General features: G+C 38.2%; 211 protein-coding genes, 4 tRNA genes and 1 other RNA gene (2 of these 216 running past the window's edge). 144 read left to right on the top strand and 72 right to left on the bottom strand.

Annotated features, from left to right (window positions below; genetic code table 11):
* The 4 genes from DR017_RS02605 to DR017_RS02590 all read left to right on the top strand — a co-directional run.
* On the top strand, positions 1–11,108 hold the 3' portion of the coding sequence (locus tag DR017_RS02605; RefSeq protein ID WP_095909133.1) for a T9SS type B sorting domain-containing protein. 760 nt of this gene lie to the left of the window's left edge; 11,108 of the gene's 11,868 nt are visible here — the last part of the coding sequence; the start codon falls outside the window, past its left edge; the stop codon is at positions 11,106–11,108.
* A gap of 142 nt (positions 11,109–11,250) precedes the next feature.
* Complete coding sequence (locus DR017_RS02600; RefSeq protein WP_040362014.1) at positions 11,251–12,576, top strand: anaerobic C4-dicarboxylate transporter family protein; 1,326 nt, start codon at positions 11,251–11,253, stop codon at positions 12,574–12,576.
* Positions 12,577–12,631: 55 nt separating this feature from the next.
* Entirely contained in the window at positions 12,632–13,690 is a 1,059-nt protein-coding gene (ansB, locus tag DR017_RS02595) for an L-asparaginase 2 (RefSeq protein ID WP_002682219.1), read from the top strand.
* 64 nt (positions 13,691–13,754) lie between these two features.
* Entirely contained in the window at positions 13,755–14,930 is a 1,176-nt protein-coding gene (locus DR017_RS02590; protein WP_002682211.1) for a porin, read from the top strand.
* 118 nt (positions 14,931–15,048) lie between these two features.
* Here DR017_RS02590 and DR017_RS02585 read toward each other — a convergent pair whose 3' ends face one another.
* Positions 15,049–15,564 carry a KdsC family phosphatase gene (locus DR017_RS02585; protein WP_002682217.1) on the bottom strand — a complete coding sequence of 172 codons (516 nt, stop codon included), beginning with the start codon at positions 15,562–15,564 and terminating at the stop codon, positions 15,049–15,051.
* On the bottom strand, positions 15,545–16,315 hold the full coding sequence (locus tag DR017_RS02580; RefSeq protein ID WP_002682218.1) for a Rossmann-like and DUF2520 domain-containing protein: 771 nt from the start codon (positions 16,313–16,315) through the stop codon (positions 15,545–15,547). The genes DR017_RS02585 and DR017_RS02580 overlap by 20 nt, the downstream gene beginning before the upstream one ends.
* A gap of 179 nt (positions 16,316–16,494) precedes the next feature.
* Here DR017_RS02580 and DR017_RS02575 point away from each other — a divergent pair, with 179 nt between their 5' ends.
* The 17 genes from DR017_RS02575 (at position 16,495) to DR017_RS02495 (ending at position 33,341) form a co-directional block, all read left to right on the top strand.
* Entirely contained in the window at positions 16,495–17,079 is a 585-nt protein-coding gene (locus tag DR017_RS02575) for an LUD domain-containing protein (protein WP_040362017.1), read from the top strand.
* Positions 17,080–17,082: 3 nt separating this feature from the next.
* Positions 17,083–17,925 carry a phosphatidate cytidylyltransferase gene (locus tag DR017_RS02570; protein ID WP_002682216.1) on the top strand — a complete coding sequence of 281 codons (843 nt, stop codon included), beginning with the start codon at positions 17,083–17,085 and terminating at the stop codon, positions 17,923–17,925.
* Positions 17,925–18,701 carry a diaminopimelate epimerase gene (dapF, locus tag DR017_RS02565; RefSeq protein ID WP_002682221.1) on the top strand — a complete coding sequence of 259 codons (777 nt, stop codon included), beginning with the start codon at positions 17,925–17,927 and terminating at the stop codon, positions 18,699–18,701. Before DR017_RS02570 ends, dapF begins: the two co-directional genes overlap by 1 nt.
* Complete coding sequence (locus tag DR017_RS02560) at positions 18,698–19,198, top strand: GNAT family N-acetyltransferase (RefSeq protein ID WP_095909134.1); 501 nt, start codon at positions 18,698–18,700, stop codon at positions 19,196–19,198. The genes dapF and DR017_RS02560 overlap by 4 nt, the downstream gene beginning before the upstream one ends.
* A gap of 69 nt (positions 19,199–19,267) precedes the next feature.
* On the top strand, positions 19,268–20,542 hold the full coding sequence (gene glyA, locus DR017_RS02555; RefSeq protein ID WP_002682212.1) for a serine hydroxymethyltransferase: 1,275 nt from the start codon (positions 19,268–19,270) through the stop codon (positions 20,540–20,542).
* A 269-nt stretch (positions 20,543–20,811) separates the two neighbouring features.
* Positions 20,812–21,726 (top strand): PorP/SprF family type IX secretion system membrane protein, encoded by a 915-nt coding sequence (locus DR017_RS02550; protein ID WP_095909135.1) that lies wholly within the window; start codon positions 20,812–20,814, stop codon positions 21,724–21,726.
* 59 nt (positions 21,727–21,785) lie between these two features.
* Complete coding sequence (locus tag DR017_RS02545) at positions 21,786–23,738, top strand: OmpA family protein (protein ID WP_040361839.1); 1,953 nt, start codon at positions 21,786–21,788, stop codon at positions 23,736–23,738.
* Between the two features lie 132 nt (positions 23,739–23,870).
* Complete coding sequence (tatC, locus tag DR017_RS02540; protein WP_002681683.1) at positions 23,871–24,680, top strand: twin-arginine translocase subunit TatC; 810 nt, start codon at positions 23,871–23,873, stop codon at positions 24,678–24,680.
* Between the two features lie 9 nt (positions 24,681–24,689).
* The gene (locus DR017_RS02535; RefSeq protein WP_002681671.1) at positions 24,690–25,343 is read left to right on the top strand and encodes a hypothetical protein; all 654 of its coding nucleotides are present in this window, start codon (positions 24,690–24,692) and stop codon (positions 25,341–25,343) included.
* 4 nt (positions 25,344–25,347) lie between these two features.
* Positions 25,348–26,133: an LPS export ABC transporter ATP-binding protein gene (lptB, locus tag DR017_RS02530; protein WP_002681665.1), complete on the top strand. Its 786-nt coding sequence runs from the start codon at positions 25,348–25,350 to the stop codon at positions 26,131–26,133.
* Positions 26,134–26,255: 122 nt separating this feature from the next.
* A complete protein-coding gene (locus tag DR017_RS02525) occupies positions 26,256–26,978 on the top strand; it encodes a DUF4262 domain-containing protein (RefSeq protein WP_002681685.1) in 723 nt (240 codons plus the stop codon).
* Between the two features lie 2 nt (positions 26,979–26,980).
* Positions 26,981–27,517: a hypothetical protein gene (locus DR017_RS02520; protein WP_002681655.1), complete on the top strand. Its 537-nt coding sequence runs from the start codon at positions 26,981–26,983 to the stop codon at positions 27,515–27,517.
* 219 nt (positions 27,518–27,736) lie between these two features.
* Complete coding sequence (pepT, locus tag DR017_RS02515; RefSeq protein WP_002681684.1) at positions 27,737–28,960, top strand: peptidase T; 1,224 nt, start codon at positions 27,737–27,739, stop codon at positions 28,958–28,960.
* A 72-nt stretch (positions 28,961–29,032) separates the two neighbouring features.
* Positions 29,033–30,226 carry a pyridoxal phosphate-dependent aminotransferase gene (locus DR017_RS02510; protein WP_002681679.1) on the top strand — a complete coding sequence of 398 codons (1,194 nt, stop codon included), beginning with the start codon at positions 29,033–29,035 and terminating at the stop codon, positions 30,224–30,226.
* A gap of 143 nt (positions 30,227–30,369) precedes the next feature.
* Complete coding sequence (gene pfkA / locus DR017_RS02505) at positions 30,370–31,350, top strand: 6-phosphofructokinase (RefSeq protein ID WP_002681653.1); 981 nt, start codon at positions 30,370–30,372, stop codon at positions 31,348–31,350.
* Between the two features lie 52 nt (positions 31,351–31,402).
* Positions 31,403–32,401, top strand: coding sequence for a type I glyceraldehyde-3-phosphate dehydrogenase (gene gap, locus DR017_RS02500; RefSeq protein ID WP_002681668.1), 999 nt, complete (start codon positions 31,403–31,405; stop codon positions 32,399–32,401).
* An 85-nt stretch (positions 32,402–32,486) separates the two neighbouring features.
* The gene (locus tag DR017_RS02495; protein WP_002681680.1) at positions 32,487–33,341 is read left to right on the top strand and encodes a hypothetical protein; all 855 of its coding nucleotides are present in this window, start codon (positions 32,487–32,489) and stop codon (positions 33,339–33,341) included.
* A 60-nt stretch (positions 33,342–33,401) separates the two neighbouring features.
* Here the strand turns inward: DR017_RS02495 and DR017_RS02490 are convergent, their stop codons facing one another.
* Complete coding sequence (locus DR017_RS02490) at positions 33,402–34,016, bottom strand: deoxynucleoside kinase (protein ID WP_002681649.1); 615 nt, start codon at positions 34,014–34,016, stop codon at positions 33,402–33,404.
* An 8-nt stretch (positions 34,017–34,024) separates the two neighbouring features.
* Positions 34,025–34,510, bottom strand: coding sequence for an Lrp/AsnC family transcriptional regulator (locus tag DR017_RS02485; RefSeq protein ID WP_002681661.1), 486 nt, complete (start codon positions 34,508–34,510; stop codon positions 34,025–34,027).
* A gap of 338 nt (positions 34,511–34,848) precedes the next feature.
* Here DR017_RS02485 and DR017_RS02480 point away from each other — a divergent pair, with 338 nt between their 5' ends.
* The 12 genes from DR017_RS02480 to DR017_RS02425 all read left to right on the top strand — a co-directional run bounded on the left by DR017_RS02480 (position 34,849) and on the right by DR017_RS02425 (position 57,423).
* Positions 34,849–35,931 (top strand): AMP-binding protein, encoded by a 1,083-nt coding sequence (locus tag DR017_RS02480; RefSeq protein WP_002681652.1) that lies wholly within the window; start codon positions 34,849–34,851, stop codon positions 35,929–35,931.
* Between the two features lie 2 nt (positions 35,932–35,933).
* Positions 35,934–37,757 carry an ABC transporter ATP-binding protein gene (locus DR017_RS02475; protein WP_002681647.1) on the top strand — a complete coding sequence of 608 codons (1,824 nt, stop codon included), beginning with the start codon at positions 35,934–35,936 and terminating at the stop codon, positions 37,755–37,757.
* Between the two features lie 29 nt (positions 37,758–37,786).
* Entirely contained in the window at positions 37,787–38,578 is a 792-nt protein-coding gene (locus DR017_RS02470) for an ADP-ribosylglycohydrolase family protein (RefSeq protein WP_002681660.1), read from the top strand.
* A gap of 343 nt (positions 38,579–38,921) precedes the next feature.
* Entirely contained in the window at positions 38,922–40,046 is a 1,125-nt protein-coding gene (dnaN, locus tag DR017_RS02465) for a DNA polymerase III subunit beta (RefSeq protein WP_040361842.1), read from the top strand.
* Positions 40,047–40,160: 114 nt separating this feature from the next.
* Positions 40,161–42,251 carry an LTA synthase family protein gene (locus DR017_RS02460; protein ID WP_002681669.1) on the top strand — a complete coding sequence of 697 codons (2,091 nt, stop codon included), beginning with the start codon at positions 40,161–40,163 and terminating at the stop codon, positions 42,249–42,251.
* The gene (locus DR017_RS02455) at positions 42,235–43,452 is read left to right on the top strand and encodes an HD domain-containing protein (protein WP_002681675.1); all 1,218 of its coding nucleotides are present in this window, start codon (positions 42,235–42,237) and stop codon (positions 43,450–43,452) included. Before DR017_RS02460 ends, DR017_RS02455 begins: the two co-directional genes overlap by 17 nt.
* Positions 43,453–43,611: 159 nt before the next feature.
* A complete protein-coding gene (gene lpxD, locus DR017_RS02450) occupies positions 43,612–44,631 on the top strand; it encodes a UDP-3-O-(3-hydroxymyristoyl)glucosamine N-acyltransferase (RefSeq protein WP_002681663.1) in 1,020 nt (339 codons plus the stop codon).
* Positions 44,632–44,638: 7 nt separating this feature from the next.
* Positions 44,639–46,027 (top strand): bifunctional UDP-3-O-[3-hydroxymyristoyl] N-acetylglucosamine deacetylase/3-hydroxyacyl-ACP dehydratase, encoded by a 1,389-nt coding sequence (locus DR017_RS02445; RefSeq protein ID WP_002681673.1) that lies wholly within the window; start codon positions 44,639–44,641, stop codon positions 46,025–46,027.
* Positions 46,028–46,033: 6 nt separating this feature from the next.
* Entirely contained in the window at positions 46,034–46,828 is a 795-nt protein-coding gene (gene lpxA, locus DR017_RS02440; RefSeq protein WP_002681646.1) for an acyl-ACP--UDP-N-acetylglucosamine O-acyltransferase, read from the top strand.
* Between the two features lie 39 nt (positions 46,829–46,867).
* Positions 46,868–47,434 (top strand): elongation factor P, encoded by a 567-nt coding sequence (gene efp / locus DR017_RS02435; protein ID WP_002681677.1) that lies wholly within the window; start codon positions 46,868–46,870, stop codon positions 47,432–47,434.
* A 2-nt stretch (positions 47,435–47,436) separates the two neighbouring features.
* Complete coding sequence (locus tag DR017_RS02430; protein WP_002681657.1) at positions 47,437–48,354, top strand: UDP-3-O-(3-hydroxymyristoyl)glucosamine N-acyltransferase; 918 nt, start codon at positions 47,437–47,439, stop codon at positions 48,352–48,354.
* 306 nt (positions 48,355–48,660) lie between these two features.
* The gene (locus DR017_RS02425; RefSeq protein ID WP_111944737.1) at positions 48,661–57,423 is read left to right on the top strand and encodes a T9SS type B sorting domain-containing protein; all 8,763 of its coding nucleotides are present in this window, start codon (positions 48,661–48,663) and stop codon (positions 57,421–57,423) included.
* Between the two features lie 66 nt (positions 57,424–57,489).
* Here the strand turns inward: DR017_RS02425 and rnpB are convergent.
* From rnpB to DR017_RS02410, 3 genes are all read right to left on the bottom strand, one after another.
* Positions 57,490–57,794, bottom strand: an RNA gene (gene rnpB / locus DR017_RS02420) — RNase P RNA component class A.
* Positions 57,795–57,836: 42 nt separating this feature from the next.
* Entirely contained in the window at positions 57,837–58,598 is a 762-nt protein-coding gene (locus DR017_RS02415) for an endonuclease/exonuclease/phosphatase family protein (protein ID WP_002681905.1), read from the bottom strand.
* 95 nt (positions 58,599–58,693) lie between these two features.
* Entirely contained in the window at positions 58,694–59,536 is an 843-nt protein-coding gene (locus DR017_RS02410; protein WP_002681907.1) for a transketolase, read from the bottom strand.
* A 59-nt stretch (positions 59,537–59,595) separates the two neighbouring features.
* On the opposite strand from DR017_RS02410, the gene DR017_RS02405 reads away from it, so the two are divergent.
* Both DR017_RS02405 and DR017_RS02400 read left to right on the top strand, forming a co-directional pair.
* On the top strand, positions 59,596–59,997 hold the full coding sequence (locus DR017_RS02405; RefSeq protein WP_002681902.1) for a DUF4834 family protein: 402 nt from the start codon (positions 59,596–59,598) through the stop codon (positions 59,995–59,997).
* Positions 59,998–60,003: 6 nt separating this feature from the next.
* Entirely contained in the window at positions 60,004–62,409 is a 2,406-nt protein-coding gene (locus DR017_RS02400; RefSeq protein WP_002681903.1) for a YfhO family protein, read from the top strand.
* Between the two features lie 12 nt (positions 62,410–62,421).
* On the opposite strand, the gene DR017_RS02395 is transcribed toward DR017_RS02400, so the two are convergent.
* On the bottom strand, positions 62,422–63,327 hold the full coding sequence (locus DR017_RS02395; protein WP_002681900.1) for a restriction endonuclease: 906 nt from the start codon (positions 63,325–63,327) through the stop codon (positions 62,422–62,424).
* 340 nt (positions 63,328–63,667) lie between these two features.
* On the opposite strand from DR017_RS02395, the gene DR017_RS02390 reads away from it, so the two are divergent.
* The 13 genes from DR017_RS02390 (at position 63,668) to DR017_RS02330 (ending at position 83,757) form a co-directional block, all read left to right on the top strand.
* A complete protein-coding gene (locus tag DR017_RS02390) occupies positions 63,668–66,712 on the top strand; it encodes a SusC/RagA family TonB-linked outer membrane protein (protein WP_040361896.1) in 3,045 nt (1,014 codons plus the stop codon).
* 30 nt (positions 66,713–66,742) lie between these two features.
* A complete protein-coding gene (locus tag DR017_RS02385) occupies positions 66,743–68,389 on the top strand; it encodes a SusD/RagB family nutrient-binding outer membrane lipoprotein (RefSeq protein ID WP_002681895.1) in 1,647 nt (548 codons plus the stop codon).
* A gap of 12 nt (positions 68,390–68,401) precedes the next feature.
* Positions 68,402–69,715: a glycoside hydrolase family 18 protein gene (locus DR017_RS02380; RefSeq protein ID WP_040361893.1), complete on the top strand. Its 1,314-nt coding sequence runs from the start codon at positions 68,402–68,404 to the stop codon at positions 69,713–69,715.
* Positions 69,716–69,722: 7 nt separating this feature from the next.
* Entirely contained in the window at positions 69,723–71,006 is a 1,284-nt protein-coding gene (locus tag DR017_RS02375) for a DUF1735 and LamG domain-containing protein (protein ID WP_002681893.1), read from the top strand.
* Between the two features lie 12 nt (positions 71,007–71,018).
* A complete protein-coding gene (locus tag DR017_RS02370; RefSeq protein ID WP_002681917.1) occupies positions 71,019–72,005 on the top strand; it encodes a discoidin domain-containing protein in 987 nt (328 codons plus the stop codon).
* Between the two features lie 136 nt (positions 72,006–72,141).
* Entirely contained in the window at positions 72,142–73,089 is a 948-nt protein-coding gene (locus DR017_RS02365) for an aminodeoxychorismate synthase component I (protein WP_002681911.1), read from the top strand.
* A complete protein-coding gene (locus DR017_RS02360; protein WP_002681906.1) occupies positions 73,089–73,688 on the top strand; it encodes an aminotransferase class IV in 600 nt (199 codons plus the stop codon). Before DR017_RS02365 ends, DR017_RS02360 begins: the two co-directional genes overlap by 1 nt.
* A 544-nt stretch (positions 73,689–74,232) precedes the next feature.
* Positions 74,233–75,408: a n-acyl-d-glucosamine 2-epimerase gene (locus DR017_RS02355; protein ID WP_002681912.1), complete on the top strand. Its 1,176-nt coding sequence runs from the start codon at positions 74,233–74,235 to the stop codon at positions 75,406–75,408.
* Entirely contained in the window at positions 75,395–76,669 is a 1,275-nt protein-coding gene (locus DR017_RS02350; protein ID WP_002681901.1) for a cyclically-permuted mutarotase family protein, read from the top strand. Before DR017_RS02355 ends, DR017_RS02350 begins: the two co-directional genes overlap by 14 nt.
* 48 nt (positions 76,670–76,717) lie before the next feature.
* Positions 76,718–77,950, top strand: a complete 1,233-nt coding sequence (locus DR017_RS02345) for an MFS transporter (protein ID WP_002681914.1) — start codon at positions 76,718–76,720, stop codon at positions 77,948–77,950.
* A 50-nt stretch (positions 77,951–78,000) separates the two neighbouring features.
* Positions 78,001–78,921 carry a dihydrodipicolinate synthase family protein gene (locus tag DR017_RS02340; protein WP_002681899.1) on the top strand — a complete coding sequence of 307 codons (921 nt, stop codon included), beginning with the start codon at positions 78,001–78,003 and terminating at the stop codon, positions 78,919–78,921.
* 57 nt (positions 78,922–78,978) lie between these two features.
* On the top strand, positions 78,979–82,254 hold the full coding sequence (locus tag DR017_RS02335; protein ID WP_040361891.1) for a SusC/RagA family TonB-linked outer membrane protein: 3,276 nt from the start codon (positions 78,979–78,981) through the stop codon (positions 82,252–82,254).
* Positions 82,255–82,278: 24 nt separating this feature from the next.
* Entirely contained in the window at positions 82,279–83,757 is a 1,479-nt protein-coding gene (locus DR017_RS02330; protein WP_095900898.1) for a RagB/SusD family nutrient uptake outer membrane protein, read from the top strand.
* Positions 83,758–83,827: 70 nt separating this feature from the next.
* Here DR017_RS02330 and DR017_RS02325 read toward each other — a convergent pair whose 3' ends face one another.
* The 5 genes from DR017_RS02325 to mutL all read right to left on the bottom strand — a co-directional run bounded on the left by DR017_RS02325 (position 83,828) and on the right by mutL (position 89,757).
* On the bottom strand, positions 83,828–85,534 hold the full coding sequence (locus DR017_RS02325) for a phospho-sugar mutase (RefSeq protein ID WP_040361978.1): 1,707 nt from the start codon (positions 85,532–85,534) through the stop codon (positions 83,828–83,830).
* A 90-nt stretch (positions 85,535–85,624) separates the two neighbouring features.
* Positions 85,625–86,404 carry a carboxypeptidase-like regulatory domain-containing protein gene (locus DR017_RS02320; RefSeq protein ID WP_002682123.1) on the bottom strand — a complete coding sequence of 260 codons (780 nt, stop codon included), beginning with the start codon at positions 86,402–86,404 and terminating at the stop codon, positions 85,625–85,627.
* An 11-nt stretch (positions 86,405–86,415) separates the two neighbouring features.
* Positions 86,416–87,120 carry a carboxypeptidase-like regulatory domain-containing protein gene (locus tag DR017_RS02315; RefSeq protein WP_002682122.1) on the bottom strand — a complete coding sequence of 235 codons (705 nt, stop codon included), beginning with the start codon at positions 87,118–87,120 and terminating at the stop codon, positions 86,416–86,418.
* Positions 87,121–87,140: 20 nt separating this feature from the next.
* Positions 87,141–87,902, bottom strand: coding sequence for a rhomboid family intramembrane serine protease (locus DR017_RS02310; RefSeq protein WP_040361977.1), 762 nt, complete (start codon positions 87,900–87,902; stop codon positions 87,141–87,143).
* A gap of 16 nt (positions 87,903–87,918) precedes the next feature.
* Complete coding sequence (mutL, locus tag DR017_RS02305) at positions 87,919–89,757, bottom strand: DNA mismatch repair endonuclease MutL (protein ID WP_002682120.1); 1,839 nt, start codon at positions 89,755–89,757, stop codon at positions 87,919–87,921.
* Positions 89,758–89,901: 144 nt separating this feature from the next.
* On the opposite strand from mutL, the gene DR017_RS02300 reads away from it, so the two are divergent.
* Genes DR017_RS02300 through DR017_RS02285 form a run of 4 tightly spaced genes read left to right on the top strand, consistent with a single transcriptional unit; the run spans position 89,902 to position 93,392 of the window.
* Positions 89,902–91,380 carry a GFO_1087 family putative carboxy terminal peptidase gene (locus tag DR017_RS02300; protein WP_002682118.1) on the top strand — a complete coding sequence of 493 codons (1,479 nt, stop codon included), beginning with the start codon at positions 89,902–89,904 and terminating at the stop codon, positions 91,378–91,380.
* On the top strand, positions 91,377–92,417 hold the full coding sequence (locus DR017_RS02295; RefSeq protein WP_002682127.1) for a ferredoxin--NADP reductase: 1,041 nt from the start codon (positions 91,377–91,379) through the stop codon (positions 92,415–92,417). The genes DR017_RS02300 and DR017_RS02295 overlap by 4 nt, the downstream gene beginning before the upstream one ends.
* An 11-nt stretch (positions 92,418–92,428) precedes the next feature.
* Complete coding sequence (gene smpB / locus DR017_RS02290; RefSeq protein WP_002682121.1) at positions 92,429–92,887, top strand: SsrA-binding protein SmpB; 459 nt, start codon at positions 92,429–92,431, stop codon at positions 92,885–92,887.
* Positions 92,888–92,909: 22 nt separating this feature from the next.
* The gene (locus tag DR017_RS02285) at positions 92,910–93,392 is read left to right on the top strand and encodes a hypothetical protein (protein WP_002682125.1); all 483 of its coding nucleotides are present in this window, start codon (positions 92,910–92,912) and stop codon (positions 93,390–93,392) included.
* A gap of 93 nt (positions 93,393–93,485) precedes the next feature.
* On the opposite strand, the gene lysA is transcribed toward DR017_RS02285, so the two are convergent.
* The gene (gene lysA / locus DR017_RS02280) at positions 93,486–94,682 is read right to left on the bottom strand and encodes a diaminopimelate decarboxylase (protein ID WP_002682126.1); all 1,197 of its coding nucleotides are present in this window, start codon (positions 94,680–94,682) and stop codon (positions 93,486–93,488) included.
* Positions 94,683–94,874: 192 nt separating this feature from the next.
* Between lysA and DR017_RS02275 the strand changes: the two genes are divergently transcribed.
* From DR017_RS02275 to DR017_RS02265, 3 genes are all read left to right on the top strand, one after another.
* Positions 94,875–95,150 (top strand): hypothetical protein, encoded by a 276-nt coding sequence (locus DR017_RS02275; protein ID WP_002682129.1) that lies wholly within the window; start codon positions 94,875–94,877, stop codon positions 95,148–95,150.
* Between the two features lie 14 nt (positions 95,151–95,164).
* Positions 95,165–96,385 (top strand): aminotransferase class V-fold PLP-dependent enzyme, encoded by a 1,221-nt coding sequence (locus DR017_RS02270; protein WP_002682119.1) that lies wholly within the window; start codon positions 95,165–95,167, stop codon positions 96,383–96,385.
* 71 nt (positions 96,386–96,456) lie between these two features.
* The gene (locus DR017_RS02265) at positions 96,457–98,304 is read left to right on the top strand and encodes a DNA topoisomerase IV subunit B (RefSeq protein ID WP_040361975.1); all 1,848 of its coding nucleotides are present in this window, start codon (positions 96,457–96,459) and stop codon (positions 98,302–98,304) included.
* A 129-nt stretch (positions 98,305–98,433) separates the two neighbouring features.
* Here the strand turns inward: DR017_RS02265 and DR017_RS02260 are convergent.
* The 4 genes from DR017_RS02260 to DR017_RS02245 form a co-directional block, all read right to left on the bottom strand.
* Positions 98,434–98,517 (bottom strand) — tRNA-Leu (locus DR017_RS02260).
* Between the two features lie 11 nt (positions 98,518–98,528).
* A tRNA-Lys gene (locus DR017_RS02255) sits at positions 98,529–98,601 on the bottom strand.
* A 37-nt stretch (positions 98,602–98,638) separates the two neighbouring features.
* Positions 98,639–98,711, bottom strand: a tRNA-Lys gene (locus DR017_RS02250).
* 32 nt (positions 98,712–98,743) lie between these two features.
* Positions 98,744–98,816, bottom strand: a tRNA-Lys gene (locus tag DR017_RS02245).
* A 135-nt stretch (positions 98,817–98,951) separates the two neighbouring features.
* Between DR017_RS02245 and DR017_RS02240 the strand changes: the two genes are divergently transcribed.
* Entirely contained in the window at positions 98,952–99,476 is a 525-nt protein-coding gene (locus tag DR017_RS02240; RefSeq protein WP_040362019.1) for a shikimate kinase, read from the top strand.
* Here DR017_RS02240 and DR017_RS02235 read toward each other — a convergent pair.
* From DR017_RS02235 to DR017_RS02220, 4 genes are all read right to left on the bottom strand, one after another.
* The gene (locus DR017_RS02235; RefSeq protein ID WP_002682229.1) at positions 99,448–100,206 is read right to left on the bottom strand and encodes an SH3 domain-containing protein; all 759 of its coding nucleotides are present in this window, start codon (positions 100,204–100,206) and stop codon (positions 99,448–99,450) included. The genes DR017_RS02240 and DR017_RS02235 overlap by 29 nt on opposite strands.
* A gap of 12 nt (positions 100,207–100,218) precedes the next feature.
* Positions 100,219–101,976, bottom strand: coding sequence for a BatD family protein (locus DR017_RS02230; RefSeq protein ID WP_002682232.1), 1,758 nt, complete (start codon positions 101,974–101,976; stop codon positions 100,219–100,221).
* Between the two features lie 45 nt (positions 101,977–102,021).
* On the bottom strand, positions 102,022–102,936 hold the full coding sequence (locus tag DR017_RS02225) for a tetratricopeptide repeat protein (protein WP_002682231.1): 915 nt from the start codon (positions 102,934–102,936) through the stop codon (positions 102,022–102,024).
* A gap of 93 nt (positions 102,937–103,029) precedes the next feature.
* On the bottom strand, positions 103,030–104,067 hold the full coding sequence (locus tag DR017_RS02220; RefSeq protein ID WP_002682236.1) for a vWA domain-containing protein: 1,038 nt from the start codon (positions 104,065–104,067) through the stop codon (positions 103,030–103,032).
* A 384-nt stretch (positions 104,068–104,451) separates the two neighbouring features.
* Here DR017_RS02220 and carB point away from each other — a divergent pair, with 384 nt between their 5' ends.
* Positions 104,452–107,304, top strand: coding sequence for a carbamoyl-phosphate synthase large subunit (gene carB / locus DR017_RS02215; RefSeq protein ID WP_002682234.1), 2,853 nt, complete (start codon positions 104,452–104,454; stop codon positions 107,302–107,304).
* A gap of 346 nt (positions 107,305–107,650) precedes the next feature.
* On the opposite strand, the gene DR017_RS02210 is transcribed toward carB, so the two are convergent.
* On the bottom strand, positions 107,651–107,887 hold the full coding sequence (locus tag DR017_RS02210; protein ID WP_002681588.1) for a hypothetical protein: 237 nt from the start codon (positions 107,885–107,887) through the stop codon (positions 107,651–107,653).
* A gap of 684 nt (positions 107,888–108,571) precedes the next feature.
* On the bottom strand, positions 108,572–109,423 hold the full coding sequence (locus DR017_RS02200; RefSeq protein ID WP_040361815.1) for a S24 family peptidase: 852 nt from the start codon (positions 109,421–109,423) through the stop codon (positions 108,572–108,574).
* 62 nt (positions 109,424–109,485) lie between these two features.
* On the opposite strand from DR017_RS02200, the gene DR017_RS02195 reads away from it, so the two are divergent.
* From DR017_RS02195 to DR017_RS02115, 18 genes are all read left to right on the top strand, one after another.
* Positions 109,486–109,692, top strand: coding sequence for a hypothetical protein (locus DR017_RS02195; RefSeq protein WP_040361794.1), 207 nt, complete (start codon positions 109,486–109,488; stop codon positions 109,690–109,692).
* A 3-nt stretch (positions 109,693–109,695) separates the two neighbouring features.
* The gene (locus DR017_RS02190; protein ID WP_002681586.1) at positions 109,696–109,881 is read left to right on the top strand and encodes a hypothetical protein; all 186 of its coding nucleotides are present in this window, start codon (positions 109,696–109,698) and stop codon (positions 109,879–109,881) included.
* A 27-nt stretch (positions 109,882–109,908) separates the two neighbouring features.
* Positions 109,909–110,043 carry a hypothetical protein gene (locus tag DR017_RS14240; RefSeq protein ID WP_002681610.1) on the top strand — a complete coding sequence of 45 codons (135 nt, stop codon included), beginning with the start codon at positions 109,909–109,911 and terminating at the stop codon, positions 110,041–110,043.
* 129 nt (positions 110,044–110,172) lie between these two features.
* The gene (locus DR017_RS02185; RefSeq protein ID WP_002681606.1) at positions 110,173–112,218 is read left to right on the top strand and encodes a hypothetical protein; all 2,046 of its coding nucleotides are present in this window, start codon (positions 110,173–110,175) and stop codon (positions 112,216–112,218) included.
* Positions 112,215–113,105 (top strand): AAA family ATPase, encoded by an 891-nt coding sequence (locus DR017_RS02180; protein WP_002681574.1) that lies wholly within the window; start codon positions 112,215–112,217, stop codon positions 113,103–113,105. The genes DR017_RS02185 and DR017_RS02180 overlap by 4 nt, the downstream gene beginning before the upstream one ends.
* A complete protein-coding gene (locus DR017_RS02175; RefSeq protein WP_002681591.1) occupies positions 113,095–113,760 on the top strand; it encodes an AAA family ATPase in 666 nt (221 codons plus the stop codon). Before DR017_RS02180 ends, DR017_RS02175 begins: the two co-directional genes overlap by 11 nt.
* Positions 113,761–113,765: 5 nt before the next feature.
* Positions 113,766–114,146, top strand: a complete 381-nt coding sequence (locus tag DR017_RS02170; RefSeq protein ID WP_002681573.1) for a hypothetical protein — start codon at positions 113,766–113,768, stop codon at positions 114,144–114,146.
* Positions 114,147–114,179: 33 nt separating this feature from the next.
* On the top strand, positions 114,180–114,368 hold the full coding sequence (locus DR017_RS02165; protein WP_002681618.1) for a hypothetical protein: 189 nt from the start codon (positions 114,180–114,182) through the stop codon (positions 114,366–114,368).
* Between the two features lie 8 nt (positions 114,369–114,376).
* The gene (locus DR017_RS02160) at positions 114,377–114,664 is read left to right on the top strand and encodes a hypothetical protein (protein WP_002681625.1); all 288 of its coding nucleotides are present in this window, start codon (positions 114,377–114,379) and stop codon (positions 114,662–114,664) included.
* Positions 114,665–114,683: 19 nt separating this feature from the next.
* Entirely contained in the window at positions 114,684–115,382 is a 699-nt protein-coding gene (locus tag DR017_RS02155; protein WP_002681634.1) for a DUF3164 family protein, read from the top strand.
* Positions 115,383–115,516: 134 nt separating this feature from the next.
* Entirely contained in the window at positions 115,517–115,948 is a 432-nt protein-coding gene (locus DR017_RS02150; RefSeq protein ID WP_002681630.1) for a hypothetical protein, read from the top strand.
* A 222-nt stretch (positions 115,949–116,170) separates the two neighbouring features.
* A complete protein-coding gene (locus DR017_RS02145; RefSeq protein WP_002689407.1) occupies positions 116,171–116,500 on the top strand; it encodes a hypothetical protein in 330 nt (109 codons plus the stop codon).
* A gap of 19 nt (positions 116,501–116,519) precedes the next feature.
* A complete protein-coding gene (locus DR017_RS02140) occupies positions 116,520–117,116 on the top strand; it encodes a hypothetical protein (RefSeq protein WP_002681621.1) in 597 nt (198 codons plus the stop codon).
* 20 nt (positions 117,117–117,136) lie between these two features.
* Positions 117,137–117,439, top strand: a complete 303-nt coding sequence (locus DR017_RS02135) for a hypothetical protein (RefSeq protein ID WP_146741530.1) — start codon at positions 117,137–117,139, stop codon at positions 117,437–117,439.
* A 6-nt stretch (positions 117,440–117,445) separates the two neighbouring features.
* Positions 117,446–117,874: a hypothetical protein gene (locus DR017_RS02130; protein ID WP_002689414.1), complete on the top strand. Its 429-nt coding sequence runs from the start codon at positions 117,446–117,448 to the stop codon at positions 117,872–117,874.
* Positions 117,871–118,182 (top strand): hypothetical protein, encoded by a 312-nt coding sequence (locus DR017_RS02125; RefSeq protein WP_002681581.1) that lies wholly within the window; start codon positions 117,871–117,873, stop codon positions 118,180–118,182. Before DR017_RS02130 ends, DR017_RS02125 begins: the two co-directional genes overlap by 4 nt.
* Before the next feature lie 2 nt (positions 118,183–118,184).
* Positions 118,185–118,619 carry an LvrA C-terminal domain-related protein gene (locus DR017_RS02120; RefSeq protein WP_002681605.1) on the top strand — a complete coding sequence of 145 codons (435 nt, stop codon included), beginning with the start codon at positions 118,185–118,187 and terminating at the stop codon, positions 118,617–118,619.
* Between the two features lie 93 nt (positions 118,620–118,712).
* Positions 118,713–118,958: a hypothetical protein gene (locus DR017_RS02115; RefSeq protein WP_370443769.1), complete on the top strand. Its 246-nt coding sequence runs from the start codon at positions 118,713–118,715 to the stop codon at positions 118,956–118,958.
* Positions 118,959–119,066: 108 nt separating this feature from the next.
* Here DR017_RS02115 and DR017_RS02110 read toward each other — a convergent pair whose 3' ends face one another.
* The 10 genes from DR017_RS02110 to DR017_RS02065 form a co-directional block, all read right to left on the bottom strand.
* Positions 119,067–120,272, bottom strand: a complete 1,206-nt coding sequence (locus tag DR017_RS02110) for a phage minor head protein (RefSeq protein WP_002681598.1) — start codon at positions 120,270–120,272, stop codon at positions 119,067–119,069.
* A gap of 77 nt (positions 120,273–120,349) precedes the next feature.
* Positions 120,350–121,600, bottom strand: coding sequence for a phage portal protein family protein (locus DR017_RS02105; protein WP_002681627.1), 1,251 nt, complete (start codon positions 121,598–121,600; stop codon positions 120,350–120,352).
* Positions 121,600–122,091, bottom strand: a complete 492-nt coding sequence (locus DR017_RS02100) for a hypothetical protein (protein WP_002681623.1) — start codon at positions 122,089–122,091, stop codon at positions 121,600–121,602. Before DR017_RS02100 ends, DR017_RS02105 begins: the two co-directional genes overlap by 1 nt.
* Before the next feature lie 36 nt (positions 122,092–122,127).
* Positions 122,128–122,559, bottom strand: a complete 432-nt coding sequence (locus DR017_RS02095) for a phage protein Gp36 family protein (protein WP_002681633.1) — start codon at positions 122,557–122,559, stop codon at positions 122,128–122,130.
* A 1-nt stretch (position 122,560) separates the two neighbouring features.
* On the bottom strand, positions 122,561–123,046 hold the full coding sequence (locus DR017_RS02090) for a hypothetical protein (protein WP_002681590.1): 486 nt from the start codon (positions 123,044–123,046) through the stop codon (positions 122,561–122,563).
* Complete coding sequence (locus DR017_RS02085) at positions 123,043–124,632, bottom strand: hypothetical protein (RefSeq protein WP_002681587.1); 1,590 nt, start codon at positions 124,630–124,632, stop codon at positions 123,043–123,045. The genes DR017_RS02090 and DR017_RS02085 overlap by 4 nt, the downstream gene beginning before the upstream one ends.
* A complete protein-coding gene (locus tag DR017_RS02080; RefSeq protein WP_002681635.1) occupies positions 124,625–125,098 on the bottom strand; it encodes a terminase gpP N-terminus-related DNA-binding protein in 474 nt (157 codons plus the stop codon). The genes DR017_RS02085 and DR017_RS02080 overlap by 8 nt, the downstream gene beginning before the upstream one ends.
* A 2-nt stretch (positions 125,099–125,100) precedes the next feature.
* A complete protein-coding gene (locus DR017_RS02075; RefSeq protein ID WP_002681589.1) occupies positions 125,101–125,592 on the bottom strand; it encodes a hypothetical protein in 492 nt (163 codons plus the stop codon).
* A complete protein-coding gene (locus DR017_RS02070; RefSeq protein ID WP_002689418.1) occupies positions 125,589–126,554 on the bottom strand; it encodes a hypothetical protein in 966 nt (321 codons plus the stop codon). The genes DR017_RS02075 and DR017_RS02070 overlap by 4 nt, the downstream gene beginning before the upstream one ends.
* Positions 126,554–127,150 carry a DUF6046 domain-containing protein gene (locus tag DR017_RS02065; protein ID WP_002681616.1) on the bottom strand — a complete coding sequence of 199 codons (597 nt, stop codon included), beginning with the start codon at positions 127,148–127,150 and terminating at the stop codon, positions 126,554–126,556. Before DR017_RS02065 ends, DR017_RS02070 begins: the two co-directional genes overlap by 1 nt.
* Before the next feature lie 195 nt (positions 127,151–127,345).
* On the opposite strand from DR017_RS02065, the gene DR017_RS02060 reads away from it, so the two are divergent.
* The 39 genes from DR017_RS02060 (at position 127,346) to DR017_RS01865 (ending at position 163,503) form a co-directional block, all read left to right on the top strand.
* Positions 127,346–128,326, top strand: a complete 981-nt coding sequence (locus DR017_RS02060) for an HK97 family phage prohead protease (RefSeq protein WP_002689406.1) — start codon at positions 127,346–127,348, stop codon at positions 128,324–128,326.
* A 33-nt stretch (positions 128,327–128,359) separates the two neighbouring features.
* The gene (locus DR017_RS02055; protein WP_002681593.1) at positions 128,360–129,373 is read left to right on the top strand and encodes a hypothetical protein; all 1,014 of its coding nucleotides are present in this window, start codon (positions 128,360–128,362) and stop codon (positions 129,371–129,373) included.
* An 80-nt stretch (positions 129,374–129,453) separates the two neighbouring features.
* Entirely contained in the window at positions 129,454–129,723 is a 270-nt protein-coding gene (locus DR017_RS02050; RefSeq protein WP_002681560.1) for a hypothetical protein, read from the top strand.
* Positions 129,723–130,886: a DUF2586 family protein gene (locus tag DR017_RS02045; RefSeq protein ID WP_002681637.1), complete on the top strand. Its 1,164-nt coding sequence runs from the start codon at positions 129,723–129,725 to the stop codon at positions 130,884–130,886. The genes DR017_RS02050 and DR017_RS02045 overlap by 1 nt, the downstream gene beginning before the upstream one ends.
* Positions 130,887–130,908: 22 nt before the next feature.
* Positions 130,909–131,325, top strand: coding sequence for a hypothetical protein (locus DR017_RS02040; RefSeq protein WP_002681607.1), 417 nt, complete (start codon positions 130,909–130,911; stop codon positions 131,323–131,325).
* A gap of 66 nt (positions 131,326–131,391) precedes the next feature.
* Positions 131,392–131,679 (top strand): hypothetical protein, encoded by a 288-nt coding sequence (locus DR017_RS02035; protein ID WP_002681608.1) that lies wholly within the window; start codon positions 131,392–131,394, stop codon positions 131,677–131,679.
* Between the two features lie 167 nt (positions 131,680–131,846).
* Positions 131,847–133,754, top strand: coding sequence for a tape measure protein (locus DR017_RS02030; RefSeq protein ID WP_232755724.1), 1,908 nt, complete (start codon positions 131,847–131,849; stop codon positions 133,752–133,754).
* The gene (locus tag DR017_RS02025; RefSeq protein ID WP_002681609.1) at positions 133,754–134,041 is read left to right on the top strand and encodes a hypothetical protein; all 288 of its coding nucleotides are present in this window, start codon (positions 133,754–133,756) and stop codon (positions 134,039–134,041) included. Before DR017_RS02030 ends, DR017_RS02025 begins: the two co-directional genes overlap by 1 nt.
* Before the next feature lie 3 nt (positions 134,042–134,044).
* The gene (locus DR017_RS02020) at positions 134,045–134,278 is read left to right on the top strand and encodes a hypothetical protein (RefSeq protein WP_002689411.1); all 234 of its coding nucleotides are present in this window, start codon (positions 134,045–134,047) and stop codon (positions 134,276–134,278) included.
* A 15-nt stretch (positions 134,279–134,293) separates the two neighbouring features.
* Entirely contained in the window at positions 134,294–134,839 is a 546-nt protein-coding gene (locus tag DR017_RS02015; protein ID WP_002681632.1) for a phage holin family protein, read from the top strand.
* Positions 134,820–135,122 carry a hypothetical protein gene (locus tag DR017_RS02010; RefSeq protein ID WP_002681566.1) on the top strand — a complete coding sequence of 101 codons (303 nt, stop codon included), beginning with the start codon at positions 134,820–134,822 and terminating at the stop codon, positions 135,120–135,122. The genes DR017_RS02015 and DR017_RS02010 overlap by 20 nt, the downstream gene beginning before the upstream one ends.
* 2 nt (positions 135,123–135,124) lie before the next feature.
* Entirely contained in the window at positions 135,125–135,967 is an 843-nt protein-coding gene (locus DR017_RS02005) for a hypothetical protein (RefSeq protein WP_002681577.1), read from the top strand.
* Positions 135,960–136,418 (top strand): hypothetical protein, encoded by a 459-nt coding sequence (locus DR017_RS02000; protein WP_002681595.1) that lies wholly within the window; start codon positions 135,960–135,962, stop codon positions 136,416–136,418. Before DR017_RS02005 ends, DR017_RS02000 begins: the two co-directional genes overlap by 8 nt.
* Positions 136,419–136,476: 58 nt before the next feature.
* Positions 136,477–137,328 (top strand): hypothetical protein, encoded by an 852-nt coding sequence (locus DR017_RS01995; protein ID WP_002681564.1) that lies wholly within the window; start codon positions 136,477–136,479, stop codon positions 137,326–137,328.
* A 10-nt stretch (positions 137,329–137,338) separates the two neighbouring features.
* Positions 137,339–138,910 (top strand): hypothetical protein, encoded by a 1,572-nt coding sequence (locus DR017_RS14235; protein ID WP_002681603.1) that lies wholly within the window; start codon positions 137,339–137,341, stop codon positions 138,908–138,910.
* 2 nt (positions 138,911–138,912) lie between these two features.
* The gene (locus DR017_RS01980; RefSeq protein WP_002689410.1) at positions 138,913–139,182 is read left to right on the top strand and encodes a hypothetical protein; all 270 of its coding nucleotides are present in this window, start codon (positions 138,913–138,915) and stop codon (positions 139,180–139,182) included.
* Positions 139,179–139,625 (top strand): hypothetical protein, encoded by a 447-nt coding sequence (locus DR017_RS01975; RefSeq protein ID WP_002681614.1) that lies wholly within the window; start codon positions 139,179–139,181, stop codon positions 139,623–139,625. Before DR017_RS01980 ends, DR017_RS01975 begins: the two co-directional genes overlap by 4 nt.
* Positions 139,626–139,633: 8 nt before the next feature.
* Positions 139,634–140,068: an N-acetylmuramoyl-L-alanine amidase gene (locus tag DR017_RS01970; RefSeq protein WP_002681601.1), complete on the top strand. Its 435-nt coding sequence runs from the start codon at positions 139,634–139,636 to the stop codon at positions 140,066–140,068.
* Positions 140,065–140,595, top strand: coding sequence for a hypothetical protein (locus DR017_RS01965; RefSeq protein ID WP_002681585.1), 531 nt, complete (start codon positions 140,065–140,067; stop codon positions 140,593–140,595). The genes DR017_RS01970 and DR017_RS01965 overlap by 4 nt, the downstream gene beginning before the upstream one ends.
* A 289-nt stretch (positions 140,596–140,884) precedes the next feature.
* Positions 140,885–141,706 carry a DNA adenine methylase gene (locus DR017_RS01960; RefSeq protein ID WP_002681604.1) on the top strand — a complete coding sequence of 274 codons (822 nt, stop codon included), beginning with the start codon at positions 140,885–140,887 and terminating at the stop codon, positions 141,704–141,706.
* A gap of 12 nt (positions 141,707–141,718) precedes the next feature.
* The gene (locus DR017_RS01955) at positions 141,719–142,516 is read left to right on the top strand and encodes a DNA adenine methylase (RefSeq protein ID WP_002681612.1); all 798 of its coding nucleotides are present in this window, start codon (positions 141,719–141,721) and stop codon (positions 142,514–142,516) included.
* Positions 142,517–142,638: 122 nt separating this feature from the next.
* A complete protein-coding gene (locus DR017_RS01950; RefSeq protein WP_095909094.1) occupies positions 142,639–143,706 on the top strand; it encodes a DNA cytosine methyltransferase in 1,068 nt (355 codons plus the stop codon).
* A gap of 1 nt (position 143,707) precedes the next feature.
* Positions 143,708–144,811, top strand: coding sequence for a DUF262 domain-containing protein (locus DR017_RS01945; protein ID WP_002682021.1), 1,104 nt, complete (start codon positions 143,708–143,710; stop codon positions 144,809–144,811).
* A 2-nt stretch (positions 144,812–144,813) separates the two neighbouring features.
* Positions 144,814–145,521, top strand: coding sequence for an MAE_28990/MAE_18760 family HEPN-like nuclease (locus DR017_RS01940; protein ID WP_002682023.1), 708 nt, complete (start codon positions 144,814–144,816; stop codon positions 145,519–145,521).
* A gap of 156 nt (positions 145,522–145,677) precedes the next feature.
* Positions 145,678–146,169, top strand: a complete 492-nt coding sequence (locus tag DR017_RS01935) for a hypothetical protein (protein WP_002682029.1) — start codon at positions 145,678–145,680, stop codon at positions 146,167–146,169.
* 499 nt (positions 146,170–146,668) lie between these two features.
* Positions 146,669–149,167, top strand: a complete 2,499-nt coding sequence (porW, locus tag DR017_RS01930; RefSeq protein ID WP_002682038.1) for a type IX secretion system periplasmic lipoprotein PorW/SprE — start codon at positions 146,669–146,671, stop codon at positions 149,165–149,167.
* A 338-nt stretch (positions 149,168–149,505) separates the two neighbouring features.
* On the top strand, positions 149,506–150,432 hold the full coding sequence (locus tag DR017_RS01925) for a tyrosine-type recombinase/integrase (protein WP_002682034.1): 927 nt from the start codon (positions 149,506–149,508) through the stop codon (positions 150,430–150,432).
* A gap of 30 nt (positions 150,433–150,462) precedes the next feature.
* Complete coding sequence (hpf, locus tag DR017_RS01920; protein ID WP_002682031.1) at positions 150,463–150,753, top strand: ribosome hibernation-promoting factor, HPF/YfiA family; 291 nt, start codon at positions 150,463–150,465, stop codon at positions 150,751–150,753.
* A gap of 109 nt (positions 150,754–150,862) precedes the next feature.
* Complete coding sequence (locus tag DR017_RS01915) at positions 150,863–152,062, top strand: OmpA family protein (protein ID WP_002682018.1); 1,200 nt, start codon at positions 150,863–150,865, stop codon at positions 152,060–152,062.
* A 152-nt stretch (positions 152,063–152,214) separates the two neighbouring features.
* Positions 152,215–154,662 (top strand): hybrid sensor histidine kinase/response regulator, encoded by a 2,448-nt coding sequence (locus DR017_RS01910; protein ID WP_002682032.1) that lies wholly within the window; start codon positions 152,215–152,217, stop codon positions 154,660–154,662.
* Between the two features lie 3 nt (positions 154,663–154,665).
* The gene (locus DR017_RS01905; protein ID WP_002682027.1) at positions 154,666–155,535 is read left to right on the top strand and encodes a nucleoside phosphorylase; all 870 of its coding nucleotides are present in this window, start codon (positions 154,666–154,668) and stop codon (positions 155,533–155,535) included.
* A 63-nt stretch (positions 155,536–155,598) separates the two neighbouring features.
* Positions 155,599–156,468 carry a hypothetical protein gene (locus tag DR017_RS01900; protein ID WP_002682036.1) on the top strand — a complete coding sequence of 290 codons (870 nt, stop codon included), beginning with the start codon at positions 155,599–155,601 and terminating at the stop codon, positions 156,466–156,468.
* A 2-nt stretch (positions 156,469–156,470) separates the two neighbouring features.
* Positions 156,471–156,833 carry a DUF8840 domain-containing protein gene (locus DR017_RS01895; protein ID WP_002682026.1) on the top strand — a complete coding sequence of 121 codons (363 nt, stop codon included), beginning with the start codon at positions 156,471–156,473 and terminating at the stop codon, positions 156,831–156,833.
* 68 nt (positions 156,834–156,901) lie between these two features.
* Positions 156,902–157,906: a cysteate synthase gene (capA, locus tag DR017_RS01890; protein ID WP_002682040.1), complete on the top strand. Its 1,005-nt coding sequence runs from the start codon at positions 156,902–156,904 to the stop codon at positions 157,904–157,906.
* Positions 157,907–157,948: 42 nt separating this feature from the next.
* Entirely contained in the window at positions 157,949–159,211 is a 1,263-nt protein-coding gene (gene capB / locus DR017_RS01885) for a cysteate-C-fatty acyltransferase (protein WP_002682016.1), read from the top strand.
* A gap of 120 nt (positions 159,212–159,331) precedes the next feature.
* On the top strand, positions 159,332–160,030 hold the full coding sequence (locus DR017_RS01880; RefSeq protein WP_002682013.1) for a polyprenol monophosphomannose synthase: 699 nt from the start codon (positions 159,332–159,334) through the stop codon (positions 160,028–160,030).
* Positions 160,031–160,046: 16 nt separating this feature from the next.
* A complete protein-coding gene (locus DR017_RS01875; RefSeq protein WP_002682037.1) occupies positions 160,047–160,412 on the top strand; it encodes a diacylglycerol kinase family protein in 366 nt (121 codons plus the stop codon).
* An 8-nt stretch (positions 160,413–160,420) separates the two neighbouring features.
* Positions 160,421–161,299: a DMT family transporter gene (locus DR017_RS01870; RefSeq protein WP_002682025.1), complete on the top strand. Its 879-nt coding sequence runs from the start codon at positions 160,421–160,423 to the stop codon at positions 161,297–161,299.
* Positions 161,300–161,367: 68 nt separating this feature from the next.
* Positions 161,368–163,503, top strand: a complete 2,136-nt coding sequence (locus DR017_RS01865) for a TonB-dependent receptor (protein ID WP_040361937.1) — start codon at positions 161,368–161,370, stop codon at positions 163,501–163,503.
* 45 nt (positions 163,504–163,548) lie between these two features.
* Here DR017_RS01865 and DR017_RS01860 read toward each other — a convergent pair whose 3' ends face one another.
* The 4 genes from DR017_RS01860 to DR017_RS01845 form a co-directional block, all read right to left on the bottom strand.
* On the bottom strand, positions 163,549–164,721 hold the full coding sequence (locus DR017_RS01860) for a MalY/PatB family protein (RefSeq protein WP_040361622.1): 1,173 nt from the start codon (positions 164,719–164,721) through the stop codon (positions 163,549–163,551).
* Positions 164,722–164,807: 86 nt separating this feature from the next.
* Positions 164,808–166,118 carry a UDP-N-acetylglucosamine 1-carboxyvinyltransferase gene (gene murA / locus DR017_RS01855; RefSeq protein ID WP_002680833.1) on the bottom strand — a complete coding sequence of 437 codons (1,311 nt, stop codon included), beginning with the start codon at positions 166,116–166,118 and terminating at the stop codon, positions 164,808–164,810.
* Complete coding sequence (locus DR017_RS01850) at positions 166,105–166,797, bottom strand: DUF4290 domain-containing protein (protein WP_002680847.1); 693 nt, start codon at positions 166,795–166,797, stop codon at positions 166,105–166,107. The genes murA and DR017_RS01850 overlap by 14 nt, the downstream gene beginning before the upstream one ends.
* The gene (locus DR017_RS01845) at positions 166,794–167,084 is read right to left on the bottom strand and encodes a DUF493 family protein (protein WP_002680853.1); all 291 of its coding nucleotides are present in this window, start codon (positions 167,082–167,084) and stop codon (positions 166,794–166,796) included. Before DR017_RS01845 ends, DR017_RS01850 begins: the two co-directional genes overlap by 4 nt.
* Positions 167,085–167,375: 291 nt before the next feature.
* Here DR017_RS01845 and DR017_RS01840 point away from each other — a divergent pair, with 291 nt between their 5' ends.
* Together DR017_RS01840 and DR017_RS01835 are read left to right on the top strand one after the other, a co-directional pair.
* Entirely contained in the window at positions 167,376–167,627 is a 252-nt protein-coding gene (locus DR017_RS01840; RefSeq protein WP_002680810.1) for a type B 50S ribosomal protein L31, read from the top strand.
* Between the two features lie 44 nt (positions 167,628–167,671).
* Positions 167,672–171,223, top strand: coding sequence for an AAA family ATPase (locus DR017_RS01835; protein WP_002680982.1), 3,552 nt, complete (start codon positions 167,672–167,674; stop codon positions 171,221–171,223).
* Here DR017_RS01835 and DR017_RS01830 read toward each other — a convergent pair.
* From DR017_RS01830 to DR017_RS01790, 9 genes are all read right to left on the bottom strand, one after another.
* Positions 171,220–172,281 carry a glutaminyl-peptide cyclotransferase gene (locus DR017_RS01830; RefSeq protein WP_002680816.1) on the bottom strand — a complete coding sequence of 354 codons (1,062 nt, stop codon included), beginning with the start codon at positions 172,279–172,281 and terminating at the stop codon, positions 171,220–171,222. The two genes, DR017_RS01835 and DR017_RS01830, sit on opposite strands and share 4 nt — an antisense overlap.
* Before the next feature lie 6 nt (positions 172,282–172,287).
* Positions 172,288–173,913 (bottom strand): tRNA pseudouridine(55) synthase TruB, encoded by a 1,626-nt coding sequence (gene truB / locus DR017_RS01825; RefSeq protein WP_002680860.1) that lies wholly within the window; start codon positions 173,911–173,913, stop codon positions 172,288–172,290.
* Positions 173,914–173,932: 19 nt separating this feature from the next.
* Positions 173,933–174,583, bottom strand: a complete 651-nt coding sequence (locus DR017_RS01820) for an epoxyqueuosine reductase QueH (RefSeq protein ID WP_002680856.1) — start codon at positions 174,581–174,583, stop codon at positions 173,933–173,935.
* Between the two features lie 54 nt (positions 174,584–174,637).
* Complete coding sequence (locus DR017_RS01815) at positions 174,638–175,084, bottom strand: GNAT family N-acetyltransferase (protein WP_002680907.1); 447 nt, start codon at positions 175,082–175,084, stop codon at positions 174,638–174,640.
* 93 nt (positions 175,085–175,177) lie between these two features.
* Entirely contained in the window at positions 175,178–176,002 is an 825-nt protein-coding gene (gene pyrF / locus DR017_RS01810; protein WP_002680911.1) for an orotidine-5'-phosphate decarboxylase, read from the bottom strand.
* The gene (locus tag DR017_RS01805) at positions 175,992–176,231 is read right to left on the bottom strand and encodes a DUF8828 family protein (RefSeq protein WP_002680954.1); all 240 of its coding nucleotides are present in this window, start codon (positions 176,229–176,231) and stop codon (positions 175,992–175,994) included. The genes pyrF and DR017_RS01805 overlap by 11 nt, the downstream gene beginning before the upstream one ends.
* A complete protein-coding gene (locus DR017_RS01800; protein WP_002680933.1) occupies positions 176,228–176,917 on the bottom strand; it encodes an SIR2 family NAD-dependent protein deacylase in 690 nt (229 codons plus the stop codon). Before DR017_RS01800 ends, DR017_RS01805 begins: the two co-directional genes overlap by 4 nt.
* 19 nt (positions 176,918–176,936) lie before the next feature.
* Positions 176,937–177,728: a DUF1444 family protein gene (locus DR017_RS01795; RefSeq protein WP_002680812.1), complete on the bottom strand. Its 792-nt coding sequence runs from the start codon at positions 177,726–177,728 to the stop codon at positions 176,937–176,939.
* Positions 177,729–177,802: 74 nt separating this feature from the next.
* Positions 177,803–178,081 (bottom strand): HU family DNA-binding protein, encoded by a 279-nt coding sequence (locus DR017_RS01790; RefSeq protein WP_002680877.1) that lies wholly within the window; start codon positions 178,079–178,081, stop codon positions 177,803–177,805.
* A 200-nt stretch (positions 178,082–178,281) separates the two neighbouring features.
* Here DR017_RS01790 and nusB point away from each other — a divergent pair, with 200 nt between their 5' ends.
* Together nusB and yajC are read left to right on the top strand one after the other, a co-directional pair.
* Positions 178,282–179,223, top strand: coding sequence for a transcription antitermination factor NusB (gene nusB / locus DR017_RS01785; protein ID WP_040361618.1), 942 nt, complete (start codon positions 178,282–178,284; stop codon positions 179,221–179,223).
* 34 nt (positions 179,224–179,257) lie between these two features.
* Positions 179,258–179,563: a preprotein translocase subunit YajC gene (yajC, locus tag DR017_RS01780; protein ID WP_002680820.1), complete on the top strand. Its 306-nt coding sequence runs from the start codon at positions 179,258–179,260 to the stop codon at positions 179,561–179,563.
* Positions 179,564–179,645: 82 nt separating this feature from the next.
* On the opposite strand, the gene DR017_RS01775 is transcribed toward yajC, so the two are convergent.
* A complete protein-coding gene (locus DR017_RS01775; RefSeq protein WP_002680849.1) occupies positions 179,646–180,359 on the bottom strand; it encodes a PAS domain-containing protein in 714 nt (237 codons plus the stop codon).
* A 220-nt stretch (positions 180,360–180,579) separates the two neighbouring features.
* Here DR017_RS01775 and DR017_RS01770 point away from each other — a divergent pair, with 220 nt between their 5' ends.
* Together DR017_RS01770 and DR017_RS01765 are read left to right on the top strand one after the other, a co-directional pair.
* Positions 180,580–181,938 (top strand): ankyrin repeat domain-containing protein, encoded by a 1,359-nt coding sequence (locus tag DR017_RS01770; protein WP_002680983.1) that lies wholly within the window; start codon positions 180,580–180,582, stop codon positions 181,936–181,938.
* A gap of 10 nt (positions 181,939–181,948) precedes the next feature.
* Entirely contained in the window at positions 181,949–182,434 is a 486-nt protein-coding gene (locus DR017_RS01765; RefSeq protein ID WP_002680974.1) for a DUF2271 domain-containing protein, read from the top strand.
* On the opposite strand, the gene DR017_RS01760 is transcribed toward DR017_RS01765, so the two are convergent.
* Together DR017_RS01760 and DR017_RS01755 are read right to left on the bottom strand one after the other, a co-directional pair.
* On the bottom strand, positions 182,431–183,729 hold the full coding sequence (locus tag DR017_RS01760) for a TolC family protein (protein ID WP_002680932.1): 1,299 nt from the start codon (positions 183,727–183,729) through the stop codon (positions 182,431–182,433). The two genes, DR017_RS01765 and DR017_RS01760, sit on opposite strands and share 4 nt — an antisense overlap.
* On the bottom strand, positions 183,726–184,160 hold the full coding sequence (locus DR017_RS01755) for a lipocalin-like domain-containing protein (protein WP_002680968.1): 435 nt from the start codon (positions 184,158–184,160) through the stop codon (positions 183,726–183,728). Before DR017_RS01755 ends, DR017_RS01760 begins: the two co-directional genes overlap by 4 nt.
* A 114-nt stretch (positions 184,161–184,274) precedes the next feature.
* Between DR017_RS01755 and DR017_RS01750 the strand changes: the two genes are divergently transcribed.
* The 18 genes from DR017_RS01750 (at position 184,275) to nqrF (ending at position 201,923) form a co-directional block, all read left to right on the top strand.
* The gene (locus DR017_RS01750) at positions 184,275–185,099 is read left to right on the top strand and encodes a hypothetical protein (RefSeq protein ID WP_002680872.1); all 825 of its coding nucleotides are present in this window, start codon (positions 184,275–184,277) and stop codon (positions 185,097–185,099) included.
* Between the two features lie 228 nt (positions 185,100–185,327).
* On the top strand, positions 185,328–187,931 hold the full coding sequence (gene clpB / locus DR017_RS01745; RefSeq protein ID WP_002680957.1) for an ATP-dependent chaperone ClpB: 2,604 nt from the start codon (positions 185,328–185,330) through the stop codon (positions 187,929–187,931).
* 196 nt (positions 187,932–188,127) lie between these two features.
* Entirely contained in the window at positions 188,128–190,059 is a 1,932-nt protein-coding gene (gene dnaK / locus DR017_RS01740; protein WP_002680898.1) for a molecular chaperone DnaK, read from the top strand.
* Positions 190,060–190,145: 86 nt separating this feature from the next.
* Positions 190,146–191,111: an SMODS domain-containing nucleotidyltransferase gene (locus tag DR017_RS01735; protein WP_002680817.1), complete on the top strand. Its 966-nt coding sequence runs from the start codon at positions 190,146–190,148 to the stop codon at positions 191,109–191,111.
* On the top strand, positions 191,092–191,505 hold the full coding sequence (locus DR017_RS01730) for a type II CBASS E2 protein (protein ID WP_002680863.1): 414 nt from the start codon (positions 191,092–191,094) through the stop codon (positions 191,503–191,505). Before DR017_RS01735 ends, DR017_RS01730 begins: the two co-directional genes overlap by 20 nt.
* A gap of 5 nt (positions 191,506–191,510) precedes the next feature.
* Positions 191,511–192,254, top strand: a complete 744-nt coding sequence (locus DR017_RS01725) for a hypothetical protein (RefSeq protein ID WP_095909093.1) — start codon at positions 191,511–191,513, stop codon at positions 192,252–192,254.
* Between the two features lie 515 nt (positions 192,255–192,769).
* Positions 192,770–193,006, top strand: a complete 237-nt coding sequence (rpmB, locus tag DR017_RS01720) for a 50S ribosomal protein L28 (protein ID WP_002680811.1) — start codon at positions 192,770–192,772, stop codon at positions 193,004–193,006.
* A gap of 19 nt (positions 193,007–193,025) precedes the next feature.
* The gene (rpmG, locus tag DR017_RS01715; RefSeq protein WP_002672545.1) at positions 193,026–193,208 is read left to right on the top strand and encodes a 50S ribosomal protein L33; all 183 of its coding nucleotides are present in this window, start codon (positions 193,026–193,028) and stop codon (positions 193,206–193,208) included.
* 10 nt (positions 193,209–193,218) lie between these two features.
* On the top strand, positions 193,219–193,371 hold the full coding sequence (locus DR017_RS01710) for a DUF4295 domain-containing protein (RefSeq protein WP_002680984.1): 153 nt from the start codon (positions 193,219–193,221) through the stop codon (positions 193,369–193,371).
* A 114-nt stretch (positions 193,372–193,485) separates the two neighbouring features.
* Positions 193,486–194,448 carry a signal recognition particle-docking protein FtsY gene (gene ftsY / locus DR017_RS01705; protein ID WP_002680961.1) on the top strand — a complete coding sequence of 321 codons (963 nt, stop codon included), beginning with the start codon at positions 193,486–193,488 and terminating at the stop codon, positions 194,446–194,448.
* Between the two features lie 188 nt (positions 194,449–194,636).
* Positions 194,637–195,992 (top strand): Na(+)-translocating NADH-quinone reductase subunit A, encoded by a 1,356-nt coding sequence (locus DR017_RS01700; protein WP_002680937.1) that lies wholly within the window; start codon positions 194,637–194,639, stop codon positions 195,990–195,992.
* Between the two features lie 33 nt (positions 195,993–196,025).
* On the top strand, positions 196,026–196,712 hold the full coding sequence (locus tag DR017_RS01695; RefSeq protein ID WP_002680835.1) for a suppressor of fused domain protein: 687 nt from the start codon (positions 196,026–196,028) through the stop codon (positions 196,710–196,712).
* A complete protein-coding gene (locus DR017_RS01690; RefSeq protein WP_002680841.1) occupies positions 196,712–197,218 on the top strand; it encodes a ClbS/DfsB family four-helix bundle protein in 507 nt (168 codons plus the stop codon). Before DR017_RS01695 ends, DR017_RS01690 begins: the two co-directional genes overlap by 1 nt.
* Positions 197,219–197,234: 16 nt before the next feature.
* On the top strand, positions 197,235–198,464 hold the full coding sequence (locus DR017_RS01685) for an NADH:ubiquinone reductase (Na(+)-transporting) subunit B (RefSeq protein ID WP_002680865.1): 1,230 nt from the start codon (positions 197,235–197,237) through the stop codon (positions 198,462–198,464).
* Between the two features lie 3 nt (positions 198,465–198,467).
* A complete protein-coding gene (locus tag DR017_RS01680) occupies positions 198,468–199,205 on the top strand; it encodes a Na(+)-translocating NADH-quinone reductase subunit C (RefSeq protein WP_002680897.1) in 738 nt (245 codons plus the stop codon).
* Between the two features lie 6 nt (positions 199,206–199,211).
* Positions 199,212–199,859, top strand: a complete 648-nt coding sequence (locus DR017_RS01675) for an NADH:ubiquinone reductase (Na(+)-transporting) subunit D (RefSeq protein ID WP_002680855.1) — start codon at positions 199,212–199,214, stop codon at positions 199,857–199,859.
* A 20-nt stretch (positions 199,860–199,879) separates the two neighbouring features.
* Positions 199,880–200,626 (top strand): NADH:ubiquinone reductase (Na(+)-transporting) subunit E, encoded by a 747-nt coding sequence (gene nqrE / locus DR017_RS01670; RefSeq protein WP_002680873.1) that lies wholly within the window; start codon positions 199,880–199,882, stop codon positions 200,624–200,626.
* Positions 200,610–201,923, top strand: coding sequence for an NADH:ubiquinone reductase (Na(+)-transporting) subunit F (gene nqrF, locus DR017_RS01665; RefSeq protein WP_002680904.1), 1,314 nt, complete (start codon positions 200,610–200,612; stop codon positions 201,921–201,923). Before nqrE ends, nqrF begins: the two co-directional genes overlap by 17 nt.
* 50 nt (positions 201,924–201,973) lie before the next feature.
* Here nqrF and DR017_RS01660 read toward each other — a convergent pair whose 3' ends face one another.
* Entirely contained in the window at positions 201,974–202,429 is a 456-nt protein-coding gene (locus tag DR017_RS01660; protein WP_002680831.1) for a hypothetical protein, read from the bottom strand.
* A gap of 121 nt (positions 202,430–202,550) precedes the next feature.
* On the opposite strand from DR017_RS01660, the gene DR017_RS01655 reads away from it, so the two are divergent.
* The 3 genes from DR017_RS01655 (at position 202,551) to lacZ (ending at position 209,422) form a co-directional block, all read left to right on the top strand.
* Positions 202,551–203,675, top strand: coding sequence for a TlpA family protein disulfide reductase (locus DR017_RS01655; protein ID WP_002680955.1), 1,125 nt, complete (start codon positions 202,551–202,553; stop codon positions 203,673–203,675).
* Between the two features lie 175 nt (positions 203,676–203,850).
* On the top strand, positions 203,851–206,094 hold the full coding sequence (locus tag DR017_RS01650) for a nitric-oxide reductase large subunit (protein ID WP_002680964.1): 2,244 nt from the start codon (positions 203,851–203,853) through the stop codon (positions 206,092–206,094).
* Positions 206,095–206,317: 223 nt separating this feature from the next.
* The gene (lacZ, locus tag DR017_RS01645; RefSeq protein ID WP_002680839.1) at positions 206,318–209,422 is read left to right on the top strand and encodes a beta-galactosidase, LacZ type; all 3,105 of its coding nucleotides are present in this window, start codon (positions 206,318–206,320) and stop codon (positions 209,420–209,422) included.
* A gap of 16 nt (positions 209,423–209,438) precedes the next feature.
* Here the strand turns inward: lacZ and DR017_RS01640 are convergent, their stop codons facing one another.
* From DR017_RS01640 to DR017_RS01615, 6 genes are read right to left on the bottom strand one after another with little or no spacing between them, the layout of a single operon-like run.
* The gene (locus DR017_RS01640; RefSeq protein ID WP_002680927.1) at positions 209,439–210,383 is read right to left on the bottom strand and encodes a GSCFA domain-containing protein; all 945 of its coding nucleotides are present in this window, start codon (positions 210,381–210,383) and stop codon (positions 209,439–209,441) included.
* 10 nt (positions 210,384–210,393) lie between these two features.
* A complete protein-coding gene (locus tag DR017_RS01635; RefSeq protein ID WP_002680917.1) occupies positions 210,394–210,858 on the bottom strand; it encodes a methylated-DNA--[protein]-cysteine S-methyltransferase in 465 nt (154 codons plus the stop codon).
* Positions 210,836–213,667: an AsmA family protein gene (locus tag DR017_RS01630; RefSeq protein WP_002680947.1), complete on the bottom strand. Its 2,832-nt coding sequence runs from the start codon at positions 213,665–213,667 to the stop codon at positions 210,836–210,838. The genes DR017_RS01635 and DR017_RS01630 overlap by 23 nt, the downstream gene beginning before the upstream one ends.
* A 4-nt stretch (positions 213,668–213,671) precedes the next feature.
* The gene (gene aroQ / locus DR017_RS01625; protein WP_002680875.1) at positions 213,672–214,094 is read right to left on the bottom strand and encodes a type II 3-dehydroquinate dehydratase; all 423 of its coding nucleotides are present in this window, start codon (positions 214,092–214,094) and stop codon (positions 213,672–213,674) included.
* A 9-nt stretch (positions 214,095–214,103) separates the two neighbouring features.
* Entirely contained in the window at positions 214,104–214,814 is a 711-nt protein-coding gene (locus tag DR017_RS01620; RefSeq protein WP_040361604.1) for a head GIN domain-containing protein, read from the bottom strand.
* Complete coding sequence (locus DR017_RS01615) at positions 214,811–215,839, bottom strand: glycosyltransferase family 9 protein (protein ID WP_002680843.1); 1,029 nt, start codon at positions 215,837–215,839, stop codon at positions 214,811–214,813. Before DR017_RS01615 ends, DR017_RS01620 begins: the two co-directional genes overlap by 4 nt.
* A 108-nt stretch (positions 215,840–215,947) precedes the next feature.
* Between DR017_RS01615 and DR017_RS01610 the strand changes: the two genes are divergently transcribed.
* Complete coding sequence (locus DR017_RS01610; RefSeq protein WP_002680966.1) at positions 215,948–217,207, top strand: M64 family metallopeptidase; 1,260 nt, start codon at positions 215,948–215,950, stop codon at positions 217,205–217,207.
* 4 nt (positions 217,208–217,211) lie between these two features.
* Here DR017_RS01610 and DR017_RS01605 read toward each other — a convergent pair whose 3' ends face one another.
* From DR017_RS01605 to DR017_RS01565, 9 genes are all read right to left on the bottom strand, one after another.
* Positions 217,212–217,895 (bottom strand): 5'-methylthioadenosine/adenosylhomocysteine nucleosidase, encoded by a 684-nt coding sequence (locus tag DR017_RS01605; RefSeq protein ID WP_002680809.1) that lies wholly within the window; start codon positions 217,893–217,895, stop codon positions 217,212–217,214.
* 77 nt (positions 217,896–217,972) lie between these two features.
* The gene (locus tag DR017_RS01600) at positions 217,973–219,010 is read right to left on the bottom strand and encodes an FAD:protein FMN transferase (RefSeq protein ID WP_002680935.1); all 1,038 of its coding nucleotides are present in this window, start codon (positions 219,008–219,010) and stop codon (positions 217,973–217,975) included.
* A 36-nt stretch (positions 219,011–219,046) separates the two neighbouring features.
* Positions 219,047–220,051: an FAD:protein FMN transferase gene (locus DR017_RS01595; protein WP_040361599.1), complete on the bottom strand. Its 1,005-nt coding sequence runs from the start codon at positions 220,049–220,051 to the stop codon at positions 219,047–219,049.
* Between the two features lie 132 nt (positions 220,052–220,183).
* A complete protein-coding gene (locus DR017_RS01590) occupies positions 220,184–220,951 on the bottom strand; it encodes a class I SAM-dependent methyltransferase (RefSeq protein WP_002680879.1) in 768 nt (255 codons plus the stop codon).
* A 13-nt stretch (positions 220,952–220,964) separates the two neighbouring features.
* The gene (locus tag DR017_RS01585; protein ID WP_040361595.1) at positions 220,965–221,738 is read right to left on the bottom strand and encodes a phosphatase PAP2 family protein; all 774 of its coding nucleotides are present in this window, start codon (positions 221,736–221,738) and stop codon (positions 220,965–220,967) included.
* Between the two features lie 17 nt (positions 221,739–221,755).
* Positions 221,756–222,562, bottom strand: a complete 807-nt coding sequence (locus DR017_RS01580) for an undecaprenyl-diphosphate phosphatase (RefSeq protein ID WP_002680901.1) — start codon at positions 222,560–222,562, stop codon at positions 221,756–221,758.
* A 2-nt stretch (positions 222,563–222,564) separates the two neighbouring features.
* A complete protein-coding gene (locus DR017_RS01575) occupies positions 222,565–223,809 on the bottom strand; it encodes a peptidase U32 family protein (RefSeq protein ID WP_002680903.1) in 1,245 nt (414 codons plus the stop codon).
* A gap of 55 nt (positions 223,810–223,864) precedes the next feature.
* Positions 223,865–224,401: a hypothetical protein gene (locus tag DR017_RS01570; protein ID WP_002680962.1), complete on the bottom strand. Its 537-nt coding sequence runs from the start codon at positions 224,399–224,401 to the stop codon at positions 223,865–223,867.
* A 50-nt stretch (positions 224,402–224,451) separates the two neighbouring features.
* Positions 224,452–225,609: an ABC transporter permease gene (locus DR017_RS01565; protein WP_040361593.1), complete on the bottom strand. Its 1,158-nt coding sequence runs from the start codon at positions 225,607–225,609 to the stop codon at positions 224,452–224,454.
* Here DR017_RS01565 and DR017_RS01560 point away from each other — a divergent pair.
* Positions 225,566–226,912: an exo-beta-N-acetylmuramidase NamZ family protein gene (locus DR017_RS01560; protein WP_232501556.1), complete on the top strand. Its 1,347-nt coding sequence runs from the start codon at positions 225,566–225,568 to the stop codon at positions 226,910–226,912. The two genes, DR017_RS01565 and DR017_RS01560, sit on opposite strands and share 44 nt — an antisense overlap.
* A gap of 78 nt (positions 226,913–226,990) precedes the next feature.
* Here the strand turns inward: DR017_RS01560 and DR017_RS01555 are convergent, their stop codons facing one another.
* Complete coding sequence (locus DR017_RS01555; protein WP_002680858.1) at positions 226,991–227,575, bottom strand: porin family protein; 585 nt, start codon at positions 227,573–227,575, stop codon at positions 226,991–226,993.
* A 140-nt stretch (positions 227,576–227,715) separates the two neighbouring features.
* Between DR017_RS01555 and upp the strand changes: the two genes are divergently transcribed.
* Entirely contained in the window at positions 227,716–228,369 is a 654-nt protein-coding gene (upp, locus tag DR017_RS01550) for a uracil phosphoribosyltransferase (protein WP_002680899.1), read from the top strand.
* On the opposite strand, the gene DR017_RS01545 is transcribed toward upp, so the two are convergent.
* The 5 genes in view from DR017_RS01545 to DR017_RS01525 are tightly spaced (at most 17 nt apart) and all read right to left on the bottom strand, a layout consistent with a single transcriptional unit that may run on beyond the window.
* Positions 228,343–229,275, bottom strand: coding sequence for a hypothetical protein (locus DR017_RS01545; RefSeq protein ID WP_002680914.1), 933 nt, complete (start codon positions 229,273–229,275; stop codon positions 228,343–228,345). The two genes, upp and DR017_RS01545, sit on opposite strands and share 27 nt — an antisense overlap.
* Positions 229,275–229,754 carry a hypothetical protein gene (locus DR017_RS01540; protein ID WP_002680837.1) on the bottom strand — a complete coding sequence of 160 codons (480 nt, stop codon included), beginning with the start codon at positions 229,752–229,754 and terminating at the stop codon, positions 229,275–229,277. Before DR017_RS01540 ends, DR017_RS01545 begins: the two co-directional genes overlap by 1 nt.
* Positions 229,755–229,771: 17 nt before the next feature.
* Complete coding sequence (locus tag DR017_RS01535; protein ID WP_002680959.1) at positions 229,772–230,389, bottom strand: porin family protein; 618 nt, start codon at positions 230,387–230,389, stop codon at positions 229,772–229,774.
* Positions 230,390–230,394: 5 nt separating this feature from the next.
* Positions 230,395–230,625, bottom strand: coding sequence for a ferredoxin (locus tag DR017_RS01530; protein WP_002680813.1), 231 nt, complete (start codon positions 230,623–230,625; stop codon positions 230,395–230,397).
* A 4-nt stretch (positions 230,626–230,629) separates the two neighbouring features.
* A protein-coding gene (locus DR017_RS01525) for a DUF3098 domain-containing protein (protein ID WP_002680906.1) crosses the window boundary here: on the bottom strand, positions 230,630–230,686 show its 3' portion. The gene runs 198 nt beyond the window's last position; the window shows 57 of its 255 coding nt (coding positions 199–255); its start codon lies beyond the right edge, outside the window; it ends in the stop codon at positions 230,630–230,632.

Raw genomic sequence — 230,686 nt, 5'->3', positions numbered from 1 at the left:
TTAGAATCGACTTAGTAAGACCTGAAGATAATCGATTGATTTATCAGGGTATAGATGATATGACAGAGTTTAGGAACTTCTTTAAAAAACCAGGAACTGCTGTATTACGTATAGTAAATAAAGGAATTACCATTGATATGTCGTCTACATTTTCAGATTATTACTATTATACCAATAGTTATGAAATTGAGAGTGGAGATGAAATAGAAATTACTATTAAAGGACCTAAAAATACCATCAAAGAGCGTTTTAAATTAGATAATCGCATTAATGTGTCTTATTATGGACCTCTTATTTATAACGCAAAAGATTGTTCGAGGAATCGTACTTATTACACAGAGGGAACTTGTGGTAATATAACCTCTAATACAGAAAAATATTTGTGTGGTACTTATGATACTCGTTGGTATGTTTACAATGTTAATTATACCGACCTTAATAATGGGGAGAGTAGAAATATATACCAAGTTTCAGACTGGAGAAGTGGTTATGGTAATTTGAAATTACAACGCAAAGTGGGAACTAATTGGGTAGATGAACCAAGTAATACCCCATCTACACCAGGGGCTACTTATAGGTATACCTATAAAACTACCCCTCCAGGTTGCCCTCCTGCAGTATCTAATGAATTTGTATCTGATTATCCTCCTCATAGTGTGGGGACTCCTCCTGCTGTTACAGCAAGACCTATAGAAAAAGTATGGGATGCATTGGAAACGGGCTATGGTATGTATGAAGGAACGGGAGCTTTTAGATTTAATCTACCTTGTGGCACTTTTTTTTACCCATTAAACTTTAAAATAGAACGTGCTGATGGAGTAGCTTCTATTACTTATCAAGGAAAAATAGGCTTTAGCGATACGGTTACACGTACTATCACATTTCCTCTTATCAAACCAGCTAATTATTGTCAAACTTTAGGATATACTAATTTACCTGCTGGGCGATATAAAATTACTGTTACCGATGCTTGTAGTAAAACCACTACAAGAGAGATAGATTTAGCAGCTACTACTTATAACCCAGTCTTGAAATATGAAAGAGATTGTGAAATAGGTAAAGTAATTTTTGATATAGGTAGAAATATAGTAGTAGAAAATAACTCTAGCTTTGATAGAGTATCTTTACAAAAAGAGCAAGAAGATCAATATGGTAATAAATCTTGGCAATACGTAATAGGAGCTAATGGGCAAAATTATATAGATGATCAAAAAGGTAGTTTTCCAAATCTATTACCTGGCAAATATAGAATTGAGATGAATCCCTTTAACTATACTTATCATGCTATATTTGAGAACAAGTCTAATCATAAATATTATAGAAATTGGAGCTTTATAGATCCAGCTGTTCCTTATGTTTCCAGTGGTAAAGCTTATAAAGAAATCATTATACCTGATCTCACAAAACTCAACCCAGTGGTAAACCCTGTAGTTTGTGACTCAGGTAGTGCAACAGGTATGATTGCTGTAGATGTTACAGGGCAAGAGGTGTATTTCCCACTTACTTTCCGCCTCTACAAAAAAACTACTGTTACTGCTACAACCTCTACTTTGATAGAGACTAAAAAATACGAAGAGAGTGATAACAAATATTTCTATATTTTTAAAGGGCTAACTACTGGATTCTACCGTGTGGAAGTGGAACACCGTTGTCAAACTGTTCCTAAAGATATAGATATAGACCTCACTAATGCCTTTAATCCGTTCTTGGTGATTGACCGCCCTGTGCCTTTCTGTACAGGCAACCGAGCTCGTGTGAAATTAGGTCTCTCAGAACATATATTTGATATCAATTGGTTTAAGCTCGATGCTAATGGTAACAAAACTACTACTTATCCATTGGGTACTGGCAGTAGTTTTTGGGAAAATATTTATACTACTACTACTTATATGGCTGAATATACCTTGAAAACAGGAATAGGTTGTAGTAATAAAACTACTTATACCAAATCAGCTACAGTAGTATTGCCTCCTATAGACGAACCTCCTTTTGTCAAGACTCCTTGTCCAAATAACATAGAAGTTACTGTGGATGTAGGACAATGTGGTAAAGCAGTACGTTGGCGTGAACCTGAAGCTTATCCTACTTGTTTAGGAGCTGTTACTACTACTCGTAGTCACGCACCAGGCTATGTATTCCCTATAGGAGTACATACGGTAGTATATACCTTTGCTGATACGCGAGGTAATACAAGTAGTTGCTCGTTTACAGTTACGGTAAAATCTAATGCGTTGAAGCTAAAAACGTCACAACGTTATGTAGATACCTCTGGTAACCCTATTACTCAACTTACTCCTAACCAAGCGTTTTTCTACGAATTAAACTATGAGAATGTAGGTTCTGAAAGTATCAAACAAGCAGTTATTTCGGTAAAACTTCCTCAAAATGCTACCGTAATAACCAATGGAGAACCCGATCTCAATAGTGCAGGTGATGGCTCAAGTGCTAATCCATATCCACAAAAATCGTACAATGCTGTGAATAAGGCTTATGAGTTTGTGATAGGTGGCACATCGGGTTATCCTGAGTCTACTCTTAAGTTAGGTGATCCAAGTCGTACCATTCGTATCCCGTTGAAAATACAGGGCGATTGTGATAAACTTCTGCAACCTTGTGCTAACTATTTACAAACAGAATTTTCTATCACTTACCAAGGTGGACCTGCCGCTTGTCCAATAGCACAACAAGTAGATACAGGGGTAAGTTCTATTACTATTGATACCTCTAATTGTAACCGTCAAGAAACTTTCTGTGGTACGGGAGTGATGACCTTTGAAGCAACTGGTAATTTTGCTACTTATCAATGGTATAAAAATGGTAGCGTACTAACAGGAGAGATTCATCGCACTTATCAAGCAAATGCACCAGGAGTGTACAAAGTAGTGAAAACAAACTCTTGCCAAGGAGTACAAGTAGAAACTACAGAAACTATCAACTATGAAGCGCCCTCAAATACAACTGACCCTATTCGCGCACAAGCCCAAAATTTAGGGGTAACTTGTCCAGATAACTCAGTTTGGACAAGCCATTTCTACCTATGTCAAGGAGGGTCTAAAAATATTACTGTAAGCTATCAAAACACTGCTTTTGAGTGGCAGCAATGGAATGGCTCTTGTACCGAATCATCTTCTGATTGTAGAAATTTGGAAGACCAATGTTGGACAACTATCAACAACAATCGTACTTTTGTAGCCAATACAGCAGGTAAATATCGTTTGAGATTGCCTAATTGTAACCAAAGTTTCTATTTTGAGGTATTTACAGCAGGTCTTACAGGTTCGCTTACTGATGAAATTCACGAAACTGATTTCACTCAAGGTTCTGTAAAACTTCTGCTTAGCACTAGTGGAGTGACTTACAAAGTGGAGATTTTCAAAGGAGGTGCACCTTTCCGTACAGAGGTAATTAATACGAATGATTATCGTATCAATAATTTATCGCAAGGTACTTATGATGTGAAAGTTACATCACCACAAATCCCAGGTTGTCAATACAACGGACAAGTAACTATCAACAAAACAAGCCAAATGAAGGTTACAGCAACCTTCAAAGGATTTACCTCTTGTAACAAAGCTAAGTTTGAACTTAAAGCTGAAGGAGGTGCTCCTACCTATCGTTTTTATATTTGGACAATAGACGGTCAGCAACAATATACAGATATACCTACCGCTTTGGCTGCTCCTCATATCGCTATTCAATTGGCACATCAACCAAGTGTAGAAGTTGAAGTACCAAATATTACTCGTGTAGGTGAATATGTATTCTTAGTAGGAGACACTCGTAGTGGAGCTTTTGCCTTGTCTAACAAAGTAACTGTAAATCCTCCAAATCCACATACATTTACCTTTAGTGCGACCCAAGAAATTCAGTGTGAAAGTATGCCTAATTCAGGAGTAATTAACCTTACTTTTGCACCAGGAACACAAAATCAAAATCGCATTATCAACCTTTATAAATTAGATGATACAGGAGCAAGAATAGGAACTCCTTTTAAAACTAGTTCAGGAGGTTTGTTCACAGGTATTCCAGCCGGTACTTATGAAATAGAAATGTTATCACAAGTTGCAGGAACTACTTGTACATATATCAAAAAACCTATTGTGATACTTCCACCTCAAGCACCTTTGCGCGCTTATGCAGGAGTGGTAGCCGATAGATCGTGCGATACTGCACACAATCAATATAAAGTATCAGTGAATAACGTTACAGGTGGTACTCCTCCTTATCGTTATAGTTTTGATGGTGAAAATACTTATGTAACTAATCCTATAGGTTTTATTGGAGGTTCTACAACTATCTATGTAAAAGATAGTAAAGATTGTCGTCTTGAAATTCCTATTACCACACAAGCAACTGTTATACCTACTATAGCGTTCAGTCCTGTAGTTTATCGTTGTGATAGTGGTTATGGTTCAGTAACTATTACAGTTTCATCTACAGTAAGTCAAACTTATCAATACAGTTTTGATGGTAGTGCTAAACAAACTCTTATAGGCAACAGTTTCAACCGCTTGTTGTCACCAGGAGTACATACTCTTACAGTGTACTACCGTCCAACTGATACCGCTACAACACCTAATGTACTCTTTACAGAAGACTTTGGTAAAGATGCTAACGATTGTTTGCCAGTTGCTAATACTTCTTTGGTATGTAATACTACAGGTAGTCTTTCAGATGGTAACCAAGTACTTACTAAACAAGTACAAGTAAGTTCAAATCCTAATTGGCTTGCTACAGCCCCTACAGACCCTTCAGGAGGTCGTTACTTAGCAGTAGCGGGTAATGGTAATAATGAGGTGGTATATCAAAAACTCCTTAAAGGGGTTACTCCTAATACTGAATTTACCGTAAGTTTAGATGCTCTCAACCTCATTAGAACAGGAGTGACAGCAATACCTGCTCGCCTTAATGTAGAAATAGCTAAAACTGATGGTACTACTTTGCGCAGTAAGAGCTTGGCAACTATCAATAGCAATAGTTGGACAAATTATAAAGTAACCTTTACTGAAACTGAAATGACTGGCTTTGCTAATGGAGAACTATTACTAAAAGTAGTGAATACAGCGGCTGCTACTTATGGAGGTTTAGGTAATGATTTTGCGGTGGATAACCTCAAAGTATCACAAGCTATCACTTATTGTGATTTGAAGGTAACTCAGCTAATCAATATAGAAAAGAATAAACAAATGCGTGCCGAGAAATTCGGTACCGAGAAGAATGTAAGTTGTATTGGAGCACAAGATGGTGAAGTTCGCATCAGGGTTATCAACCCAACATCTACTAATATTCTTTATTCAGTAGAAAGAACTTATACCACTACAACTACTTGGACACCTACAACCCTTGATGCTCAAGGAGTATTCATAGTTACAGGATTAGAAGCTAACCAAAATGGTGTAGTGAGTATACGAGATGCTAATAATGCTAATTGTGCAGTATCAGTGGCTTATAAAGTTGGAGAGCCTACTCCTATAGTACCAACAGTAGTATTTATGGATAAAGTAACCTGCTACAATGGCGGAGTTGCTAAGATAAAAGTATCGGCTACTGGTGGTAATGCTGGAGGTTATCAGTATAGAGTAGGTTTAGTAAGTGGAACTTTAGGTGCTTTGCAACCAGTAGCTCCACAAGTAAATCCTTGGGAAATAAGTAATTTAGCACCTGGTACTTATACTTTAGTAGTACAAGATAGTAAAGGTTGTACAACCGAGACTACTTTTGAAATCGTTAATAAAGCTACTCTTTCAGTTACTGCCGAGCCTACCTCTTATTGCTATGGAGATGCACAAGAGAAGAAAGTAGAGATTACAATAATTAGCGGTAATGGAAACTATAAAGTACAACGTGTAGGAGGTAATATTTATGCTTTCAATACATCAATTTTTGAATATCCTGATGCTCTTGATGCAGGTACTCATACATTTGTAGTAACTGATGGTTTTGGTTGTCAAACAACTGTAACTACTCAAATTTATGCACCATTATCACTCACTGTATCACCTACTCAAACACAATATGCTGATTGTAAGGGAAGCAGTGTAAACTATACTCTCACCGCATCTGGAGGTATCCCTACTGCACTTAAAGAATTTAAGTATAGTGTTGATGGTGGAGCTACTTTCCATACAATTGGTTCAAGTACCTCTCAGGTAACCTTTACCTATCCAGTAACAGTAGCAACCACAACTGAGTTCCGTTTCCAAGTAACTTATAAACCCGATGGTAGTGAGTGTAAACGTGAACAATACGTAACCTTAGCTTATGACCCACCACGTTTCTTAACCAATACCTTTACCACTACTCAAGCTACTTGTGGTAACAATAATGGTTCGGTAATTATCACACCAAGTGATTATTATGTAGGTACAGCTTCACATACCCTTAAAGTGGTGAATACTTTAGGAGTAACACAAACTCCTACAGCTTTAGCACCGGGTAATTATATAGCACACCTCACCGATGATCGTGGTTGTGTGGCTACTCAAGCCTTTACCATTACAGCAGCTCCTCAACTCACAGCAACAGCTACTGTAAGCAAACAAATGGGTTGTACCTCATCAGCTGCCGATTTAGCAGCGATTACAGTAACCCTTAATACAGGAGGTAGAGCACCTTTTGATATTCTTTTAAGAAATACCACTTCAGGAGCTCAAGTAAGTGAAACTTCTCAACTTAATAATGTTTCAAAAGTATTTGCAGGTTTGGACTATGGTAATTATGAAATTACGATTACCGATGCTAATAGTTGCCAAACACGAATGAATGTGGTGATCTTACCAAACTCTAATGTGATGTCTATCACTCCAGTAACCCCTACAGCTTGCGCTACTACAGGAGAGGTACGTATCACAGCAACTAGTTCACCTACCTTTACAGCATCTACTAATGCATATTTTGCTATATATCGACCAGGTATTCAAAACCCACCAGCTGGATCAGGAGCGAATATAGAAACTACTAGCAATCCGAATGGAGGTACTGATGTATGGCACAAAGGAGTAGCTTCAGGTACTGGGGTAGGAGTAACTATAGGAGGTCTCACACCAGGGGTACAATACACTTTCATAGCTTATAATATGGTTACTAAGTGTCGTTACACCCAACAGATGACAGTACCTGTACCTACATATTCACAAATGTCGGTAGCGATAGATGTGAAGAATGTAAGTTGTGCAACTGGTAGCGATGGAACCTTTACTTTTACTTTAACAAATCCTCACGGAAGTACTACTCATATAGGTTATGAAGTATATCGTGAAGATAATCATCAGCCAATAGCAGGAGCGGTAGGTACAGTTCCAGCTCCATTCACTACACCTCAAGTAGCCAATGGTAACTTACCAGCAGGTAAATACTATGTGAAATTTACAGAAACTATTGGAGGTGTGGCAAGCTGTGTAACCTCAAAGAATTTTGAAATCAAACGTTCTCTCACTCAGTTACAAATTGCAGCTGTAGCTAGCAAAAAAGCTTCTTGTAATACTTTGGGTGAAGCGTGGTTGAATATTACAGGAGGTACAGCTACTTACACTTATGGTTATGTAGTTTCAGGAGGAGCAGCTCCATCTGTAATGACTCGCACTGTTCAAACTTCATCTTATATCAATATACCTGCGGGTAATTGGGATGTGTATGTACGCGATGCTTATGGCTGCTTGCAATCTACTACAGTTACTATTGATATTTTTGATACACCTAATATTGCAACAGTAACTACTTTGGCTTGTCAGGCTTACCATAATACTAATGGTAAAATACCAGTGAGGGTAACTCTTAACAAAATAGGTCAAGGTAACCACTATTATAGTTTAGATGGAGCTGCCGATAGACCTGTAGTTTGGACAATAGCCAATCAGGCATTCGAGTTAGAGGTAACTCCTTTGGCTACACACACAGTTGCAGTGAAAGATGTAAATGGTTGCGTGACTACAGCTACTTTCAGTACTACAGCTCTTATCACAGCAACAGCTACTATTAGTAGAAATAAAACTTGTGCAACCCCTACTGCTGATATCACAGTAACTGTGGCAGGAGGAACTGGCACTTATAGTTATACTTTAGAACGTTTAGACAACGGTATAGTAGCGGGAGCTATTCTTTCACAAGATGTAGCTTTCCCTACTCCTACCGGAGGAGTGATAACTATTGCAACACCTACTACTGAGGCTGCTACTTATCGCATCAGTATTTACGATGCCGAAACTGTAGATTGTCCTATAGTGAAAGAGGTAACAGTACGTGATCCCGATCCTATCAATTTAGCTAATGTTGTAGTACAACCTTATCACGAAAAATGTAATTTAGGTCTTACAGCTACTGGTACTGGTAGTATAGATATAGCAATGCCTACTGATAGTGATACTTATACCTTTAAGATTACTAGTGCTATTGATATCACTACCGGAAATAACGTAACGGTAACAACAACTCCTACTATTGCAGGTACTCATACAGCTACATTCACTCAGCTACGTGGTACAACTCAAGGAGTAAAATACCAAATAACAATTACTAATAGTACAGGTTGTGAGGCTTTTGTAGAAACTATAATCACCTCTCCAGAGCCATTAGAATTACAAGCGGGAGTAATTACCGCGACTCAATATATATGTGAGGGCACCAATGGATTATCAACGCCTAAAGTAAGTGTAGATACGAGCAAGATACGCGGAGGTATGCCACCATATACAATAGAGTTCTTTGATAATGGCGGCAATAGTTTAGGAAATGGTACAGAATATACCCTTCCGAACTTGAATGGAGGTACTTTCTATGCTACAGTAAAAGATGCTTCAGGCACTTGTGCAACAAGTACAACAAGCGTAACAGTAGCACCAGCCTTCGAGTTGCAAACTCTAAGTATTACCACAACAACATCAGCTACTTGTGTGGTAGATGAGGTAATAAATATCAGTGTAACAGCTACACCTACATATATAGCAGGTACACCATTGCGTTACGTGATAAAAGGAACAGATAATGCCTTTGCAACTATTACCACAACAACAGCAACCAGCTTGAGTTTGACCCTCACAGGTTCACAAAACTTAGCAGGTTCAAACTATACGATAGAGGTCTTCAACGAGAAGACAGGCTGTAGTATTACGGGAGTTTATACCGTAAAAGATGCTAATACATTTGAGATGACTTCTCATAACCCAGTGAGAGCAGTTTGTCATAACGACAATGGTAGTATTGCGATAACCTTAGTAGATAAAGATCTTTCTAATGGCGACCAATCTACAGCAGGCTTTACATATACTGTTACAGCAGTAAGTGGCGGAGCAACAACTACGGGTACAGTATCAGGTAACACCACAACACTTACCCTAGTAGGTGGTTCTTATGATATCGAAGCGATATCTAATGCTACAGGTTGTAAGGTAGCTAAACATCGTTTTGTAGTTCCATCAAACCCAGCCGAGATAAAAGTGATTTATGTATCACAAAAAGTATCGGTAGACTGTAATAATGAAAATGGGGTTGTAGCCCTTACAGTCATCGGAGGTCAACAAGTTTATACAGTAACCCTTACAGATCCAACAACAGGAAATGTATATACCAAACCAGATATTCCAGAAGGCTCACCAGGAGTAGAAATCACACAAGTGAAAGCGGGTAATTATAATATTACCGTAATAGACGCTTTAGGTTGTACAACAGCTACTGGAACCCTTAGTGTAACAGTAGCCCCATATAATGCTATCAATACAGCGAGCATTACTGTAGCGACAACTTCTATTACTTGTATCGATGCTAAAGATGGAAAACTCAAAGTGTCAGGAGTAACTGGAGGTGCACCACCTTATAACTATACGTTAGTGAGAACTTCAGCAACAGGTAGTGATTTGCCAAAAATAAATACTACTGATAGCGAAGCGACATTTACAGGTATAGAACCAGGAACTTATCGAGTAGATATTTATGATGCACAAAACTGTTCAGTTACAGTGTCAGGAAGCTATACCTTTGTAAATCCATCGCCTATCACTGCTGATATAAACACACTCAATTCTACGTTTGTAACTTGTAAAGGAAGTGATAGTGGTAAGGTAGAAATTACAAATATAGCAGGAGGTACACCTACTTATACCCTTACAATAATTAGAGCCGACAACAGACAAAAGGTAACTCCTGAAGTAGAAACCACAGGAACAAGTCATACTTTCAATGATTTAGGTCCAAGTCCTAAGGATAGTTACTATCAAGTTGTAATAAAAGATGCTAATGATTGTACAATGACTAAGACTTTGACCTTCACAGTGGAAGAGTTACCAGATGTTAGTATCAACGAATTTAAATACTATGGTACTTGTCAAGCGAACTCAAATAGTTATGTAGATTATTTAGAGGTACATTTCAACAATCCATCACCAGACTATAGTAAGATTACTTATAGTTTGAATGGAGGGGCATCAGCAACATTCACACGTACAGTAGGTAATATAGCTTATATTGATAATTTCAACAGAGGTTCAGTTACCCAAACGGTAGAAGTAACTTATACAATAGTTTCATCTATTCCAGGAATGACAGGCAGTTGTAGTGCTTCCGAAACAATCACAATTGATCCTTACACACCGCTTACTGTTACACGAGTAACGACCAATACAACTCTAAACACTTTAGAGGTCTTGGCACAAGGAGGTAGAACGAATAACTTTAGAGGTTATACATACTACTTCAATGAGGTAAGTAAGGGAGATAATCCGGTGTACAAAGTCAACCATAATGATCCTGAAAAAGAAATTGGAGGACGTCGTTACAAGGTAGTGAATGTACGTGTAGAAGATGCCGAAGGTTGTACTGTTACAGCGACTTACGAGGTAGAGTACTTTGATATAGAAGTTCCTAATTACTTTACACCTAATGGAGATGGAGAAAATGAGGTATGGAAGCCTAAGTATTTAGACAATAATGTAAATGCCCGCATCTACATATTCGATCGTTATGGTCGTCGATTAGTGGTGTTAGAATCAGGTCAAGGTTGGGATGGTACTTATGAAAAACGTCCAATGCCATCAGGAGACTACTGGTACATCATCGAAATCAACGATCAGTTGTACGACAAACGTGAGTTCTATGGTAACTTCACTTTGTTCAGATAATCTCAATTTCTGATAGTTATCATATAAAGTATACCTATCTGTTAAAGGAAAATACGATATTTGTTAAAAAATATCGTATTTTCTTTTTTGTTTTCTATAACTTTTGTACCTTTGAGCCATAATTATGATTTCTTAATTGAATATGATTTATATTGAATTGTTAGTAGTGCTTCTTGCTATTTTTATAGGAGCTAGAGTAGGAGGTATAGGGCTTGGTATCTTTGGTATGATAGGTTTGGGTATTTTGGTTTTTGGCTTTGGGCTCAAACCAGGTAATCCACCTATTGATGTAATGCTCATCATTGTAGCTGTAATTACAGCTGCTGCTACTTTGCAAGCCTCAGGAGGCTTGGATTATTTAGTGAAAGTAGCCGAGAAAATCCTGCGTAAAAACCCTTCAATGATTACTTTCTTAGCACCTGTAGTGTGCTACTTCTTCACTTTGTTTTCAGGTACAGGACACATTGCCTATTCTCTATTGCCTATTATTTCTGAAATAGCTACCGATAGCAAAGTGCGACCTGAGCGTCCACTTTCTATCTCAGTAATCGCTTCGCAACAAGCCATTACTGCCAGCCCTATTTCGGCAGCAACAGCTGCTTTGCTTTCTGCTGAACTATTAGGAAGTAAAGGTATTACACTTGGTAATATATTAATGGTGTGTATCCCTGCAACCCTTATTGGGGTAATTGTGGGAGCGATAGCTGTGAGATTTATGGGTGTACCTCTCGAAAAAGACCCTGAATATTTACGTCGTTTAAAAGAAGGTTTGCTAGAAAAAGAAAATCACTCTGCTGGGCAAGAAAATGAGAAAGATCAACAAAGAGCAAAAACCTCAGTGATTATTTTCCTTATGGGAGTACTTTCTATTGTGCTTTTTGGTTCTATTGATACATTGCGTCCCGCTTTTGAGGTAAATGGCGAAATGCAAAGAATAGGGATGACCCAACTTATTGAAATTATAATGATGTCTATAGCTGGCTTGATGATTATCTTTGCTCGAGTAGACATCAATAAAGCAGTAAAAGGTTCAGTATTTATTGCAGGTATGCAAGCAGTGATAGCTATTTTTGGGATAGCTTGGATGGGAGATACTTTCTTTAATGGTAATATTGAGTTCTTCAAAATGCACATCGAACAAATCGTTACCCAATATCCTTTCCTCTTTGCAGTAGCACTTTTTGTAATGTCTGTTCTTTTGTTTAGTCAAGCAGCAACAGTGCGTACGCTCTATCCTTTGGGGATTGCTTTAGGTATTCACCCAATGGCACTCATCGCGATGTTCCCTGCGGTAAACGGATATTTCTTTATTCCTAACTATCCAACGGTAGTTGCTGCTATCAATTTCGATAGAACGGGCACTACTCGCATAGGCAAGTACGTGCTGAACCACTCATTTCAAATACCTGGTTTCGTAGCGACAATTGTTGCTATCGCAGTAGGGTATTTTATCATAATGTTTATGTAGCACTCTCTAACTAATTCCTAACATCTAATTCCTGAAAAATAAAAACCTAATATATATGATAACATTGATGAAAAAAATAGCCCTTTCATTGTTGTTGATGATGTCTGTGGCTGTCTTTGCGCAACAAAAGCCAAAGATTCGTATTTTAGCTACTGGTGGTACTATCGCTGGGGTAAGTAAATCAAATACTGAAACCAACTATAAGGCTGGTGAACTCGGTATTTATCAACTCTTGGAAGCAGTGCCCGAAGTGAAGAATGTAGCCAATATAAGTGGTGAACAAATCGTGAAGATAGGTTCTCAAGATATGAATGATGAGGTATGGCTTACCCTTGCCAAACGCATCAATCAATTGCTCAACAAAGAAGGATACGACGGAGTGGTAATCACTCACGGTACTGATACAATGGAGGAAACTGCCTATTTCCTCAACCTTACTGTTCATAGTAAAAAACCAGTAGTAATGGTAGGAGCAATGCGCCCCGCTACTGGTATGAGTGCCGATGGACCTCTAAACCTCTATAACGCAGTAGTAACAGCTGCCGATAAAAACGCTATGGGGCGTGGGGTAATGGTGTGTATGAACGACATCGTACTCGATGCTAAAGATGTGATTAAAACCAATACTACTGCTGTCGAAACTTTCCAAGGTGCTAACTATGGCAAATTGGCATACATTCACAATGGCAAAGTATTCTTTAACCGCACTCCTGAAAACAAACACACTTATCAATCCGTTTTCAATGTAGATAACCTTAAAGAATTACCTAAAGTAGGTATCGTATACAGCTATTCTAATGTGTCTGAATTACCAATGAAAGCCTTTATGGATGCTAAATTTGATGGTATTGTACACGCTGGAGTAGGTAATGGTAATCTCTATCACACTATCTTCGATTTGGCAGTAAAAGCAAGAGAGCAAGGCATTCAGTTTGTGCGCTCTTCACGCGTACCTACAGGAGCAACAACCCTCGATGCCGAAGTAGATGATGCTAAATATCAATTTGTAGCTTCACAAACACTTAACCCACAAAAAGCTCGTGTTCTATTGATGTTAGCTCTCACTAAAACCAAAGATTGGAAACAAATCCAAAAATATTTCAATGAATACTAAAACAAGTAAGAGATAATAAGTAACAAGTAAAAAATGCCTCTTATCTCTTACCTTTTACCTTATTATGAAAAGAATATTATTAGCAATCAGCTTTCTTATAGGAGGTGTTGCTTCAGCACAACAAGATTTGCAAGAACAAATCAATCAATTGAGGGCAGAAATCGACCAGCTTAAAGCTACTGCTCCTGCGCCTCTACCTATGCCTGAAAATGAAGGAGAACAGCCCATTCATAAGAAATTTAATATGTACTTCAACTTCCAAGGAAGTTTTGATGTAGAAAAAGCAAAAGACAAAGATATGACGGCTAAGTTCTATGCGCGCCAGTTGCGATGGGAAGTACGAGGTGATATTACCGACCGTATTTTCTACCGCTTTCGTCATCGTCTGAACAAATCTAATGTGGCTGCCTCTTTAGATAATTTGGCTACAGCTACCGATATGCTCTATGCAGGCTTCCGTTTAGATGATAAATGGACACTTACTGCAGGTAAGATGTGTCAAGCGTGGGGAGGATTTGAGTTCGACCTAAATCCAATGAATATCTATGAATATTCTGATTTTCTACAAAATATGGATAACTTTATGTTAGGAGCGATGATTACTTATACTCCTAACCAGAACCACGAGTTTAACTTCCAAATTACTGATGTACGCAATGATAAATTCGAAACGCTTTATGGAACAGCTACGAATACTATCAGTGCAAGTAAAGCTCCTCTTACCTACATTTTTAATTGGAATGGTAATCTATTTGATAATCTTGTACAAACTCGTTGGGGAGGAGGTTTGCAAAGTGAAGCCGATGGCTATAACAACTGGCTATTGATGTTGGGAACTAAACTCAATTTGTCTAAGTTCCAAGTTTTCTTTGATTATATGATGGCTAACGAAGCATTAGATAGGTTGAATTATACCCCTTTAAGTGCTAATGGAAAAACAGCAACCCCAGTAAAAGATGCCAAGTACAATAGCTTTGTACTAAAAGCTGAGTATCAACCTGTACCTCACTGGAATATCTTTGCCCAAGGTATGTATGAAACTGCTAAAAGTGATTTACCCAATAATGAACTTAAAAGTATAGGCTACTATGCAGGAGTTGAATATTTGCCTTTTGAAAAACAAGACTTGCGTTTCTTCTTGGCTTATATAGGAAGAAGTCAGGATAATAAAAATACAAATATAACAAAAGATACCAATCGCGTGAGCCTCGGTTTGATGTATCGCATCAAAGCGTTCTAATAATTAGCTAATAAATAAATCAATACAAAAAGCTGCTCAAAAAAAATCAATACAAAAAGCTGCTCAAAAAAAAATAACTTTTCTTGAGCAGCTTTCGTTAATCGTTAATTATTAATTGTTAATTGAACTCAAACCAATCACCACGTACTTTTAGTACTTGTTCAATCACATCGCGTACAGCCCCTTGTCCGCCATCGCGGTGAGATATGTAGTGAGCAACTGCTTTTACCTCTGGTACAGCATCTTGAGGACAAGTAGCTAAACCTGAGTGTTTCATAGGAGGAATATCAGGGATATCATCTCCCATATAGAGAATTTGCTCTGTTTTAAGTCCTTTGCTCTTTTGGTACTCTAAAAAAGTTTCGAGTTTCTCGTGACGGAGCATATAAATATCGGTTACACCAAGGTTTTCAAAGCGTTTTTGTACCCCTACATTGCCCCCACCTGTAATAATGCAGATAGTATATCCTTTAGCAACAGCTGTTTTGAGGGCAAAGCCGTCTTTCATATTCATACTGCGCAAAAGGTCGCCATCATTGTTTACAAATACTTGGGTATTGGTAAAAACCCCATCTACATCAAAGATAAAAGTAGTAATGTCTTTCAGTTTTTCTTTATAATTCTTTTCTTCCATAAGTGTTTATTATTGATTTTGTAATAATATCGTATATTTCTTTATAGTTATTGTTATCTAACATTGCCAAGTGGTTTGTAATAGTTAGAAAGTCATTGCGTCTTGCAGGACCTGTTTGAGCATCGTAAGCCGAGGTGTTTTGGAGTTTTATAAAAGTTTCGGCAAGGAGAGGTTGTAGAATTTCAAAAGGTACTTCGTTTTCCTTACATATCTGCTGACTTATATATACCAAATGGTTGCTAAAATTGTTCATAAACACAGCAGCGAGGTGTAGTACCCTGCGTTGGTAGCTGTTCAGTGTGTATATTTTTGTGGAAAGCAAAGATGCCAAACGTTGTAGTAGGCAGAAATCATTAGTATTTTCAGCTTCCAAGCAAAAAGGTACTTTAGTGAAATCTACAATTGTTTGTTTGTTCATCGTTTGTAAGGGATAAAATACACCTCGCCTATTTTTAGAGTCAATAGCCTCAATAGAGGTATTGCCCGAGGTATGTACTACCAATTGATTTTCAAAAGGCAATTTTTTGGATATTCCGGCTATAGCCTCATCTTTCACAGCGATAATACACACATCAGCAGGGCGTAAAGTGCTGAGGTGATGTGTTTTTTCTATTTCAAAAGCATCAAACTCAGGGCTTAACTCACTGCGGTTGTAGAGTTGCTGCAATTGCACCTCAGGATGATTGTGAAACGCCTGTGTGAGTTGGTAAGCCATATTGCCAGCACCTATGATATTGATGTGTATTGCCATACAAGTTATTTTTCAAAGGGCAAAGGTAGGGATAATTTTCTAATTTTCAAATCTTAGCCCTGAGCACTCATCTCTTTGTTTGAATAACATCTTTTTTTCTTAAAAAATGCGGAGATTCATTTATTTTGTATATATTTGCAAAAAAATATGTAGATAACACATTATTTTATAGTGTAGAAATGAATTTTTTCGCTAAGATATTTAAACGTAATAACATAGAACCACCCCAGCAACTTACGGAAGATGAGCAATTTGCAATGAATTTTACCAAAAATGGTGGTAAGTTTATCTATTGTACTTCAGATCTTGAGGTGCAAGAGGTCTTTCGCAATATATTAAAGGAGTTAGGCGTTTATGTGAAAATGAGTAGCAATGCATCGCCTATAATCAATGAAATGTTTGAGGAACACAGCCCAATGTTTACATCCGATATAGAAACTTCTAATGTGTATTTAATAGACTGTGAGTATCTTATAACTTCTCTCGGAGGAATAATGCTCTCCTCTCACCAGCTAAAACACCGAAAAATGGATGAGTTGCCAGAGGTATTTATCATTTTTGCTAAAACAAGTCAGATGGTAAAGGATATTCCAGAGGGAATGAAAGGTATTAAGAAAAAATATATAGGTCATATCCCTACTGGGCTAATCACTTTGCAGAGTTTTACCGATAATCCTGATACCCAAACGATTTCCAATTATGGTACAAGCTCTAAGAAAACCTATCTTATTCTGTTAGAAGATTTACCTATTGATAAACAATAATTTATGAACGAACTATTCAAAAGAACGATTACGGGGTTTATTTATGTTTTCCTATTGCTATCAGCAATTATGCTTAACCCCGATGCTTTCGACTTCTTATTTTTGTCCTTTGGTATTATTTGCTTATTTGAGTTTAAAATGCTCATCAGGCTTAAGGAATTACATATATTTCTGCTTTTTTTGTTGGTTTGGTGGTTGTTTATCCATCTAAGAACCTATCCTTTTTCGGTTTACATACTGCTTTTAGCTACTTTGCTTACTAATATATATCTCATAATGATGCTTTTCAATCAGAAAACGCCTATTCGTAAGCAAAGTAACAATGCCAAGCTACTCATTAGTTTGCTCTACATAGGTGGAGGTTGTATATTTGTGCCTCTTATCTATAAAAATGAGAACAGTGAAAATGTTTATTATCTATTTCAAAGTTTCTTCAACAATCAGTCGCAAATCACAATGATTGGACTCTTGTCTATTATATGGGCGAGCGATACCTTTGCCTATCTCACGGGTAAAGCCTTTGGCAAACACAAACTTTTTGAACGTGTTTCTCCCAAAAAAACTATAGAAGGTTTCCTCGGTGGGCTAGTAGGAGCAATGATCATCGCTACAACTATTTCATATTCCAGTGCCCGTCCTCTATGGCAATGGCTAGTTTTAGCAGTGATTCTAGTAGTTACAGGTACTTTAGGCGACTTGGTAGAGTCTAGCTTTAAACGTGCTGCCAATGTGAAAGATAGCGGAACAATATTGCCAGGACACGGTGGTTTGCTCGATCGTCTTGATAGCCTTATTTTTGCTTCTCCTTTTGCTTATTTCACCCTTCTTATTTTTGAACTATTTTAATGATGAATTTCTATAAATATCAAGGAACAGGTAATGACTTTGTGATGATTGATAATCGCGAAGGAACTTTTCCTAAAGATAACGAAAAACTTATAGCTCACTTGTGCGATAGACGCTTTGGCATTGGTGCCGATGGTCTTATCCTGCTTGAAAATGATTCTCAGTATGATTTTCGTATGGTATACTACAATTCCGATGGACGCCAAAGTACAATGTGTGGCAATGGTGGACGCTGTGTAGTAGCTTTTGCTAAACAGTTGGGGGTAATAGAAAGAGAAACACTATTTATAGCTATTGATGGTGAGCACCGCGCAACCATTGAAGGTGATAACTATGTACATTTGCAAATGAAAAATGTAACATCAGTAGAAGAACACCCAGATTATGTATTCTTAAACACAGGCTCACCTCACCACGTACAATGGGTAGACGATGTAGAGACTGTCGATGTAAAACCCGAAGGCGCTGTTATACGTTATGGCACTCTTTACGCCGATAAAGGTGGTAGCAACGTGAATTTTGTAAGCAAAGGAGAGAATGGCTTTAAAGTGCGTACCTACGAACGTGGTGTAGAAGATGAAACTTACTCTTGTGGTACAGGCGTTACTGCTGTTGCAATAGCATTGTATCACACCAAACAAACAAAAGCACAAACTATTACACTACACACTCGTGGAGGGGATTTACAAGTGAGTTTTGATAGGGTAGCCGAGGAGTATAAGAATATCTATTTAAGTGGCAGTGCTCAATTTGTGTTTGAAGGAGTAATAAAATGATAAAATTAAGAGCTTTAGAACCTGAAGATATAGATTTCTTATATCACTTAGAAAATGAAGAGAGTTTGTGGGAGGTGAGTGAAACTCAATTGCCTTTTGCTAAACATTTGTTACAGGACTATATACAACACGCTCATCAAGATATTTATGAAGCTAAACAATATCGTTATGTGATAGCACTCAATGAAGAGCCTTTGGGTTGTGTAGATTTATACGATTTTAGTCCCAAACATCACAGAGCAGCAGTAGGGATAGCTCTTCTGCCCGCTTATCAAGGAAAGGGGTATGCTAAAAAAGCCTTACAGTTACTCATTTCCAATGTACAAAAATACTTAGATTTACATCAACTTATTGCATACATTCCTACTGATAATATAGTGAGTATAGCTCTTTTTGAAAAAATAGGCTTTACTTGTAGTGGTGTACAAAAAGATTGGCTTTATAGTCAAGGTAAGTACAAAGATGTAGCACTATACCAACTTTTTTTTGGTAGATAAAAAAAAAGTACTACATTTGCCCAGAAAATTAAAATTTTCAAATAACTCAAACAACAAAATAATTTTAATATGCAAAGAGACATTGATATTTTTGAACTAATTGAAGACGAAAGAGAGCGTCAAGTGTTAGGTATTGAGCTTATAGCCTCTGAAAACTTTGTAAGTGACCAAGTAATGGAAGCAGCGGGATCAGTACTTACTAACAAATATGCTGAAGGTTACCCTGGTAAACGCTATTATGGTGGCTGTGAAGTGATTGACGAAATAGAGCAAATCGCTATTGACCGTGCTAAAGCCCTATTTGGTGCTGAATACGCAAACGTACAACCTCACAGTGGTTCGCAAGCCAATGCAGCTGTATACGCTACTTGCCTTAAACCTGGAGATAAAATTCTCGGCTTCGATCTTTCTCACGGTGGTCACCTTACTCACGGTTCTCCTGTGAACTTTTCAGGTAGATTGTATGAACCTGTATTCTATGGAGTAGAAAAAGAAACAGGACGACTCAATTACGACAATATATTAGAAATAGCCAAACGTGAGCGACCTAAAATGATAGTAGCAGGCGCTTCTGCATATTCTCGTGATATAGACTTTAAGCGATTTAGAGAAATAGCTGATGAAGTAGGAGCTATTCTCTTTGCCGATATTGCACACCCTGCAGGACTTATAGCTAAGGGATTGTTAAATGACCCAATTCCACATTGCCACATTGTAACTACTACTACTCATAAAACATTGCGTGGCCCTCGTGGTGGACTTATCTTGATGGGTAAAGATCTTGAGAACCCTTTTGGTATCAAAACCCCTAAAGGAGAAGTAAGAATGATGAGTTCTTTACTCGATAGTGCCGTATTCCCTGGTAACCAAGGAGGCCCTTTAGAGCACATTATTGCAGCTAAAGCTATAGCTTTTGGCGAAGCTCTTTCTGATGATTTTCTTCATTACGCTATTCAAGTACAGAAGAACGCACGCAAGTTAGCCTCTATTCTTTTAGATAAGGGGTATGATATCATCTCTAAAGGAACTGATAATCACTTGATGCTTATCGATTTGAGAAATAAAGATGTAAGTGGTAAAGAAGCTGAAGAAGCTCTCGGTAAAGCTGATATTACAGTGAATAAGAATATGGTACCTTTTGATACTCGTTCTCCTTTTGTAACCAGTGGTATTAGAGTTGGTGTCTCAGCTATCACTACCCGCGGACTCAAAGAAGCTGATATGGAACGTATCGCCGATTTTATCGATCGTGCCATTACTCATCGCACTAACGACGAAATGTTAGAAGAAATTGCTGATGAAGTGAACAGATTTATGGAAGATAGACCTCTGTTTGCATACTAAAATAAAGTCATAACGTAAAAAAAATTCAAAAGAGGTGCCTTAAATAAAGAGTGCCTCTTTTGGTTTTTATGTTCGTAATTAATTTGTAAGCAATAGGTTACGATGATTTTTTATTTTAAATGATAGAGAAAAATATCAACTGTATAAAAAAAATTATACAAAATAGCTTTTTTTTAAACAAAAAGATGTAATTTTGCCGAGTTATATGTACTCACAAAAAGTACTATTTATCTAAAAATCAATAGCAAATATATAAAGACGATTTTATTATGATTAAAAAAGCGTTGTTTTCAGCACTAACAATGTTATTTTGCAGTGAGATTTTTGCACAACAAGAGTCTCAATACACACAGTATATGTATAATACTATGCTGTTTAACCCTGCTTACACAGGGTCTCGAGAGGTAGGAAGCCTCTTTGGAATGTTCCGTACCCAATGGGTGGGTATCAGTGGTGCACCTACTAATGGAAGCATCAGTTATCACCAGCCTATGGAGAGTTTGCGCAATGTAGGTTTAGGAGGAAGTATCTTCCGTGAAAGTATAGGACCTCAAACCCAAACTGATTTAACAATTGATGTGTCATATACATTAAACTTCGAAAACTCTAAATTGGCATTCGGTATCAATGGTTCAGCGAGTTTGTTTCAAATAGACTATAACAAGTTGGACGTAAAAGATAAAACCGACCAAAGTCTTTCAGGTAGTGAAAGCGTATTTTCACCTAACATTGGGGCTGGAGTTTATTGGTATACTGATAAGTACTACCTCGGTTTTTCAGTGCCTAATATGCTCGAAACGACTCACTACAACAAGAGTTCAGTATCAGTGCTTAAAAATGCACAACACTTGTACTTGATAGGAGGTTATGTGTTTGATTTGTCAGAAAATACAAAATTCAAACCAGCAGTACTTTCTAAAGTATCATTTGGAGCGCCTTTGCAATTGGACTTTTCAGCAAACTTTATGTTCAACGAGAAGTTTGTATTAGGAGCAGCTTATCGTTGGTCTGCAGCGGTGAGTGTAATGGCAGGTTTCCAAATCAATGATCGTTGGTTTGCAGGTTATGGTTATGATTTTGAAACTACTGAGTTGCGCAAATACAATTCAGGTTCACACGAAATCTTCTTGCGTTACGAATTGGTGAAAACCTACAAAAAAATCGTATCACCTCGATTCTTCTAGTGTGAGCTAATCACTTCTTAAAGTTTTAAAACCTATTTTTTAATTATTAATTATAAAAAATGAGATTACTAAGTTTAACTTTCGCATTATTATGTAGTGCACAAGTGCTATTAGCACAACCTGAAAAGGAATTAGAAAAAGCAAATGAAATGTACAAAAATTTTGCTTATGTAGATGCTATTAGAATATACGAAAGTATTGCTAAAAAAGGATTTGTAAACCAAGAAATGCTTGAGAGTTTAGGAAATTCCTATTATTACAATGCTGAATATAAAAAAGCACTTCCTTGGTACAAACAACTATTTGAAAACCCCAAGTACAAAATAAAAACCGAGTATTACTATCGTTATGCACAAGTGCTAAAATCGGTAGGTAAATATAATGATGCCGATAAAATGATGGCTAAGTTTGCCGAATTGACTGATGACAAAGATACTCGTGCAGTACTTTTTGAAGAAAATAAAGATTATCAAGAAGTAATTCAAGCTAATTCAGGAAGGTTTAAACTAAACCCTATTGCTTTAAATACAGAGTACTCTGAGTATGGACCTACTTTTTATGGAGATAAAGTGGTATTTGCTGCGGCTACTAGTGGGAAAGCCTCTAAAGGAGGTGTTTCTCAATGGACAGGCGAAGGTTTCTACGACCTTTATGTAGCCGATCGCAACAAACAAAAATTATCGAACAAGAAGCCTTTATCAGATGTTATTAATACAAAGTTCAACGAGTCAACAGCTGTTTTTACAAAAGATGGTAAAACGGTTTATTTTACTCGTAATAACTATGTAAATAAAAGATTAGGAACAGATAAAGAAAATACCATTCTTCTAAAAATACTCCGTGCTACGAAAGAAAGCAATGGAGATTGGGGTAATGTGGTAGAAGTACCTTTCAATAGTGATCAATACAATGTAGCACACCCTGCTTTGAGTCCTGATGAAAAATATCTATATTTTGCATCGGATATGCCAGGTACTTTAGGGGGGTCTGACATCTTCCGAGTAGAAATTTTAGGGGGTAATAAATATGGAAAACCTGAAAATTTAGGAAATGTAATCAATACCCCAGGGCGTGAATCATTCCCTTTCATCTCTAAAAACAACGTGATGTACTATTCATCCGATGGTTTCCCTGGTTTAGGTGGTTTGGATATTTTTGCTGTAAAATTCTATGACAATGGTACTACCTCTAAACCTATCAATATCGGTCGCCCAGGTAATAGTGCCGACGATGACTTCTGTTTTATAATGGATAGTGATTCTAAAATAGGCTTCCTCACATCTAACCGTCCAGGAGGAAAAGGAAAAGATGATATCTATAGCTTCTTTGAAGAAAAACCTCTACCTTTCGATTGCCAAAAAATGCTAAAAGGAGTCTTGAAAGATGCTAAAACTAATGATGTTATTGTAGATGGTCTCATTGTACTTTCTGATAGAACAATGAAAGAAGTAGCTAAACAAAAAACTAAAGAAGATGGTTCTTTTGCTTTCAATGAAGTAGATTGTAAAGAATTGTATTACTACTTGCGCGGTGAAAAAGAAAAATATGAAACTGCCGAGGTGAAAGTAAGTACTGATAAAGAAGGTGAAACATACTACGAAATGCTTCTCAAACCTAGAGAAGTAGCTATTTCTAAAAACACTGATTTAGCCAAAGTATTTGATATTAAGGAAATTTATTTTGATTTGAATAAATCAGATATACGTCCTGATGCAGCTGTAGAACTTGCTAAGATAGTAGAGGTGATGAAAGAATATCCTAAGATGAAAATTGATATCCGTTCTCACACCGATAGCCGTGCTTCCGATGCTTACAATTTAGCTTTATCAGATAGACGTGCAAAATCAACTCTTGAATGGATAGTAAAACAAGGTATTGAACGCAAACGCTTAACAGCTAAAGGCTATGGCGAAACTCGTTTGGTAAATGGTTGCTCTAATGGCGTCCCTTGTACCGAAGAAGAACATCAAGCTAACCGCCGTAGCGAGTTCATAGTAGTGAATATGGAATAACAATATTTGAATAAGTAAAAAACTGTTTGGGAAACCAAGCAGTTTTTTTATGACCAATAATTGCTAATTATGAATTATTTTTTATCTTTGCGCCATTAAATTTGTTATATAAAAGAAATTAATACACTCACAATGGGAGTATCACAAGATGAAATGTCCTTTTTAGACCATTTGGAAGCCTTGCGCTGGCATCTAATACGCTCTACTATAGCCGTTTTAATAGTGGGAGTTGTAGCTTTTATCTGTAAGGATTTTATCTTTCAAATAATCTTTGCTCCTAAAAATGGCGATTTTTTCACTTATAGAATGTTCTGTAAAATAGGACACTTTTTTGGTTTTGAGAGTGATTTTTGTACTGAACAACTTCCCTTTACCATCCAAAGCCGTACAATGGCAGGACAGTTCTCAGCTCATATCTGGACGTCTATCTGGGCAGGAGTGATTATCGCATTTCCTTATGTGCTTTATGAAGTCTGGAAATTCATCAGTCCAGCACTGTATGAAAATGAACGTAAGTTGGCTAGAGGTTTTATCCTCATTGCTTCTTTACTGTTTTTTATAGGTGTATTGTTTGGCTATTACCTTATAACACCACTTTCAGTGAACTTTTTAGGATCTTACTCGGTAAGTCCTGAGGTGAAAAACCAAATAGATATAGATTCGTATATTTCAGTAGTACGATCATCTGTCATTTCGTGTGGCATTGTTTTTGAACTGCCTATTATCATCTATTTTCTTACCAAATTAGGAGTTGTAACCCCTGATTTTATGCGCAAGTATAGGCGTCACGCTTTGATAGTAGTACTCATAATAGCTGCTATCATCACCCCACCCGATGTAGCTAGCCAAATAATCGTCTCAATACCGATTATGCTCCTATACGAAATAAGTATTTTTATTTCAGCTTATGTTTTAAAAAAAGAACAAAACAAGGTAATTTAATATTTTTTAATGGATTGTAATACCTACTTACAGCACTTACCCAACGTGAAAACGTTGAAACAGCTTTGCAAAGGCAGAGCCGTGTTAGACTGGATTATTTGTGGTCACGAGTTTGAAGTATATCACACCTACTACAAAGCTAATGAAGAAGAATACGATGGCTATGAAGCCCAGTGGGGGCACGGCTTTGAAGATGAAGATGGCACTTCGTTGTCGTTCTATTTTATTGATAAAGCCTGTTTGATAGTTCCCTCTTCTAGCGCCGAAGACAGCAAAGGAGGCGATAACCGCGATTTCGAAAAACGCATCCCCAAAGTATTTTTGTCCTACTATCGCAAAAATTTCTCTCAAAGTGATATCCCTTTCGTGATATACTCTTTGGATGGTGAAACGTGGCAATGCGTAGAAAACTTCCTTGTGGAAGAACACATCGATAAATTTGAACACATCACTACTAGCCCTACAAAATACAAAGAATGGGCAGTAAACTATATGGGCGACGAAGGCTTCTTGCAGGAAGTGATGAGCGAACAAACTATTACCGACCTTTATGAAGGGAAAGTGCTTACCGAGGAAATGGTCTATAGTATCGTAACCGAAGTGCACGACTGGGTAGATTTAGAAACTGAACTTAACGAAATGCCTTATCGCTTTTCGTTTTAACAATATGAAATTAGTAGTAAACAACATCATCAAAATATACAAAGGAAGAAAGGTTGTAAAAGGCGTTTCGCTGGAAGTGAACCAAGGTGAAATTGTTGGACTCTTGGGACCTAATGGTGCTGGTAAAACAACCTCCTTTTATATGATAGTGGGACTCATTAAACCCAATGGTGGTACTATCTTCTTGGATAATACCGATATTACCAATTATCCTATGTACAAACGCGCCCAAAGCGGTATTGGCTACTTGGCACAAGAGGCTTCAGTATTTAGAAAATTGAGCATTGAGGATAATATCAAAAGTGTATTGCAGCTCACCAAACTATCTAAAGCTGAACAACAACGCAAAACCGATGAGCTAATAGATGAGTTTAGTTTAGGACATATTCGCAAAAACCGTGGCGACCTGCTTTCAGGGGGAGAACGCCGCCGTACCGAAATTGCCCGTGCTTTGGCTACTAGCCCAAAGTTTATACTACTTGATGAGCCTTTTGCTGGGGTAGACCCTATTGCAGTAGAAGATATCCAACGCATTGTAGCACAGCTCAAAAATAAAAATATAGGTATTCTTATCACCGACCATAATGTGCAGGAAACGCTTGCGATTACCGATCGTACTTACTTGATGTTTGAAGGAGGAATCCTCAAATCAGGTGTGCCTGAAGATTTAGCTGCCGATGAGATGGTAAGAAAAGTATACCTTGGAAGAAACTTCGAGTTGAGACGCAAGAAAATATTAGAAGATGATGATAGAAATATGAATCAAGAATTGGAAAATAATAATCCTTGATTAACAGTGTATTGTCACTTTTGTATAGCATCTCCCCCTTTGAAAGATTCATTATCGGTAATTCCCGAGTGAGCAAATCGGGAGATGTTTATAATCAACAAGTAAATCAATAAACTAACGAATTGGAAAATCAATACATCAATAAATTGGTAAGTGATATTGAAAAATACGGCTTTGGGGTGATAATGGTACCTCAAACTGATTACTTGCCATCTTTTGCTTATACAGTAGGTTTGTGGAAAAACTACAAACGCCCTGAACTTATTACTTTAGGAATGCCCATAGATATACTCCATACCTTACTCAATACGGTAGCGTTTGAAGGCGTAAAAAAAGGAAAATCTATAGAAATAGGTAAGAATTACCGTGGCGTATTAGAAAAACACCCTGTACAATTCTTAACAGTAGACAAGCGTAATATACCTGATTATTTTGGACAAGCAATCAACTATTACCAAACAGCCGACTTCCCTGCATTGCAATTGATATGGCCTGACGACAAAGGTGTATTTCCTTATGAAACAGGTTTTAGAGAAGATTTAATCTACTTGCAACCACTCTTAGATAGAAATGCCGATTTCAAATTTAGAGAAGACAAACTCCGCCCCGTATTTACAACATCCGCTTGGTTAGAAAGTCAAGAGCCAATCGTAGATGTAATACACGATAAAGAAGGCTATTGGTTTTTCCTTCCCTTAGGAGAACCCGATTGGAAGATGGTGCCCTTGGAAGAATTAGTAAAAGCAGACCCTACTCTCAATGATGTTTTTAACCTCGATTATGGTGAAAGTGCTAATAGGGAGTTTATAGAAGGGCAATGGCAAAGAGATGTTTATGAAGGGTAGAAATGTATAAAGAACTTTTAAACATATCAAAAGCTAACCTAACAACAACCCGCAATATTACTCAAATAGGGAGTTTTGAAATTCCTCCTTCTTATTTGCAGTTTGCTCAAGAAATAGGCTTTGGTAGATTGTTAGGCTTATTTCTCACCTATATTCCAATGGGAGAAAACACACCTTATTGTGATGCTTTGGAACACAGAAATGCATATTGGAAAAGTATCTTTCAGATGTATCTAAAGGAATATCCAGATAGGTTATTTATCAAACAAGAAGCAGATAATAAAGAGCGTTTAGCTAATGCCGAACCTTTTTTGTTTAGTGAAAATGGAGAGGTTGTGTTTTGGGATAGTAGAAATCGGGATGATAAGGGGGAATGCACTATTTATTTGGTAGATTTTTCTACGGGGATATATTTAGCAGGGAATACTTTTAAAGAGTTTATTCTCAACCTTACAGATAAAGCAAAAGTAAAAAGTATTTTGAAATTTGAAGATGATCCTTTGTTGAGAACTTTTGACCCTTTGCCATTAAAAGACTGAAAAATATCACTACACTTTGCCAAAGTTTTAATTGCTCGTCGTGCTACGACCTTTGGCAAAGTTGATTACCTTGAAAATCAACTACTCTTAGAGTGTGTTGTGTAGGAGTGTTTTGCAAACGCCCACATAAATAAAACACTCACTTTTTGAGAATTGTCCCCCTTCGGGGGAACGGGGGCTAAACTCCTAACAAACAAGAAAAACTAAAAACTATATATAATGAAAAATTTAGTAGACCGTTTTATTAAGTACATAAAAATAGACTCTCAATCTAATCCTGAGAGTGAAACAACTCCTAGTACCGAAAAACAATGGAATATGGCAAACTTATTGGTAGAAGAACTGAAAGCCATTGGTTTGCAAGATGTAACTGTAGATGAAAACGCCTATGTAATGGCTACCTTGCCATCAAATGTAGATTACCCAGTACCTACCATTGGCTTTATCTCTCACTTCGATACCTCTCCTGACTTCTCTGGTGAAAACGTAAATCCACAATTTGTAGAAAATTACGATGGGGGTGATATCGTCCTCAACAAAGAACAAAATATCGTATTATCACCTTCTTACTTTGAGGATTTGTTGCTCTACAAAGGTAATACTATCATCACAACTGATGGAACTACCCTTTTGGGAGCTGACGATAAGGCAGGTATTGCCGAAATCGTAACCGCTATGGAATACCTCGTGCAACACCCCGAAATCAAACACGGAAAAATACGCGTAGGCTTTACCCCTGATGAGGAAATAGGTCGTGGAGCTCATAAATTCGATGTCAAAAAATTTGCTGCTGATTGGGCTTATACAATGGACGGCGGACAAATTGGCGAACTTGAATACGAAAGCTTTAACGCAGCAGGAGCTAAAATTCACTTCAAAGGGAAAAACGTGCATCCTGGTACTGCCAAAAACAAAATGATAAACTCAATGCTCGTAGCTACTCAATTTATCAATGCGTTACCAGCTGATGAGATTCCAGCTCGCACTGAAGGTCGCGAAGGATTCTACCACATTACCGATATCTCTGGAGATGTAGAAAATACAGTAGTACAGCTTATCATCCGCGACCACGACCGTGACCTTTTCAACAAACGCAAAGCTGTAGTACAGCAAATTGTAGACGATTTGAACAAACAAATCCCTAATGTGGCAGTAGCCGAAATAAAAGACCAATACTACAATATGGGTGAAAAAATCAAACCCGTAATGCATATTGTAGAAGTAGCCGAACGTGCGATGAAAGAATTAGGTATTACCCCTATAACTAAACCTATCCGCGGTGGTACCGATGGTTCTCAACTTAGCTTTATGGGCTTGCCTTGTCCTAATATCTTTGCAGGTGGACACAATTTCCACGGCAAATACGAATTTGTTCCCGTTGAAAACCTCGAAAAAGCTACCGAAGTGATTATTCGCATAGCTGAATTAGTGGCAAAAAAATAATATAATTAGCCAATTTGTCTATGAATTGATAAATTGGCTAATTTGCTAATTAACTAATTGATAAATCAACTTATGCCTACAATATCACATAGAGCACAAATATTGCCTCAATCGCCGATTAGGAAATTGACTCCTTATGCTGAAAAAGCGGCTAAGGAAGGGAAAACTATTTACCACCTTAATATCGGTCAGCCCGATATTAAAACCCCTGAAATAGCTATTCAGGCAGTAAAAGATTTTACCCCTAAGGTATTGGAATATACCAAAAGTGAGGGCATCAACTCTCTCAGAGAAAAAGTAGTGGAGTACTACAAAAAGCACGATATTAAGGTTAATAGTAATGATATCATCATTACCAATGGTGGCTCTGAAGCGCTTACCTATGTAATTGCTACTGTTGCCAATGCCGATGATGAGATTATCATTCCCGAACCTTATTATGCGAATTATATTAGCTTTTCAGAAGCCTTTGATGCTATATGTGTACCTATTACATCTTCTTTTGATAATAATTTTGCTTTGCCTCCTATAGAAGAATTTGAGAAAAAGATAACCCCTAAAACTAAAGCCTTTCTCATCTGTAACCCAGGAAACCCTACAGGGTATTTGTATTCTAAAGAGGAAATTTTGCAATTGGCAGCAATAGCCAAAAAACACGATATTTTCCTTATTTTTGATGAGGTGTACCGCGAGTTCGTGTACGATGGAGCTACCCATTATTCTATTATGCAAGTTGAAGGCATTGAACAAAATGCTATAATGATAGATTCAGTATCTAAGCGTTTCAGTATGTGTGGAGCGCGTATCGGGTGGGTCGTGTCTAAGAACAAAGAGGTGATGAAATCTATCTTGAAGTTCGCACAAGCCCGCTTGTCTCCCCCTACCTATTCTCAAATAGGTGCAGAACGTGCTTTTGATGTACCCGAAACCTATTTTGAAGAGGTGTTAAAGGAATATACTCAGCGTAGGAACGTGCTCATCGAAGAACTCCAAAAAGTACAAGGCGTTCGTGTATCAATGCCCAAAGGGGCTTTCTATTGCATTGCCGAATTGCCCGTAGAGAATGCAGAAGACTTCTGTATATGGCTTTTAGATAATTTCTCAGTGAATAACGAAACTGTAATGTTAGCCCCAGCCGAAGGTTTTTATGCTACCGAAGGGTTAGGGCGCAATCAAGTGCGTATAGCTTATGTGCTCGAAAAAGAGAAAATAGTAAAAGCCATTCACATATTAGCTGATGCACTAAAAAAATATAATAACTCCTAATCCCTAATTTCTATTTTCTATTTCCTATTTCCTAACTCCTAAAAAGATAAATAGTTATATTTTTTAGTGTTAAAAAAAAACATAAAATTATTGCCATATCAAAAATATTTTGTACTTTTGAGGCGAAAAATTAAAAACAGACAATGTCAGTAAAGAAAATAGCAGTATTAACATCAGGAGGAGATGCTCCTGGTATGAACGCCGCCATTCGTTCAGTGGTACGTACTTGTGCATACCACAATATTGAAGTGGTAGGTGTATATCGCGGCTATCAGGGAATGATAGAAGGCGATTTCGAACCAATGAACGCTCGTAGCGTTCGCGATATTATCAACAGAGGGGGTACTATCTTGAAATCTGCCCGCTCTAAAGACTTTAGAACTCCTGAAGGGCGCAAAGTAGCCTATGAAAAACTAAAAGCAGCAGGAGTAGATTCTTTAGTAGTAATAGGAGGTGACGGTTCTTTCACTGGAGCGCTCTTGTTCAACAAAGAATTTGGCTTCCCTGTAATGGGTATTCCTGGTACTATTGATAATGATATTTATGGTACCGACTTTACTTTAGGCTATGATACTGCCCTCAACACTGTAATCGAAGCTATCGATAAGATTAGAGATACCGCAAGCTCTCACAACCGCTTGTTTTTCATAGAAGTAATGGGTCGTGACGCAGGTCACATCGCTCTCAACTCTGGAGTAGGAGCAGGAGCTGAAGAAATCTTGATTCCTGAAGAGAACATAGGGCTCAAAAAGCTACTCGAATCTTTGGAAAAAAGCCGTAGCACAGGTAAAACTTCTAGCTTAGTGGTAGTAGCCGAAGGTGATAAAATTGGTAAAAATGTATTTGAACTTAAAGAATACGTAGAACAGCATCACCCCGATTACGATGTGCGTGTATCTGTATTAGGTCACATGCAACGTGGAGGTGCTCCTTCTTGTTTCGACCGCGTTTTAGCAAGCCGTATGGGCGTTAAAGCTGTAGAATCACTCCTTGAAGGTAAATCCAACTATATGGTGGGTATCCGTAACAATAAAATGGAACTCACTCCGCTTGAAAAAGCTATCAAAGGTAGTTCTAAAATCGATATGGAACTCCTCCGTGTAGCCGAAATAATGGCAACTTAGTAACGTAACAAATTTGAAATTAAATAACGAATAAATTAAATTTAACAGAATTATGTCAGTAAAAATTGGAATTAACGGTTTCGGACGTATTGGTCGTCTCGTATTCCGTGCTGCTTATGAAAGAGCCGACGTAGAAATCGTTGGTATTAACGACCTTTTAGATGTAGATTACATCGCTTACCTTTTGAAATACGACTCAGTTCACGGAACTTTTAAAGGTGACGTGAAAGTAGAAAATGGTCACTTAGTAGTAGATGGTAAAGTAGTACGTATCACTGCTGAAAAAGACCCTAACAACCTTAAATGGAACGAAGTACACGCCGATGTAGTTGCTGAATGTACTGGTATCTTCACCACTTTAGAAAAAGCTCAAGCTCACATCAATGCTGGTGCTAAAAAAGTAGTAATTTCTGCTCCATCAGCTGATGCTCCTATGTTTGTAATGGGTGTAAACCACAAATCAGTAAAACCTACTGATACTATCGTGTCTAACGCTTCTTGTACAACCAACTGCTTGGCTCCTATCGCTAAAGTATTGAACGATAACTTCGGTATCGAAGAAGCCTTAATGACTACAGTTCACGCTACAACTGCTACTCAATTAACAGTAGATGGTCCTTCTAAAAAAGATTGGAGAGGTGGACGTTCTGCTCTTTGCAACATCATTCCTTCAAGCACTGGTGCTGCTAAAGCTGTAGGTAAAGTAATCCCTGAACTTAATGGTAAACTTACTGGTATGGCTTTCCGCGTTCCTACTGCCGACGTTTCAGTGGTTGATTTGACTTTCCGTACTAAAAAATCAACTACACTTGAAGAAATCAACGCTGCTATGAAAAAAGCATCTGAAGGTGAATTGAAAGGTATCCTTGGATACACTGAAGACCTTGTAGTTTCTCAAGACTTCGTAGGTTGCAAAAATACCTCTATTTTTGATGCTAAAGCTGGTATCGGATTGAGTGCTAACTTCTTCAAAGTAGTTTCTTGGTACGATAATGAAACTGGTTATTCAAACAAATTAGTAGATTTAGCACAACACGTTGCTAAATTGTAATTCTTAAAAAAGGTGAGTTGCCCAACTTAGGGGTAAACTCACCTTTTTTTTAATAAAATAATAATAATTTAAAAACCGAAACGATATGATTTTAATTGTAGACAGTGGAGCTACTAAGGCGGATTGGACTGCCTTAAATAGCAAAGGTGAAAAAATATTTTTTACGCAAACTTTAGGGTTGAACCCCGAAGTACTTACAGAAGAAATTCTTGTAGAGCGTATTACCACCAATTATCAATTGTTTGAAAATAGAAATTCAGTATCCGAAATTTATTTCTATGGTGCTGGGTGTGGTACTGAACGCATTCGTTACTTTGTAGAACGTAGTTTAGCAACTATCTTCAAAAATGCTAAAATAGAAGTAAAAGAAGATACTTATGCTGCTGTGTTCGCTACTACAGCCCCTACTGATAAAGCTATTGTATGTATCTTAGGTACAGGGGCTAACTGCTCTTATTGGAATGGTAAAGAATTATACCAAGCAGTAGATTCTTTAGGCTATATTTTGATGGACGAATCAAGTGGAAACTTCTATGGCAAACGCTTGATTATCGACTATTACTTCAAGAAAATGCCATCAGATCTTGTACAAAAATTTGAAAACCAATATGAATTGGGTTCAGATGTGATTAAAAACCACTTGTACAAAATGCCTAACCCTAATAGTTATTTGGCTACTTTTGCAAAATTTGTGGTTGAAAACAAAAATCACGAATATTGCCGCGATATGGTGAGAAAAGGTATGCAACTATTTGTAGACCATTGGATTTCTCAATATGAAGATCGCTACGAAGTGCCTATCAACTTCGTAGGTAGTATCGCTTTCTTCCTCCAAGATATTTTGGAAGAAGTTTTAGCTGAAAACAATCTTAAGTTAGGAACTGTACTTAGAAAACCAATCGATGGTTTGGTTGCTTTCCACGTAAACAAATTCTTTTAATAGCTAATATATAAAAGAAAAAAGACACTCGCTATTATAGCGGGTGTCTCTTTTTTTATTTTAAAATAATCCATAAAGAAGTCCATCTATTTTATTGATAATATCACCTAAATCTTCTGGATTGTTTACAAAATCAATGTTGTCTACCTCTATGATGAGTAGCTTGCCTTTGTCGTAGCCCTTTATCCATTGTTCATATCGTTGATTGAGACGGTTGAGGTAGTCTATAGAAATAGAATTTTCGTAATCTCTACCGCGTTTTTGAATTTGGTTTACCAAGTTAGGTATCGAACTTCTTAGGTAGATAAGTAAATCAGGAGGAAGAACAAGGCGTTCCATTAGAGCAAATAAAGACTTGTAGTTGTCAAAATCACGAGAAGTCATCAAGCCCATTTCGTGTAGGTTAGGAGCAAAGATGTGTGCATCTTCATAGATGGTGCGATCCTGAATAATATCATTGCCCTTTTCTCTAAAATCAAGAATTTGACGAAATCTACTATTGAGAAAGTAGATTTGAAGATTAAAACTCCAGCGCTCCATTTGGTGGTAGAAGTCGTCTAAATACGGGTTGTCTACCACATCTTCAAAGTGGGCTTCCCATTGGTAGTGTTTAGCTAATAGGGAGGTAAGGGTCGTTTTGCCTGCACCTATATTTCCTGCGATAGCTATGTGCATTTTTTAGATTAATTTTTTTCGGTTTCTTCGTTTATACTTTTAATCAAAGAGGTGTTTTTGATTTGTTGGATTACAAAAGAACTTTGGATATTAGAGATAATCTCCATTTTAGAGAGTTTCTGTACTACGAATTTCTGATAATCTTCCATATCGTTGAGTATAACTTTAAGGAGGAAATCGTAGCCTCCAGCCATATACGAGGCTTCAAGCACTTCATCAAGTCCGCTTATGTATTTTTCAAATTCTTCAAATAGTTCACCACTATGTCTTAAAAGTTTTACTTGACAGTAAGCTATCAGCCTTTTTCCAAGAGCTTTAGGGTCAGCAACAGCAACATATTTTTGAATAACACCAGTGTTTTCCATTCGTTTGATGCGCTCATGAACAGGGGTAATAGATAGCCCTACTTTTTCAGCTAAACTCTTAACAGATTGTTTGCTGTCTTTTTGTAGTTCATCTAAAATTTTTAAATCTATGCGGTCTAATTGGTACATAATATATAAAATTGATGCGGTAAAATTAAAAAATATTTTTGATATAGGAGTAATAAAAGAGGAAAATATTTTTACTGTTTCGCTCTAAAAGGCTCAAATACAGTTAAGAAGTGTAAAAGAATAGCTAAAATGTTTTTTTTCTGTTTTCTATTTGTGAATCAGTAATATTTTCTAAACAAATAAGATTTTACAGAATGCGTAGATTTAGAGATTATAGCTAATGTAAATTTTTGGCAGTGTACAAAGCAAAATTTTTCTAATATTTGTATTTAATTTTGTGCATTTCGTTTAAAAATTGTAGTTTTGCGGTTGCTATCTAAACAATAATATTATTTTATATGGAAGAAATAGACTACAAATTTGTACATAAAGACTTTAAAATCAATGGTTTTTCTATTGATAGAGAACGTTTGATTATTCTGGCAGTAGCCTACGTGAAAGATGGTTTGCCTTACCGTAAATCGGTGGGGAGATTTCTTTTGGATTGGCTTGACGACAGAGATTATATAGAAGCAACAACCTCAGGATCTACAGGCGTTCCCAAACAAATTCACCTCAAAAAGCAAGGTATGGTGAACTCAGCTTTGGCAACAGGTGAATATCTCAAACTTTCTCCTAAGGATCGCGCTTTATTGTGTTTACCTACCGACTTTATCGCAGGAAAAATGATGCTTATTCGCGCTATTGTTTTAGGCTTGCATATTGATATTATTAGACCTTCATCTATGCCATTATCACTTACCAGTAAGGATTATGATTTCTGTGCGATGATTCCTTTACAAGCAGCAAAATCTCTTACTGATTTACCACGTGTAAAAAAAGTAATTTTAGGAGGTGCTTCTATAGATGGAGAGTTAGAGGCTAAATTACAGAATATTTCTACTGAAGTCTATTCTTCTTATGGAATGACCGAAACCATTTCGCATATTGCAATGCGCAAGGTAAATCACACCGAGGAACACGAAACTACTTATAAGGCAATGCCTAATGTGATATTCACCCAAGACGAGCGCCATTGCTTAGTGATAAACGCGCCTTTAATTGCCGATCACCCTGTAGTTACAAACGATATGGTAAACCTTATCTCTCACAATGAGTTTGAGTGGTTAGGTCGTTTTGACAATATTATCAATTCTGGTGGATTTAAGGTCTTCCCTGAAAGTGTAGAACGCAAAATCAAAAAATATATCAAAGGAGATTATTTTATAACCAAAGAACCTGATGATGAATTAGGACAACGCGCTGTGTTATATGTGCAAGGTGATGAAAAAGATTACCCTACTTTAGCTCACGATATCTATATGGATAAGGATATGCTGAAGTATGAAGTACCTCGCCAAATCTATTTCGTTCCTGAATTTGTATATACTGATAATCAAAAAATAAGAAGGGACGAAACCGTTAAGAAATATAAAAAATAGAAATGAAACTTAAGAGATTTATCCCTTACATATTGCCCTATAAGCGACAGGCGTTTTTGAATATATTTTTTAATATACTCTATTCGCTTTTCAGTGCTTTGTCGTTTGTAGCATTGATTCCGATGTTAGATGTACTTTTTGGCAAAGCCCAACCCATAACCGAAGCTCCTGTGTATTCAGGAAATTTGTTAGAATTTGGGAGTTATGGTAAAGCCTATTTAAACTACAAAGTGGGGAATCTTGCAGGAGAAAATATGATTTGGGCATTGGGGATAGTAATCGCCTTGGTAATTTCACTTTTCTTACTCAAGAATATGTTTAGCTATTTAGCATCCTATTTCATTACGTACTTGCGCAATGGGGTGCTGAGAGACTTGCGAGATAGCTTCTACAAAAAGATTGTACACCAGCCGATAGCATTTTTCTCGGAGCAACGCAAGGGTGATATAATGTCACGTATGGTAGGCGATGTAAATGAGGTGCAAAACTCAATGCTATCAGCAATGGAAGCTTTTATACGTGAACCGCTCACTATTATATTTTCTATTTTAGTGATGTTAGGTATCAGTGTGAAACTCACCCTTTTTACTTTTATATTTATTCCCATCGCTGGCGCAGTGATTTCTAAGATAGGGAAATCGTTGAAAAAGAACTCTATAGCAGTACAACAAGAGCAAGGACGCTTTTTGTCGTTGATAGAAGAAACGGTAGGAGGGTTGCGTGTAATCAAGGCGTTCAATGCCGAGCAGATATTCTCAAAGCGCTTTGGAGAATCAAGTCAAACTTTTAATAGGTTGAGTAACAAGGTAATGAATAGGCAAAATTTAGGATCGCCTATGAGTGAGTTCCTCGGTATTTTGATGATTGCTATTTTGTTATGGTTTGGAGGTTCTTTAGTGTTGGTAGACAAGACTTTGGAGGGGACTCAGTTTATTGCTTTTATGGGATTAGCTTACAATATTCTCACTCCTGCAAAGGCTATTAGTAAGGCTTCGTATGATATGCGTCGAGGAAATGCTGCCGCTGAGCGTATTTTGGAAATACTCGATTACGAGAATCCTATCAAAGAACGTGAAGACGCTGTGGTAATGAAAGATTTTACTACTGCTATCAGTGTGAAAGATATCACATTTGCGTATGCCGATTTACCCGTACTCACTAATTTTTCATTGGAAGTGCCTAAAGGGAAAACAGTAGCTTTGGTAGGTCAGTCGGGTAGTGGTAAGAGTACAATTGCCAATCTAATCACTCGTTTTTACGATGTGAACGAAGGGGCTATTCTTATCGATGGAGTGGATGTGAAAGATATGCAAACGGCTTCATTGCGCAAGCTCATAGGGGTAGTTTCGCAGGACTCTATACTCTTCAATGATACGATAAAGAACAACCTACTGATAGGCAAACCCGATGCTACCGATGAGGAACTCGTAACAGCAGCTAAAATTGCTAATGCCTATGAGTTTATAAAGGATTTGCCCGAAGGTTTTGACACGAATATAGGCGATGCAGGTAGCAAGCTCAGTGGAGGTCAAAAACAACGTTTGAGCATTGCCCGTGCCGTACTGAAAAATCCACCTATAATGGTGCTCGACGAAGCAACATCCGCACTCGATACCGAAAGCGAACGTTTGGTGCAGAATGCTTTAGAAAATATGATGAAACATCGTACCTCTATAGTGATAGCACACCGTCTCTCAACCATACAAAATGCCGACTTGATTGTGGTGATGCAAAAAGGACGTATCGTAGAACAAGGCACTCATACCGAGCTAATACAAAAAAATGGAATGTACAAACGATTAGTAGAAATGCAAACCATTGAGTAATATAATAATCGACTAATTGATTGTTAGTTATGAAACAGACGATTTTAGGGGCAATAGCAGGAGATGTGATCGGTTCAGTATACGAATTTAATAACACACGAACTACTGATTTTCCACTATTTAAAAGAGAAACAACCTTTACCGATGATACAGTAATGACTATTGCCATAGCCGATGCGATTCTTCACAATAAGGATTTTGCTCAAACAATATTAGACTATGGTAAGCGCTATCCAAATAGAGGTTATGGAACAAGTTTTTTTAAGTGGTTAGCACACGATACCCCAGCACCACCCTACAATAGTTGGGGGAATGGTTCGGCAATGCGTGTAAGTGCGGTAGGTTTTGCTTATAATGATTTGGGGATAGTGTTAGATAAGGCAGCGCAAACAGCAGAAGTAACACATAATCATCCCGAAGGAATTAAAGGAGCGCAAGCTATAGCAGTAGCTATTTATCTGGCGCGAATAGGCAAGAGTAAAGCAGCAATAAAGGCTTATATGACAGAAATGTTTGAATATGATTTAGATTTTACTCTTGATGAAATACGCCCTACTTTTCCATTTGACGAAAGTTGTCAAGGTACAGTACCCCAGTCAATTGTTGCCCTTTTGGAGAGCACAGACTATGATAGTGCTATACGATTAGCAATTTCATTAGGTGGTGATAGCGATACCATTGCTTGCATAACAGGAGGTATAGCAATAGCTTTTTATAAGGAGATGTCACAAGTTATAGTAGATAAAATACGTAGAGAATATTTACCTTCTGCTTTTGTTACCATTATTGATGAGTTTGACTTAGTGTATGGTAATTATTAGCTGTTATTTGTAAAAAAGTAATTTATTAGAATTGAATTACAAATTTTCTGTTGCTTCCCTTACCAAAGTTTTAAATTGAATACGTTGATAATTAATTATTTTTAAAGTGTATTATGTAGGAATATTTGTAAACATTCACACAAAAAAGTCTTATTTATTCAAAATCTAATAATCAATTTTCCTTGCGTTTCTCCGAGATTCTCTGAGAACTCAAAAAAAATATTCATAATTAACAAACGAAAAAATATCGCAAAATATTTGGTCGTAATAAATATTATTACTACTTTTGCCATTATTACTCCGTAAAAGGGGTATGATTTGTCATTTAAAATACATAAAAAATATGAAGTTTATAGTATCGAGTTCTTACCTATTGAAAAAGTTACAAGTATTTGGTGGTGTTATTAATAGCAACAACACTATGCCTATACTAGATAACTTTTTGTTTGAACTATCTACCAATTCTTTAACAATCTCGGCTTCCGATTTGGAAACCACTGTAAGAGGTACTTTGGAAGTGGAATCAGACTCTCAAGGAAGTATAGCCGTATCAGCTAAATTATTGATAGATATTCTTAAAACCTTTTCAGAACAACCGCTTACCTTTTTGGTAAAAGAGAATAATGTAATAGAAATTAGCTCTACTACAGGTAATTATACTTTAGCTTATTTAGATGGAGAGGAATTTCCTCGCCCTGTAGCTTTGCCAGAAGCAAGCAAGGTAACAATGTTAGGCGATGTGTTGGCTACAGCTGTACAGAAAACTATTTTCGCAGCAGGAAATGATGATTTGCGCCCTACAATGAGCGGTATTTTGTTCCAATTTAGCGAAAACGGACTTACTTTCGTGGGTACTGATGCTCATAAATTAGTGAAATACGAACGCTTAGACATTAAAGCTAATGATGCTGCCGATTTCATTATGCCTAAAAAACCATTGAACATTCTCAAAGGTATTTTAGCAGGAAGTGAAACTGAAGTAACTGTGGAATACAATGAGAGCAATGCAAAATTCTCTTTTGACGATATGGAGTTTATCTGCCGCCTTATAGATGGTAAATATCCTAACTATGATGCGGTAATCCCTAAAGAAAATCCTAATAAACTTATCTTAAATCGTTCACAATTCTATAGTTCTATCAATCGTTTGTCATTGTTTTCTAACAAAACTACTCACCAAGTACGCTTGAAAGTAGCAGGATCTAGCTTGGTAATTTCAGCTGAGGATATAGATTATAGCAACAAAGGTGAGGAACGATTCACTTGTAACTATCAGGGAGACGATTTAGAAATAGGTTTCAACTCTAAGTTCTTGAAAGAAATGATCAATAACTTAGACTCTGATGAAATCTTAATAGAAATGTCGTTGCCAAATCGTGCTGGACTTATCACGCCTGTGGATGGTCTTGATGAGGGAGAGAAAGTGTTAATGCTGGCTATGCCTATTATGCTCAATACGAATCAATAAAATAAAAATCTTTTCTATAATTAAAGATGAAACGCCTTATGAAGTCTTTTTAAGGCGTTTCTTTTTTTAAAAGAGAATCCCAAACACAACGCTTATAACTAAAAAAAACAATTTATGAAATCCTTCTTAGAAAGAATAAAACCATTTGCCTATATAGCAATATTATATCTTCTCGTATCGTTTGTGATGCGCGCTATTTTTATGTTACACCCCATAACCACTACTACATTTTCGGTGTGGAGTGTGATAAAAATGATTACTATAGGCTTGATATCCGATGTCTTTACTATATTGTTGGCAAGTAGTATCTTGGCTATCTATCTTATTTTTATTGCCAATGTAAAGTATAAGAAGCCCTATGGAGGAATTATTTTAGGAATTTTTATCCTTATACTACTCTACATACAGTTTTACCCTAATAATATTTTTGCACAATATGGAGGGGTTCTTCCTGAGATAGCATTAGCTTTCTTTGGGTTTAAAACTTTTTGTTTTGCTCTTCTGCTCTTCTTCCCTAAATATAGAATACAGTTGCGCAATATTCTGTATTTCATAACTTTAGCAATCTATGTATTTGCCATAGTGATGAATGCAGTAAGCGAGTATTTCTTTTGGAATGAATTTGGTATCCGCTACAACTTTATAGCAGTAGATTATCTCATCTATACCAATGAGGTGATAGGGAATATAATGGAAAGCTACCCTGTAGTGCCCTTGTTTTCTGCTGTTTTTGTAGTAGTATTGGCACTTACAACTTTCTTGTTTATAAAAACTAAGAGTGTTTTAAAAACGATCCCTACACTGTTAGAAAAAGCAGCATTATTAATAGTCTATTTATTGCTTGCTCTTGTAGGAATGTGGAGTTTGCCACGACTTGATACCATCAGTGCCGAGAATACTTTTGCTCAGGAAATACAAAGTAATGGCGTATATAAGTTTTATTATGCCTTTACCCATAGTGAGTTAGATTTCTTTCAGTTTTATCCTACCTTGCCAGAAAAAGAGGCTGAAAGCATTGTGCTCAAACAACTCAATGCTCCTGCGCTCGAACGCCAGATTGTAGGTGATACTACTGAAGTACACCGCAATGTGCTCCTTATTTCAGTAGAGAGTCTTTCGGCAGAATACCTTACAATGTATGGTAATACCGATAACCGTACACCCTTTTTAGATAGTTTAGCTAATAATAGCTTGTTTTTCACTAATTTATATGCTACAGGTAACCGTACAGTGAGAGGTTTAGAAGCCTTAACCCTTTGTATACCACCTACTCCAGGTGAAAGTGTAGTGAAGCGTAAAGACAATAAAGATAAGTTTACCACAGGAAGCGTGTTCAAAAGTAAAGGCTATGATGTGAAATATCTTTATGGAGGCGATAGTTATTTTGATAATATGAAGGATTTCTTTGGCGGTAATGGTTACGATATTATAGATAACAAAAACTTTACTCCTGAAGAAGTAACATTTTCTAATATATGGGGTGTTTGCGATGAAGATATGGCAAACAAAGCTATAAAAGTGATGAATGAACAAGCTAAAGCTGGCAAACCATTCTTCAATCATTGGATGACTGTTAGCAATCACCGTCCATTTACTTATCCTGAAGGTAAAATTGATATTCCTCCTACCGAAAAGAGTAGAGCAGGGGGGGTAAAATATACAGATTATGCACTCAAACGATTTTTTGAGATGGCAAAACAACAAAAATGGTACAAAAATACTATTTTTGTGATTGTAGCCGACCATTGTGCATCAAGTGCAGGTAGTACCGAACTGCCTTTAGATGGCTATCGCATCCCTTGTTTCATAGTCGCCGATTTTATCACTCCTAAAAAAATAGATGTGATGATGTCGCAAATAGATGTGATGCCTACTGTTTTCGGTTTGTTAAACTTCAATTATATTTCTAAGTTTATAGGACAAGATGTACTAAAAGAAGGCTATCAACCGCGTGCCTATATCGCTACTTATCAAGATTTAGGTTACTTAACCCCTGATAAACTCACGATTATATCACCTTTGAGAAAAACTACTCAATACAGTTTGCACAAAGAAGCAGAACAACCTTCACAAGAGTATCCTTTGTTTTATGAACAAGTAAAAGAAAATAACTTGAACAAAGAACAAGCCGATGCTTGTATTGGTACTTATCAAGCTACTGCCGAGTGGTTAAAAAATAAACAGTACAATGCGGTCAAGAAATAAGCTAAAAATTATCAACGACCCTATTTATGGGTTTATTCATATTCCTAGCACTTTAGTGTTCGATATCATTGAACACCCTTATTTTCAGCGACTCAGGCGTATCAATCAAATGGCGCTGTCCTATTTGGTATTTCCAGGAGCTAAACACACCCGCTTTGAACACGTACTTGGCTGTGTGTTCTTGATGCAGAAAACAGTCGAAATGTTGCGCTTTAAAGGTGTCCAAATTTCCGATAAAGAAGCCGAGGGGCTCTATATCGCCATATTGTTGCACGACATAGGGCACGGACCTTTTTCTCACGCTATGGAACACAGCATTGTCGAAGGTATTTCTCACGAGGAAATCTCGTTGCGCTTTATGCAAGAACTTAACAAGGTGTTCAATGGTAAGTTAGAAACGGCAATCGCTATGTTTCAAGGCACTTATCCTCGTAAGTTTATGCACCAGCTCATTTCAAGTCAGTTGGATATGGATAGAGCCGATTACCTCAAACGCGATAGCTTCTATACTGGAGTTGCCGAAGGAAATATCAATTCTGAACGCCTTATCTCAATGCTTAATGTCCGTAATGATGAATTAGTAGTGGAAGAAAAAGGCTTATATTCGGTAGAGAAATTCCTAATAGCCAGACGATTGATGTATTGGCAAGTGTATTTGCACAAAACCAGCGTAGCCGCCGAACAAATATTGATTAGGTTACTCAATCGTGCAAAGGAATTAGTACAACAAGGACAAAAACTCACTATGTCCACTGCTTTAGCTTTCTTTGTGAAAAACAAAATATCCAAAGATAATTTCTCACAAGAAGTGCTTGAAATGTTTGCACGTTTAGACGATACCGATATCATTTCAGCAATGAAAGAATGGCAGTTCCACCCCGATGTAGTCCTTTCTAAACTCAGCAAAATGTTACTCAATCGCGATTTGCCAAAAATAAAAGTCCGCTTAAACGATTTTGAAGAGCAGAAGATAAACAGACTACAGAAACTATCACTTGCTAAAGGAATAGAAGAAAAAGATATGAAGTACTTTGTCTTTACAGGAGTGATGACTAACAGAGCGTATAATCCAGCGAAGGAAGTAATTAAGATTCTTACCAAAAATGGAAGAGTAGTAGATCTTAGTAAAACTTCTGAAGCTATCAATTTGGAACCCCTTTCTCAAGTGATTGAACGATACTATATTTGCTATCCAAAATAGGGTGAAAAAGGAGTAGTAAAATTACCTAATAGATAAAAAAAATAGCAAAATGAATGCTATATTAAATAATTTTTATACTTTTGTTGCGAAAAACAACCTTTTTTTAAGGTGAAAACATATAAATATTGCTTTATATCGTTTTGATTATAAACTAATTAAATGAAATTTACAGCGTTACAAATAGCCAATGTACTCGGTGGTGAAGTAGAAGGAAATCCCCAAATTGAAGTCTATAAACTTTCAAAAATTGAAGAGGGGACTGAAGGGGGTATATCTTTTTTGGCAAACCCTAAGTACAAACATTTTATCTATACAACAAAGGCATCAATAGTGATTGTGAATAAGGACTTTGAGGCTGAAGATACTATTTCAGCAACCTTGGTGAGAGTAGATGATGCTTATGCTGCTTTCTCCAAACTCTTAGAATTCTACAATCAAGTGAAGATGAATAAAGTAGGTATAGAACAACCTTCTTTTATATCTCCATCAGCTAAAATAGGGAAAAATGTATATGTAGGGGCTTTTGTTTACATAGGCGAAAATGTAGTGATAGGCGATAATGTGAAAATCTATCCTAATACTTATATAGGTGATAACTCATCAGTAGGTGATGATACTACAATTTTTGCTGGCTGTAAAATATATTCTGAAACTGTCATAGGCAAAGATTGTATGTTGCACAGTGGAGTAGTATTAGGCGCTGATGGTTTTGGCTTCCAACCTAATGAAAAAGGAGAGTTTAGTAGAGTGCCACAGATAGGTAATGTGGTAATTGAAGACTCCGTAGATATAGGAGCAGGAACAGCTATAGACCGTGCTACTTTAGGATCCACTATTATTCGTAAGGGTGTAAAGTTGGATAACCAAATACATATTGCCCACAATGTGGAAGTAGGTAAAAATACAGTGATTGCAGCCCAAACAGGTATTGCAGGTTCTACTAAAGTAGGTGAAAATTGTATGATAGGTGGTCAAGTGGGAATTGTAGGACACTTGGTCATAGGCAATCGCGTAAAAATACAAGCCCAAACAGGAGTAGGACGCAATCTCAAAGATGATGAAGCTATTCAAGGTTCTCCTGCTTTAGGACACGCTGAATATAATAAAGCTTATGTTATTTTTAGAAAGTTACCAAACTTGCTAAAACGCTTAGAAGAATTAGAAAAAAAATTAAAATAAATACACTATGGTAAAGCAAAATACTTTATCCAAAGAAATTACCTTAGAAGGTATTGGGTTACATACAGGTAAACAAGTGAAAATGGTACTCAAGCCTGCGCCAGTGGGCAATGGTTTTACCTTTGTACGTACCGATTTAGAAGGTAGCCCCATAGTAGAAGCAGATGCTACTTATGTAGTAAATACAGAACGTGGTACTGTTTTAGAGAAAAAAGGGGTAAAAATCCAAACCTGTGAACATATTTTAGCTGCTCTTGTGGGGATGGATTTGGATAATGTCATTATTGAGCTCAACTCGTCAGAACCTCCTATTATGGATGGTTCTTCTAAGTACTTTGTAGAAGCTATAGAAAAAGTGGGTATCACTGCTCAAGAAGCTGATCGTGATGAGTATATAGTAAAACAAGTAATTACCTACGTAAATGAAGAAACAGGTAGTGAAATTACCCTCATTCCTGCCGATGAATACCAAGTGACTACAATGGTAGATTTTGGTACTAAAATATTAGGCACCCAAAACGCTTACCTCAATAAAATTTCCGAATTTAAAACCGAAATAGCCGATGCTCGTACCTTTAGTTTCTTGCACGAGCTTGAAGCATTGCTTGATCACGGACTTATAAAGGGAGGAGATTTAAATAATGCTATTGTATATGTAGATAAAGAAATTTCTGATAGTACGATGCAAAAACTCAAAAAGGTTTTCAATAAAGAAAATATTTCAGTGAAACCTAATGGAGTGCTTGATAATCTTACTTTGCATTACCCTAACGAAGCTGCTCGCCATAAACTTTTAGATGTCATAGGCGACTTGGCATTAGTAGGAACTCGCATTCGTGGTAAAGTCATCGCTACTAAGCCGGGGCATTTCACTAATACCCAATTTGCTAAAAAACTTTCTAAGATTATAAAAAATGAACGACGCAACAACGTTCCTTCTATAGATATCAATCAACCGCCGTTGCTCAATACTGTTGATATAATGAAGTTGCTACCTCACCGTTCTCCATTCTTATTGGTAGATAAAATCTTTGAACTTTCTGATAAACATGTGGTAGGTTTAAAGAATGTAACAATGGATGAACCTTTCTTCGTAGGGCACTTCCCAGGAGCTCCTGTAATGCCTGGAGTACTACAGATAGAAGCAATGGCACAAACGGGAGGCGTATTGATACTCAGTACTGTCCCCGACCCCGAAAATTACCTCACTTACTTTATGAAAATAGACAATGTGAAGTTTAAGGTACAAGTAGTGCCAGGGGATACCCTTATATTCAAATTAGAATTGCTAACACCTATTCGCCGTGGTATCTGCCACATGCAAGCCTATGCTTATGTAAATGGCAAGTTAGCTACCGAAGCTGAGCTAATGGCTCAAATTGTTAAAGTAAAATAAAAGTATATGATTCAACCTTTGGCTTATGTCCACCCCGATGCCAAAATCGCTAAAAATGTAGTGATAGAACCTTTTACTACTATTAGTAAGAATGTAGAAATAGGCGAAGGCACTTGGATAGGACCTAACGTAACCATTATGGAGGGTGCGCGTATCGGGAAAAACTGTAAAATTTTCCCTGGGGCTGTAATTTCAGCTATTCCGCAAGACCTCAAATATAAAGGTGAAGAAACCACTACTCACATAGGCGATAATACTACTATTAGGGAGTGTGTAACCATTAATAAAGGTACCGTAGATCGTATGAGAACGGTAGTTGGTAATAACTGCCTAATAATGGCTTACTCTCATATCGCTCACGATTGCATTGTTGGGGATAATTGTATTTTCTCTAACGGGACTACTCTTGCAGGGCACGTAACTGTTGGTAATTGTGCTGTGATGGCGGGAATGACAGCTGTCTATCAGTTCTGTTCTATCGGGAGTTATGCCTTTGTAACTGGCGGTTCTCTTGTAGGCAAAGATGTTCCTCCTTATGTGAAGGCTGCTCGAAACCCTCTCTCTTATGTAGGGGTAAACTCTATAGGCTTACATCGTCGCGGATTTTCTACCGAGAAAATACGTGAGATACAAGATATTTATCGCGTACTTTTCCAGAAGAAACTCAGTACCTCTCACGCTTTGGACTATATAGAAGCCGAGATGGAAGCTACTGTAGAACGCGATGAAATTTTGCAATTTGTCCGTCGTTCACAACACGGTATTATGAAAGGCTATCACGGTGAGTTGATAAAAGAATAAGGACTTAAAATTAAAAACAAATAACTTAAAACAAAATAAATGGCAACAACCGCAGACATTAAAAAAGGATTGTGCATTCGCTTCAATCACGATATCTACAAAATTATTGAATTTCTACACGTAAAACCAGGTAAAGGCCCTGCTTTTGTACGTACCAAACTAAAAAGTGTTACTACAGGTAAAATACTTGATAACACTTTCTCTGCTGGTCACAAAATTGAAGACGTGCGCGTAGAAACTCGCTCTTTCCAATATCTATATGCCGAAGGTGATGAGTTCGTTTTTATGAATAACGACGACTTCAACCAAGTACACATCCGTAAAGATATGCTCGATTATCCTGAGTTGCTTAAAGAAGGCGAAACAGTGATGGTTATCTTCAATGCCGAAGACGAGACTCCTCTTTCTGTAGAAATGCCTGCCAATGTTATTCTTACTGTTACACACGTAGAACCTGGTGTTAAAGGTAATACTGCTACCAATGCTACCAAGCCTGCTACTGTAGAAACAGGAGCTACTGTGAATGTACCTCTTTTCATCAACGAAGGTGACCGCATTAAAGTAGAAACTGAAAAAGGTACTTACGTCGAAAGAATGAAAGACTAATTATGCGTTTTCCACAACCTTATACTCTTGAACAAATAGCGACTATTATCAATGCGAAATACGTCGGAGCGAGTGATTTTCCAGTACTTGGAATGAATGAAATTCACGTCGTACAAGCTGGTGATATAGTATTTGTAGATCATCCTAAGTATTACGAAAAAGCTTTGCACTCTAAGGCTACCATTGTACTGATTAATAAAGAAGTAGAATGTCCTGAAGGGAAAGCTCTTTTAATCTCAGATGACCCTTTTCGTGATTTCAATAAACTCACCGACTTTTTTAAACCTTTCCAAAAAGCAACAGCACTCATAGCACCTTCAGCTCGTATAGGTGAAAATACAGTAGTGCAACCAAGTACTTTTGTGGGGAACAATGTAGTAATAGGTAACAACTGTCGTATCCATTCCAATGTGAGTATTTACGATGATTGTGTGATAGGTGATAATGTAACCATTCACGCCGGTACAGTGCTTGGAGCTGATGCTTTCTACTACAAAAAACGCCCTGAAGGTTTTGATAAACTCAAGTCTGGCGGACGTGTAGTAATTGAAGATAATGTCGATTTAGGAGCTCTTTGTACTATTGATAGAGGGGTAACAGGTGATACCACTATCAAGAAAGGAACAAAGATAGATAATCAAGTGCATATAGGTCATGATACAGTAGTAGGAGAGAAGTGCCTTATAGCTTCTCAAACAGGAATTGCTGGTTGTGTAGTCATAGAAAATGAAGTAACTATTTGGGGACAAGTAGGGATGACTAGCGGTATCACTATTGGTGAGAAAGCAGTGATTTTAGCCCAAAGTGGTATTTCTAAATCCTTAGAGGGTGGACAAACTTACTTTGGTTATCCTGCTGGTGAAGCCCGTGAGAAATATAAAGAAATGAGTGCTCTTAAACAACTTATCAGTTGTAAATAGCTTATATTATACAATTTAATAAAAATAAGAACTACCCTATTTAGGGTAGTTCTTATTTTATAGAGGTATTCTTAGTATTTGTACATTTGTTAAATCGATGTTAATTAGCGAGATACTTTTGTAGGGTCAAAAAGAAATATCTAATTTTGCGCCTTAATTATAAATATAGAGAATTGTGTGTTGCCTCAATAGATTTTTTAACTATAATTTCTGTTGATTTTACAATCACAAAAAGCAATAAAAAATGAAAGGCGATAAGATATTTTAATAGTACTTTTGTCCCCCTTTTAATAATATATAAGATAGATGAAAAAGTATTATATGATTAAGAATATGCAAAATGTATTTTTTAAGTTATTGTTCTGTACTTTACTATTCAGTTCTTTAGGAAAAGTTACAGCACAAACAACAATGCTTTCACACGTGATAGCAGAAGATCCTGTGAACTTTGCCAATAGGGATTTTGAGGCAGGTACCCTTACGGTAACTATTTCCTCTTTACCTTCTTCATCAGCAAGTGTGAAAATTACTTTGCCTACAGGGATAGAGTATGTAGCTAATTCACTTCAAAAATCAAGTGGTTCAGCTACTATATCACACGTCTCTTCTTCTCCTATCAATGCTCCCGTCTTCAACATTTCGGGTAATGCACCTATCACTTTCACTATTAAACGGAAAGTAACTAAAAATGCATTGGGAGGACTCTTAGCTCCAGGTACTATCTTTAAAGATAAAGTAGTGGTAACAGCAGGTTCAGCTACTGATCAAAAGGAATCTAATGCCTATGAATTGCCTATTCCTAATATAGTGGTACAGCTTTCTGAACCAACACATAACAACGCTTCTGGGGTGAGTGTAAAAACATTTAACCTCAGAAATACAGGTGCTGGGGCAGTAAAAGATATTTATTTTTCGATAAAATATCCTGCTGGTGTTACGGGCAATGAGCTTACTTATAATGGTGCACCTGTTACTTCAGTAGGTACTGTTACAGGTATAGGTAAAAATGCAGGAGCTACTTTATATAAAGTAAGTAGTACATCTGCAACAGGGTTTAAACTAAATGACGAAATAACCATTACTGAAAAATATACAGTTACAGGTTGCCAATCTAACCGCCAGATAGTATACGAAGCCTATTGGGGAGAGAGTCCTGCAATACTCTACCAAGCTCGTGATGCCGCTAGAGCAATCAATGTAATTACAGGTACTCCTAAAATTGTATTGGATGAGGATAGTAATCATACCTATTTTGAATGGGGTGATGGACTTTGCGGTGATAAATTAGGTACATTTACAGTTCAATATATCAATAATGGTTCAGGAAATGCAACAGCTTATGATATACAAGTAAATATTACCCCTTATCTTGCAGGTAAGAAATTTAGAAATCATAAACCTGCTAATTTCCGTATTGTAGCTACTGATGGGACTGAAATCCCTATCACTTCAATGACCCCTAATGGTAACGAAATAGACGAAAGACAAGTACCTTTAAAAGATTTGGCAGCTTTGTCTAATACTACTTTAGGAACTAAAGATATAGGACTTAAAGATATAGATGGTGATGGTTTTAGAGATGACCTACCTAAAGATGCTAAACTCAAAATACGCTTTGATATGGTTAAAAATCAAGGTGTAAAGTGTTTGCAACAAGACGATAGAGCTTTTAGTGTCTCTCCTCATAGTAATATTCAATATAAGGATGCTTGTGGTGCTGATAAAAAATCAGATGTACATGTGCTTACTAATTACACTTTCAGACGTTTGATATTGTCAGTAGTAGATTCGGCTAAATTTCCTGTAGAACTTCCTCAAAATACTCCAAGATTTGGATATATCATCTTTGGAAATCATAGTTATATAACATTAGAAAGACTAAAAGGTCAACCATATACAAATAATGATAAGCGCTTTAGATATGAAATAAAGCTTCCTGCAGGAGTAAGCATGCAGAATGTGAAATTTTATAAAGGAAGCGATTATGGATCTGCTACAACTCCTCCTATAAACTTGCCTAATGTAACAGCAGGAGGAACTTTCTCTTATACAACTACAAATACAGAAAAAGGATATGTCACTTTTGATTTGCTTTTAACAACCCCTTGTGTTTCAGGGAATGTAGAAGTAGAATATAAGATTTCTCATTTAGATAAAAATGGTGATGGTTCTTATTGTGAAATACCATTACTATGTAATAAAAAACAGATCAATGCTATTTGTCCAGGGGCTTGTAGTAATAATGGACCAAGAATGCTCAACACAAAAACTGAACGTGCTGAAAATTCTTATGGTTGGACAGATTACTTGATGACTACACGTGTAACACGTTCGCAAGTTTCAGAAACTGAACGCCAAAGAGCGTTATATCTCGATGATATAGAGGTAACTGCGGAAGGACAACAAGGAAGTTTATCTAGTAACAATCTATACTATCATGCAGCTGTAATTAAAGAAGCTCAGCTTCTACCTAAAAAAATTGAAGTGAAAATAGGTACAAATCCTGCAGTAACACTTCAAGCTACAGATCCAGGAGTATTGACAACAGTTTCTGATAGCCAAGGAAATTATTTCCGTTGGAATCTTTCTTCTGCTTTGCCTTCAGGAACAATCGCTGCTAATGAAAAAATTACGGTAATAGCTACCTATCAAGTAAATAATAGTAATACAGCCAATAGTAGGGATAGGGTGAAAGATATCCAATCAGCAGGAGAATCTTTCTTCTATATGCTTGCTAATGCCAATGATACTAATGTTAATAACAAAGGATATCATACTAATGAATTGCACTGTGGAGCTAAACAAACACCTGTTTTTTATATAGCAGAAACTTATACTCTTATAGGAACCAATGCTTATACTATAAAATCTTGTAATATAACTCCTATAGGAAGTAATATAGCTTATTTGGCACGACGTTTTAATACTTCAGGTAATTATTTTATGAACGAGTTTCGTCCTGCGCGTCTTATAAAAACCGTGAAGTTTAGAATACCTTCTGCTTATAATATAGTAAAAGATGTAGAATATGAGTACAGAAGAAAGTATACAAATTGGGTAGAAGGAGCCAATGCTGTAAAAATGTTATTGAGTAACTTTACAGTTACAGATGATGGTACTTATAAAACCTATACGTATGTAAACCCTCCTAAAGGTAGTCCAGGATACTTACATCCAGGAGAACTTTCAGTAGAAAATGGTTATGAAGCAACTATGAGAGCCTTTGTACAAGCTACTTGTGATTCAAAACCATTTGTAACAGAATCTCAGGCAGGTGTAGATAATCAATTAGTATATACAGATATAGAGTTTGAAGATTTCTATTATCATTATGCTGCCAATGGAGGTAATAAAATAGCTACTGAATCTCATTATGAACCCATCAGGTATTCTGATAAACCCGCTATCAACCTCCTTACACAAACGCCTCAAAACGTTACAGCTAATCAGCGTACTCAAACTGTTGATTTTAAAATTACTAACACTAGCGTATCTGATGCTCCTTATGGTTGGATCTCAATTCCTGATGTAACAGGGGTAAAAGTGTTAAGTCTTGTAGAACTTAATAACTCAGGTAGCGCTGTAAGAACCTTTACAGCTCAAAATATTTCAGGTGAGAAAATGTACTTCCTAAATGAGGGAGGTAATGATGGAACCATTGCTAAAAATGCTGAAAAAAGATATCGTTTAGAGTATCAAATCACCAATTGTACTAATAATAATTTGTCTTTTGATGTTTATGCAGGTTGGAATTGTAATGGTAATCCTACTAAGGGTTACACCAAAACTTGCCACGATCAAAAGATTACTTACAATGTGAAGATTGCTAAGAGTTTAAAACAGATTAAACCAAGTACAAGCAATCCAGGAGAAAACAACCCTGATAAGATAGGTACTATCTCTATGTGTCAAAAAACAAAATACGAGTATACTATCAATAGTGGTGACGAAGGTGATCTTTTTGATACAAAGTTAGTAGTAATACAACAACCAGGTCTTACTATATCAGATGTAGAAGTAGAATACCCTCTTAATAGTGGAAATAAATATACCCAAACGTCTACTCCTGCTATTAGAGTTTCTCAAGTAGGTAATAAAATTACTTATGATATTACTGCTATCTTGCCTAAAGGTACCTTACCTGGGTCTATTTCTCAACCTTCAGATGTAGATAAACGTAATTTACGATTGAGTTTTAATGTTCAACCCGATTGTGAATTTACGGCTGGTTCTTCTTTTGATATAGATGTAGAAGGTAATAACTTATGTGGCGACCCTGCCGAAGGTGATAGAACCAAAGTGATTATCGCAGGTATTGCAGGTGTAGATACTAATAAGTATAAGGTGAACAACTCTATCGTAGCTCAAGGAGGCAATGCCAATGCTTGCTCCTCATCTTATGCTGTATTCAAAGGTAAACACGAAATTGTTGATTTATCACCAAGTCATAATTTCCAAACGGGAGATAACGGATTGGTAGTAATTCGTATTCCTAAAGGATTTGAATATGTTACAGGCTCATTTAGCCACACTCATAATAGTGCGACCTATTTTGCAGCACCTACTCTTGCTACACCACCTACAAAACAAGTGGGAAATGATGAAACTGAACTCAGTATCAAAATTCCTTCTGGAATGAAAGGCAATGATTACTTTGAGTATACAATTCAAATTAAACAAAAAGCCAATACTCCTATTGTAGATTGTGGAGAGACTAAAAAAATACAATACTACACAACAGATAAGGTGGCTGGTATTGCTTGTCCGTTAGGACCGTCAAATCCTTGTCCTTCTATCACGGTAGAAACTACTACCCGCCGCGGTGAAGTGGTGATACCGTTAGATAGAGCTGATTTAACTATTAAAAATGTAAAACTTTCTTCTGTTGTTCAAAACAATAAAGAAAAAGTTACTATTCAATATACCGTTGAAAATGCTTCAACCGCTACAATGACTTATTCAGGCGACTTGAAAGTGAGCTTGTATAGTGATGCTAATAACAATGGAATTATAGAAGAAGGTACTGATACCAAAGTACAAGATTTTATAATTAGTGGCTTGAGCTTAGCACCAGGTGCAACAACTACACAAACTGAAACGCTATTGCTTGACCAAAGTCAGCTATGTCGTTTGTATTTATCTATCCGAAATACATTCAACCCTTGTTTATGTAATGATAAAGCTGTAAAAGCAAATGCTCCTACTACCATTGCTGGATTGGTAGCTACAGTAACTGCTTGCGAAATAGGTAAAACTGAAATTACTTACAATTCACAAGCCCCAGAATACGAAAGCTACACTTGGGAAGCTGTTACCACAGGGGCTTTGGCTCACTTATCGGCAACAAATATCAAAAATCCTATATTTGAATATACAGGAACAAACACCACAGCAATACAAACAATTACTTATTTGCTGAAAGTGAAAAGAACCAATGCTTGTGAAGCAACTCAAACTGTAACAGTAGTTGTAACACCAGCGCCTAATGCACCTACAGTTGCACCACAACAGTTCTGTGCTCCTGCTACTGTGTTGGATTTGAAATTGAGAGTCAATTCAATGGCTACCAGTTCGGTAAAAGTATATAGTGGAGGAACCGTTTTATCCGATACTACTACTTTACAATCAGGAATATATAAAGTGAGTTTGGTACAGCCTTCAGGTTGCGAAACTGAAAAAGCAGATGTAACTGTGAGCGTTACTGTATGTAATGTAGTTGCTAAAGACGATCTTTACAAAGTATTTGCTCCTATTACTACCGCTACCGTTACAGGTAATATACTAAACAATGATAAAGTAGGAGGCGTAACAGCTACTACAGCCACTGTAGATATCAGTAACATCTCATCAGCAGGTGCGGGTACTGTGCCTGTAGTAAAATCAAATGGTGATGTAGAAGTACCTGCCAACACTCCTATAGGTCAGTATCAAATTACCTATAAAATATGTGCCAAAGGTAGTTCAGTAGATTGTGCTACTGCTACAGTTACCGTGATAGTAGCGCCTAAACTCGAAGCGAAGGACGACGATTTAGGTACTTTGGGCGGTCTTGCAGGGGGTACCACTACTAAATCAGTATTCGATAACGATTTGAAAGGTACAACACCTATCAATCCTTCTGATGTAAACCTTACTTGGGGAACAGCTCCATCAGGCATCACGACGAATAACGATGGTACTCTTACTGTAGCACCTAATACAGCAGCAGGCACTTATACTGTTAGCTATACTATTTGTGAGAAAGCAAATCCTACAAATTGTAGTACGGCTACAGCTACTGTAAAAGTAATTACACTTGATGCAGTGAATGATGGCACCAAAGTATTGCCTAAAACAGGTGGTAATATTACCATATTAAATAATGATATTTATGGTGCACCTACTGGAGTAACTTCAGTAACTACAGCCAATGTAAGTCTTACCATTACTTATAATGGTGGTATCTCAGAATTGACAGTAAATAGTGATGGAACACTTAATGTTCCTGCTTCTACTCCTGCAGGTACTTATAATAATGTAGAATACCGAATTTGTACACTCACTACCCCTGTAGTTTGTGATACAGCAACCCTTACTATAGTAAAACAACCTGAAATCATTGCTAATGATGATGTTTTCTCAGGAGTAGTAAGTACAACAAACATTACAGTAGGTAATGTGTTGAACAACCCACCATCAGGTTCTGATACCCTCAATGGTAACCAAGCAACAACTGCTAATGTAGCGATTGCAGTAGTAACTCCTGCAGTAGGAACTGTAGTTCCTTACCTTACCCCTGCAACGGGTAATGTAGTGATACCTACAGGAACTCCAACGGGTACTTACACAATTACTTATCGCATTTGTGAAAAAGACCAAACAGGAACTCCTACAACCAACTGTGATACAGCTACTGTAACAGTAAATGTAACATCACCAATTGTAATGCCAACACCTACCGTTCACGCAACTCCTGATGAGTTTACATATTCAGGAACAGCAACACAAACAGTAGGAAATGTATTGACAAACGATACCGTTAGCGGAACGACTTCGGCTACAACATCTAATGTAACAATTAGTCAAGTAAGCACCCCTACCGGTTCTGTAGTACCTCGTATTGATACAACCAATGGTAATGTAATTGTACCAAACAATACCCCAGCAGGTATTTATACAATTACTTATCAAATCTGTACAGTAGCAACGCCAACAGCTTGTGCAACAGCTACCGTACAAGTAACAGTACCAGCAGCAACGCCAACACCTACCGTTCACGCAACTCCTGATGAGTTTACATATTCAGGAACAGCAACACAAACAGTAGGAAATGTATTGACAAACGATACCGTTAGCGGAACGACTTCGGCTACAACATCTAATGTAACAATTAGTCAAGTAAGCACCCCTACCGGTTCTGTAGTACCTCGTATTGATACAACCAATGGTAATGTAATTGTACCAAACAATACCCCAGCAGGTATTTATACAATTACTTATCAAATCTGTACAGTAGCAACGCCAACAGCTTGTGCAACAACAACCGTACAAGTAACAGTACCAGCAGCAACGCCAACACCTACCGTTCACGCAACTCCTGATGAGTTTACATATTCAGGAACAGCAACACAAACAGTAGGAAATGTATTGACAAACGATACCGTTAGCGGAACGACTTCGGCTACAACCTCTAATGTAACAATTAGTCAAGTAAGCACCCCTACGGGCTCTGTAGTACCTCGTATTGATACAACCAATGGTAATGTAATTGTACCAAACAATACCCCAGCAGGTATTTATACAATTACTTATCAAATCTGTACAGTAGCAACGCCAACAGCTTGTGCAACAGCTACCGTACAAGTAACAGTACCAGCAGCAACGCCAACACCTACCGTTCACGCAACTCCTGATGAGTTTACATATTCAGGAACAGCAACACAAACAGTAGGAAATGTATTGACAAACGATACCGTTAGCGGAACTACATCAGCTACAACATCTAATGTAACAATTAGTCAAGTAAGCACCCCTATGGGCTCTGTAGCACCACGTATTGATACAACCAATGGTAATGTAATTGTACCAAACAATACCCCAGCAGGTATTTATACAATTACTTATCAAATCTGTACAGTAGCAACGCCAACAGCTTGTGCAACAGCAACCGTACAAGTAACAGTACCAGCAGCAACGCCAACACCTACCGTTCACGCAACTCCTGATGAGTTTACATATTCAGGAACAGCAACACAAACAGTAGGAAATGTATTGACAAACGATACCGTTAGCGGAACTACATCAGCTACAACATCTAATGTAACAATTAGTCAAGTAAGCACCCCTATGGGCTCTGTAGCACCACGTATTGATACAACCAATGGTAATGTAATTGTACCAAACAATACCCCAGCAGGTATTTATACAATCACTTATCAAATCTGTACCGTAGCAACGCCAACAGCTTGTGCAACAGCAACCGTACAAGTAACAGTACCAGCAGCAACGCCAACACCTACTATAGCTCCTATAGCAGTAGACGATCGCGCTACTACACCGCTCAATACACCAATAGTAGTGAATGTGCTTGCTAACGATACTTTAAATGGTGCAACAACACCTAATGTAGTAGCAAACCCTGCCAATGGTACTGTGATAGTGAACCTCGATGGTTCTATCGAATATCGCCCTAATACTGGCTTTACAGGTACAGATACTTTTGTATATGAATTGTGTAATCCACAAGGCAATTGTGATAGTGCTACTGTTACGATAGAAGTTATCAATACTATTATACCATACAATGGTATGTCAGTAGATGGTGATGGCAAAAACGACTATTTCCACATTGGTGGTATAGAAAGCTATCCTAACAATGTAGTGCGTATCTATAACCGTTGGGGCGTGAAAGTCTTTGAAACTGAAGGCTATGACAACGTAACCCGCGTGTTCAGAGGTATTTCTAACGGACGTGTAACTGTAAATGCTCCTGAAAAACTACCTCAAGGTACTTACTATTATGTAATTGAATATTACGACCACAATAACAACAAAGAATCTAAAGTAGGTTGGTTGTATATCAAGAAATAAGAACTATAGATAAATGAAAAAGGGCTGTCCCCACAGTGGGGGCAGCCCTTTTGTTTTAGACCATAAAAAAAGAGCAAATCATAAGCCGGATTCTGTACTTACCATTGCTGATAAGTGCTTATCATTTATCTCGGTTAATGATTGCTCATTAGCTCTAACCGCCTACCCTCCAACATCGGGCGAGCAACCCTCAAACGCTGGTTTACGCGGCGTTGCACCTCATAGAGTTTACCTGATTTCACTATGGCATTACCCATACATTCTTTCTGTTGCACTTGTCCTCGCCTCGCGGCGGACGGGTGTTACCCGCTATGATGCTCTGTGGTGTCCAGACTTTCCTCTACTTGCGTAGCGATAAGCTGATTTGCTCTTTTCTTATGCAAAAATAATTAAAATATCTTTACTGACAAATTTTAAGTCTCAAAACTGATAAAAACTCCATTGTGGTCGGACATATATTTCCCCTCTTCATTGAAATGATCCCAAGCGCCAACTTGATATGCTTTCATTTTTAACATAAAAGAATTGGAAATACAAATATGGTCTATGTTGTTCCTTATCTTGTTTTTAATAGGATCAGGGTGTAGAAAAGGGGAAAGGTCTCCTTCTGTTACGCAAGTTAAATTTAGCTTCTTGAGATAATCAGAAAGTAGTTGCCTTACTTTTTCAGTGCCATATCCTTGATGGTTATATCGGCTTTGGTTAAAATCTCCCATTACCCATAAAGGATTTTGTGTTTTTTTAGTAATACGTTCCCAATCCTTAGCCTGCTGGTGCAAGTCTTTTTCGTGATATTCCCATTGTTTATACCCTAAATTCCCATATTTAATTCCCGATACTCCTGCCTGATGGTAAGGAATAATTGTCCCAAAAACAGTAATATCTCCAAAAGGTGATTTTATTACAGCACAAGCTGTTCGGTAGTTGTCGAAAGTTTGTATTTGTTCAGTGATTTGCCATTTAGAGAAGATAGAAACCCAATGTTCTTCAGGAGTTCTTTCATAAGATAAGGAATGTACAGAAAACGGATATAATTCAGTTAATGATATACTAGTAGCATTTTCTGTGAGTACTAAAACATCAGCGTTGAGTTCTTCAATTTTTACTATGGCAAGAGCTGTTTTTTGAGTTCCTTTTTTAGGACGTTCAACGTTCCAAGTAGCAATTTTGTACATAGTTTCTTTAATGATAAAAAACTTTGTCAAAGACCATCTAGGGCTTTGCCAAAGTTTAATGTTTTTTCTAATTTGCAAATTCTCTAATTTGCTAATTAGTAATCGCCCAAAGTTTCAGGGTTCTGTGCTAAACCTTTAGCCAATTGCTCGTCATTAGGAGCTTTGCCGTGCCAAGCGTGAGTACCCATCATAAAGTCTACGCCATTCCCCATTTCGCTGTGGAGTAAGATACACACGGGTTTACCTTTGCCAGTTAAGGCTTTGGCATCTGCCAATCCTTTTAAGATAGAAGCAATATCGTTGCCTTTTTCAATATCGATTACCTGCCATCCAAAGGCTTCCCATTTAGCGCGAAGGTTACCTAAAGGCATTACAGCATCAGTAGGACCGTCAATCTGTTTGTGGTTGTAATCAACTGTAGCGATGAGGTTGTCTACCCCTTTACCGCCTGCGTACATTGCTGCTTCCCATATTTGTCCTTCTTGTAGTTCGCCATCACCGTGAAGGGTATATACAAGGTGCTTGTCGCCGTTGAGTTTTTTAGCAAGAGCTGCCCCAATGGCTACCGAAAGTCCTTGTCCTAAGGAGCCCGAAGCTACGCGTACGCCTTCCAAACCTTCGTGAGGGGTAGGGTGTCCTTGCAAACGTGAGTTGAGCAAGCGGAAAGTATTCAGTTCGCTTATAGGGAAGAAGCCACGGCGGGCTAATACGCTGTAAAATACGGGAGATATATGTCCGTTAGAGAGGAAAAATAAATCCTCGTCTTTGCCATCCATTGTAAAAGGAAGTTTTATGTCCATTACTTCGTTGTAGAGGCAAACGAGAAATTCGGCGCAGCCCAAAGAGCCTCCTGGGTGTCCTGAATTTACTTTGTGAACCATTCTGAGGATATCTCTACGCACCTGCGTAGTAAGGTCGGTAAGTTGTTGGATATTCATTGTATTTCTTCGTTTTATATTTTGATGTGGCAAAGGTAGAAAATAATTGATAATTAACAATGAATAACGAACAAAAATATACTGAGATTTATAAATTTGCTAATTTGCTAATTTCTTTCTACCTTTGCCCCAATGAAACTAAAAAAATAGAAATGATGGCAGAAGCTTCTTTCACAGGATTTATACGAACAATCCTGATTATTATATTGATATTCCTGGGGATAAGAATCCTCTTGCGCGCTTTTGCTCCTTCTATAATGCGCTTTTTCCTCACCCGAATGAGCCAGAGAATGCAAAAGGAATTTGAACGCGCTCAAAATCAATACCAACAAAATGCTTACCAGCAAAATCGCTCTCAGCGACAAGCTGGAGAACAAACAATTATCAATAATAATCCTCATTCTAAAAACCCTCAAGCTACCAAGCAAGTAGGCGAATATATCGATTACGAAGAAATTTAATTCACAATGGCAAAGAAAATTACCCCCCACATTGTTATAATTGCGCTATTTGCAGTCATTGCGCTCGCTTTTTTCTACCCCGTATTGCAGGGAAAAGGCATATTCCAAAGCGATATCGCTCAGTACACGGGTATGGCGAAAGAACGCAACGACTACCGCCAAACAGAAAACAAAGAAACCTATTGGACGAATAGTGCCTTTGGTGGTATGCCTACCTATCAATTGGGGGCGCAGTACCCTAACGACCTTGTAAAACAATTGGATAGAACACTACGCTTCTTGCCACGTCCTGCCGATTACCTCTTTTTGTACTTCGTAGGGTTTTATATTTTGCTCTTGGTGCTCAAAGTAGATTACAAAAATGCTTTCTTGGGGGCTATTGCTTTTGGGCTTTCTACTTACCTGATTATCATCTTAGGAGCAGGACATAACTCCAAAGCACACGCTATTGCTTATTTTGCACCAGTATTAGCAGGTATCTTATTGGTTTTCCAACGGAAATACCTTTGGGGGGGCTTGCTCACAGCAGTGGCTTTAGCTTTAGAACTCTCCGCCAACCACTTCCAAATGACGTACTACCTGCTACTTTTAGTGTTGCTCTTAGGTGCAGGTCTTCTCTATAAAGCTGTTAAAGAAAAACAACTCAATGATTTTGGAAAAGCAACTGCTGTACTTGTAGGGGCAGTAGTGGTGAGTGTACTTGCCAATGCAACCCTATTACTCACTACCCGTGAATATGCCGATTGGAGTACACGCAGTAAATCTACACTTACTTTTACTCCTGAGGGAACTCCTAAAAAACAAAGTAGCGGACTCTCTCACGACTATATCACCGAATATAGTTATGGTATCACCGAATCGCTGAATCTCATTGTGCCTCGCTTGTTAGGAGGCTCTAACAGTGAAGATTTAGGTAAAGATTCTCATACTTACGAAGTTTTGTTGCAATTGGGAGCACCACCTGAACAAGCCTTACCGCAAACTCAGCATTTGCCTACCTATTGGGGTGACCAACCTTTGGTTGCTGCTCCTGCCTATATAGGCGCAGTAGTGTTCTTCCTCTTTGTACTGGCTCTCTTTGTGGTGAAAAACCGACTCAAATGGTGGCTCTTGGCAGGCTCGCTAATGGCGCTTGTACTCTCGTGGGGTAAAAATTTCGGTATTCTTACCGATTTTATGATTGACTATTTTCCACTCTACAACAAGTTCAGAGCGGTATCTTCTATACAAGTGCTCTTGGAACTCTGTGTGCCAGTATTGGCAATCGTCGGACTGCAGCAATTTCTTAAAACAGAAGAAGAACAACGCAAAAAATACTTGCTCCATACCCTTTATATCTGCTTAGGATTAATGGGAGTACTCTTGTTAGCCAAAGGATTCTTAGATTTTCAAGGTGCTAATGATAGTTACTATGCAAACCAACAAATACTTCAAGCTATAGTGGAAGACCGCAAGAGCATCTATACCGCCGATGTGTTGAGAAGTACCGTGCTTTTTCTCCTCACCGCTTTAGCTTTGTTTCTCTATCAATACAAAAAAATCCCACTTAGGGGAATGCAAATTGCGCTTTTAGTCTTGCTTTTCTTTGATTTGGGAGGGGTCGCCAAACGCTATGTGAATAAAGATAGTTTTGTAGATAAATACCAGATAGAAAATCCTTTCGAGGAAACTCCTGCCGATAGAGCAATTCTTCAAGATAAGAGTTATTATCGAGTTTATGAACCTCAAGTGGGTATCAATGGCGCGCGTACTTCGTATTTCCACCATTCTATTGGAGGCTATCACGCTGCCAAACCCAAACGCTTGCAGGAACTTTTTGATTACCAAATCGCCAAAGGTAATATGGAAGTCCTCAATATGCTGAACGTGAAGTATATAATTTTGCGTAACCAAGAAGGACAAATGCAACCCATACATAATGATGATGCCTTGGGCAGTGCGTGGTTTGTAAAACAACTCAGTTTAAAAAATAACGATAATGAGGTAATGCAGGCTTTAGAGAAATTTAAACCTGCTGAAGAAGCCTTGGCAACAGCCAATGATTTGAAAACAACCCTCCCTACACAATACACCGTCGATACAACTGCAGTGATTACACTAAAGAATGTACGTCCTGACGAACTGATATACGAAAGTAACAATCCTCACAATGGTTTGGCAGTTTTCTCCGAAATGTATTACCCTCACGGCTGGAAAGCTACTATCGATGGCAAAGAAGCACCTATTTATCGTGTAGATTACACTTTGAGAGCACTTTCAGTACCTGCAGGTAAACACGAAATACGCTTTGTATTTGAACCTCAAATAGTAAAAACAGGTAGCAACCTCAGTTTAGTAGGTGCTATATTATTAATGTTATGGCTTGTAGGGGGCATCGTGTGGCAAACGAAGAAGAATAAAACAGAAGATTAGCAGAGTTAGGATTTAAAAATTCTCATCAATTCCTTTGATTTCTACGATTTGTTTGGTTTGTATACCTACATTGTGGCGAATTGCCAATTGCATCAATTGGTCAGAGTCTATTAAGATGATTTTGTGCAAAGGGTTTTGTTTGGCAACAGCTTTAGCTTCAGCTGAAAAAGTAGAAGTAGTGATAAACACGCCTTTATTAGTGTCTTTTAGATTTAAAGCACCTATAAAGTTGCGCACATCTTTAGAAGTTACCTCCATTTCCCATTTCTTAGCTTGTATATAAACCTTTTCTATACACAACTCATCTTGGTATAGTATGCCTTCTATTCCTTCTTTTTCTTGCTTGCCAATCACCTCAAAGTTGCTAGAATCAATTCCCTTATAACCTATTTTTCTCAAAAGTTCCACAATGAAGTATTCAAAAAACGAAATAGGTTTGTTTTTGATAGATTGCAAAAGCTCAAATTTTAGTGATTGATAGAGCATTACTATTGCCTTTCCTATAATTACTTCAGGGGTTTCCTTTTCCATTTCAGTCTCTATAGGCTTTGAACTATTGGTATCTTCTTCAAACATTGTTTTCCAAGCCTTGAACTGCTCGAACTTGCGCAAAAAAGCCGTATCCATCACTGACCCCATTTCTTGATAGAGTACATTTTTTCCTTCTTCAGTAATTTGGTAATAACCTTTGAGCAAACTCACAATAAGTCCCGCTTGTAAGAGGTTGTTCAGAGCCCAATCTATGCGATTGCGAAATAGTGATTGTTTGCCATTAGGAACTCTCACTTTCATATTGTCTATAGAAAGCATAAAGTGTACCCGTAGTATCTCTACAATTTGTTCAGTAGAATACACGCGATCATCCTTAAGTACTTCTAATAAAGGATACATTATTTTCTGAAAGTCAGGAATATTCATAGTGTTTGAAAATAATACGACAAAAGTACAGAGAAAATAACAAATAAACAAATTTTATACAAGATTTAATTTTGTTCTCATATTTAGTTATATAATTCTTTTCTTATAAATAATTTATTAACCATTGCGGTTATTGAAAAAATATTTTATTTTATATTGCTGAAGATTGCGAAAAAATTATCTTTCTAAATAGTTGTGTTTTTATGCTGATTTTCAGCTGTATATTCTAAAACAGAAGATAAAGTGTTTAAATCGTAACAAAAAAATAAGTTAAAATCCTTGCTAATTGTTAAAATATTCTTAACTTTGCCTCGTAATAATAATTTTAATAATATTATATATGAAGGTAAAAATATTAATGTTATTTATCTTTGTGTGTTGTGGCAGTTTGCTATGGGCACAGGAGAAAACTGTAACGGGTGTCGTTACTGATGAAAGTAAAACTCCTTTACCAGGGGTGAACGTAGTTATTAAAGGTACTACGCGTGGTGTTTCAACAGATTTTGACGGGAAGTATACGCTTCGCGCTAAAGCTAACGAAACAATTGAATTTAGTTCTATAGGTTATGTTACCCAAACTAAAAAAGTAGTAGGCAACGGTAACAACCTTGTTATCAATGTACTGTTAAGAGATGAAACGCAACAGCTCACCGAAGTTGTAGTAACGGCTTTGGGTATCAAGCGCGAACAAAAAGCCTTGAGCTACAACGTGCAACAAGTGAAAGCTGAAGAGCTTACCAAAGTGAAGGACGCAAACTTCGTGAACAACCTCAATGGTAAAGTTGCTGGGGTGAACATTCAACGCAGTGCCTCTGGGGTCGGAGGGGCTACCAAGGTGATTATGCGTGGTGCTAAATCTATCACAGGTAATAACAATGCCCTTTATGTGGTAGATGGTATTCCGCTCAACAATGCTTCTTCTGCTTCCGATGGTGGCGATTTCGGTACTCCTGGGGGTGGTGAAAGTATCTCAGACTTCAACCCCGAAGATATCGAGAGTATCAATATCTTAACAGGACCTTCAGCAGCTGCCTTATATGGTGCAGCAGCTGCCAATGGGGTGGTGATTATCAACACTAAAAAAGGTAAAGAAGGTAAAGTTTCCGTAAACTTCAACTCTAAAATGGAAGTGCTCACTCCTTTTATTACCCCCGAATTTCAAAACACTTATGGCAGCAGTGGTGAAACCAGCTGGGGCGCTAAACTCGCAACTCCTTCTACTTACGACCCTCTCAAATTCTTCCATACAGGGGTAGTACACAACAACGCAGTAGATTTTTCTATAGGTTCTGCCCAAAACCAAACCTATGTATCTTTTGCTTCTACCGATTCTAAAGGGATTATCCCTACCAATGGTTACTACCGTCACAACTTTATGGGGCGTAATACTACTCATTTCCTAAACAATAAATTGCATTTAGATTTTTCAGCGAGTTATATCTTGCAAGGTAACCAAAATATGTACTCTCAAGGAGGGGTATTCAACCCGCTCACTTCTTTGTACCTCTTCCCTCGCGGTGATAATTTTGAAGAACTCAAAGCTTGGGAACGCTGGAATCCTTCACGCAAAATCAACGAACAATACTATCCTTATGTAGGTAATGTTGCCAATGGGGTCATAAAAGAAAATCCTTATTGGAATATCTATCGCCAGCAGTTCTTAGAAAAGAGAAAACGCAATATGTACTCTGCTTCTCTTACTTATGATGCTCTTAGCTGGCTCAATATCAGTGGTCGTGTGCGTATTGATAACACTCAAGGAGAGGGCGAAATGCGTGCGTATGCTACATCCGATCAAAGTACAGGGGTAGGTTACTATGGCGAATGGCGTTATACGCTCAAAACAATCAATCAAACCTATGCCGATATAATGGCTAATATCAACAAAGATTTTGGTAAATATCAAGATGCCGATGGTAATGAACGCAAAATGTTTAATATCTCTGCCAACCTCGGGGCTTCTTACGACGACAACTTGCATAAAGAAGCTGGTTTTAGAGGTAATTTGCACAATGTCTCCAATTTCTTTGCTGTGAGCAACCTCGACCCTCGTGGAGGTAAAGTGCAAACACATAGCCATACCCGCAATATAGCTGTATTTGGTAGTGCCGAATTGGGCTGGAAAAGCCGATTGTTCCTTACCCTTACAGGGCGTACCGACTGGGCGTCTCAACTTGTAAATACGAACGATGAAGCGATTTTCTATCCATCGGTAGGGCTTTCAGGGGTTGTTTCCGAATTTGTGAAAATGCCCGAATGGTTACCTTATCTCAAAGTGCGTGCTTCATATACCGAGGTAGGCTCACCTATCTCTCGTGAAGGCTTTACTCCTGATACACGTACCTTTGGTTTTAGTGGTACTGGTATCAGTTCTGACCCCGATTATCCTTTCCCCGATTTTACCGCTGAACGCACTAAATCTTACGAAGCGGGCTTGAATGCCAAATTGTTTAAAAACGCTTTAAACCTTGATGTTACAGTTTATAAATCGAATACTTACAACCAATTGCTTTCTTATGATTTACCTGAATCCAGTACTTACAAACGTTTGTGGTTACAAGCAGGTAATATAGAAAACAAAGGGATTGAAGCGGGATTAGGTTTCAACAAAACTTTTGGCAACTTTGCTTGGAGCAGCAATGTAACCTATACACGCAACATCAACCTCGTAAAGGAATTAGCTCATCATTACCGCAACCCTATCAATGGTACTTATTTTGATATTACCAAAGTGGGCAGCATTCGCGAAGGGGGTTCTATGACCGATGTGATTACCGATAAACTCCTTAAACGCGGTGCCGATGGCAAATTAGTAGATTCTGGCAAAGGTACTTACGAAATTGATAACACTCGCGAATACCTTATCGGTAATACCGCCCCCGATTTCACTATGGGATGGCGCAACAGCTTCACTTTCTATAAAAATCTATCGCTCGATGTAATGATATATGGTCGTTTTGGTGGTATTGTGCAATCGCGTACCCAAGCGTGGCTCGACCAATACGGTGTTTCTAAAGCTACCGCCGATGCGCGTGACCGTGGAGGCGTAATGATTGATGGTGTGTTGTACGACGCTCGCAAATACTACGAAACCATTGCCAATGGTGGGGTAAGTTTGCCTGCTTACTATAGCTATGACGCTACTAATGTGCGCATACAAGAGTTATCACTTACTTATCGTTTGCCTTTAGCCGAAATGAATAGTATGAAATGGCTCAAATCACTCAGTATGTCGGTTACTGGTTATAACTTAGCTATGTTGTACCTCAAAGCGCCTTTCGACCCCGAATCAACTGCCAATACTAAAAGCTATGGCACTGGTGCCGACTTTTTTAGAATGCCTTCTCTCCGCAGTTTAGGTATCGCTATCAAAGCCTCTTTATAATAAAAACGTTTATTTTAAAAATGTAAACCAATGAAAAAATTACTATATATCAGTATGTTGTCCTTCCTTACCTTCGCTTGTACTAAGGATTTTCAGGACATCAATACCAATCCTACCAATCCTACTAAAAAAATAGCAGAACGCGATGGGATTAACATAGCAGGGTATTTGGGAACGATTCAAAACCAAATCATCCCTACCCGTGCGGTGAATGGTACCAACCTCTACCAAACCTCTATCAATATGATGGGCGATAGTTATGTAGGCTATATGAACCCTCCTATTAATAAGTGGAATAACCAAAAAACAATGATTACAGGCTATATGGCTGAATGGTGGATGAACAACAACTATTCGGGTATGTTCAGCTCTATCATCTCCTCTTGGCGTGACGTGAGAACTAATACCATCCTCGCCGACCCTAACGATATTACTTACAAAGCAATCTACCAAATGGTAATGATTTGCAAAGCTTTAGGGGTATTGCGCGCTACCGATATGTTTGGACCTCTACCATATTCTAACCAAGGTAAAGGGCTTACCAAAGTACCTTACGATTCTGTAGAAGAGATTTATACCCAGCTCTTCAAAGAATTGGATGAAGCGGTAACTTATCTCAACGAGTACAAAAGCAATTACAGTCTTCCTGAAAGCATCCGTAAAAACGACTTTTTCTATGCAGGTGATTTGAACAAATGGATTAAATTTGCAAACTCTATTCGCTTGCGTATGGCAGTGCGTATCCGCTATGTGGCATTAGCTAAAGCTAAAGAAGAAGCTCAAAAAGCGCTCAATGGCGGTGTGATGGAAGATATGAGCGATATGGCTAAACTCCAAACTAACGAGCGCCTTATCATCCTCAACAGCTTAGAAATGATTGCTAATAACTACCAAGATACCCGTATGGGGGCAACTATCTGGTCATACCTCAAAGGTTATCAAGACCCTCGTATGAACGCTTACTTCAAGCTCAACCCTACCGAACGCCCCGATGGTTATACCAATCAAACAGAATTACAAGGTATACGTTCAGGATTTGCAGGGGGAAGAAGTTATCTCGGCTTTGGCTACCCTAACATCAAAGAGGATTCACCTACTTATGTGATGAAAACTTCTGAAGTCTATTTCTTAAGAGCTGAAGCTAAACTCTTCGGTCTTACCACCGATGCTAAAACCGACCAAACTCTTTATGAGGAAGGTATTGCAATGAGTTTTAGAGAAAATGGTGTAAGTGCTAATTCTTATGCAAGCAACAACACCAATAAGCCTGCTCCTTATGTTGATCCTCTCAATGCTGCCAACAATCAAGGTGCACCTTCTGAAATAACAGTATCTTATGCCGCTGCAGCTACAAACGAGGATAAATTAGAGAAAATCATTACTCAAAAGTATTTAGCTATTTTCCCCGATGGTCACGAGGCTTGGACTGAATGGCGTCGTACAGGTTACCCTCGCCAAATCAACCCTGTAGCCTATAATGCCGATGCTATCCACGGTAACACTATCAAATCTACCGATGGTCGTACCAAAGGTGTCCGCCGTGCTATCTATCCTCAATCGGAATACACAGGTGAAAACCGTGAAAATGTACTCCGTGGCGTACAACTTTTAGGTCCTGGCGCTGTAGACGATTGTAATACTCACCTCTGGTGGGATGTAAACCCTAATACACGATAAAAATTAAAAACTATGAAAAACAGAACAGTTAAATATCTTAGTCTATGCGCTCTAAGTCTGTTAATGGCAAACTGTGTGAAAACAGAACCTTTAGATGTAGAAAAAGACTATAAACAGCAGCTCACCGAGCGTGCTAAACAAGAACAACAACGCGAGGCTGAAGCTAAAGCTAAAGCCGAAGCTGAAGCCCAAAAAAAATGGGATGCTTATTACCAAATGCTCACCGAGTACAAACAAAAAGCGTGGGCTAACCAAGGTGAAAAACCGTTTATCTATATGTGGTGGACAGGCTGGCGCGCCGTCGATGGGCTTGACCGCTCTTGGTTGCAATCCATCCCCGATACTACCACCGCTATCTCTCTTTGGGGGGGCTATGGCAAACAACCTGCCGATATGACCGAAAACGAAAAATACGACTTAGATATTTTTCACAAAAAAGGAAGTAAAGTGTTCCTCTGCTGGCAAGTATCGAATGTAGGTCTTGGGCTGCCAAGTGAAGGTAAAGAAAATGGTTTTGCACTCTTCCGTCAAAAATATGGCGAACAAAAAACATCTGAGAATGAAACATTCCGCTGCCAAATCTACGCTCGCGACTTAGCGCGCTACATCATCGCTTGCGGTTTTGATGGTTTTGATATCGACTGGGAACCTAATATTGGTAACCATAATCGTTCTGGCTACAACGAGTTTGCTTCTGGTACTTCTGTGAATGGCTATAACCAAAATATGAATACCTTTATCGCCGAAATTGGTAAATACTTTGGTGATAAATATTCAGGCGACCAACGCAAACAGTACCTCCGTGAACTTTTTGATGAAAATCATTCAGGCTACCACGAAAAAGAAAAAGAGTACATCCGCGCCTATAAACCTTTCTTTGAGAAAGGCAATTATGTAGAGAAAAAATATTACCTCTTGTATGATGGTGAAAGACAACTTAATTTTACTTTAAATGATGAGTATATCAGTAAGTACATTATGCAAGACTATGGTAGTAGCCGTGTAGATAATACCTTTACCTCTAATAAGCATAAAAGCGTTTCTACTTCCGAGTTCGAACAAGGTCAGTTCAAATCTATTATAGGAAAAGCCGAAGCTGCTAAACAAAAAAGAGTAGGGGGGGTAGGCTCTTATCACGGTGAAATAGACTTCTCTACTTCTGCTGAAGATGTCGCCTTTAAAAGCTATTTGCAAGAGAAAAAAATAGAAGGTAGAAAGTACAAACACTACGCTTGGATGCGTGAAGCAACTCGTATTATCGACCCTCGTAGTACCGATGAATACAAGAATTTTAAAGAAGAATTGACAATTCGTAAACCTAAATAATTGACCTATGAAAAAGATTTGTATACTCTCACTCGCTGCTCTTGTTTGGAGTGCCTGTGAAAAACTGCCTAATACCGATGGTATCACCCCTCAAAAGGTAGTACTTTTTGATAACGCTGCGGTGACTACTATCAAAGTGAAAGACGATAGTGGCTCCAGTGCCCCTACCGAAGTGAAAGTGCGATTGGCTAACCCCATCGCTGAAGATACTTACTATCAAGTGAGCTTAGATAAGAGTGCTATAACAGCTTATAATCAAGCAAATAAAGTGGATTACGACTTGGTGCCTGCTAACACCTTAGCAATGAGCTATACCGACCAAGGGGTTACCAAAACCGCCACCACACTCGTAGTGCGTGTTCCTAAAGGACAACAAGTATCTGCTGGAAAACTCCAATTCAATATTGGTGCTTTAGTTGATGCCAATGGTCAAAAACTCTCTGGAGCGAATAACTACGCCATTGCCTTGAAACTCACCCCTATGAATGGTACTGTAATTGTGCAAAACAACCGCAAAAATGCCTTGTTCTTGCTCTCCCGTTCCTTTAAAACTAAAGTAGCTCACCTCAAAAATAGAGCTTTCCACGCTATCTATGGTGAAAATACAGGACGTCAAGAAAGTGGTAAAACTTATGCTAACGATGTGAAACTCACCGCTTGGACAATGCAGTACTCTATAGCACCTATCAACGCCTCTCGCAATGCTGGCTTGATGTACCCTAATGGTCGTGCCTCTTCGGATTCTGCCCTTTACAACGTGCTCTATGGGGGTTCATTCTTGTTTATGAATGGCGGTCTCAAATTAGGCTTCAATACCGATAAAGGTAAAAACTTCAAATTCCAAGAAGTAACAGGGCATCCTTCTGCCGATAAATGGTATCACGTGGCAGTAACTTATGAAGAATTAGAAGGTCGCGCCTATTTGAAAATGTACGTGAATGGCGAATTGATGTTCGATTCAGCTGCCCCTGCTAAAATCAACGATTTCCCAATACTATGCTTTGGTAATGGTAACCTCGATGCTTATGTACGCGAAATGCGCCTTTGGAGCAAAGCGCTTACTCAAGGACAAGTAGCCGCTACCCAAAATTTTGTAAAACCCGATTCCGATGGCTTGGAATTGTACATCCCCTATAACGAAACCCCTTATGTTGAGGAAAACGGACAAAAAGTAGTGAAAAATGCTTCTACCAATCCTAATAAAAAATTACCTGAAAAATGGTATATACACAATATCAATGGAGAAGATAAACTCCCTACTGTAGATTATAACACCGAAGTTGAATTCTAAAAAAGTAAAACAATGAAAAAAATATATCTATTAGGAGTACTTACTGCTGCTGCTTTATCTGTAGCTTGTACTCGCGACTCTAAGGAGTTAGACATCCTTAAAGAACCTACGCCTACACCTCCCGTAGTTTCTAACCCTCCGGTAGACCTCTCTAAAACTATCGTATCTTTCTCACCTAGTGAAATAAGCGAAAAAGTATTTAGAGACCCCAATACCAAACTCATTGAGGACACCTCTTTCAGCTTTGCGCCTAAGTACTTACAACGTGTATTGGCTACAGGCGAATCGGTAACCCTAAAAATTGAAAAAGAACAAGTGGGGTACGAAAGAAGTCTGCCCGATGGAGCTTACACTGTTGAAAAAGCTGAAATCTCATCAGCTAATGCCGGTGAACAATTTAAGGTAACCCTCAAACCTGAGGCACTTAAAGAAATCGATATCACCAAAGAGTATACCCTTCGCTTTCGTATGAAAATAGCGAGTAAAACACCTCAAGACCTTGCTGTTGAAACCGCTACCGACGATGGTGCTTATCGTATCAAAATTTCTTTTGTAGAGGAAAGTTTCCCTAAAGATGGTAATAATTTAGAAGAAGTTGATAGTGCTTCGTCTTCAATTATTGATGATGAAGAATATGAATTTGAATCTAATTACGCTCCTGATCACTTGAGCAAACTCAAAAATAGTTATCAAAATTGGTGGGTAGATGGAGATAGAGATGATATTTACCTTGTAGCTAAATTTGGTGATGTGACCGAAGTAAATGGTATAGTGATTACTCAAGGAAGAAGAGATTATCAAGCACTCAAAGGAGTGGATGTACTAGCTTCTCCTGATGGTACAAGCTATTATCCACAAGGTTCTTATACACGTATTGCCTATAAACAAAAAATATACTTACGATTTAAAACTCCTATCAAAGTAAAGAACATTAAATTTACCAATTTCAAAAAGAATAGCGTAAAATATATAGATATCTATAGTGTTCAGTTCTTTTAAACAAAAATAGATTTGGTTCTTAAAACTTTGTCAAACACCTTAATGCCTCGCGCTATGGTTTTGACAAAGTTTTTTTGTACTATATTTTTTACTACTTTTGCACCTTGATAATTGAAATCAGAAAAACAAAAAACTAATGAACACTACCCACTGGAAAAATCATCTCAACAACTGCGGATTGCACCGCACCCCTTGTCTATTTATCATCGACTATAAAGGCGAAAACGGAAGGGTATTCCCTCTCTCCCAGCTTCCTAATGATATTGCTTTCTCTTTTGCTGAAGAGAAAAAAACTAATGCAACGCCCATTCCTATAGAAAAATACCCTATCCCTTATCCCGATTTTCAAAAAGCCTTTGATAAGGTACATTCTCACCTTAAAAATGGCGACACCGAGCTTGTAAATCTCACTTTTGCTACCGAAATTTCAGCTGTTTCTCTCAAAGAGGTATATCACAACGCCTCTGCTAAGTACAAATTGCTGTACAAAGATGAGTGGGTATGCTTTTCGCCCGAAATATTCGTAAAAATAGAAAATAACCTGATAAAAACCTACCCTATGAAGGGGACTATCAGCGCAACAATCCCCGATGCCGAGACGAGACTGCTCAACAACGAAAAGGAAATCGATGAACATCACAAGGTAGTACGCCTATTGTCCGACGATTTGCAAAAAGTAGCTACCAATGTACACACCACCCGCTTCAGATATGTAGATGTGATTAAAAAATCTACGGGTGATCTTTTGCAAACAAGTTCTGAAATCGTCGGTGAACTGCCCAACGATTGGCAAGCACACTTAGGTGATTTGTTGGCGACATTACTCCCTGCGGGGTCTATTGCGGGTGCACCTAAAAAAAAATCGGTTGAGGTCATCGCCGAAGCCGAAAATTATGAGCGCGGTTATTACACAGGTATTGCAGGCGTTTTCGATGGTACTACAGTTGATAGTTGTGTGCTTATCCGCTTTATCGAACATATCGGCGATAAGTATTACTACAAAAGTGGTGCTGGCATTACCGCACAAAGCCAACCGCAAAACGAATACAATGAGATTATTGAAAAAATATATATCCCTATTTAATGGAAAACCAACAGTTTATAGAATCAATAAAACTCCTCAACGGCGATGTCTATCATTTAGCATATCACCAAGAGCGCGTTTGCCGTACCTTTTCACATTTCTTCCCAAGTGAAAAGGTACTTTCGCTGCAGGAGAGCATCAGCAAAATTGCCTTACCAGCAATCGGAAAGTACAAAATTCGTATTGTATACAATCAAAAAGACTATACAATAGAAGTCCTACCTTACCAACTCAAACCTATCAACACTATTAAATGTGTAAACGCCGATGAGTATGATTATTCTTATAAATTTTTAAACCGAGAATTTCTCAACACTTTAAAACAAACTTCTGGTACTGATGAGGTGATTTTTCTCAAAAACGGCAAAGTAACCGATAGCAGTTATGCTAATATTATCTTCTTTGATGGCAAACAATGGCTTACCCCCTCCACTTTTCTTCTCAATGGTACCTGCCGTCAGCGACTCCTTAGTGAAGGTAAAATTACCGAAGCTCCTATACACTACACCGATATTCACAACTTTGAACAAATAGGCTTTATCAATGCAATGCTCGATATGGGAGAGTTTAATTTGCCAATGAGCAAGTTAGTAAAGTAGAAGTGTTATGTAGGCAAGCCAGCAATAGCTGGGTATGTGTTGCAAACGCCTACACACAAAAACTTTTTTGACACCCCTCCAACTGATTTACAATCACTTTTCCAGCTTTTTCCCCTTCGGGGGCTATCCCCTAACCCCTGCCCCTAATTCCTGATGCCTGCCCCCTGATTCCTGATCCCTAATCTCTTCTATTTATTAAAAATATTTTATAATGTATATCTTATAAAAAACAAAAGGAGCATTAAATCCTTATGTTGTTTGGTTATTTTTAATATTTTTTGATAGATTAGATAGTTGTTTTGTATGAAAAAATAAAAATATAACAATAATCGAAAAAGAATAAAAAGTCTGTAAGATTTTAAATATATGTTATTCAGTTGATTGTATTAAAATTTTGATTGTAAGTTAAAAAATTAATAAAATATTTAATAAATAATTTGTATTTTAAAAATCATTATTGTACTTTTGCGGGGTGTTTTTAGATGTAAATTTAAAATTAAGCATAAAACTATTAATTTTTAAAGAATAACTCAGATTTGAACCAATGGATTTTAAACAATTAGAAAAACAATACCGTGATGAACTCTTGCAAAATGTCATTCCGTTTTGGTTAGAAAAATCGCAAGATAAACAGTACGGAGGCTACTTCACCTGCCTCGACCGCCAAGGAAATGTATTCGATACTGATAAATTTATTTGGCTACAAGCTCGTGAGGTATGGCTCTTCAGTATGCTCTACAATCGCGTTGAAAAACGCCAAGAATGGTTAGACACCGCGATACAAGGGGCTGAGTTCCTCAAAAAATATGGTCACGACGGACAATTGAATTGGTACTTTTCATTAGACCAACGAGGCAACCCCTTGGTTGAGCCTTATAACATCTTCTCCTATACTTTTGCCACTATGGCTTTTGGTCAGTTGAGTATCGCTACAGCCAATCAAGAATACGCCAATATTGCTAAAAAAACCTTTGATATCATCCTCTCCAAACAAGAAAATCCCAAAGGCAAATGGAGTAAAGCGCACCCTGGTACGCGCTCTCTCAAGAACTTTGCCCTCCCAATGATTTTATGTAATTTAGCCCTCGAAATTGAACCTCTTTTAGAACCTTCCTTTATTGAGAAGGCAATGGAGGCTTGTATTCACGAGGTGATGGAAGTATTTTTGCGACCTGAATTGGGGGGAATAGTAGTAGAAAATGTAAATACCGATGGCTCACTTTCTGATACTTTTGAAGGTCGTCACCTCAACCCAGGTCACGCTATTGAGGCAATGTGGTTTATAATGGACTTAGGCAAACGCCTCAACCGTCCTGAATTGATAGAAAAAGCAGTACAAACTACCCTAACAATGCTCAACTATGGTTGGGATAAACAGTACGGGGGTATCTACTACTTTATGGATAGAAAAGGTTGCCCGCCTCAACAATTAGAATGGGATCAAAAGTTGTGGTGGGTACATATCGAAACACTTATATCTCTCATAAAAGGATACCAACTTACAGGTAATAAAGAGTGTTTAGAGTGGTTTGAAAAAGTGCACAATTACACTTGGGAACATTTCAAAGACCCTAAATATCCTGAATGGTGGGGCTACCTCAACCGCCAGGGCGAAGTACTTCTCGACCTGAAAGGTGGTAAATGGAAAGGCTGTTTCCACGTACCCCGTGGCTTATATCAAGTATGGAAAACAATTGAAAAATTGAATGTTCAAGAATAAAAAGAAAATAGTAAAAAGTGAAATGTATAAAAGTTTGACAAAGTCTACTCTGTCGCTTTTGCATCACAGCATCCCCTTGGGGGGAGTAAGGGGGAGGTTAGCATTAGTTTTCCTCCTTGCCTTAACATCTTGTACAGAAACCCAAAAAGAACAATCTATGAAAATGAATATTACAGTACTTACCACTCAAGGCTTAGAAGGCGACCTTCAAAAAGGTGTCTCTGCCGCTTATGCTGCTCTTATAGATGATAATCTATTAGTAGCAGGAGGGTGCAACTTCCCCGATAAACTCGGTTTTGAAGGTGGAAAAAAAGTATTTTATGACGAAATTCTTCTTTTCAATAAAACACAGAACCAATGGCAAACTATAGGCAAACTCCTCGAAGCTGCTGCTTATGGGGCTTCAGTAGCCATTCCCGATGGCTATCTGTGGATAGGCGGACAAACAGCTACAAATTCTTTAGCTAATTGCTATAAAGTGCAATACTCAAAAGAAAAAGCTCTTACCCTTACTGATTTCCCTGCCTTGCCCGAACCGCTTGATAATTTTGCAGGGGCGAGTGTAGGTAGCAAAGTGTTTGTGGCAGGGGGTAACGCTTCAGGTAAAGCCTCTAACAAAGTATTTTATATAGATGTCGCTACCGACAAAGAATGGAAACAGTTACCCGATTTTTCCGGTGATGCAAGGGTTCAACCCGTATTAGCTGCCATCGAAAAAGATAACGATACCCTTTTGTATGTCTTAGGAGGATTTTTCGGAGGCGATGCTACTAAAACGCCTACTATGAGTGAAAAAGTACTGGCTTTTAGCCTCAAACAACAACAGTGGCACGAAGTAGCTCTACAAGAAAACCCTAATAAAGAAATCTTTTCACTTACTGGGGCTACAGCTTTGGCTATTGACAATCGTTATATTGCTTGTTTTGGAGGTGTGAATCACAGCCTGTTCATCAATACTATTACAGACCTTTACCACTTGGGTAAAGATACTTCCCTTACAGATGAGCAACGCAAGCAGAAAAATTACGACTATATGTCGCATTATATGACCCAACCTATAGCGTACTACAAGTTTAACCAAGAATGCTATTTGTTTGACACCCACACAAAACAATGGTCGGTACTCGATACACAACCTGATTTTGCTCGAGCAGGGGCTACTTTAGTCGGTACCCCCAGTGAGTTTTACCTCATTCAAGGAGAACTCAAACCTGGCGTGCGCAGTCCTAAAACCTACAAACTTAAAATATTGTCTAACTAAAAAGCCCTGCTAAATTCCCTTCTTAAGAGGGGATAAGGGGAGAATATTATGAAAAACACCAAAATATACCCTTGGATAGTAGTTGCCCTATTATGGGTAGTGGCTCTACTCAATTATTTAGACCGACAAATGCTCTCCACAATGCAGGAGTCGATGAAAATGGACATCAAAGAGCTTACCGTAGGTGATAACTTTGGTCGCCTAATGGGCATCTTCTTACTTATTTACGGATTGATGAGCCCCGTAGCAGGTGTCCTTGCCGATCGTCTCAACCGCAAGTGGATGATAGTAGGTAGCCTCTTTGTGTGGTCGGCGGTAACCTATGGAATGGGCTATGCCACTACTTTTGATCAAGTGTATTGGTTGCGCGCATTAATGGGACTTAGTGAAGCCTTATACTTAGCAACAGCCCTCTCTATGATCGCCGATTACCACAGCTCAAAAACACGTTCGTTAGCGGTAGGTATCCACATGTCGGGGCTCTATGCCGGTCAAGCCTTGGGAGGTTTCGGGGCTACCATCGCTTCTAATTATACGTGGCATACTGTCTTCCACTGGTTTGGTATTGCAGGTATTGTATATGCTGTATTCTTAGCGTTCACTTTGTTTGACATCGAAAGAAAACCCGCTGTTCCCCAACAAGCGACTGCAGTTCCTAAAAGTAGTATGGGGCAGTCACTTACCCTTGTCTTAGGCACTGCTTCTTTTTGGATATTGCTCTTCTACTTTATGGCATCGAGTTTCCCAGGCTGGGGAACTAAAAACTGGTTGCCTACCCTCTTTTCAAACAACTTAAATGTACCAATGGCAACCGCAGGACCAATGGCAACCATTTCTATTGCAATTTCGTCTTTCTTAGGGGTACTCATTGGGGGAACCCTCTCCGATCGCTGGGTACAGACAAACATCAAAGCGCGTATCTACACTAGTACTATTGGTTTAGCTCTCACCATTCCTGCTCTGGTATTGATGGGGTTTGGTAGCTCCTACATTGCAATGATAGGCGCAACCTTGCTCTTTGGTATTGGTTACGGAATGTTCGACACGAATAATATGCCTATCTTATGCCAAATTATTCCACAGCAACAACGTGCTACAGCTTATGGTATTATGAATATGGGAGGTGTATTGGCGGGCTATACAGTTACCCGAATGCTTGGTTCTTCAACCGATACGGGTAACTTAGGAGCTGATTTCAGCAAACTCTCAGTGATTATCCTAATAGCTATCGTACTGATGCTCATATTCCTAAAGCCAAAAAGAGAATTGTGTGGCAAATAATTAGTAAATCGCCAAATCAATAAATCAGCAAATTAACAAATTTATAATATATGACATTTGAAAAAATCAATGGGCTAATAGTAGCGCCCTTTACACCTTTCGACAAGAAAGGTGAGGTAAATTTAGAACCTATCGATCAGTATGCTAAACTCTTGCAAAGAAATGGATTGATAGGAGTATTTATCAACGGTTCATCAGGCGAAGGCTATATGATGACAGTTGAAGAACGTATGAAAATAGCTGAGAAATGGGTGTCAGTAGCTCCCAAAGACTTCAAAGTGATTGTACACTGCGGGGCTACCTGCATCAAAGATAGCCATAAAATGGCACAACACGCCCAAGAAATTGGAGCTTTCGGTATTGGAGCTATGGCTTCACCTTTCCCAAAAGCAGGTAGGGTAGAAGAGTTGGTGAAATACTGCGAGGAAATAGCTTGTGGAGCACCTAATTTGCCTTTCTATTTCTATCATATTCCTGTCCTCAATGGGGTGTATTTGCCTATGTTGCCATTCCTCAAAGCAGCCGATGGTTGTATTCCTAACTTAGCGGGTATCAAATATACTTACGAACCGCTTTATGAGTACAACCAATGTATGCTCTACAATAACGGCAAATACGATATGCTCTACGGCTTAGACGAGACAATTCTCAATGCGCTTGTAATGGGAGGTGCTCGCGGTGGTATTAGTGGTACTGGTAGTTATATAGGAAAAGTGTTGGTAGGCATCATCGATGAATATCACAAGGGCAATATTGCTAAAGCAGCCGAGTTGCAAAACTACGCTCAAGACGTGATAAATGTAATCGCCAAATATCGTGGTAACATCGTATGTGGCAAACGTATAATGAAATTGCTAGGTTTAGACTTAGGTATCAACCGTACGCCTTTTCAAAATATCACCGATGAAGAAGAAGCTATTATTAAAAAAGAATTAGAAAGCATCGACTTCTTTAACAAATGCAATAAATAACTGGCAATAAAAGCTAACTACTAAAACAGAACTAATTGAAAATAAGTATATTTGATTATGAAACAAAAGATTTTATTTTGTTCGTTTTTCTTGTTCCTTTTCACTACAATAGGTTGGGCACAAGAAAGAATAGTGAATGGAACGGTTTCTTCTGATGAAATGCCGTTGCCTGGTGCTGCTGTAGTTGTGAAAGGTACCACTCATGGTACCCAAACCGACTTTGATGGGAATTACACTCTCACTGCTAAAGAGGGTGATATTCTTGTATTTAGCTTTATAGGTTATACCACCCAAGAAAGAAAAGTAACTGGAGGAGGTAAAAATCTAACAATCAACATCAAGTTAAAAGAAGAAACTAACGCACTTGATGAGGTAGTGGTAACAGGTTATGGAGTGCAAACACGTAAAACTTTGGCTACTTCAGTTTCAAAATTAGATACTAAGGTACTAGAAAGTGCGCCACGTGCTAATGCAGCAACTGCTTTACAAGGTAGTATAGCAGGGGTTAGGGTAACTCAAGTAACAGGAAAACCAGGTACTACCCCCGAAATACAATTGCGTGGTGGTACTGGCTTTGATGGTAGTGGTTCACCTTTAGTTTTGATAGATGGTGTTCCAGGTTCTTTTTATGCCTTAAACTCCGATGATATAGAATCTATGGAGGTTTTAAAAGATGCAGCTTCTACTGCTATTTATGGAGCTCGTGCTGCGAATGGAGTTATTTTGATAACTACTAAAAAAGGGAAAGCAGGGCGTTCTAATATTACCGTTAGAACCAAATATACAATGAATCAGAAACGTGCTCTCCCTGATTATCTTGAGGCTCGTGATTTTATCTACTGGAATAGACGTGCTATCAAAAATGTACAAGACTACGGAGTGCATAATTTCGACCAATTCCTTACGGGTACTCACGCTATGGCAACAGGTAATAACACTACCGATTCACCATATACTACAATGGAACTAACCAATGCCAATCGTTATTTGCTCAACAATCCAGAATGGCAAACAATGACAGATCCGTTAGACCCTACTAAAACACTTATTTTTCAAAATAATAATGTAGGAGAACTTATTTATCAGTATAGTGACGCCAAAGATTATAGCATTTCATTTGAAGGAGGTAATGACAAAGGCTCTTACTATTTAGGATTAGGATATTTAGATGACACAGGATTGGTGTTAGGTTCTAATTTTAAACGCTATTCAGGTACTTTCAATGGTTCTTATAAAATTACAGACGACTTCAAAGTCTCTTCTAATGTTCTTTACGCCCAATCTAATAGAGTAGGGTCTTTTAGAGATGCTTTGAGTAACTATGCCAATGAAGACGATTATTTCATCTTCCAACGTTTTGCAGGGCAAGCGCCTACTTCGCGTATCTACAATACCAATCCCGATGGCAGTTCTTCTAACGAGTACAACCCTGGTAGTAACTCAGGTTTTGGTAACCCAGCTTACTACAAAGATAAATTCTTGATGGATAATATAGAACATCGTATTACAGCTTCAGTGCAATTTGATTGGAAATTACTCAAAAATCTTTCTTTGATGGCACGTGCTAGCCACTTCGCAGTACATAATACAACAGAAAGATTTTACAAATCATATATGAATAGTGGTGCTTTAGTGTCTTCTCGCCAAGCTAAAACAGCTTATGATCGCACTATGAACAATCAGGGTACCCTTACACTGAACTACAAAAATACTTTTGCCGAAAAGCATAACCTAAGCGCATTATTAGGAGGTGAATATTTCAAACAACAACAATTCGCTTCTAATGCAGCTACTGAAGGCTCTCCTACTGACCTTATCCGTACCCTCAATGCGGGAGCAAAAGCAAGTGGAATTCCTTATTCTTATAAACGTGATTACAGTATAATCTCTGCCTTTGGACAGCTTAATTACGATTATGACGATCGTTATCTCTTAGGACTTACTTTCCGTTATGATGGTACTTCTAAACTACGTGATAATAAATTCGGATTTTTCCCTGGTGCTTCTGTAGGTTGGAATATTCATAATGAAGAATTTTTTAGAGAAGGAAAAATTAGCCAAGTAGTTAGCAGGTTAAAACCTCGTGTAAGTTATGGGGTAAATGGAAATATTGATGCTTTGACCATAGATAATGACTACTATTGGTTATTGGGTAAATATAGCGTACAATCTCCTTATAATGGTAAGAAAGGTTATGTAAATACTTCTGTACCTTTGTACTACTTGAAATGGGAAAAAGCTACTACGCTAAACTTCGGGTTAGACCTTGGGCTATTTAACAATCGTGTAAATTTCTTAGTAGATTATTTCATTCGTGATATCTATGATAAATTGGCAGACCAAAGAATACCTATCTCTACAGGTTTCTCATCTGTGAAAATTAATAATGGTACACTACAAAACAGAGGTATTGAAATTGAAGCGAACTTCAAAGTTATCAACACTGATGATATAAAATGGAATATAGGGGCTAACTTCACTCGCGTCCGTAACTTTGTTAAAAAACTGCCTGATAACGGTAATGATAAGAATCGTATAGGAGGCCAAGAAATATGGGATCCTTCTGATCCTACCAAAACTATGTATGTAGGTGGTCGTCAGCAAGGAGAACGTGTAGGAGATGACTTAGTAGTTGGTTATCAAGATGAAGGTGTATATCATAACCAAGCAGAATTAGATCCTCATAAAGACAGACAAATCCAGTTTTATGCTGGTACGATACCTGCTGCTAACAGAAAACCTATGGTAGGTGATACCCGTTGGAAAGATGTGAATGGCGATGGTATTATTGATAGTCGAGATAGAGTGGTATTGGGTAGAACAACCCCCGATTTTATAGGAGGTTTTACTACTGATTTTACCTATAAAAACATTAATCTCTTTATCAAAACAGACTATGCGGTGGGGCACTTAGTACACAATTCCGTAAGAAGTAGAGGTATTTCACAAGTACAGGGTAATATGAACTGGACATCAGAGATAAAAGATACTTGGACACCTGAGAATCCTAATGCTGATATTCCACGTTATGACTTTACCGACCCTCGTGGCAATCATAAAGCTGAAACAAAAGCAGGAGAAGAACAATTTACAGCAAGTTCTCGCTACTGGGAAAAAGGAGATTATTTAGCTTTGCGTGAAATTACTCTTAGCTATAATTTACCAGGAGCAGCAGTGAATAATGCTTTTAAAGATATTCGCCTTTTCGTTTCAGGTACTAACTTAGCTTACTTTACTAAGTATTCAGGTTATTCTCCTGAAAAAGGTGGCTGGGATAACGGACGTTTCCCTTTGCCTCGTAGCTTTACTTTTGGTATTAATGCTACTTTTTAAATAACTTTTTAAAATAGAACAAAAATGAAAAGAAATATATTATTAGGACTCTCATTGCTATTTTTGGGAGCCTGTGAATTAGAAACACCTCCTGAAAGTGATCTTACTTATACAGGATTTTGGAATAAAGAAGAAGCTGCTAAATCTGTACACTCAGGCGTATATTCACGTTTTAGAGCTTATGGATATACAATGTGGCTGATGGGAGAATTACGCTCTGATGTATGGGGAGGTAAAGGTATTGAAAATTCACATAATCAAGACCTTTATACCAATGATATTAACATTACTAAGGTGGCATTTAATAACTGGGGAGATTGGTATACAATGCTTCATTATATCAATGATTTTATTAAAAATGCTCCTCAAACTTCTTTTAGTAATGAAAATGAGAAGAAGAATATGTTGGCACAGATGTATGGACTTAGAGCCTATATCTATTACACTATGCTAAAAAGTTGGGGAGATATACCTATTGTTACAGAACCTTTGCAAAACGTTGATAATTTAACTGCCCTTAAAAAAGCACGTGCTCCTAAAGCAGAAGTATTAGCTTTTATCAAACAAGATATCCAGAAATCGTTAGATTTGTTTGAGGGTAATGAAAACTTTTATCGTGATAACGTATATTGGTCAAAACGTGCTACCCTTATTCTTAAAGGAGATGTATTCTTGTGGTCAGGTAAAGTGTTAGCTGGTGGTGCTGCTGAATTTACTGAAGCTAAAAATGCTCTTAGCCAAGTTTCAGGAGCATTAGTGCCCTATGAAAATTTATGGGGTATTGATAACGAAAAAAATGCTGAGTTTATTTTTGCCCTAGATTATAAGAAAGATGAAGCTGAACACTTCTATAAAGTAACAACAGCACGTAATACCGATGTTAAGGATAAGTTTGATGATAGTGGTCGAAAAATTTCATCATTCTTGTATGTAGAAGGTGGTAACTATCATTCTCCTTCAGAAAAAACCTTGCGCCTAATAGATGACGTAAAAGATCAACGCCGTGCTACATTTGTACGTGTTTACTCTGATAATGTAGGACATATTCCTTTCAATACTACTAATTATTTAGGTTCTATACTCTCAAAATTCGTAGGAAGGAATAACTCAGGTGATATAGTGAATGAAAATAACGTACCTATTTATCGCTATGCTGATGTATTATTGCTATTAGCAGAGGCTAAAAATAACTTAGGTGAAGACCCTTCTGCTGAGATAAACCAAGTACGTGCAAGAGCTTATGGTAGCAATTACAATGTAGCTATCCATGGTTATACCAATAGTACTCAAGCTAATAACGCTAAGGCTATTCTTGATGAACGTTACAAAGAGTTTATTGGAGAAGGTAAACGTTGGTGGGATTTACTACGAGCTGGTGATAATTTTGTATATGATGAAGTAGCTTCAATGACTTCTAATGGTACAAAAAAGAATATATATTTGCCTATTTCCCCAGCTATGATAGCAGATGATAATACACTTGTTCAAACCCCTGGTTACTAATCTTATTAGATTCTTTATATAAAAAAAGCCGGCAATTTTAAATTGCCGGCTTTTTTATTAATGAAGTGTTTTATTTTAATTTCAACTCTTCTACAATTTTTTGTATTTTTCCATCCAAAATCTTTTGAGTTGCTTCAAAGTCCTCAATACGTTCTAAAGGAGTGTTTACACTGAAATAGAACTTAATTTTAGGTTCTGTACCACTAGGGCGGGCAGCTATTTTTGTACCGTTTTCAGTGTAGTAAATAAGTACATTCGATTTAGGAATATTAAGTGTTGAAACTTTGCCTGTAGCTACTATGTGTGAGATAGAGGTTTGGATATCGTGTATCATTGTTACCTTTTCACCTCCAATTTCTTTTAGAGGGTTCTCGCGCAAGTTTTTCATCATTTGGGCAATTTCTTCTGAGCCTGAAATACCTTTCTTCACTAAGGAGATGAGGTATTCTTTATAGAAGCCATATTTAGTATAAGCGTGTAGTAATTCTTTGTAGAAAGAACTGCCTTTAGCTTTAGCGAATGCTGCAATCTCACAAGCTAATAGAGTAGCGGTTACAGCATCTTTATCGCGTACAAAATCGCTTATCATATAGCCAAAACTTTCTTCACCACCACCTATGAAAGTGAGCTCAGGGAAGTCTTTAATCATTTTGGCAATCCATTTGAAGCCAGTAAGTCCTTCTTTGTATTCCACTTTGTAGGCATCGGCGATGGCTTTTACCATAGGAGTTGAAACAATAGTAGAAGCGACAAACTCATTGCCTTTAAAGCCTTTTTTGCTTTGTTGTTCCAAGAGGAACTCAGTCATCATTACCATTGTTTGGTTACCGTTGAGCAGTACCATTTTGCCGTGAAGGTCGCGAACAGCTATACCTATGCGGTCGCAATCGGGGTCGGTACCTATTACGATATCTGCACCTATTTCATCGGCTTTTTTGAGTGCCATAGTAAGTGCTTCAGGCTCTTCAGGGTTAGGTGATTTTACAGTAGGGAAGTTACCATCGGGTACGGCTTGTTCTTCTACGATATGTACATTGGTAAATCCTGCGCGTTTGAGTACATCGGGTACCATTGTAATAGAAGTGCCGTGCAAAGAAGTAAATACAATTTTTAGCTTGTCTTTCTCAGGAGCATTGAAGTCGCCGTGTTTGATAGAGGCTTCGGCAAAAGCATTATCAAGCTCTTTGTCGATATAGTGAATAAGACTCTCATCAGCATTGAATTTGATGTCTTTGAAGTCAATGGCTTCAATAGCTTTCATAATATCGCCATCTTCAGGCGGTACAGTTTGTCCACCGTCTTGCCAATAAACTTTATAACCATTGTATTCTGGAGGGTTGTGAGAGGCGGTAAGCACGATACCTGCTTGGCATCCTAAATAACGTACAGTGAAGGATAATTCAGGAGTAGGACGAAGGTCGGAGAAGAGAAATACTTTAATGCCATTAGCTGCAAATACATCGGCTACTATTTTGGCAAATTTCTTAGAGTTGTTACGGCAATCGTGAGCGATAGCCACTTTTATTTCTTTGTTAGGAAAACATTTTTTGAGGTAGTTGCTCAATCCTTGGGTATTTTTTCCCAAAGTGTATTTGTTGATACGGTTAGTACCGATACCCATAATACCTCGCATACCTCCAGTACCAAACTCTAAGTTCTTGTGAAAGGCTTCGTTGAGTTCATCGGGATTTCCATCGATGAGGGCTTGAACCTTACTGCGGGTTTCTGCATCAAAAGTGTCAGAAAGCCACGCTTTTGCTGTGTCAATACTTTTCATAAAATTAATTATAAAGGCTGACTTCTATTTATATATTTTATCAGCGTTGTTTTTCGTTAGCAAAGGTACAAATTAATTATTAAATAACAATTAATTATTAACATTTTTTTTTGTTTCTTCTTTCTGTAAATTAGTTAATTCATTCCACCATTCGTATAACATAAATTCTAATTCCTTCTTCTCTTTCCGTTCTACAAGGCGATGGGCTTCGGGTTTCTCCATTACATAATAAGCCAAAGTGCCTATTTCTTCTTCCGTTAGATGATGTTCGTTTTTTAGGTAGTTACTCATTTCATTTACAATGTAATGTGCTACCATTAAATTCTTTTCATTGATAACTTGTTGTTTGATAATTTTTGCTTTTCCATTCAGTTGGTTGATGATAGCTATAAAATTTATCCCTACACTTCCTACTAATAATTTATAGAGAGTGAATTTATCTACTTGAAGAATATCTGCATTGGCATATTCTCGTTTTTCTTCCCAAGTGCGCTCTTTTGGGGTATGTTGTAGGATTCCTAAACTTTGGGCAGTTATCTTAGGTCTTTCACTCACACTTACTTCGTCTAAAGTAATCGTAACATCGGTCATTTTTAGAGTGACTAATCGATGTAAATCTACTTGGGTAAGACTGCGATAGAGAGTTTTCTTACCCACAAAAGTAGCTTTTAGGGTATGCCCTTTTTGAGCTTCTATTGAAAACGAACCTTCTGCATCGGTGCTTGTGTAATGCTGATTGTCTATGTTTTGAATGTGTACCCCTTCTATAGGAGCATTGTTGTAGAATACCTTTCCTCTAATGCGCGTCGCTTCTTGCCCCTTTGCTATAAAGGAGATGAACAAGAGTAATATGAGAAAAAAATCTCTCATTGGTTCAGTAATCAATTAGTTGCTTGTGCAGCTTGCACTTCATTCCACGCTTCTAAAAGCATAAACTCCATTGGTTTGTTGTCTTTTTTGCGTACAAGCTCGTGAAACTCGGGGCGTTCCATTACAAAATAAGCTAAAATGTCTATTTCTTCTTCATTCAGTTTGAGTTCTTTTTGTAGAAAAGGACTCATATTTTCACGAATGTATTGTGCTACAGCTAAATTCTTTTCGTTGGCTACTATTTTTTTGATAATTTTTTTTTGTCCTGACAAAGTATTTAGAATCGAGACAATACCTAATCCCTTGCTAGCATATAGTCGTTTTTCAGCAAAAGTGCGCTCTTGAGGGGTATGTTGCAAGATACCTAACTCTTGAGCTGATAGTTTTCGATATTGTGAGACTTGTACTTCATCTAGTTGGTTTACAGCTATGTTCATTGTGATATTAAGTCCTCCAAAGCCAAAATCAGTTTTGGTAAGTACGCGGTATACAGTTTCCATTCCCACAAAAGTAAATTGCAAAGTATGCCGTTCACGCGCTTTAAGGGTAAAATAGCCGTTGGCATCGGTAGTGGTGATGGCGTGAGTATAGAGGTTTAGCACGTGTACCCCCGATAGCGGAATCGTGTCGTGCATTACCCTGCCCCGCACCTCTGTTTGTGCCCATATATTGGTGCCATACCAACACAATACAAATATGAATATAAATCGCTTCATCGCTTGTTATCTATTACTTGTTACCTGAATCTGTCCCACCTATTCTTATCAAAGCTGTGTTTTTTCCAGTACAACATAATAAGAAAGCCAATGAGAGCGCCTCCCACGTGAGCAAAGTGAGCGATATTACCACCAAAGAGAGAAAAACCTGTAAAACCTGAGAAGAGGTCTAAGGCTACAATGATAGGAATAAAATAGCGCGCAGCGATAGGGTAAGGCACGAAGAATAACATCAGTTTAGCATCGGGGAAGAACATAGCAAAAGCTACCAATATACCATAAATAGCCCCTGAAGCACCTACAGTAGTGGAAGCTATAGCAGCTGCCATATTATCAAAAGTACTCTTATTGATAATTGTTTCCCACATAGGTAAATATTTTCTGTCGGAAAGAGCGCTGATTACCTCTTCAGTTGATACACCTACATTTTGAAGAGCTTCCAATCCCTGATGTACATAGTAATAATTAACCATAGTGTGTAGCAAAGCTGCTCCTACACCACAAGAAAAATAGAAGAAGAGAAATTTATTACGCCCCCAGATGTTTTCAAGAGGAGTGCCAAAAGCCCATAAAGCGTACATATTGAAGAATAGGTGCATAAAATCACCGTGCATAAACATATAGCTCACATATTGCCACCACCCAAAATGAGTATTCTCAAAATAATGAAGTGCCAACAATTGTGTAAGGTTTATCTTCGGGATAAGATTCAGTTCTGTAATGAGTAACAAAACTGCATTGATAATAATCAGGTGTAATACTGTTTTTGATATTCTTTCCATATTTAAAATTAGCAAATTAGTGAATTAAGTTATCAATTTCATTTGCCGACAAGCTATAGTAAATTCGCTTTCCAAAAGGCGAAATTAACACTTCTTGGCAACTAAACAAATTATTTATCAAAGTTTCTTGTTCTTCTTCACTGAGCACCTGCCCTGTTTTTACCGCTAAACTTTTGCATAAGGCTTTAGCAAATGCTTCTTTTTGAGTGTTTTCGGTAGTAGGGAGTGCCTCTATATGCTGTTGCAATAGTTCGTGAAAAATATTAGGTATCTCACTATCAGTAAGGTGTAAGGGGATGCCACTTACTACTACTTTCTCGCTTTCTATAGTGAACATAAAACCACTGCTCTCAAAAAGCTCGCGCAATTGGGCAATCACTTCTAATTCGTGAGGTGCAAAAGGCAGTTCGTAAGGAAACATCAGCTGCTGTACTGCTGTGTGTGAAGATTGTAGATTTTTCATAAAATCTTCAAACAAAATGCGTTGGTGAGCTCTATTACAGTTGATGATAATGAGCTCACCTCCCAAAGTAGTAACTAAGTATTTTTTGGCTAATGCAATGATTTTCTTACCCTGATTTTTAGTAGGCTCGGCTTCAAAGAGTGAGCTTACTATAGTTTCTGAAGCCGATGTATCTACCGCCGATTCAATTCCCATGTACAAACTTTCCCATGAGGCTGTTTTTTTAGGGTAATTACCAAAATTGGAGCTACTTCTGCTACTGCTCCGGCTTTCGTACTCTTCTTTAAACGGATTGAAATTAGGGTCTACTTGTATTCTGGGAAATTCAGGGGCTTTATCTTTGTAGTTATATGGAATATCAAAAGTAGGGTCTTTGCTAAAATCAAGGGTAGGGGCAATGTTAAACTGACCTAAACTGTGTTTCACTGCCGATTTTAGCAGAGCGTAAATGCTGTGTTCTTCTTCAAACTTTATTTCGGTTTTTGTAGGGTGGATATTGATGTCTATCGTTGCAGGATCTACCTCCAGAGAGATGAAATACTCTGGTTTTTGGTCGGCGTGAATAAGCCCCTCATAAGCGGCTGTAATAGCGTGGTTGAGGTATTGATTTTTCACAAATCGGTGGTTTACCATCAAGAATTGCAAGTTTTTAGTCTTTGCTAAATATTCAGGTTTTACAATAAAACCACTGATTTTCACTAAAGGCGTATCTTCGGCTATGATAGGCACTAATTTTTCATTGGTTTTTCCTCCAAATAGATGCACAATGCGCTGGCGGAAATTGGTAGCAGGCAGGTTGAAGAGTTCATTGCCATTGTTGTACAAATAGAAGTGAATGGCAGGGTGTGCCAAGGCAACGCGGTGAAACTCATCAAGTATATGGCGAAATTCCACCGTATCCGATTTTAGAAAGTTGCGACGTGCTGGAATGTTAAAAAAGAGGTTTTTCATCGCAATACTCGTACCCGTAGGACACACACAAGGCTCTTGGCGTGTGATTTTACTTCCTTCGATATGTATCTCGGTACCCAACTCGTCCTCAGGGCGTTTGGTTTGCATCTCCACGTGGGCAATGGCAACGATAGAAGCGAGCGCTTCCCCTCGAAATCCTTTGGTTTGCAAGTGAAAAAGGTCTTCTGCCTTTTGTATTTTGGAGGTTGCGTGTCGCTCAAAAGCCATACGCGCATCGGTAGTACTCATTCCCACACCGTTGTCTATCACCTGTACAAGCGTTTTACCTGCATCTTTAATGAGCAGTTTTATTTCGGTAGCGCGAGCATCTATAGCATTCTCCATCAGCTCTTTCACTGCCGAGGCTGGACGCTGTATCACTTCTCCTGCTGCTATTTGGTTGGCTACGTGGTCGGGTAATAAACGGATAATATCACTCATTCAATTAACAATTATCAATTAACAATTTATATTGTAAGAAATAATTAAATATATTACTTCTTACCTTTTATCTGTTACCTCTTATCTATTAAAATTTTTGCAAATATAAAAAAAGTATTACTTTTGTAGAAAATTATTTTAAAAATGAAACGTCTTTTTTTATATAGTATATTTATAATCAGTGTGTTATCTTGTGTGAAAGACCCAGTAGAGAATACAAATTCCTCTCTTTTAGGTACTTCTAACTATACGGGTAACGATGTAGATTTGCGCGTACGCGATTTTATTTGGAAAGGCTTGAACGCTTATTATTTGTGGCAAGCCGATGTGCAAAATTTGCAAGACAACCGTTTTGGTTCTCTATCTGATACCAAAGCCGATAAAAACAAAAGTTACACCCAGTTTTTGAAGAGTTTTAGTGATCCTAAGGATTTGTTCTATAATGGCTTACTCAATAATTATAAACGAATAGACCGCTTTAGCTATATCACTGATAATTACACCGATCTTGAAAACCACTTCAAGGGGATTACGGCTGGTTTGGGAATGAATTATGCTTTTGGTTTGGTTAAAAAATTAGGTATCTATTTGGCGTATGTGCGCTATGTGGTACCTAATTCCGATGCCGAAAAATTAGGTTTGCAACGTGGAGATGTAATACTGAACATCAATGGGCAACAGCTTACACGTGCTAATGTTCAACAACTGTTACAAGATACACCTATCATCTCTTTTGCTACTTATAGATTTGTGAATGAGAGATTTGAACCTACAGGGAAAACCTATACTTTGCGACAAGAACAAACTCCCGAAAACCCTGTACTCATTCATAAAGTTTTCAACAAAGGAGGTAAAAAGATAGCCTATTTGATGTATAATGCCTTTGTAGCTGATTTTGATGAGGCTCTCAACAACGCTTTTGCCGACTTCAAAGCGCAAGGTGTTACCGACCTCATTCTCGATTTGCGTTACAACGGTGGAGGAAGTGTGAATACAGCTACCTATTTAGCCTCAATGATTACCGGTCAGTTTGCAGGGCAGGTATTTGCCGTTGAACGCTGGAATAGCAAAGTGCAGCCCCATCGAGGAAATTCTCGTGAATATTTCACCGATAACATAGTGAAAGATAGTAGAAAAATAGCAATTAACAGCCTGCGAATGAGCAAGGTGTATATCATAACTTCCGAAAATACTGCTTCAGCTAGTGAGTTGGTAATCAATGGGCTAAAACCTTATATCCAAGTAGTGCAGGTAGGAGCTACTACTATAGGTAAAAATCAGGGCTCAGTTACTATTTACGATTATATTGATGCGCAAGGAAAAGTGAAAAACCCTAAACACAAATGGGCAATGCAACCTTTGGTGATGAAAATAGAAAATGCTAAAGGAGTAGGCGATTATGTAAATGGTTTGTCTCCTGATATTTTTATAGAAGAAATAGGTAGTAATTTAGGAGTATTAGGTGATGAAAGTGAGCCACTTTTAGCTCGTACCCTACAAGAAATCACAGGGGTTAATGCTTCAGGTAGAGCGCCTCTATCAACTGATAAAACATCTTTTTCCTTTGAAACGCTCAGCACCTCAACTTCAGGCTACTTTGGCTTAAACGAAATGTATAAATGAATAAATTCCACGAACTAACAATATCTAAAATCACACACCTCACTACTTCATCGGTAATGATTACCTTTGAAGTCCCCGAACTATTAAAAAAAGTATTTAGCTTTGAGGCTGGTGAATACCTTACCCTACAACAAACTATCAACGGACAAAAAGTGCGCCGTGCTTATTCCATTTGCTCAGGAGTCAATGAAGGTGAATTGAGCGTGGCAGTGAAACGCGTACCTAATGGTTTATTTTCTACTTATGCCACTACTCAGCTCAAAGCAGGCGATGTATTGGAAGTGATGCCTCCTATGGGCTCGTTTGTCTTCTTCTACGATATTTTTGGTAACCGTGATATTATGCTTTTTTCGGCAGGAAGTGGTGTAACTCCTATGATGAGTATTGCCAAAACTGCTTTAGCAAAAACCAATATCAAGGTGGTATTCGTCTATGGTAATAAATCTAAAGAAGAAACCTTATTTTTTGATGAAATTGAAGCCTTAAGAGTGCAATATACCGACCGTTTTTTTGTGCATTACGCCTTTAGTCAAGAACCTTGGGGCGACCACTATACAGGGCGCATCAACGATAGAATTGTAAATGAACTTTTTGCTAAGTACAAACACTTCAATTGGGGGCGTTACTATGCTTGTGGTCCTACAGAACTTGTGAAAAACCTCCGCGAAATACTACTCTTGAGAGGAATTGAAAAAGATCGTATTTTTACCGAACTTTTTGAGGCTTCACCTGCCGATGTAGATTACAGTACCCTGCAGGGCAATGTAGCTATTACCTTGCAGCTCAATGGCAAAACCCATACTTTTGAAAGTGCCCGTAACCAAACGCTCCTAAACTCTGCTCTTTTTCGCGGATGCGATGCGCCTTATTCTTGCCTCAATGGCGTGTGTAGTAGCTGTATTGGTAGGGTAGAGGAGGGGGAAGCTAAAATGGCAAAGAACGAAGTGCTCAATGATGAACAAGTATCGCAAGGCTATATCCTCACTTGTCAGGCTTATGCGATGACCGATAAAATAAAAGTGAGAATTCCAGGATAAAATTTCTATGTATGAAAATTCAGAAAACAGTACAGATACTCAACAAACGCGCTAAGTTTGAATACGAAATTCTCGACAAATATACGGCGGGAATTGTACTTGTGGGTACCGAAATAAAGTCAATAAGGTTAGGGAAAGCCTCTATAGCCGAGAGTTTTTGTGAGTTCAACGACAAAGGTGAACTCTTTGTAATCAACTCTACTATTGAAGCCTATGATTTTGGTACGCACTACAACCACCGCCCTAAAACAGAACGCAAATTGCTCTTACAGAAAAAAGAGTTGCGCAAACTTAATAAAGAAGTGAAAAACAGCGGACTTACCATTGTGCCACTCAAACTCTTTATCAATGATAAAGGTTTAGCAAAAATGGATATCGCTTTAGTGCGAGGTAAAAAACTGTACGATAAACGCGAAACCATCAAAGACCGCGACAACAAGCGCAATTTAGACCGATTAATGAAACACTAACTATAACCTGAAACCTAAAAAAATGTATAAAGAATTTAAACAACTCCCCGATGATGCCCGTGTGTGGATATACCAATGTAACCGCAGTTTTACGGAAGATGAACAAGCGCAATTGCGCACTCAGTTAGAAGATTTTATAAGCCATTGGATGGTACACGGCAAGGAATTGCTTTCCTCCTTTGAATTGCGTTACAACCGCTTTATTGTTATAGGTGCCTCTCCCGATGCTCACGGTGTAGGAGGCTGCTCTCTTGATGTTTTAGCGCGTTTCATTCAGGATTTAGAAGCCCAGTATAATGTTACTTTGCTCGACCGTATGAATGTGAGTTACCGCCAAGGGGAACACATCGCTTATAAAAACCTCGCTGATTTCAAGAAGATGGTAAAAGATAAAGCTGTATCGGCTCAAACTATAGTATTCAACAATTTGGTAAATACCAAAATAGAATACGAAGAAAATTGGGAAGTGCCTTTAGAAGATAGCTGGCACAACCGCTTTTTATAATTAGCAAATTTGCTAATTTATTAATTTGCCAATGAAGTAGAACGCAAAAGTGCTCTATTCATTGGCAAATTAACTTATTGTCTCATCGACAAATCAATATATTTGGTTTCGTACTAAATCTTCAAAAGTCTCTGCTTTTCTGATGAGTTTTGCCTCACCATTTTGCCACAATACTTCAGCAGGACGCAAACGCGAATTGTAGTTGCTTGCCATTGTATAGCAATATGCCCCTGCATTGTGGAAACAAAGAATGTCACCCTCAGTAATTTCAGCTATTTGTCGGTTAGAAGCAAAAGTATCTGTCTCGCAAATATAGCCTACTACCGAGTAGAAACGTTTTTTACCTTCAGGATTAGAAAGGTTTTCAATATAGTGAGTAGCCCCGTAGAACATAGGTCGGATAAGGTGATTAAATCCCGAATCAATACCCGCAAACACAGTGGAAGTAGTTTGTTTCACTACATTCACTTTCACTAAAAAGCACCCTGCTTCACTTACTAAAAATTTACCAGGTTCAAAAGCCAAAGTAAGGTCGCGCCCGTACTCTTGGCAGAACTCTGCAAAGCGTGTACTCAGGCGTTCGCCTAACTCCTCTATATTCGTTTGTATATCCCCCTCTTTATAAGGCACTTTAAAACCACTTCCAAAATCTATAAATTGCAAGTCCTTAAAGTTTTTTGCTGTTTCAAAGAGTATTTCGGCAGCATAAAGGAATACATCTATGTCTAAAATATCGCTACCCGTGTGCATATGGATACCGTTGATGTGCATTTTCGTATTCTCTACAATGCGCAATATATGAGGAATTTGGTGAATACTAATCCCAAATTTACTATCGATATGTCCCACCGAAATATTGCTGTTACCTCCTGCCATTACGTGTGGGTTGATGCGAATGCACACTGGTACTTCAGGGTGTTGCGTGCCAAATTGTTCCAAGAATGAAAGATTATCTATATTCAGCTGAACGCCCAAACGCATTGCCTCTTCAATCTCACTAATCGATACCCCATTAGGAGTAAAGATAATTTGTTCAGGGGCAAAACCTGCTAATAAACCTAATTGTACCTCTTGGATAGAAACGGTATCAAGTCCAGCACCTAAGCTCTTCATCAGTTTTAAGACAGCAATATTAGAAAGCGCCTTCATTGCATAGTTGATACGCAATTTAGGTACTGAGGCAAAAGCATTCGTAAGACGTTGGTATTGACTGCTAATTTTTTCAGCATCATATACATACACAGGATTTCCGTAGGTATGTGCTATATTTAGTAAGTCTTCTGTTTTCATTTTTTATTTTTCTAATTAAGACCGCAAAGGTAGTAATAATTTGGCAATTAGCCAATTTGTAGATTAGTAAATCACTCATAATTAGCTATTGTTTGTTAGTTATTTTTTGGGGTTACTAAATCAAAAATAAAATTATAAGAGTCGTTTTTTCAATTTTTTGCTTTATATTTGCACAATGAAAAATAAATCTCAATGTCTCATAGTTATAAAAAAGCCATTTTTAAAGATAGTGGAATAGGTAGAAAAGCCTATCATCGCATTGTAAGGCGACACAATGGTACGATTCTAAAAACAAAGATAAAGCACAATATTCTTTTAGATAACACTGAAATAGAGATTGAGCTAAAAGATGCTAAGACTATTGTAAATAGCTATAACTATTGTGATTGGAAAACTAATTGGGAACAAAACACTAAATTGAAAAAACTTCTTTCTCGAGAACAATTAAACAAGTGGAGAAGAAAATAAATCTCACAAAAAAAATGAAAACCATCTCTGAAATACGCGCAGATTTTCCTATACTCAACCGCACAATCCACAATCGCCCGCTCATCTATTTTGATAACGGAGCGACCTCTCAAACGCCTACCTCTGTGATTGAGGCGATAGTACATTACTATACATACCAAAACGCGAATATCCATCGTGGAGTACACACTCTTAGTCAAGAGGCTACCGATGCTTATGAGCAGGCACGACAAAAACTACAACGCCATTTTAATGCTCATAAATCTTCCGAAATTATTTTTACAGCAGGCACAACTTACGGCATCAACTTGGTTGCCAATGGCTATGCTGCTCTTATGAAAGAGGGTGATGAGCTGATTATTTCAGCCTCAGAACACCATAGCAATATAGTGCCTTGGCAGTTGGCTTGTGAGCGAAGTGGGGCTACCCTAAAGGTAATCCCAATGAATGAGCAGGGTATTTGGGATATGCAAGTCTATAGCAAACTGCTCAATGAACGTACACGAGTGGTATGTGTACAACACGTATCAAATGCGTTGGGCAATATACATCCTATAGCCGAAATTATAGCTCAAGCACACCGTGTAGGGGCTGTTGTATTGGTAGATGGAGCGCAAGCAGCTCCACATCTTCAACCCGATGTGCAAGCCCTTGATGTAGATTTCTATGCTGTATCGGCTCATAAAATGTATGGACCTACGGGGGTAGGCGTACTCTATGGCAAAGAAGAATTATTGTTGCAATTGCCTCCTTATCAGGGAGGAGGGGAGATGATTAAACAAGTGCAATTTGAAAAGAGCACTTATGCTGATTTGCCTTATAAATTTGAAGCGGGTACGCCCAACATTTGTGGTGGTATTGCCTTTGGTGCTGCTATTGATTATATACATTCCTTAGGTATAGAAGCTATAGCGGATCACGAACATCAATTGTTAGCTTATGCCATTGAAAAACTACAAACAATAGAAGGTATTATCCTCTATGGCAACCCCGATTTAACACAACGCACAGCTGTTATATCTTTCAACTTACAAGGGGTACACCCTTATGATGTAGGGGTGATTCTCGACCAATTAGGGATAGCAGTACGCACCGGTCACCATTGCGCACAACCTATTATGGATTTTTATCAAATCCCAGGTACAGTGCGTGTGAGCTTTGCTGTCTACAACACTTTTGAAGAGATAGATACTTTCGTAGCAGCCTTAAAAAAAGCTCAGAGGATGCTCAGCTAATTTATGAATCGACTAATTGACTAATTGACAAATTATTACTACCTTTGCCCCCTCAAACACCTAAAATCATTATGGAAGAAGTAAGATATGACGAGGATAGCATTCGCTCTCTCGACCCCTTAGAACACGTACGTTTACGCCCTGGTATGTACATCGGAAAGCTGGGAGATGGCTCTTCAGCCGATGATGGTATCTATGTGCTCCTCAAAGAAGTAATAGATAATAGCATCGACGAGTTTATAATGGGTGCGGGTAAAACTATCGACGTGAAAATCAACGATAATAAAGTGGAAGTACGCGATTATGGTCGTGGTATCCCCTTAGGGAAAGTCGTAGATGTAGTTTCTAAAATGAATACGGGTGGTAAATACGACTCTCGTGCGTTTAAGAAATCTATCGGACTCAATGGGGTGGGTACTAAAGCAGTGAATGCTCTTTCAGCTTACTTCAAGGTAGAATCGGTGCGTGATAATCAATCTAAATCAGCATCTTTTGAAAGAGGTATCTTAAAAGAAGAATCTCCTATAGAAGAAACTACCAAAAGACGCGGAACAGGAATCGTTTTCATTCCTGATGATACCATCTTCAAAAACTTTAAATTTCGCAATGAGTATGTGGTGCGTATGCTTAAAAACTACGTATACCTCAACCCAGGACTCACAATCAACTACAACGGCGAAAAGTTCTATTCTGAAAATGGACTTCGTGACCTTTTAGCTGAAAATAACAACGAAGAAGATTTTCTATACCCTATCATTCACCTCAAAGGTGAGGATATAGAGGTAGCTATTTCGCATAGCAAAACCCAGTACAGTGAAGAGTACTACTCATTTGTAAACGGACAAAACACTACACAAGGAGGTACGCACCTCAACGCTTTTAAAGAGGCTTATGTGAAAACCATTCGCGATTTCTATAAAAAGAATTTCGACCCTTCGGATGTACGTAAATCTATCATCGCAGGGCTTTCTATCAAAGTGATGGAACCTGTGTTCGAGAGTCAAACGAAAACCAAATTAGGTTCTACCGAGATGGGCGAAGGAATGCCTACAGTGCGTACTTATATCAACGATTTCATAAGCCGAAATTTAGATGATTTCTTGCATAAAAACAATGAAATTGCCGATGCTATCTTGCGCAAAATTATGCAAGCGCAACGGGAACGCGAAGAATTGGCAGGCATTCGCAAATTAGCTAAAGACAGAGCTAAAAAGGCAAACTTGCACAATCGCAAACTCCGCGATTGCCGTGTGCACCTTACTGATACCAAAGATGAACGCGCTCTTCAAAGTACTTTGTTCATCACCGAGGGGGATTCAGCTTCGGGGTCTATCACCAAGTCGCGTGATGTAACTACCCAAGCTGTTTTTTCACTGCGCGGTAAGCCTCTCAATACTTATGGAATGACTAAGAAAATAGTGTATGAAAATGAGGAATTCAACCTTTTGCAAGCAGCTCTAAACATCGAAGATTCTATGGACGACCTCCGTTATAACAATATCGTAGTCGCCACCGATGCCGATGTAGATGGTATGCACATCCGCTTGCTGCTCATCACTTTCTTTTTGCAATTCTTCCCCGAAATCATCAAAGAGGGACACCTATATATATTGCAAACACCTTTATTCCGTGTGCGCAATAAGCAACAGAAAATATATTGCTATAGCGAAGAAGAAAAACAAGCCGCTATAGAAAAACTCAAAGGGAAACCTGAAATTACGCGATTTAAAGGGTTAGGTGAAATTTCTCCTGATGAGTTTAAAGATTTCATAGGTGAAGATATCCGTTTAGACCCAGTGATGATGGATAAATCTATCCATACTGAGCAGCTTTTAGAGTTCTATATGGGTAAAAACACTCCTGATCGCCAAGAGTTTATAATCAACAACCTAAAAATAGAAATTGATAATTTTGAGTAAGATATGTTATACACTTTGTCAAAGCTCTTGGGCTTTGACAAAGTGTGATATTACAAATCAAGACAATAAAAAAGAGACTATTCAAAATTTTGAATAGTCTCTTTTTTATATAAATCCTTATCCCCAAAGTGCCTACGACTGGATTCGAACCAGCACGCCCTAACGAGCACCACCCCCTCAAGATGGCAAGTCTACCAATTTCTCCACGTAGGCTAATATATTTGTGACCTGGCTGGGGCTCGAACCCAGGACCCCAACATTAAAAGTGTTGTGCTCTACCAACTGAGCTACCAAGTCCCTTAAAAAAATAAAAAAACAAATTGTATAACCCTTGTGACCTGGCTGGGGCTCGAACCCAGGACCCCAACATTAAAAGTGTTGTGCTCTACCAACTGAGCTACCAAGTCCTATAAAAAATAACAATAATTGTATAACCCTGTGACCCGGCAGGGGATCGAACCCTGGACCCCAACATTAAGAGTGTCGTGCTCTACCAGCTGAGCTACCGAGTCATTATGACAATCAGTATTTTCTTGTTTGCGGGTGCAAAGATATAACATTTTTTTTACGTAGCAAGAAAAAAAGTATTATTTTTGCATTTTATTTTTAAAGTATTTTTCAAAACCTTACAATCCAATAAATTACAGATGAAAATAATTTTACTCGGTTATATGGGAAGTGGTAAATCTACGCTTGGAAAAGCCTTAGCAGTTGCTAAAAATGTACCTTTTGTAGATCTTGATACTTATATTGCTACTGCCGAAAAAATGAGTGTGCAAGATATTTTTGCTACTAAAGGAGAAATATATTTCCGCAAAAAAGAAACCTTCTATTTGCAAGAACTCCTGCAAAAAGAAGGTGATTGTATACTTTCATTAGGGGGAGGTACCCCTTGTTTTGGCAATAATATGCAATTGATAAAAGCTGAAGGTAATATATCTATTTACTTAAGATACCTTCCTAAAACCTTAGCAAAACGTTTGGCTAAATCCACCTCTCGACCTTTGCTAAAGGAACTAAAAAAGGAGGATTTAGAAGATTTTATTCGCAAGCATCTCTTTGAGCGCAATGCGTTTTATACTCAAGCTACTCATAGTCTCGCAATGGATGAATTGACTAAAGAGGAAAGTTTGCAGCAAATACTTACAATACTTTCAAACTACTCACTTTAGTCCAACCAGTTTTTCCATTAGCTAAACGTATTTTTACCCAATCGTTCTTCTTTTCGGTAATCTCTACTTTGGTGCCTTCGTGTAGTTGTAGCACCTCACTGCTATAGGCATTAGCTTCCGAGAATACTCGTACCGTTTTGTCAAATAAGATAGCGTACTTCTCACCATCTACTTGTTTTTTGTGAAAGTTTGCAATAAAATAGGTGCCTACTGCTATTGCTACTGATACGAACATTAGAGTGAAAAAGAGTCGTTTGAGAGAGCTTTTTTCTAAAAAATAGTAGCAAAGAAAACTTAATACAAAGGCGATGACACCTATTATAGAGAGTATTGCCCACGTCTGTAAGCTAAATAGTCCTGTAACAGCATCAGAGAACTGGCGTAACCACGTTTTGGGCAGGGGTACAATCGCATCTACTTTCATTTGGTTTGCCAATAATAGTCCGTCTTTAGCCTGCTGATTATCGGGGTTGAGCTGTAGGGCTTTCTCATAATAATAAATGCTCTCTGGTACGTGATTTAGCTTGTAGTGAGCATTTGCTAAATTGTAGTACAAAGCAGACGATTCTTTTCCGTGTGCTAATATGGCTTTGTATTGCTCAATAGCGTTTGTATATTCACCTTGCTGATAATACTGAGCACCTTTTTCAAACAGATTGATATAGTTGTCTTGTGAAAAAAGTTGCACAGAAACTAACAGAAGGATATAGATAAAAATATTATTTTTCATTTTGTTTAGCGATTACTTGTTTTTCACTTGTTTGTCGAGTGCTGAAATCACTTCTACAGCATCTCCAAAATCTTTTTCCATAGAAGCATCGGTGTGGTGTTGTGAATATCGTGCCATTTCACAATTAGCGAGTAATGCCATAAATTGTGTTACAGTAGCCTCATTAGCCTTTTGGTTGAGCAATAATTCAGTGATTTTATCTTTGCTCATTTCGGCAGTTTCAATCTTCAATTTAGCTTTTAAATAATTGTGTAAAGCGCGTTCTAAGGCTTCGTAGAACGTGTTTTTATCACCTAATTTGCGTTTAGCTTCGCCTAAATATTTCTTTGCTAATCTGTTCGCTGCCCTTACTTTATTTCCTTCTACATCACTAGCTCTTTGCATTCTGATATGCCACCAAATAAGAGCTATCGGGATGAGCAATAATGGCAAGAACAACCACAAATAGTAGCTGGTAGAACCGAAGAATACAGGAGTGTGTATATCTTGGAAGTCGGCATTCATTTGCAAACCACCTAAAGTTTTAGGAGCGGTAGTCGGTTCGTTGGCTGTAGTGTCACTATCAGCGGTAGGACCTTCAGTTACATCTATCCATAAATCATTTGTTTTTACAGTTTCATACTTTTGTGTTTTAGGATTAAAGTACGAAAAAGAGAGTCCAGAGATAGGATATTTACCTTTGTACTCAGGTACAATAGTGTAGGTTTGCTCTAATCGACCTTTCATCCCGCTATTGAGTGAGGGGAGCACATCGTCTTTTTGTTCAGGTGCATAGACTTCTAATGACGATGGGAAATTAGGTTTAGGCAAATCAAATAATTTGAAATTTCCGTTACCTGATATTTCTATTTTTAGCTGGGTACTTTCATTAGCTTTAAGGGTAGGTTGGGAGAGGTTTACTGCAAATGAAAAATCGCCTACAGCCCCAGAGAAGTTATCAGGTTTACCTTGCTCAGGTAATGGTTTTACATTGATTACTGCACTCCCTGAAGAAACTTTTCGTTCCATACTTTCGTATACGAGACCGCCAAAGAAATCGCGTTGTCCTGTAGGAGCAGTGAGTAACACGTTCAAATTCAATGGTTCTAAGGTGATGCTACCCGTTTTTTGGGGATAGAGTATCATTTTGCGTCTCATCACTACAGTGCGATACACCTGACCTTTATAGGTACGTTCCTCTACTTGGTAGTCGTTCGCTCTAATCTCTTGACTCCAAAACTCAGGATATTTAGGGGTGTTCAATTCTTGGAAGTTATTCACCGCAATACCTCTACCTACATACAAGCGATAAGTAACAATTACTGCCTCGTTTAGGTAAGGATTAGGATTGGATATTTCAGTTAAGAGGAATAAGCCTTCACGAGCATAATCATTGCTATTCTTCTCCATTGTAGGAGTTTTTACAGCATCGGTAACAGTAATAGTAATAGGATTTGTGCGGTAAGTCCTACCGTCAATCTCTATACTTGCTTGCCCAATAATAAAGTTACCTTTGGTTTTAGGTTCTAAGATATAAACATAGGTTTTGGAGAAACTGCTTACTCCATTAATCCACGATTTAGAAATCGCTTGAGAGGGGCCCATTACCACTGTAAATCCGTGAAAATTAGGTGGTGTGAAGTTATCCCCATCTTTATTCATAGAGAACTCTATACGCAAGCGTTCATTAGCCCCTAATTGATTTTTACTCACTTCGGCTTTAAACTCTACTTGTTGTGCATAGAGACTTTGGATTAAGAAAGTTATAAAGAATATAATTTTGTATTTCATTTTTTATTATTATTTGTTAAAAAGGTGAATTGTTATTCACTTCTATTACCAATCTTTCTCAGATTTAGCACGCTGACCTTTTACTTTTTGAGCATTGATTTTCTCTTGAGTTTTGCGTTCTTCATTGTTCATTGCCTCTAAGATGCGCTCCATTTGTTGTGGAGAAAGAGATGAAGGACGCTGTTGTCTACCTTGCCCTTGTCCGTTTTGGTCTTTATCTTGTTGATTGTTTTGATTAGGGTCTTTTTGATCGTTACCCTTATCCTTATTTTTATCTTGCTTGTTATCGCCTTGATCTTTGTTGTCCTTGTTATCTTGGTTGTTCTGGTTATTTTTATTATTTTGGTTTTGGTTATTCTGATTTTGTTGATTTTGCTGATTGTTTTGGTTTTGTTGATTTTGCTGATTGTTTTGGTTTTGTTGATTTTGTTGATTGTTCTGATTTTGCTGGTTATTTTTATCTTTATCGTTCTTGTTGTCTTGTGGAGGTGGAGGATTTTGTTTGAGCATTTCTTTGGCTACAGCCAAATTGTAACGAGTTTCCTCGTCTTTAGGGTTATGGCGAAGAGCTTCTTTATAAGTAAGAACAGCCTTTTCGTATTCTTTTTTCTTCATAAAGGCATTACCCAAATTGTGGAACGCTCTATGTTTTTCGTCTTCACTGATTTTATCGGAAGCAGAAGCGTTTTTGAGTCGCAAGAAAGCCTCGTCATAGCTTTTTTGTTGGTAGTACATTGTGCCGAGGTTATATTGGGCAGTGGCATTGTTTTTATCTTCGGCTATTGCCTTGCGATATTCCACTTCGGCTTGTGTAGGTTTATCACTTTTGAGAGCAGTATTGCCTTCATAAGTGTATTTTTTAGAGTTAGCCATTGCTTTTTGAGCTTCTTTCTCTGCTTTAGTTTGAGCAAAAACAGAGAGAGATAGTAAGGATAATGATATATATAGAATGTTTTTCATAGTAGAAAATATCTCTTTGAGAACCTCCCCCTAGCCCCTCCAAAGGGGGAACTAGTGTTGGTCATCATACACGGATTTTTTTATTCTTATTTATTACTTTTCTTTTTCATTAAAAAGATTTAATTTCTTTACCCATTGCGTTTTGCGTTCAAAAATGGTGAGATCTAATAGGAGTAATAGCAAAGCTCCTCCTAAAAACCACTGAAATTGATCTTTGAAATCTACGAATTTTTGAGTGTCAAACTGACTCTTTTCTGTCCCTTCTAATACCTTATTAATTTGACTTACTGTTTTTTGAGTATTGTCGCCGTTGAGGTATTCACCCCCTGCATTACTAGCTATCTGTTGCAAGAGTTCACTATTAAGTTTAGTGATAACTACCTCACCATTACTGTCGCGTTTGTAAGTCTGTCCACCTCCTTCTTTTATAGGAATAGGTGCTCCTTTTTCAGTACCAATACCTATAGTGTAAATATGCACCCCTTTTTCTTGTGCTTCCGAAGCAATTTCAGTAGCTCCCATTTCGTGATCTTCACCATCGCTGAGGATAAAGAGCAGGCGAGCTGTAGGGGTTTTGTCATCGAAATAATTGCTTGCCATACGTATTGCCTCTTGAATAGCTGTACCTTGCGAGGAAAGCATATCGGTATTCATACCTTGGAGAAACATTTTTGCCGCCGAATGGTCGGTTGTGAGTGCTAATTGAGGGTAAGCACTCGCTGCATAAGCCACGATACCCACGCGGTCGCCTTTTAGCTGACTAATAGTCTCAAAAGCAATGCGTTTCGCTTTTTCTAAACGGTTAGGAGCTACATCTTCAGCAAGCATACTTTTAGAGACATCTATAGCAAAAACGATATCTACCCCTTCGCGTTTCACGGTCTCAATTTTAGTACCTATTTTAGGATTAGCTAAAGCGATACTCAATAGTATAAATACCACAGCTAAAACACTCCACTTTACCCATAGTTTGAACCGAGAGCGATTAGGAACCAAACGCTTAAGGGCTGCAGGAGAGGCAAATTGCTTTTGTAACCTGCGTTTGCGAAGCATTGAAAAAGCAAAAATGATGAATAGCGGAATGAGTATTGCTATGAGCCAAAAATATATTTTTTCGTCGATGTGAACCATAGTTAATTAGTAAATAAGCCAATTTGGCAAATTGTTGATTTGGCAATGAGTAGATTGTGATAATCAAATATTGCGCCAAACGCTGCAAAGATAGTAATAATTTCTTAATTTAGACATTAGTTATTAGTTGCTAACGACTAACCCCTAAAAACAAACAACTATTTTTTGTTATTTTTAAAATAATTAGTACCTTTGCCCCCGTTATTCAACGATATTAAATGAGCACACTAAAGAATATTAAACCACAAGCACTCCCTAGTGTCCCTTTACGCAGTACTCTCAAGAGATGCGCTGGAATATTCTTTTTTATAATACAATAGCTATGTTTTTCTTTTGAAAAATGTAGCTATTTTTTTATGATAAACACAGCAATATCTATATAAAATGCCTAAAAGAAACGACCTACATTGTGTTCTGCTCATCGGATCAGGACCTATTATCATCGGACAAGCCTGTGAGTTTGACTACTCAGGCTCGCAATCGTTGCGCTCTTTACGCGAAGATGGTATCAAAACCATACTTATTAACTCTAACCCCGCTACGATTATGACAGACCCCTCTATGGCGGATGTGGTCTATCTGAAACCTCTCACCACTAAATCATTAGTGGAAATTCTAAAAGCTCACCCCGAAATAGATGCGGTACTCCCTACTATGGGCGGACAAACAGCGCTTAACCTCTGTATTGAGGCTGATGAAAAAGGTATCTGGAAAGATTTTGGGGTGGAAATCATAGGGGTAGATATCGATGCGATACAAATCACTGAAGACCGCGAGAAGTTCCGCGTGTTGCTCGATGAAATCGGTATCCCTATGGCACCGTCTGAAACGGCTACTTCTTTCCTCAAAGGGAAAGAAATCGCGCAACGCTTTGGTTTTCCACTTGTAATACGTCCGTCCTTTACTTTGGGCGGTACAGGCGCTTCTATCGTCTATAAAAAAGAGGATTTTGATATGCTTCTCAATCGCGGTTTGGAAGCCTCGCCTATACACGAGGTGCTTATCGATAAGGCGCTTTTAGGCTGGAAGGAGTATGAGCTTGAACTTTTGCGCGACAAGAACGACAATGTGGCAATTATCTGTACCATTGAAAATATGGACCCTATGGGTATCCACACGGGGGATTCTATTACCGTAGCCCCTGCGATGACTCTATCTGACCGCACTTTCCAACGTATGCGCGATATGGCGATCAAGATGATGCGCAGTATAGGCGATTTTGCCGGTGGTTGCAATGTGCAGTTTGCGGTATCGCCTGATGAAAAAGAAGATATTATCGCTATTGAAATCAACCCACGTGTATCGCGTTCTTCGGCTTTGGCTTCTAAGGCTACAGGTTATCCTATTGCTAAGATTGCCACCAAACTGGCTATCGGTTACCATTTAGACGAATTGCAAAACCAAATCACCAAATCTACTTCAGCTTTCTTCGAGCCTACGTTAGATTATGTGATTGTGAAAATACCGCGTTGGAACTTCGATAAGTTCGAAGGATCAGATCGCACTATTGGCTTGCAAATGAAGTCGGTAGGCGAAGTAATGGGTATAGGGCGTTCTTTCCAAGAAGCATTACAAAAAGCAACCCAATCGCTCGAAATCAAACGCAATGGTTTAGGAGCTGATGGCAAAGGCTATAAAAATTACGAACAGATTATTGAGAAACTCACCTACCCGAGTTGGGATAGGGTATTCGTGATATACGATGCAATACAGATGGGTATTCCGCTCAGCCGTATCCACGAAATTACGAAGATAGATATGTGGTTTCTCAAACAATATGAAGAACTCTGTGCGCTCGAAAAAGAAATATCTCGCTACAAAATAGATACCCTACCTAAAGAACTCCTTTTTGAAGCCAAACAAAAAGGCTTTGCCGACCGACAAATAGCTTATATGGTAGGCTGCTGGGAGAGCGAGGTGCATAAAAAACGCGAAGAGCTGAACATACGTCGTGTATTCAAATTGGTAGATACTTGTGCAGCTGAGTTTAAGGCGCAAACTCCTTATTATTATTCTACTTTCGAGGCGCCTATCCGTACCGCTGACGGCAAGGAATATGTAGCTAACGACAGCGTAGTAACCGAACGCAAAAAGGTGGTAGTACTCGGTTCAGGTCCTAACCGCATAGGGCAAGGTATTGAGTTTGACTACTGTTGTGTGCACGGGGTATTAGCGGCTAAAGAATGTGGTTATGAAACCATAATGATAAACTGCAACCCTGAGACTGTTTCCACAGACTTTGATACAGCAGATAAACTGTATTTTGAACCTGTATTCTGGGAGTACATCTATGATATTATCCAGCACGAAAAACCAGAAGGGGTAATTGTACAGCTCGGCGGACAAACAGCACTCAAATTGGCTGAGAAATTGGATAAATATGGCATTAAAATTATAGGTACTAGCTTCCAGTCGCTTGACTTAGCAGAAGATAGAGGTAGTTTTTCAACCCTGCTGAAAGAGAATAACATTCCTTATCCGCGTTTTGGGGTAGCCGAAACAGCCGATGAGGCACTAAAACTCTCTGATGAATTGGACTTCCCGCTATTGGTACGTCCTTCGTATGTATTGGGCGGACAGGGTATGAAGATTGTGATTAACAAAGAAGAATTAGAAGCTCACGTGGTAGACCTCTTGCGCAAGATACCTAACAACAAGCTCCTGCTTGACCACTATTTAGACGGCGCCATAGAAGCTGAAGCTGATGCGATATGCGACGGGGAGAATGTGTATATCATTGGTATTATGGAACATATAGAGCCTTGCGGTATCCATTCAGGCGATAGTAATGCTACCTTGCCACCATTCAACTTGGGTGAGTTTGTGTTGCAACAAATAAAAGATCATACTCATAAAATAGCCTTGGCACTCAATACGGTAGGGCTTATCAATGTGCAGTTTGCCGTAAAAGATGATGTTGTGTATATCATTGAGGCAAACCCACGTGCCTCTCGTACGGTACCGTTTATCTCTAAAGCTTACCAAGAGCCGTATGTGAACTACGCTACTAAGGTAATGATGGGCGAGAAAAAGCTCACTGATTTCCATTTCAATCCGCACTTAGAGGGCTTTGCTATCAAGCAACCAGTGTTCTCGTTCAACAAATTCCCGAATGTAGATAAGAAGCTAGGACCTGAAATGAAATCTACCGGTGAAAGCATTTTGTTTATAGATAGCCTTAAAGATGATGCTTTCTACGAGATTTATACGAGGAGGAAGATGTATCTTTCAAAATAAAAACTAAAAGGGCAAGCGTGGGCTTGCCTTTTTGGTTTTGTAAAAATTTATGTATATATTTTTGTGGTTAAAATATTCTTTCTTACTTTTGTACTCGAAAAAAACATTTTTCAAAATGGAAGAAATAGCTGTCATATATAGGCAGTAATATGAAACATACTAAACTAACAAAAGCAAAAAAGCCCCAAAAGCCTATATAAAATAAGGGGTTACAACAAAAAACGCCCCAAAAAGCAGGAAAATGAAATGTACAAAAAACTGCATTTAATTACCATTTAATTACCGAGTAATTGCCCGATAACTACCATTTAAATAGAAGTAATTACCATTGGCGGGTATATATACCCTAATAATTACCAAAACCCCAACAAATACGCCCATTTAGGGCGTTTTTTTGTGCCTTATAGTTACCGCTAAAGCTACCTCCAGAAGGGCAGAAAATAGCCCCAAAAGGTACCCACCCACCCAAGCCTAAAAATACCCTCTTTTTAGTATTAGGGGTGCAGTTAGGGGTGCAGTTAGGGGTGCAGTTTTTGGCTATTTTTAGGGTAGTGGAGTAGGTTATACCCTCTTTTTTGTGCAACCAATAGGCTTTTTTATTGAATGGAGGGGGGTGTATTATAGTGCTTTTTATAGTTTATTTTCATATAAAATGCTGATTATTAGTATTTTATTTTAAAAATATATAAAAAGGGTATAGTTTCTCCTGCACTTTCTACCCCCTTTGCTACTATATAACTACCTTCCCTTTACTATTGCCAGTTTAGAATAAAAGTCTTACCTTTGTACCAAAATAAATAAGTATATTATGGGTGGAGGACTTAAAGAAACTGCTGTGCTTGTACTTATAAGCATAATTTTGTGTTTGTCATTAGCTATGACAATATTTGCCTATATAAGGGGAAATATAGCCTATATAGGTACTTTAGTAGGCGTTGTAGGCTTTACAATACTACTGATTATGGGCTTAAAAGAGCGTTACGAGAAGTAATAACATTTGCATAGCCATACCTAAGAGGCTTAAATACAAACCTAAAACAGAAAGCCTCTTATATCTTCTTTCTTTTTCGTGCATTGGGGTATTTTGTTTCTCCAATGCTTCTCGTTGGTATAAGTATATTCTACCACTCTTTGGTGTCATTGGGCTAATGCCATAACGAAAAATAAGAACAAGCCCTACCATATTTATAATAGGGCAATAATGTTTAATACTGTTATCATAAAAGTTGTTTTTTTTATTATTTATACTCCTTTTCTCCCCTATATATTAGGTATGTTCGGGTAATAGTTGTGTCTCCAAGTTTTTCACCTTATCCTGCAATTCCGATACGTTCACTTCAAGTTCTGCAATTTTCTGATAGTTGGTAACTGGGTCTAAGAACTCAAAAGATATATGAGCTTGACACTCCCATATTTCCCTTATATCCTCTACTCTTACAGTAATATGTTTGTAATCTCTATTATCAGACTTACAATAAAGGAACCCTTTTTCCCTTGCCCTATTTGTTACCCTCTTTACGATTATCCCATCACATTCTGTGACAACTACACATACCCTATTATCACTCAACCACTCCCAATTTTCAACAAATTTACCTATTACGTAACTACCGTCCTGTAAGGTGGGGTACATAGAAAAACCGCTCACTTGAAACATACGATATGTACCATTTCGCATATCTGGGACACTGTATGTAGGTAGCTCCTCAATATAATTGCTATCATCATAGCCCTTAAGATAGCCCGCTTGGGCTTTTATGGACACTAATGGAATACGGTCATTATCTCTATCATCTACTACAACTACTTTAGGCATTAAACTACGCCCCTCTACCTTTATAGGCTCAATAATTTCCACACGAGGTGTTTTTATTACTTCTGTAGCCCTCTCACCTTTAAGCATTTCGCCATTTCCAGTGAGCAACCATTCTGCATTTAATTTAGGATGGTTTGACAAAATTTTGGCGATAACATCACCTCCTACTTCGCTATAAAGAGCGTTTCCTCTAAAATTTGAAGTGGCAACATTCAATTCGCCGAAAAAATTTTTCCTCTCAATCTGTTTATAATCAACATATTGAAGTATTCTTTGTTTAATTGGTGCTAAAATTTTGTCCATAATATTTTGTAGCGATAAAATTTTGACATACCTTTGCGCCAGAATTGGAACAATAAGTAACAATGGACAAAAGTAAGAAAAAAAAGTATAACAAGTACAATGCGAGCGTAATAAATGCATTGATTGAGAAACACGGTTTCTCTGGGCGATACATTCGCCAGTGTGTAAGTGGAGAGCGCACCAGCCTCTCAGCCGATAAAATCAGAAAGGACTACCAGAGTATGGTCGCCCCTTCTGAAAATAAAGTAAAAGAATTTTTAAACGAGTAAGCTATGAAAGTAGGAAACAAAGTAAGAGTATCGCCTTTTATCACCACAGACCCTTACGGTAAAACAGGGCAAGTAGGCGTATTAACGGGGGTATGTACCCGTGGAGATTTAGAGTTAGGCATTGTAACCTTTGCCGATAACAGTGTAGGTATCTACAACGTAGAATGTTTGGAACCCATAAAAGAATAATTTAAAACCTTTTAAACCCTATTTAAAATGAAAGTAAAAACCATTTACCTAATTAATGAGGACTTCCTCATCATCGGCAGAGAGATACGCACTACCTTCTTAGGTATGGTAGTGAAACGCGAAAAAATAGACTATCACAAACCAGTGAAGTACTGCCAATAACATTACATCACGTTTTTTATATTTTGATTTTATTGTTGTTTTTCCCCAAGTCAGTACGACTGTCAGCAACTGCTGGTGAAGCAAAATCACCTTGGGGAGCAAGGCAAAACGCCAAAAAAAAACAAAACTATGTACGCATTCCAAAATAACATATTATCTATCCCCGCACGCCTATTGTATGACGATTGGAAAGTAATGAGCTACAACACCTACAAATCGTACAGTCAGCGTGGTAAGCTCCAAGTTACCCAAGCGGGCAAAGGACAAGGTAATGAAGCGTGGGTAGCCTTTGAGAGCCTCCCCGTAGTGAAAGGTGTGAATGTTAAAGAATTTTGCGTGCGTATGCTCGGCAAGCCCGAGGAGGCTCACATCGTTACCAATGTATTAGAAGAGTATATTGTACCCGATCCCGAAGCCATCAACTTCTTTGCCGAGCATCGCAAACCTAACGGCAAATCACTCCCCCTCCCACAGCAGAGGGAGAAAGCCACCTCCGCTATGATACTGGGTGCCATCGAAACGCTACTTAAAAGCCGTCCGCTCACTGCCAAAGCCTTTGGTAAGCGCAAAACCCAAATATGGCAAAACATCAGCGAAGCGGTGAACGCCCTAAACCCCGAAAAGTGGAGTTTCTCATTACCTAACAACCCACGAAGCCTACAACGCAAATACAACCAATTCCTTACCGAGCGTTACGCTACCTTTATTCACAAGGGCGAGGGCTCCGACAACGCCAAGGTAGTAACCCCTACTATGGAACGCCTCTTTATATCCATCTGCTGTATGCCTAATAAACCTTACATCAGTTCGGTATACGATATTTACAAGCAGTTTCTATACGGCGAAATAGAACTTTTCGACCGCGCTACGGGTGAACTCTTTAATGTAGAAACCGACTTTTGCGATGAGAATGGCAACCTCTTAGAGGTATCTGAAAGCACCGTAAAACTATGGCTTAGCAAAGCCGAAAATCAGCTTATCATAGCCAAAGCCCGCAATGGAGAGTACGATTTTAGTCACAAGTTGCGCCCTCACGTTCACCGCCACGCACCTCTCTACTCAATGAGTAAAATAACCCTTGATGACCGCGATATAATGCACACCAAGCTACCCGACGGCAGCAAAGTAATGGCATACTATGCTTATGATGTGATGAGCACCGCCCTTATAGGTATTGCTCACAGCAAGAAAAAAGACACCGAGCTTTTCTTAGACTGCTTCCGCTCAATGTTTCAGTTTACTACCTCCTACGGCTTGGGTACTCCAATGCAGATAGAAGTAGAACGACACCTAACGGGAGAGTTTGCCGACGGGCTACTGAAAGCCAACAACCTATTTCCGTTTGTGCGGTTCTGTAACCCTACCAACTCACAAGAGAAGTATGCTGAGACAATGATACGAGGTAAAAAATACGGCATTGAGAAAGATAGACACCAAAACGTAGGTCGCCACTATGCCCGCCGTGATAGCAACCGCACCACGCAACAGAAGATATTCGACGAGTTCAACAACAATTACAAAGAAGCCAAAGCCTCTTATGATGATATTGTGGCAATGGAACTCCAAGAGCAAACCCTATACAACAACCAACCCCACCCCGACCAACAACGCTTCCCTGGTAAGACACGTTTGGAGGTATTTTTAGAGAACGTAAACCCTAATTTGCCACAACTCAACCGAGCTCTTTTAGCCCAATACATAGGCAAATGCACCACTACTACCATACGCCGTAGTCAGTATGTAACCGTACAATACCAAAAATACCAACTACCCAACCCACAAGTACTTACCTTATTAGCCCCCAACAACTACCAAGTAGAAGCCTATTACCTGCCTAATAAGGACGGTATTACCGAAGTGTATCTATACCAAAACGGAGCCTTTCTTTGCACTTGTAGCCCTGTGCCTACCTTCAACCGAGCTAATGCCGAATGGACTCAGCACGATGAGCAACAATATGCTGAAGCAATGAGCTATATTACCCAGTTCGACCAAATGGTACGTACCCAATCAGTGCAAAAGCTCAACCGCTTAGGAAGCCTCACCACACCCATACCCACCGCTACCGAAGTAGACTACACACCAGTAGACTACACCGAGACACCCGCACTCAACTATCAAGAGTACAGCAAAACAAAAGTAGAAACCATAAATAAAGCATTATTAGACTTATGATAACCACAGCCCTAAAAGAAAAAATCGTACAAGCAATTGCCGAAAACCGACAAAACTACCGCTATGACACTCACCACGCCAAAAGTCTTGGCATCAATGGTGCCCAGTACAACCGTGTAATGAAAGGTGAACGCGATGGCGTGCTATCCGATGCCAAATGGATAAGCATCGCACGCAAACTACAGGTGCAGCTTCGTGACGAAGCCCCTTGGGTAACCGTAGAGACCGAAACCTTTCAGTACATCTACAGCCAGCTTACCGCCTGCCAAACACGCTCGCTTTCGGCTATCCTATGCGACCGCGCAGGTATAGGCAAAACACACACCGCGAAAGTGTATGTAAGTAAAAACAAAAACGCCGTATATATAGATTGTTCTCAAGTAAAAACCAAACAAAAACTTATACGCAAAATCGCTCAAGAGTTTGGCATTACCTATACTGGACGATACGCCGAAGTATATGAAGATTTGGTGTATTACCTCAAACAGCTTGAAACCCCATTAGTAATATTAGACGAAGCTGGCGACCTCGAATACCACGCCTTTTTGGAACTCAAAAGCCTTTGGAATGCTACCGAATATGTTTGCGGTTGGTATATGATGGGAGCAGACGGTTTGCAAGCTAAAATCGACCGTAATAAGGGTATTAAAAAAGTAGGCTATGCCGAAATATTCGACCGTTACGGCTCCAAATACAGCCGTGTAAGTCCACCCTCTGATAAAGAAGCCATCGAAGCCTTCCTACTTAGCCAAATAGCCCAAGTAAGCCAAGCCAATGGCTCAACTATCAGCCCTGCACAAATGTACGCTAACACCGCAGGAAGCCTCAGGAAAGTACGCACCGAAATTGAAAAGCAACGCCTACAACAACTCAATGATGGAAAATAACGAAAAAACAATCATACCCCGCGCCTATACCTACGAAGATTTAGCGCGCAAAAAGTATAAAACTATCGACCTATCGCCTCAATGGGCAGACCATCTCGGTGAAGTAGAACGCAGTGGCACGCTACTCATCTATGGCGATTCAGGGCACGGCAAAACCACTTACGCCCTTCAACTAATGAAAGAGCTATGCCAAAAAGAAAAGGTACTATACAACTCCTTAGAAGAGTATGGAAGTAAGTCGCTACTTGTGAATTTAGACCGCTACGGGCTAAAACAATATAACAAACGATACAACCTACAAAAAGAAAGTATTGATAAAATGATGCTACGTTTAGACCGTCCACAGCAACCAAAAATAGTATTTATTGACAGTATACAAGAGTGCTTCGATGGAAAACCTGCAAGACTATACAACAAGCTCATCGAAGCATTTCCTAATACCCTCTTTATTGGCATATCACAAACCGACAGTAAGGGGAATCCAAAAGGAGCCGTTGCCAACAAATTCTACTGGCTTAGTCAAAACCGTATTTATGTAAAAGACTTCCGAGCCTACATCGAAAAAACACGTACTGGAGCCAATGAGTTAGAGCCCTATCTCATCTCAGCCGAAAAAGCCCAAGAACGCGAATTTAAACTCTTAAAAACACCCTAACACCTATGAATACAATACCCCAACAAATCACCTATCGCCACGCCCTCGCCCACCAATTAGGGCTCACCTACCTACAGTACGAAAACCTCCGCTATGAGTTCTATATAGATTGGTGTACCCACCTTTTAGCTTGTCCCCCTTCGGGGGTTCGGGGGCTACAACTTAAAACCCTCACCCGCCACGACACACTAATCAACTGGTACGACGACCAATGGTACGAAATAGTTGAGCAAGCCATACACCGACACTACGGGCAAGACATCAGCATCTACACCCCAGAAGAGATGCTTTACCTTATCAGCCTTTATGCCGTCAATATCTTAGACTACTACCCCAGTGTGCTCCTAAAGAAAATAACCGCCCGTACGGCTCGCACCGAACACTAAGCGAACACTAACCGAAGATAAACCGAACACAAGATGAGAATAGAACCTAACGAAATCAGCGACTATGAATATATAAATCGCAAAATGAGAGAGCACGCACAAGAGCTCCTCAAAACCGCCAAAAAACAAAAACGCCCCGTGCGATACCTCCCCCAAGGCATTAGCGGCGATAACGTAACTTGGTGGGCAGACCTCAAAAAATACGGAAAACTAATTAACTAATAACAACTATGAATAGTAGATTTTTAGCATACACCGAAGCCCTATCGCTCGACACTTTCGTACAAATACTCACCTTCGAGCAACGGATGCAAACCTGCCAATACCGCGCAGGTAAAACCGACAAAGTACCCGCCTTAGTCCAAGAGCTACAAGACTGGACAGAGCGAAAACGCTGGCTGCCACCCGCCTTTCGCTATGACCCCGACACCTTAGAACTACAGTGGCAAGACGACAACGAACAATGGCAACCACTAACCGTACACCCCCTATACAAAGCCAAAGTAACAAGATATTAACAAATAACAATTATCAATTATGACAGTAGATTTAAGTAAACTCACAGCCGACGAACTCAAAGCCGAACTACAACGCCGCGAGCAAGCACAAAATGAAAACCGCGAAGCATACAAAGCCCTCGTCAATGAAGCAATTCCGCAAATCATCGGTAAACTGCAAACTTATTCAGAGCAAATGGCAGAGGTGAAATTGCATACTTTTGAAGCCCTTAAAATCTTGTTAGACACCAAAAACGAAGTCTACGAAGTAAAAGGCGACCAACAAAGCCACACCTTCACCGATACCCACGGCAACACCATCACCTACGGATTCCGAGTTATTGACAACTGGGATGACACCGTAAATGCAGGCATTGAAAAAGTAAATCACTTTATTGCTTCACTCGCTAAAGACGACGACAGTGCCAAACTCGTTTCAGTAATCAACCGCCTACTCAAGAAAGACGCCAAAGGAAATTTAAAAGCCTCCAGAGTGTTAGAACTCACCCGTGTAGCCAAAGAGTTCAACAGCCCCGCCTTCACCGATGCTGTAACCATCATAGCCCAAGCCTATCGTCCACAGCGTTCGGCATTCTATATCGAAGCCAACACCCTCGACGAGCAAGGCAAAAAGTGTAACATACCTTTGTCACTCTCATCGGTAGACTTCCCTCCTGGCACCGATATTAAGCACCTCTTCCCAGTACACGAAAAGTACGAAGAGCAAACAACCGCATAACACTACACTTTTAGCCGTCTCGGCGGTTAAAAGATGCTCCTCCGCCCTTAGTAGTCGCTGGCAATAAGAGGACGCTCTTATGAGATCCACTAAGGCGAGGAGCTTTTTAAATAACTTTTAAACACCGTTTTAAAATGAAAAAAGAAACCACAATAAAACCCCACCAAATACGTATCCTCCAAACCCTTTTAGGCAAACGCTTTAAGGACAGAGAAGCCCGCCTACACTTTGTATGTAGCTTTATTGGCAGAGAGCTCCCAAGTACCAAGAACCTAACAGAAGATGAGTTTTTCGCCCTCGCCCAGCACCTTGGTTACCATTTCGAGATGCACGCCTATTTCGATGCCCAAAACAAGCAACACCTAAAGCTATTATCCCTATGCCACGAACTCGGCTGGCGCGACCAAGCGAACCCAAAATATGCAGATATAACACGCCTTGGCAAATGGTTTTGTAGTAGCAAAAACCCCTTCAAAAAGAGCCTCCAGAACCTCACTCCCAGTGAAGTAGGCAAAGTAAATAGCATATTTCAAAAAATGAACGAGCAACGCTATGAAAGAAAGTAAAAAAGGGGTCAGGTGTCAGCTGTCAGCTGTCAGTTCTGCCACGTCCGACACGTCATTTGTCATTTGTCATTCGTCATTAAACACCTGCCCCCACAAGCATACCGAACGCCGAACCCTTGCCCACTACGTTACGGTAGAAGTAACTGCCTTATTCTGCAAGGACTGTGGCAAGCAATTAACAAAAGAAGAGTGGAATGTATAACAATTTAAACACAAAATACAATGGAAATAGACGATTATGATATAAGTTACTCCTCAATCTGCGATAGGATTAATGGAAACCCTCAAGCAGCAAAAAAAGAGCTATTGCGTTTGTGCAATATGAACATAAAAGCAGAAGAAAAAGTTGAAGAGTTAGAAGAGGAACTCAATAAGGCTAAAAGAAATGTGAGGTATTTTAAACAAGGCATATACAACACCTTTCATTACTTCCGCAACCAAATTGGCAAACTACCCTCTTCTGTTATCCTCTGTGAAGGAAAGACGATATACATCATTAAGTACTTCAATGAAGATAACATTACAATAAATGTTGAAAAAGAAAGTTTTTAATTACTAAAACAATTACAATATGAACGACAAAGTAAAAGAAAAAATCACAAAAGTCTATGAACTTGTAAAACGAGGCATAGCAGGAGAACAGCAATCAGCCGAGAAAATGCTAAATAAGTTGCTTAATAAGTACAACATTTCAGAAGACGAACTTAATAGTATAGACGAAAAAAAATACTACTTTAAGTATGCTTCTAACTTGGACGAGTGGTTGCTTATACAACTAATCGAATACTTTTTCAAAGAGAAAAATTATAAAATCTATCGCATTAAAGATAGTGGTGTAAAAGAGATAGCAATACAGATGCCTTACTTAGATTGGGTAACATTAGATAGTGCTTATGGTTATTTCAAACCACATCTAAACCAACAATGGCGCCAACACGGCTTACCTGTAGTGAACCGCTGTCGAACTACTAAAACTAAAAATAAACGCCGTGAGGCAATGCAAGAAACCTTTTTTAGCTTATATATAATTCGTTCAGGTATCTATCATCCAGAACAAAAAAAATCCAAATCTCTTACCGAAGAGGAAATAAAGAGATTATCCATTCTATACGGAGTTGAAGGCGGTAAATACAACCAACAAGTAACCACAGGTCTATATTTAAAATAACCCTTTAAAAACTATTTAAAATGAAAGAAATACCGACACATTATTATTGCCATTTAGTCGGTGGCATACAAACCAAGAACAAGTTGCAAGGGCAATTCTCTTGTTTTCTCAGAGAAATGGATGGTGAACTGTACCAAGCAAAGGAGTTAAGCAAAATAAAAGAATACATCATTGAAAAAGCCAAAGAACTCAATGAAGAGTTCCCCCGATGCAAACCTCTTAATATCTCCTTTGCACAATACTCAGAAAAAGATAAACATCACCTATGCGGATTTGAGTTTAGCAATTTTATCCTTATGCCCGCTTACTTAATTAAAATATAAAAACAAATGAAAATAGAACAATACCCCACTTGGCTTGTCCCCCTCGACATTGCCAAAAAACTCAAAGAAATAGGGTTTGACAAGGCTTGCGTATATTACACCAATGAACAACTAATGGCAAGTAGTAAGCCTTATACTTATGATAGTCTAAAGACACATATTTACAAACGTAATGGAGCACTCATCACCGACATAGGCAATCACAACATATTCAAAAATCGTATTTCCGTACCAGTGTGGGATGATGTCTTTGATTGGTTTAGAGAAAAAGGTTATATTTTATCAATTTCAGAATATCTAACAGAAACTGTAAGCTATTTCTATCATAATGAGCTCTTTTTAAAGAGTATTCGTGTTGTAGGTGAAACCTATAGCCAAACTCGCAAAGACTTAGCACTAAAAATAATAGAGAATTGCAAACATTATAAGATATGAAAATCGCCCTTACCTTATCACGAGACCAAGCCGAAGTCCTTGCCCGCGCCACCTTCATAGGGCAACCCCTATTCAACAACCGTGAGCAACGTGTACTTTACAGCATAATGCGCGAGGTAACCCTCAAAGCCACCCGCTTTTATATGGGTTTTACCACGCAAAAACAACGCAGGTTTTGGCTCAAACTCTACGAAGCCGATATGTTAGAAAAGTTCTTAGGATACATCCTTACGATGGAATGTTACGGACAATACGAACGCCAAACCCTTCTGCAAATCACTTATGATATTAACGAACAATTAGCATAGCTATGGAAAATACCTACTTTTTTAAAGCAAAAAACACTCCCTCCGAGCACGTTTTTCAATACGACTTAAACGGCAATTTAAGAGTGTTTGAAAACACTGGCGAACCCCTTACCATTAAGCAATGGCTTTGGCTCTTCCACCCCGACCGCCTGCCCTACACCGAAGAGCGAATACAAACACTTGCCAACGATGAGGCTCTTAGGAAGCACTTCACCATAGAAAAAGTCCCCGCATCTGTAACTTTTGAAGATTTCTGGGAGGCATACGGCAAAATCGGCACTAAAGCAGTTGCCAAAAAGAAGTTCGACAAGCTCAAACCCGAAGAGGTCATCAAAGCCTTCATAGGGATAGAGAAAGAAAAGTCTAAAAAGAAGCTGGACGGCACCGCAATGCCCTACGCCGAGACCTACCTAAACCAAAAACGTTGGGAGGTGTGAGCCACACGGACAACAAGCAATAAAAAAACGAGCCAATTAGCACTATTATATTTGCTAATTGGCTCGTTTCATTAATTTGCATATTTACTAATTATGCCATACTTTTGCAGTATAAAACTCCATTCTCTTTGTGCTATGCAACTTATCAGTCAGAAACAACGCAAACAACGCCTACAGAGGCGTAATGAAAAGATACGTGAGCTCTTTGGTGAGCTTACAAACAAGTACCCCCAGTGGCGTATAGATGCCGTAATTGAGGAGGTAGCAGGTAGGGTATTTTTATCCCCTCGTACTGTAGAAGCTATCATTTCTTATGAGGGGATTTATGCAGAAAGTTGAAAATAGTTTTGGTAGTTTAAAAAATAGTTGTACTTTTGCAGTGGTGAGGAGGCTACATAAGAAAACTCCACGCCCTGAACTTGGGACTAACCTTATGAAATAATGAGGTTAGTCCCATTTAATTTGAAAGTCTTTTGATAATATTTCTTCTCTTGTATACATCTTATCAAAATTACCCTTAATTACCCAAACAGTTTTTATACTTTTGGAGCGCCTTACTCTTTCATTAATAGCGTTTTGTAACGCAAATCTATCTATATCTGACTTTATATCTAAAACAATATTATCTGCTTGATCTTTAGCACTTCGTATTGCCTTACTAATAGCGTCAGTGGTTGGTGTAAAACACCTTTTGTACTCCTGCTTTATCTCCAATGTTTTATTAAACGTATCAGCACTTTTCACCCCTGGTATGTTAGACTTTTCTATAAGGTCTATTTCATAGCCATATTTATTAGCTAAGTAAGAGGCTATTTCTACATTTTCGGCTTTCTCATCTTTACCGTGTAATGAACTTACCCTCACCGTACCCTTTTCAGTAGGTATGGTTTGCCACGTTTCCTCTGCTCTTTTAGCTTTAGCCTTCTCCTTTTTAAGTCGTTTTTCCACTTGCTTTTCTACTTCCTTAACGGCTTTTTCACTCATTCCTTTGGCATAAGGTATTACTGGAAATATCTCACCAGAAAGAGCGGGATTGTTAGCAAAGGCTTCTTTTATGGGTATATCTTCTGTACGTACGCCTTCTGTTACGGGGTCAGCAGTAGGCTCTACGTAGCAACGGCAACCCCAATCATTAGGGGGTAGGTGTGTTTTCCAAAAGGAATGTTCTACGGGTAATGTGAGTCCGTCCCAGGCGCGGTGTGTTTCGCGGGTTCGCTCATCGTGTACCGCGTGATAAGTAAGGTTAGGGTATATGCGCTTATTGGCTATATACTCCTCGTACTTTTGCGCCGATAAGGCATTGGCTACTGTTTGATTATACTCGGTTTGTAACCAACGCCTATTGTATTCTATATTCAGTTTGTTAGCCTCTGCCTTGAACTCTTGCCACGACAGCACCTTACCATTTTTAGTTAAAGAGGCTTCTATTTGCTGTTTAAAGCTCGTTTCTTTGAAAGCCGAGAAGCGCGCAAGGTTGTGCTTTAGTGAGGTTACCAGTTCGGTATTGGTTTCCTCAATAGTAGGGTTGTAGCCCTCTGCTAAGGCTTTATTTAGGTGTTTGTAGTAGTATTGCCATAGTTCTTTGCTTTGCGACTCACTAATACTACGATTTTCAAAAGCCTCACGTATGTACCCCTCAATGAGCCTACTCAAGTCGTTGTCTTCCTTGCTGAGCTTTATAGGCTCGTGCTTGGGGCAACAATGGGTGTGATAGTGTAACTTGAGTAGGCTTAGGCTTTTTTTAACTCGCCCTCACTACTTCCTCCAAAGGTAGAGGTAGGCATACTTTCTATTTCCACTCCATAGGTGCGCTCTATATAGTCTTGGGTAAGGACATAGCCACGCCCTAAGAGTACGCCATCTATACTGATTTGCTTGTTAGGGTCTGTAGTTTTCTCTACTGCTATTTTGGCATTGTCGGGTATAGGATAACCAATGGCACGCATAGCGGGCAAAAGTTGGTTATTGAGGAAAGCTAACATCTTCTTTTCGTCGGCATAGACAACCTCTTCCAGTGTGTTCTCGTGTACTGTGCCTTGTGCTTTGCTACTGCCGTTTTCGGTAGTCATTGTTTGGTGAAGTACGAGCTTGGAGAGCTCTTTGTCTAAGGCTTCAATTTTGCGGTAAAACACTTGGAAAGCATCGGCTTTGCTATTCTCTTTGATATCTACTTCTGTACCAATAGGAAAAACACCATACGAAGCTGAACCCATTTCCTCTAACCACTGGGCAACTTCCTCTTTCACACTATCACTCTGCGAAGCAATTTTAGCTATACGTATAGGAATACCAAAAAGCTCCTCGAACTCGTCCCACGAACCCCACGAATGGCGCTTTAGGATTGCATAAGGAGTAGCCTTTTCGAGCAAGCCCGAATGCTTGTAGAATCGTGCTACTAAAACTACCTCTTCCACATCTCGTAGGTCTATGCCAGTGGTAGCATCGTAGTCTTTTAAAAGTACGTGCTTTTCGGGGATTACCAAGCCCCTATCAATAAGTTCTACGGCTTTGATTTCGCCTTTTGTTACCTCTTTGAGCCATATAGGAGAATGCCCGTGATAGATGCTTTGGTGAGCAAACTCGATCACGTCCTCAAACCATTGTTTGTCCTTGATATACTCGGTTAGAGTGTCGTCCTTAATATCATCGATAGCGATAACGTAGTCCTTATTGGTAGTTCGCAAAGTACGGTTTTCGGTGATCCCTGTTAGGTGTCCGTCGAGGAGTACATCTTGGTATACCTCCTCCAATGGGTAAGTACGAGGGTAGTCCACACTATAGCGGGCATAACGTGCCGAGTGCCAATGGTTGAGTTCGGTACGCCATAGCCTGCGTTGTCTTTTGATGATGTCCACCATTAAATTGGTTACCTGCTGAATGTTTTGAGCCGTATTTTTGCCCAAATGTACCTTTTTATTAAGGGCATTACCACTAAGGGTAACACTCTTTTCTATACGTTGTTTATGGGGTTGCTTTGCCATTATTGTAGTTGATTGAATAAACGGTCTATTTCCTTTTTGATATTGTTGAATAAGGTTTTAGAGTCGCCTATAAATTGTCGCTTAGGCATACCCTCTAATCCCTCATTATGTCTACGGGCGTACTCCTTATGGGTGTAGAAGGTAACCTTCATTTTCTCTACACGCGCCCTAAATGAATTGCGCAGCTTGTTGCCTCCTGAGTTGTATCCTGTAAGGATAGCACGTCCCTGGTTACGCTTGCCAAAGGGGGTAAGGGTGCCCTTTTTGCCTACCCTATCCGAGCGGTAACGAGTAAGGTCTCGCCCTCGTGTATCGGTAGTTTTGCGAGGTTGCCACTTCTGTAAGCCCTCATCATTAAACCCCTCATCTTGGAAGTTCTTTTGAATAAACTTGAGTCCTTCTGTTTTAAGAACAATGGGGACATCATTAGCTACCAAGCGTGCGAGGGCTTCGAGCTTTCGGCGGAGTTCTGTAAAGTTGTTGTTAGGCATAGTCTGTTTGTTTTAACTGCCTGCGGTGGCTCACCGCTACCAGTGGTTTTTATAGGTTTTTCGCCCTCCAAGCTTCATAAAAGGGGTGGGTGTATCGGGGGTGCCGTCGCCATCGGTGTCTTTTAGGCGCTTGGGTAGGGCGACTTCTATTTCGCCTTTGGCTATTTTCTCAAGCCATAGCATCGCCTCATCATAGCGGAGCTTTGCCACTTGGTTGAGGGTTTTACTTCGCCTTATATAGATTTCGTGGATAACAATATCTTTGAGGTACTTCAGTAGTATTTTGCTACGCTCGTCACCCTCTTTGGCAAAAATAGCCTCTGTATCGTAATACTTATAGAGGTAAGAAGCCATTAGGTCTATACTTTCGGCAATGATTTGGGTTACTATTTGCTCATCGCCTTGGGTGATAAGATCTATTACCTCCTTAGTGGCTACGGTTTTGAGTTCGTCTTTTGTTAAATACATTTTAAATCATATTTAATTTGAGTTTCTTAGGCTTGTAGGGGTAGGGTGTTTGCCTATAAATGCGGGTGGAGAAAGTAATGCGATAGCTCATAATGCCGTCATCACTTAGGCGGAGTTCCTCCTCACGCACCTGCTGTACGGGTTTGAATTGTTCGCCTTGTAGGAATTGTATGGTATCGGTGATTTTGTCCAATATATCCAGTTCCATAAGCCCCTCTTCACCATCAGCAGTTCCTAAGTGTTGGTCTGTCCAGCCATCTTTACAATAGAAGTCGATATGAAACTCACACTCGCCCTCTTGTACGTGTTGGGTCATTGTCTCGTAGGCAATAGGCATTACCTGAATGAGTGCAGCCGTCCATATTTCGGGATAGCCATTTTCGGGGTTGTCAAACTGACCGCGTTGCAGGTCGATGAGCTCAATGCCTTCAATAGTAGCAAGGGCTTGTTTTACTTTTACAAATAGTTCTTTTCTCGGAGTACTCATATAGTTCTACGTTTGTGTTTAGCAATAAAAGGTCGCCCGCTTTGTAAAGGGTTTTCCGAATAGCCAAAATACTGTTGGGCAAGGGTAATGGCACGCTCTAAGGTATCAGGGGCGTCATCGTTTGAAGCCGTTCCTTTTTCAAAGGAAAGCACCTGCTTAATAAAAGCGTTGTAGTCTTTCTCTGAACGCTTGGGCAAAGTCTCGTCCCAGTACAATATCTTACGGAAAAGAGCATTGGTAATACCCGCCGAAATGCGATTGTGCTTGTCGCCCTCTTGGTGCAGACCAATAGGGATATTAGGGCAAGCGTTGTCCTCTGCACTCTGCATAATAATAGGTGTATAGACGGCTTTCTGTGCCATAGTAGCATCAAAGAAGCCCATAGTATTAAAGCCTTTTTTAAGGTACTTTTTCACCCATTGGGCACGCACTTCCATAGCTGCATTAAGTTCACACCTTTGGCAAAATACCTCCAACACGTACAGCTTAATACCTTTGATGCCAATGAGTACCCCCGCTTTATAGTCGCCCGTAGCGGTGTAGGATAAGTCCCAATGGTCAAGCAAGCCGTCCCACGCCTCATTGTCGGCTATGCGTACCAAGGCAATATCTTTCGCCTTAAAGAGCTTGCCCTCCTCAATAGGGTTGTTGAAATCCTCCCGCTGAGAGGTATAGTAGTCATCGTTGAGCAGAATGCGGATAATATCCTCCTTAGTATCTCGTTCTTTCCACGAGGGTTCCCACTCTACATCCATATAGTTCTCTCGGGTGATATTCACCGTGGCAAGGTTCGTAACCGAGTCGTGCAGGTGCGGGCTATCTTTCCACTTGTCGTATAGATAGTCTAATATGCCATCTTTGACAATATAGTTGTTATTGATGATGAGCCTACCCCGTTTGCGGTGAAAGGCTTTCACCAAGTCGCCCGTTATTTTTTTGCCGTACTTCTCTATCATATCGGGGCGTTTGGCACGGTCTAAGTCCTCTATATCATCCAAAATAGCCAAGTCAGGACGATACATACCAAAACGCAACCCTCTGAAAGGTTGGTTAAGTCCCAAGGCTTTGAAGTGCTTGCCATCTGTTGTTTGGAAATCACCATCCGACCAATCCCCATAAGAGAGTTGCAACCCAAAGTCCTTGATAAACTTCTGATTGTTTTCAAGGTGTGCTTGTAAGTCGGATAGTAGTATTTTAGCAAGCCCCTCGTTAGCCCCTATGAGGATAGGAAAGAAAGTAAGGTTATTCTGCTTGAGGTGGCATATATTGCCCACATTCGACTGTATAGACTTACCTGCACCCCTAAACTTCTTTCTAAACTGACGGATATAAGGGTCTTTGTATAGCCTTATATAATCGTCAATATGAAACTTAGGTGTTTTAGCATCGCCCAAAGGCAAACCACTATCTAAGCCAAAATAGTAGTCAAAAAACTCACCATAGTTTTCTGGCTTTAAAAGTCGCTTGATACGTGCTTCCTGCTCGTCGGCTGTTTCCTTCTGTATAGCCTCGTAGGTAAGTTCCCTAATCATTTTTGATTTGGCAAAATAGCGTTCTTTGGCTTCTTTGAGTTCTGTTTTAGTCATCTCCTTTTTGTAATAATTCGGTTATATACATATCAAAGTAAGGGCGTATCTCTTTAATGGTATTCATATAGGTTTCACGCTTTTTACCGCTACTTTGCCCTGCTTTCTCTAAGATAAAGTTAGAGAAGCCGTCAAGGCTCTCCATAGTGTATACTGCTATCTTGTTATAGTCGGTAATGCGGTCAAAGGCGGCAACAATCTTAGTAATATCATCCGCCTTATAGGGCAAGGGTTCACCTCGCTCAATAGCCTGCGCACACTTAAGCGTGAGTTTGCGAATATTTGAGGGCTTGAGCGTTTGCAATTCTTTCTCATCATCCCATTTGCCCTCCTCTCGCCATTTGCCAAGCGTTTTAATACCAATGCCTATCATTTCCGATATATTGGCAATGCTAAAGCCTTTGGCAAAAAGCTCCTTAGCTTGTGATTTTTTGTAATCTGCCTCAACGGCGGTTAGTCGTGCCATATCTATTGTAGTAATTCATTTATTTTGTTATTAATCTCGTCAAACTTTGTCACATTGTTAGGAGCAAAGTTGCCAACTCCAGCAGGGGTTTGTATGATAGCTGTTTTAAGTTCGTTTAAAAGCTCGTTTAAAAGGCTTTTAAAATCTACTTCACCCCGTTGCAGGTGTATCCCCGCTTTGTCTATGGTAAGCTGAGTATCTTCTATCTGTAGGCTCACGCTCTCAATCTCGCTATAAGCCACTACATAGTATCGGTTTTCGTCCTCCCCAATCGAAGCAATCAGCACGCTACTTCCTACCTTTGGAAAGAGGTAAAACCGCTCGGCATTATCGTTAATTACAGAAGCCAAGCGCACGGTATATTGTAGCTCATCGTCTTTCACCACGCACGTACCTTGCGTTTTGTCTACTGATACCACTTCTACAGCTATAGTAGGGGTTTTGCGTTTGCCTAACTTACGAAGCCCCTCAGCTAATTCTCTATCTATACTCATAATCTTGCTCCTATGGTTACTTGTCGGCGTGCTCCATTGCGCCCAAAGGTAGTTTCTACCTTCTTAATGAAGTACCGCTCGTCTATATCTTTCAGTTCTTTGTCTATGAGTTGCGCCTGCATACCTCGCGTGGCGTAGGGTACTAAGAAACTCGTTATAGAGCCGTCAAAGCCGTCATACTTTAGCTTTTCCATTTCCGCTCTTGCCATATCTCGTAGCTTAGCCTCATCGCTCACCACAGAGGTGTGAAAGGTTCTTAGCTCACCATCGGGATCACCCTCCTCTACAGTTTTCTTTTTGTTGTTCTTATCTATGTAGGTATATCGTATTTTTAGCTTACGTTCGTCTTTGGTACGATATTCCAAGTCGTTCGCCACAATGTTGTAATTGAGGTCATAGCGTGCTGTTTGCCCTATATTAGTAAGCTCCGAAAGCCCTGCATATAGCTTGCCCTCATCGTTAATAAAGATACTTAGCCTAAATTCCTCTTTGAGTTTATCCAATACCTGCGTACCATTGGCATTGCGAATGAGCCATTGGTCTAACTGCATTTGTGGGATATTATCAGCCAAAGTAATAGGAGTGTCTTTCACTACCTCCTGCAATACTTCTTTAAGAGTTGTATTTTGCCACGACTTATTGATGTTCTTGCGCCTCAATAAGTACATAGCGTCCTCGCATTCTATGCTCACGGGAATGCTTGGCTTGACCTTTTTTACATAGCCCTCAAACTCCACCCCGCTATATACCCCCTCATAAGCAAGGGTAACGCTCACCTTATCACCTGCTTTGATAGCCTTTTCTGTATAGAGGCTATCACCTCCATTAGCTACTTTAAAATGGGTAGGAAGTTCAATCGTACAGGTGTCGGCTAACTCGTCTACCGATTTGGTGATTTTCACACTATGTACAGCTTTGAAGGTGTAATCCCCTATTTTGATAATTGCTTGTAATACAAACATTAGTATAAGTTGTTAAGTTGTGTTCTCTTTTCGTCTAACTCGGCATAGAAGTCCATATCTGACACGGCTTTGATGGTGTACTTCTGTATGCCCTCCTTGCCCTCCATAGCCTCGAAACTAATATCTTTTAAAACAATGTTACGAATATCAAAAAGGGTAAAGAGTTTATTGCCTATAACCTCCAGACTTTCGTTCTTTTCAAACAAGCGGTTAATGCTTTGTACTTGTGCAGTAGGGTACAAGTCGGGGTTGTTGGTGTCTATACAAAGCCCCTTAATGGTAATTTGCCAGTCTTCAGTAGCGATATACTCTTTTACTTTACCTCTGCGGTGTTTGCCTACCGTTGCTGTCTCTACAATGGTTTTAGTGAGTGAAAAGCTCACCAAAGGTTCGTTTGGAAAAAGCGTTTGCACGCCTGCTTTGTCGGCAACCTTAAAGGTCATAAAGTATTGGCTACCATTGCTACGTGCTTCACTAATATTGGAGAGACTCGGTAGTACATATTTCTTTTTGTTATTAGCCCACCACGAGGGAAATGCTGGACCTACATAGTCCAAAAAAGCCCGCGCTGTGAGTTCTTTCAAATCAAATTCCATTATATACTTTGTTTTATCAGTGCAAAGGTCATATATATAAAGTAGGTAGCGAAATTAGCTCCCAACGCTTGGGCAAATTCAGTACAAGGTTTGGGCAAATTCAGTACAAGGTTTGTTTGCCGATTTTTATACCTGCTAAAACCTACTGAATTTTGCACCAGAATTAAGTGATGAACTAACACCAATTTGCTAATAATGAAACACCAATTTATCATCAATACCGAAAATGTAAATAGTTATGGCTACCGTATCCTTACTGACGGTATTGACTACAAACAATATATGCGCAACCCTGTCGTACTCTTTATGCACGAAAGAGGTGTTAATGCTTATAAGGGTAGTGAAGTCATAGGGCGTTGTACAAGGCTCTACAAAGAGGGGACTACCCTTATAGCTGAAGTAGAGTTTGACGAGCAAGACGAGTTTGCTAAGAAGATAGCTGGCAAAGTAGAACGTGGCTATATACGTATGGCTTCAATGTTTGCCGAAATCAAAGAAGTATCTGCTGATCCGCATCATCTTTTAGAAGGACAAGTATATGAAACCGTAACCGCTTGTAAGCTCGTGGAAATCTCCATTGTTGATATAGGAGGCAACGACAATGCCCTCAAGCTATCCAAAGACGGCAAGCCCTTTCAACTCAAAAAAATAGTAACTAATACATCAAACAATATGGACATTAAAGTGATAGCCCTTGCCCTTGGTATGGGCGAAAACTCAAAAGAGGAAGCAGTACTTAGTGCTCTACATAACCTCAAAACAGACAAAGAAAAAGCAGAAACCGAAGTAGTGGCTCTGAAAAAAACAATTAGCGAAACTCGCACTGCCGAAGCTACAACCTTGGTAGATAAAGCCGTACAATTAGGGCTTATCCCACAAGCCCTCAAAGAAAGTCAGCTAAAACAGTTTGAAGCAGATTTTGACGGGCAAAAAGCCTTAATCTCTAAACTTGTAGCCGACAAAGAAGCTGAGAATACACAGCAAGGAAAGGCTAACACAGTGCGTGAGGTAGTGTTAGGGGCAGGTGCAAAACCAACAGGTACAGCCAATGAAAGCTTTGACTACTTGCAAAAGAAAAACCCCGAAAGGCTCCGAGCTATCCGAGACAAGGAACCCGAAGAGTATGCCCGCTTAGCTAAAGAGTACGCCGATGGGGTACGCTACGACGAAAAGTAATTTAATAACCCTTTAAAAACAATTTAAAACAGTATGAAATTATCACTAAAAGCATTATGTATTAATGTGGTTTTGGCATTCCTTGCCTCCCTTTTTATCGCCCCAGCTTTGGGTGCCTCAGTACCCTTGGTGGCTACAACTATCGTGGCAACTTCCACCGTAGCCCAGTACATAGCCCCAGAACTCTTTAAGGGTATTGCAATGGAGGGGCTTCAAACCGAAGTATGGATAGCAGGCATTAAAGAAAACCCTATCCCTAACGACTCATTTTTATATAAAAGTGTCGACTTATCACAGTACGTAGAAAACAACAAATTACACCTTGCCGAAGCAGGCGTAGAGCCACAAGTCCACGAAGACTATTTTGCCTCTTCCAGTTCAGCTTTGCCAGTAGCTACTATTGACGATATAGCTAACGAAGTGGTACTTAAAACCTATTCTACTGAACAAACCCTACACCGTGAATTGCAGGAAATTGAGCTTTCTTATGACAAACGCTCCAGTGTGATACAACGCCACCGCGCTTCTCTTGCTAAGAATTTAGGCAAGCGTGCCGCCTGGGCGTGGGCACCACAAAAGGACAACGAATGGAATAAGGTACTTGCCCTTACCAGTAGCGACTCAATAATAGACGCCATTATTGACCTTAAGCAGTTTATGGAGGAAAAAGACATCGTTGAGGGCGTGAACATCTGCTTCACTCCTGAGCACTTTGCCCGTATTCGTAAGGAGGACAAGCGTTTGTACAAGGATATTATGAACGAAAAACAAATGTATGGAATAAACGTATTCCAATACAGTCAAAACCCACTCTATGACGGTACTACTAAGGAGAAAAAACCCTTTGGAGCTGTCAAGGCAAGTAGCGACAAACGCGCTTCATTTATGTGGGTAACAAGTGAAGTGTTCCGTTGCTTCGGCGATGTAAAGATGTATGCCACTCTACGTGATGCGGGTCTACAAGCCGATGCTATTTCCTTTGCACAACGTGCCTTAGTAGGAGTTATCCGCGCTAAAACACCTAAATTCTTAGGAGCTATCTTATAGGAATATAGTAGGGTGAGCGGACGAGTTCAATGGTATCCATACCTCACCCTACTCCTATATTAACTTTAAAACAGAATACAATGACAACAGCAGAAAAAGCAAAACAATATTTTGAGGAAAACAAAGCGACAGAAGAACTCTTTGCTACCTCCGATGGCTTCCTCTTTTTACTAAAGAAAGATGCGCAAAACCACGCACAAACCTTAGAGGATAGCACTGTAGATAGCTATACTAATGAGGTAGAAGATAAAGTAGTAACAGAAACACCAGACAAAACTGAACAATCAGACTCTGAAGGTGAGACTGTAACAGATACTTCAAAATTCAACTTTTTTAAACCTAAAAAATAATGCCATTACCTAAAGTATTATTCAATATTGCCAAAGACGGCTTAGGCAGAACTACGGCTATACAAAAAACTACTGGGCTTATCACAACGGGAGTTACGGTGAGCAATAAAGTAGAATTGGGCAAGTCGTACCAAATCTTCTCGCTTAAAGAAGCTGTAGCTTTGGGAATTTCAGAAACTGAAAACGCCTTTGCCTACAAGCATATCAAAGCGTTTTATGACCAAGCCCCTACGGGTACCCCTCTATGGGTAATGCTCGTATCAGATGCCACTACTATGACGGCAATGCTCGACAAAGACGGTGCTTTTGCCCCAACTCTCATAGCTGATGCCAAAGGGGCTATCCGCGTGCTTGGGGTAGTAAAAAAAGCAACTGGCAGTGAGACCATCACCGCAGGCTTAGACGCCGATGTGCAGACAGCCGTAGTGAAAGGACAAGCCCTTGCCCAGCACTTTGAAAAGAAGTATATGCCTTTTAGGATAGTTGTATCGGGCAACAGTTGGAACGGCAAAGTAGCCGACCTTACTAATTTCTCCGAAAACGAACTCAACAAAGTGGCTTGTTTTATTGGAAATGATGATAAGGAGAAAGAAGCATCAGTTGGTTTATTTTTAGGTAAAATAACCAAAATACCCGTACAGCGCAAAATTCACCGCGTGAAGGACGGCAGCGTATTACCCTTGGTAGCATACTTTACTGACGGCACGACTATCGACAGCAAAGCCGACCAATGGGACGCGCTTGACGACAAAGGGTATATCTTCTTTCGCACCTTTGTAGGGCGTTCGGGATACTACTTTTCGGGCGATAATACCCTTACCAAGCCCACCGACGACTTTAAAAGCCTTAGTAACGGCTTAGTAATGGACAAGGCAATGCTCCTAAGTTATGGGGTATTGGTTGAGGAACTCAGCGACGAGGTGTTACTATCCGAAGATGGCAGTATTCACCCCGCTATTATCAAAGGTTGGCAAACCAAACTTGAGAGTACCTTGCAAAGCCAAATGGTATCGCAGGGCGAGCTTTCAGCTGTAAAGATTGATATAGATCCAAAACAACGTGTACTACAAACAGGTAAAGTGGTGATAGGTATCAAACTGTTACCCGTAGGTTATGCCGACTTTATAGAGGTAAACATCGGTTTTACTACAACAGTCAATTAGTAGATTAGAAAATTAGCAAATTATGGCAACATTCGACAGCAAACAATATGCGTGGTGTAACCTCTCTATCGTCTTTGGCGGGCGCATTATCATAGGAGTTACAGAGTTGGAGTACACCGAGAAACAAGAGAAAGACTTTCTTTATGGGCGCGGGTGCAAACCTCACGGAGTGGTGGCGGGCAACCGTAGTTATGAGGGTAAAATAAGCCTTTGGCAGAGCGAGGCAGAAGCAATGACCCGCGATGCCCCAAACAACGATATACTTAGCCTTAGTTTTGACCTTGTGGCTTCCTACGTGCCTTTGGACGGCGGACAGATAGTTACTGATATTCTCAAGCACGTTGAATTTACCGAAGTGAAAAAAGGAATGAAGCAAGGCGATAAGAATATGATTATGGAGCTTCCCATTATATTTACAGATGTAATACGCCAAGCCTAACAAATTAAACAATAACAAAATGCTTGTGTGGCTTGCACTTTAAAAACCTTTTAAAAGCAGTTTAAAATGATAACTAAAGAACAAATAGAAGAATGGAAAAAGCAGTACAACGATATTTATGTACTGAATATTGAAGACAAAAAGGCGTATTTGCGTACGCCCGACCGACAAACCCTTAGTTGTGCCTCTACTTTGGCAACTAAAGATCCGCTAAAGTTTAATGAGGTAGTACTCAACAACTGTTGGTTGGGTGGTGATGAGGAGATTAAAACAGACGATGCGCTGTTCCTCGCCGCCAGTAGCAAGCTACCCGACCTTATACAGATTAAAGAGGCGACCTTGGAAAAGCTCTAAGTGATGCGGAAATAGACGAGGGGCGGGATTGGCTTCGTATCACTAACGCTTCCTTGCGTTACTATATGCGAATTACCAATCCCGACGACCTCACCGATACCCAGTGGGCTATGCGAGTAAAAGAATTAGAATGGCTTCGGCAAAAAGAAAAGGAACAATAATCACCAATGGCAGACTTGTTACAATATACCTTGTCCTTACGCGATATGGTAAGCGACCGCTTGCAACGCATCAATATCACTACTGATGCGATGCTTGACCGCTTTGGCTCTTTGGAACGCCTACAAAGGCAGGTGTCGCAAGAGTTTAGCCAAATGGGCTCTTCGGTGAGCACCTTGCAAAGTCGGATTAATCTATTGCGTGCTGAGCGTGATTTGTTGCCTGCTAATGGGCTTACAACCATTCGCACTTATAATAGGGAAATCAACCGCTTAGAAAGGCAGGTTACCCACTTGCAAAACAACACGGGCGGTCGTCTGCGCTCTTGGTTCTCTCAGGCAATGGCAGGGCTACCTGGTTTGGCTACCAACCCTCTTATATTGGCGGGAGCCGTGATAGGGGGAAGTATCCGAAAGGGTATGGAAGCCGACTTGCAACAAGCTAATATTACTACTTTGCTTCGTGGCGATGTAGAAAAAGCCAAAGCCTTATATGCCCAGCTATCTGATTATGGGGTAAAAACACCCTACGACAAGGCGGGACTTATTGAAGCACAAAAGACGATGATGTCCTTCGGGCTTTCCTCTGAGTTTGCTTTTGGCAAGCTAAAGAACATCGGCGATATTGCTATGGGTGATGCTCAAAAGATGAAGAGCCTATCACTTGCTTTTGCGCAGGCTACTTCAGCTGGCAAGCTACAAGGGCAGGACTTAATGCAGATGATAAACGCGGGCTTCAACCCCTTACAGGTGATTAGTGAACGCACTGGCGAGAGTATGGCACAGCTCAAAGAGCGAATGAGTAAAGGAGGTATTTCGGCGCAAGAGTTGGCACAAGCCTTTGAATGGGCGACGGATAAACAAGGGCTATTTTACCAAGGTGCCGAAAAGGCGGGACAAACCCTCAGCGGTAAGTTCAACAAGATGATGGACTCTATCGCCGAGCTTGCGCTAAAAGTGTATGAGGTTATTAGCCCTATACTTGGTCCCTTGGTAGACCTTATGGCAGTTATATTTTCAAGTATAGGAGGAGGCATAGGCTGGCTCATTCAGAAGTTTCAAGAGGCTAACCCCGTGGTGCTTCTCGTAGCAGGAGCTATAGGAGTATACGCAACAGCTATGATACTACACAACACCTATACGGCTATTGCTACCGCTTGGCAAAATAGGCTCACCTGGGCAGTGATTAAGACAAACCTTGCTTTTTTAGCCAACCCTATTACGTGGATAATAGCGGGTATTATAGCACTTATTGCTATCATTGCTTATTGCATTGTAGGTGTAAGTGGTTGGGGCAAAGCGTGGGATAACACTGTACAAGGTATGAAGTATATATGGGAAGCCTTTATACTCACCTATAAAGCTCATTGGAATACAGCTGTTAATGCTTTTATGGCGGGTATAGATGCCTGTAAGCTCGCTTGGTATAAATTCAAAGAAGCGGTTGGTTTAGGCGATAGTTCCGAGAACCAAGCGATGATTGCCAAGATACAAAACGACTTGCAAGAGCGTGCCAAATCGGTAACTGAAGGATATAAGAAGGCAGGCGAGGCAGGGGCTAAAGCTAAAGAAGCCTTTGGTAAAATAGGGGACTCTTTAGAGTTTAAAAGTTTTAAGGAGGTAAAAGACGGGCTAATGGGCAAGCTGGGTATGAAAACCGAAAGCAGTCCTACGCCAGGGATAAGTCCTATTACGGGAGAAACTACTGCCACCACGGGAGAAGGCACTAAAACCAAGGACAATATTGTATCAGGAGGCACCCGACAAACGCATATCAATATACAGATAGGCAATGTAGGCACTGATACTAAGGTATATGTTTCCTCTGTACGTGAAGGAGTAGAGAACTTTGGAGCGATGGTCAAGGAGGAACTCCTCAGAGCAATTAACAGTATAAACCAAATGCAGACAGCTTAATGAAAGATATACTCATAGATGAGGAAAACGATTTGCGCCTATTAGCAGGTGATTTTGAGGTGGGGTACTCCGATAACCAACAGCAAAAGGCTATCCTTACTACCGAGAAGGGTGAATGGAAAGAACACCCCGAAGTAGGGGTAGGCATCGCCCAAATGCTCGCCGATGACCTCTATACTGAAACCCTCATTGAAATAAAGAAACAGTTGGAGTATGACGGTATGCAGATTAACGATGTAGCCCTACAAGAGGATGGCAAATTACTAATTGATGGACAATATAATTAAACTATGGCACTAAACAAACAAGCCTTAAAACAAGGCATTATTGACCTTCATCAGGATATGCTTACCAAAACCAATGACAGTATAGAAGAGTACGCCGAACGTTTAGCTTCCCTTATTGACGCCTTTGTACGTAGTGGTGAAGTAACCGTAGCCGCAGGTATATCTGTAAGCACGGTAGGTACAGCCACCGCCCAAACTGGTGCTACTAACAGTACTGGAACGGGTACAATAAGTTAAAAACAAAATAATAATATGACAAAACTCAACTACATCTTACAAGGCTTTGGCTTTAGGGACTCTCACGAATTCTTACGCTCATCCTTTGGTCACACCTTTTCAATGCTATTTATCAAAATGGACGTTATACTATCATTACTATTTGCCACCGTGCACTTCTTATTTGGTTTCAACCATTTATTCCTAACCGCTTATGTAGTGTTACTTATCTTTGAGTGGATCACTGGGGTACAAGCCTCCCGAAAGAGGGGCGAGAAGCACGAGAGTCGCAAGTTTGGGCGTATGCTCCTGAAAATAGCCACCTATCTTGTACCTATTTATATATTGCATACCTTCTCGGCTAATGTAGAGTTTCCAAGTCTTGGAGGTTTTGAGTTCGACCCCTTCCATTGGCTTTACTGGATAGTACTTATAGGGATTATATGGCAACTCGTGGTGAGTCTCTTGGAGAACTTAGATTGTTTAGGCTTTCGCTTTGCTAAAGTACTGCTCAAGATAATTAATAAGAAGTTTTATAAAACCTTTGAGCTCAACGACAACGATGATAACAGTATTACATAATCAAAGTCTATTAGACATTGCCCTGCAACATACGGGCACGATAGAAAGCGTCTTTGAGTTTGCCGAAGCCAACTCTATTAACATCACTGATGATGTGCAAGCGGGCAAAACCTTAGTATTACCTGCAGAGGTATTTAGCAATAAAGATATACTAAACTACTACACCGCAAAGAACTTACAGCCCGCAACCGCCTTTTCTAAAGAAGACGAGAAAGTTGCTAAACGCCTTGAGGGTATTAGTATTTGGGCGATTAACTTAGACTTTGTAGTAACACAACAATAACTATGGCACGAAGCATTCAAGAGATACAAAACCTTATCCTGCAAGCCAAAGCACAAGAGCCTGCATTGGAAAGCCTCAATAGCACTTCCAAAGTAGCGATTTGGCGACTGTGGGTATATATAATAGCCGTAGCAATATGGAGTTTGGAAAAGTTATTTGACCTACATAGGGTGGATATTGACAAACGCCTTGCCGAACTCAAACCCCACACAGCACGTTGGTATAGAAGCAAAGCTCTTGCCTTTCAATACGGCTTTGATTTGTTGCTCGACAGCGATAAGTTCAACAACCAAGGACACACGGAGGAACAGATAGAGGCAAGTAAGATAGTGAAGTACTCCGCAGTGATTGAAAGCAAAAACGAGGGGCGTTTGATAGTAAAAATAGCAGGTGAACAGGGCGACACACTCCAACCAATCACCGATGCCCAAAAGCAATCATTTGTAGCCTACTTGCAAGAGATAAAAGACGCGGGCGTACGCCTATCAGTGGTGAACTACCAACCCGATATACTGCACTTGCAAATGAAGATAGTATATGATCCTTTGTTGCTTGATAGTAACGGACAAAGTATCATTCACGCTACCAAGCCAGTAGAAGAGGCTATAAAAAGCTACTTAAAAAGGTTGCCATTCAATGGTGAGCTCGTATTAGCACACCTTATTGATGCGCTACAACAAGCCGAAGGAGTGAAAATACCGCATTTGGTATTGGCACAAAGTAAAAACATCACCAGCGGTGGAGACTACGGAGCTTTTGAAACCATTGAAATTAGCAAGATACCCACCGCAGGCTACTTTACCATTGATAACTTTAACGATATAACCTACGTTAGCAATGTATAACCTAAAAATCGACAAACTGCTCGTGCTACTTACCCCTACCTTCCTGCGCAAGCCGAAGCTCATAGCGTGGTTACGTATGTTGGCAACACCCCTACACAAATTACTGTACGACTTTCATCGAGAACGCCAAGCCGACTTGTACAACTTGGCTCACAACAGCCAAGTATGCTACCTGCGCAAGGCACTCAATGATGAGTTCGACGACGAACAACGGCGTATCCGTATCGAGGACGGAAAGCAAAAACAAAGGTTGTATATCTATCCCCGTAGCGCAAATAAGCCCCTGTACTTAGGCAAAATCTTCCTCTACCAACGAGGCGACTATATCGACGGCGGCGTAGATTTTATAGTAGTCCTTCCCAAGGACTTAACATACGACAAATATAAACTTGAAGCCCTCGTGAACTTCTACAAGCTCGCGGGCAAACGATGGGAGATAAATCATAACTAAAACCGTTACCCCGTGCGGATTGCCCCTCCCTTTCGGGGAGGGGAACGGGGAGAGGATTATGAATAAGTTACATACAGAACACAACGCAGGCTATCCCTTTGATGTTGGGATTCTCGCCTTTATGCAGAACGCCTACAACCTATTTAACCATTTTGGACACCTTGCAGGCAATAAGGCGATTATCTCAGGTTGCGAGGAGATAGGCAACACCATCACCCCTGGTACTATCTTTATCAACGGAGAACTTTTCCCCTTTGAAGGAGGTGCGAAAGGAGATACCGTTATCATCAAAGAGGAAACCAACGAAGTAACCTTTGACGACGGCTTCCTCCGTCCCTTAGAAAACATTCGCACAGCCGCTTTTGGTCGCTCAACCCCCGAAAAGACTTACAATTGGGAAGACTTTCAACGAGTATCTAACCTGCAAAATTTAGGCAAAAATAAAGCCGAAAACAAAGCCCTTGAAGAGTTAAAAGACGAAGTGGGAAAACTCAAGAAGCAGAAACAAGCTGTGCCTATTGGGCTCATTGCTTTATGGGGTAAACCCGCATCAGAAATACCCGCAGGCTGGAGAGAATACGTGAACTTACGAGGTAGAATGCCAATAGGTATTGACCCTGATTATGTTAAGACAAAAGACGATGTACAAGACTATCGCCTCAACGCACTCAACCAAAGTGGCGGCGAACGTTCGCACAAACTCACCATAGCCGAAATACCTTCGCATAGTCATAATATAGAAGGACTTCCTACACAAATAAATGACACCGATAGAGGAATAGGGCATAACTCACAATTCAGTATAGATGATATTGACACTCGTACTTCAACAAGTACAGGTGGAGACCAGCATCACAACAATATGCCACCTTATAGAGTCGTACAATTCATTGAGTATGTTGGATTTTAATTAAGTAATTATGACAGCAATAAATACATTAAAGAAATGGTTTTCCAATTTCAAAAAGCCAAACCAAGAGCAATTTTGGGCGTGGATAGACAGTTTCTGGCACAAAAGCGAGAAAATACCTATGTCCTCTATCGACGGCTTAGATAGAATAATAGAAGGTACTGCTTCTGCTCAGCAACTCCAAAACCACCTCTCCGACACCCACGCTCATAAGGGGCTGTTTGATGGGAAAGTAGATAAAGTAGAGGGAAAGGGACTTTCGTCTAATGACTTTACCAACGCCTACAAGCAACAACTTGATACTCTCGAAGATTATGATATTGAATTGGACGAGAGTACTACGGAACTCAAATTCAAGAAAGGTAACAACGTAGTAAGGCGTATATCCCTAATGTTCTTGGACGACGAGGGGACGAAGTTGGTGTACAACAGAACGGGCAAGACCTTAGAACTAAGAGACAAACGTGATAACCTCCTTACCAGTATCCCCGTAAGCCACTTTGTCAGTAACATCCCTACGGGTATCGTAGTACAGAATGGGAAGATCAAACTAATGGCAGGCAGTGAAGTTATAGATGAGAATGCTATCTCCTATAATGACCTTGCAGATAAACCCGAATTGAATTATCTACCTTTGAGCGGTGGTTCTGTAAATGGTGATATTAATTTAAATGGGGATTTGTTAGTTAAAGATAATACAAAAATTCACGTTAGAGATAATGGAAATATTGTTTTTGGAAACAAACCTTTCAACGATTTAGTTATAGGTGAATTTAAGGGTATACAATTGTGGGGGCAAGGTAATGATAAAGTTGTTTTAGCTGGCGGTGAAGTTACAAATCTTTCAGAACTTAAAAATGAAAATATAAAAGTTGGCGGACGTAACCTAATCACTGATAGTAAGAAAGAGCGTTATAAAGAGTATAGAGGTACGGTAGAAGATTATATCTATTATGGTATAGTAGGAGGTACATTGGAAAAGAATACAACTTATACATTGTCTTTGGAATACAAAAGTGAGAATATTAGAAGTGTTGAGATGTTTTTTATAAATGAAGGCTTTTCTCAAGCACCTAATAAGAAAATCCCAAATACTAATGGAGAATGGAAAAGAGAGACACTTACATTCACTACTGACACCAATTTAAGTACAAAAGGCTCTATACGTATTGATAACAATGGGAGTGATACAGGTGATGTAACCTCTAAACTCTGGATACGAAATGTTAAACTCGAAAAAGGAAACATTGCAACTGATTGGTCACCAGCACCTGAAGATTTAGCTTGGTATGACGATATTTTAAGAGCAGGAGTAGAGTGCACTCAAAACACGACATTACAAAAAGAACATCAAAATCAAACTCTTTTTGTAACAGTACCTTGTAATATTGAACTTAATACAATTGATGACTTAAGTAGTGTATCATTTAGGAAAGTTTTTGATAGTGGTGTTGTTTCTTTTTCTTGTAATGGAAAAAATATTATTTATACTACTGATAATCAATTTAATGGTAAGAAAGGTTCTACCGCTGTAATATCAAGATATGGTAATGATTGTTACATTGATATAAGAAACATTTAGCTATGAAAAATAAAATCATTCAAAAACTTAAAGGCAGTGACAAACTGCTCCATTCTATGGTAGGTAACACAATATTTGTTGTAGCCTTTATAACCGCTTACCTACTCTACTCACTATGGGCAGCCTTAGCTATGGCTATCGGTGTTGTGTTGTTGGTTGGAATCGCCAAAGAGTTGTACGACAAGTATATCAAGCGTACCTTCATCGACTGGTGGGATATCGTCGCGAGCCTCACCCCGTATCCACTTATTAAACATATACAGAAGCTATGAATGCAATACAATTCTTTCAATGGGGGTCACAAAATAAAAAACCTATAGATATGAGAACTCTATACAATGAGTTGAGTGCTAATATCGAAAATATACGCTTCTCAGCTTGGGTATATTTTGGAGATGGAAACGAAGAAACGGTGCGTTCAAACACGCTAACAATAGAGGCTATTTTAGAAAAGGGCGTAACAAAAGAAATTGAGCTTACATTTAAAGTGTTAGGAAAAATAAGTAAAAGTCATACATCAGATTTTCTATTTAAGAATTGCCCTTATTTCTATGAAAACTTGGGACAAACAAAATGGTTATATGAAGGTAGAGATGTTATCAGATACGATAAACAAAACACCAATGAGTATCCTTATACTGTTCTAACAGCAACATCAACCTCTAAAGTATATCACACAAACGATTTAATCACCTTAAGAATAACAAAACGATAACAAACCCAATGAAAAAAAGCACACGCAACATCCGCTACCTCGTAGTACACTGCTCGGCAACCCCCGAAGGTCGCGACCACACCGCCAAAGACATTAATTTATGGCACAAACAAAGAGGTTTTAACGAAATCGGCTACAACTACATCGTACGCCTCGACGGCACCATAGAAGAGGGCAGAGATGTAAATAAAATTCCTGCCCACGTAGAAGGACACAATAAGGACAGCATCGGTATCTGTTATATTGGGGGGATAGATAAAAACACGCTGCAGCCCAAAGACACCCGCACCGATGCCCAAAAAGAAGCCCTTAAAAAGCTTCTCAAAGAGTTAAAGGCTTTATACCCACAAGCTGAAATCTTAGGTCATAGAGACTTCCCAGGAGTAGCTAAAGCTTGCCCTTGTTTCAACGCAAAAGACGAATACAAAAACATTAGCAAATGAGAAAATTAACCCTATTATTATTAGCGTTCCTTGCTTTAGTAGGTTGCCGTACCCGCAAGGTCACCTCTACCGAGCAACGTCACGCCCAGAAAGAGCACTTTATCCATTACAAGGATAGTTCACAGCTTTTTGCCTATGAAGGTCGCAAAACAGACTTGTCCCACCAGTCCGACCAGTCCTTTGAACTCGAACTCGAAAGCCTCACCGATAGTGTAGGCAAACCACGTGAACTTATCTACACCCGCATTCGTGACGGCGATAATGAAGTTATAAGAGTACTCAACGGAAAGGTTAAGCTACGAGCTACAAGCACCCATTCTAAGAGCCTACAGCAGGCTGATAGTACCCTTTATAATAATTCATACACAAGAACTAAAGCCGAAGTACAAAAACACGCATACACTCAAGTTAAGCAAGTAAGCAAACAAGTGACAAGTAGCCCCGTAAGGCATACCCTTTGGCTCTTGCTTATTGCCGTGTTAGTATTTATCATTTGGAAGTTTAAGCCGTTTCGGTGGAAGATTTAATAAGAATTTAAACAGCTTTTAAAACGCTTTTAAAGCACTGCTAAAATAGGAGGATAGCAGTATAAAAAATGTCCTCCGCTTTTCTACTAAAGTTCCCCAACTTATTCATAGAAACATCAGCACGCTGACTGCGGAGGACAATATGTCTTCTGCGTCAGCGTGCTTTTTGTTTCCTATAAGTTGGGGACTGCAAAAGTACAACTATTTTTTAAAACACCAAAAAAACACTACCAGTGCGGCTCGCACCGAACACTAACCGAAGATAAACCGAACACTAACACTAAAAAAAATGAAAAATCACACTACATCACCATTACCTTTTCAAGGGCAAAAGCGAAAATTTGTCAAACACTTCAAAGAAGCCCTAAAACACTTCCCTGCCAACGCCACCTACATCGACCTATTCGGCGGTTCAGGCTTGCTCTCTCACACCGTCAAAACCACTCATCCCAACGCCCGCGTAATATGGAACGATTACGACGACTTCGCTCACCGATTGGCACTCATACCCACCACCAACGAAATCATCGCCCAATTGCGCCCAATCGTAGCAAATCACCCTAAAGGAACTCGTATCAATGAAGTAAAACCCACTATTTTGGAAGTCCTCCGCCAATACCCACCCGAAGCCTTAGATTATATTACCCTCTCTGCCAATCTCCTTTTCAGCGGCAAGTACGCCACCAGCTTGGAAGCCCTTGCTAAAGACGGCTTCTATGCTAAAGTTTCTCAAACACCCTACAATGCTGATGGTTATCTTGCAGGAGTAGAACGTCGTCAAACCGACTATCGCAAACTCATCGCCGAGTTTGAATATACCCCAAATACCGTCTTTATCCTCGACCCACCCTATCTTTCTACCGACATCAGTTCCTACCGTGGTGCGCAAGATTGGAAGCTAAAGGACTACCTACACATAGTCAAAGCACTTAATACAATGCCCCGTTACATCTACTTCGGAAGCAATAAAGGACAACTCCTCGACCTTTTCGACTTCCTTGCCAACGAATACAACCTCCCCAGTCCATTCAACAACACTACGCGGGTAACCGTTAGCACAAGTGTCAATTACTCAAGTTCATACGAAGATTTAATGATATACAAATACTAAGAAACATAAGCAATGAAATCAACATCCAATACTTGGCAACGTACGCCAATATCCTACTATGGTGGAAAACAAACAATGCTGCCACATATCCTACCCCTTATCCCTGCACATACTATTTACACCGAAGCCTTTTTCGGAGGAGGTGCAGTCTTTTGGGCAAAACAGCCCGTCAAAACCGAAATCATCAACGACTTTAATACCAATGTTTATACCTTCTATAAAGTCCTGCAAACACGCTTTGCCGAACTACAAACCCTCGTACAGCAGTCAGTTGTGAGCCGTGAAGCCTACAAGTCAGCATTGGTAATCTACCACGCCCCTTTTGCTTTTACCGAAGTGCAACAAGCGTGGGCATTTTGGTACGCCACTAACTGCGGTTACTCTAACCAAGTTGGTAACTGCCGTATCACAACCAACAGCAAGAACGTGTCAGCCCTCAACAACAAAATTACCAACTTTACCGACACCTACTCCGCTCGCCTGCGAGGCGTTCAAATAGACAACAACGATGCCAGCGAAGTCCTCACCCGCCACGACACCCCCGACACCTTCCACTATGTAGATCCACCCTATGTAGGAGCCAAGCAAGGGCATTACGGAGGTTATGAACAGGAACATTTTAACCAACTATTAACCACACTTGCCACCCTCAAAGGCAAATTCCTGCTAAGCTCCTACCACAATGAAGAGCTAACCAAATACGTACAGCAGCACGGTTGGCATCAAAAAGAAGTGTCAATGCATTTAGGGAGCAGCAATAGCACAGGCAAGAAGCGTATAGAAGTCCTTACTTCCAACTACCCTATATAATATGTATAGGCAAAAAAACACGGATAAGCACCCTGCCTATCCGTGTTTTTTTATTACCTTTGCCCCTTTCAACCCCCGCTCAAACGCTCAAAAAATGTACATTTCGTTTTAATTTTTAGTACATTTCGTTTTGCGGATTATACATAGATTTATTTTGTGGAATAGGAGGTTTATCACAAGGATTTGTTAAAGAGGGTTTTAATGTTATTGCAGGTTTTGATATTGACAATACTTGCAAATATGCCTATGAAATAAATAATAGAGCTGTATTTATTTCAAAAAATATCTCTGATGTTACAAAGGAAGATATTAACAAATTATATAAAGATACAAAAATTAAAATACTTGTAGGATGTGCTCCTTGCCAACCTTTTTCATCATACTCATTTAAAAATAAAAAAGAAGATGATGAAGAGAGAGAAACAGAAAAATGGAAACTTCTTTATGAATTTTCAAGATTGATAAAAGGAGTTAATCCAGATATTGTTTCTATGGAAAATGTTCCACAATTATTGAATTTTAAGAAAGCACCTGTTTTTAATGATTTTTTAAAAATTTTAGAAGAAATGGGGTATTTTATTCATTATGAAATAGTAAATTGTCCTGAATATGGTGTTCCTCAGCATAGGAAAAGATTAGTTTTACTAGCTTCCAAATTTGGTAATATTAAACTCATAGATAAAACTCATTCTAAAGATAATTATGTAACAGTAAGAGATGCTATAGGACAATTACCTGCTATAAAAGATGGAGAATATAATGAATTGGATAGACTTCATTATGCAAGAAAGTTAAGTCCTTTAAATAAGAAACGTATACAACAAACTCCATATGGAGGAAGTTGGAAGGACTGGGATGATGATATTAAATTAGCTTGTCATAAAAAAGAGTCTGGAAAGTCATATCCTAGTGTATATGGAAGGATGAAATGGGAGGAGCCATCTCCTACAATGACAACTCATTGTATAGGATATGGGAACGGGAGATTTGGACATCCTGAGCAAGATAGAGCTATTTCTTTAAGAGAAGCATCTTTATTCCAAACATTTCCTAAAGATTATATTTTTTATAATGAACAAGAAGGAAGCCTTCCTGTTGTAAATATAGCAAGACAAATAGGGAATGCAGTTCCAGTAAAATTGGGAGAAGTGATAGCAAAAAGTATAAAACAGCATTTAAAACTAAAATAATATGAAAAATAAAAAGGAAAGTATAGAAGAGTTAGAAAGACAGATTAAAGAACTACAACAAGATTATAACTATAATCTTAGAGAATATACTATAGAAATTGCTTTAGAAAAATTTAAAGGAAGAGATTATGAATTAGAAAAAAGTAACTTATCTTCTATAATCTTTATTCCTTCTTATCAAAGAAATTTTGTCTGGGGAAATGATTTAAAATGCAAATTCATAGAATCTTTAATGTTAGGAGTCCCAATGCCTCCATTATTTGCCTTTACTTTAGATGAGACTGGCAATATGGAATTAATAGATGGAGTTCAGAGACTTACAACAATAAAGGAGTTTGTTGATAATAAATTTAAGATTACAAATTTAAAGTTGTTAGAAAATTTAAATAATTATAGATTTAAAGATTTACATCCATCAAGACAACGAAAATTTAAGGATTTAGGTTTGAGGATCTTTGTTTTTTCAGAGAAAGCAAATGAAGGTATAAGAGCTGATATTTACAACCGAATAAATTCTACAGGAAAAAAATTAACAGAAGCAGAGATACGAAAAGGTGCTTTTATGAAAAATTCTTTCTACTCTTTTATATTAGATTGTTCAGAAAGTACTCTTTTTAATGAGGTTTTTTCCTCAGCAAAACCTTCTGAAAAACTTAGAGGAGAAAAAGAAGAATTAATTTCTCGTTTTTTTGCCTATTCAGATAATTATATGGAATTTTCACATTCTGTAAAAACATTTATAGATGAATATATCTCAAATAAAAAAGATAATTTTACAGAAGAAGAAAAAATAAAGAAACAAAATGAACTGAATGCTACTCTAAATTTTGTTAAAAAATATTTTCCAAATGGATTTAAAAAGGAGGAAAATACAAAAGCCATTCCTAGAGTTAGGTTTGAAGCTATTTCAATAGGAACTAATTTAGCACTTAGAGAGAATATAAATTTAGAACCTGTGTATATGGATTGGATTGATTCTAAAGAATTTAAAATACATACAACATCTGATGCAGCTAATAATAGGAATAAACTAATAAGTAGAATTGAATTTGTAAGAGATTGTTTACTTAATAGAATAAAAAAAGAAGATTTAAGTTTTGGATAAAAATGATTTTTAGAAATGATTTTGACTCAAAAGTTTGTGAAGTTGAGAACTATTTTTCTTTCCTTGAAAAAGTAGAGTATGAATATGTATTTCTATTTAAAAAAGGTGAAGAAAAGCCTTTTATTATCAATGATGAATTGTTTAAGATTTTAAAAGCTAATGGTTTTTTAATACTTTATAATTTAATTGAATCTACGATTCTTAATACTGTTGTTGCTATTTTTGATGAAATAAAGCAACAAAATCTTTCATATACAGATATTAGTGAAAAAATTAGACTATATTGGTCTAAACATAAATATAAATATGATGAAACTATTACAGAAAAAAGACTATTTAAGAGATTTCATCAAATAGTAGATGAAATAATAAATAATATACCTATTGAAATAATTAATAGGATTGAATATGGAGGAAGTCTTGATGCTAATAAGATACGAAAGGTCTCAAATGATTTAGGAATTGACTTTTCTACAAAACATTATTACAATGAGGATAAACATGGTAAATGTCTACAAAAAATAAAAGAATATAGAAATTCCTTAGTTCATGGCAAAAAGTCTTTTTCTGAAATAGGAAGAGAAATTACGTATAATGAGATAGATAATATTTTAGGATTAAAAAATTATAAAGATTTTACTATTGAACATTTAACTCATTTCCTTGACTCTGTAGAAGAATACATTAAAAGTGAAAAATATAAAATATAAACCAAAAATTAGGATGTTTTTAAACCATAGAAATTAATTATTCTACACTTAAATATTTGCAAATAAAAAATAGAATAAAATACCTATTATGTAATTTTTCTATTAGAGAAATTTTTTGAATTTATTCACATTCAAACAACTCTTCTACCTTTAACTATGTTCCGTTTATTTTTCCTCCTCCTCCCTTGTCTCGCATTAGCGCAATATCCTAAAGCAATGGATTTTAGCAAGCTCTATCAGGGAAAAATAGATAGTCTTGTAGTTGTACATCGTACGGGCTGGACAAAAGAAACTTCGTGGCCTGAAGCTCCTGAAGAAGAACATATCACAGAGAGAAGAAAATGCCTTCCACTATCAGAGGGAAACCATTTGCTAAGGATATTAAGGAATAAAAGAGGGTATAAAGAAGAATATCCTTTGCTAAATGATGTAGTGAGTAGTTTCCTATTCTATGCAAACGGAAAAGAAGTGCTTACTATACATTTTTCAACAGCAACCAAGCAACTAACAATGTATAAGGGTGATGAACTTATTTTTGCAGGGATGAGCAAAGGGAAACTTACTAAAAAGCTCATTCGTTATCTGTATCCTAAACTTTCTGCTAAGGAACTGTATATGAATTTCTTTATCCTATGGGAGGAGATTTAGAAACAACAAACCGCCACTTATTTATATAAACCGTCTTCCCCTCACAAAATAAGGTATTGCGGAATAACGAAAGGGAATGACTCCATTGTATTCATTATTGGGAAGAAAGACAAGACAGAGTTGTGACTCACTCTAAACAAAGCTTGCAAAACCGAGGATACCGTCTGTTACTTTTTCAGAGACTTAATTGGTTTTTCCTCTGTTTAGAGGTCTTTTCTTTCTTATTTTAATCTTGATTTGATATAATAAAGTATTGATTTATAACAATGTATTACTATATACTCATAAATAATTCACCGTCAGGAGAAAATTTGTGAGATAATGTAACATAGGGGGGTATATAGTTGTGATTTTGTGTAAATTCGTGAAATTCGTGGGAGACTTTAGAAAGTTTATCTTATGATATTCCTGATATTAAATTCACGTTAAATTAGTGTTAAAGATTTCATACTTTACAAAAAAAGTAGTATCTTCGCCCATTCTTACAGCACTAAATATAATGAAAAAAATCTTATTATATAGCACCTTTGTAGGGGTTTTTATAGGGCTTGTAATAGCTTGTACCCCTAATGCTAACACCTACTACAACCGCCAAATGCAGCCTATAGTTACTAAGTACAATGTGCTTTTCAATGGTGAGGAGGCGTATGCTAAAGGGCTTAACGAACTACGCGAAAAATACCAAGATAACTTTAGTGAAGTCTTGCCAGTGGAACCTATTGGGCTTAGTGGTAAGGTACAGTTAGATGGTATGGGAAATCCTAATTTCGAGCGTGCTGAAGATAAAGCAATTAAAACTATCCAGCGTCACTCTATGGTCTTCAAAGGAGTGCAACGCAACTATAAGATAGACGATGCTTATATGCTTTTGGGAAAAGCGCGTTATTACGACGAGCGTTTCTTCCCTGCTTTAGAGGCATTCAATCACTTGCTTACCAATTATGGTAAAAGTGAACGTATTCCCGAAGCTGCTGTATGGGCACAAAAAACTAATCTTCGTCTTGGTAAAGACAAAATAGCGATTGAAAAACTCACCGAGTTTCTAAAAGAAAATCCTAAATTGCGTCGCAATGATAGGGCAGAGGCTTATGCTACTTTAGGGCAGGCTTATATCAATCAAGAGCAATACCCTCAAGCTGCCGATGCTCTCTATAATGCAGGTAAATACACACGTAACAAAGCATTGCGTGGTCGCTACTATTTCATCGCTGCACAACTCTATGAAAAACAACATCAAAAAGATTCAGCTGAGGTAGCTTTTGAGAAAGTTGTAAAACAGAATTGGAAAATTCCGCGTAAATTATGGGTAGAAGCTCAAGCAGGTAAAGCACGTAACAAAACTTTCACTCCCGAAGAAAAAGCAGAGTTTTTAGCCTATTTGCGTAAACTCGAAAATCGTTATGAACACAAAAACTACCTTGATGTGCTCTACTACACTCACGCCGAATTGTTGAAGAACGACCAGAAAAAAGTCGCTACCGATTACTATCGCCAGTCTTTGCATAATAATAAAGAGAATAATCCGCTAAAAGCAAAAGCTCATACACGTCTTTCTGAACTATTTTTTGATCAAAAAGACTACATAGGGGCTTATCAACATTTGGATAGCACCCTTACTTATATCCCCGAAAACACTTTTGAACATTTATATGTGCGCCGAAAAAGAGATAATTTAGCTAAAATAGCTGAATTAGAGTACGTTGTAAGAAAGAATGACAGTGTGCTAAAAGTAGTACGTATGCCCGAAACTGAACGCCGTGCCTATTACCAAAAGCATATCGACTCTATGCAGCAAATAGCAGCATTGCGCACTCAAAAAGAGCAAACAAGCAAAGTTAAAAATACAGGTATGGGATTTTCTACTCCTGATGTTGCTCCAGAAAAAGGCGGTAAATTCTATTTCTACAACCCTATGAGTGTAGCTTATGGCAAACAGCAGTTTGAACAGTATTGGGGTGATAGAAAGTTAGAAGATAATTGGCGCTGGTCATCAGTGGGGAGTGGGGTAGTAGCCGATGTTACAGCCTCAACAACTGTGACAAAAACTGTAGAAAAGCAAGTAGAAACCCCTGATAGCTATCTGGCTAAACTCCCTAAAACAGAAACTGAAATCAACCAATTGGCAGCCAATCGCAACGAGGCGCTCTACCAATTAGGTGTCCTCTATCGAGCTAAGTTCAAAGAGAATGAATTAGCTATTCAGCGTTTGGAGCGTGTGCTTGCTAGCAATCCTACCCCTGAAATTGAAGCTGCAGCTCTCTACGAATTGCAAAAAAACTATACTGATACTCACAATTCTAAAGCTGAAACTACAAAAAGTCGTCTGTTAGCGAATTATCCTAATACCGATTATGCAAAACTTTTGCAAGGAGGAGAAACTACCCAGCACGAACGCAACAAAATTGCTCAAGTGTTTGTGGATAGCCTTACCGCTCAGTATAATAGAGGTGAATTTATAGAAACCGCTCGCCGATTGCAAGAAGAAGGATTGCAGTATCGTGAAACGGCAGCAGCTCCTGCAATAGCTCTTTTGCAGGCTAAAACTACAGCTCGCTTAGAAGGATTAGCTCCTTATCAGGCTCAGTTGCAACAGATAGCAACTAACTATCCTGCTACTGCCGAAAGTGAAGAAGCAAAAAATTTGTTGGAAGAACTGAAGGATGTTGCTAATGAGGAATATATCTCCGATGATAAAGCTACTTTATGGAAGGTAGTGATTACAGGCACAACCCCCGAAATGCGTGAAAAATTAAAAGAAACTCTCACCGAAAAGCTAAAAGCCATTTCGGAAGTTCTCACTCTCTCCACCGATATCTACAACGCCAACGAAACTTGGTGGGTAATACATAAAATACGCGATGCTTATTCAGCACAGAGTATAGTAAATGAACTCAAAAGTTTCTTAGAAAAACACAAACTTTCAGCGTATCCTATACCTACTGAAAACTATCGTTTGATACAAATCCGTAAAGAAAAAGAAAGGCTTCTAAATAAATAAGAAAATACTTGTTAAAAAATAATAATAGGTGTTTTAGTGAATTTTATTTTGTAGATAAAAATATTATTTGTACATTTGCCTATGAAAACTAACATCTTCACTGAAATTAAAGAAATTAGGAGAAATGAAAAGGATTCTGCGGGATTGAGGATGAAAAAATAGCAATATAACTATCTCATTTATAGGGTTAAACAAAATACTTAACTTTATATTTGAAAATTTAACATTTATTTAACTCTTTGTTCCAAGAATAATTAGTTATTTTGCTATGTGATAAAAAGAGTATTACTCTGCTTAGGATTATATCTTTTTATTTAATCAACAAAAAAAATGAAACTATGTCAATCAATGCCTTTATCATTTATCTTTCAATAGAAATGAAGTATTCTATTCATACGGTGGAAGCTTATAAGCACGATTTAAGGGCTTTTGAGAAATTCATCAAAAGTGAGTATGAAGATAAGGAAGAGGAATGCCCTTTAGAAAGAGCAGATCAGGAGGATATCAAAAAGTGGATTATACAACTATCCCAACAAGAGATGTCCTTTAGAAGTATCAACCGGAAATTATCAGCTTTGAAAACTTATTACACCTTCTTGAAGAAAACAAAACAAATAGAGGTGAGCCCGTTTGAAAAAGGAATTTTCTTGTTGAAAACAGAAAAAAGGCAAAAGTTACCTTTTTCTGAAGCTGAAATAGAAAAAGTACTATCTTATTTCTCAAGTAAAAGCTCTTTCGATGAAGTCAGAGATAGAGCCGTAATCGAAATGTTATACGCTACAGGAATACGACGCTCCGAGTTAGCAAATCTCCGCTTATCCGATGTCGATTTAGCTCAAAAACAACTCAAAGTATCAGGTAAAGGCGATAAAGAACGTTATATCCCCATTATACCAGAGTTAGAAGAAACGCTTAAAGAATACTTAAAATTAAGAGAGGAAGTAGCAAACGAAAAAAGCCAAAACTATTTATTCTTAGTTAAAAATGGTAAAAAACTATATTCTACCCTTGTGTATCGAATTATAAATTCGTATTTTAGCGCCGTTACACCCAAGAAAGACGTAAGTCCTCACGTATTGCGCCACTCTTTCGCAAGCCATTTGTTGGATAATGGTGCCGATTTGAATACTGTTAAGGAATTACTGGGGCATTCCAGTTTGGCTTCTACACAAGTATACACCAATACAAGTTTAGCAGAACTCAAAAAACAGTACAAAAAAGCCCATCCAAGAGCCGACCGCAAAGAAGAGGATGATAATAAATAGAATTGTTAAACCTTAAAATTTCTAAACATTATGAAAGTACACGTACACCCAGTAGACTTTACAGTCGACCACAAATTAGTAGAGTTCATCCAAAAAAAATTGGATAAGTTAGATAATTTCTACGACCGTATCATTGAAGCCGACGTACATTTGAAGTTGGATAATACCACCACTAAAGAAAATAAAATAGTGGAAGTAAAAGTACATATACCAGGTGAAAGCCTTGTCGTGAAAAAACAATTTAAAACTTTCGAAGAAGGAATTGATAGTGCCATCACTCCATTGGAAAGAATGCTTTTAAAACACAAAGATAAACATTAATAAAATGTTAATATTTTGTTAATATTCATCCTTTTTAAAGAGTAACTAAAATTTAAATCATACCTTTGCCCCAGTTTTTATTGTATAATTTTATTTACTTATTAAAAGAATGAAAAAAAGTATTCTCGCTTTAGCTTCATTAGCCTTTTTAGGTGTACAAGCTCAACAAGTAGATTATAACCGATGGTCTGTAGATGTAAACGGAGGTGTGAACAAAGCCACTACTCCTTTCACCGCTGGTTATGGCACAAGTACTCCAAACCTCTGGAGTGCTAATGTAGGGGTTCGCTATATGGCAAACAATAAATTTGGTATTCGTTTGGCTGGTGGTTATGATGTATTTAAAAATGATGATGATAGCCCTGCTTTCGAATCCAATATTTGGAATGTAAATTTACAAGGAGTTGCTAATTTAGCCCGCGTGTTGAGTTTTGAAGAATGGACAAGTGATTTAGGATTGTTATTGCACGCTGGTTTAGGATACTCTCAACTAAAAAGTGACGCAATCTCTAAAGCCGATAAAATAGCATTCCTTACTATTGGTCTTACACCTCAATTGAGAATCTCTAATCGTATCGCTTTCTTGTTAGATGGCTCTATGTACATCAATAGCAAGCAACAACTTACTTATGATACCAAATCTGCTAATGGTCAAAAAGGTTTCCAAGGAAATCACTTCACCCTCACTGCTGGTTTGAATATCGCTATAGGTAAACAAGGCAAACACGCCGATTGGGCAGGCGCCGATATGCGCGAACAAGAAGAGGATGTAGCTCAACGCATCGCTGCTCTAGAAAGCAACGTAGCCGATTTGAAAGGCGAAGTAGCTAACAAACAAAACAGAATGAATGACGCTAATGGTAACCGCATTCCCGATGAGATTGAAAGCTACCTAAACGACAACTATCAAGCTAAAGCAGGTAATGCAGTAGCTAACGATAGCGATGTAGCCTCTGGCGATGTAGCTGCCGACCTTATTAGAAAAGGATATATCAGTGCTTACTTCGATTTCAATTCATCAGAACCTCAAGTTTCATCTTCTTGGTCTATTGACTTCGTAGGTAAGTATATGAAAGAAAATCCTAATGCTCACATCACCGTAAATGGTTATGCTGATGAGTTAGGTGGTACTAACTACAACACTACCCTTTCTCAAAAACGCGCCGATGCTGTGAAAAACTTGCTTGTAAAAGCAGGTATCGATGCTAATCGCATCACAGCTCAAGGCAAAGGAGTAGATAATAGCGTAGATAAAAATTCTCCAAAAGCTCGTCAATTAGCTAGAAAAGCTACTTTTGAATTGAAGTAGAAAAACTTCTTCAAAATCTTATAATAAAAACTGTTCTGAAAGGTATTTCTCAACCTTTTAGAACAGTTTTTACATTAATATTTGTTTATTACAAAATAAAAACGTACTTTTGTGCGTTAGTTTATATCTGTTCACAACACTAAATACTCAAGATGAAAACAAATAAAATAACTATTAAAGTTATAGCAAGTTATGTACTACTTTTCTTAGTGTCGGTAGTAGCGGGCTATGTAATCTTCAAAGAAATACAAAAGCTATCCCATCAAGAAAAGATAAATCAAGAAGATAGAAATAAAATTATACAAATTAGCAAAATCCTCTCTTTAGTAAATGATACCGAAAGTGCAGGGCGTATTGCTATGCGTACTGACGATAGAGAAGCCTTGCAACTCTTTTTAGAAAAGAACGTCTATTTACAAACCGAAATACTTAAATTTCGTCGTGATATTAGCTCCGAAAAACAAGTCTTCACACTCGATACAATTCGCTCTTTGCTCAACCTAAAAAGTGAAAATATACAAGAGTTAAAAGCCTTTCAAGAAACCGATAGTACTTCTATTATCATACGTAGTGCTATTCGCAAACTCTCAAGTTTAGAACCTTATTTAGGCTATGAACTTTACAGCAAAGAAACTTATAGAAGAAGAACTCCTGAAAAAGCCCCTCCTGATATCGCTTCTATCCTAAAAAAATATAAAAATATAAAAATCCCTACTACCTTTAAAAACACTAAGTTTGATAAGGTCGTATTAGAAACACTTTCACTGCTAAACAAAATAAATGAAGATACCGAAGAATCTAAAAGCCAGATAAATGAAAAAATGCAAAAACTCTGGCAGAATGATATCCAGATTTCAAGAAAATTAGACGACTTGCTACATAACTTTGAAGAAGAAGTATTAGCTAATTCTCAAAAATTGAGCTTGGAACGTAAACAAATTTTTGAAAATAGTAAAAATCTGCTGATGATAGCTTTCTTAGTCGCTTTAGGAATTATAGTGATCTCATCTATTGTAATTATCAATGATTTTGTTAATTCACAACGCTATCGTCATCGTTTAGAAGCTGCCAATAGGAAATCTAACAATCTGCTCAAAAACCGCGAACAACTCATCTCTATGGTGAGCCACGACTTGCGTACGCCATTGAGCTCCATTGTAGGCTATTCCGAACTGCTCAGCAAACAAAATATATCCGAAAAAGGTCAAAATTACCTTTCTCATATCAAGTATTCTTCTGAATACATCTCTAAATTGGTAGACGAGCTTTTGGATTATACCCGTATTGAAGCTGGTAAAATTACAATTGAAAAAGTGCCTTTCAATACTACCGAAATTATTGATGAGGTTGCCAATAATGTGAAATCGGCTTATAAAACGAAAGATATAAACCTATCTCTCAGTTTCTCCGAAACTGTAAATAATCTCAATTTCTCAAGTGATGCTTATCGTATCAAACAGATATTGTACAACCTTATTTCTAACGCCTTTAAATTTACTGAACACGGAACAGTGCATATACAAGCCGATGCTCGTCAGCTCAATGGCGATGAATATGAAATAGGTATTGCAGTTACCGATACAGGTATTGGTATCAAAAAAGAACAACAACAACATATTTTTGATGAATTTACCCAAGCAAACGATGAAATTTCTAAACGTTATGGCGGGTCAGGTCTCGGCTTGCACATCTCTCAAAAATTAGCACATCTGTTACGTGGTAAAATTTATTTGGAAAGCTATGAGGATAAAGGTAGTACTTTCACTTTGCGCTTCTTGGCTGAGAAAGTGGTAGAGCGCACCAAAACTACTCAAATTATCACTAATGATAAGAATCCTGATTTAATTACTATTATAGTGATAGATGATGACCTCTCTATCCTTTCACTCATAGAAGAATTGCTAAAACAAAAACACATCAATGCTATTACTTTCAACAATGGTAAAGAAGCGTTTGAACAAATGGAAAATTTCAATTTCGATTTGGTAATTACTGATATTCAGCTTCCCGAAATGAATGGTTTCCATTTTGTAACCCTCTTCAACGAGCAGTACAAAAACAATCCGTTACCTGTATTAGCAATTACAGGACGACGCGACGTTCCCGAAAGTTTCTATATGAAGAGTGGCTTCTCTGGCATTTTGCCTAAGCCATTCACTCCTGAGCAGTTCTACCAAAAACTGAAAATCTTCTTCCCTAAACTCAATGCCGAAGTAGAACATAAAACTATTATGGTGAGCAATAATATAGTAGGAGGTTATACCCCTGAAATATTAGAAAGTTTTATGGGAGACGACCACGAAGGTATCATAGGTATTTATGAACATTTCTTGAAAGAAAGCAGTGAGAATATACAAACACTTAAACTCCTTGCCGATCGTCAAGACTATAAAGGTATCAAGGCAATCGCTCATAAAATGACTACAATGTTTGCACAAATCAATGCCAAACGTGAGTCTGAAATACTTATCATTCTCAATAAAGTGTTGGAAGAAGTACCTACTGAATTACACGGACAAATCCATACTTTAGAACAACTATTTGAAAATGAATGCCGTCCAGCGATAGAACAATATCTTAAAAAATTAATAGAACTATAAATTATGATTAAAGAATCTGAACTTATTTTGAATCCTGATGGTAGTATTTACCACATCAATTTGCGACCTGAACAAGTCGCCGATACTATTATTTTAGTAGGTGATCCTAACCGTGTGCCTCGCGTGAGTGCTTATTTCGACAATATAGAATTTAGCACCCAAAAGCGCGAATTTTGTACCCATATAGGTTCTTATAAAGGCAAACGCCTTACTGTGATTTCCACTGGTATAGGTCCTGATAATATCGATATTGTGATCAATGAACTCGATGCACTTGTGAATATCGATTTGCACACGCGCCAGCCTAAAGAGCAACTCACTTCGCTTAATATAGTGCGTTTTGGTACTTCGGGCTCTCTACAAGCCGATATACCCGTAGATAGTTTTGTGCTCTCTTCTCACGGATTAGGTATGGACAATATGTTTCATTCGTATAAGGATAGTCCTAAGGTGCGTGAAATCGCTATGGAAGAGGCTTTTATCGCTCATACAAGTTGGAATCCTCTCAAAGGTCGCCCTTATATCATAGCTTGCGGACAAGAACTTAAAAAACGCCTCCTCACCGATAAAGTATTTGAGGGAATTACGGGTACTGCTCCAGGCTTCTATGGTCCTCAAGGACGCGTATTGCGCTTGCCAGTGCAAGACCCTGACCTCAATGATAAACTACACAGTTTCAATCATAATGGGCATCGTATGACGAACCTCGAAATGGAAACATCTGCCATCTATGGGATTTCTAAACTCTTAGGACACCAAGCTGTTTCGCTCAATGCTATCATTGCCAATCGCCCTACAGGTACTTTCACTAAGGATACTAAAAAAGTAGTAGAAGACCTCATCGTATATGGTTTGGAACAATTGGCAAAATAGTTATTACTACACTTTAACAAAAATGATTAATTTGATAATCAATAATTTATTAGTTGTAAACTTATGAAAGCAATTTATTTTTTAGCTATGTTATGGCTATTCAATTGTCATAATACTACTTCCATTGATAGAGATGATACTTCAGTAGAAAAAGATACAGTAGTTGTATGTACTGAGGAAGATTTATCAGTGAGAAATGATGCTTCTGAAGATAGTGAATTTGTAAGTCGTTATGATTGGCATCTCCCTGATGAAAATAAGAATTTAACCTTTTTGCCAGATAAAAAAGAAGCTTTTTTGTTAGGAGATTCAATTCCTATTTATAACCATAAAGGTTTTCTAAAAGAAAAACGTACTGATCTTGATACAAAGTGGGTAGCAATAGTGGGAGTTTCGGATACCCTATACAATTTCACAAAAGATCATTGTACAGCCTTTCATTATATAAAAATAGTGTTGAATAATACTGATTCTCTCATTGTAGATGGAAGAAATGTATTTAGAACAACTGATAAACTGATTGATAAAACCTTTGACAACGGTGAACGCATACAATTTTTTAGAACTGCCTATTATGGTACACCTGTATCAGATGATGATGGATTAACTTTTTGCGGAGAACCTTATCAACCTGCCATATTAATTACAAATACAGGTTTTAAGGGATTAGTACCAATAGGGGAAAATAATTCACTTGGTATTAATAGAAAAATGTTTCAATTTTTTGAACTATGTGACAATGATGGTTTTTTAGATGAGGTGATGAATGCAGTGAGGACTTCAAAAGGCATAGTTCTTAAAATTTATAGAGAATTTCAAGAAGGGTATACTAACTATGAGGTACTATTAGAGAAAACAACAGAAGGGTATAAGGTTACCCGTTTAAATTATCCTAAAATAAAAATTGATCAACCTTATATAAAGAAAAAGTGAATATGACGCCCCTTACAGGTCAAGAACTCCACAATTTAGCGATGAACATTGTAGGTGAAGCTTTACAAAAGGAACTACAATGGGAATTCCTATTGGTAAATAGTGAACTCAAGCGCGACCCCCAGTTTGTATGTGTAGACAAGAACAACCAAAAGTACTTTATCATTGTGCGGGCAGTACCCTATGGCGACGACCCTACCGAGTATGATATCGTATTTATGGAAGTGGTGCGCAAACACGCCGAAAAACATAACGCTCGCACTTTCTATGCAGGTGTAGGGCTTAGCAATGTAACAGATGAAACCCTCCCTCTATATAAAGATGAACCTTATAAACTCAACTTTCAAGGGCTCATTGAAATTTGATAATTGACAAATTTGCTAATTGACAAATTATTCGTACTTTTGCCACTCAAAAATAAAGCAAGTAACCAATGAAAATAAACGAATCATTGAACGTACATAGCAGCTTACTACAACTCATTGGCAATACACCTCTATTGGAATTACACAAAATTACCAAAAATCTTAAAGGTCGCTATTTTGCTAAACTCGAAGCCTTTAACGCAGGTCATTCTGCCAAGGACAGAGTAGCCAAATATATCGTTGAAGATGCCGAACGCAAAGGACTTCTTAAACCAGGATATACTATTGTAGAAACCAGTTCGGGTAATACGGGCTACAGTTTGGCGATGATAAGTGCCCTAAGAGGCTACCGCTGTATCATTGCAATTAGCGATAAATCTTCACACGACAAAGTGGAAATGCTACAAGCTCTAGGAGCTGAAGTGCATTTGTGTCCTTCAAATGTTGCTCCCGATGACCCTCGTTCTTACTACGAAGTAGCCAAACGCATCCACAACGAAACTCCTAATTCTATCTATATCAATCAATATTTCAATCCACTCAATCCTGAGGCTCATTACCTTTCTACCGGTCGTGAAATATGGGAACAAACCCAAGGGGAAATCACTCACGTAGTAGTATGTAGTGGTACAGGAGGTACCATTTCGGGGATTGCGCGCTATCTCAAAGAACAAAATCCTAACGTACAAGTATTGGGGGTAGACGCCTATGGTTCAGCTATCAAAAAATACCACGACACTCGTCAGTTTGACCCTGCCGAAGTATATCCATACAAAATAGAAGGAATGGGTAAAAACCTAATTCCTACCGCTACTAATTTTGATGTTATTGATGAGTTTATCAAAGTAACTGATAAAGATGCGGCACTCACAGCTCGTGAATTGGCACGTACTGAAGGACTTTTTATGGGTTATACCAGTGGGGCTGCTATGCAAGCCGTAAAACAATATGCCGAGGCAGGTAAGTTTGACGAAAACAGCATTGTAGTTGCCCTTCTCGCCGACCACGGTTCGCGCTATATGAACAAAATTTATAGTGACGATTGGATGAAAAAGCAAGGATTTATTGAATAACAATTGACAATTATCAATTAATAAAATAAATAAAAAAGAAGAATGAAAGATTTATTTGAGCATATTTATGCAAATAAAGGAAGTATAGGGCGCTGGTCAGACCACGCCGAGGGGTATTATGTATTCCCTAAATTAGAAGGTGAATTAGGTCCTCATATGAAATTCCAAGGAAAAGAAATCCTCAACTGGAGTATCAACGATTATTTAGGACTTGCAAACCACCCCGAAGTGCGCAAAGTAGATGCCGAAGCAGCTGCCGAGTATGGTGCGGCTTACCCTATGGGAGCTCGTATGATGAGTGGGCATACTACTATGCACGAAGAACTCGAAAAACGTTTAGCTAAATTCGTACATAAAGAAGCTGCTTATTTGCTCAACTTCGGTTATCAAGGAATGGTATCTATCATCGATGCTTTGGTAACAAAAAATGACGTTATCGTGTACGATGTTGATGCACACGCTTGTATCATCGATGGGGTACGTTTGCACTTTGGTAAACGCTATACCTATCAACATAACGATATGGAGAGCTTTGAGAAAAACTTAGAGCGTGCTGCCAAATTAGCTGAAACTACAGGAGGTGGTATCCTGGTGATTTCAGAAGGTGTTTTTGGAATGCGTGGCGAACAAGGTAAACTTAAAGAAATTGTAGCCCTTAAAAAGAAATATCCTTTCCGCCTTTTGGTAGATGATGCGCACGGTTTTGGTACCTTGGGTCCTCGTGGAGAAGGAACTGGTGTTCATCAAGGCGTACAAGATGAAATTGATGTCTATTTCTCTACTTTTGCCAAATCAATGGCTGGTATTGGGGCTTTCGTAGCTGGAAATGCCAAAGTAGTAGATTATCTTAAATATAACCTCCGCTCTCAAATGTTTGCTAAATCACTTCCAATGATTTATGTAAAAGGTGCTTTGAAACGTTTGGAAATGATGGAGACAATGCCTGAACTACAACAAAAGTTATGGGATAACGTAAATCGTTTGCAAAACGGACTTAAAGAGCGTGGATTCAATATCGGTAATACCAATACTTGCGTAACGCCTGTATTCTTGCACGGTAGTATTCCTGAAGCAATGGCGATGGTAAACGACCTTCGCGAGCACTACAGTATTTTCCTTTCGATTGTAGTTTATCCAGTGATTCCAAAAGGAATGATACTCTTACGCATTATTCCTACTGCTTCACATAGTAAAGAAGATATCGACCGTACTTTGGAAGCATTTTCAGCGATTCGTGAAAAACTCGAAACAGGCGTATACCGCGCTATGAATGCTGAACTTACTAAAGAAATGGGAGATATGTAATTAAATTATTAATTGAAAAAAAATACTTTGCCAAAGTGAGATAGCTTATTGTGCTACAACCAACTTTGGCAAAGTTTTTGTGTATCTCCACCTTGTTCATTATTAATTGCTAATCGTTAATTGTTAATTGTCATCCCTACATATAATGAAATTGAAAATATAGAAGCTATCATAAAGGCAGTATTTGCCCAAAGTGATAAGTTTCATATCCTCATTGTAGACGACAATTCTCCTGATGGCACTGCCGATAAGGTACGCGAATTACAAAATATTTACCCTAACCGACTCTTTTTAGAGGTACGCACCGAGAAAAAAGGTTTAGGAACAGCTTATATTCACGGATTTCAGTGGGCATTGACACATAACTATGAATATATTTTTGAGATGGACGCCGATTTTTCTCATAATCCCACTGACCTCTTACGGCTTTATGAAGCTTGTCAGCAAGGTGCTGATGTTGCAATTGGGTCGCGTTATGTAAAAGGGGTGAATGTAGTGAATTGGCCCTTGCAGCGCATCTTGTTATCTTATGGGGCTTCTATCTATGTGAGGGTAATTACGGGAATGAAAATTAAAGATCCTACGGCTGGCTTTGTGTGTTACCACCGAAGAGTATTAGAGCATATCAACCTCAAAACTATTAGATTTGTGGGCTATGCTTTTCAAATAGAAATGAAGTATCGCGCTTATCTTAAGAAGTTTAAAATTACAGAAGTACCTATTATCTTTACAGATAGAACTAAAGGAAAATCAAAAATGAATAAAAGCATTATCCGTGAAGCTATCTTTGGTGTTATCGGAATGCGATTTAAAAAATAAATCAGCATAAAGAATTATGGAATTTATAAGAAAGAGACTCAAAAGCTTACAATATGTATTTCAAGGTTTGTTTTATTTAATAAAGAATGAACCCCCAGTGATGGTGCACATTGTCATCTCTTTAGTATGGGTGATTTTAGGCTTTTGTTTCGGCATTACTACCAATGAATGGATTGTACAATTGCTGTGTATAGCTATAGTGCTATCAGTCGAAGGTCTCAATACAGCCGTTGAGAAACTTTGCGACTTCATCCACCCCGATCATCACAAAACTATTGGCATTATCAAAGATGTTGCTGCTGGAAGTGTAGGCTTTGCTGTGATACCTGTAAGCGTTGTGCTCTGTATCATCTATTATCCTTATGTAATGAAACTCTTTTAAATTTTACTATGAAAGATATAGTAAAAGGGTATTTAGCAGCTTTTATTTCGGCGGTTACTTATGGTATGATTCCGCTGTTTATGATTCCTATCAAGCAGCAAGGTTTTTCGGTAGATGCAGCGCTTTTCTATCGTTTTATTACTACAAGTCTCTTTATTATGGGATATCTTTTCTACCGAAAAGAGACACTGCGCATTACCCCGCGCGAAGTATTTATCTTTCTTGTTTTAGGATTGCTATACGCCCTTTCAGCAGAATTTCTCTTCCTTGCCTATGATTTACTCTCCCCAGGAATTGCTTCTACTATATTTTTTATGTATCCGCTAATAGTAGCACTTGCTTTGGGTGTTTTCTTTAAAGAACATATCACCTTTCGCACAATGATAGCCCTTATTGTTGTATTAATAGGTGTTTTCTTACTCAGTGTAAAAGATGTAACAAACTTTTCAATCAACTATATAGGGGCAGGTGTATCACTACTTGGAGCAATTTCGTATGCACTCTATATGCTCATTGTCAATAAGTCAAAAATATCGGCTTCAGGAATAAAAGTATCGTTTTATTCTACCTTATTTTCTTCAGTTTACTTTCTTGTAAAACTATTTGTAATGGGGAAAACACTCCCTATTCCCGATTTGAAAATGAGCTTCTTGTTAACAGGTTTTGGAGTAATTACTACTCTGCTCTCTATTGTTACTCTTATTTATGCTATCAGAATGATAGGTTCTACCCCTACAGCTATCATTGGGGTAATGGAACCCATTGTAGCAGTAGCTATCAGTATTTGGATATTCCAGCAAGAAAGTCTTACAACGAATCTTATTATAGGAGTGCTACTCATTATCATTGCAGTAATGATAGATATTTTGAACCCTAAGAAAATATAGTTAAATTATTTTGTTTAATTCTAAATAAAGTGGTATTTTTGTCCGCTGAAAAACTTAAATATCATTTTATGAAAAAACTCATTTTGCCTATTATGGTGTTATGTGCTACGATGAGTATGGCACAAAATGACCCTCTTGATTCTAAAAAAGATACTGTATCACTTGAGGAAGTAGTGATTACGGCTAATCGTATCAAAGAGAAGAAAACGGATGCTGTTGCGAATGTAACCATTATTGACCAAAAGAAACTACAGCAGTTTATAAAAATAGCGCCTGATATGTCGCATCTTATTGGGATGATAGAACCAGCTATGTCACTTTCTACCAATACAACTAACAACCGTTATCAAAATTTGCGAGGGCGTTCTATACTCGTATTGATTGATGGTATCCCTCAATCTACGCCATTACGTGCTACAGACCGCGATATTCGCTCTATTGACCCAGCAGCTGTAGAACGTATTGAGATAGTAAAAGGGGCTACCTCTATTTATGGAAATGGAGCCATAGGAGGAATAATGAATATTGTAACTAAAAAATCGCCTAAAAATGTTATTTTCGGTGGGCAAACTACTATAGGAGCTTCAGCAAGAGATTCTTTTAAAGAAAATAGAGGCTTTGGCTATCGTTTTAATCAACAATTTTATGGAAATTACAAAGGCTTTTCTTATTTAGTTGATGCGGCAATGAACCAAACAGGTTCAGCTATTGATGGGACAGGTGAATATATATCTCCTCGCTATGGATTAGGAGATGTGCGTACTTATAACGGACTTGTAAAACTTGGTTATCAGTTTGACGATGATAACAAGGTAGAAGCTATGTATAACTTCTATCAAAGTTTGCAAAACACCCCTTTGGTAGCTTCTGGAGGAAAATATCTAGAACGCCCTCGTATAGGAGTTTATGATACTAAAGACCCTGCTGCTCAAGATGAAGGAATGCGCTATAATCACAACGCCTATATAAAATTCAACTCCAATAACATTTTTAAACGTACTGATTTAGAGTTAAGTGCTTTTACCCAACACCAATATGCTATTTTCGATTATCGCAAGCACAACGCTCGAAGTCCACGTTGGGAAAGCAGTAGCGGGCAAGCAACTGTAAAAGGTGAAAAATATGGTATTCGTACCCAACTAACTTCTAAAGTTTTATTTTCTGAAAATGTTTTTACTCAGTTACTCTATGGTGCTGATGTATTGATAGATAAAACCAGTCAGCCTCTAGTAGATGGTCGTTATTGGATGCCTGAGCTCACTTCTTATAATTCTGCTCCTTTCTTACAAACAAAAACTACTTTCTTCCAATACTATGTACTCAAAGCAGGCTTGCGTTATGATTACATTGATGTATCTGTTCCTAATTATGAGGTTCTCAGGCTCCGCAATACCGATCCTCGTGTATATGTAAAAGGAGGAGATCTTACTTACAACAATCTTTCTCCTAACATAGGGATTGCATACAACCAATTCAAGTTTTTCCAGCCTTTCATCTCTTATTCACAAGGTTTTTCAATTTTTGATTTAGGAAGAACCCTTCGTGCTGCTAAAGCTGATGTCCTTTCTAAAATCAATACAGAGCCTGTTAAAACCGAAAATTATGAAGCCGGAGCTTATGCTGAGCTAAGCAAATATGTTCATTTGAGTGGCTCTTATTTCTATACTTATTCAAAACTCGGTAGTGATCTCAAATCAGTAAGTGGTTTTTGGGTAGTAGATAGAACCCCTCAAAAAGTATATGGTTTTGAAGTAAATGCTGATATTTTTCCTACTAAATGGCTTACCCTTGGCGGAAGTTTTATCTCTTTTGAAGGAAAGAAAAAATCTACTGAAGATGGAGATTGGGATGGCTATATGAGTGGTACTTCTATTCCTGCTCCTAAGGCAACTGCTTATATAAGAGTTACACCTACTGAATATAGTTACCTTCAAGTAAATTACTTACATACAGGTAGTAGAGATCGCTTCTCTCCTGATAATCGAGGTGTATATACTGAAGGAGAGGGAATTGTTTATCCTATCGACTTATTTTCTCTCAGTGCAGGTTATACTTTCAACAAGTCTTTTTCTTTGGCTTTAGGGATTGAAAACCTCACCGATAAGGTGTATTATACACCTGCTTCTATGTTGGTAGCACGAGATGCTGAGTATGCACGTGGTAACGGAAGATATTTTAATCTGAGTCTTACTTATCGTTATTAAGATATAAATAAAAAAACGAGGTGTAAAAACCTCGTTTTTTTATTATCAGTTTATAGACCGAACCGCTTCTTTTAGTTGTATCAAAGCTTGTTTTACCACACTTCGCGGACAAGCTAAATTTATGCGCATATAACCTTTGCCTTCTTCCCCATAAATAGCTCCATCATTTAGGGCTAAGTGTGCTTTATCAGTGCATAGGGCTACAATTTCTTTCTGACTGAGTTGTAATGCACTAAAATCTATAAATACCAAATAAGAAGCTTGGGGTACAATCACTTTTAATTGTGGTATGTATTTTTCAATGTAATGTATTACTTCATCAACATTCCCTTGTACATAGTTGAGCATTTGTTGTAGCCATTCTTCACCTTTGTTATAGGCGGCTACCACAGTGTTGAACGCAAAAACGTTTCCTGCGGCTAACTCATTCCCCTCTACATAGCTCTCAAAACGGCGGCGTAGGGTAGGGTTGGCAATCACGGCATACGAAGTTGCTAAACCTGCCATATTAAATGCTTTGCTCGGAGAGGCAAATACTACCGAGTTTTGTGCAGCTTCTTCGCTTACAGTAGCAAATGGAATGTGCTGATATGGAGGTAAGGTAAGGTCGGCGTGGATTTCATCAGCAACTACTATTACGTTGTTTTGAGCACAAATAGTAGCTACTTTTTGCAATTCTTCACGTGTCCATACGCGTCCACCGGGGTTGTGAGGATGACAGAAAAGGAAGAGTTTGCAACCTTTTATCTTTTCTTCAAATACTTCAAAATTGATGTGATATTGTCCGTCTTTCAACTCAAGCGGACAGTTCACTAATTCGCGGTGGTTGTTGCGAATCACCTGAGCAAAAGGATTGTACACAGGTTGCTGAATCATTACTTTTTCACCGCGTTCAGTAAAGGCTTGCACAGCCATAGCCAAGGCAGGAACTACCCCAGGTACAAATGAAATCATCTCTTTGGTAATTGTCCATTGGTGGCGGCGTGCTTGCCAACTGATAATAGCCTCATACCAACTCTCAGGTCTGGCTGTATAGCCAAACACTTCGCATTCCATACGTTTTTTCATCACCTCTACAATGAATGGAGGTGTTTTGAAATCCATATCGGCTACCCACATTGGTAGCAAATCAGTACGCCCCCAGCGAGGAGCTAATGCCTCTAATTTCAAGGCATCTGTGTGTTTTCTACAAACTACTTCGTCAAAATTGTAATCCACTTTATCTAATGATTAATGGTTAATGATTAATTTTTTATTACGTATGTACCTACTAATTGTTAGGTTGTACCTATCAATTATCGTTACTAATTTACTCTCACAATGTTGGCACCCAATGCTTTGAGTCGTCCATCGATATTTTCATAACCTCTATCTATCTGTTCTATATTATAGATGGTAGAAGTACCTTTGGCTGATAAGGCTGCGATGAGCAGGGCAATACCAGCACGTATATCGGGGGAAGTCATTAGGGTAGCGCGCAAAGGCGATTTGAAGTCGTTGCCAATAACTGTGGCGCGGTGTGGGTCACACAATATAATTTTAGCTCCCATATCTATCAGTTTATCGATAAAGAAGAGTCGGCTTTCAAACATCTTTTGGTGAATGAGCACTTCCCCGCGTGCTTGAGTAGCGACTACCAGCACAATACTCAATAAGTCGGGAGTAAAACCAGGCCAAGGGGCATCGGCTACAGTAAGGATAGAGCCATCAATGTAATTCTGAATCTCATAGCCATTGGTATGGGCGGGGATATAGATATCGTCGTTTCTCTTTTCAAAACTAATACCTAATTTTTGGAAGATAGTAGGCATAATACCCAAATGTTCCCACCCCACATTTTTGATAGTAATCTCACTGCGGGTCATAGCCGCTAACCCTATCCAGCTACCTATTTCAATCATATCGGGCAGAATGGTATGAGTACAACCATTTAGGCGCTCCACTCCATTGATAGTGATAAGGTTAGAACCAATACCTTGTATATCAGCCCCCATAGCATTGAGCATACGGCAAAGTTGTTGTACATAAGGCTCACAAGCAGCGTTGTAGATGGTGGTAGTACCTTCAGCTAATACGGCAGCCATAATAATGTTAGAGGTTCCCGTTACTGATGCTTCTTCTAAAAGCATATAAGTACCGTGTAGTTTTTCAGCTACTACACTATAAGTATAATTGTTCTCATCGTATTCAAAATGAGCTCCTAATTTGATGAAGCCATCGAAGTGGGTGTCGAGGCGGCGGCGACCTATTTTGTCTCCCCCAGGTTTAGGAATATAGCCTACGCCAAAACGTGTGAGTAGTGGTCCTACTACCATAATAGAACCGCGCAAGGCTTGCCCTTCGGTATGAAATGACTCTGATTTTAAGTAATCGATATTCACTTCATCTGCCTGAAAGCTATAAGAACCTTTTCCTACTTTTTGAATTTTTACACCTAAATTTTCGAGTAAAGAAATGAGTTTATTTACATCCTGAATGTCGGGGATGTTGTGAATAGTAACCTTTTGGTCGGTGAGTAGAACGGCACAAAGCACTTGTAATGCCTCATTTTTAGCACCTTGTGGAGTAATTTCTCCTTTAAGAGTATGTCCTCCTTCTATCTTAAATACGCCCATTATTATTTTTTTTATTAAATTTATTAGTAAAAACTTTTTTGTTTTGTTGATGTTGCTGATGAAGTTGATTTTGGTTCTGCTGCGGTATAGAGCGGCGAGTGAGGTTCATTTTGGTACGTATCAACGCTTGGCTGTCCCAAAGGTCTTCTTTCCTTTTGCGCAAATCTATCCGTCCTTTGCTCAATTCGTAAAGGTGTTCAAACACCACACTATCGTCTACCGCTTCTTTGTTCCAAGTGAGGAAACATTTTTTCATATGGTTAGCGATAGAATATTCTAAAGCCTCTCGCAAATCGCCTTTTTCCCATTTCACACAAGTGTTGATGAGCCTAAGGATGATATTGCCATAAAAACGATATTTGAGTTGGTGTTGTGGATATTCTAAGCGGTCGGGGTGCTTGTGTAGGGTAGAGGGGGTAGGTTTCTCATAAGGAGAATCTACATCTAACTGAAAACCAGACATTATAAACAATTGATCCCACAATTTGTGTTGGAAGTCAGGGACATCGCGCAAGTGAGGAAATAGGTTCCCCATTACGGCTACAATGCTACGCGCTGTGCGGTTACGTTCATCACGGTCTTCTAAGAGTACCGCTTTTTCAATCATTTTTTGTATGTGTCGCCCGTACTCAGGTATGCGCAAATGCGGACGTTCGGTATTGTATTCTAAGGTCGTCATAGTGATAAAATTCCTTCTACTTTGCCTGCTTCTTTGTAAAAAGCAATTACCTCATCAGGATTTTTTACGGTGAGGCTCACCGAAACTCCTGTGTATTTATCGCCTGATGAAGGGCGTGTGGTAATTTCGGCATCAGTATTTTTAAAAACATCCTCTAATTGCGCTAATTTAGCCTCATCTTTAGGGATGATAAATTTATAGAGGTAGCGAGTAGGCCACAAACTTGTTTCTAAAAGTTCGTTTTTCAATCGCTCGTAAAATTCTGCTAATTCTTGCTCTGTTTTCATTTAAATGATTCTTCTAAAATTATATGGAATGCAAATATACGAATAATTTGTCAATTAGCAAGTTTTTAAACCTTAACTATCAGCTCTTTCCGTTCAATGCTTGTCAATACACTTTAAAATTCTTTGTAAATCAATATGTTGTAATCGTTTGATTTTTAAAACTCTATCTTCTTCAGCTCGTTAGTCTCCAAGCTCTGATTTCTAAAAACTATTCCTTAAAATTTGCCATTTAAAAAAATAATCGTACCTTTGCGCCCTGAAAAAATTACGTAATAAAAATTTAACATTGCAATGAAAAAAGAAATTCACCCAGAATCTTACCGTTTGGTGGCTTTCAAAGATATGTCTAACGACGATATCTTTATCACAAAGTCTACCGTAGAAACTAAAGAGACTATTGAAGTAGATGGGGTTGAGTATCCATTAGTGAAATTGGAAATTTCTCGCACTTCTCACCCTTACTACACAGGTAAATCTAAACTTATTGACACAGCCGGACGTATTGATAAGTTTAAAAACAAATACGCTAAGTTCCAAAAATAACATAGCAACTTCTAAAAACCTCCCCTTAAGGAGGTTTTTTTCTTATGAAAATACTCTCCGTCTCTCTCCATAATATCGCCTCAATCGAAGGTCCTTTTACCCTCAATTTGGAAGCTGAACCCCTCAAATCGGTGGGGTTATTCGCTATTACGGGAGCTACAGGTGCAGGAAAATCTACTATTTTAGATGCTATTTGCCTCGCCCTTTACAACGATACTCCTCGATTGGCTGCTACTCAAAGCTCGGTTGCTATAACCGATAGTGGGGTAGAGGTAAAGGCTAACAACGTGAAACACCTCTTGCGCAAAGGGGCTGTTTCGGGCTATGCCAAAGTGGTATTTCAGGCGGTTGATGGCAAGATTTACGAAGCCGAATGGCAGGTGAGCCGCGCTTACAACAAACCCTCGGGGGCTATCCAAAACGAGAAAATGCAACTCACTTGCTTAACTGATAACCACTTAATTGCCGAAAATCGCAAAACACTCGTACTCGAAAAGATTCGCGAATGCGTAGGGTTAACCTTTGATGAGTTTACCAAATCGGTGATTTTAGCACAAGGTGATTTTACTTCTTTCTTAAAAGCAAACGACGATAAACGTTCGGATATTTTAGAGAAACTCACAGGTACTGAGGTGTATACACGTGTCTCTAAACAGATACACGAATGTCATAAACAACACAAAAACGAACTTCAACTCTTAGAAAAACAGCTTGAGAACATTACTTTCCTAACGGAAGATGAACGCACTACGCTATCTACTCAACTCGCTGCTGATGAAGAAAAACTGAAAAACCTGCAAAACTCTCTTTCTTCTCTAAAAGCTCAACAACAGTGGTTTGACAATCAGAAATTGTACACACAACAATGGCAAGAGGCTCTTGAAAATAAACAAATAGCCGAGCAGGAGAAAATCTCTCAGTCAGAACGTTTTGCTCAACTTGCAATGGTGGAGCAGTTGCAAGCTGTAAAAGGGGATATCCTCACCCAGCAAAAGGAAAGCGAAAAATTAACACTCACCACACAACAATTAGAGCAAGCTACTTTAGAAAAAGAACAACTTACTACCGATAAGGCTCTTATTTCCAGTGATAAAGAGGCTATCGAAAAGGATTTGGCAACAGCCAAAAGAACTTATGAAATAGCCAAACCTGCTATCGCTAAAGCAAAGGAACTGGATATTCGTCTCACAGAACAACAAAATGCGCTATTGCAATATCAGCAACAGTACAATACTAAAAAATCTGTTTTACAAACTAAAGAAACCGAACTTGAAAAAGTAGTGGAACATATCCAAAAAGGGGAGAGTTACATTCAAACTGAAGAACAATGGCTCAATACTCACCCCGATGAGGCTCAATTGTACCGCAATGCGCTGTGGTTAGAGCAACTCACAACCGACCAGCAACTGCTCAACGAAAAACGAACTGCCTACAAGCAAACGGAAGAACGCCTTACACAACAACACTCTAATCTGAAAGCTCAATACGCTATAGAAAATCTTCCCTCAACTGATATAGAGGTACTTGCCAAACAGCAAAAGGATTATCTCACTGCTTTGCAGATGTATCAATCGGATAGAGAAGTGGCAAAACGAATGATGCAATATGAAGCACAGAAAATACAAGGAGCATCGCTCTTACAAGAGTTGCAACATACACAAAATCAAACAGAAGAGGCTATAACACAATTACAAACAGCTCAGGCAGAAGCTAAAATCGCTTGTGACACTGCTGAGCGTATCTACCAAAAAGCACAAATAGAAAATACCAAAGATGTTGCCTTTTTACGTGAACATTTGGTGGAGGGGGAGGCTTGTCCTGTATGTGGGTCGCTACACCACCCCAATGCTCACAAGGCTGTCGCCGAACATCTTATCAATACGGTATATCAAGAATTTCTCAATGCCAAAAAGCATTTAGAATCGCTTACGAAAGACTTAATCACCAAAGAAACAGAGCTTAAAGAACTGCAAAAACGCATAGCACAGCAAACCACACAAAATGCTGAATACGCAACATTATACACCCAAGAGTACGAACGCTTAACGCAATCGGTGTATTACTATATGACTTATCCCACTGCTGAAATAGAGCCTTATATCACAAGTAAAATTTCTGAAATAGAGCACCTTTTAGCAGAAACTGAAACGCTTTTTGAAGTGCTTAACCAACTCAAATCACTCACCGATGAGCTGAATACTCTTGCAAAAGATACTCAGAATTGCGAACAACAAAGCCAAAAGCACTTTCAGCAGTTGCAAAATTTGCAACTTTCGGTTGCTTGGCTCAATCTTTGGCAAACAGATATTGCACAATTTCAAAAACAGGTTGTTACAGCTAAAACCGATTGGGAAACACATTCGGCTTGTCTCGAAAAATACAAAAAACGCCTTGCAGAACTCACACAAGAGCGCACAGAACTTTCTTCTTCGGCTCAAGCGCTCCAGCAAGAACTCACTGAATTGACGGAACGTATTACTAAAGAGCAAATTCAGTTGCAAAAAATGAAAGAAGAACGTAACAATTTGTTAGAAGGAAAATCGGCTCAAGAGGTAGAGGCTACTTTTGAGAAACAAATAAATGAATTAACATCTCGGTTGGAGCAAAACCAACAGCAATACAATGCTATTTTACTAAAACTGACGGCTAATGAAAAGACTTTAGAAACCTTAACAACGCAACAACAGCAATCGCAAACTCATATAACTGAGGCAACTCTTACAATAGAAGAATGGCTTACTGCTTACCCTTCTGAGCAAATAGACTTTATAAGAAGAAATATGCTAGAGTGGGCAAATCGCTCTCACGAATGGTTACAATCAGAAAGGCAAGCTCTTCAATCGTTAAACGAGCGCATAGCCCAATACAATACTATTGCTACAGAAAAACAGCAAGCTCTTGAACAATTAAAAGAAAAACGACCACTTGACCTTACAGAAGAAGCTACCATACAGCAATTGGCAGCTCAAACAGCTGAAGAAGATACACTACGCGAGGCTGTAGTTACTCAAAAAAGCAGGCTTCTAACTGATACTCAGCAGCGCGCTACCGCTGCAACATTGCATAAAGCTAAAGAAGAAAAGGAAAAACTCACCCATCGCTGGAGTTTGCTCAACGACCTTATAGGAAGTAGTACAGGTAGCACATTCCGCAAGTACGCTCAGGAATATACTCTTGATATGCTTTTGCAATACGCCAATGTACAAATGCGCTATCTCAATAGGCGTTATACTTTGCAACGCATTCCTAATTCTTTAAGTTTGCAGGTGGTAGATAACGATATGGGTGCTGAGGTCCGTTCGGTTTATTCACTTTCAGGAGGAGAATCGTTTTTAGTATCTCTGGCTTTGGCTTTGGCACTTTCCTCACTCTCATCTACTAAAATGAACGTAGAAACACTCTTTATAGATGAAGGTTTTGGTTCCTTAGATTTCGAAACGCTTTCTGTAGCTATAGATGCATTGGAAAGCCTACAAAATCAAGGGAAAAAAGTAGGGGTTATCTCTCACGTACAAGAAATGGTAGAGCGCATTGCTGTGAAAGTAGTGGTACAAAAGAAAGGCAATGGAAAGAGCAGTATAGTTGTTACTGTTTAGTTGTTAGAAGGTAAGAAAACTACTTCAAAAATTTTACTCCAATTCTTACCTGTAATGAAAAAAGTTTGACGCTTAGGGTGATAGGCAATGCCATTGAGTACATCCACATCAGGAGTTTGCTCTACTTTGCTTTTAAGTCCGCGTACATCTACTACACCTTCAATAGCGCCATTTTCGGGATTGATAATCATTATGCCGTCCTTTAGGAAAGTATTGGCATAAATCTTTCCGTTAGCAAATTCTAATTCATTAGCATAAGTGTAGAGCGATTTATTAGTGCAGAGTTGTAAACTATCAATCTCGGCATAAGTTTCGGGATGGAGTAACCAAATCTTTTCACTACCATCACTTTTGTAGAGTTTGTCTTCTCCATTATGGCAGAGACCCCAACCTTCTTTACTTTTGCCATAAGTGAAAGTCTTCTGAAAGTTTAAATCCTTGTCATATACCATTCCTATTTGTTCTCTCCAAGTGAGTTGCAGTATTTTACCTTTAAAAACAGTAGCGCCTTCGCCAAAGTATGAAGGTTGTAAAGGTACATTTTTATAGACTTCCCCTGTAAATGGATTCCATTTGCGTATAGATGATTCGCCGTATTGCCCTGTACTTTCTACAAGCGTATCACCTATGAATTCTAATCCTTGTGTATAAGCCTTCTTGTCGTGTGTATACTCATTGATGATTTTGTATGTATAGATTTTAGGAGCATCTTTGGCTAATAACAATAGTTGTTTTTGTACGGTGTACTGCTGTCCGTTAGTAGTATGAGCAGTAACTTTTAGTTGCTGTTTGCCTAACGGCAGAAGAGCGTGCAGTACGATAGTATCGCCTTGAGCTTCTAATAAATGCTGTTGATGAAATTGAAAAGAAGTTTTGCTAATTGCCTCACTGAATTTTGGGTGTGTGATTTTCACCACAAGGGTATCACCTAAGTGGTATTCTTTCTTTTTAGGAAAGATTTCTATATTAAAATCCTTGCCGTCATTAGGCGTATTTTTGCAAGCTACCATTGCTATTGCAAGCAGGATGAGGTATAAAAATCGTGGAAATGTAGTCATAAAATGTTATCTTTTGCTCTGGAAAATATAAGTAATAGTACCTGTTTGTTCTTTTTTGCCACTCACCGCATTGAATTTAGCTTTTTGAGCGTAGAGTAATGAGTTTTCTAATAAACAATCATCAGTAGTTGTGGAATTAGCTCTATCAATAGCTGTTTTAGTCACACGCCCTGCTTCGTCCACAGTGATACTTACCACCACTTTTCCATCACGTTCACAAGTAAACACAGGATTCGGAATATTTCCTACTCTACCAGCTAAGGCGTATTTTACTAAAGTGTTTTTATTTGCTTTGTCACTTATTTTAGGAGTATTAGTTGTGTTTTGCAAACTGTGATCGGTGATAATGAGGTCGCCTGCCATTTTTTGGTTGGCTACTAATTCTTCTTTAGCAGCTGCCATTTCCTGAGCAGCACGTTCAGCCATAATTTCGTCTAAAGTTTTGAAATCATCAGTGTGTTGTAAGGAAGCATCAGCTTGGTTGTAAGCATTGGTAGTGAGTTTAACATTGTTAGTAGGAACATCGGCATTAGGAGAGGTTTCTTCAGGTTGTGGGGGCTCTTGAGGTAAATCATCAGGGGTAAGTGCCATTTCTATCATTATTTCTTTCTTCTTGTCGTTCAATTGTATTACCATAAGAGTAAGTACAGTACAGAAGAGTATGAGCAAAGTGATACTAATTGCCTTATCAGTATTAGTGAACATTCGCATAAAAGCGCGTAATTCATACTGTAAACCAGAAGTTTTTCGAGCTTTTTGTCTTGGAAATATAGCCTCCATATTCAACTCGCCAGTAGGGTGGGAGGGAGGCGTTTCTTCACGTTCAAACTGACTGTTGATAGTTTTATTGCGATTTGCAAAACGGTCGTTGAGAACTTTCTTTTCTTGTGGTTCACCTACCACAGTAGTAAGAATAATAGGAGGTTTTTTAATTCTTAGGTCAGGAATATGAGCAGTGACAAACTCCTCAGGACTTATGGCATCACTTACTGAAAGATCACCTATTTTAGTGCGTCGCAAAGCAGATAGATAGCCTCCTGACCCTAAGGCTTTGCCAAAGTCGTTTGCTAAGGAACGTATATAAGTACCCTTACTGCACATTACCTCAAAGTGCAGTTTAGGAAACTGACTTGCATCAATAGTGAAATTGTGAATGTAAATAGTGCGTTGAGGTACTTCTATTTCTTTGCCATCGCGAGCAAATTCGTAGAGGCGTTTGCCATCTTTTTTGATAGCCGAAAATACAGGAGGAGTTTGCACAAGTTCCCCCATAAACTGTTTTCGCACTTGTTCTATCAGTTCAGGAGTGATATGGTCAGTAGGGTAGCGAGCATCTATTTCGGTCTCCATATCGTAGGAAGGGGTAGTCGCTCCTAAGGTGATAGTACCCGTGTAGGTTTTTACAGCATCTTGTATTTCAGTGATTTTTTTGGTAAATTTACCAGTACAAATCACCAATAAACCAGAAGCAAGCGGGTCTAATGTGCCCGCATGCCCTATTTTTATTTTCTTGAGTTTGTAATGCTTGAGAATAGCCCATTTGATTTTGTTCACCGCTTGAAACGACGACCATTGTAAGGGTTTATCAATAAGCAAAACACGACCTTCTGAAAATTCTTCTGGAGTTATCATACTATTCACTTTTCACGGTTCATTTTTCAGTTCCATAGAACTTCTCGCCTATGCGTATTTTCTCTCTACCATTGGCAACGCGCCATTTGTTAGCATCCCGTAATGAGAAAGCACAACCACAATACTCTTGTTGGTAAAACTTTTCACTTTTACAGATTTCCATATTGCAGGCAGAGCCTCCGTTTTTGCGCCAATTGTAGTCCCAGTAAGTAAGACCTTCATACTTGTTAGCAGCGTTTTTGCCTGCTTCATTCACTTGGTTGAGGTCTTTCCAGCGTGAGATACCTAAAGAAGTAGCAATGGTATCAAAGCCATTTTCGTGAGCATACAAAGCGGTGCGTTCCATACGCATATCAAAACACATTGCACAACGGCTACCGCGTTCAGGTTCAAATTCCATACCTTTGGCACGTGCGTACCAATTATCGGTGTCGTATTCAGCATCTACAATAGGTACACCATATTTTTCGGCAAAACGAATATTTTCGTCTTTACGGATTTCGTATTCTTTTTTAGGGTGGATATTAGGGTTGTAAAAAAATATAGTAAAGTCTATTCCCGATGCTTGAATAGATAGTATAATTGAGCCTGAACAAGGCGCACAACAAGTGTGTAACAATAATTTTTTGCCGTTGTTAGGCAATACAAGATTCTTGTGAACTAATTCCATAGTATTTTGAGTTTTCTTTTAAAGGGCGCAAAAATACAAAGAAATCACAATATATCAAGATTCAGGGGGATACATTTGTTTGAGAGCATTCACATATACTTCTGCACCTTTGCGTTTAAAGCCCTCGTTTTCATAGAGTTTAATAGCAGCTTCATTCGTAGGTGAAGTAAAGAGCAATATTTCGCCTAAGCCTAATTCTTTCCCTTTAGTTATCAGCTGCTGAATGAGTTGCGTGCCTATTTTTTTGCCACGTGCAAATTCATCTACCACAACATCTTCTATCCAACCTTTGTAGCCTGAAATCACTCTGTAGATAGCCATAGAAGCCATTCCGTGTAGACGACCATCTTCTATGTAACCCACTACATAAGGAGCTTGAGCTTCATCATTAAAAAGGTTTGATAAGGGTTGCTGGTAACGCCTGCTCAACAATGAGAACAAGCGAGCGGCATCTTTTTCAATGGTTGGGGTAATATTGCTTTTGTTTAAAAATGTGATCATACAATTTAGTTCTTTTTTAATATTTATCTAACAAGTAGGTTCGCCACTATAGTTGAGTTTAAATTCTTGTTTTACTAATTTTGCCTTCCTTTTCTATCTCCTAACCTCTAAAACCAGAGACCTCATTTCTCCTTGCAATTCCTTGGCTTTTTCTCCCGCTATTTTAGCAAAGTCTTCACCTTTAGAAGCATAGATAATGCCACGTGAAGAGTTGATGAGCAGTCCGTAATGTTCATTCAGTCCATAGTGACAAACTTCTTCTAAGCTACCTCCTTGTGCGCCAACTCCAGGGACTAATAGAAAGTGTTCAGGGATAATTTGGCGTATTTCTTTTAAAAATTCAGCTTTGGTTGCACCTACTACATACATTAGGTTTTGGCTGTTTTGCCAAGTGAGTGAGGTGCGTAATACCTTTTTGTACAATTCCTCATCACTGAGTTTCTGAGTTTGGAAATCAAAAGCCCCTTCATTAGATGTCAGTGCTAAGAGGATGGTGTGTTTGTTTTCAAAAGCTAAAAAAGGTTCTACAGAATCTCTGCCCATATAGGGGGCAACAGTCACACTATCAAATTGCATATCCTCAAAAAAAGCTTTGGCATACATACTTGAGGTGTTGCCTATATCTCCGCGTTTAGCATCGGCAATGGTAAAAATATCGGGGTGGTGGCGGTTGAGGTAGTCAATCGTTTTTTTTAAGGCACGCCACCCTATTTCACCGTGAGCTTCGTAGAAAGCGGTGTTGGGTTTATAGGCTACTGTAAAGCGGTGGGTAGCTTCTATAATTGCCTTGTTGAATGCAAAAATAGGATCTTCCTCCTCAAGCAAATGAGGAGGAATTTTAGTCATATCAGTGTCTAATCCCACGCATAGTAGTGATTGTTTAGCTTTGATTTGCTGGGTGAGTTGCTTAATAGTCATTTTCTTCTATACGGGTAATTTCACGTTCGTAGAAAGCAATAGCTTCTTCTATAAGGTTCTCACTTTCAGCTTCTAATTCTTTAGTGTCCTCTTCGTCAAACTCTTCAAGCCATTCAACTTCGTCGTTATCTAAATTCAATACGAAGCGTGGATACTCTAAATGCACTACGAACATAGCGTTAGGCATATCGGTGTTATCACCTAAAATAAATTTTGGGAAGTTACTCATTTTAATTCTTTTATTAGTTCAATAGCTTTAGCTACCCCCGTAGAGGCAACGTCTTTAATTACAGTAATATTATTTTTACTGCTGATACTTGGGCGCGGGTCTACATAATATATAGGAGTGCCTTCTTCAGCACAATTCATCAGTCCAGCAGCAGGATACACTTGCAGTGAAGTCCCTACAATAAGTACTATATCAGCAGTTTCAACTTCTTCGGCAGCCTTTACAATCATTGGTACATCCTCGCCAAACCACACGATATGAGGGCGCAATTGTGCGCCATTAGGGCTTAAATCGCCTACTTTGATATCTTCAGTGCAGTCGTAAAAAGTGTAAGGGTCGTCTACTCCACGCATTTTTAAGAGTTCACCGTGCAAGTGGATAATATTGGTGCTGCCTGCACGTTCGTGCAAATCGTCTACATTTTGCGTGATAACTATCACATTATAGTCTTTTTCAAGCTCGGCGAGCAATAGGTGAGCAGGATTAGGTTGCACATCTTTTAGCTGTTTGCGCAAACCGTTGTAGAAGTTCAACACTAATTCAGGGTCTTTCTTAAAACCATAAGGGGTTGCCACTTGTTCTATGTCGTGTCCTTCCCACAAGCCATCGGCATCGCGAAAGGTTTTTACGCCGCTTTCAGCACTGATACCAGCCCCTGTAAGGACTACTATTTTCTTCTTTTTCATTGGTAATGTTAGTTATAAATTATGAAAATACTTCAAACTTCCCATTTCTAAAAACGAATTTCTTATCGCTGATAATATGATCCCCTCCACTATATATATCACTGATAACCGATTCTAGTTTTGCCAAACCTTCTGTATCTTCACTGCCACAAACTACCAATACATCGCGTGCAGGAACTCCTATTACAATCTCTCCTTCTACTGGAAAATTCTCTTTTGTCCATATATCCGTTAGAAGAATAAGGCTTGCTTCATAATTGCCATCTGCTATTAGAAAAATGAGATGTTCATCAGCTTGTGCTTCTATTTCTAAGGTGTTAGCTAAATTGTTGAGAGCCAACTCTCGTAGTGCTTCAATACTCATCCCTAACTCCTCAAAGTCCGAAGTAGACAAAGAGCCTATACTATCCCCATCATCTACCCCGTAAAACACATACAACTCATCGTTATACTTCTCATATACCATTGGCAACTCTTCAGCCTCTGGCACTATACTCTTCAATTTCTTTATATAGATTGTATCTTTGATTGTAGGAAAAATGCAATCAGTGATTGTGGTAGCTTCCTCAGGCTTGTATATTCTAACCAATGGAGCGAGATATTTGTCTAAAATATCATTTAAATCATTTGGGTTGCTTAAATATTCATTAAAACAATTATCCAAAAAATGTTTTACTTCTCGCTGGTCATCAGGGGTTGTTGTGCTTACCTCCAATGCCGCTGTGCTATTTATAGTAATATCGGGGAAAGTCTCTCTCAAAGCATCGATATATAGCTGAGTAAACTCTTGTTCGTTCATTAGGTTTGTCATAACAATTAACAGATTAGAAAATTACTAGATAAAAAAAGTCCCTTTCTTATTAAGAAAGGGACTTTTTAGTGCAATTACTTTTTGTTTACTGATTCAGAAAGTTCAGTCCCAGCTTTGAATTTTACTACTTTCTTAGCAGGAACTTTGATAACTGCACCAGTACGAGGATTTCTTGCATCTCTCGCCTCTTTCTTAGTTACTGACCAAGATCCGAAGCCTACGATAGCTACCTTTTTACCTTGTTTAAGGCTCTTTTCAACGTTTGAAAAGAACGCTTCTACTGCTTTTTTAGCATCAGCTTTTGTTAAGCCAGCTTCTGCAGCAATTGCATCGATTAATTCTGTTTTGTTCATATTATAAATTGTATAATATAGTTAACTTGGTACAAAGGTAGTAATATATTTGTTTATGGCAAACATAAAACAAAAAAAAATGCAGTTTTAGTAAAAAATTAACATTTCAAACACTTTTTTCCCTATTTTCTTTGCTCATTGCAGCTTTTTTTCCTACTTTTGCACCCTCAAAAATAAAGTAAATAAGGTTCTTATAAATTATGCTTACACGACGACATATTAGGGCTAAAGTGATGCAATCAGTCTATGCAATGCAGCAAAGCCAAAGTCAGGATTTAGATAAGGAATTGAAATTCTTGCAAAATAGTGCCGATGAGATGGAAAGTCTCTATCTTTTGTTAATGGCACTTCTTACAGAGCTTCATTCTTTGGCAGTAAATCAGTATGAAGTAGCGCAAAAAAAATACTTAGCAACTCCTGCTGACAAACTGTTGCACCAAAAAATCAAAGACAACGAACTGCTTTCACTGATTGCTACTAACGAGGCGTTACAAAAAACTATAGTCGATGCTCATATAAACTTTTGGAATATCCAAGAAGAATATGTGAGAATGCTCTATAAACGCATTGTAGAAAGCGATACCTACCAAGACTATAGTAAGCAAAAAGCGAGTTTTGAAGCTGATAAAAAATTCTTAATTGAAATTTTTGAAGAATTCATTGCTCCTGATGAGGGACTTTATGAGTATATAGAAGACCATAATCTTACTTGGATGGATGATTTTCCTATTGTAAACACCTTTATAGTAAGAGAGTTTAAAAATTTACGTCCGAATCCTCCTGAAAAGTATTTTACCCCTTCCCTCTACAACAATAGTGAAGAAAAAGAATTTTTAGTAGATTTACTAAAGAAAACAGCTCTTAACGATGCTAAACTCAAGAGTTTTGTGGAAGATAAACTCACCAATTGGGACAAGGAACGCGTGGCTGTGTTAGACCTTATTATTTTAAAAATGGCTATTTGTGAGTTTTTGCACTTCCCAAGTATCCCTGTGAAAGTAACTATCAATGAGTACTTAGAACTTGCTAAAGAGTATTCTACTGCTAAAAGTAGTTTGTTCATCAATGGGGTACTGAATGTAGTACACAAGGAACTCAGTGAAAAAGAACTTATTAAAAAGATTGGACGAGGACTTTTGTAAGTAATAAAATAAAAAAAACTAAAATTAAGTATATATGCAAAATTTGATGAGCAACAATTTTTTGATTATCGCATTGATGATTGTGGTAATGTATTTTCTAATGATTCGTCCACAAGCAAAGCGACAAAAACAAGAAAAAAACTTCATACAATCAATGAAGAAAGGCGATAAAGTAATTACCAAAGGTGGTATGCACGGTCGCATTGTAGAACTTACCGACGATACTTGTGTGATTGAAACCCTTGCAGGTAAAATAAAATTCGAGCGTTCGGCTATCTCTATGGAACTTTCTATTAGATTGAGAGACAATAAAAAAGAAGTAGAGAAAAAAGAAGCATAATGCTAAAAAATACTCACAAAAAAGAGTGTATCTATTTTTGCAATAGATACACTCTTTTTTTATACAGTTTTAGGAGTTACAATTAATTTGTAGAGAACAATCTTGCGAAGAAACTTTTGCGTTGCATCATACTTTCTTCTTCAGGATGTTCTTCACTGAAAATTTCATCGGAAATTTCATAATCGCCAAAATTACCTTCAGTGTGGTGAGTATTAGAAACAGGCTCAAAAACGATATCTTGATGATTAGCTACTGCTGTGCGTTGGTTTTCATCTAAAATATCCATTATGTACTCAATATACGATTTACCTTGTTTTTCCAAGAATCCTTTCAAATAACGATTGCTAAGTTCCATGCCTCCTATCTTTTCAAGTTTAAGGAGTGTTTGGTATAAAGGTTCTATATGATCCGTAATCACATACTGAGGCACTGCACGACGGCGTGCCATAATAGTTACTACTTCACCCATAATATTTCTACCCACCTCAAAATCGGTGATTACCCAATAGTATTCGCCAGATTTTGCTAAGTTTTTGATGATGCCGTGAAAGTTTCTACCTGCTAAAATATTATCCCACGTAATCTTAAAAATAATTTTAGGCATATCGGGGTGGCGGATAATATTATGAGGCTTCCCGAGCAATTCATCTGCTGAATAACCACAAACGTCTATGAACGTTTGGTTTACGTCAGTAATAGTACCATACTTATCAGTTGTACTGATAATAGTCTTTGTCTTGTCCCACACAACTTCTCTGTTGATAGGAGTAGGTCTGTTTGTGATTTCTTCTGACATAATTTCTATAGATTACATTCAACGCCACAAAAGTAAGAAAAAGTTACAATAAAAACAAAAGCATTTTAAACTTTTTTGTGTAGAATGTAACAGTTGTTTTCTAAGTATTTGAAAATCAAATGGTATGTTTTTTTATTCTATAGTAATTTTAAAGCAGATTATTTGTAGTTCACAATTATTTACTATCTTTGCGCCGAATCATTCTAAATAAGCATCTTTTATGAAAAGACTTTTATTTGTTATTGCAATACTTCTAATAGGGAAGATCCACGCACAAGAAAATGTTTTCCTCACTAATGAATATTGGAAACAAAAACCTTCAGTGGCTCAAGTGGAACAGGCTATCAATCAAGGTAATAGTGCTACCGCTTTTAATAGTCGTGCTTTTGATGCAACAACTTTGGCGATCTTAAATGGAGCACCCTATGAAACTATTACTTATCTTATTGATTTAGAGGGTAATGGAGTAGATAAACTGACTCACGACAAACGCACTTACCTCTTTTGGGCTGCCTATCAGGACAATGTGCCCGTGATGGAATACCTTCTCAAGAAAGGAGCTAAGGTGAATATTACTGAATCACATCAACTTACCCCTTTGTTATTCGCCGCTGTAGGAGGGAGAAGCAATAACGCAATTTATGAATTGTTACTGAAACACGGCGCTAACTTAAAAGATACTAATGCCGATGGTGCAAATGCCCTTTTGCTGTTACTCCCTCACCTCAAAGACCTTAAAGAAGCTGATTATTTTGTAAAAAAAGGACTCAAACTTACTGCTACCGATAACAAAGGTAATAACGCTATTTACTACGCAGCAACAACGGGTAATCGCCCTATAATTGAGGCTCTGATGAAAAAGAAAATTAATGTTAAAAACCTGAATAACAAAGGTGAGAGTGCTATTTTTGGTGCCGCTCGTGGTGCTAAAAGAAATTATAACAAACTTGATACTTTCCTATATTTAGAACAATTGGGGCTTTCACTTAATCAAAAGAATAAAGATGGACTTTCTCCTCTTTTTGTGTTAGCTGAAAAGAACAAAGATGAAAAAGTGATTAATTATTTCTTAGAAAAAGGAAATGATGCTAATCAGCTTGATAAAGAAGGAAATAACCCATTGATGAAATCAGCAATCAACAATAATATATCTGTAATAACAGCTTTACTCGCCAAGACCAAAGATATTAACACACAAAATAACCAAGGATTATCGGCTTTGACCTTTGCAGTAGAGAACAATACCCTTGAGGTAATAGATTTTTTACTCTTAAAAAATGCTGATGTTCAATTAGTAGACAAGGAAAAAAATACACTTTATCACTACGCTGTAAAACGCGGTGATATAAAAATTTTAGAAAAACTTTCACTCTATCCTATCAATATCAATCAAAAAAATAGCAATGGTCTTACCCCTCTACAAATGGCTGTGATGACCGCTAAAAATTTAGATGTGGTACACTTCTTGCTCAGCAAAGGAGCTGATAAAAATCTCACTACTGATTTGGGTGAAACAGTTTACGAATTGGCTCAAGAAAATGAAGCCTTAAAAGGAATGAATATAGAATTTTTAAAATAAAAGAAAGAAGATGAAAAAGAAACTCTTACTTACTGTAAATGTGGTAGTTGCCTTGCTTACAGTTTCATTTGTCGCTCAACAAACTACTGCTAAAAAATACAAATGCCTTATCCAGCTTACTAATTACAAAGGGGATGGGGCTTATATAGTAGCTTCACTCATCAATCCACAAGGAAAATATGAGCAAACATTGCAAGTATTAGGTGATGACCCCGAATGGTATGATGATCTTACTGAATGGTGGAAATTTTATGGCAAACGCCAAACAATTGATGGGATTACAGGAGCGACCATCAGTGGGGGAGAGCGCGCCGTAAAAGTGCTCACTCTTGATGAGAATAAGTTTGACAAAGGGTATAAAATACGCTTTGAAACAGCAGTAGAAGATGACTATTACTATGCTAAAGATGCTGAAATAGAACTCAAAAAAGAAAACCTTAATACTAAAGTTGAGGGCAAAGGCTATATACGTTACGTTAGACTGATGCCTAATTAGTGACTAAAGTAATATTCGAGTACTTTTAGTTTAAAAATGTACTGATATTTAGCTTTTATCACATCATTTTGAGCGTTTTCATATTCGTATTTAGATTGATTGAAGTCAAAGGTATTCATTAAGCCTACATTGTGTCGTTCTTGTGCATAACTAAAAGACTGTTGTTTAGCTTGAGCTGTTTTTTCACTTGCTTCGTACAGTTTTTTGGCATTAGCAGCATCGTTGTAGGCTTGATAAATATTTTTTTCAGCACTCAATTCAGTTTGCTCCTTTGCTAATTGTGTTTTCTGTAAGGCTAATTTTTGAGTTTTAACATTGCTGAGTACGGAAAAATGATTAAAAATAGGAATACTGAGCGATAAACCAGCGTACATACCTTTGTTAGTATCTAACTGTTTCCAGAAATCCATTACTTGGTTCTTACTCCATCGCGAACTATACCCCCATTGTGCAGAAAGACGAGGCCAAAAAGCTGACTGACTCAAGCGCAAACTACTTTCAGCTAATTGCATATTGGCAGTTGCTAATTTCACTTCACCCATTATCTCTTTAGCATTTCGGTAAATCTCTTCAGGAGTTTTGTTTAGTATATCGGCTACGGGAACTTCAAATGTGTTATCGGCTACCTCAAAATCTTTGTAATTCTTCAGTAAAAGCAATTGAGCTAATCCCATTTTTCCAATGAAAAGTGCGCTTTCTGTCTCTATAATCTTCTGTTCGAGTGAAAATAGTTGAGCTTCGCTTTCGTAGATATCACCTTTGGGCAACGACCCCGCATTGATGAGCTCACGCGTACGTGCAACGCTTTCTTTTGATATTTCTAATTGTGCTTTTTGAATTTTGATCTTTTCTTTATTGCTCAATACTTCAGTGTAAGCGTTGATAATCATTAAGATAATCTCATCTTTCTTCATATCCAATTGGTATTGAGTTGCCAATTGTTTACATTTTGCTTGTTGCAATTTACGCCAATTTTGTAAGCCTGAAAACAGAGGTATTGACATACTGATACCTCCTGAAGCCGATTCAAAAGTAGTGTTTTCAAACTGATTGCTCACAGGATTGATATTCTTTCCTGTATTCCAATTATAAGCTGCTTCACTGTTGATAGAGGGCAAAAAGTTAGCTTTTGTTTGCCATACTTCTATATCAGTGGATTTCAAGTCTATTTCCGATTGTTTAATAGAAAGGTTGTGCTCTTTGGCATACGCTATGCAATCGTTGAGCGTCCAAAGTTTCTGAGCTACTGCTGAAAAAGGTAGCAAGCAAAGTAAGAAGAGTGTTTTTTTCATCATTTAATATATTCGATAGGTTTAGCCCTTTTACATACAATTACAGCTATGTGTTCCTCGTTGTCTTCATCTTTTCCCGCAAATGAAAGAGTGAGAATTTCACCTTTTATCAGGAAAGTGTTGTTTAAATCACTTTCTTCTTTGCGGATAATGTGATTGCCCTCTACGGTATAAAAATCTTTATTACTGTTGAGAATTACACAATTACCATTGTATTTTTTGTAGTAATTCTCAATAATTTCGTCTTTAGTGAATATAAAAGTACTCTGCTTTTCACAATCATTGAGGGTAATCTCTAAGTTGTCTAAGCTTTGAGATTCAATCGCCCACGAGCCTATGAGATCGTCGTGACGAATGCTTTCCTCTTGAGAAAAAGCAGGTAAAAAGCTAAAATATAGCGAGATAGTAATAAATAGTTTGTATATGGTACTCATAGAAATGATATTGTGAGTACAAAACTACAAAATAATTCTGGATTGACAAATTATTTTATATCTTTGTCGCGTAAAATCAGCAAATTGACAAATTGTTAAATCGAAAAATCTACTATGAACAAATATCTTTTAGAACATTACCCGCTTGTGTGGAATACTCGCTTGATCCCAATGTTAGCTCTTGCGAGCGGTGGACATATCTTCTTTATCTTATTAGGTTGGACAGCAAAAAATGAAGACTTCAATTACTATGCTTTTAATGCTATAATGGTAGATTTTATAGGGATTCCATTATTGTTACATCTTGTTATTTCTATATTGTTGTTGGTAGTTTGGTTGTTGTATCTCAGTAGAAACAACGCTTTCAAGCATTTCTATCCTTTCCCTGAAGAAAAACTCTTCTTGCAATGGATACTTTATTTTCTTATCGTCTTTGCCTCAGTGTCCTTTGTACTGTCCTATGCGATTGTAAAAGGCTTAGGAAAGTATCCTTTTAGCAATACTTCTGATGTGATATACCTATTGAATTTCCTTTTGAGTATTACTTTTGTTATAGCAACACTCGTGTACTGTGTGCGTATTACCAATGTACAAATTTTGCTGTTTACTATTGTTTTTATAGGGGTTCTTTCAATTATATTGTCTTTTATAGGTAATAAATTGTTGTTTTTGTTGGTTTATGCAGCACTTGTATATATTTCTGTGAGTAAGGAAATTCACATACCAAAGAAGTTTATAGGCATTGTGGTAAATACAGTACTTCTTTTTTCGTTTATGGTAATGTACTATATAGTTGATAGTATTATGGAGAATATGTTATTAGGTAGGTCAATAGGTGAGTTTTCTTACAAAGTCTTTTATGTGTCACTCTTTCTTACTTTTGTTTTTATAGGTTGTTATGTTAGAATAATAAGGCAATGGAAAGCAATAGCAGACTGAAGTGATACTTTTTTACAATGAAGATTACTGACATATTGTCATTAATTAAAATTATATTTAAAAGTACTGATAATAAATAATTTAATATAACAATCGTTTAAAATATAAAGAAGTTGTCCCGTCAAAAAGTCTTTTGAAGCTGTCATTTTGTCAGTTAATTTCGTTTGGCATAACTCTTGTCTTTCTCTTGCTGAAAATGTTTAACCCAAATTGTTAATTGAAAGATATATGAACTTTAATAATTTTACTATCAAAGCACAAGAAGCGGTACAAACCGCTCAACAAATTGCCCAACAATATGGGCATCAGGAATTGCAAAACGAACACTTCTTCAAAGCTATTGAGCAAGTAGATGAGAATGTATTGCCTTTCCTATTCAAAAAATTGAATATCAACCGCGAGCAATTAACTAAACAATTAGATGCAGCCTTGCAAGGGTTTGCTAAAGTAAGCGGTGGTGATATGGGACTCTCGCGTGAGGCAAATACTATGCTTAACGAGGCTGTCAATATTGCTAAAAAATGGAATGATGAGTATGTATCTTTAGAGCATCTTATACTGGCAATTTTCAAATCGAATAGCAAGATAGCTCAAGCTCTTAAAGATCAAGGCGTAAGCGAAAAGGAATTAGAAAAAGCCATTCAGGAATTACGTAAAGGTGAGCGTGTAACCTCTGCATCAGCCGAAGATACTTATAATTCGCTCAACAAATACGCTAAAAACCTCAATCAGTTAGCCGATAGTGGCAAACTTGACCCTGTGATTGGTCGTGATGAGGAAATACGCCGTGTGTTACAAATCCTTTCACGTCGTACCAAAAACAACCCTATGTTGGTAGGTGAACCAGGGGTAGGTAAAACTGCTATCGCTGAAGGTTTAGCACACCGTATTGTAAAAGGAGACGTGCCTGAAAACCTAAAAGACAAGGTGATTTACTCTTTGGATATGGGAGCCCTTATCGCTGGAGCTAAATATAAAGGTGAGTTTGAAGAACGACTCAAATCGGTAGTGAAAGAGGTAACCTCTTCCGATGGCAATATCATTCTGTTTATAGACGAAATCCACACCCTTGTAGGTGCGGGTGGGGGAGAAGGTGCGATGGATGCTGCCAATATCCTAAAACCTGCTTTAGCGCGTGGTGAACTTCGTGCTATTGGTGCGACAACCCTTGATGAGTACCAAAAATATTTTGAGAAAGATAAGGCTCTTGAACGCCGTTTCCAAAAGGTAATGGTAGATGAACCTGATACCGAGAGTGCTATCTCAATATTGCGTGGTATCAAAGAAAAATACGAAACTCACCATAAAGTGCGTATCAAAGATGAGGCGATTATTGCGGCAGTAGAGCTTTCTGAACGCTATATCACCAATCGATTCTTGCCTGATAAAGCTATCGACTTAATGGATGAGGCTGCTGCCAAACTCCGTATGGAAATCAATTCTAAACCTGAAGAGTTGGATGTGCTCGACCGTAAGATAATGCAACTTGAAATAGAAATTGAGGCTATCAAACGTGAGAAAGATGAGGGTAAGCTCAAAATGCTATATGTAGATTTAGCAAACCTCAAAGAAGAACGCAACGCACTAAATGCTAAATGGCAAAGCGAAAAGAGTGTGATAGATGAGGTGCAAGCAACTAAAGAAGCTATTGAGAAATACCGTTTAGAAGCCGATAGAGCTGAACGCGAAGGCGACTATGGTAAAGTAGCCGAATTGCGCTATGGCAAAATCAAAGAAGCAGAAGATAAGTTAGCGGAATTACAAAAGAATTTAGACAGCAAATCTCACGAAAATGCTCTCGTAAAAGAAGAAGTAACTGCTGAGGATATTGCCGAAGTTGTAGCAAAATGGACAGGCATACCTGTAGCTAAAATGTTACAAGGCGAACGTGAAAAACTCTTGAACTTAGAGAAAGAATTGCACCGCCGTGTAGTAGGCCAGGAAGAAGCTATTGAGGCTGTTTCCGATGCCATACGCCGTAGTCGTGCAGGTTTGCAAGACCCACGTCGTCCTATAGGCTCTTTCCTTTTCTTAGGAACTACAGGGGTAGGTAAAACGGAACTTGCTAAAGCCTTAGCCGAGTATCTATTCGACGATGAAAATGCAATGACGCGTATAGATATGAGTGAATACCAAGAAAAACACGCTGTGAGCCGATTGGTAGGTGCACCTCCAGGATATGTGGGTTATGACGAAGGTGGTCAGCTTACTGAAGCTGTGCGTCGCCGTCCGTATTCTGTAATCCTTTTGGATGAAATTGAAAAAGCTCACCCCGATACTTTCAACATCTTGTTGCAAGTACTCGATGAAGGTCGTCTTACTGACAATAAAGGTCGTACTGCCGACTTTAAGAATACAATCATCATTATGACCTCCAATATGGGTAGCCAAATTATTCAGGAAACTTTTGAAAAATATCCTAATGATACCGAGCGTGCTATCGATGAGTCTCGTGATGAAGTCTTACAGCTCCTCAAAGAAACTGTACGTCCGGAATTTTTAAACCGTATAGACGATATCATAATGTTTACGCCACTCAATGCTAAGAATATTCGTAGCATTGTGAAGTTGCAATTGCAATCGTTATTCCGTATGGTTGCTAAAGAAGGCATCTTGCTTGATGCTACCGATGAGGCTATTGATTACTTGGCACAAAAAGGATTTGATCCTCAGTTTGGTGCACGTCCAGTAAAACGTACAATCCAAAAAGAAGTACTCAATAAACTCTCCAAGGAAATATTGAGCGGTACAGTACAACGTGATGCAGTCATCTTATTAGATGCTTTTGATAACCAATTGGTATTTAGAAATCAAAAATCAGAGAATAATTAACAAGGAATTAGGGAATTTAGGAGTTAGTTGTCAGTCATTAGTAGCAATGGCTAACTCCTAAAACCTATCTCTAACTTTTAACTCTGACAATTTGTCAGTTTTTAGTCCTTTGGCACAATCATTGACTATTACTGATTACGTAAGCGTAAGGCTTACAAAAAATAATGTTGAACTTAAAAAACGATAATTAATTAATATGAGTAAGATTATAGGTATTGACTTAGGAACCACAAACTCTTGTGTTTCTGTAATGGAAGGTAATGACCCAGTGGTAATTACCAATGCCGAAGGTAAACGCACAACTCCTTCAGTGGTAGCTTTTACCGAAGGTGGTGAAATAAAAGTAGGTGACGCTGCTAAACGTCAGGCTGTTACCAACCCTAAAAACACGATATATTCTATCAAACGTTTTATGGGTAACAAATTTTCAGAATTAGAAAAAGAAATCGCTCGTGTACCTTATAAAGTAGTACGTGGCGACAACGATACCCCTCGTGTGGATATAGACGGACGTTTATATACACCACAAGAAATCTCAGCTATGATTCTTCAAAAAATGAAGAAAACTGCCGAAGATTTCTTAGGACAACCAGTAACAAGTGCAGTAATCACTGTACCAGCTTACTTCAACGATGCTCAACGTCAAGCTACCAAAGAAGCTGGTGAAATCGCAGGTTTGAAAGTAGAACGTATCATCAATGAGCCTACAGCTGCTGCATTGGCTTATGGTTTGGATAAAGACCATAGCGACCACAAAATTGTTGTATTCGACTTTGGTGGTGGTACACACGACGTGTCTATCTTGGAACTCGGTGATGGTGTATTCGAAGTATTAGCTACTGATGGTGATACTCACCTTGGAGGTGATGATGTTGATGAAAAAATCATCAATTGGTTGGCTGAAGAGTTTCAAAAAGAAGAACAAATCGACCTTCGTAAAGACCCTATGGCATTGCAACGTCTTAAAGAAGCAGCTGAAAAAGCTAAGATTGAGCTTTCTTCAACTACTGAAACTGAAATCAACTTACCTTATATTACAGCTACAGCCTCAGGACCTAAACACTTGGTACGTAAACTCTCTCGTGCTAAATTCGAACAACTCATCGATGACCTTGTAAAACGTACTATTGAGCCTTGTAAAAAAGCGTTAGAAAATGCTGGTCTCAGTGTAAGTGATATCAACGAAGTAATCTTAGTAGGTGGTTCTACTCGTATTCCTGCTGTACAAGAAGCCGTTGAAAAATTCTTTGGTAAGAAACCTAATAAGAGTGTAAACCCTGATGAGGTAGTAGCCATTGGAGCTGCTATTCAAGGAGGTGTACTCACCGGTGATGTGAAAGATGTATTGCTCTTGGACGTTACCCCACTTTCTTTAGGTATCGAAACTATGGGGGGTGTGATGACCAAACTCATTGATGCAAACACCACTATTCCTACCAAGAAATCACAAGTGTTCTCTACCGCTACCGACAATCAGCCAAGCGTAGAAATTCACGTATTACAAGGAGAACGCCCAATGGCACACGATAATAATACCATCGGTCGTTTCCACTTAGATAATATTCCACCTGCACCACGTGGAGTACCACAAATTGAGGTAACTTTTGATATCGATGCCAATGGTATCATCAACGTATCAGCAACCGATAAAGGTACAGGTAAATCTCACAATATCCGTATAGAAGCCTCTTCAGGTCTTTCTAAAGAAGAAATTGAAAAGATGAAACGCGAAGCTGAAGCCAATGCTGAAGCTGATAAACAAGCGAGAGAAAAAGCTGAAAAACTCAACGAAGCTGATGCGATGATTTTCCAAACCGAAAAACAATTGAAAGAGTTTGGTGACAAAATCCCAGCTGATAAGAGAGGAGCTATTGAAACAGCACTTGGTGAACTCAAAACAGCTTTCGAAAGCAAAGAGCTTCCAGCAGTAGAAGCAGCTCTCAGCAAAATCAACACTGCTTGGCAGCAAGCCTCTGAAGATATCTACAAAGCACAACAAGGAGGTGCAGCACAAGGACCAAATCCTAATGCAACCAATCCTTTTGGTGATGCAAATCCATTCGGCGGACAACAAGGCGGCAACAACGGTCCCGATGTCCAAGACGTAGACTTCGAAGAAGTAAAATAAGAATTAACATAAGCATACACCCTATAACAAGTAGGGTGTATGTATTTTTATACTATATGTGATATTAAATAATTAGAAATCTCAAAATGAATTTATTACAATCTATTAGTAAATTAATTGAAAAAATTTCTATAACAGATAAGCAAGAAGAAAATATAAAAGCTTCTGTTAAAAATATTACCACTACATTAGAAAAAGATGATACCTTGCATTTAAAGGAAACTTTTCTTAATGGTTCTTACGAACGGGATACTATGATTCGTCCATTAGATGATATTGATATTTTTGTAGTTTTGGATGAATCCTATTGGAAAGATGACTTTGGAGTAATGAGAAAACCTCAATCTGTTTTAGATAAAATCAAAGATTTTTTGAATGATCAGAATGACTATAAAGGTAAAGTCAGACAAGATAGACCTTGTGTTACTGTCGAATTAAGTAATAAATCTTTTGATATACTTCCCGCTTTTGAACAAATAGAAGGGTATTTAATGCCTAATTACAACTTAGAAAGTTGGATACCTACTTATCCTAAAATTTTGACGGAGAATTTAAAAAATGCCCATAGAGATTATAGTTATAAACTAAAGGATATCATACGAGTAATCAAATATTGGAATAAACTAAATGGAAAAATGATACCTTCTTTCCATATAGAGGAAGTTGCTATAAAAATTTTTAAATTTAAGATATTTGAAAATTTTGAAAAATCAATAAGAGAATGGTTTGAAAAAGCGGAATGTAATTTGGAGATCAATAAATTCAAATCAAATACTCAATACGATGATTTTAAAAATAAACTCAATAGAACTAAAACAAAGTTGCAGAATGCTAAAGAGTTTTTAGACAAAAATAATCAGTATGAAGCAAAGAAAATTTGGAAAGATGTTTTTGGTAAGGAGTTCCCTACTGTTAATGAAGAAGAGGCAAAGTTATTTTCTAAACATTTAAGTGAAGGAACACTAAAAGCTACAAGTATAGGTTTGTTATCAACTACTCTTGGAAAAACAATGGCAGCTTCAAAAGGATTTTATGGTGAAGAAATATTTTAAAAATAAATCAAACATTACTGCTCAAATTGCAGAGATGAAAAAGTTATATCCGTCATTTAGATATGCAATAAGAGGAAATGATATTATTTTTAAAGGAGAAATTCAGGTTAAACCTGAGTTTCCTGTTTATACAATATCACTAAAGTATAGTACGAATAAACATCCTATTGTAAAGATACTCAATCCTAAACTCGTAGAAAATCCTCCCCATTTTTATTCAAAAACTAAAAGTTTATGTTTGTATCACCCTAAGAATTTTTATTGGGATAATAATAAACTAATAGCAAATGAAATTATGGATTGGACTATAGCTTGGATATATTTTTATGAAATATGGTTAGAAACGAAAATCTGGTATGGACCCGAAGTGCCACATAGTAATGACAAAAAATAAATAATATGACAAGTGAAACACCTCATAAAGAAAGTTTTTATCACGCAACAATCATATCAAATATACAAAAATGGTTCATTATAATAGGTAGTTTATTATCTCTTTTTGCAATATTTACCCCTGATAATAAAAAAAAATGTATTGACATCACAATTTGTTTAATATCAATAATCTGTTTTATATTAGAGTTTGCATTTTCTTATTTCTATCAAAAAGCAGGAGAAGAAAAGGTAAAAGATTTAGTAGATAATGGTTTAAATTCTAAACTTAGTGATTACAGATCAAAAGATTATTACACCAATGATGAAATAAAAAATGGACTTCCTAAATTAGGAGTTAATAGCTTTGAAAGTGTATTCTTTACAAAAAGTATAGTTCGCAAAATGATTGAAAGAAATACTATACCTTTTGTGATCATCTTTTTGATTTATATATGTTCTATATTCTTTTTTGAAAAAGAGATTTGGATTAAAATATTTCAATTTCTATTACCATTACAGATTATGAAGGAGTTTATTTATTTATTGTATTTTTATTCAAAGATCAAAGATATATATGACGACTATAAAAAAGTATACGGTACAACAAAAAAAAAAGAACGAGTTCCTTATATAATCAAAAATATAATTTTATATGAGAAATTACTTTCTACATATCAAATACTAACTGATTCAAAAATATATAGAAAGTTAAACAATGAATTATCTCAGGATTGGATTGAAGTTAAAAGAGAATATTGTATAGAATAATCTATAAAATATTTTATTGCTTGATAAAGAGTTCTGCTTTTAATTTGTTATATAGTAACTATTTTTTTAAGAAACATAGTTAAACAATTGTTAATATGAGAATCAATAGTTAGGAATTGACCTTTACTGATCTGTTTATAGTTTCTTTGTCCTCCTTGAAGTATGCTCTGTAGGAGCGTATTGTATACGCCCAAAAATATTTACAAATCACCCTCTCAAAACTTCCTTTTCGTGCAAATTCGTGTGATTCGTGGGCGACTTTCAATTGTTTTACATTATAAAAGTTCATCTCCCTTTGGGGGAATGGAGGCTTTTTATACAAATACGTAATTTAAATTAAAACCGTGCAATACATAAAAGATTTTTATTCTATATAACTATTTAATTTACAGAATACTATCTCTTGTTTCTTAATTCCTATCTCCTTTTTATTCAAAAAAGTTTTGCTATTTCAAAAAATAGTTATACCTTTGCGCCCTGAATATAAATAACACATTAATAAATAGAGAAAAAAAATGGCAAGAGTTTGTGACTTAACAGGCAAAAAAGCATTGGTGGGCAACAACGTGTCGCACGCAATGAACAAAACAAAACGTAAATTTAATGTAAACCTCCGTACAAAACGTTTCTTCATTCCTGAAGAGAATCGTTGGATTACCCTCAAGGTTTCAGCAGCTGCAATTAAAACTATTGATAAAAAAGGTATCTATGCAGTGCTACAAGAAGTAGAACGTAACGGATATATTAACTAAATTTTAAAACAATACTAAAATGGCTAAAAAAGGAAATAGAATTCAGGTTATTTTGGAGTGCACTGAGCATAAAGAATCTGGTCTTCCAGGAACTTCACGTTACATCACTACCAAAAACAAAAAAAATACTCCCGATAGATTAGAGCTTAAAAAGTTCAACCCTATCCTTAAAAAAGTAACTGTTCATAAAGAAATTAAATAATTAAAACGTTATGGCAAAGAAAACAGTAGCAACCCTACAAGGTAAATCTAAAAAGCTTACTAAAGCTATCAAAATGGTGAAATCACCTAAAACAGGTGCTTACACTTTCGTAGAAAGCGTAATGGCTCCTGAACTTGTTGATGAATTTTTGAAGAAGAAATAATTAAATTTTCTCTATTTTTATCATATCTAAAAAAAGCTGTCGTGAGACGGCTTTTTTGCATATATAAACTTTTTTATTACCTTTGCACTCATATCTAAATATATACAATAAGTTATGGCATTCCAATTTCTAAAAAATATCTTTTCTAAAGAAAAGAAAGAAACCTTAGATAAAGGCTTAGAAAAATCTAAAAATAGCTTTTTTGACCGTTTAGGAAAAGCGGTTATGGGGAAATCTAAAGTAGATGATGAGGTGCTTGATGACCTCGAAGAAGTCCTCATTGCCAGTGATGTAGGTGTGAATACTACACTTAAGATTATCGATCGTATCGAGGCACGTGTGGCTAAAGATAAGTATCTAGGCACTTCCGAACTCAATACCATTCTTCGTGAAGAAATAGCAGGTCTCCTTTCCGAAACACATACCGGTGAAGCAACTGATTTTGTCCTCCCAGCTGACAAAAAACCTTATGTAATGATGGTCGTAGGCGTGAATGGAGCTGGTAAAACCACTACTATAGGTAAGCTCGCAAGTCAGTTTACTAAAAAAGGCTTGAAAGTAGTATTAGGTGCCGCCGATACTTTTCGAGCGGCTGCAATCGACCAATTGCAAGTGTGGGCTGACCGCACAGGGGTGCCGATGATCAAGCAACAATTGGGTAGCGACCCTGCTTCGGTGGCTTATGATACCTTGAGTTCAGCCGTAAAACAAAATGCCGATGTAGTAATTATTGATACAGCAGGACGCTTGCATAACAAAATCAACTTGATGAATGAGCTCTCTAAAATCAAACGCGTGATGCAAAAAGTATTGCCAGATGCTCCTCACGAAGTGCTCTTAGTGCTCGATGGTTCTACAGGGCAAAATGCTTTTGAACAGGCTAAGGAATTTACGAAGGCTACGGAGGTTACCTCTTTGGCAGTAACTAAGCTTGATGGCACGGCTAAAGGCGGTGTTGTAATAGGTATTTCCGATCAGTTTCAAATTCCTGTGAAATATATAGGAGTAGGGGAGGGAATAGACGATTTGCAAATCTTTAATAAATACGAGTTTGTAGATTCCTTCTTTAAAGAATAATAACTTTTTTTGATAAATAAAAAGAATCATTTTACACAATTCCTTATGAAAGTCTCAAGATTTTCAGAAGATATGCCTAATGTAGAATGATTCTTTTTTAGCTTTAAAAAAATAGACTTTATTTTTTTGTAAAGAATTATTCGTATATTTGTCGCCAATTTAATAAAACTAACTAATATTATTTAGATATGTCAAACGACATCCGCATTCGAAAAGGGTTAGACATACATTTAGAAGGAGAAGCTGATAAAACTACACAACAGCTTCCTCTTGCTGCTTTGTATGGCATTAAACCCAGTGATTTTCACGGTGTTATTCCTAAGCTTTTATTGCGTGAGGGTAATGAAGTGAAAGCAGGTGAAGCACTGTTCTTTTCAAAGAGTGATGAGCGTGTTTTGTTCCCTTCTCCAGTAAGTGGTACTATCAAGGAGATTGTACGTGGTGAACGTCGTAAAGTGTTGGAAATACACATTGCACCAGCCCAAGAACAAACCTTCAAAGACTATGGAAAGAAAAATGTAAACGAGATGCAGGGCGAAGACATCAAGGCTCACCTCCTTTCTTCAGGTTGCTGGCCCTTTATCAAACAACGCCCTTACGACGTGATTGCCAATCCCGACGGAAAGCCTAAAGCTATTTTCGTGTCGGCTTGCAAAACCAATCCGCTCGCTCCCGATTACGACTATGTGCTGAAAGGCAAAGAACAAGCGCTACAAACAGCTCTTACTGCCTTGTCTAAACTCACCACAGGTAAAGTACACGTGTCTGTTTTCAAAGACAGCTCGTTGTCGCCTTTCCGCAACCTTAAGGACATCGTGGTGCACAATGTGTCAGGACCTCACCCAGCTGGGAATGTCAGTACACAAATTGCACAAATCAGTCCAATCAACAAAGGTGAAGTGGTTTGGGTAGTAACACCTCAAGACTTGGTGGTGATAGGTGAACTCTTCCTCACCGGTAATTTGAACCTCACACGTACTGTAGCTCTCACAGGCTCACGCATCGAAAAACCTCACTATGTTACAGTACTCGCTGGTGCTCAAATCAGTGGTGTTGTAGGTAGCCAAGTGAAAGATGCTGCTAATACTCGTGTGATCAGTGGTGATGTTCTTACTGGTACACAAGTGAATGAAACAGGATTTTTAGGTTTTTACGACGATCAAATCACAGCAATCCCTGAAGGAAACGACTATGATTTATTCGGTTGGGCAAAACCTATAGCCAACAAAATTTCACTTACACGTTCGCTTACCTTCTCTTGGTTAAATCCTAAGAAAAAATACAACTTGAACACTAATACCAATGGTGAACACCGCGCTTTTGTGGTAACAGGTATGTATGAAGAAGTTTTTCCATTAGATATTTATCCTATGCAGTTGCTTAAAGCCTGCTTGTATAAGGATTTAGACGAATTGGAAAACTTAGGAGCTTACGAAGTAGCCCCTGAAGATTTTGCCCTTACAGAATTTGTATGTGTGTCTAAACAACCACATCAACAAATCATCAGAGATGGACTTGATTTAATGATGGCAGAATTAGGCTAATAGTTTATAAATAAGAATTTTAACTTTTTAACGATGAGATATACAGAAGAACAATACAAAGCACAATTTGAAGAGACAGACCCAGTAGGGTGGGAGGCTATAGACGAGGCTTTATTGAAGGTTTATCCTGAGCAAGAGCCTCGCCATTATGGTCCTATCTTAAAATATATGTTGGGAGGTGAAGACCCGCTTGATGGTATCAGTATCTACGACAACCAAGAGCAAACTTTCCACCGTCATATAGTTTCTTACGGAATGAGTGAGTTGTATTATTCTCCTGAAAGTGCTGAAAATGAATTTAGTGGTTGGGGCTTTGAGTTTACTTTCCGCATTGTGCCTTTTGAAGAGGATAAAGATGGGGAAGGAGCTAAAAACGAACCTTCTTGGGCTATGAATGTAATGCAGAATTTAGCGTGTTATGTATTCGAAAGCAAAAAATGGTTTGAAGCCTATCACTTTATTCCAGCTAACGGACCTATACGTTTGGAATGCGACACCAAGTTAGTAGGGATAGCCTTTGCCCCTGACCCTCAGTTGGGCACTATTGAAACCCCTAATGGCGAAGTAGCTTTCTTACAAATGGTAGGGATTACACAAGAAGAATTGGATTGGCTCTATGAAGATCCTACTACTGATAGAGTAGAGGAGCTCATTAATAAAATGAGAGAAGACAATCCATTGCTCATCACAGATTTAAAAAGAGAAAAGTCTTATGTGTAATGGCAAGACCAGCAACGAAACAAGATTTAGAGTTTTTAGCTAAAGAAAATTACCAAAAGTTACTTTCTTTGATAGAAACACTACCTGAGAAGCAGCAAGAAGATTCCTTTCCAGAAGGTACAATGAATAGAAATATTCGCGATGTTATAGGACACTTATATCATTGGCATTTATTATTCCTAAATTGGTATGAGGTAGGAATGCGAGGTGAGAAACCTAAAATACCTAAAGAGGGTTATACTTTTTCTGATACTCCTAAACTCAACCGAGAAATATGGGAGCAATGTCAAAAAGTATCACTTGCTGAGATACTCTCCCTTTTTGAAGTTTCTCATAATAAAGTGTTTCAACTTATACAGAAACACTCAGATGAAGAGCTTTTTACCAAAAAGAAGTATCATTGGACGGGGACAACCTCACTTGGCTCTTACTTAGTTTCGGCAACATCAAGTCATTATGATTGGGCTTTAAAACTAATTCGCAAATCAATAAAAAGAAATAATTAACTTATTCATTAAGAAAATGAGTTTAAAAAGTAAATTAAATACATTAAAAGAAAAGTATAAAGGAACCAAGATGGAGACCACTTTCAATGCGCTCCACACTTTCCTCTATACGCCTAATGAGGTAACTCACGGAGGTACCCATATTAAGGCTGCCGACGACCTAAAACGAACAATGAATATGGTGGTTTTAGCACTCATTCCTTGTTTGATTTTTGGTATTTTCAATACAGGTTACCAGCACGAAGTGGCTTTTGGTCACTTAACGCATCCTACTGAAGGCTTAGCTTTCTGTAGTGGTGATTTTTGGAGCTGGACAAACTTCTGTATTGGTTTTATAAAAGTACTTCCTTTAGTAGTCGTTTCGTATGTGGTAGGTTTGGGCATTGAGTTTATCTTTGCTACTATCCGCGGTCACGAAGTAGAAGAAGGATACTTAGTAACTGGTATGTTAGTACCTCTTATCGTTCCAGTAGATATTCCACTTTGGATGCTTGCTGTAGCAGTAGCCTTTGGAGTAATCATCGGTAAAGAGGTATTTGGGGGTACAGGTATGAATATCTTAAACCCTGCGCTTACCATTCGCGCTTTCTTATTCTTTGCTTATCCTACTTCAATGACAGGAGATAAAGTATGGGTAACAGGCGTATTAGGTCGTTCAAAAGAAATCGCTGCAGGAGCAAACTTAGATGCTGTTTCAGGAGAAACCATTTTAGGAAACTTGGCACAAGGGCACTCAATTCACTACACCAATTCTGACCTCCTTTTCGGGTTTATTCCAGGTTCAGTAGGAGAAACTTCTACAATTCTTATCCTCTTAGCAGGTTTATTTCTCATCTATACCAAAATCGCTTCTTGGCGTGTAATGGTGAGTATGTTTGTAGGAGCTTGGGTAATGGGATTTATTTTCAACGCTTTAGCACCAAGTATGGTAGGCACTTCATTCCACGCAATTTGGAGTATACCAGCTTATCAACACTTGCTCATTGGAGGTTTAGCTTTTGGAGCTGTATTTATGGCTACCGACCCAGTAACCGCAGCACAAACCAATACAGGTAAGTATATCTACGGGTTCTTAGCAGGTTTCATCGCTATTGCTATTCGTTGCTTCAACCCAGCTTATCCTGAAGGGGTAATGCTCGCTATCCTATTGATGAACGTACTAGCTCCTACTATCGACCACTTTGTAGTACAAGCTAATGTATCTCGTCGTAAAAAACGTTTAAAAACAGTTACTAAAACCGCATAAATTATGGCAGTAAAAACAGAAAGTAATTCGTATACAGTGATTTTCGCCATTATAATGGTGGTAATCGTAGGAGCTTTGCTCGCTGGTATTTCATCAGCATTGAGCAGTGATATCAGTAACAATAAAAAGTTAGAAAAGAAACAAAACATTCTCTACGCTATGGGCGTAAATCACAACCAAGGTGAGCTTGGAGGAGGTAAAGTAGAGTTTCTTTCTACAACTGATGCTGAAAAAGAGTTCCCTAACTATGTGAAAGAACAATACCTTATCAAAGGAAATACCGCTGAGAAAGTAGAAGGTGCAAACGACCTTATCAACTTCAACGGTCATCGTGAAGGTTTACCTCTTTACGTAGGTGAAAAAGATGGAGCTACCCTCTATATAATTCCCGTAAGCGGACGTGGTTTGTGGGATGCTATTTGGGGATATATAGCTGTAGATAAAGACCTTATCGTACGTGGTGTTTTCTTCGACCACAAAGGTGAAACTGCTGGTTTAGGAGCTAACATCAAAGAACGTTTCTTTATGGACGACTTTATCGGGGAACATTTATTGGATGCCGCAGGTAACTTCCAAAGCATTCAAATTTCAAAAAGCAATGGTGATCCTGAAAATAAACGTAAAGAAGATGGGAAAATTGATGCTATTGCAGGAGCTACCCTTACTGGTAATGGAGTGCAAGCGATGATAAGCGATGGCATAGAGCCTTATATATCCTATATTAAAAGTTTAAACAAATAAGAGACTATGGGACTATCAAAAAAAGATACAAAATTAGTAACTGACCCTCTATGGGATAACAACCCCGTAACGGTACAAGTGTTGGGTATCTGTTCTGCTTTGGCAATTACAGCCCAACTGAAAGCCGCTATCGTAATGAGCCTTTCCTTTACCTTTGTACTTGTAATGGGTAACGTAACCATTTCTTTGCTTAGAAATGTAATACCACCTAAAATCCGTATCATCGCTCAGCTAATTGTAGCAGCTGCTTTGGTAATTGTGGTGGACTTTGTGCTTAAATCCTATGTGTACGACCTTAGCAAACAGCTATCGGTATATGTAGGGCTTATCATCACCAACTGTATTTTGATGGGACGTTTTGAGGCGTTCGCCTTGGGTAACCCTCCAGGAAAATCGTTCTTAGATGCTATTGGTAATGCAGGTGGTTATTCTATCGCTTTGCTTATCGTTGCTTTCTTCCGTGAACTATTAGGTTCTGGTACTTTGCTTGGCTTCCAAGTATTAGGCGACCCTATCAAAAAAACGGGAGCTTATGCATTAGGCTATGAGAACAACGGTTTTATGTTGTTAGCACCTATGGCTTTGGTAACCTATGGTATAGTAGTGTGGGTACAACGCTCACGTAACAAAGCCTTGATAGAAGACAGTCATTAATCATTTAAAAAGAAAAGAAAATGTTAGAATATTTAACACTGATTTTTAAATCAATATTCGTTGAGAATATGATTTTCGCTACCTTCTTAGGTATGTGTTCGTACTTGGCTGTATCTAAAAAAGTATCTACTGCCATAGGCTTAGGAGCTGCCGTTATCTTTGTACAAACCCTTACTGTACCTATGAACTGGCTACTTAATGAGTACATACTCAAAGAGGGTGCTTTGCGTTGGTTAGGCGAAGAGTATGCTAATTACGATTTGAGCTTCCTTACTTATATCTTGTTCATTGCTACGGTTGCTACAATGGTACAGTTGGTAGAGATTATAGTAGAGAAATTCTCACCATCTTTGTATAACTCATTGGGTATCTTCTTACCTTTGATAGCGGTAAACTGTGCTATCTTAGGGGGATCTCTCTTTATGCAATCACGTGCTGAAGTAATTCACTCATTCGGTCTTTCAGTAGCCTATGGAGTGAGTTCAGGATTAGGTTGGGCTATCGCTATCTTAGCATTGGCTGCTATTCGTGAGAAAATACGTTATTCACACGTGCCTGCACCTTTGCGCGGCTTAGGTATCACCTTCATCACCACAGGTCTTATGGCTATCGGCTTTATGAGCTTTGGTGGTATGCTTACAGGTGGTAGCAGCAAAAAAGAAGAAGCTAAAGAAGCTCCTAAACAAGAGACTACTATCCAACAAGAAGTTAAAACTGATAAATTAGCTCATAACACAAAAGATTTAAGCAATGATATTAGCAAGTGAAATATTAACAACTATTGCAGTAACGGTGATAGGATTATTAGTTGTAATCCTATTGTTGGTTGCTATTTTGCTTTACGTAAAACAGAAACTAACACCATCAGGACCTGTAAAAATTACTATCAATAACGAAAAAGTAGTTGAAGTGCCTCTTGGAGGTTCACTGCTCTCTACTTTAGGTAACGAAAAGATTTTCTTGCCATCAGCTTGTGGTGGTAAAGGGTCTTGTTTACAATGTGAATGCCACGTATACGAAGGTGGGGGAGAAGCACTCCCTACCGAAACTCCTCACTTTACTAAAAAAGAATTGAAAGAAGGAGTGCGTTTGGCTTGCCAAGTGAAAGTAAAACAAGATATGAAAATTGGGGTGCCAGAACAAGTGTTTGGTATCAAGAAATGGCAAGCTACTGTAGTGCGTAACTACAACGTTGCCTCTTTCATCAAAGAGTTTGTGGTAGAAATCCCTGAGGATATGGACTATAAACCAGGGGGATACATCCAAATTGAAATCCCACCTTGTGAGGTAAAATACTCCGATATTGATATCACTGCACACCCTGTAGAACACCCAGGTGAACCCGATAAGTTCAAAATGGAATGGGATAAGTTCAAACTATGGCCATTGGTGATGAAAAACCCAGAACCTGCTGAACGTGCCTACTCTATGGCTTCTTACCCTGCTGAAGGTCGTGAGATTATGCTTAATGTACGTATCGCTACTCCACCATTCGACAAAGCTAAAGGTGGCTGGATGGATGTAAACCCAGGGGTTGCTTCATCATACATCTTCTCTCGCAAACCAGGTGATAAGGTAACCATCTCAGGACCTTATGGTGAATTCTTCATCAACGAGTCTAATGCCGAGATGTTGTACGTAGGTGGAGGGGCTGGTATGGCGCCTATGCGTTCTCACTTGTACCACCTATTCAAAACTTTGAAAACAGGACGTACCGTGACTTATTGGTACGGAGGTCGTTCAAAACGCGAGTTGTTCTATGTAGAACACTTCCGTGAATTAGAGCGCGAATTCCCTAACTTCAAGTTCTTCATCGTACTTTCTGAACCACTACCAGAAGACAATTGGAAAGTGAAGAAAGATGTCAATGATACCGAAGGTGATGGCTTCTTAGGTTTTGTTCACAATGCTGTGATTGAACAATATTTGAGCAAACACGAAGCCCCAGAAGATATAGAATTGTACTTCTGCGGACCTCCAATGATGAACAAAGCTGTTCAGAAAATGGGTCAAGACTTTGGTATGCCCGATGAAAATATCCGTTTCGACGACTTTGGTGGTTAATAACTACCTACATTATACAAAAATCCGACTTAGTAATAGGTCGGATTTTTTTATGATATAGATAAGGTTTCTTTTCGTTCTTTTATAATTGTGGGGTGACTGATAATCTCTAAACTCATAACTTTATCTGCCAGATTAATACCAATACTTAAGAGTCCTTTTCCTTCATTGATGTAATAATACCATATTTTTCGGTCAGTAAAAAGGTTTTCATCAATACAGAAAGGGCGTCCTAAGGTAGATTCAACAAGATGACTATCATCTCCAAAACGGATAGGAATACACAGTGTTTGTAAAATATGATTAGCTATTTCAGTAAGTTCTTTATGCAGTAAAATATCCTCAAAACTGATAGCAGAGAGAATATCACTGTTTCTTTCCTTAAAACAGATAATGTAATACCCCAAACAATCGGCTATACCTCCTACACCAGCATAATCAAACGAGATAGTTTCAACAGAAGAAATGAAATTAATAAGACTGAAATCTTCAATATTTATATTCATAAAATGAATTGTTGTTTCCTATGAGAGGTCTTTTGAGTGCAAAAATAGGAATAATTGCTAGAATTAGAGTAATTTTCCAAAAAATATTGTACCTTTGTCATTATTTTTAAATCATAGTGTTATGAAAAAGATATTTGCAATCCTTGTATGCGCCTTGGTGTCGTGTACCAATTCAGAAGAAGCAATAAAGGCTTATCAGCAACAAAAAGAAGCTATAGGCTTACAATCAGCTGAGAAACAAAATGAACTCTTAAGGCAATCTCCTATGGCTTTTAAACAAAGTATGCAGGCAATAGCGCAACAATACACCGAAATACTCAAGAACTTGCCAGCAGATTTCGCAGCTAAAGAAGAGAAAGCTAATCGCTATCAACAGTTGGTTATAGTATCGGAATATTTGTTGAATCACCGTAAATATACTGAGGAAGAAGCTCCTGCTATCAAAGAGCTACAAGACTTATGTACAGCAGTAGATTTAGACAATGCTACTGATTTCAACGATTATCCCGAGTATCAAACTTTAGTACAGAATATTTTTAAATGGCGCATCTACTCTCGTAAAGTACAATATGAGTTTGATGACCCTTGGGGCAAAATATTAGCCGATTTCAAAGCGCTTAAATCGGAAAATATCAAGCAAGCATTAGCCCCTTTGATTATTGAGGGCGTATCACCTACTTCGGCAACTGCCACTAATGAGGAAATCATTGCTTTAGTGAAACAATTAGTGAAAGATAACGACCTTTTAAATACCCTTTCAAAACATATTGATTTGGTAAATAAACTCAAAGCAGGACAACCTTTTCCCGCTCTTCCTGCTCTTACTGATTTAAACGATAAAGAGGTAAAATATGAGCAATTACCACTCAAAGGTAAATTGCTGTTTATAGACATCTGGGCTACTTATTGTCCTGATTGTCGTAAGGAGTTGCCTGCCTTAGAATCCTTACAAGAGGATTACAAAACGGAACCTATTACCTTTGTAAGTATTTCGGTAGACCGCGATAAAGAAGCGTGGAAAACAATGGTAAAGGAAAAGAAACTCCGTGGTATTCATCTATATGCCTCTCCTGAAACAAAGGAATTATTCAAAGAATTATACGATTTGAGAAGCATCCCGCGTTATATGTTGATAGATGAAAAAGGAAATATCATCAATGCTAATCTACCAATGCCTTCTGATAAAAACTTAAAAGAATTGATAACTGCGACGTTAAGAGTTCTTACAAATCCTAAAGCACAATAATTAAAAAAAAATACTAATATATAAGGTTATCTTTTGTAAATCAATAGATAGCCTTTTTTTAATGATTCTAAATTTCCTAAATATTAAAAAAAAATACCCAAGTATCATATAAGATACAATTATCTTCTATATCTTTGTACCCGCAAATAATAAAAAACACTAATATATTTTATTTATGACAGCTAAGAAATTATGGATTTGGCTTGGGGCTACAGTAGCAGCCTCATTCCTCGTGCTGATTTTTTACGGTGTAGAAATATACCGTACTACGCCGCCTTTCCCTGAAAAAATTGTTACTACAGAGGGGGAAGTGCTCTATAATGGACAAGACATCAAAGACGGTCAAAATGTTTGGCAGTCAATAGGTGGACAAACAGTAGGTAGTATCTGGGGACACGGTGCTTATATTGCACCCGACTGGAATGCGGATTATCTACACCGCGAATCAGAGATGCTCTTGGATATTTTTGCTGCTAAAGATGGTAAGGTGTACAAAGACCTTTCTGAAGAAGAGCAGGCTAAATACCAAGTACAGTTGCGCAAAGAACTTCGCACAAACACTTTTAACCAAGAAACAGGAGTGATTACTTTCTCTCCAGAACGTGCGCAAGTAGCTAAAGAGTTGGCAGCTTATTACACCAAACTCTTTATGAGCGATCCTTCATTGGATAAAACGCGTAGCCATTATGCAATTCCTAAGAATGCTATCAAAGATTCTGCTCGTATGCAGCAAATGAATGCTTTCTTTACTTGGACTACTTGGGTATGTAGCACTAATCGCCCTAACGATGATGTTACTTACACTAACAACTGGCCTTACGATCCTGTGATTGGCAATCAGCCATCTACTTCATTACAAATGTGGTCAGGATTTAGTGTGCTAATGTTACTTTTTGGGGTAGGAATTTTGGTGTACTATCACGCAAGTAACAAGGAGGAAGAAGAGAGTGAACACCTTCCTGCTCAAGACCCTATGCGCGGTATGAAACCTACACCTTCAATGAAAGCAACCCTCAAATACATCTGGATTGTATCATTACTTATTTTGGTACAAATGCTTGCAGGGGTGATCACAGCACACTATGGTGTAGAAGGTGAAGGCTTCTTTGGTATTCCACTTGATATGATATTACCACAAGCTATTTCGCGTAGCTGGCACGTACAGTTAGCTATTTTCTGGATAGCAACCTCTTGGTTGGCTACAGGTCTTTATATTGCTCCTGCCGTATCAGGACACGAACCTAAATACCAAAAATTAGGGGTAAATATTCTCTTTATCGCCTTATTGATAGTAGTTTTGGGTTCATTAGCAGGACAATGGTTTGGTGTAATGCAAAAATTAGGTTTAGTAGAAAACTTCTACTTTGGTCACCAAGGATATGAATATATAGAATTAGGTCGTTTTTGGCAAATATTATTGCTTGTAGGCTTGTTCTTATGGTTATTCTTGATGGTAAGAGCTTTATTGCCTGCATTGCGCAAAAAAGATGAAAATCGCCACTTACTATTGCTCTTTGTATTAGCCTCTGTTGCTATTGCAGCTTTCTATGGAGCAGGCTTGATGTATGGTCGCCAAACTCACATGGCAATTGCTGAGTACTGGCGTTGGTGGGTAGTTCACCTTTGGGTAGAAGGCTTCTTTGAAGTATTTGCTACCGTAGTGGCTGCTTTCTTGTTCTCACGTATGGGCTTGCTCAGAATAAAAGTAGCGAGTGCCTCAGTATTGTTTTCAACAATTATATTCTTAGCAGGGGGTATATTGGGTACTTTCCACCACTTGTATTTTAGTGCTACCCCTACAGGCGTATTAGCTTTGGGAGCTACTTTCAGTGCTTTGGAAATTGTGCCTTTGGTACTTATAGGTTTTGAGGCTTATCACAACTATAAAATCTCTAAATCTACTGAGTGGATTAAAGCCTACAAATGGCCTATCTATTGCTTTATAGCAATGTGCTTCTGGAACTTCATCGGAGCAGGTATATTTGGTTTTGCTATCAACCCGCCTATTGCTTTGTACTATGTTCAGGGCTTGAACACTACAGCTGTTCACGGTCACGCTGCTCTCTTTGGTGTATATGGTATCCTCGGTATTGGGCTTATCTTGTTTGTACTTCGCGGTTTATATCCTGATCGCCATTGGAACGACAAGTTACTCGGTTGGGCTTTCTGGCTCATAAACATTGGTTTGATGACAATGTTAGTAGTGAGTGTGCTTCCTATAGGTATTATGCAAGCTGTAGAAGCTATTCAAAACGGCTATTGGTCAGCGCGTTCTGAAGAGTTTATGCACACTGAATTGATGCAAACAGTACGCTGGTTGCGTGTGCCAGGGGATATATTATTAGCATTAGGTGAACTATTGTTAGTATATTTTATCATCGGACTCAAAACCGGTTGGTCACTCAAAGAAAAAAGATAATGTCTTACAAAAATCCCTAAATGAGAAAAGGCTATCTACAGTGTTGTAGGTAGCCTTTTTTTATATGCTCTACTTCTTGTTGCTACTTCAACAAAAAGTTTTTGAGTTCTGATAAATTTTCTATACCTTTGCCCAACATATTTTTGGTTTTTATACCTAATAATATGCTACTTTATTCACTAAATTAGCCAGTTGTTTTACTTGCAAAACACAAAAAAACTATATGAAGAAATATTTTTTAGTTACCATATTGATCTTCTGTGGTAAAAATATTAGAGCTCAACAGCTTGATAGTATCTTTGAAAATCCTGCAATACAAGAAATTAATCGTTTGCCTATGCGCACCTCTTACTTTCCTTTTGAAGAGGCGAGCAAAGCACAAACCAGCAATCTCACTACTTCTACACGCTTTTTGAACCTCAATGGACAGTGGTCTTTTCTTTGGAAAGAAGACTATAAGCAGTTGCCAAAGGATTTCTACAAAACTGATTTCAACGAAAGTCAATGGAAAAAAATAGCTGTGCCTGCCAATTGGGAAGTGAATGGTTATGGCATTCCTATCTATGTGAATGCTTCTTACGAGTTTAACCAAAAGAACCCTACACCACCTGATATTCCTGATAGCCTTGCTCAAAATGCAGGTCTCTATCGCAAAACTTTCAACCTACCTATTTCTTGGCAAGGAGAGAAAGTATATTTGCATTTAGGGGCTGTAAAATCAGCTTTTAAACTCTATGTAAACGGAAAGTTCGTAGGGGTAGGAAAAGACAGTAAATTGGCTTCGGAATTTGATATTACGCCTTACATCGTTCAGGGCAAAAATCTTATTGCTATGGAAGTGCGTCGCTGGACGGATGCCAGCTACCTCGAATGTCAAGATATGTGGCGCTTTTCGGGCATTTCGCGCGATTGCTATCTCTATATGCGCCCTAAAGTGCATTTGTACGACCTAAGTATAACCTCTCTCCTAACCAAAAACTACGCTGATGGGCAACTCTCAACGCTTGTAGAAGTGTGGAATGAAACTCCAGAAGATGCCTCAAAATACCGTGTTAAGGTATCGTTGTATGACAAAGACAAATTGCTGTATACTGAAAAACAGACGACTGATGGGCTGAAACGCTCTTTTGGAAAAACAGAACTCTCATTTCAAGCACTTTTCCCTCAAGTGAAGGCGTGGAGCGCTGAAATCCCTTATCTTTATCGTCTGCAAGTAACTCTATACGATGCACAAGGCAAGGTGAAAGAGGTAGTAAGTAGGTTTGTAGGCTTCAGAACGATTGAAATAAAAGGAAGTGATATATTGGTAAATGGCAAACGCGTATTTTTCAAAGGTGTAAACCGACACGAAACCGACCCTCAAACGGGGCAAGTAGTATCACGGGAAAGTATGGAGAAAGACCTAATGCTAATGAAAGCACTCAACTTCAATGCGGTACGTACTTCTCATTATCCTAACGATCCTTATTTCTATGAACTTTGCGATAAATATGGACTTTATGTAATGGATGAGGCTAATATAGAAAGCCACGGGATGCATTACGAAAAAGATAAAACATTAGGCAACGACCCTGACTGGGAATATGCACACTTGCTTAGGATGCAGCGAATGATACAACGCGATAAAAATCACCCTAGTATATTGTTTTGGAGTATGGGGAATGAATCGGGGAATGGTTGGAACTTCTACAAAGGATATAAACTGATGAAAGGATTGGATTCTACACGCCCTATCCATTATGAATTAGCCCATTACGATTGGAATACCGATATAGAATCGCGTATGTACCGCCGTATTCCTTTCCTTGTTGATTATGCGCTTAGCAATCGTACTAAACCTTTCTTGCAATGCGAATATGCCCATGCTATGGGTAATAGTTTAGGCAACTTTCAAGAGTACTGGGATATATATGAACACTACCCCAAATTACAAGGAGGTTTTATTTGGGATTTTGTAGATCAAGGTCTTTATAAAACCTTAGCCAATGGCAAAAAAATATTAGCATACGGCGGAGATTATGGCAACAAAAATACGCCTAGTGATAACAACTTCCTCATCAACGGAGTTATAGCTTCTGACAGAAGTTTTCACCCTCATAGTTATGAAGTGCGCAAGGTACAGCAAGAAATAGCCTTTGAGTATAAAGACAAAGTGCTGACTTTGCACAACAAATATTTTTTTAAAGACCTTTCTAACTATCAAATAGTATGGCGATTGCTCAAAGATGGTAAAGAGGTACAAAGTGGTGCTTTTACAGATTTGGTAGTGCTTCCACAAAGTAGTACATCACTTGTTATGCCTGCTTTACTCACTGATGATAAAGCGGAATATATATTGCAATATACCGCTCAGTTAAAGGAAAATGAAGGACTACTTGCAAAAGGCACTCCTCTTGCTTTTGCCGAGTTTCCACTCACTGCCTATACTCCTCAAAAATCTATCATTGATATTACCCCTATAACAATAGAAGAAACGCCAATGTATATTCTCTTGCACAATAAAAACTATACAGCCAAAATAGACAAACAAGCAGGAAAATGGGTATCTTTTAAAGTAAAGAATGAAGAACTTTTTGCTCCCGAAGGATTGGAAGTAAACTTATGGCGAGCAGGCACTGATAACGATTTTGGGGCAGGTTTACCTAAAAAACTACAACACTTGCAAGAAGCTGATAAAAAAGCTGATAGCGTGAGTGTATCGGTAGAGAAATATACAAATGGACAAATAAAGGTATGTATTCACAAACGATTAGTAGATGCTACTATTGATTATAGCCAAGAATTGCTATTTGAAGGAAAACCTTCGGTAACAGTGCATAATAGTTTCAAGCCTTTAAAAGAGGATAAAACACTTACTTTCAAAATTGGCAATCATCTCACATTACAGCCTTTTCAGCGTATTCAGTGGTATGGTAGAGGTCCTTGGGAAAGTTATTGGGATAGAAAAACATCGGCTATGGTAGGCTTGTATGAAGGAACTATTGCCGACCAATATTACCCTTATGTGCGTCCGCAAGAGAATGGCAATAAGAGTGACGTGCGTTGGGCAAGACTTAGCAAGAAGGGCGTAAGCCTCACTATTTACAGTATAGATACTCTATTGAATGTAAATGCCCTGCCTTATAGTCCCGCCCAGTTATTCCCTGGGGTAGAAAAAGGGCAAACTCACGCTGGGGAACTCACACCTTCACCTTATACCCATTTAGATATCGATTTGCAACAATTAGGTTTGGGAGGTGATAACAGCTGGGGCAACTTACCAATGCAACAATATCTGTTGTATCTATATCAGCCTTATAGCTATAGTTATAGAATAGAAGCACACTAATCTCTAACCCTGAAACCTAAAACCTAATATGGGGGTATTTCATAGTAAATGCCTCCATTTTTTGTTGTAATTGTGCTAAAAACTGCTGATGACTTTCAGTTTCAGGGTTAAACGGGCGATGAGATAAGCCTTTTTGGATACTATCTACTTGTTTCATATCTACTTGAGTAGTAGTTTCTATATAAGTAGTAACTAATCGTTCCCAAATATAATTGATAGCCATTTCCGATGGATGCACCATATCATTGGCATAGAAACGATAGTCGCGCAATTCGTCTAATAGCAATTCGTAAGCAGGAAAATAAAGGCTCTTGTTATCAGTGATAAGCGGGTATAAAGCCGAGAAAAGTTGTGATTTACTCACTTGATTTTCAAAGAAACCATCTTTGATATGTCGTACAGGTGAAATAGTGAAAATAACAGTTATTGAAGGGTTGAGTTGTTTCAGTAAAGCGATAATATGGCTGAGGCTTTCTGTAATTTCTTCAACTGATAGCAATCGTTTAGAAAAGTGTTGAGAGGGCAATTTGTGGCAATTTGCTACAATAGTATCGGTGCTGTTGTAGATATATATCCAAGCTGTCCCCAAGGTGATAAAACAAAAGCTCGCCTCTTGTAAGGCTTGTTGTAATTGTATTTGCTGGCTGTTAGCCAACTGTATTGCCTCTTTGAGTGAGGACTGACTCATATCCGAATGAAAATCGAAACTATGCCACAATTCATTGTGAAGAAAAAAATCTTCAGCTGTATAACGAGAATTTTCAATAGTGTGTTGCAATATATTCTCAATAGCCAAAGGGTGAAAGAGCACCCCAAACGGATTTACAGTAATAGGAAATTTGTAATAAGCGAACTTTTGTGCCATATTCACAGCAAAACAGGAGCCTAAACTCACTATAGGAGTATAGTAAGTAATGCTTTTTGTTGTTTTAGAGATAGGTACAATTGTTCTAAAATCCATAGTTATAGAATTAGGAATTACTTTTTTCTAAATTGAGCAAAAACTCCTTTCGGCTAAGACCGCCTGCATAACCTGTGAGCGTACCATTACTGCCAATCACACGATGACAAGGTACAATAATAGAAAGGCGATTTTTACTATTGGCATTGGCTACTGCACGAACCCCTTTGGGATTTCCTACAGCAATTGCTTGTTCTTTATAAGTGCGTGTTTCGCCATACGGAATGGTTTGCAATACCTTCCACACTTCTTCCTGAAAGGGTGTACCTACTAAGGTAATGGGTAATGTAAACTCTTTGAGTTCTTTAGCAAAGTACTCTTTGAGTTGCTTTTCGAGTTCTAAAAGCAAGGCGTTTTCTTGCGCCATATCTTTAGCTTCCAAGCGCAAAAGTACTTCAGCTTGATCTCGATACCAAGTTGTTTGGTCGAAAAAATCTAATACACAAATAGCCTCATCCGTTGCCATTGCTATCATCACTCCTATCGGGGTGATGATTTTCTTCTTGTATAATTTCAGTGTCTTTTTCTTCATTGGTTGCTTCGTTATTAGCATCGTATTCAGTTTCTTCTAAATCTTTAGACTTATTGCCTAAACCTATTTTAGGGTTCTCTTGAGTTCCTGTTATTTTTATAGGAATACCTATGATTCCCAAAGGAGGTAAGCCTAAACGCATTTTAAAGTTGAGTTTCCCGTCAAAACTGGTTTGTCCTTCAATACGTAAGCGAAATCCAGCTACCTTAAACTTAAATCGCTCTACAGTGATGAGGTTATTTTTAATCTCACTTTTGATATCAATAGTAGAAAGTTTAGAATCTCTTAGTGCATCGGTACCTGTTTTATCACTAATCACATTGAAAAGTTTAAAACCTTTCATTTGTACATCTTTCACCGAAAGTATGCCTCCTCCTTTAAGTGAGGGGTAGATAGGTAACATCTCTTCGTTGAGTTTTCCAGCTACTTTATAATCCAAAGAGACAATACCGTGTGCATCTTTAGCCATTGAAGCCATTTCTCTAAAGAGTTTGACCTCTTTATAAGCGCGTTGCACATCAAAGTTTTCAGCTTTGATATCAAAATTGAAATGAGCGCGTTTAGGGGTTTCATCACCGTATTTAGCATTGATTTGAGCGGTAACTCCTATAACGTTGAAGTTTACATTTTTCAGGGCTAAAGTACCTCTTTTTAGTTGCGTACTTCCTTTGAGGTTGAGAATGTCGAGCCCTTGAAAAACTACCTTTTTCAGGTTAGCATTTAGGTTAAAGTCAAAAGGTTTAGGAACTATCACTACACCTTTTTCAGAAGTAACAGTAGGTGTTGAGGTGCTGGTAGTTTCCTCTTTTGCTTCTTCAGTAGGAGCTGTAGGGGCATACATAAACTCATCAACATCAATATAATTAGAGACTACTGAAAAATTACCTCTCAGTATCTGATTTTTAGAGAACAAAAAGTTGATGACATTGCTCATTTGTCCGTTCATCAAAAAATCGGATTTACCATAAGTAGCACGGAAATTAGTAAAGCGCATATCATCTTGCTGGAATCTAAAAAGTCCTTGCTGAATAATAAATGGTTTTGATAAATATTCTGATGTTGTTTTGATATTGCGAAGTTCAATGCTACCCTTGTTTTGCAATAAGTGATAACGCCCATTGGTGGCATCACTTTGTGTGCCTTTCAGCGATACATCGGCATTGGCATAACCTTCTAACTCCAAGCCTTTTTGTGAGAATACTTTGTAAATCTTAGCAATATTGAGTTCTCCTTTAGCTTGAATGTCATAGTGAATATCGTCGAAGTTTTCCATTGCTAAATTCACTGTAAAAGGCTTATTTTCAAAAAGGAAATTGAGAGGATTGAGTTGCAATGCCAGCGTTTTCATACTGCCATCGGTATTCTCTACCTTTCCTTTAAAATGTATATTGGTGATAGGATTAGGGTAATAGGGTGTTTTTACATAACCTTCCGAGAATTCTAAATCGCCTTTGGTAATAGGAAATAGCTTTTGTTCTGGGGCATACGTTCCTTTAGATTTTATATTAGCTAAAAGCATTCCTTTTACCTCTAAATCCTTCATATCCAATAAGTGCATTACATTTGCTACATTGATGTTTGCACGCACTTTAGCATCAATCACTGGGGGATTGATACCATTTAAATTCAAGATACCCGAAAAATATTCTTTACCAATTGTAAAATAGATAGAATCAAGTTTACCCCCTACTTTATTTACATCTAAAGAAGGTAGACTCGTCTCTACATTTAGGTAGAGATGTTCGGCTGGTGCTGGTACCCCTTTATAGCCCACATAGCCATCTCTTACCTTCATTTTGAAATAAATATCGGGACTCAGGTTTTGTGAAGCAATATATTTTCCTTTCATCGAAAAGAAAATGTCGGTTTTTCCTTTAAGAGTAGCTTTCTTATGCCATTGGGTAAACTGAGGGGGCAAAGCGGTAAAGAAATCGTTGAGATTGCTATCTTTAGAATTGATTTCGAAATTGAGGTCATAACCATTGCTCAAGAAATCTAACTTCCCTTTGAAGTCTACCGGAAGTTGATTTATTTTCAAATCGTTTTGTTGAAATATAAACGATAATGAATGCGTGTTGATTTGAGTGATGAGTTCTGCATTTACGTGTTTGTCCTTTAGATAAGTTTCACCACCAAAGATAAAATCTAATGACTGTATTTGGGCTTTGGTGCGCAAATCAAAAATAGATTCTTCTAAACCTCCTTTTCCTAAGTAGTTAAAGCCGTTGGCTTGGATGTAAATACCAGTAGATTTATCGTCATAAATTAATCGAGTGTCCTTTAATTCAATACGTTGTAAATCTACGCGAGCGTCATCATCTCCTTCGTCAGTAGTTTCTTCTGATGATTTGTACACATTATAGCTCGCTCCCCCTTGTTTGTCTACTTGGATATGGACAAAAGCATTTTTTAGGTAAATTTCTTCTATATCAATTTTTTTAGAGAAGAGCAATTCCTTCACATCTATCCCCAATGAGAGTCGTTTTACGGATACCAAAGTGTCGTTCTCAAAAGGAGCTGACCCTTTGAGAAGTACATCGTCTAAGTTAAGAGTGAGTGAGGGAAAATGGGTAAAGAAAGTGAGATTTGCCTTAGAGAAGTTGAGTTCACCATTGAGGTTATCATTAGCTAATTTCTTAACTTTCTCAGTTACATACTCGGGGTAGAGCATCGGGAAAACAATCACAAAAGCCAATAGCAATCCTACTAATATACCTAAATATTTCAGTGCTTTAAATATATATTTCTTCATTCAATCAATCAATAAAACTTTGGATTGCCAATTCGTAACTTTTCATCCCAAACCCTACAATTACACCTTCGGCTACTGCCGATAAATAGGAGTGATGACGGAAGGATTCTCGGGCAAAAGTATTGGAGATATGTACCTCTATCACAGGAGTTTTTACCGCCTTTATAGCGTCGGCTAAAGCGATAGAAGTGTGGGTATAGGCGCCTGCATTGAGCACTATTCCCTCAAAAGTAAAACCTATTTCGTGAAGTTTGTCAATAAGAGCGCCCTCGTGATTGCTTTGGAAGTAGTCTAACTCACACTCAGGGAACTTAGTTTGCAACTCGGCTAATAGCGTTTCAAAAGTTTGAGAGCCATAAATTTCAGGCTCTCGTGTACCTAACAAATTGAGGTTAGGTCCATTGATAATCATTATTTTTTTCTTCATAAATACGCCTTATTCTTCTATTTTGATGCGCCCTATACCTTTTACACTTTTCTTAAACACAGGCGGATTTCCTTTTACAGTAATACTTCCTGCTCCTGCTATTGAAGCATCTACATCTTCTGTTACGTGAGCTGAAATGCTTCCTGCACCTGCTATGCGCAAAGTAGCTTGTTTGTCAACGAGCTCTTTAGCATCTATATCGCCAGCTCCTTTTACTACAGCATTGAGGCGTTCTGTTGAGCCTGCAATATCCACATCACCAGCCCCTGCTACTTGCAAATCAAGAGAAGTAGCCTCTACAGTAGCATCAAGGTCTCCACTGCCTTCTATTTTGAATTGCAAGTTACCAACTTTTAGCTTTTCTTGTGTAGATATATCAACAGCTCCTTTTGCTACTATCTTTTTTGAGGAAGTATTAATGGGTACATATACTGTTAATGAAGTCTTTAGTTTGTATTTATTGTCTATACTCACGTAGAGTACTTTGTTTGATACGCTCGTTTTCAAATACGGAAGTACCTCTTTTTGTCCTTTAACTTTCAAAGTACCTACTTCACCTTCAGTGAGCACAAGATGATAAGCCCCTGATACTTCTACTGATTCATAAGCAGCTACTTTTCGGTCTTCAGTTTTGATTTCTTTTTCGCCATTAGTATTTTTTTGGCAATATGCTACTCCTACCAATAGAGCAGTCATCATAAAAGTCATAATTTTTTTCATAATACATTTAATATTTGTTCTACTTTTTCTAATATCATTTCTGCTGAAATAGTTTCTATAGCTTTTTCATAGCCTTTTGGGTATTTTTTTCCGTAAACTGAAGTAGGAATGAGCGGATATTTTGTTCTATCGGCTAAAAGGGCATTCTCCATAGGTTGGGCATACGGATAGAAACCTGCATAAGGGTGCGTAACTCCCCAAAGAGTAATCGTTGGTACCCCATACATCGCCGATAAGTGCGCATTACCACTGTCCATTCCTATCATTATATTTAGATGAGAAATGAGTTCTAATTCTTGTTTAAATGAAAGTTTGCCTACCATATTTTCAGTATTAGGCAATTGTATTTGAGCTACTTTTTGTTCTTCTTCTTTGCCGCCACCGAAGATATAAATCTTACTGTTAGGATAACGTTCAGAGAGTTTTTCAATCACTTGACACATTTTGTCAAAAGGATATTGTTTGCTTATAAACGAAGCAAAAGGAGCAACACCTAAGTGCAAATCACTTCCATTTAGCAAATTTTTTACAGGATCACTCAGTGGGGTAGGAGGGAGCAAATAGTCGTCGCTCAAATCGATAGGGAAACCTAAGGCAGCAAAAACATCGGCGTATCGCTGGAACGAAGGTTTTAGCGGTTCAAAAACTTTAAATTTATAGCGTGTGAGGGCATATTTTTCTCTTCTGCCTTTGTTAATCTGTTTGAAAGGTATTTTAGAGCCTTTAAAGTAAAATTTAAGGATGTTAGTGCGCAATACATTGTGGATATCAGCAACTCCCTGAATTCCTTTTGCTTTTAGCTCTTTGTAGAGCTTATACAAGCCTATTAAGCCACTGTGTTTTCCGTTAAGTTCGGGGGTAAACACCTCTACATTAGGGAGATGAGAAAACATTGGAGCAAATAAGGGACGTGTGAGGTAGGTAATTTTTACGTCGGGATATTGCTCAGAAAAAGCCGTTACAACAGGTACACTGATAGCTACATCACCCATTGCCGACATTCTAAATACAGCGATATGTTCCATTTTGTTTTGGTATGAATGTTTTTATTATTATCTTTGGCAGCTGAAATGCTACCATCTCTAACTAAAATCACTGCAAATGTAGTAAATAATTTTTAATATCAACTAAATATGAGGCATTTATTTTTACTTTTTTTTCTTACGCAGTTTATTTTCGCTCAAAATAACACTGTTTTTACTTTTGATAAAAGTTTGAGAATTGACTTTAATTTACTCTCTGATGCTCAAAATACAGAGGTGATTTTTGGTCAGCTGAAGAAAGAACCATATTGGGGAGGTTCGCATTCGCACCTCATTGCCCCTAATTTTGGAAATTTTCGTCTGCAAGTGTTTGATGGTACACAATTAGTATTTTCCAAGGGGTTTAATTCATTAGCTAATGAATGGGCTACTCTTGAAGAAGCAAAAGCTGAAAAACGACTTTTTGCTCACGCAATGCAGTTGCCTTTTCCAACTAAAAAACTCCTTCTGCACCTTGATAAGCGCGATAAACAAGGAGTATTTCACACTATTGCTACAAAAGAATTATCTCCAGATGATTATTTTATTGTTGAAGAAACACAACCCAGTTACCCTATAAAACAATTGCTCAACAATGGTAATGCAGCAAAAAAAGTGGATATTGCGATTTTAGCAGAAGGTTATACCGCTGCAGAAGCTGAAAAATTCTATGCTGATGCACAGCGTATGACTGATTATATGTTCACAATTCCTCCTTTTGATAAACTCAAAAAAGATTTTAATGTCTATGCCATTGCAGTGCCCTCTAAAGAAAGTGGCACTGATGTACCAGGGAAACATATTTATAAAAATACAGCGTTTAACGCGTCTTTCTATACATTTAATCAAGAGCGTTACCTCACTACAAACAGTATGCAAGCCATTGCAGATGCTGCCTCAGCAGTGCCTTATGACCAAATTTATGTATTGGTAAATACGTCTACTTATGGAGGTGGGGCTTTTTACAATCACCTCAATTTAGCATCAGCTGATAATGAACTTTCCGAAAAAGTATACATACACGAGTTTGGTCACGGTTTTGTGGGTTTAGCTGATGAATATTATTACGATTGGGATCCTACTTTTCAAGAAACTTATGATTCTAAGATAGAGCCTTGGGAAGAAAATATCACTACTTTAGTGAATTTTGAGAGCAAGTGGAAAGATATGGTGAAAAAAGGAACTCCTATTCCTACTCCTCGCACTTCAAAATACAAAAATACCCTCGGCGCTTTTGAAGGCGGAGGGTACACTAGTAAAGGGGTTTATAGTCCTATGCAAGATTGCCGAATGAAATCTAACGATCCGAAAGGTTTTTGCCCTGTATGTGAACGTGCAATTCGCAGAATAGTTGATTTTTACACTAAATAGGAGGTTAGCAACTCAATAAAAAAGTTTTGACAATAGAAGCTGAAATACGTCCTGCTTCCTCTACAAACTCGTTATAGGAAATAGCGTTGCCTTCACCTGCCTTATCAGATATAGCACGTAACATCACAAAAGGTATATTTAGCATATAGCAAGTTTGGGCAATGGCAGCAGCTTCCATCTCTACAGCTTTAGCTTGAGGAAAGTTAACTGAAATTTCATCAAAACGTTTAGGGTCTGAGATAAATGAATCACCACTTACTACTTGTCCATAATGTAAAATGTATTGATGAGTAGAGGCTACATTTTTTAATTTCTCATTCCACTGAGCATCAGCTTTGAAAGCAGGGGGCATCTGGGCTTGTTGTCCTATTTCGTAACCAAAAGCGGTTACATCTACATCGTGGTGACGCACTTCGGTAGCTAAAATTAAATCGTGTACAGAAGTATTGCCCAATCCTCCAGCAGTTCCAGTATTGATAATAAGTGATGGATGGTAATGCTCTATAAGTAAGGTAGTACCTACAGCAGCACTTACTTTTCCTATTCCTGATAGCAAAACTACTACATCTTTGCCACATAGGATTCCCTGATAAAAGGCAAAACGTCCTATTTTTGTTTCTTTACAATTTTCAATGGCAGCTTTTAGGGTGTTGATTTCAAGGTCCATTGCACCAATAATTCCAATCATATCTATTAATATTTAACAATTAGAAGGGGACTGTTTGAGTTGTCAAGCAGTCCCCTTCATTTCTATTTTACTTTCAATTAATTTTGTGCTATAGTTACAATAAGAGGTTCTATGTTTTGAGTTTTATAAGTTTTAACCTCATTGTTTTGGTCACTATATACTAATAGAGCTTTTAGCTCAGGGTGTTTAGCTAAGAACTCTTTGCTTTTTTCAAGACCTATAATCATAAACATAGTAGAGTAAGCATCTGATTCTACAGCTGTTTTAGCAATTACAGTGGCACTGAGCATTTCTCCTGTCATTGGGTAACCAGTGAAAGGATTGATAATGTGTACAAAGCGTTTACCATTTCCGTCAATCCATACTCTACGATAGTTCTCATCAGTAGAAACAGATTCGTTATTTAGGTGAAGGATAACCTCTTTGTAATCGTCGTTTAGTTCATAAGGATCTTCAGCTTCTACTTTCCAAGGTGTGTTGTTTACTACATCTTTTCCTTCAACAATGGTTTGACCATCCACTTTCACTAAGAAATTTTCAATGCCTTTAGATTTCAAGAAGTCTGAAATTACATCAGCGGTATAACCTCTTAGTACAGAAGTTAAGTCTAATTGGATAGCAGGATTTTGTTTTTTCACATAGTCATCATCACTAATGTGTACTTTTTCAAAACCTACATATTTTTTCAAACTGTCAATTTCGTGTTCAGTAGGTAACTTAGAAACAGGCTGGATAAGTTCTTTACCAAATCCCCAAGCATTCACAAGAATTCCCACAGTTGGATCATAAAATCCTCCACTTTCTTTCCATACTTTTTGTGCAGTGGCAAATGCTCTCTTAAAGTGATCATTTGCTTTAGTAGCTACTAAGCCTTGGTTGATTTTAGCTACAATAGATTCTTTATTGTAAGAAGAAATAGAGTGATCTACTACTTTTACAAGAGAGTCAATAGCAGGTTTTAAGTCGGTACTATCGGCAGAGATGTATTTCACGCGATAGGCTACACTACCACCTTTACCTTCTACTTCGTAGAGTTTAGAAGTTTTCTTTGTGTTGTTGTCACAAGAAAACAAGAGCAAAGCTCCTAAGCATAATGTTAAAAATTTTCCGTTCATATTTGCTTCTATTTAAAAATTGATAATTTAGTTAGTTTATTTTTTCTCTTCTAATTTTTTAAAAGGGTATGTTTTAAAAGTGATTTCTTGATTTTGTTCATTACTATACACTAAAAGTACAGCTAGGTTAGGGTGTTTAGCTAAGAAATCTTTACTCTTTTCCATTCCCATTACCATAAACATTGTAGCATAACCATCAGCATACATTGTAGAAGGAGCTACTACAGTGGCACTGAGTACATCACTTTGGGTAGCACGCCCTGTTATCGGGTTGATAGAGTGCACGTATTTGCGCCCATTGCTATCAGTCCATACTTTGCGATAATTACCTGAAGTTGCTAATCCTTGATTTTCAAACTGTATAGTGGTGATTAATTCTTTTTCGTCTAAGGGTTTGATAGGATTTTCAACACCTATTGTCCACGCTTTATTTTCTATAGTATTCTTTCCTTTTAAGAACATTTCCCCAGCTATTTCTACGATATAGTTTTTAATACCTTTAGAATTGAGAAAATTGGCAACTACATCAGAGGTATAACCTTGGGCTATAGCATTAAAGTCAAACAATATTTCAGGGTACTCTTTTTTGATATGATTATTATCAGTGAGTTGTACTTTATTAAAGCCTACATACTTTTTAAGTTCTACTATCTTTTCATCAGTAGGAAGGTCTTTATCGTCTATTTTTTGTTTGCCAAATCCCCAAGCATTTACTAATACTCCTACAGTAGGGTCAAACAACCCTTCACTTTCCTGCCATATTTGTTGTGAAGCCTCAAAAACTTTTCTAAAATGTTTATCAACTACCACAGAAGTATCTCCAGCATTGATTTTAGAAATATCAGAATCAGGTTTGTAGGTAGACATTGATTGGTCTATCACCTTCAAAATTGAGTCGATAGCAGGTTGTAAGTTTTCATTATTACTACTTATGTATTTGATATGATAAGTAGAGCCCTGCGCTTCACCTTCTATAAAGTGTAATTTTTCAGTTTGACAGCCTACAAAAAGTAGGGAGATACTCAATAATATTTTTTTCATTTTTTTATGAATAAACGGCAAAGATACTGCTATTTTTCAAATCTACAAGTATTTTTGTAATTATTTTTTATGTTTTTATTAACATTTTTAACAACTCTTTAATAAGATAGTTATGTATTATTATTTTTCTATCTATAACTTCTTTTTACACAGAGGTATAATTTCATTTGCTACAATACGATATTTTTCAATTTCTTCAGTGGATAATTTGGAAGCATAGTGTATTTCTTCCACCTCAAAACCTATGCCACGAAGTTTGTTAAAATAATCCATTCCATACACTCTAACGTGGTCGTACTGACCAAAGATACGGGTACGCTCTTCAGGGTCAGTAATACTATTGTCTTCAAAAGTGACAGCTCGGTTATAGTCTTGTGGTATTTGGAAGATACCCCAACCACCTTTTTTTATCACGCGATAGAGTTCTCGCATTGCTTGAGTATCATCGGGAATGTGTTCTAATACGTGGTTGCAAAATACTACATCAAAACTTTCATCTTCAAAGGGTAAAGCGCACAAATCAGCTTTTACATCTGCTAAAGGCGAATAAAGGTCGGTTGTGAGGTAATCGAGGTTAGCTTGCTTTTTAAATCGCTTGTAGAAGGCTTGCTCGGGAGCTACGTGTAGTACTTTTAAGGGTTTGGTAAAGAAGTCTGTTTCGCGGGTAAGATAAAGCCATAACAACCTATGGCGTTCTAATGATAGGGTAGAGGGGGAGAGTACATTGGGACGTGCTTTGCCATAGCCATAGGGTAAGAACTTTCTAAAAGTCTTTCCGTCAATGGGGTCTTGATATTTTTTACCTCGTAGATAGAAAGATAAAAAGGGGCGTACCCAATAACTCAATTTGATGAGCCAAGGTCGGGGAACTTTGTTTAAAATAGTGGTAATAATTGCCATTAGAAGCTATTTTTTAGTGGAATAGGGTTAGCCCTACACCTTTCATTTCATCAGAATAAATGGGGTAGATAGCCATTTGTACGGATGATTTTTCTTTACGTTTAAGTAGTTTTGAAGTATAAGGGAAGAGCCAATAAGCTGCTTTTGCACTAAGGATACCTATCCCTGCTCCTCCTAATACATCACCTATCCAATGGCGGTTGTTGTACAAACGAAGGGTTGCCACGGTAGTAGCAATAGCATAACCACTGATACCTACCCACACATTTTCATCTTTGTACTCTTGCCATAGGATTTCCATTCCTGTGAAAGCAGTTGCTGTATGTCCTGAAGGAAAGGAGTTGAAAGCACTACTATCAGGGCGTTGTATTTTGGCAGTATATTTTACTCCGTTTACCAAAGCTCCCATTATAGCATAGGCAGTAGCCCCTATAATCAATCGTTCTTTTACGCTGTGTTTAGCTTTTACGCCTAAGTTGCTAAAGGCAAAAACACTTGCAATGGGAGCGTATTGCATATAGTCATCAATACGCAACTTATGTCCACCAGAATAATTATAAACGTGGCGCTGTACGTAGCGGTTTATGTAGGTAGCATTAGAGATTATTCCTAAGGTAATGAGAGAAGCAGGTAAAATTACTTGTTTGAGTTGTGGTTTCTCGGCATCACTGCGAAGAGTGTCGGCTACGATTCCTTGCTCATCCATTACTGATAAACTATCTGTCTGAGCTTTTATAGAGTGAATGAGCAGACAAACAAAAGCTATTGTCAGAAATAATATTTTCATTTTAGGTGTATCAGTAGTTATTTTATAGAAAAATAGATTAGCAATGCAACTCCAATAACAATGCGATAAATACCCCATACTTTAAATCCGAATTTTGTGAGGATATGTATAAAGAACTTCACTGCTATCATAGCCACTACAAAGGCAATTACATTACCTATAATAAACAACCAAAAACTTTCATCAGTTTTCATTATCAACTCGTAACCTTTTTCTTCGGCAACCCCCCATTTCTTCAAGAAAATAGAATATACAGTTACGGCAAGCATTGTAGGGACGGCTAAAAAAAAGGAGAATTCCGCAGCAGCTTTACGTGTGAGTCCTTGGGTCATCCCGCCTATGATAGAGGCAGCTGAACGTGAGGTGCCTGGCATCATTGCTAAACATTGCCAAAAGCCAATGGTTACAGCTTTCTTTACACTGATTTGTTTCTCATCGTGAATGTTAGGATTTTTAAACCAGTTGTCTACAAACAATAGGATTATTCCTCCTATGATAAGTGTAATAGCAATGGCTTTTTGGTTACCCAAAACAGCTTCTATTTTATCATCGAATAGTTTGCCAAGAATAAGAGCAGGAACTACAGCACAAGCTAATTTGAAATAAAATTGCCATTGAGTAAAGTTGAAAAACTTACGCCAATATAGTACTACAATTGAGAGAATAGCTCCAAATTGTATAGATACCTGAAACATTTTCAAATATTCGTCATCAGGTATTCCCATAAGGGCTGCTGTAAAGCCCATGTGAGCAGTAGACGAAATAGGAAGATACTCAGTAAGCCCTTCAATAATGGCAATTATAATAGCTTGTAGTGTGTTCATTGTTAATTATTTTTAACTATTTTATAAAGTTTATCTGATAATCGCACTCTGAAATCAGTTTTAATGGTACACGAATCCCCTTTTTTAGCACGCTCAGCAGGCACATCGTTCACCATCATACTAGTAAGTTCAAGTTCTTGTACCCCTGTAGAGGGACCTGTGATGAGGAGTTTATCGCCTATTTTTATATCAAAGGCTTCGATAGCAAATTCAGCGATACCTGTTTTAGGGAAGTAGTGTTTGCCTTGCCCGATATACACTTTCTTTTGGGTAGCGTTAGAACCAGGGTTTTCACTCCATTCACCCAATTTTTGTCCTAAGTAATAACCTCCCCAGAAGCCACGATTGTAGACTGTTTTGAGGGTTTCTATCCATCCTTCAAACTTATTTTTGGAGTAAGTTCCTGCGTAATAGGCATCAATAGCTTCGCGATAAGTGCGAATTACTGTAGCAACGTACTCAGGAGCTCGCCCACGACCTTCAATTTTCAATACTTTTGCGCCAGTATCGATTACTTGGTCGAGAAAGTCGATAGTACAGAGGTCTTTAGGAGACATCATATATTCGTTGTCAAGTTCTATTTCAAAACCGCTTTCTTGGTCGATTACAGTATATTTTTTACGGCAATTTTGTTTGCAAGCACCTCTATTGGCTGAAGAATTGTGAGAGTGCAAACTCAAATAACACTTGCCTGATACTGCCATACAAAGTGCCCCGTGCCCAAATATTTCTATTTCTACTAGATTGCCTGAAGGACCTTTGATTTGCTCTTTTTCTATTTGCTCACATATCTTTTTAATTTGTCGCAAACTGAGCTCACGACTCATCACCATTGTATCGGCGAACATAGCGTAGAAGCGCACAGTTTCGATGTTGGTAATGTTGATTTGAGTAGAGATATGCACTTCCATTCCTATTTGTCGAGCGTAGGCTATTACAGCCTGATCCATTGCAATCACTGCAGTAAGTCCTGTTTTTTTTGCAGCATCAAGTAGTGTTTTGATGATAGAAAGGTCGTGGTCGTAGATAATAGTGTTGAGGGTGAGGTAGGTACGGATACCTTTAGGAGCACAGCGGCGAGCAATTTCGTCAAGGTCGTCAATAGTGAAGTTAATGCTTGCTCTTGCGCGCATATTGAGCTGGTCTACCCCGAAGTATACTGAGTCGGCACCGTTGTCTATAGCCGCTTGTAGCGACTCGAAGTTTCCGGCAGGTGCCATTAGTTCAATTTTTCCTGTATTTGTCATTATTATTTATAGTGATTGAGGGCGCAAAGGTACGAATAATTTGTTAATTAGCCAATTACAACCCGATAACAATTCCTACATTGGGTATAAAGCCAGTGCTGAAAATGCTCTTGTCTTTTTTGTAGAGTACATTGTAACTTGCACCTATTTGCACATACACATTGCCTCCTATGTTCTGCATATAACCTCCCCCTATGTAAAGAGCGTCCTCTTCAGTATTGTATTTAATATCAGTAGTTTTGTGTTTTTGAGAGATGAAATAATGCTGATAACTAGTGCTTACGTAGGCTGTTCTTCCTATATAATAAGATAACGCAGGACCTACAGATACAGAGAGACTGCGATAATACTCACTGTGTTGTAGCGAACCATTTACAATGGCAGCTAATTCTAAATCATCAGTGATTTTATATCCCACACGTGGAGATATATCAACTCCTAAGCCATAAGTATAGCTCAAGCCTATATTTCCTCCGTATGTCCAGCGATTTGGATGGCTGTTTTGATAATCGGGGTCTAAAATATTAGGGCTTTGTGCCATTGCTAAAGTTGCTACTGAAAAAAGTACTAAAGTTAACAAAAAGTGTTTCATATAGATTTATAATTAATTAAGTTTAGAAAATAGGAGTTAGGGATTAGGAACTATGAGAATTTCATCGATTTAGTAGGTGATATTTTGGTAATCACATAGGTGGGGATGAGCAACATTAGTAAACACAATAGTAAAACTCCTATGTTCAGTAATATTACCCACAAGGGAGCGAAGGCAATAGGTACTTCACTTACATAATAGGTTGCTGGATCTAACTTGATAATACTATAACGCTGTTGTAACCACAATAATAAGAACCCTAAAATATTACCCCATAATAAGCCTAAACCTATGATATAGGTAGCGTTGTATAAAAAAATCTTGCGAATACTGCGGTCAGAAGCTCCTAAACTTTTTAGAGTTCCTATCATTGGAGTTTTCTCTAAAATGAGCACAAGAATAGCTGTAATCATATTAAATCCACCTACAACTATCATTATCCCTATGATGAGGTAGATATTAAAATCAAACATACTGAGCCACTCAAAAATAAAGGGGAATCTTTGAATAATTGTTTGTGAATCGAGGAAAGTACCGATTTTGCCGTATACCTGTTTGCCTACCATCTCAATACGATCAAAATCTTTGATAAAAAGTTCAAAATTGCCTATCTCATCAGCTTTCCATTTGTTGATTTTTTGAATATGACGAATATCAGTGAAGATATACGATGCATCAAACTCTTGAAAGCCACTGTTGTATAAACCTACAATTTTAAAATTGCGCTGGTTAGGAGCTTGAGCAGCTTCGTCTTTTAAGAAGATAGCTTGGCAGCGGTCGCCGAGTTTAAGGTGCAGTCTGTTAGCTAAATAGGTAGACATCAGTATCTCATCAGTCAGTTCTTCACTTGATACATTAGGAGTGCGCCCTTCGGTAATAAAATCGCGAATGAGTGACCAATTGTAATCTTGTCCTACACCTTTAGCGAGAATGGATTCGTAAGTATTCTCGGTACGGATAATTCCGCCTTTGGTTGCTACTGCTTGAATATGAGTAACTTCGGGTACTACCGAAAAATTAGGGTAAAAGTCCTGTTGTATGCTAATAGGTTTGGTAGTAACTTGTGAAGCATTACTGCCATAATCGAAAATTTGTATGTGACCGTGGAAAACTACTAATTTTTCTCTAATCTTTTGTTGCAAACCAATACCTGTAGCAATAGCAATGAGCATCATCACCATTCCTACAGCAATAGCAGCTATTGCCATTTTGATAATTGGAGAAGAAATTGTACCTTTGTCCCCTTTTGAGAAAATAACTCTTTTTGCTATGAAATATTCAATATTCAAAACAATAATGCCTTTTAGAAGTGCCAAAATTACACTTTTTTTCTTATGTACGTTCATTTCGTGCAAAAATAATGGACAATCACAAGACTACTCTTCTGCGCAAAAAGCTGAAAAACAGACAAAAGAAGTAGTTGTAGGCGCAAACCGAATGTATCTTTATATTAAGGATTTGCGTGCAAAAAATATAGCTGTAGTTACTAACCAAACAGGAATTGTGAAGACTGAAAAAGACAATTATGTACATTTAGTAGATACACTATTGAAGAAGAAAATAAATATCAGTAAGGTTTTTGCTCCCGAACACGGATTTAGAGGAGAAGCTGATGCAGGTGAAGTGGTAAAAGATGGTAAAGACTCTAAAACGGGCTTGCCTATCATTTCACTCTATGGTAAAAATAAAAAGCCTACCCCTGAACAGTTGAAAGGGGTAGACCTTGTACTCTTCGATTTACAAGATGTAGGGGTGCGTTTCTATACTTATATTTCTACTTTACACTATGTAATGGAGGCTTGCGCTGAGCAACATATTCCTATAATAGTGTTAGATCGTCCTAATCCTAATGCACATTATATTGATGGTCCTGTGCTGAAACCGCAACTCAAGAGTTTTATAGGGATGCACCCTGTGCCTGTGGTCTATGGAATGACTATTGGTGAATACGCCCAGATGATTAATGGTGAAAAATGGTTGCACGAAGGTATTACAGCCGATTTAAAGGTGATTTCGTTAGCAAATTATACTCACCAAACATCTTATAGCCTGCCAGTAAAACCATCGCCCAATTTGCCTAATGATGTGTCAATAAATTTATACCCCAGTTTGTGTTTCTTTGAGGGGGCTAATGTGAGTATGGGGCGTGGTACTTCTCAGCAATTTCAAATTTATGGTTCACCTTATTTTGCGAAAAGTACTTTTAGTTTTACACCTCACCCTAATGCGGGAGATAAAAATCCAAAGTTTAATGGGAAATTGTGTTATGGAGAAGATTTGAGTAAAACGCCTCGCTTAAATCAACTCAATCTTTCTTGGCTTAAAAAGGCTTTTGAACAAAGTAAAGGGGTGAAAACGCCTTTCTTCACTTCCTCTTTCAATAGAATAGCAGGTACTGATGCTCTAAAAAAACAAATTATAGAAGGTAAAACTGAAGCTGAAATACGTCAAACTTGGCAAAAAGAGTTAGAAAAATTCAAAGAAGTAAGGAAAAAATACCTACTATATTAAAAAAAACAAGATAGGGTTTAAGGTGATACTTGTTAATCCTTAAAACCTATCTTCTAATTAACTAATATATTCGTAAGTCTAAAAACGTACGCCTACACCCACTTGAATTTGTTGGGTAGTGGCTTTCTCTTTAAGGGCATTACTAATATCAGAAAAGCCCCATACATAACGACCATAAGCAAAGAGCGGACCTAAATTCACTTCGGCGCCAGCAACTAATGAGAAGTCAGTATCTTTGAAAAGTTTTTTACCATTTTCCCAAGTACTATCGTCTTTATTAGCAAGGAAACTAAATTGCGGACCTGCGTGCAATGAAATCAACCCATTAGGGTTGTATTTAAAGAGTAAAGGTACACTCACATAGTTCAAAGTTTTATTTTTATCAAACTTTTCATCCCATACTGATTGATAACTATCACGGAACTTTGTGTTAGTTTGGCTAAATAGCACTTCACCTTGTAGTCCCCATTTCTCATTGAAGTCATATTCTACAAAACCGCCCAATTGGTATCCCAATTTGAAGCCTTTACTATAGGCAACGCCATCCAATTTTCCTAAGTTAGCTCCTGCTTTAACTCCTAAGTGAAACTCTTGAGCATAGGCAGTAGTGGTGAGTAGCATTATAGCAATAAAAGCTGTTAATTTAGTGATTGTTTTTTTCATACGCTTAATTATTGTCTAATGTTTCGTAGTGATTATCCCAAATAGCGTGCCAAAAAAATAAAATAGCAAATTAGCAAATTTGGAAATTAGTAAATTATATACTACTTTTGTGGCTTGAAAATATTAAAGTTACCACACCAATGATTATACACCATTTAGGCGAAGAGCCCTCTGTATTAAACCGATTTATCGCCCAGTTGCGCGATGTAAATATCCAAAAAGACCGTATGCGTTTTCGTAAAAATTTGGAACGCATAGGCGAAGTATTGTGTTATGAAATGAGTAAATTTCTACACTATAAAACTGAGGTAATTACTACTCCATTAGGTGAAAAAAAAGTACAATTACCCAAAGATGAGGTAGTGATTTGCTCTATTTTGCGTGCAGGCTTAGCTCTGCATCAAGGTTTGATGAATTATTTTGACAATGCCGATAATGCTTTTATATCAGCTTATCGCAAGCATACTTCCGAAACTGATTTTGATATAATGGTAGAGTATCTCGCCTCTCCTTCTTTAGAAGGTAAAATACTTTTCTTAGCCGACCCAATGCTGGCTACAGGTCGTTCGTTCGCTAATGTGTTCAATGCTTTGAAGCCTTTGGGAACACCCAAGGAAATACACTTATTTGCTGTAATTGGGGCGCAACAAGGAATAGAATATTTAGAAGATAAATTCCCTGAAACCACTCACTTATGGATTGCTACTATCGACCCGCTTCTCAACGAGCACGGCTATATAGTGCCTGGCTTAGGGGATGCAGGCGATTTAGCTTTTGGTAATAAAATGGAGTAAGAGTACTGTAGCAGGTAATGATAATAGCATCCACAGTACAGTTTCTTTTAGCCACCATACTCGTATTTTTTCTATATACAAAGCAAAAAGTATGGCTATGGGGGCAAAAATATAAATCACTTCTTTTGATAAAAACGCTACGAGCAAACCTACCCATAAAAACTGAACTACCACTATTGAGCTGATACTGTGATAAGTACTTCTGAAATAATATACCACTATTGATACTAAAAATAACAGTCCTAAACTTACTAAAGCAACTGTTGTAGCAATAGGGTAGGAGGGGAGGTGTAACAAATTAGTTATATCGTTATTTATTAAAATATAATAACTATCAAAAGGGAAAGGCATTTGTAATACTAAGAATATAGCACCTCCTAACAAAGCAATTACTAAAATAGCCAAGAGAGGGATAAACCAATAACGACGCTTTTCAGCCCCGTAAAACAATAGTGAAATCCATACATTTAGCAAGAAAACCAATGCCCAAGGATGTAATAAACTTGCACAGATAATAAGTAAAGAGGTGTCTAATAATTTTTGTGGAATCTCTTCTCCCGTTTTGAGGGTAAGTACTCTCCATAATGCTACAATGATGAGTAAGTTAGCACCTACTAATTTCATATTGTCAAAAAGAGTAGGAAAGAGCACTACTAAAATGCTAAAAAAGGCGATAGAATAGCTGTTTTTAGTTTCGGTGAGTTCATTCCATCTATCTATTTGGTGTAGTAATACTAAGGAAAATAGAAGTAGTGTGAGGCTGATAGACAAAAATATAAGATGTGTCCCAACCTTTAGAGGTTGTTGTAATATCTGAAATTGATATAGCCCATCGCCTATCAAAAGTGCTATTAGCACTATGATAAAGGTGATGGGCTTTGTATTTTCAAAGTATTTTGAGAGCATTAGTTACTGATAGTTAAAGAGCTTCCTGAAACTGAAACACGATAGTTGAGTAGAGGATAAGGTTTGGCAATATCACCAATAGTAATAGGAGTGCCATTTCCTAAAAGATAGGTGGTTTTATCACAAGAGCATCGCACATATATATAGTTGTGCAGTTTTGTATTCTCGTAATTTTCCTCATCAGTTTGTGTTTTTACGCCGTATAACCTACTATAACAACCGTCTAAACTGTGATTAGGACAGGCAGCTTCCCAGGCATAGTAAGAACTTCCGTTATAAATTACAAAAAAACCTCTGATGCCTCCATAGGGTACAAATACGGTATTCATCGGGGTTTTGAGACTGTTGTAAAGAGGTTGATTTAAATCAATAGTATAAGTGAAATGCACTTCACCCAAGTAAGGATTGCGTTTTTGCTGTTCTTTCTCACAGCCCCACAACCCTACTAACAACATCAATATAACTATAATATGTCTCATCACTTGTTACCTATTACTTAAAATCTATATCCTACCCCTATAGAGAGTGTTCTATTCTTGAAATTGTAATCAGGACTGATACCTATGTGAGTAAGGCTAGTCTCATCTGCTTCAAAAATACTGGTGAGTCCTTGTACCCAGCGAGCTTCAAAAAACCACCCAGAGTCGGTCATATAACCAATGCCAACTGTCATTGCTCCATCAATAATGTCTAACGCATCATCTTTTACACGTGTTACAGGGTCGGTACCTGCATCAAAGTAGAAGTTAGGTTTATCGATGCGATATTCTAACTGAGGTCCTATGTGCAAGTTGATACCTTTTCCTACATTGAAACGAGCTAATACAGGTAAAGAAAGATAATCTAAACTCAGTTTGGCTTTACCATAAGTATTGGAGGTAATATTTGCTCCACGTCGGTTGTAAATACCTTCCACTTGTAGAGAGAACAAATTAGAGAGCGGAAATTCTAACGTAATTCCTGCATAGTAGCCGTGATAAGGCTTAAAATTAGCACCATCACTCACGTTGCCTTTTAGGGTAGCATAGTTATAACCAGCTTTGAGCCCTATGTATTGCGCTTCTACAGCATAAGAAGCTAATAAACATACTGCTAATAATACTATTTTTTTCATTGTTTTTATATTTTTTTAGTAGTTATAATCTTTACAGGGCAAGCTTTTTGAGCTTTTTCACAATCTTCAAAAATGCTATCATCATAGCTTTTGAGAGTAAAAAAACCTTTTTTCTCAGTAGAACGCAACAGCACACTTTTGCCGTCCTTTTTAGACATTTGGAACTGCTCAGGCGCCATTTCTACACAATAGTTGCATCCTATGCACTTTTCACGTTGTAAGGTTACAATCACCATAGCCTTATACCCCCTTTTTCTTATCTTCTTCTTTATTAGGTTTTATTAAAATAGCATATAT

Origin of the sequence: Capnocytophaga sputigena (assembly GCF_900446695.1) — a bacterium.
GTDB lineage: Bacteria > Bacteroidota > Bacteroidia > Flavobacteriales > Flavobacteriaceae > Capnocytophaga > Capnocytophaga sputigena.
The sequence above is the reverse complement of the archived record's forward strand: the minus strand, read 5'-3'. Positions and strand labels throughout refer to the sequence as shown.

Bases quoted from the DNA above. Each gene is read 5' to 3' on its own strand.
- DR017_RS02600 (WP_040362014.1), top strand. From the start codon at position 11,251: ATGATTTATATTGAATTGTTAGTAGTGCTTCTTGCTATTTTTATAGGA.
- ansB (WP_002682219.1), top strand. From the start codon at position 12,632: ATGATAACATTGATGAAAAAAATAGCCCTTTCATTGTTGTTGATGATG.
- DR017_RS02590 (WP_002682211.1), top strand. From the start codon at position 13,755: ATGAAAAGAATATTATTAGCAATCAGCTTTCTTATAGGAGGTGTTGCT.
- DR017_RS02585 (WP_002682217.1), bottom strand. From the start codon at position 15,564: ATGGAAGAAAAGAATTATAAAGAAAAACTGAAAGACATTACTACTTTT.
- DR017_RS02580 (WP_002682218.1), bottom strand. From the start codon at position 16,315: ATGGCAATACACATCAATATCATAGGTGCTGGCAATATGGCTTACCAA.
- DR017_RS02575 (WP_040362017.1), top strand. From the start codon at position 16,495: ATGAATTTTTTCGCTAAGATATTTAAACGTAATAACATAGAACCACCC.
- DR017_RS02570 (WP_002682216.1), top strand. From the start codon at position 17,083: ATGAACGAACTATTCAAAAGAACGATTACGGGGTTTATTTATGTTTTC.
- dapF (WP_002682221.1), top strand. From the start codon at position 17,925: ATGATGAATTTCTATAAATATCAAGGAACAGGTAATGACTTTGTGATG.
- DR017_RS02560 (WP_095909134.1), top strand. From the start codon at position 18,698: ATGATAAAATTAAGAGCTTTAGAACCTGAAGATATAGATTTCTTATAT.
- glyA (WP_002682212.1), top strand. From the start codon at position 19,268: ATGCAAAGAGACATTGATATTTTTGAACTAATTGAAGACGAAAGAGAG.
- DR017_RS02550 (WP_095909135.1), top strand. From the start codon at position 20,812: ATGATTAAAAAAGCGTTGTTTTCAGCACTAACAATGTTATTTTGCAGT.
- DR017_RS02545 (WP_040361839.1), top strand. From the start codon at position 21,786: ATGAGATTACTAAGTTTAACTTTCGCATTATTATGTAGTGCACAAGTG.
- tatC (WP_002681683.1), top strand. From the start codon at position 23,871: ATGGGAGTATCACAAGATGAAATGTCCTTTTTAGACCATTTGGAAGCC.
- DR017_RS02535 (WP_002681671.1), top strand. From the start codon at position 24,690: ATGGATTGTAATACCTACTTACAGCACTTACCCAACGTGAAAACGTTG.
- lptB (WP_002681665.1), top strand. From the start codon at position 25,348: ATGAAATTAGTAGTAAACAACATCATCAAAATATACAAAGGAAGAAAG.
- DR017_RS02520 (WP_002681655.1), top strand. From the start codon at position 26,981: ATGTATAAAGAACTTTTAAACATATCAAAAGCTAACCTAACAACAACC.
- pepT (WP_002681684.1), top strand. From the start codon at position 27,737: ATGAAAAATTTAGTAGACCGTTTTATTAAGTACATAAAAATAGACTCT.
- DR017_RS02510 (WP_002681679.1), top strand. From the start codon at position 29,033: ATGCCTACAATATCACATAGAGCACAAATATTGCCTCAATCGCCGATT.
- pfkA (WP_002681653.1), top strand. From the start codon at position 30,370: ATGTCAGTAAAGAAAATAGCAGTATTAACATCAGGAGGAGATGCTCCT.
- gap (WP_002681668.1), top strand. From the start codon at position 31,403: ATGTCAGTAAAAATTGGAATTAACGGTTTCGGACGTATTGGTCGTCTC.
- DR017_RS02495 (WP_002681680.1), top strand. From the start codon at position 32,487: ATGATTTTAATTGTAGACAGTGGAGCTACTAAGGCGGATTGGACTGCC.
- DR017_RS02490 (WP_002681649.1), bottom strand. From the start codon at position 34,016: ATGCACATAGCTATCGCAGGAAATATAGGTGCAGGCAAAACGACCCTT.
- DR017_RS02485 (WP_002681661.1), bottom strand. From the start codon at position 34,510: ATGTACCAATTAGACCGCATAGATTTAAAAATTTTAGATGAACTACAA.
- DR017_RS02480 (WP_002681652.1), top strand. From the start codon at position 34,849: ATGGAAGAAATAGACTACAAATTTGTACATAAAGACTTTAAAATCAAT.
- DR017_RS02475 (WP_002681647.1), top strand. From the start codon at position 35,934: ATGAAACTTAAGAGATTTATCCCTTACATATTGCCCTATAAGCGACAG.
- DR017_RS02470 (WP_002681660.1), top strand. From the start codon at position 37,787: ATGAAACAGACGATTTTAGGGGCAATAGCAGGAGATGTGATCGGTTCA.
- dnaN (WP_040361842.1), top strand. From the start codon at position 38,922: ATGAAGTTTATAGTATCGAGTTCTTACCTATTGAAAAAGTTACAAGTA.
- DR017_RS02460 (WP_002681669.1), top strand. From the start codon at position 40,161: ATGAAATCCTTCTTAGAAAGAATAAAACCATTTGCCTATATAGCAATA.
- DR017_RS02455 (WP_002681675.1), top strand. From the start codon at position 42,235: ATGCGGTCAAGAAATAAGCTAAAAATTATCAACGACCCTATTTATGGG.
- lpxD (WP_002681663.1), top strand. From the start codon at position 43,612: ATGAAATTTACAGCGTTACAAATAGCCAATGTACTCGGTGGTGAAGTA.
- DR017_RS02445 (WP_002681673.1), top strand. From the start codon at position 44,639: ATGGTAAAGCAAAATACTTTATCCAAAGAAATTACCTTAGAAGGTATT.
- lpxA (WP_002681646.1), top strand. From the start codon at position 46,034: ATGATTCAACCTTTGGCTTATGTCCACCCCGATGCCAAAATCGCTAAA.
- efp (WP_002681677.1), top strand. From the start codon at position 46,868: ATGGCAACAACCGCAGACATTAAAAAAGGATTGTGCATTCGCTTCAAT.
- DR017_RS02430 (WP_002681657.1), top strand. From the start codon at position 47,437: ATGCGTTTTCCACAACCTTATACTCTTGAACAAATAGCGACTATTATC.
- DR017_RS02425 (WP_111944737.1), top strand. From the start codon at position 48,661: ATGAAAAAGTATTATATGATTAAGAATATGCAAAATGTATTTTTTAAG.
- DR017_RS02415 (WP_002681905.1), bottom strand. From the start codon at position 58,598: ATGTACAAAATTGCTACTTGGAACGTTGAACGTCCTAAAAAAGGAACT.
- DR017_RS02410 (WP_002681907.1), bottom strand. From the start codon at position 59,536: ATGAATATCCAACAACTTACCGACCTTACTACGCAGGTGCGTAGAGAT.
- DR017_RS02405 (WP_002681902.1), top strand. From the start codon at position 59,596: ATGAATAACGAACAAAAATATACTGAGATTTATAAATTTGCTAATTTG.
- DR017_RS02400 (WP_002681903.1), top strand. From the start codon at position 60,004: ATGGCAAAGAAAATTACCCCCCACATTGTTATAATTGCGCTATTTGCA.
- DR017_RS02395 (WP_002681900.1), bottom strand. From the start codon at position 63,327: ATGAATATTCCTGACTTTCAGAAAATAATGTATCCTTTATTAGAAGTA.
- DR017_RS02390 (WP_040361896.1), top strand. From the start codon at position 63,668: ATGAAGGTAAAAATATTAATGTTATTTATCTTTGTGTGTTGTGGCAGT.
- DR017_RS02385 (WP_002681895.1), top strand. From the start codon at position 66,743: ATGAAAAAATTACTATATATCAGTATGTTGTCCTTCCTTACCTTCGCT.
- DR017_RS02380 (WP_040361893.1), top strand. From the start codon at position 68,402: ATGAAAAACAGAACAGTTAAATATCTTAGTCTATGCGCTCTAAGTCTG.
- DR017_RS02375 (WP_002681893.1), top strand. From the start codon at position 69,723: ATGAAAAAGATTTGTATACTCTCACTCGCTGCTCTTGTTTGGAGTGCC.
- DR017_RS02370 (WP_002681917.1), top strand. From the start codon at position 71,019: ATGAAAAAAATATATCTATTAGGAGTACTTACTGCTGCTGCTTTATCT.
- DR017_RS02365 (WP_002681911.1), top strand. From the start codon at position 72,142: ATGAACACTACCCACTGGAAAAATCATCTCAACAACTGCGGATTGCAC.
- DR017_RS02360 (WP_002681906.1), top strand. From the start codon at position 73,089: ATGGAAAACCAACAGTTTATAGAATCAATAAAACTCCTCAACGGCGAT.
- DR017_RS02355 (WP_002681912.1), top strand. From the start codon at position 74,233: ATGGATTTTAAACAATTAGAAAAACAATACCGTGATGAACTCTTGCAA.
- DR017_RS02350 (WP_002681901.1), top strand. From the start codon at position 75,395: ATGTTCAAGAATAAAAAGAAAATAGTAAAAAGTGAAATGTATAAAAGT.
- DR017_RS02345 (WP_002681914.1), top strand. From the start codon at position 76,718: ATGAAAAACACCAAAATATACCCTTGGATAGTAGTTGCCCTATTATGG.
- DR017_RS02340 (WP_002681899.1), top strand. From the start codon at position 78,001: ATGACATTTGAAAAAATCAATGGGCTAATAGTAGCGCCCTTTACACCT.
- DR017_RS02335 (WP_040361891.1), top strand. From the start codon at position 78,979: ATGAAACAAAAGATTTTATTTTGTTCGTTTTTCTTGTTCCTTTTCACT.
- DR017_RS02330 (WP_095900898.1), top strand. From the start codon at position 82,279: ATGAAAAGAAATATATTATTAGGACTCTCATTGCTATTTTTGGGAGCC.
- DR017_RS02325 (WP_040361978.1), bottom strand. From the start codon at position 85,534: ATGAAAAGTATTGACACAGCAAAAGCGTGGCTTTCTGACACTTTTGAT.
- DR017_RS02320 (WP_002682123.1), bottom strand. From the start codon at position 86,404: ATGAGAGATTTTTTTCTCATATTACTCTTGTTCATCTCCTTTATAGCA.
- DR017_RS02315 (WP_002682122.1), bottom strand. From the start codon at position 87,120: ATGAAGCGATTTATATTCATATTTGTATTGTGTTGGTATGGCACCAAT.
- DR017_RS02310 (WP_040361977.1), bottom strand. From the start codon at position 87,902: ATGGAAAGAATATCAAAAACAGTATTACACCTGATTATTATCAATGCA.
- mutL (WP_002682120.1), bottom strand. From the start codon at position 89,757: ATGAGTGATATTATCCGTTTATTACCCGACCACGTAGCCAACCAAATA.
- DR017_RS02300 (WP_002682118.1), top strand. From the start codon at position 89,902: ATGAAACGTCTTTTTTTATATAGTATATTTATAATCAGTGTGTTATCT.
- DR017_RS02295 (WP_002682127.1), top strand. From the start codon at position 91,377: ATGAATAAATTCCACGAACTAACAATATCTAAAATCACACACCTCACT.
- smpB (WP_002682121.1), top strand. From the start codon at position 92,429: ATGAAAATTCAGAAAACAGTACAGATACTCAACAAACGCGCTAAGTTT.
- DR017_RS02285 (WP_002682125.1), top strand. From the start codon at position 92,910: ATGTATAAAGAATTTAAACAACTCCCCGATGATGCCCGTGTGTGGATA.
- lysA (WP_002682126.1), bottom strand. From the start codon at position 94,682: ATGAAAACAGAAGACTTACTAAATATAGCACATACCTACGGAAATCCT.
- DR017_RS02275 (WP_002682129.1), top strand. From the start codon at position 94,875: ATGTCTCATAGTTATAAAAAAGCCATTTTTAAAGATAGTGGAATAGGT.
- DR017_RS02270 (WP_002682119.1), top strand. From the start codon at position 95,165: ATGAAAACCATCTCTGAAATACGCGCAGATTTTCCTATACTCAACCGC.
- DR017_RS02265 (WP_040361975.1), top strand. From the start codon at position 96,457: ATGGAAGAAGTAAGATATGACGAGGATAGCATTCGCTCTCTCGACCCC.
- DR017_RS02240 (WP_040362019.1), top strand. From the start codon at position 98,952: ATGAAAATAATTTTACTCGGTTATATGGGAAGTGGTAAATCTACGCTT.
- DR017_RS02235 (WP_002682229.1), bottom strand. From the start codon at position 100,206: ATGAAAAATAATATTTTTATCTATATCCTTCTGTTAGTTTCTGTGCAA.
- DR017_RS02230 (WP_002682232.1), bottom strand. From the start codon at position 101,976: ATGAAATACAAAATTATATTCTTTATAACTTTCTTAATCCAAAGTCTC.
- DR017_RS02225 (WP_002682231.1), bottom strand. From the start codon at position 102,936: ATGAAAAACATTCTATATATATCATTATCCTTACTATCTCTCTCTGTT.
- DR017_RS02220 (WP_002682236.1), bottom strand. From the start codon at position 104,067: ATGGTTCACATCGACGAAAAAATATATTTTTGGCTCATAGCAATACTC.
- carB (WP_002682234.1), top strand. From the start codon at position 104,452: ATGCCTAAAAGAAACGACCTACATTGTGTTCTGCTCATCGGATCAGGA.
- DR017_RS02200 (WP_040361815.1), bottom strand. From the start codon at position 109,423: ATGGACAAAATTTTAGCACCAATTAAACAAAGAATACTTCAATATGTT.
- DR017_RS02195 (WP_040361794.1), top strand. From the start codon at position 109,486: ATGGACAAAAGTAAGAAAAAAAAGTATAACAAGTACAATGCGAGCGTA.
- DR017_RS02190 (WP_002681586.1), top strand. From the start codon at position 109,696: ATGAAAGTAGGAAACAAAGTAAGAGTATCGCCTTTTATCACCACAGAC.
- DR017_RS14240 (WP_002681610.1), top strand. From the start codon at position 109,909: ATGAAAGTAAAAACCATTTACCTAATTAATGAGGACTTCCTCATCATC.
- DR017_RS02185 (WP_002681606.1), top strand. From the start codon at position 110,173: ATGTACGCATTCCAAAATAACATATTATCTATCCCCGCACGCCTATTG.
- DR017_RS02180 (WP_002681574.1), top strand. From the start codon at position 112,215: ATGATAACCACAGCCCTAAAAGAAAAAATCGTACAAGCAATTGCCGAA.
- DR017_RS02175 (WP_002681591.1), top strand. From the start codon at position 113,095: ATGGAAAATAACGAAAAAACAATCATACCCCGCGCCTATACCTACGAA.
- DR017_RS02170 (WP_002681573.1), top strand. From the start codon at position 113,766: ATGAATACAATACCCCAACAAATCACCTATCGCCACGCCCTCGCCCAC.
- DR017_RS02165 (WP_002681618.1), top strand. From the start codon at position 114,180: ATGAGAATAGAACCTAACGAAATCAGCGACTATGAATATATAAATCGC.
- DR017_RS02160 (WP_002681625.1), top strand. From the start codon at position 114,377: ATGAATAGTAGATTTTTAGCATACACCGAAGCCCTATCGCTCGACACT.
- DR017_RS02155 (WP_002681634.1), top strand. From the start codon at position 114,684: ATGACAGTAGATTTAAGTAAACTCACAGCCGACGAACTCAAAGCCGAA.
- DR017_RS02150 (WP_002681630.1), top strand. From the start codon at position 115,517: ATGAAAAAAGAAACCACAATAAAACCCCACCAAATACGTATCCTCCAA.
- DR017_RS02145 (WP_002689407.1), top strand. From the start codon at position 116,171: ATGGAAATAGACGATTATGATATAAGTTACTCCTCAATCTGCGATAGG.
- DR017_RS02140 (WP_002681621.1), top strand. From the start codon at position 116,520: ATGAACGACAAAGTAAAAGAAAAAATCACAAAAGTCTATGAACTTGTA.
- DR017_RS02135 (WP_146741530.1), top strand. From the start codon at position 117,137: ATGAAAGAAATACCGACACATTATTATTGCCATTTAGTCGGTGGCATA.
- DR017_RS02130 (WP_002689414.1), top strand. From the start codon at position 117,446: ATGAAAATAGAACAATACCCCACTTGGCTTGTCCCCCTCGACATTGCC.
- DR017_RS02125 (WP_002681581.1), top strand. From the start codon at position 117,871: ATGAAAATCGCCCTTACCTTATCACGAGACCAAGCCGAAGTCCTTGCC.
- DR017_RS02120 (WP_002681605.1), top strand. From the start codon at position 118,185: ATGGAAAATACCTACTTTTTTAAAGCAAAAAACACTCCCTCCGAGCAC.
- DR017_RS02115 (WP_370443769.1), top strand. From the start codon at position 118,713: ATGCCATACTTTTGCAGTATAAAACTCCATTCTCTTTGTGCTATGCAA.
- DR017_RS02105 (WP_002681627.1), bottom strand. From the start codon at position 121,600: ATGGCAAAGCAACCCCATAAACAACGTATAGAAAAGAGTGTTACCCTT.
- DR017_RS02100 (WP_002681623.1), bottom strand. From the start codon at position 122,091: ATGCCTAACAACAACTTTACAGAACTCCGCCGAAAGCTCGAAGCCCTC.
- DR017_RS02095 (WP_002681633.1), bottom strand. From the start codon at position 122,559: ATGTATTTAACAAAAGACGAACTCAAAACCGTAGCCACTAAGGAGGTA.
- DR017_RS02090 (WP_002681590.1), bottom strand. From the start codon at position 123,046: ATGAGTACTCCGAGAAAAGAACTATTTGTAAAAGTAAAACAAGCCCTT.
- DR017_RS02085 (WP_002681587.1), bottom strand. From the start codon at position 124,632: ATGACTAAAACAGAACTCAAAGAAGCCAAAGAACGCTATTTTGCCAAA.
- DR017_RS02080 (WP_002681635.1), bottom strand. From the start codon at position 125,098: ATGGCACGACTAACCGCCGTTGAGGCAGATTACAAAAAATCACAAGCT.
- DR017_RS02075 (WP_002681589.1), bottom strand. From the start codon at position 125,592: ATGAGTATAGATAGAGAATTAGCTGAGGGGCTTCGTAAGTTAGGCAAA.
- DR017_RS02070 (WP_002689418.1), bottom strand. From the start codon at position 126,554: ATGTTTGTATTACAAGCAATTATCAAAATAGGGGATTACACCTTCAAA.
- DR017_RS02065 (WP_002681616.1), bottom strand. From the start codon at position 127,150: ATGGAATTTGATTTGAAAGAACTCACAGCGCGGGCTTTTTTGGACTAT.
- DR017_RS02060 (WP_002689406.1), top strand. From the start codon at position 127,346: ATGAAACACCAATTTATCATCAATACCGAAAATGTAAATAGTTATGGC.
- DR017_RS02055 (WP_002681593.1), top strand. From the start codon at position 128,360: ATGAAATTATCACTAAAAGCATTATGTATTAATGTGGTTTTGGCATTC.
- DR017_RS02050 (WP_002681560.1), top strand. From the start codon at position 129,454: ATGACAACAGCAGAAAAAGCAAAACAATATTTTGAGGAAAACAAAGCG.
- DR017_RS02045 (WP_002681637.1), top strand. From the start codon at position 129,723: ATGCCATTACCTAAAGTATTATTCAATATTGCCAAAGACGGCTTAGGC.
- DR017_RS02040 (WP_002681607.1), top strand. From the start codon at position 130,909: ATGGCAACATTCGACAGCAAACAATATGCGTGGTGTAACCTCTCTATC.
- DR017_RS02035 (WP_002681608.1), top strand. From the start codon at position 131,392: ATGATAACTAAAGAACAAATAGAAGAATGGAAAAAGCAGTACAACGAT.
- DR017_RS02030 (WP_232755724.1), top strand. From the start codon at position 131,847: ATGGCAGACTTGTTACAATATACCTTGTCCTTACGCGATATGGTAAGC.
- DR017_RS02025 (WP_002681609.1), top strand. From the start codon at position 133,754: ATGAAAGATATACTCATAGATGAGGAAAACGATTTGCGCCTATTAGCA.
- DR017_RS02020 (WP_002689411.1), top strand. From the start codon at position 134,045: ATGGCACTAAACAAACAAGCCTTAAAACAAGGCATTATTGACCTTCAT.
- DR017_RS02015 (WP_002681632.1), top strand. From the start codon at position 134,294: ATGACAAAACTCAACTACATCTTACAAGGCTTTGGCTTTAGGGACTCT.
- DR017_RS02010 (WP_002681566.1), top strand. From the start codon at position 134,820: ATGATAACAGTATTACATAATCAAAGTCTATTAGACATTGCCCTGCAA.
- DR017_RS02005 (WP_002681577.1), top strand. From the start codon at position 135,125: ATGGCACGAAGCATTCAAGAGATACAAAACCTTATCCTGCAAGCCAAA.
- DR017_RS02000 (WP_002681595.1), top strand. From the start codon at position 135,960: ATGTATAACCTAAAAATCGACAAACTGCTCGTGCTACTTACCCCTACC.
- DR017_RS01995 (WP_002681564.1), top strand. From the start codon at position 136,477: ATGAATAAGTTACATACAGAACACAACGCAGGCTATCCCTTTGATGTT.
- DR017_RS14235 (WP_002681603.1), top strand. From the start codon at position 137,339: ATGACAGCAATAAATACATTAAAGAAATGGTTTTCCAATTTCAAAAAG.
- DR017_RS01980 (WP_002689410.1), top strand. From the start codon at position 138,913: ATGAAAAATAAAATCATTCAAAAACTTAAAGGCAGTGACAAACTGCTC.
- DR017_RS01975 (WP_002681614.1), top strand. From the start codon at position 139,179: ATGAATGCAATACAATTCTTTCAATGGGGGTCACAAAATAAAAAACCT.
- DR017_RS01970 (WP_002681601.1), top strand. From the start codon at position 139,634: ATGAAAAAAAGCACACGCAACATCCGCTACCTCGTAGTACACTGCTCG.
- DR017_RS01965 (WP_002681585.1), top strand. From the start codon at position 140,065: ATGAGAAAATTAACCCTATTATTATTAGCGTTCCTTGCTTTAGTAGGT.
- DR017_RS01960 (WP_002681604.1), top strand. From the start codon at position 140,885: ATGAAAAATCACACTACATCACCATTACCTTTTCAAGGGCAAAAGCGA.
- DR017_RS01955 (WP_002681612.1), top strand. From the start codon at position 141,719: ATGAAATCAACATCCAATACTTGGCAACGTACGCCAATATCCTACTAT.
- DR017_RS01945 (WP_002682021.1), top strand. From the start codon at position 143,708: ATGAAAAATAAAAAGGAAAGTATAGAAGAGTTAGAAAGACAGATTAAA.
- DR017_RS01940 (WP_002682023.1), top strand. From the start codon at position 144,814: ATGATTTTTAGAAATGATTTTGACTCAAAAGTTTGTGAAGTTGAGAAC.
- DR017_RS01935 (WP_002682029.1), top strand. From the start codon at position 145,678: ATGTTCCGTTTATTTTTCCTCCTCCTCCCTTGTCTCGCATTAGCGCAA.
- porW (WP_002682038.1), top strand. From the start codon at position 146,669: ATGAAAAAAATCTTATTATATAGCACCTTTGTAGGGGTTTTTATAGGG.
- DR017_RS01925 (WP_002682034.1), top strand. From the start codon at position 149,506: ATGTCAATCAATGCCTTTATCATTTATCTTTCAATAGAAATGAAGTAT.
- hpf (WP_002682031.1), top strand. From the start codon at position 150,463: ATGAAAGTACACGTACACCCAGTAGACTTTACAGTCGACCACAAATTA.
- DR017_RS01915 (WP_002682018.1), top strand. From the start codon at position 150,863: ATGAAAAAAAGTATTCTCGCTTTAGCTTCATTAGCCTTTTTAGGTGTA.
- DR017_RS01910 (WP_002682032.1), top strand. From the start codon at position 152,215: ATGAAAACAAATAAAATAACTATTAAAGTTATAGCAAGTTATGTACTA.
- DR017_RS01905 (WP_002682027.1), top strand. From the start codon at position 154,666: ATGATTAAAGAATCTGAACTTATTTTGAATCCTGATGGTAGTATTTAC.
- DR017_RS01900 (WP_002682036.1), top strand. From the start codon at position 155,599: ATGAAAGCAATTTATTTTTTAGCTATGTTATGGCTATTCAATTGTCAT.
- DR017_RS01895 (WP_002682026.1), top strand. From the start codon at position 156,471: ATGACGCCCCTTACAGGTCAAGAACTCCACAATTTAGCGATGAACATT.
- capA (WP_002682040.1), top strand. From the start codon at position 156,902: ATGAAAATAAACGAATCATTGAACGTACATAGCAGCTTACTACAACTC.
- capB (WP_002682016.1), top strand. From the start codon at position 157,949: ATGAAAGATTTATTTGAGCATATTTATGCAAATAAAGGAAGTATAGGG.
- DR017_RS01875 (WP_002682037.1), top strand. From the start codon at position 160,047: ATGGAATTTATAAGAAAGAGACTCAAAAGCTTACAATATGTATTTCAA.
- DR017_RS01870 (WP_002682025.1), top strand. From the start codon at position 160,421: ATGAAAGATATAGTAAAAGGGTATTTAGCAGCTTTTATTTCGGCGGTT.
- DR017_RS01865 (WP_040361937.1), top strand. From the start codon at position 161,368: ATGAAAAAACTCATTTTGCCTATTATGGTGTTATGTGCTACGATGAGT.
- murA (WP_002680833.1), bottom strand. From the start codon at position 166,118: ATGGGCGTATTTAAGATAGAAGGAGGACATACTCTTAAAGGAGAAATT.
- DR017_RS01850 (WP_002680847.1), bottom strand. From the start codon at position 166,797: ATGACGACCTTAGAATACAATACCGAACGTCCGCATTTGCGCATACCT.
- DR017_RS01845 (WP_002680853.1), bottom strand. From the start codon at position 167,084: ATGAAAACAGAGCAAGAATTAGCAGAATTTTACGAGCGATTGAAAAAC.
- DR017_RS01840 (WP_002680810.1), top strand. From the start codon at position 167,376: ATGAAAAAAGAAATTCACCCAGAATCTTACCGTTTGGTGGCTTTCAAA.
- DR017_RS01835 (WP_002680982.1), top strand. From the start codon at position 167,672: ATGAAAATACTCTCCGTCTCTCTCCATAATATCGCCTCAATCGAAGGT.
- DR017_RS01830 (WP_002680816.1), bottom strand. From the start codon at position 172,281: ATGACTACATTTCCACGATTTTTATACCTCATCCTGCTTGCAATAGCA.
- truB (WP_002680860.1), bottom strand. From the start codon at position 173,913: ATGATAACTCCAGAAGAATTTTCAGAAGGTCGTGTTTTGCTTATTGAT.
- DR017_RS01820 (WP_002680856.1), bottom strand. From the start codon at position 174,583: ATGGAATTAGTTCACAAGAATCTTGTATTGCCTAACAACGGCAAAAAA.
- DR017_RS01815 (WP_002680907.1), bottom strand. From the start codon at position 175,084: ATGATCACATTTTTAAACAAAAGCAATATTACCCCAACCATTGAAAAA.
- pyrF (WP_002680911.1), bottom strand. From the start codon at position 176,002: ATGACTATTAAGCAACTCACCCAGCAAATCAAAGCTAAACAATCACTA.
- DR017_RS01805 (WP_002680954.1), bottom strand. From the start codon at position 176,231: ATGAGTAACTTCCCAAAATTTATTTTAGGTGATAACACCGATATGCCT.
- DR017_RS01800 (WP_002680933.1), bottom strand. From the start codon at position 176,917: ATGAAAAAGAAGAAAATAGTAGTCCTTACAGGGGCTGGTATCAGTGCT.
- DR017_RS01795 (WP_002680812.1), bottom strand. From the start codon at position 177,728: ATGACAAACCTAATGAACGAACAAGAGTTTACTCAGCTATATATCGAT.
- DR017_RS01790 (WP_002680877.1), bottom strand. From the start codon at position 178,081: ATGAACAAAACAGAATTAATCGATGCAATTGCTGCAGAAGCTGGCTTA.
- nusB (WP_040361618.1), top strand. From the start codon at position 178,282: ATGCTTACACGACGACATATTAGGGCTAAAGTGATGCAATCAGTCTAT.
- yajC (WP_002680820.1), top strand. From the start codon at position 179,258: ATGCAAAATTTGATGAGCAACAATTTTTTGATTATCGCATTGATGATT.
- DR017_RS01775 (WP_002680849.1), bottom strand. From the start codon at position 180,359: ATGTCAGAAGAAATCACAAACAGACCTACTCCTATCAACAGAGAAGTT.
- DR017_RS01770 (WP_002680983.1), top strand. From the start codon at position 180,580: ATGAAAAGACTTTTATTTGTTATTGCAATACTTCTAATAGGGAAGATC.
- DR017_RS01765 (WP_002680974.1), top strand. From the start codon at position 181,949: ATGAAAAAGAAACTCTTACTTACTGTAAATGTGGTAGTTGCCTTGCTT.
- DR017_RS01760 (WP_002680932.1), bottom strand. From the start codon at position 183,729: ATGATGAAAAAAACACTCTTCTTACTTTGCTTGCTACCTTTTTCAGCA.
- DR017_RS01755 (WP_002680968.1), bottom strand. From the start codon at position 184,160: ATGAGTACCATATACAAACTATTTATTACTATCTCGCTATATTTTAGC.
- DR017_RS01750 (WP_002680872.1), top strand. From the start codon at position 184,275: ATGAACAAATATCTTTTAGAACATTACCCGCTTGTGTGGAATACTCGC.
- clpB (WP_002680957.1), top strand. From the start codon at position 185,328: ATGAACTTTAATAATTTTACTATCAAAGCACAAGAAGCGGTACAAACC.
- dnaK (WP_002680898.1), top strand. From the start codon at position 188,128: ATGAGTAAGATTATAGGTATTGACTTAGGAACCACAAACTCTTGTGTT.
- DR017_RS01735 (WP_002680817.1), top strand. From the start codon at position 190,146: ATGAATTTATTACAATCTATTAGTAAATTAATTGAAAAAATTTCTATA.
- DR017_RS01730 (WP_002680863.1), top strand. From the start codon at position 191,092: ATGGTGAAGAAATATTTTAAAAATAAATCAAACATTACTGCTCAAATT.
- DR017_RS01725 (WP_095909093.1), top strand. From the start codon at position 191,511: ATGACAAGTGAAACACCTCATAAAGAAAGTTTTTATCACGCAACAATC.
- rpmB (WP_002680811.1), top strand. From the start codon at position 192,770: ATGGCAAGAGTTTGTGACTTAACAGGCAAAAAAGCATTGGTGGGCAAC.
- rpmG (WP_002672545.1), top strand. From the start codon at position 193,026: ATGGCTAAAAAAGGAAATAGAATTCAGGTTATTTTGGAGTGCACTGAG.
- DR017_RS01710 (WP_002680984.1), top strand. From the start codon at position 193,219: ATGGCAAAGAAAACAGTAGCAACCCTACAAGGTAAATCTAAAAAGCTT.
- ftsY (WP_002680961.1), top strand. From the start codon at position 193,486: ATGGCATTCCAATTTCTAAAAAATATCTTTTCTAAAGAAAAGAAAGAA.
- DR017_RS01700 (WP_002680937.1), top strand. From the start codon at position 194,637: ATGTCAAACGACATCCGCATTCGAAAAGGGTTAGACATACATTTAGAA.
- DR017_RS01695 (WP_002680835.1), top strand. From the start codon at position 196,026: ATGAGATATACAGAAGAACAATACAAAGCACAATTTGAAGAGACAGAC.
- DR017_RS01690 (WP_002680841.1), top strand. From the start codon at position 196,712: ATGGCAAGACCAGCAACGAAACAAGATTTAGAGTTTTTAGCTAAAGAA.
- DR017_RS01685 (WP_002680865.1), top strand. From the start codon at position 197,235: ATGAGTTTAAAAAGTAAATTAAATACATTAAAAGAAAAGTATAAAGGA.
- DR017_RS01680 (WP_002680897.1), top strand. From the start codon at position 198,468: ATGGCAGTAAAAACAGAAAGTAATTCGTATACAGTGATTTTCGCCATT.
- DR017_RS01675 (WP_002680855.1), top strand. From the start codon at position 199,212: ATGGGACTATCAAAAAAAGATACAAAATTAGTAACTGACCCTCTATGG.
- nqrE (WP_002680873.1), top strand. From the start codon at position 199,880: ATGTTAGAATATTTAACACTGATTTTTAAATCAATATTCGTTGAGAAT.
- nqrF (WP_002680904.1), top strand. From the start codon at position 200,610: ATGATATTAGCAAGTGAAATATTAACAACTATTGCAGTAACGGTGATA.
- DR017_RS01660 (WP_002680831.1), bottom strand. From the start codon at position 202,429: ATGAATATAAATATTGAAGATTTCAGTCTTATTAATTTCATTTCTTCT.
- DR017_RS01655 (WP_002680955.1), top strand. From the start codon at position 202,551: ATGAAAAAGATATTTGCAATCCTTGTATGCGCCTTGGTGTCGTGTACC.
- DR017_RS01650 (WP_002680964.1), top strand. From the start codon at position 203,851: ATGACAGCTAAGAAATTATGGATTTGGCTTGGGGCTACAGTAGCAGCC.
- lacZ (WP_002680839.1), top strand. From the start codon at position 206,318: ATGAAGAAATATTTTTTAGTTACCATATTGATCTTCTGTGGTAAAAAT.
- DR017_RS01640 (WP_002680927.1), bottom strand. From the start codon at position 210,383: ATGGATTTTAGAACAATTGTACCTATCTCTAAAACAACAAAAAGCATT.
- DR017_RS01635 (WP_002680917.1), bottom strand. From the start codon at position 210,858: ATGATAGCAATGGCAACGGATGAGGCTATTTGTGTATTAGATTTTTTC.
- DR017_RS01630 (WP_002680947.1), bottom strand. From the start codon at position 213,667: ATGAAGAAATATATATTTAAAGCACTGAAATATTTAGGTATATTAGTA.
- aroQ (WP_002680875.1), bottom strand. From the start codon at position 214,094: ATGAAGAAAAAAATAATGATTATCAATGGACCTAACCTCAATTTGTTA.
- DR017_RS01620 (WP_040361604.1), bottom strand. From the start codon at position 214,814: ATGAAAAAAATTATGACTTTTATGATGACTGCTCTATTGGTAGGAGTA.
- DR017_RS01615 (WP_002680843.1), bottom strand. From the start codon at position 215,839: ATGGAACATATCGCTGTATTTAGAATGTCGGCAATGGGTGATGTAGCT.
- DR017_RS01610 (WP_002680966.1), top strand. From the start codon at position 215,948: ATGAGGCATTTATTTTTACTTTTTTTTCTTACGCAGTTTATTTTCGCT.
- DR017_RS01605 (WP_002680809.1), bottom strand. From the start codon at position 217,895: ATGATTGGAATTATTGGTGCAATGGACCTTGAAATCAACACCCTAAAA.
- DR017_RS01600 (WP_002680935.1), bottom strand. From the start codon at position 219,010: ATGAACGGAAAATTTTTAACATTATGCTTAGGAGCTTTGCTCTTGTTT.
- DR017_RS01595 (WP_040361599.1), bottom strand. From the start codon at position 220,051: ATGAAAAAAATATTATTGAGTATCTCCCTACTTTTTGTAGGCTGTCAA.
- DR017_RS01590 (WP_002680879.1), bottom strand. From the start codon at position 220,951: ATGGCAATTATTACCACTATTTTAAACAAAGTTCCCCGACCTTGGCTC.
- DR017_RS01585 (WP_040361595.1), bottom strand. From the start codon at position 221,738: ATGAAAATATTATTTCTGACAATAGCTTTTGTTTGTCTGCTCATTCAC.
- DR017_RS01580 (WP_002680901.1), bottom strand. From the start codon at position 222,562: ATGAACACACTACAAGCTATTATAATTGCCATTATTGAAGGGCTTACT.
- DR017_RS01575 (WP_002680903.1), bottom strand. From the start codon at position 223,809: ATGACAAATACAGGAAAAATTGAACTAATGGCACCTGCCGGAAACTTC.
- DR017_RS01570 (WP_002680962.1), bottom strand. From the start codon at position 224,401: ATGAAACACTTTTTGTTAACTTTAGTACTTTTTTCAGTAGCAACTTTA.
- DR017_RS01560 (WP_232501556.1), top strand. From the start codon at position 225,566: ATGAGCATCATCACCATTCCTACAGCAATAGCAGCTATTGCCATTTTG.
- DR017_RS01565 (WP_040361593.1), bottom strand. From the start codon at position 225,609: ATGGCAATAGCTGCTATTGCTGTAGGAATGGTGATGATGCTCATTGCT.
- DR017_RS01555 (WP_002680858.1), bottom strand. From the start codon at position 227,575: ATGAAAAAAACAATCACTAAATTAACAGCTTTTATTGCTATAATGCTA.
- upp (WP_002680899.1), top strand. From the start codon at position 227,716: ATGATTATACACCATTTAGGCGAAGAGCCCTCTGTATTAAACCGATTT.
- DR017_RS01545 (WP_002680914.1), bottom strand. From the start codon at position 229,275: ATGCTCTCAAAATACTTTGAAAATACAAAGCCCATCACCTTTATCATA.
- DR017_RS01540 (WP_002680837.1), bottom strand. From the start codon at position 229,754: ATGAGACATATTATAGTTATATTGATGTTGTTAGTAGGGTTGTGGGGC.
- DR017_RS01535 (WP_002680959.1), bottom strand. From the start codon at position 230,389: ATGAAAAAAATAGTATTATTAGCAGTATGTTTATTAGCTTCTTATGCT.
- DR017_RS01530 (WP_002680813.1), bottom strand. From the start codon at position 230,625: ATGGTGATTGTAACCTTACAACGTGAAAAGTGCATAGGATGCAACTAT.